A 227007-nucleotide genomic window follows, 5' to 3' on the forward strand; every position below is an offset into this window, starting at 1 on the left:
GACGCTGCGCATGAAGCCCGCCGCGGTGCCGCCGTCGCAGATCCGGTGGTCGAAGACGAAGGACATCTGGGTGATCTTGCGGATGCGGATCTCGCCGTCCACCACCCACGGCCGGTCGAGGATCCGGCCGAAGCCGAGGATCGCCGCCTGCGGGTGGTGGATGATCGCGGCGCTGCCGTCGACGCCGAAGCCGCCGTAGTTGTTGAGGGTGAACGTGCCGGCCGCCAGTTCCTCGGCGGTGGACCTGCCCTGGCGGGCCCGGCGCACGACGTTGCCGATCTCCTCGCCGAGCCGCGCGGTGGACATCGACTCCGCGCCGAGCACGGCCGGCACGACGAGGCCGCGGTCGCCCTGGACGGCGATCCCGAGGTTGATCCGGTCGTACTCGACGATCTCCTGACGCTCGGCGTCGAGGCGCGAGTTGAGCACCGGGTATTCCCGGAGCGCCGCCACCACGAAGCGGGCGAGGAAGGCGAGCAGGCCGGGGCCGGGATCGTCCGGCGTACGCGCGCTCTCGCGCAGGGCGACCAGGTCCGTCGCGTCCACATCGACCCAGACCGTCGCCTCGGGGATCTCCGAGCGGCTGCGCGACAGGGCCGCCGCGGCGGCCCGGCGGAAGGCGCTGAGCGGCGTCCGCCGCTCACCCGGCGTCGAAGCAGGGGCGGGCGAGGCGGAGGCGGGCGAAGCAGGGGCGGGCGAGGCGGAGGCGGGCGAGGCGGAGGCACGCTCGACGTCCGCCCGGGTGATCAGGCCGCCGGCGCCGCTCCCCCGGACCAGCGTCAGGTCGAGGCCCCTGTCACGAGCGAGCCGGCGAACGAGCGGCGAAGCGACGAGCGGCGCGGCCGCAACCGGCGCGGCCGACGCGGCCGGCGCGGGCGCAACCGGCGCGGACGGCGCGGCCGCAACCGGTGGCGTCGCGGCGGGGCGTGGGGCGTGGGCGCGGGGGCGCCGGCGACGCTGCGACACGGCTTCGCCGCTGGTGCCGTACCCGATGAGGACGTTGCCGGAACCCGCCCGCTCCTCCCGCCGGTAGGTCTCGGCGGCCGGCTCGGCGGCCTCGACCGAGATGAGCGGCTGGCCCACGCCGAGGGTCTCCCCCTCGCGCCCGTGCAGGCCCGCGACCCGGCCGCCGAACGGGGTGGGCACCTCGACCACGGCCTTCGCGGTCTCGACCTCCACCACCGGCTGGTCGATCGCCACCTCGTCGCCCGGCGTGACCAGCCACCGGACGATCTCCGCCTCGGTCAGCCCCTCGCCGAGGTCGGGGAGCACGAACGTCTGCCGGGTCACGATTCCTCCCACTGCAAATCGTCGACGGCGTCGAGGATCCGGTCGGCGCCGGGGAGATGGAACGCCTCGAGCTTGGGCGGCGGGTACGGGATGTCCAGCCCGGTCACCCGGCGGATCGGCGCGGCCAGCGAGTGGAAGCAGCGCTCGGTGACGCGGGCGACGATCTCCGAGGACACGCTCGCGAAGCCGGACGCCTCGCTGATGACGACGGCGCGGCCGGTGGAGCGGACCGCCTCGCACACCGTGTCGTCGTCGAACGGCACGATGGTGCGCAGGTCGACGACCTGGAGGCTGCGGCCCTCCTGGGCGGCCAGCGCCGCCGCCTCGAGGGCCACCGGCACGCTGGGGCCGTACGCGATCAGGGTGGCGTCCGTGCCCTCGCGCCGGACCACCGCGGTGCCGAAGCCGGGCACGCCCGCGTCGAGGGCGACCTCCTCGCGGCTCCAGTAGAGCTTCTTCGGTTCGAGGAAGACCACCGGGTCCGAGGAGTCGATCGCCGCGCGGAGCAGGCCGTACGCGTCGGCGGCCGACGACGGGGCGACCACGTGCAGTCCCGGCGTGTGCGCGTAGTAGGACTCCGAGGAGTCGCAGTGGTGCTCGACGCCGCCGATGCCACCGCCGTACGGGATCCGGATGACCATGGGCAGCGTGACCCGCCCGCGGGTGCGGTTGCGCATCTTCGCGACGTGGCTGACCACCTGCTCGAAGGCGGGGTACGCGAACGCGTCGAACTGCATCTCCACGACCGGCCGCATCCCGTTCATGGCCATGCCGACCGCCATGCCGACGATCCCGGCCTCGGCGAGCGGCGTGTCGAAGCACCGCGCCTCGCCGAACTCGGCGGTCAGGCCGTCGGTGATCCGGAAGACGCCGCCCAGCGGGCCGACGTCCTCGCCGAACACGACCACCGATCCGTCCGCCGCCATCGCGTCGCGCAGCGCCCGGTTCAGCGCCTGCCCCATGGTGAGCTTCTCCACGTCAGTCACCCGTCTCCCGGCCGAGTTCGTCGGCGATCAGGGCCGCCTGCGCGACCAGCTGCGGCGTCGGCGTCGCGTACACGTGGGCGAAGAGCTGGTCCGGGTCGGGCTCGGCGTCGCGCGACAGCCCGGCCCGCATCGCCGCGGCCACCTCGTCGGCCCGGCGTGCGCCGGCGGCGGCGCGCTCCGGGGTCAGCAACCCCCGGCCCGTCAGGTACGCCTCGAGCCGCGTCACCGGGTCGCGTTCGAGCCAGGCGCCGACCTCGTCGTCGTCGCGGTAGCGGCTCGCGTCGTCGGCGTTGGTGTGCGCCTGGATCCGGTAGGTGTGCGCCTCGACGAGCTGCGGGCCGCCGCCGTCCCGGGCCCGCGCCACGGCCGCGCCGAGCACCGCGAGCAGGGCCGCCGCGTCGTTGCCGTCGACCCGGATCCCGGGTACGCCGTAGCCGACGCCCTTGTGCGCGAGCGACGGCGCGGCCGACTGGCGGGCCAGCGGCACCGAGATCGCGTACTGGTTGTTCTGGACGAAGAAGACCACGGGCGCGCGGAAGACGGCGGCGAAGTTGAGCGCCTCGTGGAAGTCGCCCTCGCTCGTCGCGCCGTCCCCGCACAGCGCCATGACCACGGTCGGCTCACCCTTGAGCCGGGCGGCGTGCGCGACGCCGACGGCGTGCGGCAGCTGGGTGGCCAGGGGCGTCGCCTGCGGGGCGACCTTGTGCGCGTACGGGTCGTAGCCGCAGTGCCAGTCGCCCTTGAGCAGCACCAGCACCTCCACCGGGTCGAGACCCCGGGTGACCAGCGCCGCCGTGTCCCGGTACGTGGGGAACAGCCAGTCGTCGGCGGTCAGCACCTGCGCCGCCGCCACCTGGCAGGCCTCCTGGCCGTGCGAGGACGGGTAGACCGCGAGGCGGCCCTGGCGCACCAGCGCCGAGGCCTGGTCGTTGACCCGCCGGGAGAGCGTCAGGGCACCGTACGCGGCCAGCAGCGCCTCGCCGGAGGGCAGCGCGTACGTGTCGTGCGGGACAGCCTCGCCCCGCGGGTCGATGAGCATCACCGGGGCGTCCGCCGGCACCAGGGAACCGAGGTCGGGTGGCATGGCAGAATCGTCCCCCAGCACCCATCCGTACTCCATCTTCGCGTCAAGGTTGAGAACATGTCACCGTCAGCGGCGAATTCGAGTGCCGAACGTCCAGATCCCGAGGGCGCCGGGGAGGCGCCGGCGAGACAGGTGGCCAGGACCCTCGACGCGACCGACCGGCAGATCGTGGCCGCGCTGCTGCGCGACGGCAGGATGTCGATCCGCGCGCTGGCCGGGTCGCTGCACATCTCGCGGGCCAACGCGTACGCCCGCGTCGAACGGCTGGTGTCGTCCGGGGCGATCCGCGGGTTCCGCGCCGACGTCGACCCCGCCGCCGTGGGCCTGTCCACCTCGGCGTACGTGACCCTCAACCTGCGGCAGGCCGACTGGCGCGAGGTACGCGGCCGGCTCCGGACCCTGCCGGGGGTGGTGCACATCGCGCTGACCGGCGGAGAGTTCGACGTCATCCTGCTCGTCCGCGCGCGCGACAACGCGGACCTGCGCCGGATCGTCCTCGACGAGATCCAGAGCATGCCCGGCGTGACCAGCACCCGGACCCTGCTCGTGTTCGAGGAGACCGAGCCGGAGCACGATCGGTTTCCGGCCTGAGCACGGCCGACCTATTCTCGCCGCATGTCGCTTGCTCCGCGCCGTCCGGACCCGGCCGTCGTCGCCGACGTGGCGGTGTCGTGCTTCATCGCCGCCGTGTCCACCTGGTGGTGGCATCAGTTCCCGCTGGGCGGGCTCGCCTACGGCGGACTCGTCGGCGCCGCGCTGTGGTGGCGCCGGCGTCACCCGCTGGTGGTCCTCGCCGTCGTCGCCGCGCTGTCCGCGCTGGCGGCACCGATCGAGGTCGACGGCACCAGGCTGCACGAGGGCATGCTCCTGCTCTCCCTCGCCACCGCCGAGTACGCCGTGGTCGTGCACAGCCGCACGGTCCGCGCGGCGGTGGGCGGCGGGTTCGCGGCCCTGCTCGCCGCCGCCGTGCTCGTCCTGGCCCGGCCGGCGATGGGGCCCGGCTGGGCGCCCATCAGCCTGTCCGCGCTGCTCAACGCCCTCAGCGGGCTCGCCGGATACGCGGCCGTGGTCGGCGCCGCCGCGCTGAGCGTCCGCATCTACCGCCAGCAGCGGGCCACCGCCGAGGACCGCCGCGCGGCCGCCGACCGGGAACGGGCGCAGCTGACCCGGGTCGCCGTGGCCGAGGAGCGCGCGGCCATCGCCCGGGAGCTGCACGACATCGTCGCGCACTCGCTGTCGGTGATGATCCTCCAGGCCAACGGCGGCGCGTACGCCCTGGACCACGACCCCGAACGGGCCCGCAGGGCGCTGCACACCATCAGCGCGACCGGCGGCGACGCGCTGGAGGAGATCCGGAACCTCGTGCAGATCCTGCGCGGCGACGGCGACAGCGGGACCGGCGCCGATCACGCCCCGCCCGGCCGGGTGACCACCGTGGTCGAGCGGGCCCGCGCCGCCGGCCTCGCCGTCGACCTCGTCCAGGACGGCACGCCGCCGCAGCTGACCGGAGGCGTGGCGCTGGCGGTCTACCGGATCGTCCAGGAATCGCTGACGAACACGTTGAAGCACGCCGGTCCGGCGCCCTCGGCCAGCGTCCGCGTCCGGTACTCGGCGCGCGCCGTCGACGTCGAAGTCACCGACGACGGGTACGGCGGGACACCCACCCCGGGCGGGCACGGCCTGGTCGGCATGCGGGAACGCGCGCTGCTCTTCGGCGGCACGTTCGAGGCCGGACCGGTGCTCGGCGGCGGCTGGCGGGTCCGCGCCCGCATCCCGTCGGCCGGCGAGGCGGTGCCGGCATGATCCGCGTCGTGCTCGTCGACGACCAGCAGCTCGTCCGGGCCGGCTTCCGGATGGTGCTGGACTACCAGCGCGACCTCACCGTGGTCGGCGAGGCCGGCGACGGCGCCGAGGCGCTGCGGCTGCTGCGCACCACCGAGGCCGACGTCGTCGTCATGGACCTGCGCATGCCCGTGCTCGACGGCGTGGAGGCCACCCGCCGGATCTGCGCGGCCGGCCCGGCCCCGCGGGTCCTGGTGCTGACCACGTTCGACACCGACGAGGAGGCCTTCGCCGCGCTACAGGCGGGAGCGAGCGGTTTCCTGCTCAAGAGCGTGCCCCCGGAGGAGCTGCTCGCCGCGATCCGGGTCGTGGCCGGCGGCGAGGCCGTGGTGGCGCCGCGGGTCACCCGCCGGCTGCTCGACCGCTTCGCCGGACGCCTCGGCCCGGACGCCGCCACCCGGGCGCCGTCGTCCGACCTCACCGACCGGGAGACCGAGGTGCTGCTGCTGGTGGCCCAGGGCCTGTCGAACCTCGAGATCGGCGGCCGGCTGCGGGTGGCGGAGGCGACGGTGAAGACCCACATCGGACGGATCCTGGCCAAGCTCGGCCTGCGGGACCGGGTGCAGGCGGTGGTGTACGCGTACGAGTCGGGGCTGGTGCGCCCGGGCGGCGATACCTGAGTCGCAGCCGGGGCCCCGGGTACGACTCAGGTCGTACGCGACGGACCAGCACTGCGGCGGACGTGCCGGCGCGCCAAGATCCCTAACGTCGAGGTCGTCATCGACCACCGACGTACGGGAGAACGTGATGCCGGCCCTGCAGGCGACCGACCTGAGCAAGCTCTACGGCAGCGGCGAGGCGGCCGTCCACGCCCTGCGCGGCGTGACCGTCGCGTTCGAGGCCGGGCGCTTCCACGCCATCATGGGCGCCTCCGGTTCGGGCAAGTCCACGCTGCTGCACTGCCTCGCGGGCCTCGACCGGCCGACGGGCGGCACGGTACGCATCAGCGACACCGCCCTGGACACGCTCAACGACGAGAAGCTCACCCTGCTGCGCCGCGACCACGTCGGCTTCGTGTTCCAGAAGTTCAACCTGCTGCCCGTGCTGACCGCGCGGGAGAACATCGTGCTGCCGCTGACGATCGCCGGGCGCCGCCCCGACCCCGAATGGTTCGACCGGGTGGTGGCGGCGGTCGGGCTCGCCGACCGGCTCGACCACCGCCCGGCCGAGCTCTCCGGCGGCCAGCAGCAGCGGGTCGCCGTCGCCCGCGCCCTGATGACCCGCCCGTGGGTGGTGTTCGCCGACGAGCCCACCGGCAACCTCGACTCGCGCTCCGGCGCCGAGGTTCTCGGCCTGCTGCGGGACGCGGTCGCCCAGCTCGGCCAGACCGTGGTGATGGTGACGCACGACCTGCACGCCGCCGCGCACTGCGACCGGGTGGTCTTCCTCCAGGACGGCCGCTACGCCGCCGAACTGGAGTCGCCGGCACCCGACGACATCGTCGCCATGCTGGCCCGGCTCGACGCCGCCGTCCCGGCCGGCCGGTGACCGCGATGATCCGCCTGACGCTGCGTACCGCCCGCGCCAACCTCACCCGGTCGCTGCTCTCCGCCCTCGCCGTCGTCCTCGGCGTGGCCTTCGTCTCCGGCAGCCTCATGTTCACCGAGGGCCTCGCCGTCGCCATGACCGCCCACGCCACCGCCGAGTACCGCAACATCGACGTCGAGGTCTCGCAGCCCGACGGCGTGTCCGGCGACTGGCCCGCGGACATGCTCGACCGCGTACGGAAGGTGGACGGTGTCCGGGCCGCGGAGAAGACGTGGTCGCTGTTCAACCTGGGCCTGTCCGCCGGGGACGGCAGGAAGGTCATCGGCGACCACCGGGCCGTCAACGTCGCCGCCGATCCGCGATTGCAGCCGATCGAGGCCACCAGCGGCCGGATGCCGGGCAAGCGCGGCGAGGTCGTGCTCGACGAACGCACGGCGGACCGGGAGCACCTCGGGGCCGGCGACAAGCTGTTGATCAGCAGCTTCGGCGCGAAGTCCCGGACGTACACGCTCGTCGGGCTGACCGCGACCACGAAGGGCGGCTTCGACAACACCGGCGCGCTGATCGTGATGACGACGCCCGACATGGAGGCCATCAGCGGCTACCCGTCGACCACCATCATCGTCTCGGCCGCCCCCGGCGTCAGCAACGACGACCTGGCCGCGCGGATCACCGCCGCGGTCGGCGCCCGGGCGCTCCCCCACGACCAGCTCGTGGAGGAGGCGAAGAACGCCGCGGTCGGCAACGCCGAGGAGTTCCGCGACGCCCTGCTGGGCTTCGGCGTGATCGCGGTGTGCATGGCCGCCTTCGTCATCGCCAACACGTTCACCATCGTGCTGGCCCAGCGCACCCGGGAGATCGCGCTGCTGCGGCTGGTCGGCACGACCCGGCGCCAGGTGTTCCGTTCCGTCGTCGCCGAGGCCGCCGTGGTCGGGGCCGCCGGGTCGGTCCTGGGGCTGGCCGCCGGCGTGCTGCTCGCGTACGGGCTGCCGGCCGCGCTCGCGGCGGCCGGCGCCCCCGCCGACGTCCGTCCGGTGATCTCGGGCACGACCGTCCTCGTCGCCCTCGCCGTCGGCATCGGCGTCACCGTGCTCTCCGCGCTGCTGCCCGCCCGGCGCGGCACCGCCGTCGCACCGGTGGCGGCGCTCTCCGACGCGTCCGTGCAGATCGCCCGCCCGGTGGGCCGGACCCGCCGGATCGCCGGCACGGTCACCTTCGCCGCCGGCCTGGTGAGCCTGGCCGCGGCGAACCGCGCGATGCTGGTCATCGCCGGCGCCCTGCTGACCGTCACCGGGTTCCTGCTGCTGAGCCCGGTGCTGGTCCCGGCCCTCATCCGGTTCCTGCGGCCGCCGCTCGCCGCGCTGGGCGGGGCCACCGCGGCCCTGGCGCTGCTCAACGCCGCCCGCAATCCCCGCCGCATCGCCACGACCACGAACGCCCTCGTCGTCGGGGTCACCCTCATCGCGACCTTCACGCTGATCGCCAAGAGCACCGAGGCCCCCGCCGAACGCCGCGCCGGCGACAAGATGTTCGCGCAGTTCCTCGTCATGGACGCCAACGGCCTGGGGATCCTGCCGGCCGGGGTGGTCGAGGCCCTGCGCGCCCAGCCCGAGATCGGCGCCGGCCTCCACCCGGCGTACCAGTCCTTCGACAAGGACAGCGGCAACGAGGTGCGGACCGGCGGCACCGGCGGACCGGCCGAGGGCTCCGCGGTGGTCTCCGCCGACCTCGGCCTCGCCGTGGGCGCCACGGTCACCGTGCAGGGACGGCGATTCCCCGTGTCCGCGGTGTCGCCGGGCACCCGCACGGTCTGGCTCTCGGCCGGCGACATGGTGGCCGTCTTCGGCGAACCGTTCCTCACCGAGATCCAGGTCGACCCGGCCCCCGGCGTCTCGTCCACCGACGCCCGCGCCGCCCTGGACCGCGCCCTCCAGGCCTACCCGGCGGTGGTCGCCTACGACCACGACGGCTACGTCGACCACCTCAACGCCCGGCTCAACCAGGCGCTCGCGGTCATCACCGCCCTGCTGTCCCTGGCCGTCATCATCGCCCTGATCGGCGTCGCCAACACCCTGACCCTGTCGGTGGTCGAGCGCACCCGCGAGAACGCCCTGCTCCGCGCCGTCGGCCTGACCCGCCGCCAACTGCGCCGCACGCTGACGTTCGAGGCCCTGGTCATCGCCCTGACCGGAACCCTCATCGGTACGGCCATCAGCATGGCGATCACGCTGTCCGCCCTGCGCTCGGTCGAGGCCCACGGCTCGAGGCTCGCGCTGGTCATCCCCTGGGACCGCCTGACGGTGCTGCTCGCGGTCGCCGTCCTCGCGGCCCTGACGGCCTCGATCCTCCCGGCCCGCCGGGCGGTACGCCACCCGATCGCCGCCACCCTCGCCGCCGACTGAGGGCGACGCTCCCGGCCCGGCCCTCGGCAGCAACGCCCGAGGGCCGGGCCGCGCACAACCCCTAGAGCATCCTAGGATCCTACGTCGAGTCCCGGCGGAGGGGCCGAGCCGCCCGGCTACGCGCCACGCGATGATGGGCCGATGAGGGTTGCCCTTCGAACAATCGGTTGTCGGCGGCGCGGGTGCCCGGGCAGGATCCACGTAGGGTCCGGAGCGGGAGGGGCGCGATGCCTGAGGATTTCGAGTCACGGTTGACCCACCTGGAGCAGGTGGTGCGTGACCTGGATCAGGATGTGCAGGATCTGCAGACGTTGCGCCGGGCGGATGCGGGGTTGATCCGGGAGGTCGCGCGGGGCCTGTCGGAGCATCGGACGGAGTTCCGGGAGTTCCGGGAGGAGACGCGGGAGGGGTTGCGTCTCATCGCGGACATGCTGCGTGGGTCGCGCGGAGACGGCGACGCCTGAGGGGCCGCTGCCGGCTTGTTCAGGGGGCTGATCGGGCAGCCGCGCCGGGCGGGGCGTTCGGCGCCAGGTGGGCGCGTTCGCCCTCCGGGCCGAAGAGGGTGAAGAGTTCCGCGGGCTGGTCGCCCGCGCTGCCGATCCAGTGGGGTGTGCGGGTGTCGAACTCCGCCGCCTCCCCCGCGCCGAGTTCGAACTCCTCGTCGCCCAGGACGAACCGGACGCGGCCGTTGAGGACGTAGAACCATTCGTAGCCGTCGTGGGTCTGCGGGGTCGTCGTGTGGGCGCGGCCGGCCGGCGGGTAGACCACCTTGAAGGCCTGGACGCCGCCGACGCGGCGGGTCAGCGGGACGACCGTCAGGCCGAAGCGGCGTACGGGGCGCAGGTGGATGCGCGGGTCGCCGGTCGGCGGGGCCGCCACCAGGTCGTCGAGCGGCACACCGTGCGCCCGGGCGAGCGGCAGGAGCTGTTCCAGGGTCGGGCGGAGCCTGCCGTTCTCGAGGCGGGAGAGGGTGCTCGCCGTCAGCCCGGTCTCGCCGGCCAGGGCCGCCAGCGTGATGCCCCGCTTGCGGCGCAGCGCGTGCAGTCTCGGTCCCACCCCGGCGAGGACGTCCTGTTCGCTCCTGGTCATGCGGCCATGATGCAGATCCGCAATTTTTCTTGCAAGTCTGCCAAGATCGTCGGGATGCTGGCCGCGGAGGTGACACCGATGATCACAACAGTCCGGAACCGCATGGTGGCCGCTCTCGCGGCCGTGCTCCTGCTGACCACCGCCTGCGCCGCGACGGAAGCCGAGCCGGTGGAGCGGGCCGCCGCCCGCGCCACGGCCGGAGCCGAGCCGGCGGAGGGGGCCGCCACCCGCGCCGACGCCGAGTTCGACAGCCGGTTCCGCCACGGAACGGCCGACGTCGACGGCGTACGCATGCACTACGTCACCGGCGGCACCGGTGAACCGCTCGTCCTGCTGCACGGCTGGCCGCAGTCCTGGTACGAGTGGCGCGGCATCATGCCGGCCCTCGCCGAGCGGTACACGGTGTACGCGCTGGACCTGCCCGGGCTCGGTGACAGCGCCGGCGCCCCGCCCAGCTACGACAAGGCCACCCTCGCGCGCTACGTGCACAAGCTGCTCGCCGGACGGCTCGGCCTGCGCAGGATCAACCTGGTCGCGCACGATCTGGGCGCCGGCGTGGGATTCCAGTACGCCGCCCAGTTCCCGCGGGAGGTCGCCCGCTACGCGCACCTCGACTACCCGCTTCCCGGCCCCGCCCTGAGCGCCGCGAAGTACCGGTCGCTGAGCTGGCACCTCGCCTTCCACGGGCAGCCGGGGTTCCCCGAGACCCTCGTCGACGACGACGTCCGCGACTACCTCGCCCTGTTCTTCGGGTACGTCGCGTACGGCGGCACCAGCTACGGCGGGCCGGGCGCGAAGTCCCCGTTCACCGACCGGCAGCTGGACGAGTTCGCTCGCACGTACCGTCGTCCCCAGGTTCTCCGGGGTGGTTTCGAGCTGTACCGGACGCTCGACCGGGACGAGCGCGACAACGTCGCCGCCGCGCCCGTCGCCGTGCCGACGATGCTGATGACCGGCGAGGGCCAGCTGGCGTTCACCCGGTCCACGCTGGCGCCCCGGATGACCCGCATCGTCCGCGCCGTCGAGGTGCCGAAGGCGGGCCACTGGCTGCCCGAGGAGAACCCGGCGTTCGTCACCGGCCACCTGCTCGCGTTCTTCGCCGGCGGAGCGACCCGGTGACCGCCGGGCAGACGGCCGGCGCCTTCTGGGAGGGCCACTACCGCCGGCGGCGGGCCTGGGGAGGCCGTGCCAATCCCCTGCTCATCGAGACCGCCGGGGAGCTGCCACCCGGCACGGCCCTGGATCTCGGCTGCGGCGCCGGCGGCGACACCATCTGGCTGGCCCGGCGCGGCTGGCGGGTCACGGCCGTGGACATCTCGGCCACCGCGACGGCCGGGGTCGGCGCGTACGCCCGGGACCGGGGGCTCGGCGGCCTCGTGACCGCCGAGCCGCACGACCTGGCCCGGAGCTTCCCCGCGGGCACCTTCGACCTCGTCTCGGCGCAGTACCTGCACACACCGTTCCCGCTGGACCGCGCGCGGGTTCTGCGGAAAGCGGCGCACGCGCTGCGCCCCGGTGGTCTGCTTCTGGTCGTGGATCACGGCTCCACCGCACCCTGGTCGTGGGACCAGGACCCGGACACGCACTACCCCACCCCGCAGGAGGTTGCCGCGGGCCTCGACCTCGATCCGGGGCGGTGGTCCGTGCGGCGTGCCGACATGCCGGGCCGCCGGGCGACGGGTCCGGGCGGCAGGACCGCGATCGTGACCGACAACGTCCTGCTGATCCGGCGTGAGGACCGGCCATGACCGGGGCGCGGAGGAGGGACACCGGGCCGTCGTGGACCGGCGACGGCGAGAGAGCCACGCTGACGGGTTTCCTCGACCACCTGCGCGACGCCATCGCCGCCAAGGCCACCGGCGTGCCGGAACCGCAGGTGCGCACCGCGGGCGTGCCCAGCGGCACCAACCTGCTGGGCCTGGTCAAGCACCTCACCCACGTCGAGCGGTTCTACTTCCTCGGGGAGCCGATCACCGACCTGCGCCGCACCCTGCGGCCCAGGCGGGACGAGACGGCCGACGGGCTGCTCGCCGCGTACCGGGAGACGATCGCGGAGGCGAACGAGGTCATCGCGGGCTGGACGGACCTGAGCCTGCCCGCGCCCCGGCCCGGCGGCCGGGGTGCGGCCCCGCCGCGGCGCTGGGTGCTGGTGCACCTGATCGAGGAGACCGGGCGGCACGCCGGCCACGCCGACATCCTCCGGGAGCAGATCGACGGGGCCACCGGCCGCTGACCGGGTCAGCCGGCGGCCATCCGGATCAGGGCGTTGCCGCCCAGCAGCAGCACGTCCGCCCCGGCGACGAACGCCATCGACAGGTGGAACCGGCGCGCGCCGGCCTCCGGGTCGGCCTCGCGGAAGCCCTGCACCACGCTGACCAGAGCGGCCAGCAGCAGCGGCACGCCGCCGATCAGCAGCAGCCCGACCGCGCCGGGGGTCCTGTCCCGGGCCACCAGCAGGGCGATCATCACGGCCGGGAGGACGCCGAAGAAGAGCAGGGCGAGAACCGCGTACCACTTCAGGGGTCGCGTCGGATCCGTCGGCTGCACCCGGCGATCTTAGCGGCCGGGCCGGCTGCTCGCGCACGGTGGCGGGCACAGGGCAGGATCGGGTCCATGAAGCTGCATGAGCGGATCGACGGGCGGTTGCGGGCCTTCATCGAGGAGCAGCCGATGTTCTTCGTGGCCACCGCGCCGACCGGGCCCGGCGGGCACGTCAACGTCTCGCCCAAGGGCATGGGCGGGACGTTCGCCGTGCTGGGCGAGCACCGGGTGGCCTATCTGGACTATCACGGCAGCGGGGCGGAGACGATCGCGCACCTGGCGGAGAACGGGCGGATCACCCTGATGTTCTGCGCGTTCCAGGGCCCGCCGAACATCGTCCGGCTGCACGGCCGGGGCCGGGCGGTGCCGGTCAGCTCGCCGGAGCACGCCGACCTACTGGGGCTCTTCCCGGCGCCGCCGGACACGCACGGCGTGCGGGCGGTCATCGACGTCGCGGTCGAGCGGGTCAGCGACTCGTGCGGGTACGCCGTGCCGCTGATGGCGTACGAGGGCGATCGCGACCTGCTGATCCGCGCGCACGAGCGGCGCACCGCCGCCGACCTCGAGGAGTACCGCCGGGTGAAGAACGGCGTGAGCATCGACGGCCGGCCGATCTTCGCGGAGGCGGCGCCCGAGGGCTGAGCCGCCCGTACGCTCAGATCCGGAAGGTCGCCACCAGCTCGCCGAGCTCGTCGGCCATCGACGCCAGCCCGCGCGCCGCCTGCTGGGTGTCGTTGGCGCCCTCGTGGGTCGAGTGCGCGGTCGAGGCCACGCCCGAGATGTTCTCCGCGATCCGGCGGGAGCCGCCCGCCACCTCGGTGACCGTGCGGCCGATCTCGGCGGTCGTCGCCGCCTGCTCCTCGACCGACGTGGCGATCGAGGCCTGGAACGTGGAGATCTGCCCGACCACGTCGGCGATCTCGCTGATCGCGGCGTTGGCGTCCTGCGTCGTCTGCTGGATGGCGAGGATCTTCGCGGTGATGTCCTCGGTCGCCTGGGCGGTCTCGGCGGCCAGGTTCTTGACCTCGCCGGCGACCACGGCGAACCCGCGGCCGGACTCCCCCGCCCGCGCGGCCTCGATGGTGGCGTTCAGCGCGAGCAGGTTGGTCTGCTTGGCGATGGACGTGATGGTGCTGACGATCTCGCCGATCTCCTCGCTGGCCTCGGCCAGCCGGCCCACCGCGTCCGACGTGCTGCTCGCGGTGCGCACGCCCCGGTCCGCGATGCCGACCGCCGCCTCGCTGCTGCGGGCGATCTCGCCGATGGACGCGTCCACCTGCTCGGCCGCGGCCGCGATGCCCGCCACGTTGGCCGACACCTCGTCCGCCGCGGAGGACACCAGGCGGGCCTGCTGGCTGGTGCCTTCGGCGTTCCCGCCCATCCGCACGGAGAGCTCGGACAGCGAGCGCGCGGCCGCGGTCAGCCCTTCCGTACGGCCGGACACGTGCGACAGCGCGTCACGCACGCCGCCCACCGCGCCGTTGAAGGCGCGGGACATCTCGGTGAGCTCGTCGCGGCCGTCGACGTCCAGCACCGCCGTCAGGTCCCGGTCGGCCAGCCGGCGCAGCGCCGCCACCACCCGCCGGGCGGGCACCGTCACGCTGCGGGTGAGCAGCAGCGCCAGCGCCACCGCCAGCAGCAGCGCCAGGCCGCATCCGGCCATCATGAGCCGCTGACCGCGGGTGCCCGCCTCGTTGGCGTCTTTCACGGCGACGGTGCTGCGCTCGGTCGTGGAGTCGGTCAGCTTCGTGGTCAGCTCGGTGACCTTCTGCACGCCCTCGATGTACGTGGTGTTGAGCAGGTTCATCGCGCTCTTCACACCCGCGTCGTTGTCCTGCTTCAGGAACGTGCCGATCTGCTCCTCCGCCTGCGAGACCGCGGCGAACTGCTGCTTGAGCTGGTCGAACGTCTGCCGCTCGGCGGTCGACAGGTATTGCGTCCGGACCTGCGAGAGCACCTGCGCCGCCGCCGTCTTGGCCTTGACCGCGTCGTCCCGGTTGCTGCCCGGACCCACCGCCTTGGCAGGGGACGTGTACTGCACGTTGGTGAAGTACGCGATCACCCAGCTGTTCATGTCCGAGTTCAGGAACTTGAGCTGCATCGACTGCCGGCTGAGCACCTGGATCGCCGCGGCGTCGGCCGCGGCCTGCTGCTGCCGGCGCTGCCCGGCCACGCCGATCGCGGTCACGGCCACGAGCAGGGCGCCGAGCAGCCCGAACGAGGCGAGCAGCCGTACGCTCAGCCGGGTACCGCGCAACAAGCGAGTCATCGAGCCATCCATCCCGTCCGGGTCATCCTCAGCCAAGATCGGTCGCTGCGGGGCCCTCCTTAGGATCAGCGCGCCGGGGCTCGGGACCACGCGGCCCACAGCGCGGCGTAGTGGCCCCCGAGGGCGACCAGCTCCTCGTGCGTGCCGGCCTCGGTGATCCGCCCGCGGTCGAGGACGGCGATGCGGTCGCAGGCGCGGGCCTGGGTGAGCCGGTGCGCCACCACGATCGCGGTGCGGCCCTCCACCAGGGCGGACGCCGCCGTCTCGAGGTCGCGGGCGCCCGCGCTGCCGGCCTCGGCGGTCGCCTCGTCCAGCACGACCACGGGCGGGTCGCGCAGCAGCAGCCGGGCCAGCGCGAGCTGCTGGATCCGGGCGGCGCTCAGCGGGTGGTGCCCCGGCCCGACCGGCGTGTCCAGGCCCCGCGGCAGGGCCCGCACCCAGGTGGCCGCGCCGACGGCGGCGAGGGCGGCGAGGATCCGGTCGTCGTCGCTGCCCGGCGCCGCGTAGGTGAGGTCGTCGCGCAGCGCTCCGGTGAAGACGTACGTCTCCTGGGAGACGACGCCGACCCAGTCGCGCAGCACCGCCGCGTCCAGCTCCGCGATGTCCACGGCACCGTGCGGGCCGGTCAGCGTCACCCGGCCGGCGGTGGCGCCGAACGTGCCGGCGAGCAGGTTCGCCAGCGTCGTCTTGCCGGCCCCGCTGCTGCCCACCAGGGCCAGGGAGGTGCCGGCCGGCACGTCGAGGTCGAGGCCGCGCAGCACGTCGGGGCCGCCGGCGTACGCGTGCCGCACCCCGCTCGCGCCGACCGAGACCGATCCCGGGGCCGGCGGCGGCGTCCGCAGTCCCGGGGCCGGCGGCGGCACGAGCAGGACGCCGGCCGTCCGGGCCAGGGAGGCCTGGGCGCGCTGCACCTCGTCGAACGACAGCAGCAGCGTGCCCAGCGGGGTGAACAGGCGGTGGAACAGCAACGCCGCGGCGGTGACCGCGCCCACGGTGACGAGCCCCCCGCGGACCAGCCCGTATCCGGTCAGCAGGACGGCGGACAGCCCGGCGGCCTCGGCGGCGTTCATGCTCTTGCTGAACCACAGGTAGCTACGGGCCGCCCGCAGCGCCGCGTGCACCGTCTCGCGCGACGCGGCGGCGAGCCGGCGGGTCTGGAGCGCCGCCATCGCGTACGCGCGCACCGTCGCCCGCCCGTGCAGCGACTCCAGCAGGATCCGGCCCCGCTCGGCGGCGAGCCGGCGTTCCGTGGCGTAGAGGCGCGCGGCCCGCGGCAGGTACGCGCGCAGGCTCAGGGCGTACACGGGAAAGACGGTGAGGAACGCGAGCGCGAGCCGCCGGTCGAGGGCGAGGAAACCCGCGGTCGAGACGACCACGGTGACCAGCGCGCGCAGCACCTCGGCCAGCAGCGGGACGGCGGCGACGACGTTCTCGAGGTCCTCGGTGACCCGCGACGCCACCTCGCCGCCGCCCGCGTTCTCCAGCACCGCCGGCCGCAGGGTGAGGGTCCGCTCGACGACGCGTTCGCGCAGGCCGGCGGCCACCCTCGCGCCGAGGCGCTCGATGCCGCGCAGGGCCAGGGCCGCACCGCCCGCGCCGGCCAGGATCGTGGTCCCGGTCGCGAGGACCAGGCCGCCCGGGTACGCGTGCCCGCCCGCCACCGCGTCCACGAGCCGCCCGAGCAGCAGCGGTACGGCCACCGCCGCGCCCGCCCCCAGCACGGTCCAGGCGAGGGCGAGCAGCGCCGCGGCGCGATGCGGGCGTACGGCGGCGGCCAGCACCGTGAGGCTCTGCCGGCCGGTGGCGATGGGCAGGGCGGTCATCGCAGCACCGCCGCGGCGTAGCCGGGATCGGCGCACAGCTCGTCATGGGTGGCCACGACCGCCGGCCGCGCCCCGGCGAGGAACGCCACCCGGTCGCAGCGGGCGAGCAGTGCCGGCGAGGTGCTGATCACGACGGTCGCTCCCCCGTCGCGGCGTCGCAGCGCGGCGAGCCCGGCCGCGGCCGCGTCCTCGGTGACGGCGTCGACCGCGGTCAGCGGATCCTGGAGGACCAGGACGGCGGGCCGCGCGGCCAGCGCCCGGGCGAGGGCGACCCGCTGCCGCTGCCCGCCGGAGAGGTTGGCGCCGCCGTCCAGCAGCGCGTCGCCGACGTCCCGAGCCCGCGCCGCGGCCAGCGCCCGCGCGGTGTCCTCCGGTGCGGTGTCCCGGCCGGTGTCGAGAACCTCGGGCAGCGTACGGCCGAGCAGGTGCACGGCGTGCGGCTCGACCAGCACGTCGCGGCCCGCGCCGAACGACGCGGCGAGCGCGTCCGCGCGGGCCGGGTCGGTGGCTACCACGCCGAGCAGCTCGTCCGGACCGGGCGCGCCGACGTCGCCGGGCGGCGGGACGGCCGGTGCCGCCGCGTCGTGACCCGGGTCGAGCAGGACGGCCAGCCGGGCGGCGCTCGCCCGGGAGATCGCCGCCTGCTTGACGCCCGTCATGATCCGTTCGACCGGCTCCCCCGCGAACGACGCCATCGCGACCACCGTGACCAGGTCGCCGACGCCGATCCGCCCGGACGCCGTCAACGCGGCGGCCACGGCCACGGTGCCGGCGAGCACCAGGCCGGTGGCGAGGCCGCCGGCGCCGTCGGCCGCGGCCGCCGCGCTCGCCCCGCGCAGCGCCGCGTCCCGCGAGGTGCGGCTCGTACGGCGGAAGCGGCGGACGGCCTCGGGCACCCCGCCGAAGCCGCGCAGCGGCCGCAGGCCGTGGACGAGTTCGGCGGCGAACGCGGCGGCGAGGCCGGAGGCGTGCTGGCGCGCCGCGATCCGGCGTTCGAGCCAGGGGCTGAGCCGGTTGACGGCCAGGGTGATCGCCGGGACGCCGCACACCATGCCGAGCCCCAGCCGGGCGTCGACGGACAGCAGCACGGCCACGGTGACGAGCAGGCCGGCGGCCCCGGAGATCAGGTGCACCACCGCCCGGAGGATCTCGGCGGCGGCCCTGGCGTCCGAGACCAGGGTCGCGGCCAGGTCGCCGGCGCGCCGCCCGGTGCCGGTGCCGTCCAGGACGTGACCGCCGGCCCGGACCCGCAGCTCGTGCGCCTCGCGGGTGGTGGCCGAGGTCAGCTGCCAGAAGTTGGTGCCGCCACCGGCGGCGAGCAGCGTGAACAGGACCAGGATGCCGCCGACGGCCAGCAGGATCGCGGCCGGTGGGCCGCCGTCCACCGCGTGGTCGACGGCGAGGCCGATGGCGAGCGGGACGAGGGCCTCGCAGACCTGGTGACCGGCCGACGCCGCGGCGGCGATCGCGAGCGGGCGGGCCCGGCGGCGCAGGACGCCGGTGAGTACGGGGTGCATGGCCCAGGGACGTTAGGAAGCGGCGGCCGCGGAGTCCCGTCCTTCGGTGGAAGCCGAATCCTCGGCGAACAGCGCGACCAGCGAGTCGCCGGCGGGCGTGCGGGCGTACAGGACCCGGCGGCCGGTGCGGGCGCGGGACACCGAGCCGGTCTCCACCAGCGCACCGAGGTGCTCGGAGATCGTGCTGGCGGCGAGGCCGAGGGCGGCGGCGAGGCCGGTCGTGGTCGACGGTTCGGTCAGCGATCGCAGCACGGCGGCGCGGCCGGGCCCGATCAGCCGGTCGAGGCGGTCCCGGCCGGCCGGGGCGGGCGCCGGGCTCCCGGCGAGAACGGCCGACCCGCGCGCCTGGTACGCCACCATGAGGATCTCGGGATGGTCGGTCGACACGGTCATCGTGTCCTGCATCAGCAGCACGGGTACCAGCAGCAGCCGCTGGTCGCGGGCGTTGAGCACCGAGTCGCGCGGCTTCGGCAGCGACAGCACGGGCCGGTCCCAGCTGGCGGGCGTACGCAGGCTGTCGAGCAGCGACTCGGGGCCGGCCGTCGCGAGGGTCCGGGCGCGCAGCAGCTGCTCCTCGTCCAGCGCGGCGCGCATCGCCGGCCAGTACGGGGCGAGGGCCAGCTCCCAGAACGCCTCGAGGGCGTCCGCGAGCAGCCCGAACGCCCGCTCCCCGCGGTCGGCGTACGGCTCGAGGAACGCGGGCAGCCCTTCCGGGTAGTGCTTGGCGAACTGTTCCGCCGCGAGCGCCGGGGGTGTGCGGCGTACGGCCTCCAGCTGCTCGCTCAGGGCCGGGCGGGCCCCGAGGGGCACGGGGGTGAACACGTCGGGGGTCGGGCGGCCGTGGTCGGTGCCGTAGAGCTGGGCGTACACGCGCAGCGGCGCCGTCTCCGGGACCGTGCGCAGCACCTCGCGCGCCCGCTCCACCCAGTCCGTGTACGGCCACGGCGCCCGGTCCCGGTCCCGCTGCCGGTGCACCAGGTCGAGCCCGGCGACGGCCTCGCTCAGGGGGCTGACCGCGATCCGCGTACGGTCGATCGTCGCGTCGCTGAACCGGATGCGGATCACGGGCCGATGCTAATACTTCGACTTTCGGTGACAGATTGACCACTCTGCGTGGAGATCCCGCCGCACCGGGCGATTTTGTTCGGCGTCCGCCGCGCGTCCGCGTCAAGCGGGGTGGGCAGCGCAAACGCCGGAATTGCGGCCGATTATCGGCGGGGCGGGCCGAGGTATCGACGGCCGGAGATGTTGCGATTGCCCTCCGTAGCTCCATACGATGGCGACAACGGGGCTTACACGGGGGTTCCTGATCAAGTACGGCCGACGGCTGTCGTCCGCCTTCGCGGCGACGGCGGGCGCATTGCGGCGTGCTTTGTCAGACGATTCTCGTGCGATGTCCTGCATCCTGAAACCTATCGTCAAGGGATGTGGCATCCGTGAATGAAATCGCGATCGCCGGCGGCGTGACAACGGAATCCGTTTCCGAGGCCGAGGCCGCCGGCATGCGCCGGTCGGCGCGGGAACAGATCATCGGCCGGTTTCCCCGGCCGCTCGACCGGCAGGACACGCGCGACCATTTCCGGCTGGCCGCCCGCCACGAGACGATCTTGCCGGAGCGGGTCCGCGACGCCCTGGCCCGGCTGCGCGACGGCGCCACCGACGCGGTCGTCCTGCACGGCCTGCCGGCCGACGACCGCACCGGCCCGGACGCGCCGCCGCTGCTCGGCTGGACCTGGCTGGCCATGGTGACCAGGCAACTCGGCCACGAGTTCGGCTATCGCGCGGAGAAGAACGGCGACCTCGTGCACGACGTACGGCCACGGCCGGACGGCGCGGCGACGCAGTCGAACGCCTCCTCGGCGGTCGACCTCTCGCTGCACACCGAGGTCGCGTTCCACGACGTCCGGCCCGACTTCGTCGTCCTCTACGGCGTGCGCAGCCCGCAGCCGCGGCCGGCCACCCGCCTGGTGCACATCGCCGACGCGGTGCGGGAATGCCGCCCGGAAACGGTACGCAGACTCCGCGAACCGCGTTTCCGGATCGCCGCACCGGAAAGCTTCTCACCGGCCGGGCGGGCGGCCACCGAAGGGGTCGGCCCCATCGGCGGATCACCCGGCTGGCCCACCGTCCGCTGGCACAGTTCCATTACCGGTTCAACGGCGCAGGATCGGGCCGCCATCGCCGATTTCCTCGATTGCGCGGAACGGGTCGCCCATCGCGTACGGCTGGGTCCCGGCAGTTTGGTGGTCTTTTCCAATAATCGTTGTCTGCACGGCCGGGATTCGTTCACCGCGCAATACGACGCCAGTGACCGGTGGCTGCTGCGCACCTATGTCCTGCGCGACGTCACCCGGCTGATGACGCGGTACGGGCCGGCCCCGGACGGCGACGGCATCCGCACCCTCGCCGAGGCCGCCTGATGACGACCGGCCGGCTGCTCTCCCTCGACGACTTCCAGCGGGCCTGCCGCACGGTGCTCGACGGCGCGCGGTGGGCGTACCTGGCGGGCGGCGCCGGGCGCGACGACGGGGTGCGGCACAACGAGGCGGCGCTGCGCCGGTGGAAGCTGCGCCCGCGCCCGTTGCAGGGCACCGCCGACCCGGACCTCGGCGCCGGCGTGCTCGGCTTCGACTCGGCCCTGCCGGTGCTGCTCGCGCCGACCAGCCCGCTGCGGCTGTTCCACGAGGAGGCCGAGCTGCCGGTCTCGCGGGCCGCGCAGCGCGCCGGCGTCCTGCCGATCGTCAGCAACGACAGCCATCACAGCCTGACCGACATCGCGAAACAGGGGCCGTTCTGGTTCCAGCTGTACTGCTACGGCAGCCGCGACGACGTCACCCGCACCATCCGGCTGGCCGAGTCGCTCGACGCGCGGGCCCTGGTGGTCACCATCGACAACAGCCATCCGTCGCGCCGGCTCGCCATGCTGCGCGCCGGTTTCGCCACCCCGCCGGACGTGCGTTTCGGCATCCACCGGGAGAGCGGCTACTCCGACGGGTACGTGCCGCCGGACACCCGGCTGCCGCGCTGGCCGCTCACCTGGGAGCTGCTCGACTTCATCCGGTCGCGGACGAGCCTGCCGGTGGTCGTCAAGGGGGTGCTGCATCCGGCGGACGCGGCCGAGCTTGCCGCGCGCGGCGTGGCCGGGCTGATCGTCTCCAACCACGGCGGCCGGCAGCTCGACGACTCGATCGCGGCGATCGACGCCCTGCCCGCCGTCGTCGCCGCGGCCGGCCGGACGCCGGTGCTGATGGACGGCGGCATCCGCACCGGGGCGGACGTGATCAAGGCGCTGGCGGGCGGCGCCGCGGCGGTGTGCATCGGCCGCCCGTACGTCTGGGGCCTGGCCCTGGACGGCGAGGACGGCGTCGCGAACGTCCTCGGCGTGCTCCGGCAGGAGCTCCTGGACGTGGCACGGCAGCTCGGGCTGGGCAGCCTGCGCGACGTGCCGGCAGACCTGGTGGTGCGGGACCCGGGCCCCGGATCACCGTGAGGAACGGCGGACCCGAGGAGGGGAGGAGGTGTTTCCCATGATCAAGCGGATCAAGGCGCGTTTCGCGCGCAAGGCCCTCGCGGGCGCGTACCCGTGGCACTGAGACAGGCATGGCCGTCGATGACCGGAGGGAGGTGTATTCGATGATCAAGCGGATCAAGGCGCGTTTCGCACGCAAGGCCCTTGCCGGCGCGTACCCCTGGCACTGACGCCGATGACGGTGGCCGGGGCCTCGCGCGGGTCCCGGCCACCGCCGCCGTTCCCCTCGTCCGCCGCACCCTAAGGAGTCCCGGTGACCGTCGCCCCACCGGTGCAGGCGAAGCTGTCCCGCGCCGACCTGCTCGAGGAGTACGACCAGGACCGTCCCGGCTTCGTGCTGCGCGCCGCGCGGCGGTACGGGCCGGTCGTCGAGCTCAGCCCCGGCACGGTGCTCGTCACCGGCGGCGAGGTGGCCCACGACGTGCTGCGCCGCACCAACCGCGACTTCCTCATGGACCGCGACCGGGCCTGGCGCCCGACCGACAGCCGCCGCGGCGAGGACGCGCTGGAGAGCTGGATGTCGGCGCGCCGCGCGATGCTGTCCGCCCTCTCCGGCGACCTGGTCGGCGAGCATCTGCGGTGGTACGCGGGCGAGCTGGCCACGCTGATGGACGACTGGGCCCGGATCGGCCGCACCGGCGATCCCCTGCCCGCGCTCGTACGCCTGAGCACCGACGCCTTCCTGCGGCTGTGCCTGGGCCCCGCCGCCGCCCGCCGGGAACGCGACGACCTCGCCGCGCTGGTCGCCGGCCTGCTCGACGCCCTGAACCCGATCGTCCGGTCGTCCGTCGAGCTGCCCTGGTTCCTCGACCGGCTCACCGCCCGCCGGCGCCGCGCCACCCGGGCCCAGCAGCGCCTGGACTCGGCCCTGCACGCCGTCGTGGACCGGCCGCCGCCGGGCGGGCTGATCGCCATGCTGAGCGGCGCCGGCGTCCCCGCCGGACCGCTGGTGCGGATCCTGGTGTCGGCCACGATCGCCTCCCGGCTGGTGCCGGCCGCGGCCGCCGCGTGGACGCTGCACGCCGTGGCCACGCACCGGCCGCAGGAGGAGCCGGGGCAGGTCGTCGACGAGGTGCTGCGGCTGCGGCCGCCGACCTGGCTGCTGCACCGGGCCACCCACGGGGAGGAGACCAGCGGCGAATGGCGGTTCCCGGCCCGGACGGCGGTGATGATCAGCCCGTACGCGATCCACCGCGACGAGCGCCACTTCCCCGAGCCGGAGCTGTTCCGGCCCGGACGCTGGACGGGCGCACGGCTGCCGGCGGGGGCGTACCTGCCGTTCGGCGGCGGCCCGCGCTGGTGCGTCGGCACCCACCTGGCGAAGGCCCAGCTCACCACGGCCGTCGAGGTGTTCCGGCGCTATCGGCTGGATGATGTGTCCCGGTCGGTGACCGCCGACACGAGCTCCACAATGTACCCGCGCGGCCTGACGGTGAGCGTCGGCCGCGCCCGATGAGAGGACCACGCATGCGAGTCCGAGCGGGAGACGTCCGCCTGCACGTCACGACGCTGGGTGACGAGTGGCGCGACGGGAGCCGGCGGCCCGACATCATCGCCGTGCACGGCGGGCCGGGCATCGACGGCGGCATGCTGCGGCTGACCATGCGGCCCGCGGCGGAGTACGCCCACGTCGTCGTCCCGGACCTGCGGGGGCACGGGCGCAGCGACCGGGGCGGACCGGCCGACTGGAACCTCGACGTGTGGGCCGACGACCTGGCCGCGCTCGTGGACACCCTCGGCCTGGAGCGGCCGTACCTGCTCGGCACGTCGTTCGGCGGCTTCGTCGTGCAGCGCTTCCTGTCGCGCCACCCGCGGGTGCCGGGCGGCGCGATCCTGGTCGGTACGGGCGCCCGGCAGGCGAGCCACGACGAGATCGTCGAGCGGCACCGGGTGCTGGGCGGGGACCGGGCCGCCGCGGTGATGCGCCGGTCGCTGACCGACCATTCGGCGCAGGCCGAGCGGGAGTGGGCCGAGGTGTGCGGGCCGCTGGCCATGCGGCGCACGCCGGACGAGGCGTACCAGCGGGCGGTCCGGGGCCGGATCGCCACGCCGGAGGTCAACGCCGCGTTCATCCCGCAGCTGTCCACTCTCGACCTGCGCGCCGATCTGGCCGCCGCCCGGTGCCGGGTGATGGTGCTGGTCGGCGAGGACGATCCGCTGATCCCGTACGAGGTCGCCGCGGAGATCGTGGCGAGCCTGCCCGGGCGGGCGGGGGAACTGCACGTGGTGCCCGGCGCGAGCCACCAGGTGATCTGGGACGCGCCGGAGGCCGCGCACTCGCTGATCCGCAAGTTCACGGAGGGGTCATGACCGACGGCGAGCACTTCGTCCAGCCCACGCCCGAGCGGTTCCGGGAGGCCACCGCGGAGCTGCGCGAGCTGTCCGCGCCGTACGCGAAGGAGCGCCTGGTCTTCCGCCCGCCGGTGGAGCCCGCCGGTTCCCTGACCCGGCTGGAGTCGGCCTGCCGGACCGTCTTCGAGGGGCTCGACGCCGTCCTGCGCGACCGGTGCGGCGGCGACGTCCTGCGGCTGGCGCAGCTGTGCCGGGCCACCGCACCGGAGCTGACGTTCCTGACCCGCCAGCCGCACCAGAACTGGTCCACGGTGGCCCGCCCGGACGTCATCACCTCGGGCGGCCGCACCGTGGTGGTGGAGATCAACGGCGACTCCCCCGCCGGCCTGTTCGGCCTGCACGACATCATCACCCGCGCCCAGAGCGCGTTCCTGCGGCCGTCGGCGACCGCGCCCGGGCGGCCCGCCGTGGCGATGCACGGCCTGCTGGCGAGCCTGGAGAAGAGCTTCGGCGCGCTCGACGGCATGGTCGCCATCTGCTACTGGCGGCACGAGGAGCGCGCCGGGCGGCTCGACTGGCAGTACGAGCTGTTCGCGCGCGAGCTGCGCCGGCACGGGGTCGAGGCGGCCCACTGCGCGCTGGAGGATCTCGACCTGGCCGGCGACGGCGTACGCCACCGGGGCCGCAGGGTCAGCGTCGTGTACCGCTACTTCGAGTCGCCCGAACCCGGCGAGGACGACGAGTTCGCCGTGCTGGAGCGGCTCTTCGCGATCGCGGAGAGCGGCCGCGTCGGCCTGTTCACCGGTTACCGGGCGGAGGTGCTGGCCTCGAAGGCGGCGCTGGCCGTGCTCTCCGACGAGGCCGTGCTGGACGGGCTCGCGCCCTCGCTGCGCGCCCGCCTGGCCGAGCACGTGCCGTGGACCCGGGTTCTCGAACCGCGCCGGACCCGGTTCGGGAACACCGAGGTCGACCTGCTGCCGTGGGTGGAGCGCCACAAGGACCGGCTGATCGTCAAGCCGGTACGCGGGCACGCCGGCATCGGCATCACCGTCGGGCGGGAGGTCACGGCCGACGCGTGGGCGCAGGTGATCGCCGAGGCGGTCCGGGGCGGGGCCGGCGACCACCCGTACATCGTCCAGGAGGTCTTCGATCCGGACCCGCTGCCGGTCGCCTTCGTCGACGAGCAGGGGCAGGTGACCAGCACCGTCACCCCGTCGGTCAGCGGCGTGTTCATCGTGGACAACGCGGCGGTGGCGGTCCTGCGCCGCTACGCGGTCAACGCGACCGGGACCATCAACATCAACCCCTTCAGCGGGTACGCGCCCTCGCCGGTGTGGACCGCCGCATGAGGTGGGGCCCGGCCTCGTACCTGTTCGCCTCCGGCGCTGCCGCCAGCCTCGGCGACGGCATCCGGTACGCGGCCATGCCCCTGCTCGCGGTGCACGTCACGAGAGACCCGGTGAGCGTCGCCGCGGTCGCCGCCGCGCTCTCCGCCGCCCACCTGCTGTTCGGCTTCCACGTCGGCGCCGCGGTGGACCGGTTCGACCGGGTCCGCCTCCTGCGCCGCACCCAGCTGTTCCGGGCGGTGCTGATCGTGGCGCTGCTCGCCGCGGTGGCGCTGGACCGGGCGACCCTGCCGCTGCTGCTGGCGGCCGCGTTCCTGCTGGGCGCGGCGGAACTGGCGGCGGAGACCGCGGTGCAGTCGCTGACGCCGGTGGTGGTGCAGGACGCCGGGCTCGAGCGGCTGAACGCCGGGCTGACCGCGTCCCAGTCGATCGGCGAGGACTTCGCCGGGCCGGCCGCCGGCGGCGTGCTGTTCGCGTGGCATCCGGTGGCGCCGTTCGCCGCGATAGCCGCGGCGATCGGGGGCAGCTGGGCGCTGCTGACCCGGCTCCGGGTCCCCGGCCGCGTGCCGGCCGGCCCGGCCCCCGCGGCACCGGTGCGCACGTCGCTGACCGCCGAGGCGCGCGAGGGCCTCCGCTACCTGATGCGCGAGCCGACGCTGCGCCTGCAGGCGGTCTGGGCGGCGGCGATGAACCTCGGCGTGGCCGCGGCCAACGCCACCCTCGTGCTCTACGTGGTCGACGAGCTGCACCTCGGCGGCAGCACGTACGGCCTGCTGCTGACCGGCGCGGGGGTCGGCGGGCTGGCCGGCGCCGCCGCCGTGTCCTGGACGGTGCGAGCGCTCGGCCGGGTGCCCACGATGATCGCCGCGAGCCTGGTGGCCGGCGTGGTCACCGCGGGCATCGCGGCCACCGGCTCGGTGTGGCTGATCGTCGCCTTCCAGTTCCTCGCCGGCTTCTCCGGGGTGTCCTTCTCGATCGTCGGCCGCTCGCTGCGCCAGAGCATCACCCCGGACGCCCTCATGGGCCGGGTGACCAGCATCTACCGCCTGATCGGCTTCGGCTCCCTGCCGCTCGGCGCGATCGGCGGCGGTGCGGTCGCGCACGGGCTGGGTCTGGGCACCCCGTTCCTCCTGGCCGGCGCGGTGATGGTGGGCAGCACCCTGACGCTGGGGCTGATGACCCGGCGGGCGCACGTGGCCCTGGCCGCCCGCGAGCCGGCCGCCCGGTGAGCGGTCAGTGCAGCCGGCGGGCGTAGCACAGGGCCATGGGGTGACCCGCGAACGGCCCGTAGCCGTCGGTCCGGTGGTAGCCCTCCCGCTCGTAGAACCGGACGGCGTCGGGCTGCCGGTCGCCGGTCGTGAGCTGCACGGTGTCCGCTCCGAGGCGCAGCGCGTGCCCCTCCAGCGCCCGGAGGATGCCCGTGGCTACGCCGGTGCCGCGGGCGTCCGGCGCGACGTACATGCGTTTGACCTCGGCCGTGCCGTCGGGCAGGAGCCGCAGCGCGCCGCAGCCGACCGCCTCGCCGTCGCCACCGCGGGCGATCAGGTAGACGTCGACGGTCTCCGCGGTGGGCCTGCTGTCGCCCTCCTGGTCCGGGATCTCGGGATAACGGGCGGCCAGCTCCGCCCCCATGGCGTCGCGCAGGCGGACGCCGTCGGCGCTCTCCCACGGCTCCTCGGCAATGATCACTTCTCGGCACTCCTCGGCGTCTCGGCGGTCCGTGCCTCGATCGAAACAGGAAAACGATCTTGGTGGGTAATGCCGATGCGGTTGCCCGGTGATGCCGGGAGGGCATGAGGATCAGCGTCCGGCGGGCGCCCAGCCGGCGCGTGCGTGCGCCACGAACCGCTCGGCGAGCGGGTTCCTCGCGCCGGCCGGGACGCCGATCTCCAGGGTGCTCGGGGTGAGGCCCTCGACCGGCCGTACGCGCAGGCCCGGCAGTTCGTCCGCGGGCAGCGTCGTGCCGTGGGCGAAGACGATGGCGCGGCCCAGGACGACCGCGGCGATCACCTCCGTCGTGTCCCGCACCCGGGGGCCGTGCCGCCTCGGATGCGGGTCGGCGTCGGCGCCGCTCCAGTGGTCCGCCTCCGCCGCCGACATGCCGTCCCAGTAGGTGACCGGCTCGTCCCGGAGGTCGGCGACCGTCAGCGACTCGCGGGCCGCGAGCGGGTGGCCGGCCGGCAGCAGCACCGAGCGGGGCTCCCGCGCGAGGGGGTCGACGATCAGGTTCCCCCGGTCGAAGCAGTCCCGCAGGATCGCCACGTCCGCCGCGGTCGCGCCCAACTCCTCCGGCCGCTCCGGCCAGCCGCGAGGGACGACGTGGACGCGGACGCCGGGGTGGCCGGCCTCGAAGTCCCGGCCGGCCGCGGACACCGCCAAGACGTCGCACACCGGCGCGGAGACCGTCAGCGTCTCGGCGCCGGAGTACGCGCCCCGCGCCCGTTCGATCGCCGCCCGGGACCGTTCCACCAGCTCGTACGCGTCGGCCAGCAGCACCGAGCCGGCCTCGGTGAGCCCGGTGGCCTGGGAGCGGCGCACCAGCAGGGGCACGCCGACCGTGCGCTCCAGGGCCTGCAACGCCCGCGACAGGGCCGGCTGGGTCATCATGAGCCGCCGCGCCGCGCGCGTGATGCTGCCGGTCTCCGCCACGGCGATGAGGTATCTGAGGTGTCGCGGATCGAGGTCGGGCACGAGCCGACGATAGACGAGGCCCGCGCCTACCGGCCGTGGCTCACGTCGTTCGGCGGGTATTTACGGACATAGCGGTCGAGGCGGCCCTCCCGCAGGGCCGTGAACAGCTCGCGGCACCGACCGGTGTCGGGGACCATCACCGAGCCCACCCCGGGGACGTCACGGTTCTCCGCGATCGGCAGCGTCATGAAGGTCAGGTCCTTCGGGCGCAGGCCGCGCAGGGTCAGGGCGAGACGCTGCACGGGCATGCTGCGGTCCACGGTGAGCATGCCGGCCCCCGCCCGCACCAGCCGGTCCAGGGCGATCGGGTCGGTCAGCACGTTCTTCTCGGCGATCTTCCCGGCGAGCGCGTGCAGGTACTGCTGGTGCCGCTTGGACCGGTCGAAGTCGTCGTTGGGCAGGCCCCGGCGCTGACGGACGTAGTACTCCGCGAGCTTGCCATCCAGGTGGACCTTGCCGGCGTCGAAGACCACGCAGCGGCGCGAGCGGCCCTGCGGGTCGGTGCACGGCGCCGACGGGTACGGGCTGTCCTCGGGCAGGAAGCGATACCGGTCGACGGCCCGCTTGTCCACCACGACGTCGACGCCGCCGACCAGGTCGGTGAGCTTGCGGACGCCGGCGAAGTCGATGACGATCGGCCAGTCGACCGTGAGGTCGCCGAACTGGTTCACCGTCTGCACCAGCCGGGGAGCGCCGCCCCAGGCGTACGCCGCGTTGACCTTGTTGCGGCTCCCCCGTTCCCCGTCGGCCGTGGCGATCGGCAGGTACGTGTCGCGCGGGATGGAGATCACGTAGGCGTGCCCGGTCGACTTCGGGATGTGCACGAGGATGATGACGTCGCTACGCCCGTCGCCGGGCTCGCCGCGCTTGCGGCTGTCCGAGCCGATGAGCAGCAGGTTCATCGGCCCGCGCACCTTCGGCGGTTCCGGTTTGCCGGACGCGGAGCGGACCGGCGCGGGCAGCAGGTCGGCGCGGTGGACCGCCCCCTCGTAGCGGCCCGCGAGCATCCGGGCGCCGGCCACGGTCGCCACCGAACCCGTCACGAGCAGGGCGACGACCACGGCGAGCAGCAGCTTCCAGCGGCGCTTGAACCATCGGAGCACGGGCATCTCACACCCCCACGAACCGGTAGCCGGAACTCTTGAGCTCGGGTACGACGTGCCGCAGCGCCTGCACCGTCTGCGACCGGTCACCGCCGCCGTCGTGGGTGAGCACGATCGACCTGTTGCCGACCTGGTTCAGGACCGCGGAACGGATGTGGTTCGAGCCCGGGGTCTCCCAGTCGCGCGGGTCGACGTCCCAGGCGATCGAGTTCTGCCCCAGGGCGGCGCACTCCTTGAACACGGTACGGGACCAGTTCCCGTACGGCGCCCGGAAGAGGTGCGGCACCGTGCCGGTGATCGAGGCGACGGTGTCGACGGCGCGCTGGATCTCGGTGCGCACCTTCGCGGCGTTCAGCTTGCGGAGGTTCGCGTGCGACCACGTGTGGGTGCCCACCGTGTGCCCGCCGTCCACGATGGACCGGAGCAGGTCGGGATGGGCCGCGGCAGTCTGCCCGATCACGAAGAACGTCGCCGTGACGTGGTGCTTGTGCAGGATCTTCAGAACCTGCGGGGTGTACGCCGGGTCCGGCCCGTCGTCGAGGGTCAGCGCCACCACCTTCGTGCCCTTCCGGGCAGCCGAGGCGGGCAATGCGTACAGGGGTTTCCGCTGCACCGCGATGCGGGTGGGCGCCGGCGGCGTGGGCGGAGCCGACGGTGGCGCCGACGGCGGTACCGAGGGCGCGGGCGGGCCCGGGCTGGGACCGGCCGCCGGGCGTCCCTCCGAGGCGCAGGCACTGAGCAGCGTCAGACCTCCGATCGCGAGGAACGCCCTCCGGCTCCCGCGCGGTCCTGGTTGCATCGTCATCGTCGCCACCTCCGGCTTTCGCTGTCGCCGCGAATTCTGGTGACGGGTTATCAGGAACCCGTGAGGATCCGGCCCACTACGGAACGGGTACGGGCACTCACCCTCCAGCCCGGCGTCAGCCGTGGTTCGCACACTCTCCGGCAAGCGGCGCCGTCCCGGCCGCGCACACCACGGGGAGGATCTCGATGCTTCGTACCGTCCGTCACGCCCTGGGCCTGACCGTTCCGCTCACCCTCGCCGCCGCCCTGATCGGGCCGGCACCCGCCCTCGCCGCCGAGCCGGATCCGCGCCTGCTGCTCGCCGCGGACGTCGCGCCCCTGCGTGGACGGTGGCCCGACCGCGGGCGACCAGGCGATCGCCGACTTCGTCAACCCCCGGCTCTCCGCCAAGATGCGCAACGCGGTCAGCGCGTACACCGCGTCCTGCCTGCGGGCCGTGGTCACCGCCGCGCAGAACCGCGGGCTGGCCAAGCGGGCCGCGGTCATCGCGATCACGACCGCGATCGTGGAGAGCTCGATCCGCAACATCAGCGAGGAGGTGGACCACGACAGCCTCGGCATCTTCCAGCAGCGGGCGTCCTGGGCTCGCGGGCGCAGCGGCTGGACCCGGAGTGGGCCACCAACGCGTTCCTCAACAAGATGATCAGCCTCTATCCGAACGGGTCCTGGCAGACGGCACCGATCGGCGAGGTGTGCCAGCGGGTGCAGGTGTCCGCATACCCGGACCGGTATCAGCCGCAGGCCGCCGACGCGCAGATCCTGGTCGACGCGGTCTGGCACCGGCCCGGCGCCCCGGCCGTGGCGTACGACCAGGGTGACGGTTCCATGCGCATCTACCGCTGGTCCTCGACCGGTGACGAGTTCGACCGGGCCAGTGACTACGACTCCGGAGCTTTCACCCTCAGCAGCGTCGACGACCGCACAGCCTCCGGCGACGTCGACGGAGACGGCGACAGCGACATCGTCATGGCCTACCAGAACACCGACGGCACCTGGGCCCTGCACGTCTTCCGCAACGGCAACTCCTGGGCCGGCACCTGGTGCACCGGCGGAAACATGAACCTCGACCGCGTCGCCGGCCGCCTCGTCCTCGGCACCTGGTAGGCGATCACCGGGTAAGCCGTCCACATCGGATGGCTTGCCCGGCTGTGGCAGAGTCTCCTGCATCGGTGCCATGGGCATCGGCGGTCGGCGTCCGGGAGGCTGTGCCATGCGTCTGACAAACCCCGCCCTGCGCCTGAGAAGACTGTCCGCGGCTCTGCTCACCCTGGGGACGACCGTCGCGCTCGGCGCGGTCGCCCCGGCGGCCGTCCGGGCAGCGCCGGCACCGCTCGCCGGGGCCCCGGCCGGGCGGGCGACCACGGTCACGCTGATCACCGGCGACCGGGTCACGTTCACCGCGGGCAGCACGAGCGTGCAACGCGGTCCCGGCCGGGCCGGCGTCCGGTTCGTCGGGCGCACCGCCGGGACGCACCGGTACGTCATCCCGCTCGACGCCCTGCCGCTGGTGCAGGCCGGGCGGGTCGACGCGCGGCTGTTCGACCTGACCGCGCTCGAGAGGTTCGGCTACACCCGGGACGCCGACCTTCCGCTGCTGGTGGCGTACCCCAGGACCGGCAGGAGCAAGGGACCGGCGAGCTTCCGGTCGGCGATCGGCGCGAGGGCCCGCGTCATCCGCGATCTCCCGGGGGCGGGCGCGCTGGCGGTGCGCGCGGCACGGCCGGACCGGGCCCGGCTCTGGACCTCGATGATCACGGGTACGCCCGCGGCACCCGCGCTGCGCCCCGGCATCGAACGGATCTCGCTCGACGGCAAGCGCGAACTGACCCTCGACGTCAGCGTGCCGCAGATCGGCGCCCCGGCGGCGTGGGCCCGGGGCCTGGACGGGACCGGCGTGACGGTGGCCGTGCTGGACAGCGGCATCGACGCCACCCACGCGGACTTCGCCGGCCGGATCGTCGCGCAGGAGAACTTCACCGCGGCACCGTCCACCGACGACGTCTACGGCCACGGCACCCACGTGGCGTCCATCGTCGCCGGCAGCGGCGCGAAGTCGGGCGGCCGGTACAGGGGCGTGGCGCCCGGCGCGAAGCTGGCCATCGGCAAGATCTGCGAGGCGCGCTGGTGCGAGGAGTCGGCGATCCTGGCCGGCATGGAATGGGCCGCGCGGACCGCCCCGGTGGTCAACATGAGTTTCGGCAGCGACGACCTCCCGGGCGTCGACCCGGTCGAGCAGGCGGTCGAGGACCTCACCGCGGAGCACGGCACGCTGTTCGTCGTCGCGGCCGGCAACTCCGGCGCCCTCGGCGGCCACACGGTCGGCTCGCCGGGCACCGCCGACTCCGCGCTGACCGTCGGCGCGGTGGACGACCAGGACGCCATCGCGAACTTCTCGAGCCGCGGCCCCCGGGCCGGCGACGAGGCGATCAAGCCGGACATCACCGCGCCGGGCGTGGACATCGTCGCCGCCGCGGCGGCGAATGGCACCCTGGGCACGCCCGCCGACGAGGGCTACGTGACGATCAACGGGACGTCGATGGCCGCCCCGCACGTCGCCGGCGCCGCGGCCATCGCGCTGCAGCAGCATCCGGACTGGTCACCGCGGCTGCTCAAGGGCCTGCTGATGGGTGCCGCCCGGCCGACCGAGGGCGCGAGCGTGTTCGAGCAGGGCGCCGGCCGGGTCGACGTGGCGCGCCTGATGCACCAGGCGGTGTCGGCCGACGAGGGCAGCCTCAGCTTCGGCCTGCGCCCCTGGCCGCACGACGACGACGCCCCGATCGCCAGAGGCCTCACCTACCGCAACGGCGGCACCGCGGACGTCACCCTGCGGCTCGCGCTGGACGCCGACGCGGACACCTTCTCCGTCTCGCCGCAGACCCTGACCGTTCCCGCCGGGGGCACCGCCCGGGCCACCGTCACCGTGGACACCCGGGCCGCCGGCCCGTACGGGAACGTCACCGGGCGGGTCGTCGCCACCGGAGGTGACGTCAAGGTCGAGACGCCGATCGCGGTGAACCGGGAGGCGGAGAACTACGACGTCGTGTTCCGGCACACCGGCCGCGACGGCGCGGCGGCGGCCGGCTACTGGACGACGCTCACGTCGCTGAGCACCGGCCGGACGTACGAGCTCTTCAACGGCGACACCGTCACGGTACGGCTGCCCCGCGGCGAGTACGGCCTCTACAGCCTGATCTACGGCGACACCGACCAGAGCCTGCTGATCCAGCCGAGGCTCGTGGTGGACCGCGCGACCACGATCGACCTCGACGCCCGGCGCGCCCGGCCGGTGGTCGTCACGCCGCCCCGCAGCGACGCGGCCCAGGCCCTGGTCGCCGTGCACGGCAACTGGATCGGCGAGACCGTGGGCGCCGGGGTGACCGTGACGTCGGCGGTGCCCGGCGACACGTACACCGCGCAGGTCGGCGACGGCGCGGAGCTGCCGGAGTTCCGGGGGCTCGTCAACTCGGTCTTCGCCGCGCCCGACGGCCACGGCGGCTTCACCGACAGCCCGTACTCGTACGAGGCCACGTATCAGCGCCTCGGCTCGTTCTACACCGGCTTCGTCAAGCGGATCCGGCCGGGTTCGCTGGCCCGCGTCGACGTGCGCTTCCCGCGCGAGGCGGCCGGCGACGACGTGACCGTGGTGAAGACGAACCGGCCGCACCTGGATACGCCGGGCAGCTGGACGGAATCGCTGCACTCGCACGTGCCGTTCCGGCGTACCGAATGGCTCAACACCGACGGCCCGGTCCGGTGGTCGGCCGAGTTCGAGCAGCGCCACCAGCCCGATCCCGAATCGTTCCCCGAATACCTGAGCAGCTCCTCCTCCCCCGCCGTGCGGCTCGAGGCGGGCCGGGCCTACCGGCAGGACTGGAACCGGGCGACGTTCGGGCCTTCGGTCGCCGGCGACACGGACACCGCCGTCCGCCGCGACACCGTGATCGTCGCCGGGGTGCCGCTGTTCGGCGAGGGCTCCGGGCACCCGGGCAACTCCGACTTCGACCACGCGCGGACCGCGTTGTTCTCCGGCTCCACGCTGATCGGCGAGGAGGCGGCCGGCTACGCCGAGTTCGAGGTGCCGGGCGGCGTGGCGCCGTACCGGCTCGAGATGGCCGCCACCCGCGGGGCGCCGTACCGGCTGTCGACGTCGGTCAGCGGCGTGTGGACGTTCACCTCCGGCCCCGGCGACCACCGGCTGCCGCTGTCCACGGTCCGCTTCAGCCCCGCGCTGGACGACCAGAACACGGCCCCGGCCGGCGCCTTCGCCGTGCCGCTCACCGTCGAGCGGCCCACGGGCTCGGCAGCCGCCCCCGTCCGCCGGCTCACGGCCGAGGTCTCCACCGACGACGGCCACACGTGGCGGCCGGCCCGGGTGACCGGCACCGGCGATCACCGCACCGTCCGGGTCACCAACCCGGCGGACCCGGGAGCGGTCTCGCTCCGCGTCCACACCGTCGACCGCGCGGGAAACACCGCGACGATCACCGTCGTGCGGGCGTACCTGGTCCGTTAGCCCACATGGTGGTGGAGACCACGCGGTCGCGGCCGGCGTGCTTGGCGGCGTACAGGTTGCGGTCCGCCGCCGCCAGCATCGCCGACTGGGTGGACGACTCCGTGCGCTGGGACACGCCGATGCTGACCGTCACCGGCACCGCGCCGGTGAGCCGGCGCCAGGGGAACGCGCCGATCGCCGCGCGGACGCCGTCGAGCAGCCGCACGGCGGACGCCTCGTCGGTGCCGGGCAGCACCAGGAGGAACTCCTCGCCGCCCAGGCGGGCGGCGAAACCGCCCGCGGGCGCCGCGGCCAGACCCTCCTCCAGCAGCTGGGCGACCTGCACCAGCACCCGGTCCCCGACCTCGTGCGAGAGCAGGTCGTTGACCTGCTTGAAGTGGTCCAGGTCGACGAGGGCCACGCTCAGCGGCAGGTCCTGGTCGAGCAGGCCGGTCAGCTGCTCGTCCATGAACCGGCGGTTCGGCAGCCCGGTGAGGGGATCGCGCCGCGCCTGCTCCCGGAACCGGGCCGCCTCCTCGCGGGCCTCCCGGGTCTCGAACATCGCCTGCCGGGTCCGCGCCTTCGCCTCCCGGTCCGCCGTCGAGAGGCTGGTGTGCACCGCGAAGAAGACCTTGTGCTCGGCGAACGCGGCGGCGAAGTCACCGCAGGCCGCGTGCAGCTCGGCCTGCTCCTGGTGCAGGCGCACGAGCACGTGGCCGATGTTGCGCTCCACGCAGATCGCCCGGGACTCGTCGAGGCTGGCCTGCGCCCGGGCGTGGTCGCCCAGCCCACGCTGCGCGCGCGCCAGGGTGAGCAGGTATTCCGCCCGGGAGTCGGCGCCTTCGAGGCGGCCGTCGCGGTACCGCTCGAGGCAGGTGAGCATCGACCGGGTGGCCTCGGCGTAGTGCCCGAGCTCGATCTCGATGGACCCGATGGTGTCCAGGATCGCCGAGTGCAGCTCGACGCCCAGCTTCTCCGCCGTCGCCCGCAGCCGCGTCGCCACCTGTTGCGCGCGGGCGGTCTCGTCCGCCAGCAGCTCCGTGTACGCCCAGTTGTTCAGCGCCCAGATCAGCACGTCGGGGCGGCCGTACCGGTGGCACAGGTCCTCGACCTGGGCGTACCGGGTGCGCGCCTCCTCCATCGACCCCATCGCCCCGAGCGCGTCGGCGAGCCGCGCCGGATACCAGATCCGCATGTAGCGCGTCGACGTGTCGTCGAGCAGCTCGACCGCGCGCAGCGAGTGGTCGAGGTTCAGCGCCGAGTCACCCAGGAGCTGGTGGACCTGCGACCAGACCATGTGTACGCGCGCCAGCAGCCGCCGCTCGTGGTGCTCCTCGGCCCAGTGCTGGATCGGCCACAGCCGGCGCGCGGCCTCGGCCAGCTCGCCCGTACGCACGAGCACGGTGACCCGGCACAGCCGCGCGCGGTGCAGCAGCAGGTCGTCGCCCAGCACCCGGGCGTCCTCCTCGAGCCGGGCGGACGCCTCGCCGGCCTCGACGACGTCGGACAGCAGCGCGTCCTCGATCTCCAGCAGGGCGGCCGACACCCGTTCCGGCTCGGTCACCGCCACCACCGGAACCTGCGCAGTCCCCGCCATCCCCGCTCCTCATCCGGCCGATCCGGCCACTCCTATCGGCGGCGGCGCGGCGCGGTGAAGCAATCCGGGCATCGGCTCCTCCGCCCGACCCGGCCGGTGCGGCCGGACGGGCAGACCTCGCGGCCGGTCGCGCACTTCGTCCGGGAGGCCCCACCGGCCACCTCGGCGAGCCGGACCGGCGCCGCGGCCGGACGCTCCGGGCGGTGGGCAGTACGCCGCTTCTGTCCGCCGGTGCCGTGCTGGCCAAGATCACCTAAGGTGCAGGGCATGAATGTCCTTGCATCGAACGGCATCGACCTCTGCTACGAGACGTTCGGCAACGCCGATGATCCGGCGTTATTGCTCGTCATGGGGCTGGGTGAGCAGCTGATCGCGTGGCCCGACGGCTTCTGCGCGGCGCTGGCCGCCCGGGGCTTCCACGTGATCCGCTTCGACAACCGCGACGTGGGGCGCTCGACCTGGCTCGACGACCTGGGCGTGCCGGACCTGGCGGCGCTGTTCGGCGGCGACCTGTCGAGCGTGCGCTACCAGCTCGCCGACATGGTCGCCGACACCGCGGGCCTCATCGAGGGGCTGCGCCTCGGCCGCGCCCACGTGGTGGGGGTGTCGATGGGCGGCATGATCGCCCAGCAGCTCGCCGTCGACCGGCCGGAGCTGGTGGCCAGCCTCGCGTCGATCATGTCGACCACGGGCGACCGCACGGTCGGGCAGGCCTCGCTGGAGAACCCGGGTGCCCTGGTCCCGCCGCCGGGCGCCGACCGCGACACCGCGATCGCCGCGGACGTCGCCCTCTACCGCCTCATCGGCTCCCCCGGATTCGAGGCGAGCGACGAGGAACTGGCCCGCAACGCCGCCGCCAAGGTCGACCGCGGCTACCACCCGGCCGGCACGGTGCGGCAGCTCGCGGCCATCGCCGCCGCCCCCGACCGCACCGCGGGCCTGCGCGCCCTGACCGTGCCCACGGTGGTGATCCACGGCGAGGCGGACCGGCTGATCGATCCGAGCGGCGGCCGGGCCACGGCCGACGCCGTGCCCGGCGCCGAGCTGGTGCTCATCCCCGGCATGGGACACGACCTGCCGGAGGGCGTCTGGGCCCCGATCATCGACGCGATCTCGGCGAACGCCGCGCGCGCCTGACCCGGCCCCGCGGGCCCGGCCGGCCCTCCGTGGCGGCGCCGGCCGGGCAGCGCGGACGGCGGGTCACGCGGTGGCGGCGCCGGCCGGGCAGCGCGGACGGCGGGTCACGCGGTGGCGGCGCCGGCCGGGTGCTCCTTGACCACCGGCAGGCTCCTCGCCAGGTCCAGGACCGCCTCCTCGGCGGGACGCGGGGTCCAGCCGAGGACCTTACGGGCCTTCTCCCCGGACGCCTCCCGCACGACCCCCAGCTCCGACACGGCCAGCGCGGCGCGATCGTCGAAGCGGCCGGCCAGGCGTACGACCCAGTCGGGCATCGTGCGGGCCGGCACGCGCTCGGCCACCTCGCCCAGGCGCTCGCGCAGCAGGGCGGCGATCTGCGGCAGGGTGAGGACGCCCGCGGCGGCCAGGAAGCGCTCACCGGCGGCGGCCGGGTCGGTCATCGCGCGGACGTGCAGGTCCGCCACGTCGCGGACGTCCACGACGGACAGGGTCATCTTCGGCACCGCGCGCATGGCGCCGCGCAGCAGGCCGTCGACGAGGGCGGCGTAGAGCGAGAGGTCCGGACCCAGCGCCGGCCCGAACACCGCCGCCGGGTTGACGACGGCGAGCTCCATGTCGCCGCCCCGCACGAGGTCCCAGGCGGCGCGCTCCGCGGCCAGCTTCGATTTCGGGTACGCCGCCATGGCCCCGCCGGCGGGATCGCTCCAGTCGTCCTCGGTGAACACCCGCCGGTTGCCGTGGCCGTACTTGACCGCGGCGAAGGACGAGGTCAGCACCGTACGCCGGACCCCGGCGCCCCGGGCGGCCCGCAGCACCCGCAGCGCACCCTGCCGGGCCGGCTCGATGACCTCGTCCTCGTGCCGGGGCTTGGCCTGCGGCACCGGCGAGGCGACGTGCAGCACGTAGTCGCAGCCGGCCGCCGCCGCGTCCCAGCCGTCGTCGCTCATGAGATCCGCGACGGCGAAGGTGAGCGCCTCACCGTCCTCGCCGGTCATCGCGCGCACGTCCGCCTCGCGCCGGGGCGAGCGCACGGTCGTGCGTACCCGGAAGCCCTGCTGCAGCAGCCGCGCGACGCAGTGCGCGGCGATGAAGCCGGACCCGCCGGTCACCAGAACCAGTTCGCCACCCATGCCCGTCTCCGTTCCCTGCCGGCGGGCCGGCAGGTCCGGCCGTCGGCAGCCCGAGGGTACGGCGGCGGGCACGGGCGTTGAAGCCCCGGCGGCGGAACGGGTCCGGCTGACGGGCCGTCGCTGCCCGATCCCCCCGGAGCCGGCTACTCGGAGAACCTCGTCACCGACAGCACCCGGTCCCACCGGGCGGCGGCCAGGTCGTCGTGGCGGATCGCGAAGCTTCCGACGTAGAACTCGTCGTCCAGCAGGAAACGGGCCAGCGAGACCCATTCGCCCGCCAGGCGGTGCGCCTCATCGTCCACATGGGAGTACCACTTCGCGACCGGGATTGTGATCTCGCCGGCCTTCTCGCGTCCCGCGAGGACCTGCTCCGCGATGCTCCTGACCACCTCGTCGGCGGCGTACCCGCCGAGGACGGCGCTGGCGAGCCCCTCGGCCGGCCAGAGGGCGCGGGCCAGCGCGCGCAGTTCGTCGCGGTGCGGCAACGCGTCCAGCACCTGCCGGCGGTGCGGCGACAGGTCGTCCTCGTCCTCGTAGTCGTCGTCCTCGTCGTCGTCCTCGTCGTCCTCGTCGAGCCACTCGGGCAGGGCCACCCCGACGACCGCGTGGAGGTCGTACTGTTCGCCGGCGAACTCGTAGTGGTACGGCGTGGACGCGACCTCGGTCCCGGCGCCGGCCGGCACGTGCACGACCCGCGCGTACGCCTGCTCCCCGCGGCTCTCCTCGTGGTCCTTCTCGTGGTTCAGGAAGAACAGCAGGGAGCCGTCCGCCGGCAGTCCGAGCCCGTCGGCCCGCGGCAGCGCCGCGCAGTCCACGGAGAAGACGAACGGGAGCGGCCTGGCCCCGTCGGACGGCCACTGCGCCCCCACCGGCAACCGGGGCAGGCCGCCGTATCGCCCGGCCGGGCTGTCGCCGGCGCCCCCGAGCAGCCGGATCGAGAACCGCAGGTGCGCGGCGAAGGTGCTGATCTCATCGTCCGCGATGCCCGCTTCGAGCGCCGCCCGGCGGAACTGTTCCTGAAGATCCATGGCCCGGAATGGTGCCAGATCACGACAACGGCGTTCGCTCAGCCCGCGGCGGACGAGTTCGCGGCCTGGACGACCCGGTGCAGGGCGGGCCCGGCCGGGCCGCTGACCTCGGTCAGCTGCGCGATGCGCCGCTCGCTCGCCCGCCTGGCCCTGCGGTCGAGCACCAGGGTGAGCTCGCCGGCGGCGACGATGGCCACCAGGGCGGCGTCCTGGGGGTCGACCCGGCCGGTGGGCTCCTTGAGGGCGGTTCGCACCCGGGCGAGAAGCTCCTTCCGTACGCGGGGATCGCGGATCGTCACCCGGGTGACCGGGAACAGTCCGAGGACCCGGCGGGGTTCGAGGCGCACCCAGCCGTCGTCGGCGAGCTGGCGGCGGACGGCCGCGATGGTCGCGCGGTGCCCGCGGCCGACCCAGGACTGCCATGTGCGCGGCCGGGCACCGGCGATCTCCGCGAGCAGCCCGTCGAGCACGGGATCGCCGCCGGAATACCGGCCCTCGACGGCGGCGCGACCGCGGACGTCGGTGAGGTTCCCCGCGAGATAGAGGTCGGCGAGGGCGGCGGCGCGCAGCATGGAGCCGAGATGGGTGCCCGTCCGCACCCGGCCCTTGGCGGGGTCGTGGGCCAGCAGGAAGACCCGCTGGGCGAGGCTGGTGGGAACGGCCATGTCACTCACCTTCCGGTTCGGGTGTGGCGGGCGGCCTGCCGGGCCCCCGCATCCGGCCGACCCCGCCGGGGAGGCGGCCGGCGTCGGCGAGGGCCTTGCGCAGGAGGAACTCGATCTGGCCGTTGGTGCTGCGCAGGTCGTCCCCGGCCCAGCGCGCGAGGGCGTCGTGCACGGCCGGATCCAGCCGGAGCAGGAGTTTCTTGCGCTCGGTAGCCATGGTCCTAGTTGTAGAGGGTGCCCGCGTTGACGACGGGCTGGGCGTCCCGGTCGCCGCACAGGACCACCAGGAGGTTGCTGACCATCGCGGCCTTCCGCTCCTCGTCGAGGTCGACGACGTGGTTCTCGGCGAGGCGGAGCAGGGCCATCTCCACCATGCCCACCGCGCCCTCGACGATCCGGGCCCGGGCGGCGACGATGGCGTTCGCCTGCTGCCGGCGGAGCATGGCGTGGGCGATCTCGGGCGAGTACGCGAGCCGGGTCAGCCGGGACTCGACGATCTTCACCCCGGCGGCGGCCACCCGTACCCCGATCTCCTCCGACAGCCGCGCGGTGATCTCGTCGGCGTTGTCGCGCAGGGACATCCGGGCCGTGTCGTGGGAGTCGTACGAATAACTGTTGGCGATGTGCCGGACGGCGGTCTCGGTCTGGATGGCGACGAACTCGATGAAGTCGTCGACCTCGAAGACGGCGCGGGCGGTGTCCTCCACCTGCCAGACCACGACGGCGGCGATCTCGATCGGGTTGCCGTCGGCGTCGTTCACCTTGAGCACGTCGGTCTCGTGGTTGCGGATCCGGGTGGACACCTTGCGCCGGGCGGTGAGCGGGTTGACCCAGCGCAGCCCGTCGGTGCGGACCGTGCCGGTGTAGCGGCCGAGAAGCTGAAGGACGCGGGCCTCGCCGGGCGCGACCGGGGTGAGCCCCGCCGCGACGATCAGCGCGCCGAGCACCAGCACGGCACCGAGCGCCACCAGGGCGGCGACGACCGCGGCGCTGTCCTGCCGCGCGCCGGCGATGACCAGGACGACGCCGGCGATGAGGACCAGGACGGACAGGAAGAGGACCGGCCAGCCCGAGGCGCCCCGGGCGATGCGCTCACGGACCTGCGGGGCGGGCAGGTCGAGGTGTTCCGTCATGACGGCTCCCTTCACGATGATGATGTCTAGAGACTATCAAAGTGATATCACATTTCCAAGACGCCGGAATCGTCGTCGGCCGCTTGCCCCGCGCTCAGGCCCCTCAGGTCCGAGACGAGCCGGGCGCCGGGCGGGTCGCCGGCGGCTCCGGAGGTCACCAGGCAGTGGACCGCGCTCGACGCCGCGACCGGGCTGAGGATCGCCCCACCGACGAGCTCGCCGACGATGCGTAACACCGTTTCCGGGGGCATCCGGTGGGCATCGGCGCGCATGGCGCCCAGCAGGAGCTCGGTGGCCCCCCTGCACTCGGCCGGCAGGCCGCCCCGCCTCAGGTCCGTCGCCGCCTCCGCCACCTCGGCGTACGCCGCGAGCGCCTCGTCGAGCGAGGACGCCACCCACATCCGGACGAGGCTGTGTGCCACCGATCGGTGGTCGCCCGCGTGGGCGGAGAACCGGGTCAGCGCGCCGGGCACGAGATGGAGCAACGGCTCCACGGCGTGCAGCAGCGCGTCGTCGCTCAGGTGGTTGGTCAGCACCATGGACCGCACGGCCGTGGCCATCTCGACGGCGGCCTCGAAGCCTTCCTCGCCGCGCCCGCCGGGCTCCCGCCGGTTGAGCCAGTAGACGTCCACCGGTTCCGGGAAATCGGGGGCCCACTCGCGGGTGTAGCACAGGACGATGTCGCGGCGCCCCTCGTGCCGGACGCGGGTGACCCGGAGAACCTCGATGGCGTCCATCCACATGTCGCCGGGGACGGCGGCCTGCCACTGCAGCGCCGAGTTGCGCAGCAGGGCAGCGGGGTCGTCCTCGCCGGGGAACAGCTCGGACGCCCGCACGTCGGCACCGCAGGCGGCGGTGAGCAGGAGCAGGTTGAACGAGTACGTGGCCATCCAGTGGTCGATGCGCTTGGCGACGGGACGGTAGCGGCTCTCGGCGTACCGGGGGCGGGTCAGGGCCTCGGCGGTGCGATCGACGAGCCACGCGCGGACCTCGTCGCGGCCGGGCCCGTCGAGCAGGCCCTTGACGAACCGTACGACCGTGGCGCGGGCGGTCAGCGGCGTGAAGCCGAGCAGGGAGCGGAGCAGGTCGTCCCCGCCGCCCGGCGTGCCCGAGGACGACGCCAGGGCGCCCGGCACCGTCCGCGCCTGCGCGTCGCGGACCGCCCGGACGACGAGCCGGGCCACGAGATACTCGCCGAACGTCGCATGCAGGAACTCGTACGTCCGCCGTACGTGATCGTCAAGGACGGCCTGGGCCCGCTGGATGAAGAAGAACCGTCCGACCATCTCCTGACCGGCGGTGAGCGAGCCGCGCAACGCCCCGCCCCGCCCGGCGGGCGACGCGGCGATACCGAGGCCGTCGAGGTCGGCGTCGAGCTCGCCCTCGGTGATCCACAGCCGCAGGCGGTGGAACATCGCGAAGGCGACCACCGACAGGCGCAGAAGCTCCTGCTCGACCAGCTCCGGCACGGCCGCCTCGGGCTGCGCCCCGTGCACCCGCCGCACCTCGCGCTCGGCGAAGGACGCCAGCAGCCGCTCGTAGAGCTGGCCGCTCTCGATCGCCGCGCCGTCCGGCAGCGCGTTGCCGGTGGCGTGGTAGAGCGCGAGCATGAGCAGCAGCAACGGCTGCTCGGCGAGGATCCGGTAGCGCAGGGCCAGCTCGGGCGCCAGCGGCCGGGCGAGCCCGCCGGTCGCGTTCCAGACGCTCAGCCAGCGCTCGATCTGGGCGCCGTCGAACGGCTCGAGGCGTACGGCGAGCGCCCCGGCGGGCAGGCGCGCACGGTCGGCGACGGCGATCCGGGTGGTGACCAGGACCGCGACCGGGCGGCCCAGCGCCGCCTCCCGCTGCTGGAACCGGGCGACCCGCTGGAGGTAGCCGGAGTGGTGCCGGCCGGCGGCCTGGAGCAGCTCGTCGAAACCGTCGAGCAGAATCACCGGCAGGGCGCCGCCGGCGTCGCGGGAGAGCTCCGCCCACGACACCGTCTCGCCGATCGCGTGCCGCAGCGCCCCCTCCACCTGGTCCTGGATCTCCGCCTCGGCCGGCACCTCGCGCAGCGCGACCCGGCAGGCGAAGAAGTCGCCCGCGGGCAGGCGGGCCGCGAAGATCCGCGTCAGCGACGACTTGCCGGCGCCCGGCTGGCCGAGCAGGAGCATCGGTGCCTCGGTGGCCCGGGTCGTGGTCAGGTGGACGGCCAGGAACGCGGCGAAGTCCGTACGCACCGGGGCGTCGCGCCACCACTGCTCGTCCGCGGGATGGGCGCCCCGACCCGCGGCCTTGACCCGGAAGCGTGGATCCAGGTACGCGGCCCCGAGCGTCGGCAGCGGCTGGTCGCCGGTGTCGCCGCCGAGCACCGGGCGGTCGAGTTCGGCACGGTACACGCGGGCCAGCGCGGCCCGCTGACGGCCCGGGGCGCGGCCCGAGGCGGCGCTGAGCAGCAGCTCCTCCAGCCGGTGCAGGCCGCGGGCGGTGGCGCGCGCCTCGAGGCGGTCGGCCCAGAGCGCGAACTCGGGGATCTCCCCGGCGAGACGGCGGTGCACCTCGTCGTAGCGGTCCACGGCCGCGCCGGGGAGCCGGCGCTCCAGCAGGCCGGTCACGGTGCGGCGGGCGCGCTCGTCGGCCTCGTCCCAGACGGCGAGGCCGGGCAGGTGGGCCGCCAGGCGCGCGGCCTCCCCGGCGAACCAGGCCCGCAGGTGGCCGAGGAGCGTCTCGTACGGCACGTCCGGCGACGGCAGGGGTACGGCGGGGAGCCGGTCGACCAGCGTGCCCTGCCCCGCGCCGGCGACGAGGCCGAGCTGCTCGTCGCGGGTGAAGGCGGGCACGCGGAGGCCGGAGCCGGCCAGGCACGCGTCGGCCTCCTCGAAGAAGGCGGCGACCACCAGCACCGCGTGGGCGGCCTGCAGCCGTTCGCTGCGTTCGTGGCGGCCCAGTCCCCGTACGGAATCTCCGATCTTCGCGGCGACCAGGCCGCCGAGCCGGATCACCTCGGTCTTGGCGTCGAAGAGGCTGATCGCGAGGTCGCTGCCGCCCGCGGTCGCCACGCTGAGCACGCCGCCGAGAAGGTTGTCGACGGCCCTGCCCACCGGGCCGGAGCCGCTCAGGAGCTTGACGGCATCGGAGTAGGACAGGCTGTTCGGCATCCGTCCATCATGGCGTGACGCCCGGCCCGGGCGGGGCCCGCCGGCTACCTCAGAGGTCGACGATCTCGCGGCCCAGGGGCCAGAAGGCGGCGGGGACGAGCTTGAAGTTGGCGATGCCGAACGGGATGCCGATGATCGTGACGCACTGGGCGACCCCGGCGACGATGTGCGTCAGTGCGAGCCACCAGCCCGCCACGATCACCCAGACCACGTTGGCGGCGCCCGAGGCGACGCCCGCGTCGGGGCGGCTCACGACGGTGCGCCCGAACGGCCACAGGGAGTAGGCCGCCAGGCGCAGCGACGCGACGCCGAACGGGATGGTCACGATCAGCGCGAAGCAGATCAGGGCCGCCAGCCCGTAGCCGAGGGCGAGGACGAAGCCGCTGCCGAAGATGAACCACAGGACGTTCAGGATAAAGCGCATGGGTTCAGCATGACCCGGCCCCGCCAACCCGGCGGCCGGCTACTCCTCGCCCTCGTCCTCGAAGACCTCGTCCATGACCTCGCCGGCCAGGTAGCCGGCCGCGAGCCCGCCGACGACCCCGGCCGCCACGCCGGCGCCGTGGCCGTGGCCGTGACCGTGGCGGTAGTGGCCGTGGTAGCCCCCGGGCGCGTACCCGGGCGCTCCGCCCGGCGCGTACCCGGGCAGACTCTGGCGGTGCTCGACGGCCTGGCGCACCCAGCCGTCGACGACCTGGGTGAAGTCGACGGTGTCGGCGTCCGCGTGGGGCACGGTGTAGCGGCCGTAGCTGTCGTGCCCGCCGCTGAACATGCCGCCGCGCTTGTCGAACTCCAGCACGACGTCGACGGCGTGCGGGTTGGTGACGAACGTCAGCTCCACCTCGTTGATGCCGTGGGCGTAGTGCGGCGCCGGGTAGTACTCGATCTCCTGGTAGAACGGCAGCGTCTGGTGCACGCCGGCGATCCGCCCGTACTCCAGATCGGCGCCCTTGAAGACGAAACCGAGCTGGGCGAACGCGTCCAGGATGCGCTGCTGCACCGGCAGCGGGTGGACCTGCACCGGGTCGAGGTCGCCCTTGTCCACGGCGCGGGCGATGGCGACCTCCGTGCGCACCCCCATCACCATCCCCCGCAGCGGCTGACCGTAGACGGCGGTGACCGGCGTCTCCCACGGCAGCACCAGCTCGAACGGCAGGGACAGCTGCTGCCCGGCGGCCAGGCGCATCGGACCGCTCACCGGGTGCCGGTGGAACTCGCCGGTCGCGCCGTAGTCGCCACCGCCGCTCTCGACCTCGATGCGGGTGACCAGCCCGAGGGTGATGTGCTCGAGCTCCGCGTCGGCGCTGCCTCCGGTAAGGTTGACCTGACCGGTGAGCGGTGCCCCGGGCTGCGCACCCGGCTGGGACAGTACGGTGTCGACACTCGGGCCGCCCACGCCGAGGGCACCCAGCATCTTCTTAAAAACCACGTCTATCTCCTGCGATGAGAGCCGTCATCAACCGGGACGAACGTAGCGAACCTCGCTGAGTGATTGCTGATAACCGGCGCCGCCCTCACGCCGCGCGCAGCGTGCCCCCGTCCACCGTCCAGTTCGAGCCGACAGCGCTCGGCATCGTCGGCGATGCCAGCAGCAGCACCGCACGGGCGATCTCGTCCGGCTCCACCAGGACGCCGGTGAGCATGCCGTTGTGCTCCGGCAGGCCGGCCAGCAGCGCCGCGTGATCGACGCCCATGCTCGCGGCCAGCCGTGCCCCGTAGCCGTCCGCGCCCTCCATCAGCGACGTGCGGGTGGTGCCGGGCGTGACGACGTTGACCCGCACCCCCTCGCCGGTCACCTTCTCGGCGAGCCCGCGGGAGAACGTGTTCACCGCCGCCTTGGCGGCCGCATAGGGCAGCGGGGCGCCCCGCGGGTCGCGGGCGCTGGCCGAGCCGATGGTGACGACGGCGCCGCGCGAGCGGATCAGGGCCGGCAGCGCGGCCCGGGTGGTCCGGACGGCCGAACGCAGGTTGAGGTCGAGGATGTAGTCCCAGGTGTCGTCGTCGCCGTCGAGCGGATCCTCGAGCGAACCCTCCGGCGGGACGCCACCGCCCGCGTTGTTGACGAGCACGTCGAGGCGGGGGTCGGCGGCCAGCGCCGCACCGACCGCACGCCGCGGCCCGCCGGGCTCGGACAGGTCCGCGGACAGGAAGGTGGCGCCGGTCGCTTCGAGCTCGGGAGTGCAGCTCCGAGACACGGCGACGACGTCGGCACCCTCGGCGACGAACGCCCGCACGATCGCGAGACCGATGCCCCTGCTCGCCCCGGTGACCAGGACACGCTTACCCGCAAGTTCAAGATTCATACCGACAACTGCATCACATCCGTACGTCCGAAGTCAGAAACTGAGTCATCCTTGTCTCAGTTGTGAGCCGAGTAGAGTGATCGTCAACGCAGGAGGGCAGATGAGGGCTGACGCGGAACGCAGCACGGCAAGGATCCTCAAGGCCGCGGAGGTCGTGCTCGCCGACGAACCCGGCGCCCCGCTGGAACGGATCGCCGACGCGGCGGGGCTGGCCCGGGCGACCGTGCATCGCCGCTTCTCGTCCCGCAAGGCGCTGATCGACGCGCTGACGGCGCAGCTCAACGAGCGCTACCTGCTCGGCCTGAAGCAGGCCCGAGTGGATTCGGCGCCGCCCCTGGTGGCGCTGCACCGGCTGACCGAGATCATCTTCGAACTCAAGATCAATAACCGCTTCGCCATGAACGCCGCCGCCAACCCGGCGACCGGCGCCCCCCGCCTCGACCCCGAGGTGCTGAACGGCCTCGACCTGCTGTTCACCCGGCTGCATGCCGCGGGCGTGATCACTGCCGCCGGCCCCGCCTGGTGCCGCGGCGTCTTCCTGGCCCTGCTGCACGAGGTCGACCAACTGCCCGCCGACGCCCCGGTCCTGGCCGGCACCGACGGCGGCACCGGAGCCCGCATCGACCTCCTGGCCCGCACCGTGATCGGCGCCCTCGGCGGAAGCGCGAGCCCGGCGTAAGCCAGGTCCCACCGACCGGGGCATGCACCGCACCCGGCTCGGCAACGTCGCGCTCGCCTGCGCCGCCATCGACGACGTCCTGGCCCGGACCCTGCGGGCGGTCGCCGTCTCCATCGTGGGCGCCGGCACCGGGGCGAGCCGGCTCCTGCTGCTCGCCGTGCCGTACCTGATCGTGCCGACCGCCGTCGTCCGTGAGGCGGTCGCTCGCACCGCGAGGTAACGGGCTGTGTACGTGACCGCTCCGCTGCGCCGGAGCGGTCAGGTGCCGTCCGGGCGGGAACGGCCACCGGCCCCTGCCCCATCGGGCAGGCAAGTCTCGTCGCATTGACGCCGTTCTGTGCCGTAAATACGATCTTGGTCGATTGGACTTGTTCGAGCGACGTCGTCACCACCGCGCCGGTACGGGTGCCACGTCCGGCCGGAAGGACTTCGAGGCATGGGAACGCCCGGTTACCGCGACCATCCGGCGCCCGAGTGGGATCCGGCGGCGCCGGTGGACGTCGCCGAGGCCGAGGAGTTCGTGCGGCAGTACCACGCCGAGAACCCCCGCGCCGGGTACGCCGACGAGCGCCTGGCCGCGGTGCGCGCGGAGATCGACGCCACCGGCACGTACGCGCACACCCCGGAGGAGCTGACGTACGGCGCCAAGCTCGCCTGGCGCAACGCGAGCCGGTGCATCGGCCGCCTCTACTGGCGCAACCTGCTGGTGCTGGACCGGCGCTCGGACCGCACCCCGCAGGAGATCTACTTCGGACTGGTGCAGCACCTCGAGGTGGCCGGCGGCGCCGGATCCCGCTCCGGGCGGCACGCGCGCGGCGGCAACATCCGCCCGGTGGTCAGCGTCTTCGCCCCCGCGGTGCCGGGCCGTCCGTACGCCCGGGTGTGGAACGAGCAGCTGATCCGGTACGCCGGCTACCGCGAGCCGGACGGCTCGATCGTCGGCGACCCGGGCCAGGAGCAGTTCACCGCCTCGATGGAGCTGTACGGCTGGAAGGGCGAGGGCACACCCTTCGACGTCCTGCCGCTGGCCATCGAGACCCCCGAGCACGGCGTCGCCCTGTACGAGCTGCCCGAGGAGGCCGTGCTGGAGGTGCCGATCAGCCACCCGGAATACCCCTGGTTCGCCGAGCTGGGCCTGCGCTGGCACGCCATCCCGGCGATCGCCAACCAGCGCCTGACCATCGGCGGCATCCACTACCCGCTGGCACCGTTCAACGGCTGGTACATGGGCACCGAGATCGGCGCGCGCAACTTCGCGGACCCGGACCGGTACAACCTGCTGCCGACCGTCGCCCAGCTGCTGCACCTGGACACGAGCACGGAGACCAGCCTGTGGCGCGACCGCGCGCTGGTGGAGCTGAACAGGGCGGTGCTGCACTCGTTCGAGCGGGCCGGCGTACGGATCAGCGACCACCACACCGAGGCGGCCCGCTTCCTGGAGCACGTCCGGCGCGAGGAGAACGCGGGCCGCAAGGTGCCGGCCGACTGGACCTGGATCGTGCCACCGATGTCGGGCGCGGCCACGCCGGTCTTCCACCGCTACTACCACGAGGCGGACCAGCGCCCGAACTTCTATCTGGACCCCGAGGCCCAGCAGCTGGCCCGGACGGGCCAGCCCGGCGGCTGGTGACCGGCGCTCAGTCGGCCTCGCCCAGCATGTGCGCGCTCATCCAGTCGTAGACCCAGATCCACGCGGAGCTGGTGGCCACCGTCCAGTCACCGGTCACGTCCCGCACGGCCCGGACCAGGGCGTGCCCCACGTACGGATAGTGCTCCGGCTCGACCCCGAACCGCTTGGCGTGGTCGCTGCCGAGGACCCGCAGCCGGCGTTCCATGCCGGCCGCGTACTGGTCCGGGCTCGCGAGTGACTGGATCGACCACAGCAGCGCGCGGCACAGCCTCTCGTTCTGCGCCGTCATGTCCTCGGGGAACATGTCCCGCACGCCCGGCGCCAGCACGAAGAGGTGGCGGTAGAAGGCCTCCGCGAGGGCGACCGGCCGATCCGCGACCACCGACGCCGTCTGCCCCACGATGGCCATGGCCTCGGCGGAGGGCCGCCGGTGCGGTCCCAGTCGTGGTGGCACGCCGGGCACAGCCCCGACGGCGTAGCGTGAGTCCCGCAGCCCGCCTCCCGTGTCGATCATCGACATAACTTAACGAATGGGATGTCCTCGGCGTAGTCGGGACAGATGCCTTGCCCGGTTGTGCCCTCAGGTAGGCCCGGAAGGGAAAGATCGACGCGCGTTCATGGCTCGCGGTCCGCGGCGGCGGCCAGGAAGGCGTTGTAGCGGGCCAGGTCGTCCGGGATCCCGGTCGCCGCGGCGCGGTCGGCGGCGCGGTCCAGCCGGGCCTGCTCACGCTCGTCGGCGCGGATCCACCGGCGCACCAGCAGCAGCATGACGACCGCGGCCGGGACCTCCCCGAACGCCCACGCCAGCCCGGCGCCCAGGCGCTGATCGGCGAGCAGGGACGGCGCCCACGCCGGATGCACGGCGGTGTACCAGTCGGCGGCGATGACCGAAGTGGACTGGAGCAGGACGAAGCCGAAGAACGCGTGCGCCGCCATCGCCAGGAAGTGCACGACGGTCAGCAGGGCCGGATGGATTCGCCGCCGTCCGGGGTCGATGCCGATGAGGACCCAGAAGAGCAGGTAACCGGCGAGCACGAAGTGGGTGAGCATCGCCAGGTGCCCGAGGTGGTAACGCATCAGCGTGCCCAGCAGGCCGCCGAGGTAGAGCCCGTACAGGCTGACGACGTAGCCGGCGAGGGCGACGACCGGGTGGCTGAGGAATCGGAACATCCGGCTGTGCAGGACGAGCAGCAGCCACTCCCGGGCGCCGCGGACCTGCGGGTCGTCCGGCCTGCGCAACGCGCGCAGAGCCAGCGTCACCGGCGCCCCGCCGACGAGCAGGACGGGTACGACCATCGACAGCACCATGTGCTGCACCATGTGCACGCTGAAGAGGACGTACGCGTACTTGCCCACGCCGAGGCAGGTCACCGCGCCGAGCAGCAGCAGACCGCCCGTCCACGACGCGGTGCGCGCGGCGGGCCAGGGGTGCCCGGCCGCGCGCAACCGGCGCACCCCCGCCCCGTACGCGAGGATCCCGATCGCGACCAAGGTCAGGAAGAACATGTCCGGCAGCGGGTCGCCGAACAGACCCGCCGCCGAGATCGGGCCCGGCTGGTCGAAGCCGAGCAGTTCGACCAGCGGGTCCGGCCCGGTGAGGGATTCCGGTACGGGCGTGGGACTGCGCGACAGCGCCACGGCGAGCCCGGCCGCGCCCGCCATCACCACGAGCTCCCCCACGGCCAGGCGCAGGAACGCCCGCGGGGCGCCGGAGCGCAGGGCGGCGAGCGTACGGGTGCGGTGCTCGGCACCGATCGCGCCGGCGGCGAGCAGCGCGAGAACCTTCAGCAGCACCAGGGCGCCGTAGCGCGACGACCACAGGGCCTCCGCACTGCCCAGGCGTACGGCGGCACTGATGGCCCCGCTGATCGCGGTCGCCACGAGACAGCCCAGGGCCAGGCGGCTGTAGCGCCGCGCCGTGGCGGCGAAACGGCGGTGGCGGCGTACGGACAGCAGCCCGGCGAGACCACCCACCCACAGCGACACCGCCACCACGTGGATGGCCAGGCCGGTGACCGCGAGCTGGTGATCGCCGGCGCCGGCGGCGTGCCCGGTGAACGCGGGCGGCAGCAGCGCCGCCATCGCCACGACGGCGGTGACGGCGGCCGGTCCCCGCGACACCCCGCACCGCGACAGCACCGCGACCGTCAGGGCCAGACCGGTCTGCCACAGCAGCGCCTGCCCCTGCGCGACGGAGAGGGCGAAACCGGCTATCGCCTGGCGGTTGAGCCCGCCGGGCGGCACGCCCAGCAGATCCGACACGGTGAAGAGGACGAGAGCGGCGGAGGCCGCCGCCCACAGCAGCGCCGCCCAGGTGCAGCGCCGCAGGAGGACCCACCCGTGGGCGGCCACGCTGCGCCCGTCGCCGGGCAGCAGGAACGCCGCCGTCACGGTCCCGCCGACGGTCAGCACCCCGGCGACGGTGGCGAGCAGGGTCAGGCCCGGCATCGCCCACCGCGTCACCGGGCCGGGGCCCGGAATGCCCGGCAGCACGGAGCCGTCCACCGCCCCGCCGAACCACAGCCCCGCCACCAGCGCCATGGCGGCGGTCCCCACCGTCCCCGCGGCCACCGCGAGGGTCCTTGCCGTTGCACGCATTCCCGGAGGGTCGGTCCGGCACCGGCCCGGGTTCCGCGGCGTGACCGCCACCACTCGCGGCTGAGCGTCCGCGGAAAGCGCCTCCGCCCAGGTGACGCCGCGTTATGGTCGGCGGCATCCGTACCTCGCGTGCAGTCCTCGGGCTGCTTCTCAGTGTCGTGGCGGCGATCCCGGCAGGGGCCGTCGCGCGGCCGGCTGCCGCGCGAGCGGCGACCGTCGTCTACGACGGCAGGATCGGGCGTACGCAGGTGATGCTGCGGGCCCTCGACTGGCTGCGCCGGGACGTGCCGTATTCGCAGGACAACCGGCTGGCGGCGTGGGATGCCGGGCACGGGCGCCGGTATCGCCCGGACTGTTCCGGGTTCGTGGCGATGGCGTGGGCGCTCGATCCCCGGCGGCCCGGGCTGGGCCGGGCGCCCGTCACGTGGGAGCTGCCCCGGTACGCCGGCCGGGTGAGCTGGCCGCGGCTGCGGCGGGGTGACATCCTGCTGCATCTGGTGCCGGGCAACCGCGCCGCCGAGCATGTGCGGCTGTTCGCCGGCTGGGTCGATGCCGGCCGGAGCCGGGCCTGGATCATCGAGCAGAGCGGTTCCGCGTACGGCATGCGCCGCCGGACCGTCGCCACGGCGGCGGCGCGGCAGGGGTACGTCCCCTACCGCTACCGCCGCATCGTCTGATCAGGTGGCGCAGTGCAGCACCGCGGACCCCCAGTCGGCGTGGTCGTTGGCGTTGCCGTCCGCGGCGTCCGTGACCCGCAGCTCGACCCGGCGTACGCCGGTGAGGGGCACGTTCACGTCCGTGGCCGCGTCGTTGCCGGTCTTGCGCGGGCTCGCCCAGCGGCGGACGCCGTCGGCCCAGACCTCGAACACGACGCTGCCGCCGGCGCCGGTCTCGTCGTCGACGCCGACCGCCGCCGTGAGGGACGCGCACCGGCCGCCGAGGTGGACGGCGACCGACGAGTCGGCGTGGACGCCGAGGCCGCGGGCGTGCGGGACGCCGTTGATCACCATCGGGCGGCCGTCACCGGCGTTGTCCTCGCCGTTGCTGCGGTCCCGCTCGACCGGCCCCCAGCCGTTCTGCACGCGCAGGAACGTCGCGTCCGCCAGGGCGGTGTCGCCGGCCGGCGGCGCCGGGTTCGCCTGCAGCTCGACCGGCGCGCTGGCGGCGTAGACCCGGGCCTTGCGCGCGGCGACGCCGGTGACGTCGGCGATCGCCGGGTACTCACCGACGGCGGTGTCCGCTCCGCGGGTGACGGTCACGGTCGCCGTGCGGGTCGCCCCGGCGGGCACCGTGCCCAGGGCGACCGGCGCCGCCGTCCAGCCCGCGGGCAGCCGGGTCACCGCGGTCACGTCGCGGACCTCGGCCGGGCAGGAGTTGGTCACGGTCAGCGTCAGCGTCGTCGACCCGCCGGCCTCCACCTCCGGGTCCGCGGCGGTGAGCCCGGCGGCGGGGGCGCAGGTCTCCGGGCCGGCCGGGCGGCCCGACGCCGCCTCGGCTCCGGACAAGGGCCGCAGCAGCATCGTGTACGCGTACTCGCGGTCGGCGGCGACCCGGTACCCCGGCAGGACGCTGTGGAACGTCTCGGCCACGCCGCTCACCGCGTGGTCGGCGCGCAGGGTCACCTCGCCCGGGGTGCGCTGCAACGCGAAGCCGTACTGCGCGCGGTCGATGTCGCGGAACGGCGTCACCCCGACGTGCAGGTCGCCGGCCACCAGCAGGCCCCGGGTCCCGTCGGACAGCGACGCCCACCGTACGCCCGTGTGGTTGCCGTACTCCTGCGGGTTCTCGTACGGGACGTACTGCTCGTCCACGGTGCTGGAGTAGACGCCGACCGGCGATCCGTCCACCCGGTCGGGGTAGGTCTCCCCCGGCCCGCGGCCGTACCAGGTGAACCGGTCCATCGCCGACGGCAGGCCGAGGCGCAGGCCGACCCGGGGCAGCATCGGCAGTTCCCGCATCCGGCCCTGCGGGGTCAGCCGGTGCGCGATCCGTACGTCGCCGTTGGCCGCGACCGTGTACGTGACCTCCTGGCGGAAGGACGCGTCGGTGACGCCGGGAGCGGCGACGGTGCTCCGCACGGTGACCGCGGAGCCCGCGACGTCGACGCCGGAGACGGTGGTGACCAGCCGGTCCAGGCCCACGGCACGCCAGGAGCGGGCCTCCTCCTCGTCGTTGCTCAGCGGTGGCCGCCACACGTCGAGCTCGGGCCCGGAGCGCAGCAGTTCGGCGCCGCCGACCCGCATCGAGGACAGCGTGCCCGACCTGCGGTTCACCGTGTAGACGAAGCGGGAACCGCTCAGCTGTACGGCGTCCGCCGTGCTGGTGGTCCGCACGCTGCCACCGGGGTCGGCCGCCGCCACGCCGGCGATCTGCGGGCCACCGGCCGGGAACTGCTCGACCGCGACCGCGTGGCCCGCCGGCGCCCAGTCCGTGGCGGTCACGAGCTCCGCGCGTACGGTCAGATGCCGTTCCCGGTTGCCGGGGTTGGCCGGCGCGGCGGGCACGGCGACGGTCGCGGTGCCACCGGCGGGCACGTCCAGCGGGAGGCTGCCGCTCGTGAGCACGCCGCCGGCCTCCTCGTACTGCCAGCGCAGCCGCAGGTCCCCGGTGCCGGTGAAGGTGCGTTCGCTGGTGACCTGGAGCGCGCCGCCCGCCGTACGCGCGATCCTGATGGGTGAATGCACGGCCGCGAGCGCCGCGGTCTCGGGCTGGGGCACCCGGTCGGGGCTCACCATGCCGTCGTTGCCCGCGGTGCCGGCGCCGTAGGACAGGTAGGTGCCGCGCTCGTCGACGGTGTCGAAGTCGAGGGCCAGCGCCGCCTCGGTCTTCGGGTCGGCGGCGAGCTGCGCCGGGGTGAGCGCGCGATGGTAGACCCGGACGTCGTCGACGGCGCCGTGCGCCATCCGGCCGGGCCGGTAGTCCTGGCGCATCGTCTCGGCGTTGCGGCCGATGTTGACCGGCATCGGCGAGGCGTCGATGGTGCCCGTGAACGCCTTCTGCCCCACCTGGACGCCGTCGATGAACAGCCGCAGGGTCGTGCCGTCGTAGCTGCCGGAGACCCGGTGCCAGCGGTCGTACCAGTCGGCGGGCACGGTGGCCTGCACGGCCTGCCAGGTGCCGGAGTGGATGAAGAACTCGAGGGTGTTCTGGGTCTTCATCTTGAGCGCGTACTGGTGGTCGCCCTTGGCGACGATGGTGAGGTCACCGGTCCACGGGGTGGCCGGCTTCACCCAGGCGTCGAGCGTCAGCCCCGTCGACACGGCGTCCAGCGACGGATCGCGGTAGACCTCGACGAAGTCGTCCAGGCCGGACAGGGACAGGGCCCGGCCGGTGCCGTCGTGGCCCGCGACGGCGGCCGGCATGCCGTTGATCCACGCGGTGATCCCGTGGCCGGAGGTGTCGGGGACGACGCGCAACGGCCGGCGCAGTTGCTGGTCCACCCAGTCCCAGATGAAGCCGCCCTGCACGCTCGGGTTCTCGCGGACGACGTCCCAGAACTCACGCAGGTTGCCGAGGCTGTTGCCCTGGGCGTGCACGTACTCGCCCATGATGATCGGCTTGGTGGTGGTCCGGGCCTTGTCCGCCAGCGAATCCGGCGACGGGTACCGCGGTCCCCAGACGTCGGCGAAGGGCGCGTCGCCGTCCGGGTTGTTCGGCTGGTGGTACAGCGGCCGGGTCGGGTCGTGCTGGTCGGCCCACGCGGCCATCGCGGTGTGCGCGGCGCCGAGGCCGGCCTCGTTGCCGGTGTCCCAGAGGAGCACGCTCGGATGGTTCTTGTCGCGCTGTACGAGGCCGATGAAGCGGTCCAGGAAGGCGTCCTGGTACTCGGGCCGGTCGGCGAGGCAGTTGCTCGGGCAGTTGTCGTGGTGGTGCGTCTCGACCTCGACCTCGTCGTCGATCCACAACCCCTGCTCGTCGGCCAGCGCGTAGAGGTACGGGTCCGACGGGTAGTGCGCCGTACGGATCGCGTTGAGGTTGAAACGCTTGAGCAGTTCCACGTCCTGCCGCATCCTGGCCCGCGGGACGTGCCGCCCGTGGTCGGGGTCGACGTCGGAGTGGTTCGTGCCGCGGATGACCACCCGTTTGCCGTTCACCTTCAGCTGCCGGTCCGCGACGGTGATCACCCGGAAACCGACCGGCTGGCCGGTCACGTGGGTGACGGCGCCGGAGCCGTCGAGCAGCTCCACGACGAGGCGGTACAGCTCGGGGGTCTCGTCGGTCCAGGGCTTCGCGCCGGCCACCGTACCGGAGAGGGTCGCGACACCGTTCCGCACCGGCGCGTCGAACGTCGCCACCTGCGCGCCCCGGGCGTCGAAGAGCCGGCCGCGCACCCCGGCCGCCCCGGCGCCGTCGACGGCCACGACAGCGCGCAGCTCGTCGGTGCGCGGTGTGGTGATGGTGACGTCCCGCAGCGCGGTGCCCGGGGTGGAGTACAGCCAGCTGCTGCGGAAGATGCCGGAGAACCGCCACTGGTCGTAGACCTCGAGGTGGCTGCCCGCGCTCCACCGGTGCACCTGGACGGCCACGGTGTTGCGGCCCGGGCGCAGCAGGCTGGTCAGCTCGAACTCCGCCGGGACGTAGCCGCCCTGGTCGTAGCCGACGTACTGCCCGTTGACCCACACGAAGTAGCCGCTGGTGACGCCCTCGAACCGGAGGAAGGACCGGCGGCCGGCCCAGTTCTGCGGCACGTCGACGGTCCGCACGTACGCGCCGGTCGGGTTGACGTCCCGGGGCACCCGCGGCGGGTCGTCGGGAGACATCTCGGTGACCGTGTTGCGGAAGACGGGGTGGTCGAGGCCGTCGGACTGCCACGTGTGCGGCACCGTGACGGCGCGCCAGCCGGACGTGTCGAAGTCCTCGGCCCAGAACCGGGCCGGCACGTCCTGCGGCCGGTCCGCCATCGAGAGCCGCCAGGTGCCGTCGAGGCTGCGCACCCAGGGCGAGTCGTCCGCCCCGGCGCGCGCCGACGCCACATCCGCGTACGGGCGCAGCTCCGCGTGCGGGGCCACCTGGTTCTCCGCGATCCGCCGCGGGTCGTCGAGGTACGCGTACACGTCGGCGGGAGCGTCCGCGGCCGACGCGGCACCTCCCGTGACCGCGGCACCGAGGCCGGCGACGACGACCGCGACGAGACCTGCCAACCCGAGTCGGCGCATGCGCGCTACCTCCACAGCCGGGAACGAGCGGATGATTCCCCGAATTCAAACACCATCGAACGACATCCATCAATATCTGCCACCCACCCGATCTTCGGATCGGAGCCACCGATCGCGATCTGGATCTCGCGTCGGCGGCCCGGCGCCCCGCACCCTTCGGGGATGGTCACGGACGAATCGCTGCTCGGGGTCGCCGCGGTCGCGCTGGGCATGGTGCTGACGCCCGGCCCCAACATGATGTATCTGGTGGCGCGCAGCATCACCCAGGGGCGGCGCGCCGGCCTGATCTCCCTGACCGGGGTCGCCACCGGCTTCCTGATCTATCTCACGGCGGCCGCCGCGGGGCTGTCGGCGGTCTTCGCCGCCGTGCCGGAGGCGTACCTCGCCGTCAAGATCGCCGGGGCCGGCTACCTCGCCTGGCTCGCCTTCACGACGCTGCGTCCGGGCGGCACCTCGGTCTTCGCCCCGGTGCAGCCGACCGCGGACTCGCCCCGCCGGCTGTTCACCATGGGCCTGATGACCAACCTGCTCAACCCCAAGGCCGCGATCATGTACGCCTCCCTGATCCCCCAGTTCGTCGACGTGCGCGCCGGGCACCTGTTCGCCCAGAGCCTCCTGCTCGGCAGCGTGCAGATCACCGTGAGCATGGCCGTCAACACCGTCCTGGTGCTCAGCGCCGGCGCGATCGCCGTCTTCCTGGCCCGGCGCCCGGCCTGGCTGAGGGTCCAGCGGTACGTGACGGGAACGGCCCTGGGGGTCATCGCGGTCAAGCTGGCCACCGACCGGGCGCGCCCCGTACCGGCGTGAGCCCGGACCGGCTTGCGACCTGACTGCGACACGACCCGGACCTCGGGCGGACACCGCCGGCCGACAGTTCCGCCCATGAACTCTCGACATTGGGTGAAGACCGGGCTGGCGGCGCTCGCGATGGCCGGGGTCGCCGGCGGGGCGGCGCTGGTGACCGTGCCGTCGATGGCCGCCGAGGCCCCGCCGTCCTTCCACGACCCGGCCGTCTCGTGGGCGCCCTGCGGCAGCCAGGGCCCCCAGGGAGCCGAGTGCGGCACGATCTCGGTCCCCCTCGACCACTCCCGCCCGGACGGGACCAGGATCCAGCTGGCCCTGTCCCGCATCAGGCACCGGCCCGGCGTGCCGTACCAGGGGATCATGGTCACGAACCCCGGCGGACCGGGTGCGGCGGGCCGGCACACGGTGCGCCTCGCAGAACGTGTTCCCCGGGGCGGCGGGGACGGCTACGACTGGATCGGGTTCGACCCGCGCGGGGTCGGCGCGAGCGTGCCCGCGCTGCGCTGCAGCGCGGACTACCTCAAGGCGCCCCGCCAGGACTACACCCCCCGCACCCGGGCCGACGAGGAGGCCTGGCGGGAACGGTCCCGCGGGTACGCCCGGGACTGCGGTGCCGCCGGCGGCGAGCTGCTGCACCACATGCGTACCGAGGACGTGGCCCGGGACATCGAGCTGATCCGGGCGGCGCTGGGCGAGCCGGCGATCAACTACTACGGCTTCTCGTACGGGACGTACCTGGGACAGGTCTACGCGACGCTCTTCCCGCGGCGGGTCCGCCGCATGGTGCTGGACAGCAACGTCGACCCGGCACGGGTCTGGCACCGGTTCGCCACCGGCCAGCTCGCCGGCTTCGAGCGGAACATGAGGGCATGGTGGGCGTGGATCGCCGAGCGTGACGACGTCTACCACCTCGGAACGACCCGGAAGGCGGTCGAGTCGGCCTGGTACGCCCGCAAGGACCGGCTCCGTGAGACCCCGCTCGGCGACCTCGGCCCGACCGAGTGGACCGACCTCTTCCTGTACGCCGCCTACTCCCGGTCCGACTGGGGTTTCCTGGCCGGGCTCTGGGTCGACCTCGCCGGCGGCGGGGAGCCACTGCCCGGCTCGGCCGACGACAACACGTTCGCCGTGAACAACGCGGTCACCTGCACCGACGCGCCCTGGCCGGCCGACTGGAACGCCTGGATGCGCGAGAACCGCCGCCTCCAGCGCGAGGCGCCGTTCTACACGTGGGGAAGTGCCTGGTCCACCGCGCCGTGCCTGTTCTGGCCCGCGAAGGCCGGGCCCGCGGTCGAGGTCGACGGCCGGACGGTGGCCCCGATCCTGCTCGTCGGCGAGACGCTGGACGCTCCCACGCCCTTCGCGGGCAGCCTCGAGGTGCGCCGGCGGTTCCCCTCGTCGCGGCTGATCGCGGTGCCGGGCGGCCGCAGCCACGCCAACTCCCTGACCGGCGGGGCGTGCGTGGACGACCGGGTCGCCGCGTACCTGTCCCGCGGCGACCTGCCGGAGCGCAGGGCGGGCGGCGGGCCGGACGCCACGTGCGAGCCCGGTCCCGCCGCCGCTGTCTCTCACCGTGCCGGCCGCAGCCTTCCGGGCCACAGGTACGCGTCCGCGGGGACCGTCGCACCGCGGAACCACGCCGCGAAGAAGTCCGTGAGCTCCCGCCCGGTCACCTGCTCCGCGAACGCCTCGAACTCGGGCCAGCCGGCGTAGCCGCCGCGGTGCGCCCCGGGCCACCGCTCGAGCAGCCGGGAGAACGCCGGGTCGCCGACCTGCCGGCGGAGGGCGTGCAGGGCCAGCGGGCCCTTCTCGTAGACGGTGAAGCCCGGCGTTCCACCGGAGCGGTACAGCTCCTTCCAGAACCCGGGGTCCGGTTTCTTCTCCCGGACCAGCGCCCGGTACCGGTCGTCGAGGTCGGTGCCGTCCTTCGCCTCGGCCCACAGCCAGGTCGCGTACGTCGCGAAGCACTCGGACAGGCAGACGTCCGCGTCCTGGCGCGGGGCGGCGGAGATGCCGTACCACTGGTGGGCCTGCTCGTGGACGACCGCTGCGAGGTTCATGTACGTCGCGTTGCCGGCGCCCAGGTACACCGGCCGGCTCTGCGGCGCCGTGCCCGGCCCGTCGTCGTTGACGTGGACGAAGACGTTGCCGGCCGAGTCGAACGGATAGCGGCCGAACCGGGCGGACAGGAACCGCAGGACCTCGGGCAGCCGTGCCGCGAGCGGACCGGTCGTCGCCTTCAGGCCCGGGGCGTACGCGTTGACCACCGGCGTGCCGTCGGCCAGCGCCGACCGCTCCACGGTGAACCGGTCGATCGACACGGCGAGGTGGGCGGGGTCGACGTCGCGTTCCGCCCAACGGAACGTGGTCGCGCCGGAGGTGCGGCCCGGCCGCCCGCTCGCGATCACGCTCCACCCCCGCGGCACCGTCGCCGTCAAGCGGAACGCCGCCCGGTCCCGGACGTCCTCGTGGGCCGGGAACCAGGCGCTGGAGGCGCCCTCGAAGGCGGTGGCCCCGCCCGACTCGGTGGTCAGCCACCCGTCGCCCGGCGCGCCGTCGTACTCGACCCGCACCGTGAACCGCTCGCCGCCGCGGACCGGCCGGGCCGGCACGACGACGAGATCCTTCGCCCCTTCCTGAGCGAACGATCCGGCCGGCCTCCCGTCGACCGAGACGGCCCGGACCTCCGGCCCGGCGAGGTGCAGCGTGAAACGGTCCAGCGCCCCTGCCGCCGTGGCGCTGACCACCGCGACCCCCCGGATCACCCGCTCCACCGGCCGGTAATCCATGGTCACGTCGTACGCGGTGACGTCGAACCCACCACCGGCCGCCGGACCGGGCCCGGTCTCACCGCCGAAGCCGACGCCGGTGCCGGCCACCCCCGCGGCGAGAAGCGCCACGCCGGCGAGCGCCCCGAGCGGCCCCCGCCGGCGCCACCCTCTCCTGCGATGCTGCTGATCTCCCTCAACAAAATCCATGCCGGCAACTGTGGGCGGCACCCGTCCGGCCACGGTCCCCGCCGCGTCGCATTCCTGTCGCAAGGGTTTGGATCCGGGCGGGCGGGGTATCCGCAAGGGCCCTGCGCCGGATCTGCGAGGACGTGATCATGCATCGCGATGACCTGCTGTCCCATGTTCGTACGCGTGCCCGGCTGCACGGCCGGGGCCATGCTCAGCGGGTCGTCGAGGCCGTCGTGCACGGGTTGCGGGGTGTCGTTCCGGAGGCGTCCTGGCGCGGCCTGACCGCCCAGCTGCCCTTCGCCGTCGGGGCCGCGGTGGCGCGGGCGGAGCCGGTCGGCGGGGGTGCCTGCCGGGCGTTGATCCGGGACGTCGCGCGCCGGTTGAATGTCGCCGAGCCGGATGCCGCGTTCTACGCCCGCGTCACGTTCGAACAGCTCAACGCGTTCTGCCAGGGGATCACCCCGGCTCGGCTGGCGGCGTCGGCGCCCGCGGATCTGCGGCCGTTGCTGTCGGCGCGGGCGGAGGAGTCCGCGCACCGGTCGCGGCGGCGGCTGGCGACGCTCGGCACCCCGGTGTCCGCGCTGACCCTGCGGACCCACCTCGCCACGCCGCGCACGGTCACCGTCCGCGCCGACAGCAAGCGCCCTGCGCGGTCCACGCCCGCCGAGCGCCGCTGAGGCGCCGGCGTCGCCCGCCGTAGCCGGCGGTCCTGTGAGCTTGCAGGTGCCGGTTTCCGCGCGGTGGCGGGGCGTCTCGGCTGGGCTTCGACCGCGCCGCCCGGTTCGACGCATGATCGCCGCTCGAACCCACGCCATTCTCGATCCCTTGACCCACGCGGACGTGATGACCTCTGCGGACCAGGGCTGCCAGGGCGCCCGCGGCAGCGTGCGGACACCGTTCAGACGGCGACAGTTCCGGCCGAAGTTGTCACGCCGGCAGAAGGCGGTCAACGAGATTACGCGAAATCCGCGCTTGCGGTGAGCGCCATCGCCACGCTCAAGGCCTGGAAGATCCCGGTCGAACTGCGCTGATGCCCACGCCGCGCGACCGCGATCCTGCGGGCCATTCTCGTACCGCACCACGTCGAAGCCAACCGTTACGCAGGATGAAAAGGCACACTGATCATCGACGGTCCACGGCCCGCTCTCACTACCGAACTACACCGCTCTTCACCTCGTCACGTTGATAAACATCGATTCAGCAGACCGTGTCAGGAGCCTGAAGAAGGAAGGGCCGAGATGTGTACAAACGGGCAATGCCGCCGAGGAATCGTTGACCGACGAGGGAACGATGAGCAGAGTGAATAACTAATTCATCAAAGCTCGCGGCCGCGTCATGGCGCGTCGGACTCACATGCACTCGCGTACCCCTGTCGAGGAGTTCAAAGATGCCATCCCTGCTGGAAGATCGGATGACCTGGCGTCCCGCCAAGAGTCGGGGCCGACGGATAGGGCTGATCGCTGCTGGCATGGCGGACGGACAGGACTGATCACTACTGCCGCGCTCACGGTCGTCGGATCGGTAGCAGTTGGCCACCGTGTCGGAATCCGCCGCAGACGGCGTGCTGGATCATCAGGCCCCTCCCCGCAGACGGTGTACCGCCCAGCGCAGCAGCCAGGACAGGTGCGGCCCACCGTCACGCACGCCGCTGAAACCCTGCGCGCCGACTGCCGGGAGGCTTGCTTCTGGTCAGAAGCTACCTGGGCAGGCGCGGTTGATGGTGGCGCGCACAGCACGTTAATAAATACAAACATGCGCTCCAGTACACAAAGTACAGACTTAATCCAGCCTTTGGAGTGCTTCAAGTAACCTGTGATCTGCAGACCGAACAATTCGCGTTCGGCGCTATTAGTGAGGAGAGAACATTGAGGACCTTCCACCACCGCGGGTTGGCAGCGCTTACCGCAACTGCGATTGCCGCGGTCACCCTCGGCATGTCGTCTCCAGCAAATGCGGCGACGGTTGACAACGTGAAAACCGCTGAGGCCCGTGCGGCCGCCGGCGTCTACACAATCAACGTCGAGAACAGAATGACCGCCGACGTCGAGTTCTGCCTCAAGTCGTCGTCGACCGGCAATCACCGGCAGTGTTCCGGCCGCATGCACGCCGGCCAGGGAAGGACGCTGGCCACCGCCTTCAATCCTGGCGACCGGCTCCTGCTCGATTTCGAAATCTTTGGTGAGGGCACTCACAACGACAACGTGATCACAGGCGCCACCTCCTGCTGGGTTTCCGGCATTATGTCGGCCTGGTCCGCGGCCTGCGTCATGGGATAAGGCGCGAGAGTGCGTGGAAGCTACGCGCCCCGGTGGCAGCAGCGACCGACCAGGGGTGCCGGACCGTTGAACCCGCCGATCGGCCGGGGGCATCTCGCTTAGGGACACCCACGAGCCGATTTTGTTCCGGCTTGAGATGTTCTGCCGGTCTTGAGAACCAGACAAGGTTCGAGGCGTAGGACGAGCACGACTTCTGATGATCTTTCGGGTGTCTACACCAGAAGACCGTTTCAGAAGTCGTGCTCGTGTCCTCATCTTCCCCCGATCAACGCTGCTGATGTCCACCTCGCCGATGCGTCTCCTGGTGCCGGGACGGTCTTTCTGGTGGGCGAGCAGGCTGATGTCGGACATGCTGGTAGCGCCGAACACGATCCGAGTCCCCGAACAGGCCAGAACCGTGGCCCGACCCCACCGACCCGGACCCTTACCCCCGGGCAGAACCTTGTTCAACGCCGAGGTCGACCCGGCGCCGTCCGCGCACCGCCGCAACAGGATCCGGCCGGCGTGACCGACCGGGCCCTTACCACCGGAGGCGACCTGCAGCCGGTCGGGACGTCCTTCGGCGCCGCGTCGAACCGGGTCACGACGGTGACGCGCGGGCTCGCCGTGCCGGGGGCGACGCCGGTCGGCGGCTCGTGGTTCGGCACCTGGGGAAGCGCCGTCCGGGTCCGCGCCACGCCGTCGACCTCCGCCGCCGTGGTCGGCACGCTGCCGGCCGGCATCGACGTGGCCGTCCGGTGCCAGCGGCTCGGTGAGCTGGTCCGGGCCGAGGGCTACGAGAACGCGTGGTGGGCGTACCTGCCGGAACGTGGCGGATATATGACAAACATCTATGTCAGCTCCCCGGACAACAAACTGCCTGGTGTACCCGACTGTTCGTGATCCTGGGCGCCGGCGGTCGGCCTGACGGCGGCGGCATCGATGGTTGAGAATGTGCCCGGACGCTGACGAAGGGGTGGTCCGATGATGAGCGCGCAGACGGTCGTACGGGTGCCGGCGGGCTACCGGGTCGGTCCGTGGCGCGTCACCGGTGCGCTGGCCAGCGGCAGCTGGAGCAGCGTCTATGCGGCCGCCCGGGAGCCGGGCGGCCCGTCCGGTGAGGGTCCGGCGGAGGCCGCGCTGAAGTTCGTGCCGACCGGCACGCTGACGAACCGCCAGCTCGCCTTCCTCGCCGAGATGACCGAGCGGGAGCTCTCCGTCGGGCGGCGGCTCGGCCATCCCCGGCTGGTCCGGCTGTACGAGACGCACGTCGTCGACGACCCGGACGACCCGCGCCTCGACGGGTCGACCGTCCTGGTCATGGAGCGCGCCGACCGCTCCGCCGCGGCCCTGCTGGACGCCGTGGACGGCGGCCTCCCGGAAGCGCCCCGCATCATCGCCGAGATCTGCGCCGGCCTCGCGCACCTGCACGGGGCCGGCTGGGTGCACGGCGACCTCAAGCCGGGCAACGTGCTGCTGATGGCCGACGGCTCGGTACGCCTGGCCGACTTCGGGCTGGCCGCCGAGATCGACGGCACCCACGGCTATCTGCCGCCGGGCGGCACGGCCGACTACGTCCCGCCGGAGCGGGCCGACGAGGAACTCGGCCGCAAGGGTGTCGCCGTGCGCCAGACCGCGGACATCTGGGCGCTCGGCGTGACCGCGTGCCAGTTGCTGACCGGGCGCCTGCCGTTCCCCGGCGTCACGTCCCGCGCCCGGTCGGCGGCGGCAGCGGCGTACGCGGCCGGCGGCGGCGAGCTGTCGTTGCCGGCGGAGGTGCCGGCCGAGTGGCGGGGATTCATCGCCGACTGCCTCGCCGCCGACCACCGTACGCGGATGCGGCACAGCGCGAAGGACCTGCTGCACCGGGCGGAGGCCATCGCCGGCCTGGCGGCGCCGCGCCCGCCGAGGTGGCGGTCCCGGCGGACGCTGACGGTCGCGGCGGCGCTCGCCGCGATCCTGGGCGCCGGCGGGGCCGCCCTGGTGATGGACGACCCGGACGGCCCGGACCGGTACTTCAACCCGGCGACGGTCCCGGCGAAGTACCACGACATGATCGTGCGGGCCGGCACGAGCTGCCCGGGCGTGGCGGCGGTGACGCCGCGGCTCGTGGCGGCGATGCTGAAGACCGAGAGCAACTTCGACGAGAACCTCTCGGATCCGGCGAAGGACGAGTACGGCATCGCCCGCTGGACGCCGTCGGTGCTCAAGTTCCTGTTGCCGGTCGGGCAGCGGTCCACCGTGCCCACGCCGCCGTTCTCGGCCGAGGTGTCGATCCGCGCGATGGGCGACTACCTGTGCTTCCTGTCGACGCAGCTGGAGACCCTGCCCGGGGACCGGACGACCCTGATGGCGGCGGCGTACCGGACCTCCGTCACCAAGGTCCGGGCCGCGCACGGCGTGCCCCCGCAGGTCTCGCCCGACTATCTCGCCCGGCTGCGGGCCAACCTGGAGGAGATGAAGCCGGTCAGCCGGTGAGCGGCGGGAGGAGGGCCAGGTGCTCATGGCGTACGAGATCGAACTGAAGCGCGACCGTCACCAGCGCCGCACGCTGCCAGTCGGCCTTGCCGTCCTGGTTCTCGGCCGCGGGCCGCTTGACCCGTAGCTTCGCGCGGGCGAGATAGTCGATGTGGAAGTTGACGGCGGCCCGGCTCAGGCCGTCCGCCGCCGGCAGGCCGGCCAGCCGTTCCAGGATCTCGGGTACGGTGCGGATCACGTGCGCGGTGCTGTCGCGCAGCCGGGGCTCGCAGAGCGCCACCAGGACGAGGAAATACTTCGCCGTCTCGACGAGCGGGAACGCCACGCGGGTCGCGTCCGCGCCGCGGGCCGGCACCTCGCGGGGGTCGGCGTACTGGTGCTGGGCCGCGAAGACGAAGAAGGCGGCGGGCCGTTCCTCGGCCGGGACGACGACGCGCGCGAACTCGAACGGCACCGGCATGTCGATGCGGCGCGGCGCGAGCTTGATGAACTCGCCGCCGCCCTCCGGGTTCTCGACGACGTACGTGCTGCGGGCGCTCAGATTGCTGACCACCCAGTGGTCCTCGACGGCGGTGACGACCCCCGCGGACCGGGAGACGGCCGCGTCCGGCAGCAGGATGTCGGCGCCGGAGCGCCCGAACGTGGCCGACTGCCCCGGGCGGAGCTCGACGACGGTGGGCCGCGCGTCGGTGCTCTGCAGGACGATTCCCCGCCATCGGCTGTGCTCTGTGCCTTGGAGAGTAGTCATTGTGCTTGCCCACGCTACTGGAGGCTTACAGATACACAGTGGACTTTTCTCCCGCGACGATCGACGGGTCAGCACGACCAACGGGAGGAAACAGTGTCCATGCTCAAGAGACTCGCCGCGGCGGCGGCTGCGACCGGCGCGGCGATCATGATGGCCGTCGCCGCCGGCGGCGCGCCGGCTCAGGCCGCCACCTCCGCCGACACGTACGCCTGGTGCGAGGAGGGCTACGTCTGCATCTACGGCGACACGTCGTGGAACCGGCCGCCGATCCTGAAGTTCTACACGTACGGCGCCCACAACCTGAACAACGTCCTCGGCGCCAAGCGCATCTTCAACAACCAGACGGGCGGCGCGCTGGCCCAGGTCTGCGACGGCTACAACGGCACGAACTGCGGCGTCGTCGTGCATCCCTGGACGTACTGGGATCTGGACTTCACGCCGATCAACTCGGTCCGCCTGTACGAGTGATCCCGGCGGGGGCCGGCCGTGCGGCCGGCCCCCGCGATCTTTTCCGAGTAGGTGCCACTTCCTGGCAGCTACTGCTGCGAGTCTGGATCTCGAACACGACGAACCGCACTCGCTGAGGAGGCCCCACCCATGAGCGTCACGACCACCACCCACCTGAACTTCCGCGGCGAGGCCCGGCAGGCCCTGGAGTTCTACCAGTCGGTCTTCGGCGGCCGGCTCACCCTCGTCACGTACGGCGACTTCGGCATGCCGAAGGAGCTGCCCGACGCCGGCAAGGTCGTCTTCGGCCAGCTCACGGCCGACAACGGCTTCGGCATCATGGCCTACGACGCGCCCAGCCAGTCCCCGGCCGCCGCGGCTCCGGCCGCCACCACCCGCGAGCACGGCATGACGCTCACCGGCGAGCGCTTCTTCGTCTCGGTCCGGGGCGACGACGCCGAGGAGGTCGGCGCGCTGTGGGAGAAGCTCGCCGCCGGCGCCACCCTCATCGAGAAGTACGGCCCGTCGCAGTGGGCCCCCGGCTTCGGCATGCTGACCGACCAGTTCGGCGTCACCTGGATCCTGGACGTCGCGGTCGCGTACGACGCGGGCTGACCTCGCTGCCCCTCCGCGCACGCGGGGTATCGATGATGATCGAAAGTGATTAGCATCGATCGATCCGCGTGCGACAGTGGGAGATGCGTTGAAGAAGACACCGCTCGTGCTCGTAACCGTGCTCGTCACCGGGCTCACGACGGCGGCGGCCGCACCGGCCGCCGCCGCACCGGGTGCCCTGCCCGGCGACCTCCGGCAGGTGCAGACCCGCCAGTCGCTGCTCGGTACGCACGCCTGGTACCAGCAGACCTTCCGGGGAATCCCGGTCTTCGGCGGCTACTACGCCGTCCACACGTCCGCGGACGGCACGGTGGCGACCGCCGACGGCCGCAAGGCGGTCACCGGGCTGGCCGGCACCACCGCCGGCGTCACCGAGCAGCGCGCCAGGTCCGCGGTGTCCGGCCGGCTCGGCCGGCAGCCGGCCCGCTCCGAGCTCGTCATCGTGCCGGGCACGACCGCGCGGCTCGCCTGGCAGACGCTGACGCCGACCGCGCGCGGCACCGTCCGGTCGCTGGTGGCCGCGGACAACGGGGCCGTGCTGCGGGAGGAGAACACGGTCCGCGAGGCGAACGGCGTCGGCCAGGTCTTCGACCCGAACCCGGTCGTCGCCCTGCAGGACGAGTCGCTGACCGACCAGCGCGACGCCGACTACCCCGCCCTGAAGGACGCCTACCGGCGGGTCACGCTGCGCCACCTCGACCCGGACAAGAACACGCTGCAGGGCTCGTACGCGAACAACCTGAGCGAGCCCGCCGTCACCTCCGACGCGCGCACGTACGTCTACCCGCGCTCGGATCCCGGCTTCGAGCAGGTGATGACCTACCACAGCATGACCACGACCGAGGAGTACATCCACCGGCTCGGCTTCACCGACGTGAACAACGAGCCGCAGGACTACGCCACGACCGGGCTCACCGCGGACAACTCGTACTACGACCCGTCGGTGGACAAGATCACCCTCGGCACCGGCGGCGTCGACGACGCCGAGGACAACGAGGTGATCTGGCACGAGTACGGCCACGCCATCCAGGACGACCAGGTGCCCGGCTTCGGCAGCACCGAGGAGGCCGGCGCGATCGGCGAGGGCTTCGGCGACTACTGGGCGGTGACGATGTCCCAGGCGACCAGCCCGGACACCGCGGTCACCCCGCTGGCGTGCGTCATGGACTGGGACGCCACCTCGTACACCGACGACGAGCCGCACTGCCTGCGGCGTACCGACACCGCCAAGGTCTACCCCGGCGACCTGGAGGGCGAGGTGCACGCCGACGGCGAGATCTGGTCGCACGCCCTCTGGGACGTCAACCTGGAGCTCGGGCGCACCAGGGCGAACCGGATCATCCTCGAGGCCCAGTTCCGGTTCACCCCGGACGTCACCATGCCGCAGGCGGCCGAGGCGACCGTCGCCACCGCCGGCGTCCTCTACGGGCCCCGGGCCGCGGATCGGACCCGGAAGGCGTTCGTGGACCGGGGAATCCTCTCCTGACGCGGCAGGCCGCACGGCCGGGAACGGATCATCACCGGTCCCGGCCGCCGGCCATCAGCTCCAGCGTGTCGATGACCCGGTGGGCGAAGCCCCACTCGTTGTCGTACCAGGCGACCACCTTGATGTGCCGGCCGTCGACCCGGGTGAGCGCGGCGTCGAAGACCGCCGACGCCGGGTTGCCGGTGATATCGCCGGAGACGAGCGGATCGTCGGTGTACTCGAGGATGCCGTGCAGGGCGCCGCCGGCCGCCGCGCGGTACGCCGCCAGCACCTCCTCGCGCCCCACCGCCCGCTCGACCGTGGTGTTCAGCTCCACCAAGGAGCCCACCGGCACCGGCACCCGGATGGAGTCGCCGGTCAGCCTGCCGTCCAGGCGGGGCAGGACCTTGCCGATCGCCCTGGCCGCGCCGGTCGTCGTCGGCGCGATGTTCACCGCCGCCGCGCGGGCCCGGCGCAGGTCGCGGTGCGGCCCGTCCTGAAGGTTCTGCTCCTGCGTGTACGCGTGCACCGTCGTCATGAAGCCGTGCTCGATGACGGCCAGGTCGTCCAGTACCGACGCCAGCGGCGCGAGCGCGTTCGTGGTGCACGACGCGTTGGAGACGATCAGGTGCCGCTCGGGGTCGTAGGCGTCGTTGTTGACGCCGAAGGCGAGCGTCACGTCGGCGCCGTCGGACGGTGCGCTCACGAGCACCCGCCGCGCGCCGGCGCTCAGGTGCGCCCGGGCGGCCCGGGCGGCGGTGAAGCGCCCGGTGGCCTCCACCACGATGTCGACGTCGAGCTCGCCCCAGGGCAGGCCGGTGGGGTCGCGTTCGGCGTACACGCGGATGCGGTCACCGCCGATCGTGATGCCGGTGCCGTCGGCGGTGACCGGCACGCCGAGGCGCCCCCGCGTGCTGTCGTACCAGAGCAGGTGGGCGAGGGTCTCCGGGGCGGTGAGGTCGTTGATCGCCACCACCTCGAGCTTGCTGTCGCGCTGCAGCAGGGCTCGCAGGGTGTTGCGTCCGATGCGTCCGAAGCCGTTGACGGCGATGCGAGTCATGGGCCCATCGTCGGCGCCGCGGACGGCCGGGCGACAGTGGCTTGAGAGCCACCGTACGCAAGGATCTCGCCACCAAGATCAAGACGAGAACGTCGTGCGGTACTCCGTCGGGGACGTGCCGAGGATGCGGTGGAAGTGCAGGCGCAGGTTGGCGGCGGTGCCGAGGCCGGCCCGCGCGGCGATCTGCTCCACGCCGAGGTCCGAGACCTCCAGCAGTTCCCGGGCCAGATCGACGCGGGCGCGCAGCACCCACTGCATCGGCGTGTAGCCGGTGTCCTCCACGAACCGCCGCGAGAACGTCCGCGCCGACACCTGGGCGTGGCGGGCCAGCGCGTCCAGCGTGAGGGGCTCCCCGAGCCGGCCCAGCGCCCACTCCCGGGTGCCGGCGAAGACGTCGCCGAGCGGCTCGGGCACGCTGCGGGGCACGTACTGGGCCTGGCCGCCGCTGCGGTAGGGCGCGGCGACCAGGCGCCGCGCCACGATGTTGGAGAGCCCGACGCCGTGGTCGCGGCGCACGAGGTGCAGGCAGAGGTCGATCCCGGACGCCGCGCCGGCCGAGGTCAGGACGCTCCCCTCGTCGACGAACAGCACGTTCTCGTCCACCCGGATCAGCGGATACCTCTGCGCGAGGGCCCGCGTGTAGTGCCAGTGGGTGGTCGCCCGCCTGCCGTCCAGGAGCCCGGTCGCCGCCAGCGCGAACGCGCCCGTGGAGATGGCGGCGAGCCGTACGCCCCGCCGGTGTGCGGCCCGCAGCGCCGCGACGACCTCGGCCGGCGGCTCGCCGGTGGCGGGGTTGCGGTAGCCCGGGATGAAGATCGTGTCGGCGTGCCCGAACGCCTCGAGCCCCTCCGCCACGTGATACGACAGTCCGTCGCCGCCGGCCACCGGCCCGGCCGCGGCGCCGCACACGGACACCTGGTAGGGCATGGTCGGCCGGTTGGCGAACACCTGGGCGGGGATGCCGACGTCAAGCGGCTTCGCACCGTCCAGCACGAGCACGGCGACCCGATGATTCATACCGCCACGATGGCACGGTGCACGGCACCGCCGCGGTTCAGCCGCCCGGGGCCGCGCCGCCGTCCATCCGCGAGTCGTGGGAGAGGTCGCCGGTGGGCGGCGGTGGCGGCACGGCCCGGGTGCGCCAGGCGAGATACCCGGCACCCAGGAAAGCGGTCACGATCAACGCGACGAAGATCACCTGGCCCATGCGACCAGTCTGGCAGGGCCGGTCAACCGGTCAGGACGGCCGGCGGGCGCCGTGGGTGCCGACGAGCCCGTCCACGCCGCGGAGGAAGGTCCCGCAGATCAGCGCCGGGTCGAAGAGGCAGCCGGCCGCCATGGCGCCGTCGCGGAGCATGACGAAGTGCTGCGCGGCGGGCTCGGCGGAGGCCTCCTCGATGCGCGCCATCAGGGCGTTGATCGTCTCCAGGAACCACTGCCGGTGGTCGAGGACGGCGCGGTGCACGGGATGGCCCGGATCGGGATATTCGGCCACCGCGTTCAGGAACGCGCACCCCCGGAACCCCGGCGACCGGATGCCGTCGGCGATCGACGCCGCGACGGCCCGGACGGCGTCGGCCGCCGGCAGTCCGGCCGCGGCGGTCTCCACCTGGCCGCGGATGGCCTGGTCGGCCGCCCGCAGATAGGCGAGGACCAGGTCCTCCTTGCCGGGAAAGTGCCGGTAGAAGGTCGCCCGGGTCACCTTCGCCTCGGCCACGATCCGGTCGACGCCGACCGAGTGGATCCCCTCCGCGTAGAAGATCCGGGAGGCCGTGGCGAGGAGCCGGAGGCGCGCCTCGGACGGCCGGACCGCGGTTTCCATGCTCGCCATGCGCCCATAGTAGCGACAGAACGTTCGTTCTTGACACGACGCCGCGCCGCCCCCATCCTCAGACGTGACAGAACGTTCGTTCTCTCTACGGGAGACCACCATGACCACCGTCGCCGCACCCGGCACCCCGACGACGACCGCAGCCACCCTCCGGAGGCTGTACTTCGCCCGCTTCGCGTTCGCCATCACCTGGGCGCTGGTGATGTTCACGACCGCCGGCCACCTCGGCCCGCTCGCGGTCACGCTGCTGGTGCTCTACCCGCTCGCCGACGTCGCGGCCGCCGTCGTCGACGCCCGCGCCTCGCGCGCCACCCGGTCGGCCCCCCTTCTGTACGCGAACATCGCGGTCAGCCTGCTCACCGCGGTCGGCCTCGCCGTCGCCGCGGCCTCCGGCATCCCGGCGGTCCTGCGGGTGTGGGGCGCCTGGGCGGTCGTGGCCGGCCTGGTGCAGCTGATGGTGGGAGTCACCCGCCGCCGGCTGGGCGGGCAGTGGCCGATGATCGTCAGCGGCGGCATCTCCGCCCTGGCCGGCGGCTCCTTCATCGCGGGCGCCGCCGCGGACGACCCGACGCTGACCAACGCCATCGGCTACGCGATTCCCGGCGCCGTCTTCTTCCTCATCTCCGCCCTCCGGCTCGGCCGCACGGCGAGGAGCAACTGACATGGACACCTTTTCGTACGACGTCATCGTCATCGGCGCGGGGCCGGTCGGGGAGAACGTCGCCGACCGGGTCGTGCGGGGCGGGCTGACCGCCGCGGTCGTGGAGCGGGAGCTGGTCGGCGGCGAGTGCTCCTACTGGGCCTGCATGCCCACGAAAGCGTTGCTGCGCAGCGGATCCTCGCTCCGGGCGGCCCGCAGCCTGCCCGGCGCCCGGGAAGCGGTGACGGGCGGCCTGGACGTGGCCGCCGTCCTGCGCCGCCGGGACTCCTTCGCCTCGCACTGGGCGGACGACGGGCAGGTGTCGTGGCTGGACTCGGCCGGGATCGCGCTGCACCGGGGTCAGGGCCGGATCGCCGCGGAGCGGACCGTGGAGGTCACCGGCGAGGACGGTGCCACGGTCCGGCTCACCGCCCGGCACGCGGTGGTGGTCGCGACGGGGAGCAGCGCCCTGCTGCCGGACATCGCCGGGCTGCGCGAGGCGGCGCCGTGGACCAGCCGGGAGGCCGCCGCGGCGCGGACGGTTCCGGGCCGGCTCGCGATCATCGGCGGCGGCGTGGTGGCCACGGAGATGGCGACCGCGTACGCGAGCCTGGGATCCGCCGTCACGCTACTGGCCCGCGAGGCCCTGCTGCCGTCGGCGGAGTCGTTCGCCGGCGCGCACGTGACGGAGGCCCTGCGGGCGGCCGGCGCGTCCGTGCACGTGGGCGCCGAGGTCGCGGCGGTGACCCGGGACGCCGATGGCACTGTGCGCCTCACCCTCACCGGCGGCGACCGGGTCGAGGCGGACGAGCTCCTGGTCGCGGTCGGCCGTACGCCCAACACCCACGACCTCGGCCTCGACCGGGCGGGCCTGAAGCCCGGCGCATGGCTCACCGTCGACGACACGCTGCGGGTGATCGGCGAGGACGGCACGCCGGCCGGCGGCTGGCTGTACGCGGCGGGCGACGTCAACCACCGCGCGCTGCTCACCCATCAGGGCAAGTACCAGGCACGCGCGGCCGGTGACGCGATCGTGGCGCGCGCCCAGGGCGAGCCGGTGGAGGCCCGGATGGTGGTCGACGAGGACCGCCGGGTGATCGTGGGCTTCACGGTCGTCGGCCCGGACGTCGCGGAGCTCCTGCACGCCGCGACGGTCGCCATCACCGGCGAGGTCCCGCTGGACCGGCTGTGGCACGCCGTTCCCGCCTATCCCACGGTCAGCGAGGTGTGGCTGCGGCTGCTGGAGGCGTACGGCCGCTGATTCTCCAACCGCTCGGTACAAAAGTGGGCCGGGTCACCAACCGAGCGGTACAAAATGCGGTACGGTGGCACGCAACCGAGCAGTACAAAATGCGGGTCACACCGGAGGAAGACGCATGACCGTCACACTGATCACCGGCGCCAACAAGGGCCTCGGCTTCGAGACCGCCCGGCAGCTCGTCGAGCTGGGCCACACGGTCTACCTCGGCGCCCGCGACACCGAGCGGGGCGGGAGGGCCGCGGCGGCGCTGGGGGCCAGGTTCGTGCGGCTCGACGTCACCGACGACGCCTCGGTGAAGGACGCGCTGGCCCTCGTCGACGCGGAGGAGGGCCGGCTGGACGTCCTGGTGAACAACGCCGGCATCCTCGGCGGCGAGACGGTGGACGGGCCGGAGGCGCTGCGGGTGTTCGACACCAACGTCGTGGGCATCGTCCGCGTCACGGAGGCCGCCCTCCCCCTGCTGCGGAAGTCCCCCAACCCCACCGTGGTCACCGTCTCGAGCAGCATGGGCTCCTTCTGGGCGGTGACCAACCCGGACCGGCCCGAGTCGGGCATCCTGGCCCCGCTGTACGCGGCGTCCAAGTCGGCCGCCACCATGCTCACCGTCCAGTACGCCAAGGCCCACCCGGGCATCAGGTTCAACGCGCTCGAGCCCGGCTACACGGCCACCGACATGACGGCCGCCATGGGCGGTGGACGGCCGCCGCGGGAGAGCGCCCGGGTCGTGGTGCGGCTGGCCACGGTCGGCGCGGACGGTCCGACCGGGACGCTGCAGGACGAGCTCGGGACGCTGAACTGGTGACGGCCCGGGAGCCGCTGCGCGACTGGTACCTGCGCTACGTCGCCGAGCTCAACGCGCACGAGTTCGGCGGCATGAACGCGTACATCGGCGAGCGGGTGCTGCTCAACGGGGAGCCGGGCACCCGCGACGACGTCCTCGCGGTCCAGCGGCGCGACGTCGAGGCCGTACCGGATCTGCACTGGGAGGTCCGGGAGCTGCTCCTGGACCGCGACCGGATCGCCGTACGCGCGATCAACACCGGCACCCCGGTGAAGGAATGGCTCGGCGTCCCGCCGTCCGGCAGGTCGTTCGAGATCGTCGAGTACGCCATCTACCGGGTCGGCGGCGGCCGGTTCGTCGAGATGACGGCGCTGCACGACTCGGCCGCGCTGCGCCGCCGGCTCACCGGAGAGTAGGGGTTCACCGGCGTGCGGCGCCGGCCACCAGCAGGGCGCCCGCCCCGGCGAGCATCGCGCCCACGAGCGCCACGACGGCGGCCGGCGGACCGGTGATCGGCAGGCCGCCGCCGGCGCCCTGGCCCGCTCCCCCGGCCGCGTACGGCCGCACCTCGATCCTCGCCGTGTCGTTCCACGGCTGCGGATCGGCCGCGCCGCCGGCCACCGTGACGACGCCGACGGAGGGCGTGGCCGCGCGCAGGCGGACCCGCAGGGTGATCGCGACGCTCGCGCCGGGATCCACCCCGTCCTCGGGGAAGCAGCGGTAGCGCGTCAGCCCCGGCTCGCGGGCACCGACCACGTCGCCGGCGTACCCGAAGCAGGACGTCGACACGACGTCCACGCCGGCGGGGACGTCCACGGTCAGCGTGGCCCACGTCGCCACGTCCCAGCGTTCGTCCTGGCCGCCGGTGCCGTACACCTGCGCCGGTCCGGCGTTGCTCAGCCGTACGGTCATCGCCACGGTCTCGCCCGGCCGGCCCCGCACGGGGCCGGCGCCGGCACGCAGGTCCGCGGGATTCGCGGTGATGTGCAGGTAGAAGGTCCCCTCGCTGTCCAGGAAGTCGGCGTCCGGGGCGTCGGCGAGCGCGGTGGCGAGCCGGTCGAGCCGCAGCGGCGGACCGGTGCCGGGCCGCGCGTCGCCCGGGTCGAACGGCTCGCCGGCGGGCATCGGATCGACGGCGTACCGCACGTGCTGGGAGGTGAGCCCGGCGACCCACGAGGGCACGGGCACCGTCACCGGCGTCGACGAGCTGACCTCGGCCCGCTCCCCGGGGGCGAGCCGGAAGTCCGGGAACGGGCACTGGACCTGCGTGCCGCTGTAGTAGCAGTTGCTCCGCCGGTCACGGGCGGGCTGCGCCCACGGCAGAGTCGCCCGCACCAGCACCCCGGAGGCCGCGGCGTCGCCCACGTTGGCGAACCGCGGGCGCACCGGGACGCGGCTGCCGGCCCGGACGCCGTCGACGTGCGCCGACGTCGCGGACAGGTCCGGCAGCGGCCCGGTCAGCGTGAAACCCTGCCGGTAGCCGGCCGGCGTGGCACCGTCGGCGGTGAGCTCGTAGTCGAACGTCACCTCGGTGCCGGGCTCGGCGTCCGGCGACGGGGTGTACCGCAACGGCAGGACGTTGCGCGTCCAGTCGGCACTGGCGATCTCCAGGACACAGGTCAGTACGGCGTCCGACTGCACGCAGCCCGGCGTCGGCTCGGCCGGGGTGATGCGCAGCCAGGGCGCCGCCGCGGTGGCGTCCAGGGTGAACGTGGCCCGGGGCGGCGGGGTGCCGGCGGTGACGCCGTACCGTGCCGCGACGACCTTGCCGTCGACCGCGCCGGCGGGCATCCCGCGGGAGCGCAGGTCCACGATCAGCTCCGGGGCCGGGCCCGCCGCGCGGGCGACGGCCGCTCCGGGCAGGACACAGAGCAGGCCGGCCAGGACGGCCATCAGCATCCGGAGCCGCATCACGTACCTCCTCGGTGTCTCCTCACCCCACCATGACGTCCTTGAGCGGGCGGCGGGGTGTGCCGGGCACCGGCCGGCCGTAGCCGAGGCGCAGCACCATCTGCGCCCAGGTGTCCGTACGGGGGTCGCTGAGCCGGGAACGGGCGGCCGGCAGCTCCACGGGCTGACTGACCGGGGTGGCGGCGAGTCCCAGCGTGGTGGCCGCGAGCAGCACCCGTTGCAGGGCCTGCCCGGCCTGCACCCACTCCGCCGGGCCGTCGCCGCGCGTGGTCAGGACGACCAGCGTCGGGTGCGGTTCGAAGCGGGCGCCGCCCGCGCTGCGCGGCAGGTGGAAGTCGCGGACGGGCAGAACCTCGCGGGCGTCCCACGGGCCGAGCGCCGTGACCGGCACACCGTCGCGGCGGCCCCGGCCCGGCGCCGTCCACCGGGCGAGTTCGTCGGCGTACCCGTCCCGGGCCCGCAGGTGCCGGTCGGCGGCGTGGGACATGCCGAGCACGGCGTCCCGGCCCGCCGGGGTGGCCACGGCGAGCGCCGCGCCCTCGAGTCGCGCCGCGGCGATCAGCCGTTCGACCGCATCGGCCGGCAGCGCCGTGTCGGCGAACGGGTAGCGGTTGGTGTGCCGCCGCTCGACGGCCGCCGCCAGCGACGTGACCCCCGGCGTCGGCTCGGCCCGCCGGCCGGCCGCGACCCGGGCCACCAGATCGCCGTCGTGCCGGGACGGGAACAGGTCGAGCAGCGGCAGGCAGCCCGCGGCCCGGAACGCCAGGCGCAGGGTGAAGAGGGCGGCGCCCACACTGATCATCAGCTCGCGGCCGTCCGGGTCCAGGACGGGCAGCTGGCGGGTGCGGTCGGCGTACACGTCCACATGGTTCTCGCCGACCCGGAAGAGCCAGGGCTGGCTGTTGTGCAGCGACGGGGCGGCGGTCGCGGTGCGCACACACTCGGCCAGGACCGTACGCGACAGTGCTCCGGCCCGGTGGCGTGCCGTGACGGTGCTGGTCATGCCCGCACCTCCGCTTCGTCCGAGGATCGCCGATCGGCCCGTACCCGTCCATTGCAGCCCCCGCGCCGTCCCGGTCCCAGGGCCGAAGGTCCCGGTACCACCCACCCGGGCGGGCCGTTGGACTCTGGGCCGGGGCGGCGGGCGGGATGAGGGTGGGAGGAAGAGAGAGGGGCCGGCATGAAAGCGCTGATCATCTTCGAGTCCATGTTCGGCAACACCCAGTCCATCGCCCACGCCGTCGCCGAGGGGCTCGGGGACGCGTACGACGTCCGGGTCGCGGACGTCGCCACGATGCCGCGGGCGTACGGCGTCGACCTGGTCGTCGTCGGCGGCCCGACCCACGCGTTCGGCATGTCCCGGCCGTCCACCCGCGAGGACGCCCGCCGGCAGGGCACCGTGCGCGAGGGCGCCGTCGCGGCCGGCCTGCGGGAGTACTTCGACTGCTCGCCGGTGCTGCACGGCCTCGCCGCGGCGGCCTTCGACACCAAGATCAACAAGCCGCTGGTCCCCGGCTCGGCCGCCCGCAAGGCCCAGAAGGAACTGCGCCGGCTCGGCTGCCGGATCGTGCTGCCGGCCGAACACTTCCTCGTCACCGGCACCGGCGGCCCGCTGCTCGAGGGCGAACGGGAACGCGCCCGGCAGTGGGGGGCGGCCCTCGCGCAGGCCGCGGCCCGGGAGCACCACAGCGTGTGAGCCGCGACCGGCGGCGGCACGGAGGTCAGGCCGTACGGAAGGAAGACGACGATGATGTACGACGGAGGCGGAATGGGCGCCGGAGGCTGGATCCTCATGATCCTGACCGTGGCCCTGCTGGCGACGCTCGTCGTCGCCCTGGTGCGGCCGCTCGCCGGGCCCGGCCCCGCCGACCCGGTGGGGCACGCGGAGGAGATCCTCGCCGACCGGCTCGCGCGCGGTGAGATCAGCAGCGAGGAGTACGAGCAGCGGCTGCACGTCCTCCGCGCCGCCCACCGGTAGGCACGGCCGGGCGACCGGCGAGGACGGGACCTGCGGCTCTGGCCGCGACGGCGATCACGGCGGTCTGCTGAGGCGACCTGGGAGGGTGCCATGAACCGCTATCCGTTGCGGGTCGAGGCACGCCGGGACGAGCCGCTGAGCCGATGGCTCTGGCTCGTCAAATGGCTGCTGCTGATCCCGCACTCCGTCGTCCTGGCCGTGCTGTGGGTGGGCTTCGCCGTGCTCACCGCCGTCGCCTACCTCGCGGTCCTGATCACCGGCAGCTATCCGCGGGCCATCCAGGCGTACGACGTCGGGGTGCTGCGGTGGACCTGGCGCGTCGCCTACTACGGCTACCAGGCGCTCGGCACCGACCGGTACCCGCCGTTCACCATGGCGGACGTGCCCGGCTACCCGGCCCGGCTGCATCTGGACGAGCCCGCCCGGCCGCCGCGATGGCTGCCGCTGGTCGCATGGTTGTTCGCCGTGCCGCACCTCGTGCTCGTGGGAGCGCTGACCGGCGGCGTGACCCTCGCGCTCACCGCCGGCGACAACGGGAACGGCGCCCCGGTGGGCGTGGTGACGGCGGGCGTCCTGATCGCCGGCCTCGCCCTGCTCTTCACCGGGCGGTATCCCCGCGGGCTGTACGACCTGCTCGTCGGCATCGCCCGCTGGAACCTGCGGGTCATCGGCTACCTGGCGTTGCTCACGCCGTACCCGCCCTTCCGGCTGGACCAGGGCGAGCGCGAGCCGGACGGCGACCCGCGGGATCCACCGCCGGTGCATCGCGGCCCCCGGGAGGGATCGGCCGTGGGCCCGGCCCTCGCCCTCGTGGCGGGCGTGCTCCTGGTGCTGCCCGCGGTCGGCTCGGCAGCGGCCGGCGGAACCCTGCTGGCCGTCGAGAGCGCCCGGGACGCCTCGGGGTACGTGACGAGCCCGGTCCTGCCGCTCAGTTCCGCCACCGCGGCCGTGACCACCGAGGACATCGCCCTGCGCGACACGGGCACGTGGACCGGGCTGTTCGCCGACGTGGGCGGCGTGCGGATCACCGCGGACAGCACCACGGGCAAGCCGGTGTTCGCCGGGATCGGCCGTCGCGCCGACGTCGACCGGTGGCTGGCCGGGACGGCCCGGGACCGGATCACCGACGTCACCGGCGGGACCGCCCGCTACGACCGTACGGGCGGCGCGGTCACGCCGGTGACGGCACCGGCCGGCCAGAACTTCTGGCTCGCCTCGGTCACCGGCAGCTCGGCCGCCGAGCTGACGTGGCGGGTCACCGACGGGGATTTCACCGTCGTGCTCGCGAACGCCGACGGCTCCCCCGGCGTCGCCGCCGACGTGCGGGCCGCCGCGCAGGTGCCCGGCCTCACGGGGGCGGGCGCGGGGCTCCTGCTCGCCGGGGTCGTGCTCGGTGTCCTCGGCATCCTGCTGATCGTCCTCGGCGGCACCGGGCTGGGCCGCCGGCACAGCGGCCGGCCCACTCCCCCGACGCCACCCACTCCCCCGGCGACGCCCATTCCCGCGGCGACGCCCACTCCCCCGGCGACGCCCATTCCCGCGGCGCCACCCACTCCCTCGGCGACGCCCATTCCCGCGGCGCCGGAAAATCCCTCGGCGTCACCCCGCCCTTCACCGCAGGACGGCGGCGCTGCGCCGCAGGAGGTCGGCTCTCAGTCGCAGGACGGCGGCTCTCAGTCGCGGGACGGTGGTGCTCCGCCGCGGGACGGTGGTGCTCCGCCGCGGGACGGCGGTCTGACCGGCGCGGTCGCGCCGAGGTAGGAGGACGATATGCAGTCGTGGCCGCAACGACGGGACCAGATCCTGTTCGCCGCGACGACCCTGTTGTCGGCGGGCGGGCTGGTCCTCGCCGCGGGCGGGGCCGGGTCCGCGGCCGACGGCGCGTGGGTGGCCGCGACGCTGATCGGCCTCGGGTACTCGACGGCGACGCTGGTCGCCGCGGTCCGCCGGCGGGAGGCGAGCGTCGATGTGATCGCGTGGCTGGCGCTGGCCGGCGCGCTCGCGGTCGGCGAGGCGCTCGCGGGTGCAGTGGTCGCTGTCATGCTGGCGACCGGGGTGCTGCTGGAGGCCCGCGCCGCCGCGCGCGCCCGGCGTGAGCTGAGCGCGCTGGCGGCGCGGGCACCGCGGACCGCCCGGCGGGACACCGCGGCGGGACCGGTCGAGGTGCCGGTGGCCGAGGTCGTGCTCGGGGACCGGCTCCTGGTGGGGTCCGGGGAGATCGTGCCGGTGGACGGACGGCTCCTCGGCCCGGCGGTGCTGGACGAATCGGCGCTGACCGGCGAGCCGCTGCCGGTCGAGCGGCGCGCGGGCGAGGACGTGCGCAGCGGCGTGGTCAATGCGGGCGGCCCGGTGCGGCTCACCGCGACCGCGACCGCGGAGGCGTCCACGTACGCCGGGGTGGTGCGCCTGGTCGGGCAGGCGCAGGCACAGAGCGCGCCCTTCGTACGGATCGCCGACCGGTTCGCGGTGGCGTTCGTGCCCCTGACGCTGCTGCTGGCGGCCGGGGCGTGGGCGGTCGCCGGCGATCCCGTCCGGGCCGTCGCCGTGCTGGTGGTGGCCACCCCGTGCCCGCTGCTGCTGGCGGCGCCGATCGCCATCATCTCGGGCATCTCCCGGGCGGCGCGCCGCGGCGTGATCGTCAAGGGCGGCGGCGCCCTGGAACGGCTGGCGGCCGGGCGCGTCCTGCTGTTCGACAAGACCGGCACGCTGACCGCCGGCCGGCCGGCCCTCACCGACGTCGTCACCCCCACCGGCGGGGACCTGTCCGCCGACGACGTCCTGCGCCTCGCGGCGAGCCTGGACCAGAGCTCCGCGCACGTGCTCGCCGGCGCCATCGTCACGGCGGCACGCGACCGGCGCCTGCCGCTGACCTCGCCCGGCGACGTCCACGAACGCCACGGCCACGGCGTCGAGGGGGTCGTCGACGGGCGCCACGTCCGGCTCGGCAAGGCGTCGAGCATCGTCACGGGCCCGATGCCGGCGTGGATGCGGCACGCCCGCCGGCGGGCCGCGCTCGACGGGTCGCTGACCGTCTTCGCCGCCGTCGACGGCGTCCCGGCCGGGGTGCTGCTGCTCGAGGATCAGGTACGCCCCCAGGCGCCCCGCATGGTGCGGGCCCTGCGCCGGGCCGGCATCACCCGGGTGGTGCTGATCACCGGCGACCACACCGACACGGCGGAGGCCGTCGGGCGCGTCGTCGGTGTCGACGCGGTGCACGCCGACTGCGACCCCGCCGACAAGCTGACCCTGGTCGGCGCCGAGCAGGACCGGGCACCGACGATCATGGTCGGCGACGGCATCAACGACGCGCCGGCCCTCGCCGCGGCCGGCGTCGGGGTGGCCCTGGCGGCCCGCGGCGCCTCCGCCTCCTCGGAGGCCGCCGACGTGGTGCTGACCGTCGATCGCCTCGACGCCCTGGCCGACGCGATCCTCATCGCCCGGCGCTGCCGCCGCATCGCCCTGTGGTCCGTCGCGATCGGCATGGGCCTGTCTGGCGCGGCCATGGCCGTCGCCGCGGCGGGCTACCTCACGCCGGTCGCCGGCGCCGTCCTCCAGGAGATCATCGACCTGGCCGCCATCGCGATCGCCATGACCGCCCTGCTGCCGGGCCGCTCGCACACCGTGACGATGCCGGCCGCCGACCTCGCCACCGCGCGGCGGCTGTACGCGGAACACCAGGAGGTGCGCCCGCTGGTCGAGCAGGTGCGGACGGTCGCGGACGCGCTGAACCGGCCGCCGTACGACCTCGGCCCGGTCCGGGAACTGCTGGACCGGCTCCAGGTGCGGCTGCTCGCGCACGAGCGCGCGGAGGAGGCCGAGCTGCTGCCGATCATGGCCCGCGCGCTCGGCGGCACGGAGGCGACGAGCGGGCTGAGCCGTACGCACGCCGAGATCGAGCACCAGATCGGGCGGCTGCGCCGGGCGGTGGAGGAACCCGTCGCGCAGGCGGAGGCGGAGGACGTCACGGACGTGCGGCGGCTGCTCTACGGCCTGTACGCCATCCTGCGCCTGCACAACGCGCAGGAGGAGGAAGGCGCCTTCAGCCTCGTCGCCGACGTGGCCACCCCCTGACGGCGAGCGCGGGGCGGCCACGGACACACCGGTGCGGGGCGGCCACGGACACACCACCCCGGGCGGCCACGGACACGCCCGCGCCGTGGTGAGGCGCGCCGGCGGCGTGGGGCGGAGGCACGCGCGGGCGGTGTCAATCGTCGGTGACGAGGGCTCCGTCGCGGAGGGTGAGGATGCGGTCGGCGCGGTCCATGAGGCCGGCGTCGTGGGTGGCGACCAGTGCCGTCATGCCGTGCGCGTCGACCACGGCGCGGAGCAGGTCCATGATGGACCGACCGGTGTCGGAGTCGAGCTGGCCCGTGGGCTCGTCGGCGATGAGCAGCTGCGGGTCGTTGGCGAGCGCCCGGGCCACGGCGACCCGCTGCTGCTGGCCGCCGGAGAGCTCGTACGGCCGCTGCGCCGCGTGCGCGCCCAGGCCCACCAGCTCCAGCAGGACGGCGACCCGCCGGTCACGCTCGGCGGCCGGGCGCCGGGCCAGCCGCAGCGGCACCCCGATGTTCTCGGCCGCGGACAGGATCGGGATGAGGCCGAACGACTGGAACACGAAGCCGATCGTGGAGCGGCGCAGCTCGAGCAGTTCCCGCCCGGAGGCCGCACCGACGTCACGCCCGGCGACCTCGACCCGGCCGGTGGTCGGCCGGTCGAGCCCGCCGACCAGGTTCAGCAGGGTGGACTTGCCGGCGCCGGACCGGCCGCGGACGGCGACGAGTTCCCCGCGGGCCGCCGTGAACGACACCCCGCGGACGGCGTGCACCACGCCGTCGCCGGCCGGGAAGTCACGCCCCAGGCCGGCGACCCGGACCACCGCCTCGGACATCAGCGCTCCTCGCCGGGCCGTACGGCCACATGATCGGGTTCCAGGGTCAGGCGCACCCGGTCGCGCAGGGTCAGCGCCTCGACGAACGCGGCCGGCAGTTGCAGGCGCCCGTTGCGGTCGAGCACCGCGTACTCCTCGCTGACCAGCTCCTCCGTGCCGTCGGTGCCGCGGCGCGCCGACCGGCGTACCTCGGCGGCCGTCCTGCCGTCGCGGATGGCGACCGCCCGGCGCACCTCGCCGGCCACGTTGCGGTCGTGGGTCACCACCACGACGGTCACGCCCAGCTCGGCGTTGACGGTGCGCAGCGCGCCGAAGACCTCCGCCGCGGTCGCCTCGTCCAGTTCGCCGGTCGGCTCGTCGGCGAACAGCACCTCCGGGTCGTTCGACAGCGCCACGGCGACCGCGCAGCGCTGCTGTTCGCCGCCGCTGAGCCGGCCCGGGCGCCGGTCGGCGCGGTCGGCGAGCCCGACGAGCTCGAGCAGTTCCCCGGCGCGGGCCCGGGCGGCCCGGCGTCCGCCGCCGGCGAGCCGCACCGGAAGTTCGACGTTCTCCCGTACGTCCAGGTAGGGCAGCAGGTTGCGGGCGGTCTGCTGCCACACGAAGCCGACCGTCCGCCGCCGGTACGCGAGCCGGCTCTTCGCCGACAGGTTCAGCAGGTCGTAGCCGGCGACCCGGGCCACCCCGGCGGTGGGTACGTCCAGCCCGGACAGGATGTTGAGCACCGTCGACTTGCCGGAGCCCGACGCGCCGACGATGGCCAGCAGCTCCCCGCGGTCGACGACGAGGTCGAGCCCCTGCAGGGCGACGACCTCGACGCCGTCGGTCTTGTAGATGCGCACGAGGCCGTCGCACACGATGTGCCCGGCCAGCCGGTCGGCGCCGCCCGCCCGCGCGGCCGCCCGCTCCCCCGCCCGGCGCTCCAGGGCGGCAAGGTCCTCGGTCACCCGTACTCCCCTCCTGGCCGTGGCACCCCGAGGCGCGCACGGCGGTCAGCGACGCTCTCCACCAGCAGCGCCGCGGCGACGGCGAGCAGCACCGCCGCCAGCACGACGGCGATGAGCGCCGGGCCGGCCCGGCCCCCGGCCGTCACCCCGGCGGTGAACCCCGACAGCCCCAGCGCGGGCCCGAGGAGGCGCGGCAGCGCGGCGCCGACCAGGCCGCCCGCGACGAGGGCGACCGTCAGCAACGGTACGAGCTCGTACAGCAGCAGCCGGCTTCCCTGGCCGGGCGACAGGCCGAGCGGTCGCAGGCGGGCCAGGGTGGCCCGGCGCGCCGGCGCCCCGGCGAGCACCGCGAAGCCGAAGGCGAGCAGGGCCAGGACGACCGAGCCGGCCGAACCCGCGGCGAAGGTGAAGCTGAGCACCCGGTTGACGCCGCTCTCCTCGAGCGACGCGCGCTGGTCCCGCCAGGTCGTGACGGTCGTCGGCGGCAGCTCCCACTCGTCCGGCGCCTGCCCCAGCCCGCTCGTCAGGTAGGCCAGTTGCCCGGCGTCGCCCGCCCGGCGCAGCGCCTCCGGATCGGCGCCGGCGCCCGCGACGGCGAAGCGGTTGATCCGCAGGGGCCGCCCCTCGGGAACGGGCAGCGCCTGGGCGGGGAGTACGACGAACCGCTGCGCGCCCACGCCCGTCCCCGGGGCCTCCGCGGCGACCGCGGCGACCCGGAACCGGTACACCGTCCCCTGCACGTCGACCGTGCCGTCGCCGCCGAGCTTCGCGGCGACGTCGGGTGACACCAGCGCCGGCACCGCCCCGCCGCCGGGCGCGGCCCGGGTGAGCGCGGACGGCAGCCGCAGGCCGCTGCCCGCGAGGCGCAGCACGCGCTCGGCGGCCGGACCGTCGATCAGGAGGACCCGGACCTGGCCCTGCGGGGTGCGGCCGGCACGCAACGGCACCCCGTTGTCGTCGCGGATCGCCGCCACCGCCGTGACGCCGGGGACGGCGGCCAGGCCCCGTACGGTGTCCGGCCCGAAGCCGGCGCCGGTGATCAGCGCGTCCCCGGCCACGTCGAGGTCCGTGGCGCGATCGCGGGCGTCGCCGATCGCGCCGCTCACGGTGCCGGTGAAGACGCCGGTGGCGACCGTCACGACCAGCACGGCCAGCGGGGCGACCCGCACCGGTGAGCCGCGCCCCGCCCCGGCGAGGCCGAGGAACGGCACGGCGCCCCGGGCGCGCGCGGTCAGGCGGCCGGCCAGCCGCAGTGGCCACGGCACCAGCCGCAGCACGGCCAGCGCCACCGCCACGGCCAGCAGGACCGGCACCACCACCAGGTACGGGTCCACGCCGTCGGCCGCGGCCAGTCCCCTGCGGCGTACCAGCAGCACGCCGAGGACCGCGAGCAGCAGCACGAACGCCTCGCCGACGAGGCGCCGCGGCGACGGCCGCGCACCGAGGTCCCGCCGGCCGGTGCCGGCCGGGCGCCGCTGGGCGGCCGTGGCGAGCACCGGCGCGGTCACCGTCGCCACGACCAGGACCGCGGCGAGCGCCGGCCATCCGTGCGCGGGTGCGCGGCCCGGTAGCAGCGACCCGGCGAGCCACCCGGCCAGCACCGCGGCGGGCACGACCAGCAGCGTCTCGGCCAGGAGCCGGCCCCCGATCGCGGTGGCGGCGCCGCCCCGGGCCCGGATCAGGGCGAACTCGCCGCGGCGCCGCTCGACCACGAGCCCCGCGGCGAGCGCGATCAGGCCGAGCACGGTCGCGACGATGCCCGCCTGCACGACCGCGAGCAGCGCCGCCACGGCCCGCTGTTCACCGGAATAGCGCTCCAGCGACGCCTCGAGCCCGCTGGTCAGGGCGGTTCCCTGCGGGGCGGAACGCCGGGCGGCGGTCACGGCGGCGGCCAGCGCGGGCACGTCCGGGGCGGTCACCCGCTCCGCGGCGAGGCGGTAGCGCCACTCGTGCACCGCGTCGCCGGTGCGGTCGCCGGCGAGGCGGATGCCCGCGGCGTCGGTGAGCAGGCCGGCCCGGACGGTGGCGCCGTCCGTGGGGTTGGGGCAGGAGGTCCGGGTCAGCGGCATGTCGGCCCAGAGCGTGGCCGCCGGGTCCAGCTGCTCGAAGATGCCGACGACCCGCACCGGAACGGGCCCGTACGTGCCGATCAGCGTGAAGGTGGACCCGACCCGCAGGCCGACGGCGGCGGCGACGGGACGGGCGACGGTCGCCTCGACGGTCCCCGCCGACGCGGGCGGGCGGCCCTCCACCATCCGGACGGCCCGGTCCGCGCCGGTCAGCGTGCGCACCGACAGGCTGGGCGTGCAGCTGCCGGCGAAGGGCGCGACGTCGCCACCGGTACGCACCCCCGCCGGCCCGACCCGCGCGGTATACCACTGGTCGCTGATCAGCCCGCGCAGCGGCTCGGCCAGCCGCTGCCGGTACGTGTCCAGCCGCTGCGCGCCGTCGAGGACGGCCTGCTGGGTGGGATCCAGCGGGTACCGCACCGGCAGGCTCCCGAACGTCAGGTCGCGGGCGGAGTCCGGCAGCCGGGCGAGGTCGGCGCGCAGGCCCGCATCGGTGTGGCCGTTGGCGAGCTTCGGCACCCCGCTCACGAGCAGCGCGGCGATCAGGGCGAGCGCGGCGAGCAGGGCCAGCTCCCCGGCGAACGCGCGGGCGCGGTGCAGCAGCGAGATCACGGCTCCCGCCCCTCGGCCGGCGGGCCGGCGGCGACGCGGCGGTGCAGGCCCAGCGCGGCGAGAGCGGTCAGGGCGAGGGCCAGCGCGACGAGCAGGACACCGGTGCCGGCGGCCCGGAGCCATTCGACGTCCGGCAGCGGCGCCGGCACCGGCCGGGCGGCGGCGGGCGTCAGCACCAGCAGCGGGACGACGGCGATCGCGACGAGCACCCCGGCGACCAGACCGGCGAGCGCGCCGATCCCGGCCAGCAGGGACTGCTCCACGAGCAGCGAGCGGGTCAGCAGCCCGGGACCGGCGCCGAGGGCGTGCAGGACGGCGAGTTCCCCGGCCCGCCGCCGGATAGTGGCCTGCACGTCCACCGCGACGCCGACGGCGGCCAGCAGGACGGCCGCCAGGGCCGCCCCGAACAGCGCGCCGCGGGCGCCGGCGCCGAACGGGTCGCTGCCGGCGGCGGACAGCGCCTGCCGGTCGACGATCTGGACGCCGTCCAGCCGGGCGGCGGCGACCGCGGCCGCGGTGTGCTGCCCCGGCCGCGTGGCCAGCCACCATTCCTGGGGCGCCGCGACGACGCCGCGCCGGCCCAGGAGCTGGGCGTCGAGGGTCGGCAGGTCGGCCAGCAGCGCCGGACCGCCGTCGGTGCCGGGCACGGCGGCGATCGTCGCGGCGACGGTGACGTCCACCGAGACGCCGCCGACGGTCAGGGTGGTCGACTGCCCGGTGCCGAGGCGCAGGGCGGTGAGCGCGGCCGGGGTGACCGCCACGGGCAGCGGCGCGGGCCCGGCGGCCGGGACGACGGCGAAGTCGACCCGGTGCGTCCGGGGCACCCGGTAGGTCGCCGCCAGGGCGTCCGGGCGGGGGCGGGCGGCGTCCTGCGCGGACTCGCGGTCCACCGTCCGCCAGCCGCCGGCGGCGAGCGGGACGTCCAGGCCGTCGAGCCGCCAGCTCACCGTGGACCCGGACGCGGCGGCAGGCGCCTCGACGAGGAACCCGGCCAGCCGCCACCCACCGGGCGGGGCCGTCAGCGTGAACCGGCCGGCGGCGTCCGGCTCCAGCGGCAGCCGCGCCTGCCGGCCCGCGGGCCCGGCGAGCACGGCGGTCGTGCGCACGCCCGGATCCGCGGTCACGGTGCCCCGGCCCGGCACCGGCGCGTCCCCCGGCGCGGGCCGGGCGGCGGCCAGCCTGCGCCACAGGCCGTCCGGGTCGCCTCCGGCGACGTCGCCGCGCAGGTGCAGGACGCGCGATCCGGCGACCGCGTCCACCGCGACGAGGTCGCCCCGGCCGCCGTCGGTGCCGAGGGCCACGCCGGTCCGGGCGCCCGGCAGCACCGCCGTCACCCCCGGCAGCGCGGCGAGGCCGTCCGGCCGGTCCGCGGGGGCGGCACCGGCGTTCTCGACGAGGCGGAGGTCGGCGCCGGCGCGCAGGTCCGCCTGGTCCACGGCGGAGCGCTCGGACGTGCCGGCCAGGCACCACGAGACCGTGCCGGCGGCGACCGCCAGCGCCACCAGGACCATCGGGCCCGCGTGCGACCGGCGGCCGGCCTGCCAGGTGCCGAACACGGCGGCGCTGTCGGACGTCCGCTCGGCGAGGCCGGTGGCGACGCGCGCCGCCGGGAGCAGCAGGCGCAGCGTGAGCACGGCGCCCGCGATCACCCCGAGCGTCGGCGCCGCGGCGAGCAGCGGGTCGATGCCGAGCGCGCCACCCGTACCGGCGGCGGACAGCGGGGAGGCGTACTGCCGCAGTTGCAGCCAGCTCAGCACGGCCAGCGCCAGCACCACCACGTCGAGGCCCGCCCGCAGCACCACGGACCGGGTACGCGGCCGGGAACGGGCGGCCATCTCGGCGGCGTACGCGCGGCCCCGGCGCAGCGCCGGAGCCGCCACGGCCAGCGCGCATCCCATCGCGGCCACCGCCGCGACCAGCCAGGTCGAGACGGCGAGCCGGGGACGCAGCTCCAGCCCGGCGGCCACCGCCGGCACCCGGCTCGCGAGCGCCACCAGCCCGGCCGCCAGCACCGGGCCGAGGACGGCCGCGGGCAGCACCACCAGCAACGACTCCCGCAGCGCGAGCCCCGCCAGCCGGCCCCGGGACGCGCCCCGGGCGCGCAGCAGCGCCGTCTCGCCCCGCCGGTCCTCGGCGAGCAGCACCGCCATCAGCAGCAGCACGTAGCCGGCCAGCACGATGATCAGCAACGCGGGCGTGACCAGCGTGGACCGACCCACCACGTCGGCGCGGCCCAGCCGGGCGGCGAGCTCGGACAGGCCGCTCTCGGCCGAGGCGGACTGGTCCAGCCCGCGCGGCGCCGGCAGCCCCGTCCCCGTCGCCGCCGCGGCGGCGGCCGCGCCGGTCACCTCGGCGAGGGTGGCCGCTTCCAGCCGCGGGGTCACCAGCCAGGCGGCGGACCGGGACGCGGCGAAATGCGCCGTGAAGTCGGCCCGCTCCACGACCAGCGGCCCGTACGTCGCGGAGCCCGGCCGCACCCCCGTCGCGACGTCCGGAACCAGCCGCCAATACGGATCGGTGGCGTCGACGGGCTGCCACACTCCGGTCAGCACCACCTCGGTGGTCCGCCCGGTGCGGCGGTCGGTCAACGGGATCCGGTCGCCGACGGCGCGGCCCAGCAGCCCGGCGACCGGCTCGGCGAGCGTCATCTGTACGGGCGAAGCCCCCGCGACGGCCCACCGGCCGCCGGTCAGGCGCGCGTGCCCGGCCAGATCGTCGACGTGCAGCACCGACGCGTACGCGACACCGGAGGAATCCGGCCGCACCGCACCGCCCGGCTCGGCGAACGCCCAGCCGGCGCCGTATCCGGCCGCGCTGACGACGGCGGGCACGCCGCCCAGCCCGCCACCGAACGCCCGGCGCAGCGCGGCGTCCCACTGCGCCTGCGCGGCCGGGTCGGAGCCCGCGGAGCCACGCACCAGGATGGAGCGCTCGGCCGGGTCGGCGGACGCCACGGCGGTGCGGACGCCGGCCTCGGTCACCGCCGTGCTGTAGACGGTGAGCGCGGCCAGCAACGTCACCGCGGTCAGCGTCACACCGGCCGCGGCCAGCAGTAACGCCGCCGCCCCCCGTGCGCGCCGCAGCATCATGGCCGCGATCCTGCCAGATCATCCGGCCGCTCGCGGGAGCCCCCGCGCGGCCTGTGGAAAACCCTCCCGCCCGGCACCGCGCCCGCCCGGCACCGCGCCCCGCCCGCCCGGCTCATAGCCGCGCTACCCCGCAGAGCCGCGCACGCGCCCGAGCCCGGCAGAGCCCCGCCGGCCGCGTCAGCGTGGCGGGACGACGTGCTGCCGGGCCCGGCCCAGCCGGTCGATCCCGAGGTCGATGACGTCCCCCGGCCGGAGCCAGACCGGCGGATCCTGGCCCATGCCGACGCCGGGCGGCGTCCCGGTGTTGATCAGGTCGCCGGGCTCGAGGACGAGGAACTGGCTGAGGTGGTGGACGATGACGTACGGGTCGAAGACCATCGTCCTGGTGTTGCCGGTCTGCCTGCGCACGCCGTTGACGTCGAGCCACATGTCCAGGTCGCCGACGTCCGGGATCTCGTCGGGGGTGGCCAGCCAGGGCCCGGCCGGGTTGAACGTCTCGGCGGACTTGCCCTTGCTCCACTGCCCGCCGCGTTCCATCTGGAAGCTGCGTTCGCTGACGTCGTTGACCAGCACGTAGCCGGCGATGGCACCGGCGGCGTCGGCCGGAGAGCCCAGGTAGGAGGTGCGCCGGCCGATGACGATCCCGAGCTCCACCTCCCAGTCCGTCTTGGTGGAGCCGCGCGGGATCCGCACGTCGTCGTTCGGGCCCACCAGCGTGTTGGGGCTCTTGGTGAACAGGATGGGCTCGGCGGGCACGGCCTGGCCGGTCTCGGCGGCGTGGTCGCTGAAGTTCAGGCCGATGCACAGGATCTGGTGCGGCCGGGCGATCGGCGCGCCGATCCGGCGGTCGCCGAACTCGTGGACGTCGCCGGCGGCGATCCGCTCCGCGACCGGTCCGGCCAGCGTGGCGGCGCCGCCCGCGGCGAAGAACGCCTCGCCGAAGTCGGTGACCACATCGGACACGTCGACGTAGTGGGTGTCGTCGACGCGTACGGCGGGCTTCTCGGCCCCGAAGGCACCGATGCGCATGAGAAACACGGGGTCTCCGTCGGTCAGAGGGCCGGATTCCAGTACGTGCCGGGCAGCCCGGCGGCGTCCACCCGCGCGGTGAACAGGCGCCCCGAGTGGGGGTGGGCGGCCAGCTCGCCGGGCGCGAACCCGGTGGTGGCGGTGGTGATGACGAGCAGGTCGAGGTCCGGCCCGGCGAACGCCATGCTGGTGGTGTGCGGCGCGTCGACGGCGACGGTGGCCAGCAGCCGGCCCTCCGGGGTGCGGCGTTCGACCCGGCCGCCGCCCCAGACGGCGATCCACAGGTTGCCGTCGGCGTCCGCGCACATGCCGTCGGGGAAGCCGTCGGTGAGCCGGAACGCCTCCCGTCGTTCGCCGGTCGCCCCGGTGGCCGGGTCGTAGTCGCGGACCCACACCGTGCGGGGGATGGTGTCGATGCTGTACAGCCGGTCGCCGGCGGGGCTCCAGGCGAGGCCGTTGGAGAGGGTGAGGTCGGCGTCCAGCACGGTCAGGTCGCCGGCGTCGAGGCGGACCAGGACCTCCGTCCCGGACCGCTCCCCCGGGTCGAGGCTGCCGATCAGGAACCGGCCGGCCGGGTCGACCGCGCCGTCGTTGAGCCGGCCGGGTGCGCCGGCCGGAAGGACCCGGGCGATTTCGGTACGCGTGCCGTCGAGCGCGACGCGGGTCAGCGTCTCGCGCTCGGCGACCAGCAGTTCGCCGTCGGCGGCCACGGCGACCGCGCACGCCTCCGTGCCGAACTCCCAGGCGCCGGTCGCGGTGATCGCGCCGGTCGCCACGTCGAGGTCGCCGCGGTGCACGGCCCGGCCCTCGATGTCGACCCAGAGCAGCCGCTCGCGGCCGGGGTCCCAGAGCGGCCCCTCGCCGAGCTGGAAGACGCCGGCGTCGGCGGGCCGGGCGGTGTACGTGGCGGTCACTGGGCCTCCGCGGGGTTGGCGACGACGGCCCGGATGGCGGGCAGGTCGTCGATGAGGGTCGACAGCGGGGTGCGGTAGGCCAGGCTGCTGATGCTGATCGCGCCGCTGGGCTCGGCCGGTGAGGTGAGGAAGACGGGCACGGCGAGGCAGTGGATGCCGGGCTCGTTCTCCTGGTCGTCGACACCGTAGCCGCGCTCGCGGGTGCGTACGAGCTCGGCGTGCAGTTCCTCGGCGGTGCCGATCGAGTGCGGGGTGGGCCGGGTCAGGCCACGGTCGCCGATCCAGTCACGCACGTGGCGTTCGGTGCGCAGCCGGTACGAGAGCAGCACCTTGCCGACCGCGGTGCAGTGCGCGGGGTTGCGGCCGCCGACGACCGAGTTCAGGCGTACGGCGCCGGAGGCGGGGTCGAGCTTCGAGCGGTAGACGACGTCGCGCCCGTCGAGGCAGGCGTAGTGGACGGTTTCGCCGTAGCGCTCGCAGAGCGTCCGCAGGACCGGCTGGACGCGTACGTGATCGGGCCGGGCCTCGTGGTGCGCGAAGGCGAGCCGCAGGAACTCGTCGCCCAGGATGTAGCGGCCGTAGCCGTCGCGGGCGGCGAAGCCGGCGCGGCGCAGCGAGGCGAGCGCGCGGTGCACGGTGGGCTTGGCGCTGGCCACGGCCCGGGCCATGTCGTCGAGCCCGATGCCCTGCGGGTGTCTGGCCAGCTCGGCGAGGACCGCGAGGACGCGGTCGGAGCCGACGAGCCTGTCGGCCTCCGGCTCCGTCATGGTTCCGGATGCTAGACCGGCGTTCCGTTAAGTGAAAGAGGGGTTCCGGCGGGGCACCGGGTGTTCTAGCATTCGAGCACGATTCCAGTGCGCTGATCGAAATTCCACTTACTGGAATCCGGAAGACCGGATCTGGAAGAGGGGTCATGCAGCCACGCCGCAGTGCGCAGTGGTACGCCGGCGACGTCCGCAACAGCTACATCCACCGGGCCTGGATGCGCCGCGGCCTGCCCGCCGGGGCCTTCGACGGCCGCCCGCACATCGCCATCGCCAACACCGCCTCCGACCTGACGCCGTGCAACGCGCACCTGAACGAGGTCGCCCGGAGCGTGTCCGACGGCATCTTCTCGGCCGGCGGCATCCCGCTGAACCTGCCGGTGGTGTCGATCGGCGAGACGCAGGTGCGCCCCACCGCGATGCTGTGGCGCAACATGGCGGCGATGGCCATCGAGGAGATGCTGCGCGCCAACCCGATCGACGGCGTGGTCCTGCTCGGCGGCTGCGACAAGACCATCCCGGCCCTGCTGATGGGCGCCGCCTCGGTGGGCCTGCCCGCGGTCGTGGTGCCCGGCGGCCCGATGCTCACCGGCACCTTCCGGGGCGTCCCGCTGGGCTGCGGCACCGGCGTCTGGCAGCTGAGCGAGGAGGTCCGCGCCGGCACCCTGAGCGCCGCCGAGTTCACCCGCTCCGAGTCCTCGATGATCCGCAGCAAGGGCCACTGCAACACGATGGGCACCGCGTCCACGATGGGCCTGCTCGCCGAGGTCCTCGGAATGACGCTGCCCGGCGTGGCCGGCACCCCGGCGCCCGACAGCCGCCTGCTCGAGGCCGCGCACGCGACCGGCGAGCTGATCGTCGACATGATCGAGCGGGACCTGCGGCCCGGCGCGGTGATGACCCGGGGATCGTTCCTCAACGCCATCGTCGCCCTGGCGGCGCTGGGCGGCTCCACCAACGCCGTCGTGCACCTGCTGGCCATCGCCGGCCGGCTCGGCGTCGAGCTGAGCCAGGACGACTTCGACCGGGTCGGCTCGCACGTGCCGCTGCTGGTCGACCTGCTGCCGGCCGGCCGCTTCCTGATGGACGACCTCTACCGGGCCGGCGGGCTGCACGCGGTTCTCGCCGAGATCCGCGACCTGCTCGACCCGGCCGCGCTGACCGTCACCGGCCGGCCCCTGGTCGACTACCTCGAGGACGTCCCGGTCTACGACCGCGAGGTCATCCGGGCCCGCGAGCGGCCGTTGCAGCCCGAGGCGGGGATCGCGGTGCTCTACGGCAATCTCGCGCCGGGCGGCGCCGTCATCAAGCCCGCCGCCGCCACCCCGGAGTTGCTCCAGCACCGCGGTCCCGCGGTCGTCTTCGACTCCATCGAGGACGTGAACGCCCGCCTCGACGACCCCGACCTGAACGTGACCGCGGACTCGGTGCTGATCCTGCGCGGCTGCGGGCCGAAGGGCTACCCCGGCATGCCCGAGGTGTCCAACATGCCGCTGCCGGCGAAGCTGCTCGCGGAGGGCGTCCGCGACATGGTCCGCATCTCCGACGGGCGGATGAGCGGGACGGCGTACGGAACGGTGGTTCTGCATGTGGCGCCCGAGGCCGCCGCCTGCGGGCCGCTCGCCAAGGTCCGGACCGGCGACATGATCGTCCTGGACGTCGCCAACCGGCGCATCGACGTGGACGTCCCCGACGACGAGTTCGCCGCCCGCGAGCCCGCGCCGGAGGTCGTGAACGCGTTCGCCCGGCCGCAGCGGGGCTGGGAACGCCTCTACATCGACACCGTCGGCCAGGCGAACACCGGCGCCGATCTCGACTTCCTGCTGGGCTCCAGCGGCGATCAGGTCTCCCGGGAATCGCACTGAACGGCGGGCCCGCGACGGAGTTCGGCGGGCTGCGCGCGATCGTCACCGGCGGCGCGTCCGGCATCGGCCTGGCGACCGCCCGGCTGCTCGCCGGGCGCGGCTGCGCCGTCGCCTGCCTCGACCTCGTCGCCGGCGTGCCGGAGCCGCTGCTCGGCATCGCCTGCGACGTCACCGACGACGGGTCCGTGCGCGCCGCGGTCGCCGCCGCCGTGCGCGCGCTGGGCGGCCTGGACATCGTCGTCAACAACGCGGGCATCGGTGCCCAGGGCACGGTCGAGGAGAACGACGACGCGGAGTGGGCCCGCGTCTTCGACGTCAACGTGCAGGGCATGGTCCGCGTCACCCGTGCCGCGCTGCCGCACCTGCGGGCGTCGCGGCACGCCGCGGTCGTCAACACCTGCTCCGTCGCCGCGACCGCCGGGCTGCCCCGGCGCGCCCTCTACTCGGCGACCAAGGGCGCCGTGCAGTCGCTGACCCTCGCGATGGCCGCGGACCACCTCGCCGAGGGCATCCGGGTCAACTGCGTGAACCCGGGAACGGCCGACACCCCCTGGGTCGCTCGCCTGCTCTCCGGCGCGGCCGACCCGGTCGCCGAACGCGCCGCGCTCGAGGCCCGCCAGCCCAGCGGCCGGCTGGTCACCGCCGAGGAGGTCGCGGCGGCCATCGCCTATCTCGCGAGCCCGCTGGCGTCGGCGACCACGGGCACCGCCCTGGCCGTCGACGGCGGCGTGCAGGGCCTGCGCCCGCGCCGCGGGTAGCCCCTCAGCCGCGGCCGCGCACCAGGGGCAGGAACACCTCGTCCACGATCTCGACCAGCACCTCGTCGGGCACCGACGGGATGCCGCGCATCGCGTACTCGGCGCGCAGCAGCATGATCGGCGTCGTCGCCACCCGGTGGTGGGCGGCCGCCGCCGGCGCCTCGCCCCGGGCCGCGGCCCGTTCGAGCATCCCGAGCCAGGCGCGGTCCATGGTGTCCGCGCCGGAGCGCTCGCGCATGAGGGTGAGCAGTTCCGGGTCGTCGGCCGCGGCGGCGAGCAGGCCGCGCAGCACCGCCCCGTGCGGCGACGACCACGTCTCGTTGGCCTTCCGGAGCATCTCCAGGGCGTCGCCGCGCAGGGATCCGGTGTCGGGGTCGGGCAGAGCGGCGTCGGACAGGTGCCGGTACGCCGCGATGCCGAGGGCAGCCCGATGCGGCCACCTGCGGTAGATGGCGTTCTTGTTCGTCCCGGCGCGGGCGGCGACCCGGTCCATCGTCAGCCCGGCGTACCCGGACTCGCGGAGCTCGTCCGCCGCGGCGTGCAGGATCGCCCGTTCCAGCTCCTCGCCCCTGCGTCGCGTGCCCATGGCTTGCAGGGTACTGGACGTACCTTATAGGGTACGTGGCGTACCTTAAGCGGGAGGAATCGGGGATGCGCGTCTTCGGCATGAACTACGACACGGGCTTCGTCAGCGGCGGCTCCACGACCCACGAGCCGTTCGATCCGGACGCCGTACGCAAGGACCTGCTCGTCATCCGCGACGAGCTGCACTGCGACGCGGTCCGCATCACCGGCGGGATCCAGGACCGGCTGGAGCTGACCGCCCGGCTCGCGGCCGGGATCGGCCTCGAGGTGTGGTACTGCCCGTTCACCAACGGACTGGACCGCGACGGACTGATGGCCTTCGTCCTCGACGGCGCCGAGCGGGCCGAGCGGCTGCGCCGCGACGGCGCGGCGGTCGTGTACCTCACCGGCTCCGAGATCTCGATGTTCACCGACGGCTTCCTGCCCGGCCGCGACCTGACCGAGCGGATGGCGCTGTTCACCGACCCGATGCGGATGAGGGAGGCGGTCCCGGCCGCCCGGGCCGCGGTGCGCGGCTTCCTCGCCGAGGCGCTGCCCGCGGTGCGCGAGCGGTTCGGCGGCCCCGTCGGGTACGCCTCGATCCCGTTCGAGGACGTCGACTGGGCGCCGTTCGACATCATCGCCAGCGACGCCGGTTACCGCGACGCCACCAACGCCGCGTCGTTCCCCCGGACCCTGGCGGCGGCGGTGGGACAGGGCAAGCCGTACGCGGCGACCGAGTTCGGCTGCTGCACGTTCCGCGGCGCGGCCGACGTCGCCGGCGGTCCGGAACCCGTGGCGTACGACGAGCGCGGGCGCGCCGTGACGCTGACCGCGGAGCTGGAGCGCGACGAGGAGGGTCAGGCGCGCTACCTCGTCGACCTGCTGCGCGACTACGAGGCCGGCGGGGCCGAGGCGGCGTTCGTGTACACGTTCGCCAACCGGCACCTGCCGACGACCGGCGATCCCGGGCACGACTACGACCTGGCCGCCCGCGGGATCGTACGGGTGCTGCCGGACGGCTCCTGGACCCGCAAGGCCGCATTCCACGCCCTCGCCGAATACGGCCGCTCCCGCACCTAGAGCGACGGCGGCCAGCGGTGTTCGCGCCACGCGTCCCAGGTCGCGAAGCCGGCCGGCGGGTCGCCGACGGGTTCGCTGCCGTCCAGTTCGCCGGGTGTGGGGACCTCGATGCGCGCGGCCCACTCGGCGAGCTCCTCGTCGGACATCGGCCACGTGGTGTGCGGCGCCTCGGCCTGCCGCCGGTCGCGCCGCCTCCGCTGCTCGTCCAGGGAGACCTCGAAGTAGTGCAGTTCCACCGCCGCGCCCCGGTCCGCAGCCGCCTGGCGCAGGGCGGACCGCTCGTCGCGGCTCCAGAGGCCGTAGTCGATCACGACGTTGGTGCCCAGCTCGAGGACCCGCAGCCCGATCCCGATGAGCCGCCCCTCGATCACGTCACCGGCCGACGGCGGATTCCCGGGCCCGTAGAGCGCCTTCACCCACTCGTCCTTGGTGAGACGCAGAGCCGCGTGCTCGACCTCGAGGCGCCGCGCGGCCGTGGTCTTCCCGGCGCACGGCAGCCCCACCGTCAAGAACAACGTCCGCTGCCCCATCGGCACCCCCTCGTCACGAACGGGCAATCGTAACCGCCCGGCGTGCCGGGCGGCCCACCTGGGCGAACAGCGAGAAATATTCGTACGCATTACTGCCGTGAAATATGTGAAAACAAGCATGTCTTTCGCCGGTATTGAATGGCGTGAATGGAAAGCCCTAGGCTCCGGTTATCCGTCGCCCGAGCGGCGGGAATCCGGGGAGGAAATGTGGAACGCAAGCGTTGTGCCGCCGCGCTGGCCGTCGCCGCGACCGCGGTCGTGACGTTGTCGCAGCCGGCCACCGCGGCACCGTCCGATGCCGCCGCACCGGGGGCCGCCGAGGTCACCAACCAGTACATCGTGAAGTTCAAGGACGGCGCGGACCGCGCCGACGTGCTGCGCCGCCTCGGCACCCGGTTCGGTGCCCGGCTCAGCGACGCCCGGCAGCTGGGCACGGGGGCGCGGCTGATCCGCGCCGACCGCAACGCCGCCGGCCTGCTGCAGGCGCTGGCCGCCAGCGACCGGGTCGAGTACGCCGAGCCCGACGTGATGCTGCACGCCCTGTCGGTGCCGAACGACCCCGAGTACCCGGCGCAGTGGCACTACAGCGAGCCGGCCGGCGGCATCAACGGGCCCGGCGCCTGGGACGTGACGAAGGGCAGCGGCGTCGTGGTGGCGGTCATCGACACCGGCCGTACGGCGCACCCGGACCTGGACGCCAACACGGTCGCCGGCTACGACTTCATCAGCAGCGCCTCGAACGCGCGCGACGGCAACGGCCGCGACAGCAACCCCCAGGACGAGGGCGACTGGAACGCCACGGCGGGCGAGTGCGGTCCGGGCTCGGAGGCCGGCGACTCCAGCTGGCACGGCACCCACGTGGCCGGCACCATCGCCGCGGTCAGCGACAACGGCGTCGGCGTCGCGGGCGTGGCACCGCAGGCCAAGGTGCAGCACGCCCGCGTGCTGGGCAAGTGCGGCGGCGCGCTGTCGGACATCACCGACGCGATCGTCTGGGCGTCGGGTGGCTCGGTGTCCGGCGTACCCGCCAACGCCACGCCGGCCCGGGTCATCAACATGAGCCTCGGCGGCAGCGGGCGGTGCACGCGGGCGTACCAGAGCGCGATCACCGCGGCGGTCCGGCGCGGCACGACCGTGGTGGTCGCGTCCGGCAACAGCAACGCCGACGGGTCCGGATACAACCCCGGCAACTGCAACAACGTGGTGTCCGTCAGCTCCCTGAACCGCGCCGGGAACCGGGCCTTCTACTCCAACTTCGGCAGCACCGTCGACATCGCGGCCCCCGGCGGCGAGGTGCGGCGCGCCACCGACGCCCCCGGCACCCGGACCACCCCGCAGGACGGCGTCCTGTCCACCCTCAACGCCGGCACGACCACCCCCGCGGGCCCGGCCTACAAGACCTACATGGGTACGAGCATGGCGGCGCCCCACGTCGCAGGGGTCGCGGCGCTGCTGCTGAGCCACACCCCCGGCCTCACCCCGGCACAGGCCGAGGCCGCGCTCAAGGACACCGCCCGGCCGATCCCGGGCTCCTGCCCCGAAGGCTGCGGCGCGGGCCTCGTCGACGCGGCGGCGGCCGTCCGGTAGCGACCGCCCGCCTCCGGCCGCCCACCGACCATCGGCGGGCGGCCGGACCGGGCGCGGCTCACGGCCCCCGCACGTCCGTGCCCTCCGGCACCCCGCCGCGACCGACCCTCGCGCGGCGGACGAACTCCATCACGCCGGTTGCGTCCCGTGCGATCGTTCACTCAGGCGCCGACCCCGGTGAGCTCGGCGGTCGCCCGCCACAGCCGCCCGGCGGCGACCGGGTCCCGCCCGGCCCGGCCCGGCTTGCGGACCATCGGGAAGCCCGTGAAGCCGAACAGCCCGTCCGGGCCCACGTACGCGTTGCCGGGCACGTCCTGGGAGGCCGCGTACAGCACCGGCAGCGCCCCGCGCTCGGCGTCCTGGACCAGGAACGGCAGCCGGTTGACGAGGTCCAGCCGCGAGTGCGAGACCAGCCCGGTCCGGGCCACCCCCGGATGCGCGACGATCGAGCGGACCCGGCTGCCCGCGGCGCTCAGCCGGCGCTGCAACTCCAGCGAGAACAGCACGACGGCGAGCTTCGACGACTCGTAGACGGCCAGCCCCTGGTACCTGCGGGCCCGCCAGTCCAGGTCGTCGAGATCCAGCTTGGCGAACCGGTGCAGCTGGCTGGAGACCGTGACCACGCGGCCGGTCAGCCGAGGCAGCAACAGGTTGGTGAGCACGAACGGCCCGAAGTAGTTCGTCGCGGTCTGCAGGTCGAAGCCCTGAGCCGTCCGCGCCGCCGGGATGTCCATCACCCCGGCATTGTTGACGAGCACGTCGAGCTCCCCGTCGTACGCCCGCGCGAACGCCCGCACCGACTCCAGATCGGCGACGTCGAGCCGCCGGAACTCGAAGTCACCCGGCATCCCGGCGACCGCCCGGCGCGCCTTCCCGGCATCGCGCACGGCAAGCACCACCCGGGCGCCGGCCCGCCCCAGCTCCCGGGCCGTCACCAGCCCGATCCCCCCGCCCCCACCGGTGATCACCACCGTCTGCCCGGTCATGCTCGGCAGCTGGTCCGCGGTCCATCCGGCCATGACAGCCTCCTGAATGCCGGGGGCCGTGGCGGCCCCGCCGGCCTCCAGTACACGGGGACCGGACCGGCGGATGAAGGACCCGCTCAACCACGGACCGCAGGTCCCTCCCAGGCCGTTCAGCCTCCGGCTCCGACCGACGCCGTAGCCGCTTCTGCCGGTGGCCGCCGACGTCCTCGCTCAGGCGATGAAGGTGGCGAACAAGACCGGTGCACCCCCGGGTGCACCCGTCGCCCGCACGGTCAGCGCCAGGACCAGCGCTGGGTCGTGGTGCTCTCGTCGCAGGAGGTCCTCTCGTGTGGTTGATGGTTCGGCCGGTGCGAGCCGCGTCAGCGACGGCCGGCTCAGAAAAAGTCGAACCATTCCTGGTAGCTGCCCAGCCGGACGGTTCCGCTGCTGTTGACGCCGAGGTAGCCGCCGGTGTTGGCGCTCCGGAAACCTCGGTTGTCGAAGATCCAGCGATGGCCGGCGTTCGAGCCGTCGCAGGCGGCGCTGATCACGCGGGTGAAGTCGAACTGCATGACGCACAGGCCGGTCGCCTCGTTGCGAATGATGACCTGGCCGGGGTAGGCGTCGAGGAAGCCGTAACGCCAGCGCTGCGGCCCGGTGCAGGCGTCGTAGGTGTAGACGCGGGTGCTCCAGTCGGTGGCCATGCATTGGTTGTTGGTTCCACTCAGCAGATAGCGGAAGCTCGAATAGGAATCGGCGTGCGCCGGGACCGCGGCGGCCAGCACGAGCCCGATGGCGGCCACCAGTGCCACCGCCGTCCGGCGTACGAAAGATCGGATTCTCACGACAGCTCCTCCATGACTCTCCAATGGGTACGGCCGAGCGAACCAGCGATCGAGAGCGGCTCATGCCCCCTGTCCGGATTGTGAGCATCGATTGCGGGATACCGAAATCGACGGCCGCAATTCAGACAGTCGAGACCGGCGGCGCGCCCGGCGTGTTTCCATGAGCGGGCACAGCGCTTCGGGGGAGGCAGTGATGAGTGCCGGCGCACACAGGTCAGACACGATGCCGACCGGCGCCGTGGTGCCGTCGCTCACCCGATGGGGCCTGTCGCACGACGCGGATCTGGTCTACCGGACGGTGGTGACGTTCGGGGAACGGTCCGCGCCGGCCCTGGTCGCCGAGCTCGGCCTACCGCCCCGCCGGGTGCACGCCGCACTGGCCGAGCTGCGAGAGGCCGGCGCCGCCGTCTGCCGCACCGGCCGAGGCGGCGATTGGCGGCGTCAGACCTGGACGGCGCGGCCCTGTGCCGAGGTCGTGGATCAGCTGCGGGCCCGGCGGATGCGCGTCGCCGCCGGAGACCGCCAACAGCAGCGGAGCCGGCCGGCCGCCGCCGCGACAGGCATCGGCCCGTTCACACCGGGCCCGGGTGAGTATCTCGGCGAGGGCGTCCGCTACCTGAGCACCCGGGCCGCCACCCGGCATCGGCTGGCCGCCCTGGTCGCGATCGAGCGGAACGAGCAGCTCAGCATCAACACCGAGCAGGCGTTCGACGCGGCGTCGGCGCGGGCGGCGGCCCCGCTGGACCGCGATCTGGTGCGCCGGGGCATCACCCTGCGCGTGCTCGGGCTCCCTCCGGCCGACCAGGATCTGCACGTGGAGGCCGAGCTGTTCCGGTCACCGCACTACGGGTACCGCGAGGCGGCCGAGCTGCCGATGAAGCTGATCGTGGTCGACCGGCGGGTGGCGTTCTTCCCTGCCGCCCCGGGCGACCTGGAGCGCGGCTACCTGGAGGTCAGCCACCCGGCGATGGTTCACTCGCTGGTCACCCTCTTCGAGCGTCATTGGGCCTCGGCCACCGACCCCCGGGAGCATGGCATGCCGGGCATCACCCTTTCTGGGCGGGAGCGGGAGCTCGTCGCGCTGCTCGCCCTCGGGCACACCGACGTCACCGCGGCCGCCGAGCTGCGAATCAGCGCCCGGACGGTCACCAGCACCATGCGCACGCTGATGGATCGGGTCGGCGTCGACAACCGCTTCCAGCTGGGTCTCGCCCTCGGCGCCGCCCGGGTCACTCATCCACCGTCCACCGCGGAGTCCTGATGTCTGTCGTCCGCCGGCTTTCCGCCGTTCTCGCCGTCCTGCTCGCGGTGATCCTGCCCGGCCCGGCTCCGGCCCGAGCGGCATACGATTGGCCGCCACCCATCTGCACCGAGGTCGAGTTCGAGGGCCTGTCCGTGACCCAGAGTTCGACGAGCCTGCACCATTGGATGATCTCCGGGTACGTCCGTCCCTGTCCGGGCGCGGCCGATCCTCAGGCCCGCTGGACAGTCGTGCGGTACCAGACGCGCGGGCTCGGCGAGGTCGGGCCGGCGAAGCCGTATCAGGGAGATGACGAACGGGGTTTCCACTTCCTCTTCAACCGCGACCTCGCACCGAACTTCTGGGCCATGTGCGTCGTCAACGACGTGCAGCCGGCCGCGACCGATCCCGCCCTGCGCACCGCCGACCGCGTCGCCTGCGTCGCCGCCGACCCGACCGGGGCGAGCCCCACTGCCTCGCCCGTGCCCGTCGACGATGTCCGGTTCTTCGGCGCGCTGCTGACCGACGAGACCGGCGGCCCGCGACCCGGCTGTGCCAGCTGCGTCTAGTTACCGCGGTCCGCACACCGCCGATGGATCTTGTGCGTGCCTGTCGACCATCGACCGGCCGGTGTGCATCGACAGTTGGAAATATTTAGGTAACAATGTTTACGGGATGCGCGTCTCACGTTGGCTTCCGCAGTAGATCGAACGACTCCGTACGAGAGGACGTTCTCCATGCCGATGATCGCAGATTTCGCGGACCGGCCGCTGTCAGGCAGCCGCCGGCGTCTCCTGGTCCTTCTCGTCGCGGTCGTCACCGCCCTCGCCGGCAGCCTGATCGTCCAGCAGCAGCCCGCGCAAGCCGCGTGGAACCTCGTGTGGTGGGACGAATTCAACGGGTCCGGCGCGCCCGACAGCGCCAACTGGAACTACAACGTCGGCAACGGCCTCAACCCCGGCCTCAACACCTTCGACGGCTGGGGCAACGGTGAATGGGAGTGGTACCGCCCCGAGAACTGCACGCAGTCCGGCGGCAATCTCGTGCTGCGGGCCAACTGGAACACGACGCCCCTCGTGGTCAACGGGCGCAACTTCTACCAGACGTCGTGTCGCATCACGACCGACACGAAGAGATCCTTCCAGTACGGCCGCATCGAGGCGCGCATGGCGCTCCCCACCGCGACCGGCTCGTGGCCGGCTTTCTGGATGCTCGGTGACGCGTGCGACGAGACGTCCACGGGCGCCTACAACCCGGCGCAGACCTACTACGACCGCCTGCCCACCAACTGGGCCAGTTGCGGCGAGGTCGACATCATGGAACACGCGAACGCGAACGCGACCGTGACGAACAACATCTTCTGGGATCTCCGGACCGGCGTCTTCCCGTGGACGGCGGGACAGAACGCCAACTATGTCGCGAACCCCGGTGTCAGCAACGTCGCGGCCTTCCACGTCTACGCGATCGAGTGGACGGCCGCGCAGATCCGCTGGTACGTCGACGGTGTGCAGACGCACGTGATCGACACGACGCCGGGCACCCTGGAGGAGTTCCGCAAGCCGTTCCACCTCATCTTCAACCTGGCGCTGGGCGGCTCGTACCCGGGACAGAATCCCGTGCAGAGCCAGTTCCCGCTCACCGCGTTGGTCGACTACGTGCGCTATTACCAGGACGGGCCGTCCACCCCGGGCGGATCCGCGACGCAGATCAACGGGCCGGGCGGCACGTGCGTGGACGTGGCCGGAGACGACACGGGCGGCAACCTCGCGGCCGTGCAGCTCTGGACGTGCCAGGGATCGGCCGTCTCGAAGGACCAGCAATGGGCCTGGAACGGCCAGACCCTGCGGACCTTGGGCCGGTGCCTCGACGTCGACGGCGCGGGTACGGCCGACGGCACGAAGGTGCAGCTCTACGACTGCAACGGCACCGGCGCACAGAACTGGGTCCAGGAAGGCAACCGGTTGCGCAACCCGAACTCCAACAAGTGCCTGGATTCTCCGCAGGGCTCCACAGCGAACGGCACCCGCTTGCAGATCTGGGTGTGCAACGGATCGGCCGCACAATCCTTCGTGAAGGCCGCGTAACCGCCGGCCGAGGGGGCACGCCGACGGGCAGGGCGCGGGAGCGGACAGGCTGCCGCGCCCATTACGTACGGCCGGTGTCGATGGTCAGGTGGTGATGAGGTGTTGCCGTTCGCTGTGCAACGCGTTCCAGCGGGAGCGGGCCGCCTGGGCGCGGAGAGCGACATCCCGGTGTATCGCAGCGATCAACCGGAGCGACTCGTCCGCGTCGCGGCTCGCCCGGTTGATCTGCTCCCGGATGAGCAGGTTCGAGAAGAACACCGCCTGAAAGCCGGCCGGCCGCGTGATCGGGCGCGGGATGTTGCCCAGCGGCCGGGCCAGGCCCACGTCGGTCAGCTCGGCGTGCAGTACGGCCAGGCACCGGTCGGCGTTCGACGCCGCCCAGCCCACGGCGTCGAGCCAGTGCGGCTGACCCACGGACACCGCCCCGCCGAGCAGGTTGTCGGTCGTCTGGCGGCTGGACGCCAGATCGAGCTGACGCCGCAGTTCTCCCAGAGCGCCGAGCGCCGCTTCGGCCGCCCTGACCGCCTCGTGCAGTTCGCGCAGCTCCGCCTCGACCCGGCCGCGCTCGTCCGCCAGCACCAGCAGGCGGGCGGCCTGGGGATCGCCGCTGCCGAGCAGGTGGCGCTCCTTGTCGTCGATCGCCGCGGCGAACCGGGCCGGCACATCGGCCAGGGCGGTCAGCCGAGCCGCGACCGCCTCGCGTTCCGACTGGATCGCGGCCAGCCGGCTCTCCGCCTCGGCGACCCGGTAGCGGGCCGCGTCCGCCTCCGCCCGCTCACGGGACATCTCCTCGGAGTACGCGCCCCGCAATGCGAGCAGGACCCGGGACAGCGAAGCGCTCTCCAGCCGTTCCACGTCGCGGACCTCGCCGGCCCAGCTCCGCCGCAGCTCCGCCACGGCAGCCGCGTGCTCGGCGTGACGCCGGTCCAGCTCGGCGCGCCGGCCCCGGAGCAGCTCGGCCTCCCGGACCAGTCCGGCAACCTCGGCGAGCCGCGCTTCGATTTCCTCGATCATGGCCCTATTTGAGCAGGTCAGGGCAAATACCCGGGGAACGGGACGGCATCGGGCGGATGGCGACCCGGATCCCCGCCGTGAGCCGCGCGCCGGGTTCGGCCGGTCGACATCGGGCCGGCCGGATGCCTCACGGAGTCGCTCGAACCGTTCCCGGAGACCATTGACCCGTTCAGGCGGTACGGGATTGGCATCCCGGGGTGCCTCCAGGACTGCCGAGGCGAGGCGGATGACATCGGCATCGGCATAACTGACCCGATCCGGCTTCCTCAGCAGCTAGTCCAGGGTGAACGTGGCGTTCCGAAGCTCACGCGGCAAGGATATGCGTCGCGACCATCGATTTTCCGTGCCGGCGAACGGCGTCGGATCCCGCCGTGCCGTGCCGGTGAACGCCTGCTCGTCGAGGCACGGAGCGGCGCGCCCGGGCGACGGCTGCTGAGCTGCTGGGAGCCTCGCGGGACCCCCTCGTTCTAGGGCTTCACCTCCAGGTGGCGCATCGCGCGGGCCACCAGGTCGGCGCGGTCGGGCGCGGGAAGTTTCTCCAGGCCGAAGCCGAGGTAGAGGGTGTCCGCCGTGGCGACCGCGGCGCCGAAGTCGTAGACCGGGCCGGTGCGGGTCCAGCCGCCGCGGCCGGGTGGGGAGCCGGGTGGTGGGCCGGCGGTCTCCCAGCCGTCCAGGCCGTCCTCGAACGAGGTGCGGGCGGTCGTGGTGCCGTCCACGTCGATGCGGACGTCGTCGAGGAACACGCCGAAGCCCTCGGCGCCCCAGTCGGTGGTGGCGGTGAGGGAGATCTCGACGCGCTTCCCGGCGTACGCGGAAAGGTCCGCCTCGAATTCGCGCCAGCCGCCGCTGTTGCCGGAGGCCGCGTGCCAGTCGCCGGTGCTGCCGTGCGGGGTGCAGTCCTCCGACCAGTAGTGCGTCATGAACGGGTGCGGGGACAGCCGTTCCCATTCGCAGGCGAGTCCCGTTGCGGAGCCGGTCAGCCCGTTCTCGTCGGGCAGGGTGGTCCAGTCGTCCGTGCCGGGTTCGTGGGCCTCGACGAACAGGAAGTCGAATTCCGGGTCGGTGTCGAACGACGTCCGGAATCTGAGGTGCGCCGCGGACGCGGCGGTGAGGTCGATCGTCCGGGTCAGCCGGTGGTACGCCTGGGTCTCGCGGCCGTTGAACACGTACCTGCCGCCGTCGGCCGGCTCGTACGGTCCCGGGCCGTCCTGCCGCCACTTCATCGCGGCGGTGCCCGCGAACTGCGGGAACTCGGCGGGCGGCAGCTCGGACGACGTGGTGAGGAACGACGCGGTGTGCTGCGGCGGGAGGACCTGCGTGGTGAAGCCCGCCAGCGCGCCCTCGGTGCCGGCGAGCTCCGTGCCGCCGAGGCCCTCGACGTAGGCGGCGGCGCCGAGCCAGTACTGCCGGAAGTCGTCGCCGAGGCGTTCGCAGGGCGCGTCCCCGATGCCGCACTCCCCCGGGCCCTGCGGCTGGTACCAGTAGCCGCCCGAGTCGGCGTTGCCCGCGTACTGACCGGCGTGGAGGAGCTTGCCGCCCTCGTTGAGGTAGTCGCGGACGGCCGCCTCCGTCTCGTACGCGGCGCGGGTCGTGTGCCACTCGGACTGACCCGGCGCGCGCGGCACGACGTCGTCACCGGTCTCCCAGAGCACGGCCCGGTAGTGCGACAGCACGCCGAGCGGGTGCGGCGCCCGGCCGGCGTGGGTGTCGAGGTCGTAGACGTCCGCGGTGTAGCCGGCGGATCCGAGGGCCGCCACGTGCTCGCCGGCGTACCGGGCGGAGGTGGCGCCGTCGGTGCTCACCGGGTCGATGCCGGTGACGTCCTCGGCGGCCAGCACCAGTACGTCGCCGCCGACCTGCTCGGCGACGGTGTAGGTGAACGGCTCGCTCGAGCGGCCCCCGGCCGCCGTGAACCGGACGGTCACCCGGTCGCCGGGACGTTGCCGGGGCACGGTGCCGCGGAACTCCGCGTAGTACCGGTCGGCGACGCCGCCGTACCGTTCGCCGCCGCGCCATTCGGAGACTCCGGCCGTACGCTCACGACCGCCGTTGATCCTATAGTGCAGCCGCACGGCGCGCAGCGATCGCTTGGCGGTGACCGCGACCTGCTGGCTGCTGCCGAAGGAGTCGGTGAACGGGTCCGGCACCAGCTCGCGCGGGCTGCGGCCGACGACCGAGACCGGGTTCGCCGGGTCGGCGGCCGAGCGGGCCACCGACAGCGCGAACGGGACGTTCTTGGCGAACTCGGCCTGGATCAGCGCCTCGTCGTCGGGGAAGTCGAACTCGGTGAAGCAGTCCTGCGGCTCCCAGCCGTCGGCGGGATCCGACGCGGACGCCGTCTGGCACGTCGACATCTCGGGGCTGAAGCCGATGGTGCCGGTCCGCGCCTGGGCGTGCGCGTTGGTGTCGCCGTTGACGGTGTAGAGCTCGGCGGTGTTGTCCGGGTCGTAGCCGGCGATCGCCGGGTCCGCGTCGTCGCCGGTCATCGCCACGGAGATCTCGTCGTCCGGGTTGACCGTGCCGGTCTGCCAGCCCGTGCCCCACAGCAGCAGCTCGGCGGCGGAGTGGTAGTTGATCAGGAACTCGAAGCCGACCCGGCGGAACAGCGCGTCCATCGCCTCGGTCTCCGGTTCGGAGCCGGGCGCCGGGCCGCGGTAGACCTCGGAGGCCGGCTCCGGCGACGAGCCCTCGTTGTCGTAGCCCCACTTCTCGGCGAAGTTGCGGTTGAGGTCGACGCCGTCGGTGTAGTCGTACCTGCCGTCGCCGTTGTTGTCGCGCATGTTCTTGCGGACGTAGCGGTTCTCCTCGGCGGCGAACGAGAAGTCGTAGCCGTCGGGGTTGGCCACCGGGAGGAACCACAGCTCGGTGGTGTCGAGCGTACGGGTGATCACGGGGTCGGTGCCGTAGCCGTCCAGCACGTGGTGCATCAGCCGCCGGGTCATCTCCGGGGTGATCCATTCCCGCGCGTGCTGGCCCCCGAAGTAGAGCACGGCCGGCCGCCGCCCGTCCGGCACCGCACGCGCGTTCGCGGTGACCTTCACTGCCTGCAGGGGTACGCCCAGAGTCGTGCCGCCGATCGTCTCCAGCTTCGCCAGGCGCGGGAACCGGGCGGCCGTGGCGGCCAGCTCCTCGCGCAGGCCGCCGGGGCCACCGTAGGTGCGGAACACCCCCGCCGCCCGGGATCTCGCCCCGGCCGGCCGCACCTTCTGCCGCAGCGGGAGGCCGGCGGCGATCATCCGTTCCGCCAGCGGCCGGGCGAGAATGACCTGGACCGCGCCCGTGGTGCCGGGCCTCGGCGGCGGCCCGAGGTCCTCGGGGTCGGCGCCGGACGTACGCAGCCGCTCCCACTGACGGGCGTCCAGGGTGCCGACGTAGACGCCGGGCCCGCCGCCGGCCGGTGGTGCCGCCCCGGCCGCCGCCGGCACGAAGGCCAGGGAGGCCGCGGTGAGCAGGAGGGCCGCCGCGTGACGCGTCCATAGTGGTCCCATGGCAGCGATTATCGTCTATGGGACCTTCGGCACCCACCCCGGTGCCCTCCGGCCTCTTGCCCGTTGCCTCGCGTCCCCCGGAGGGTGGGTGGGTGATCACCTCCGGGGTACGCCCTCTGCGGCACTCCGCCGCGGACCGGCCGTTCATCGTCATCTGGGAGGCGACCCAGGCCTGCCCGCTGCAGTGCCACCACTGCCGCGCCTCCGCCCGCCCGCGGCGTGACCCGGCCGAGCTGGACACCGGCGAGGCCGTCGCTCTCATGGAGCAGGTGGCCCGGTTCGGCCGTCCGGCGCCGCTGTTCGTCATCACCGGCGGCGACCCGTTCCAGCGGCCCGACCTGACGACCCTGGTACGCCGCGGCACCGAGCTCGGCCTGGCGGTCTCGGTGTCGCCCTCCGGCACCCCCACGCTCACCCGGGACGCCCTCGCCGGCCTGCGGGACGCCGGAGCCAGGGCGATCTCGCTGAGCCTCGACGCCGACGGCCCGGCGGCCCACGACGGGTTCCGGGGCGTCGAGGGGGTGTACGCCCTGACCGTCCGCGCCTGGGACGACGCCCTCGACCTGGGCCTGAAGGTCCAGATCAACACGACCGTCACCCGGCGTACGGTCGACGGGCTGCCGGGGATCGCCGCCCTGGTGCGCGACCGCGGCGCCCTGCTGTGGAGCGTGTTCTTCCTGGTGCCCACCGGACGCGGGCGCGCGCTGGCGGCCCTCGACGCCGCCGGCACCGAGGACGTCCTCCACGTCCTCTACGACCTGGGCGAGACTGTGCCGGTCAAGACCACCGAGGCCCACCACTTCCGGCGGGTCTGCGTGCAGCGCGCGATCCTCGCCCGCCGGGGCGTGCCGGCCGGCGAGGCGCTCGGCCTCGGGCCGCTGTACCGGCGGCTGCGGGCTCGCCTCGACGAGCTGGGCCTGACCTCCGGGCCGCAGCGGCGCCGGCGGCCACCCCTGCGGGTCAGCGCCGGCAACGGCTTCGTCTTCGTGTCGCACCGCGGACAGGTGCATCCGAGCGGCTTCCTGCCGCTGCCGGCCGGTGACGTCCGTACGCGGAGCCTGGTCGACATCTACCGCGAGGCACCGCTGTTCACCGCCCTGCGCGACGCCGACCGGCTCCAGGGGCGGTGCGGCGCCTGCGAATTCCGGACGGTGTGCGGCGGATCGCGCGCCCGGGCGTACGCGGTGACCGGCGACGTGCACGGCGAGGAACCGGCGTGCGGCTACCGGCCCGGCTCCTTCCCGTACGCGGACGACCTCGCCGGGGCGCTGGCCGCGACCTGAGGCCCAGGACGGGACTTGGTGCCCTGCCGCAACACCGTCCGGGTACGCCACGCTGGCGTGCATGATCGCGATTCTTCTGGGCCTGACCGCGGTGGTCCTCCTCGTCGCCGGCCCCACCATGATCGTGCAGGGGCTGGTGGGCCGCAGGAGCGTCACCCGCGAGCTGACGCACCAGCGGATCACCTTCCCGGCCGGCGACGGCCTGCCCGCCGGCCTGAGCCGCTACGCGGGGACGGCGGTGCACACGGGCACGCAGGCGCGGGCGTACGCCGACCTCATCGGCGCGCACGTCACCGCGGCGACCGGCGGCCGCACCTATTCCGAGATCGCCGACGAGTGGCTGGCCGGCGGGCGGGCCGACGACCGGCTGGCCCGGCTGCGCGAGACCGCGTTCATGGGGCAGAGCCTGCGCGGGGCGCTGCTCGGGGCGTACCAGGCGTGGCAGGTCACCGTGCTCGTGCTCGCGGTCGGTGGCGTGTTCACCGCGATGGGGGCGGCGTTCCTGGCCCTGGCCGTCGGGTCAGCGGGCGGCGGTTGAGGCGTCGACGACCGCGCGCAGGGCGGGGCACCGGCGGCGGAGCTCGCGTTCGAGGCGCTGGTGCAGCGTGACGCGGGCGGCGGGACAGCCGTGGCAGGCTCCGGTGAGGCGGACGGTCACCACGCCGTCGTGCACTTCGAGCAGGTGGATGCGACCGCCGTGGGACCGCGCGAACTGCCCGGCCGCTCCGTCGAGGAGCTCCTGGACCAGGGTCCGCAGCACGGTGTCGGTCCCGCCGGCGTCCTCCGCCGCGACCCAGCCGCCGGGATCGCCGAGAGCCGCGTGCAGCGCGGTGCGGACTCGCGGCCCCTCGGCGGCCCAGCCGCGACCCGGGCCGAGGCGGGTGACGACCGCGGCGGGTTCCGCCTCCACCCCGGCGAGGGTGCCGTCGCCCAGCAGCGCCGCGAGCGGGGCGGGAACCTCGGCGAGGCGGCCCGTGACGGTCAGCAGGCCGGCCGGCACCATCCAGCGCAACCGGTCCGGGGCGCCCGGACACGGCTGAGGGTGCAGGGGAACGGTCACCGCCCTACCCCGTCAGCAGGCCGGTGAGGGTCCGGGCGAGGTACGCCATCACCCACGCCGTCGCGGTGAGATAGCCGAACGCGACCGCCGGCCACGCCCAGGTGCCGGTCTCCCGGCGCAGGACCCCGACGGTGGCCATGCACTGCAGGGCGTACGCGAAGTAGACGAGCAGCGCGGCGATCGTGGGCGCGGTGAACACCCGCTCGCCGGCGTGCGGGCCGTCCTGGTAGGTCATGTCCCGCAACGCCGCACCCGGGTCCTCGGCGTCCTCGGCGGCGGCGACCTGGCCGAGGGTGGCGACGAACGTCTCCCGCGCCGACTGCGCCGACAGGACCCCGACGTTGATGCGCCAGTCGAAGCCCAGCGGCCCGTACACGGGCACCACCAGCCGGCCGAGACCGGCCGCGTAGCTGTGGTCGGCGGTGTACGCCGACACCGCCGCCGGGTCGCGGGCATCGACGCCGGCCGCGGCCAGCTCGCCCGGGGAGTGCAGCGGCAGGTTCAGCAGGAGCCACAGCGCGACCGACGTGGCGACGATGATCGTGGAACACTTCCGCAGGAACGAGGAGGCGGAACCCCACACGGCGATCAGCACGGACCGGGCCGTGGGCAGCCGGTACGGCGGCATCTCCAGGTAGAACGGCACGGGCGTGCCGCGGCGGTCGCCGAGCTTCTTGAACGCGCCCGCGGCCAGCATCGCCGAGACCGCGCCGAGCACGTACAGGCCGAACATGACCAGTCCCTGCGCCCCGAACGGCCCGACCCGGGCCGACCTGTCGACCAGCAGCCCGATCAGCAGGACGTAGACCGGCAGCCGCGCCGAGCACGTGATCAGCGGCGCGGCCATCATGGTGGCGATCCGGTCCCGGGCCGACGGCAGGGTACGGGTGGCCATGATCCCGGGGATCGCGCAGGCGAACGACGACAGCAGCGCGACGAAGGCGCGGCCCTCCAGCCCGGCGCGGGCCATCACCCGATCCATCAGGAACGCCGCGCGGGACATGTAGCCCACGCCCTCGAGCAGGGAGACCAGCAGGAACAGCAGCATGATCTGCGGCACGAAGACCAGGACGCCGCCCACCCCGCCGATCAGCGCGTCGCCGAGCAGCGAGGACAGCCACCGGTTCCCGACGTGCCCGGACACCAGCGCCGCCAGCCGCCCGAAACCCGCCTCCACCACGTCCTGCAACGGCGCCGCCAGGGTGAACAGCGTCTGGAAGAACAGCACCATCACCGCGAAGAAGGCCAGCGTGCCCCAGACCGGGTGCAGCAGCACGGCGTCGACGCGCCGCGTCACCCGGTGGTCGCCGGGGGCGCGGTAACCGGCGTGGGCCAGGACCGACTCCACCCACGCGTCGCGCTCGGCGGGATCGGACGGGGGCGCCAGCACCGGCGCCGGCCACGCGTGCCGGTCGCTCAGGGCCTCGCGCAGCCGGGCGAGGCCGTAGCCGCCTCCCGGCGTACGCGGCCGGGTCCGGGCGGCGCGGTGGGCGACCACGGGGAGCACCGGCACGCCGAGCGCCCGGCCGAGGGCGTCGCCGTCGAGGGCGCCCTGGCGGCGGGCCAGTTCGTCGGTGAAGGTGACGATCACGCACGTCGGCAGGCCGCGGGCGAGGACCTGCGCGACCAGCCCGAGCGACCGGCGCAGGGTGGTGGCGTCGACCACCACCAGCAGCGCGTCGGGGCGGTCCACCCCGTCGAGGCGGCCGTCGAGGACGTCGACCAGGATCCGCTCGTCGGGGCTGACCGGCTCCAGCCCGTACGTGCCGGGCAGGTCCTCGACGACGAAGCGGTCCGCTCCCACCCGGCAGGTGCCCACGAACCGGGCCACCGTCACCCCGGGGTAGTTCCCGGTCCGGCCGCGCAGCCCGGTCAGCGCGTTGAAGACGCTGGTCTTGCCCGCGTTGGGGGCACCGATCAGGGCGACGCGGGTCGTCGCGGCGACGACGACGGCCCCGCCGCGGTCGTGACACCCGGTGGTCACCGGTCCGCCTCGACGTGCACGCAGGCCGCCTGGGCCCGGCGCAGGCACAGCTCGTAGTCCTTCACCCGGTAGATCACCGGATCGCGGAGCGGCGCCCGGCGTACCACCTCCACCACGCTGCCCGCGGTGAACCCCAGATCGGCCAGCCGGGTCGCGACCGACGGCACCGGCGCGACGACCCGGACGACCGTCGCCCGCGCCCCCGGCGGCAGCTCGGCAAGGGTACGCACGGCGTCGGCGCGCGAGACCCCGGCACGCAACCCCATGCCGCCGAGCGTAGGGCGGCACAACGGCCGCGATCAGGGCCCAAGGTCCCGTCCGTACCATCGACGGGACCTATGGCTCTGGCCCTGCCACCCGGCCTGTCCGCAGGCTCCGGACAGCCTCGGCGGAGCGCGGGAGAGACCCGCGCCGCCGGGCGGGGACGGGAGAACGAGGATGGCGACGATCATTCAGGGCGGGATGGGCGTCGGGGTGTCGAGCTGGCGGCTGGCCCGGACGGTGTCCCGCGCCGGGCAGCTGGGCGTGGTCTCCGGCGTCGCCCTCGACGCCCTGCTGGCGCGGCGCCTGCAGAAGGGTGACGTGGGCGGGCATGTGCGGCGGGCGCTGGCCCGCTTCCCGGTGCCGGCGGTGGCCGAGGCGGTGCTGGCGCGGTATTTCGTCCCGGCGGGGTCCACCGGCGACCGTCCGATGCGCCCGGTGCCCAAGCCCGGGCTGCGGCCGCGGCGCCACCGGCAGCAGCTGACGGTCGTCGCCAACTTCGTCGAGGTGTTCCTCGCCAAGGAGGGACACGACGGCGTGGTCGGCGTGAACTACCTGGAGAAGATCCAGACGGCCACCCCGGCGGCGGCGTACGGCGCCATGCTCGCCGGCGTCGACTACGTCCTCATGGGCGCGGGCCTGCCCACGGAGATCCCCCGGTTGCTCGACGCGCTCGCGGAGCATCGTCCGGTCCGGCTGCCGGTGACCGTCCACGGCGCCCTCCCCGGCGAGGAGCACCACGTCACCCTCGATCCCGCCGAGGTGCTGGGGCGGGCGGGGGCACCGCTGCGCCGTCCGCGCTTCCTGGCCATCGTGTCGTCCGCCACCCTGGCCCTCTACCTGGCCCGTGAGGCGGCGACCCGGCCGGACGGCTTCGTCCTCGAGGCGCCGGTCGCCGGCGGGCACAGTGCCCGGCCACGCGGGCGGCTCGCCCTCGACGACGACGGCGAGCCCGTGTACGGGCCGCGGGACGGCATCGACCTGCCGAAGGTCGCCGCGCTGGGCCTGCCGTTCTGGCTCGCCGGCGGGCAGAGCAGCCCGGAGCGGCTGGCGGCGGCGCGGGCCGCGGGCGCCACGGGCATCCAGGTGGGTACGGCCTTCGCGCTGTGCCGCGAGTCCGGCCTGGACCAGGGCCTGAAGCGGCTCCTGCTGCGCGAGGTCGCCGCCGGTGACCTGGTGGTACGCAACGACGTGCGCGCCTCCCCCACCGGCTTCCCCTTCAAGATGGTCTCCCTGCCCGGCACCGCCGCCGACGACCGGGTGTACGCCGAGCGGCCACGGCTGTGCGACCTCGGATACCTGCGCGGCCCGTATCGGCGTACCGATGGCTCCGTCGGTTTCCGCTGCCCGGCGGAACCGGTCGACGAGTACGTGCGCAAGGGCGGGGCGGCCGAGGACACCGTGGGCAGCCGCTGCCTGTGCAACGGCCTGGTCGCCACGGTGGGCCTCGGCCAGCGGCGCAGCGACGGCTACCGGGAGCCGCCGCTGGTGACCCTGGGGCAGGACCTCGCCGCGGTGAACCACCTGATCCGGCACGGCGACGAATACACCGCCGAGGACGTGATCGCCTACCTGCTGGGCCCGGTGCCGGCGCGCACCGGGCCGTAGGCGCTCAGGCCGGGACCGGCTGCCGGTGCAGGCGGATCTGCCAGACGTCCGGGCCGTCCTGCAGCCATTCCCGGCCGACCTGCCCGGCGTAGCGGCTCTCGATCTCGGCCAGCAGCGGCAACGGCGCGTGCGGGGCGACCAGCACGAGGGCGCCGTCGGCGGGCAGGGCGTCGAGGGCGGCGAGGACGCGGGCGTGCCGCTCGCCGTGGGGAACGTCGCGCACGTCGAGGCGCGGGTCGATGGCGAGCGCCGGCGCCTGCGCGTCCGCCGGTTCGCCGCCGCAGCCGCACCCCCCGCAGCCGCACCCTCCGCCGGACGGGGCGGATTCCGCGCCGATGATGTCGTGCATGCCGTCGAGGAGCCCGGCCAGCGACACCTCGCCGGCGCCGACCAGCAGGGGCACGACCAGCTCGTTCTCCTTGGCGAGGTGGCTGGCGAAGACGGCCTGCAGGGCGTACGCGGTGGCCGCCGCGACCACCGGGGACACGGCGGACTCGAGGTCGGCGACCAGCGCGGTGATGACCCGGTGCTCGCCGAGCATCCCGTCGACCAGCAGTTTCCCGGCCGGCAGGTCGGCGGCGGCCGGATACAGGGAGGCCTCTTCGGCGTACGCGTGCGGCAGCAGTTCGTCGTGCAGCCAGGTCGTCAGCTCGCCGCGGCGCTGCCACACCTGCCGCTGGATGCCGGCGTCCGCCGCCTCCACCAGCCGGGTGACGTGGCCGGTCAGCACGGCGGCGAGTTCGCCGTGGTGGCGGACGACGGCCTGCGCGGCCTGCTGGTCGGCGGCGGGATCGGACTGTGACATGGGACCCTCCCGGGGTTTTGATGTAGTTCTACGTTATAACGTTAACCACCATGGAAACATCGGGGACAGCCCTCAGCGGGGAGACAATGGCCACGCCGGCCGGGTTGCCGGTCCGCGTGGTCCTCGGCGACGCGACGGCCCTGGAGCTGGTGTGGCGCTGGGCCGGGATCGCGAACGTGGCCGCGGTGCTCGCCTTCGCCGCCTGCGCGGTCCGGGCGGCCCGCTCATGAGCGACACCCCGACCGGCGACACCCCGACCCGCGGCACCCCACCCCGCGGCACCCCACCCCGCGGCATCCCGGCAGGCGGCACGGCGCCCGGCGGCACCGGGCGGGCCGGGTGGCATCGGCGTGCCGGGCTGCTGCCGGTGGGGTATCTGGTCGCGCTGGCCGGCGTCGCGCTGGTCCACCCGTTCCTGCCGCCCTGGCGGTGGCTGGCCATCCACCTGCTGCTGCTCGGCGCCGTCACCAACGCGATCCTGATCTGGAGCGCCCACTTCACCACCGCGGTGCTGCGGGCCCCCGCACCGGAGCACCGGCGCGGCGAGGCGGCGAGGCTCGTCCTGCTCAACGCCGGCGTCGCCGGGGTGCTCGCCGGCGGCGGCACCGACCGGCCCGCGGTGGGCGTCGCCGGCGCCGCCCTGGTGTTCGCCGCCGTGGTCGCGCACCTGCTCTGGCTGGCCGCCCGGCTCCGGGCCGCCCTGCCCGCCCGCTTCGCGATCACCGTGCACTACTACGTCGCCGCGGCGGGTGCCCTGCTGGCCGGCGTGCCGGTCGGCGCGTGGATGCTCGTCGCCGACGACGACAGCCGGCCGCGGTTGCTGCTGTTCCACGCGCACGTCAACCTGCTGGGCTGGGTGACGCTGACCGTGCTGGGCACGCTGCTGACCCTGTGGCCCACGATCCTGCGTACCCGGATGGCCGACGGCGCCCCCGCCGCCGCCCGCCGCGCGCTACCGGTCGCGGTGTCCGGGCTGGCGCTGCTCGGTGCCGGGGTGCTCGCCTGGTGGCCGGTGGCGGGCGCGGCCGGGGTGGCCCTGGTCGCCGTCGCCGCGGGCCTCATCGCCCGCCCCGCCGTACGGGCCGCGCGGCACAAGGCACCGGCGTCCTTCGCGGGCTGGTCCATCGCCGCCGCGGGCGGCTGGCTGCTCGTCGCCCTCGGCCTCGACGCGTGGACGCTGCTCGCCGCCCCCGATGCGGACACGGCGGCCGGCCGGTTCGGCGTCGTGCTGGTGCCGCTGCTGGCCGGCTTCGTCGCACAGACCCTGCTCGGGGCGATGGCGTACCTGCTGCCGGTGGCCCTGGGCGGCGGGCCGGCGGCGGTACGGGACCGCGCCGGGCGGCTGGACCGGAGCTGGGCTCAGCGGGTGGCCATGGCCAACGGCGCGCTGGCCGTCCTCGTGCTGCCCGCGCCGCCGTACGTACGGATCACGACGTCGCTGTTGATCCTCGCCGCGCTGGTGCAGTTCCTCATCCCGGCCGTCCGCATCCTGATCGCCGCCCGGAGGCAACCATGAACGCCCCTGCCGCCGCCCCGGCCCGACCGCTGGGCGGCCTCGCCACCGGCCTCGCCCTGGTCCTGGTCGCCGTGCTGATCGGCCTGGCCGCCCAGCGGGTCACCGGGCCGGCGGCCGGGCCCGGCGGCGCGACCGCGGTGGCGTGGAACGGGCACACCACGACGGTGACCGTCGCCGCCGAGGGGATGCGCTTCCACCCGGACACCGTCACCGTCCCGGCCGGCGACCGGCTGGTCATCGAGCTGGTGAACCGGGACGCGCGCCGGCACGACCTGGTGCTGGCCACCGGCCCCCGGTCCGCCGTCGTGGCGGGCGCGGCGACCACCCGCCTGGAGGCGGGCGTCATCGGCGGCGCCGTCGAGGGCTGGTGCTCGCTGCCCGGCCACCGTCAGGCGGGCATGCGCCTGACCATCACCACCGCGGAAGGAGCCACCGCGGAACGAGCCGCCGCGGAACGAGCCGCCGCGGACGGAACCGCCGCAGGGCAGCCCGCGGCGGGACACACCGCGGACGGGCACGATCACCCGGCCGTTCCGCCCGCCGCCGGAGCGGCGTTCGACGCGATGGCCGCGCCGGCCGCCGGTTTCGTCGCCCGCGACGCCGCCGCGCCGGCGCCGCCCGCCGGCCGGCTGCACCGGGTGGACCTGCGGGTGCGGGAGGTGCAACGCGAGGTCGCTCCGGGCGTACGCCAGAAGCTGTGGACCTTCAACGGCACCGCCCCCGGCCCGGTGCTGCGGGGACGGGTCGGCGACACGTTCGAGATCACCCTGAGCAACGACGGCAGCGTCGACCACGGCGTCGACTTCCACGCCGGCGCCCTCGCGCCCGACGTGCCCATGCGGCCGATCGATCCGGGGCAGCGGCTCACGTACCGGTTCACCGCCACCAGGGCCGGGATCTGGATGTACCACTGCTCGACCATGCCGATGCTGCTGCACATCGGCAACGGCATGTACGGCGCCGTCATCATCGATCCACCCGCACTGCCCGCAGTGGACCGCGAGTACGTGCTGGTGCAGTCCGAGCTCTACCTGGGGGCGGACGGCGCGATCGGCGACCTGGCCAAGATGCGGGCCGAGACCCCCGACGCCGTGGTGTTCAACGGCTACGCCGCCCAGTACGCCCACCGCCCGCTGACCGCCACCGCCGGCGACCGGGTCCGCGTCTGGGTCCTCAACGCCGGGCCCAGCCGGACCAGCGCGTTCCACGTCGTCGGCGCCCAGTTCGACACGGTCTACCGGGAGGGCCGCTGGGAGCTGCGCCCGTCCGGCCCCGGCGCCGCGCAGGTGCTCGACCTCGCCCCGGCCGCCGGCGGCTTCGTCGAGACCGTCCTGCCCGCGCCGGGCACCTACCCGTTCGTCAGCCACGTCATGGTCGACGCTGAACGCGGCGCACGCGGCGCGATCCGGGCCGGCTGAGCCGCGGGCCCGGCCACCGGGCCCGGCCGAGCCACGGACCGTGCCACCCCGGGCCGGCTGAGCGACGGGCCGCGCTACCCCGGGCCGGCTGAGCCACGGGCCCGCTACCCGGCGGATCGGGCCGGCGTGGCCAGCGGGGCCGGGCCGAGGTCCAGGTCCGGCGTCATGGCCATCTTCAGCGCGAGCTGGGCGGTGAACTCCGCCAGCTGCTCCGGCGAGTCGGAGCCGTCGCGGCGGTACCACCGGACCAGGTCGATGCCGAGCGACAGGATGGCCCGGGACACCCGCTTGACGTCGACGTCGGCGAAGACCCCGGTCGTGACGCCGCGCTCGACGGCGGCCCGGAAGACGTCGTTGGTGCGGTGCCTCGTCTCGAGGATCTGCGCGTAGTGCTCCGCGGAGAGCCCGGCCAGCTCGTACTGGCTGACCCGGGCGGCGACGTGGTTGCGGGCGTGCCATTCGGTGTACCGGGCCACGAGCGCGTGCAGGTGGCGTACCGGATCCTCGATGGCCTGCACCGCGGGCTCGGTGAGGTAGGCCAGGACGCGGTCGTGCGCGACGCGGATGATCTCGAAGAGCACGAGCTCCTTCGAGGGGAAGTGCACGTAGAGCGCGCCGGGGCTGAGCCCGACCCCGCCGCAGATGTCGCGGGTGGTGGTCGCGTGGAAGCCGTTGGACGCGAAGCAGCGCACCGCCGAGGTGAGCAGCCCGCGCGGCACGTCGCCCAGCGACTCGTCCCAGAGCGCCGGTGAGTCGTCCTCCAGCTCCGGAAGCCCCTCGAGGTCCTGGGTGGTGAATCGCGCCTGTCTCCTGGCCATCGGGTGACCGCCGCCTTCCTCGCCGATTCCGGCGACCGTACACGGGCCGTTGGTGCCGCCTGATCCGGACCAGCCGGTGCGGACTTTCCCATTTCTCCTGCGTAACCGCGCTGTGACGGTTGACACACTCACGCTACCAAGTAACTATGCGCTTAGTCAGTAGTGATCGCCGAAGGAGACCCCATGTTCCGGACCCATAGATCCCGTGCCGCCGTTCTGACCAGCGCCTTCGGCTTGATCCTCGCTTCCTCCGCCTGCGGGGGCTCGCCCGCCGCCACCGGCTCCGGTCCCGCCGGTGGCGGCGGGACCGAGGGGAAGACCATCGCCTTCGTCGGGTACGGCGACGCCAGCCCGTGGGGCGCCGCGTACAACAAGACGTTCAAGGCGGAGCTCGCCGCGACCGGCGTCAAGATCAATGACCTGGCGAGCATGGACGCGGGCGTCCAGGTGCAGAACTTCAACCAGGCCGTCTCGCAGAAGCCGGACCTGATCGTCTCCGCCCTGTGGGACACCACGGCCATGGCCGTCCCGATCCAGAAGGCCAAGCAGGCCGGGGTCCCGGTGCTCATCGTCGACGGCCGGCCCGACCCGTCGGTCGCGAACGACGTCATGGCGGTGCTGTCGGACAACGAGAAGCTCGGCGAGTTCGCCGCGCAGAACCTCATCGAGGGGCTCAAGGCCCAGAAGCGCGAGTCCGGCAAGGTCATCGTGCTGTCCGGGACCAAGTCGATGCTGGTCACCCAGGACCGGATGAAGGGCTTCGACCGGATCATGGCGACCGCCCCGCAGTACTCGGTGATCGAGGACCAGGACACCAACTGGGACCCGACGGCGTCCGGCAAGGTCGCCCAGCAGCTCTTCGCGAAGCACGGCTGCGCGGGCATCCAGGCCGCGTACGGTATGGCCGACTACATGGCGCTGCCGATCGTGCAGGCCGCGAAGCAGGCCGGGTGCAAGGTCGGCGGCGCCGACGGCCTGGTCGTGACGGGTGGCAACTGCTTCAAGGCGGGCATCGCGGCGATCAAGGCGGGCGAGATGTACGGCACCGCCACCGAGGACCCGATCACGATCGCGAAGCAGACCGCCGACTACGTCAAGCGCTACTTCACCGGGCAGAAGCCGCCGCAGACCGAGATGGTGAAGGAAGACCGGGTCACGGCCGCCACCGTCCAGCAGTTCGAGGAGCAGTGCAGCCAGGCATGAGCGCCCCCACCGCTGAGCCGGCACCCGGCTCGGAGCCACTGGTCACCGTCGAGGCGCTGGCGCGCGGGTTCGCCGGCGTCCCGGCGGTGCGCCGGGTCTCCTTCACCGTCGGGGCCGGCGAGATCCACGCGCTGTGCGGTCACAACGGGGCCGGCAAGAGCACCGTCGTGAAGATGCTGTCGGGTCAGCTGGCCCCCGACGCCGGTCGCATCCTGCTCGACGGGAAGCCGGTCGCCCTGCGCAACCGCCAGGCCGCGCAGCGCCTCGGCGTCGCCCTGGTCGACCAGGAGCTCAGCGTGGTGCCCGCGCTCACCGTGCTCGAGAACATGCAGCTCGGCGACATCGACGCCGGATTCTTCAAGCGGCGGCGGGCCGCGCTGCGCCGCTGCCGCGAGGTCCTCGACGACATGGGTCTCGACCGGGTCCGCCCCGACCAGCCGGTCGCGGCGCTGAGCATGGGAGAGCGCCAGCTCGTCGAGATCGCGAAGGCGCTGAGCCAGCGGGCCCGGGTGGTCATCCTGGACGAGCCGACCGCCACCCTCAGCGAGGCGGAGAGCCGGCGGGTCTTCGCCGCGGTACGCCGGGTGGCGGCCCGCGGCTGCGCCGTCGTCTTCGTCTCCCACCGGCTGTCCGAGGTGCTCGAACTCTGCGACACGGTGACCGTGCTGCGCGACGGCCGCGACGTCGCCACCCGCCCGGCGGCCGGCCTGACCGTCGACGGGCTGATCGTGACCATGCTGGGCGAGGCCCCGCACCGGCTGGAGGCCACCCGGCGTCCCGACCCGGACCTGACCCACGCGCTGCGGATCGGGGGCCTGCACGTGCCCGGACGGCTCGACGGCTTCACGCTGACCGCGCGGGCCGGCCGGATCTACGCGCTCGCCGGCCAGCTCGGCAGCGGCGCGTCCGACGTGCTGCGGGCGCTCGCCGGCCTGCACCCGCAGGCGACCGGCAGCGTCGAGCTGCGCGACCGCTCCGTGCCGTTCCGCGACCCGGTCGGCGCGGCGCGGGCCGGGATCGCGTTCGTCTCCAACGACCGCAAGGGCGAGGGCCTGTTCCTCGGCAAGTCCGTCGCCGGGAACCTCGTGGCCACCCGGCTGGACCGGCTCGGTGCGGGCGGGCTGGTGGGCGCCGGGCGCGAGCGGCGTACCGCCCGGTCGCTCGCCGGCCTCGCCGGGCTGCCCGCCGACCGGCTCGCCGATCCGGTGCTCGCGCTCAGCGGCGGCAACCAGCAGAAGGTGTTCGTCGGCCGCTCGCTGGGCCGCGACGACGTCCACGTCCTGCTGCTCGACGAGCCGACCCGGGGCGTCGACATCGGCGGCCGGGCGGCGATCCACCGGCTGCTGCGCGACGCCGCCGACGCGGGCCTCGTGGTGGTCTTCGCGTCCACCGAGCTCGAGGAGCTGCTGGAGCTCGGCGACGTGATCCTGACGATGCGCGACGGCCGGGTGGTCAGCACGTACGACGGCGGGGCGAACGGCGCGGCGCTGATGCGGGACATGACCGAGGGGAAGGACGCGGCATGACGACCACCGACGGCCTCACCTCCCCGCGACCGGCCACGGCCGGGGCGTCCCGGCGGCGCGGCCGGCCCGGCGCGCCCGCGGTGGCGTTCGTGGCCCTGATGGTGGTGCTCGTGCCGATCGCGGTCACCACGGACCGCTTCCTGACCCTCGACAACGCGCGCGCCATCCTCGCCTCGACCGCCCTGGTCGGCATCGCGGCGATCGGCGCGACGCTCGTGATGATCGCCGGGTCCGCGGTCTCGCTCGCGGCCTCGCAGACCGCCACGGTCGTCGCCATGGTCTTCCTCGCCACGCTGGACCGGGGCCTCGTCGTGGCCACGCTGCTCGCCGTGCTCTGCGGCGTGGTCGTCACCGCCGTCCAGGGCTTCGCGGTCGGTTACTGGGAGGCGAACCCGATCGTGCTGACCATCGCCGCGGGGTTCGCGATCGGCGGCGGCTCGGTCTGGTTCAGCGGCGGTACGCCCGTGAACGCGGCGTCCGGCGACTACGACGTCCTCAACGCGACGCCGCTGGGACTCCCCCTCGCCGTCTACGTCCTGCTGCTGCTCGCCGTGCTGGCCGAGGCGGTGCTGCGGCGTACGACCGCGGGACGCCGGATGTACCTGGTCGGCGAGAACCGGGCCGCCGCCCGGGCCGCGGGCCTGCCGGTGGGCCGGGTCACGGTCGTCGCCTGGACGTTCTCCGGCCTGTGCCTGGCGATCAGCGGCGTCTTCCTGGCCGCGTTCAACACCAGCGCCACCACCAACCTCGGCGGCACGCTCACCCTCGACGCGATCGCCGCCGTCCTGGTCGGCGGCACCGCCATCGCCGGTGGCAAGGGCTCGGCGCTGCGCACCCTCGGCGGCGCCCTGCTCATCTCGGTCATCGCCGACGTCCTGCTGCTCCGCGGCTACTCGACCGGGGCCCAGATCCTGGTGAAGGGAGTCCTCGTGCTCGCCGTCGTCGTGCTCGTCCATCTCCGCGGTCCGCGAGGGTCGCGATGATCCGCCGGCCCGGCCCGCGCCCGGAGCATCTGGTGCCGGCCGCCGCGCTGCTGCTGGTCGTCATCGCCTTCGCGGGCACCCCGCTGGTCACCGGCACCGCCCTGGCCACGTTCGACGTCTACAACGCGCTGCAGGGCCTCGCCCAGATCGGGCTGCTCGCGCTCGCCATCGGCCTCACGATGATCGCCGGCGAGTTCGACCTGTCCGTCGTGGGCACGTACGCGGTCGGCGGCATGATCGCCGTGCAGGCGGGGCAGTCGTCGGCGGTGCTCGGCCTGCTGGCCGCGGTCGCCGCCGGAGCCGCGATCGGGGCCGTCCAGGGCGGCCTCATCGCCTGGCTGCGAATCCCGTCGGTGCCGGTCACGCTCGCCGCCTACATCGCGCTGCTGGGCCTCGCGTACGCGCTGTCGGACGGTCGCAGCATCACGTTCACCAACCGGGAAGCGATCCTCTGGGTCGACCAGACCGTGGCCGGCGTCTTCTCGCCGCGCAGCCTGATCACGCTCGGCGGGTTCGCGCTCGCGGCCGTGGTTCTGGGCACCACCCGGCTCGGGGCGGAGCTGCGGGCGATCGGCGGCGACCGCCGGGCCGCGCGGGTCGCCGGCGTCCGGGTGGAGCGGAACCTGGTGCTGCTCTTCACCGCCTCCGGGACGCTCGCGGCGCTGGGCGGCGGGCTGCTCAGCTTCAGCTTCGCCTCGGCCAATCCGGATCCCGGGCTCCGGCCGCTCCTCATCGCCGCGGTCGCCGCCCTCCTCGGCGGAGTGTCCCTGGCCGGCGGCCGCGGCACCCCGGCCGGGCTGCTGGCCGGGGCGCTGTCGGTCGCCCTGCTCGCCCAGATCGTGGCCGTCGCCTACCTGCCGGACTACTCGACGCAGCTGTTCTACGCGGCCCTGCTGGCCGTCGTCGTGGCCGTCGACTCCCCCGGCCTGCGGCGTACCGTCGCCCGGGTGCGGGCCCGAACCCGGGCGGTGGAGGCGTGATGGCCAATCTGACCTTCGACTTCACCGGACGGACCGTGCTGGTCACCGGCGCCGCCCGCGGGGTCGGCCGGGCGATCGGACGGCATTTCCACGCGGCCGGCGCGGCCGTCTACCTCGTCGACGTGGAGGCCGACGCCGTGGCGGACACCGCGCGGGAGCTCGGGGTGGTGGGGGTCGCCGCCGACGTCACCGACACCGCGCAGGTCGACGCCGTCGTGGCACGCGTGGTCGCGGAGACGGGCCGGATCGACGTCCTGGTCAACAACGCCGGGATCCTGCGCGACGGGGTCGTGTGGAAGCTCAGCGACGGCGACTACGAGGCGGTCATGGCGGTGCACGCGGGCGGGACGTTCCGGTTCACCCGCGCGGCCGTCCCGCACTTCCGGCGGCAGGGCTCGGGCCGGGTGATCAACGTGACCTCGTACACCGGGCTGCGCGGCAACCCGGGCCAGTCGAACTACGCGATGGCGAAGGCCGGGATCATCGGCTTCACCAAGACGACCGCCAAGGAACTGGCACGCTTCGGTACGACGGTCAACGCCATCTCGCCGAACGCGCGGACCCGGATGATCGCCTCGGTGCCGCCCGGCAGGCTCGCCGAACTGACCGGGGCGATCCCGATGGGCCGCTTCGCCGACACCTCCGAGATGGCGGCGGCGGTCGCCTTCCTCGCCTCCGACGAGGCGTCCTACATCACCGGCGTCGTGCTACCCGTCGACGGAGGACTATCCCTGTGACCGGCACCAGCTCGCGAAGGAGAGACAGCATGATCGGAACGCCCACCACCGTCGTGGCCGGCGCGCACTTCCTGGAGGCGCCCCGCTGGCACGAGGGACGCATCTGGTTCTCCGACTTCTACGGATACCGCGTCTCGTCGGCCCGCGAGGACGGTTCGGACCTGCGGGTGGAGGCCGAGGTGCCGGGGCAGCCGTCCGGGCTGGGCTGGCTGCCGGACGGCCGGCTGCTGATCGTCTCGATGACCGACCGCCGGGTGCTGCGCCGCGAGCCCGACGGCACCCTCGTCACGCACGCCGACCTGTCGTCGCACGCCACCGGGCACGCCAACGACATGTCGGTGGACGCGCACGGGCGGGCGTACGTGGGGAACTTCGGTTTCGATCTGATGGCCGGCGACCCGATCGAGCCGGCGGCGCTGCACCGGGCCGACCCCGACGGCACGGTGACCGAGGTGGCCGGCGACCTCTGGTTCCCCAACGGCACCGCGATCACCCCCGGGGGCGTGCTGCTGGTCGTGGAGACCTTCGGCGACCGGGTCAGCGCGTTCGATCTCACCGCCGACGGACGGCTCGTCAACCGCCGGGTGTGGGCCGAGTTCGGGCCGCTGCCCACCGACCGCGCGCTGGAACGGGTGCTGCCGGGACTCACCGTCGCGGGCGACGGCGCCTGCCTGGACGCCGAGGGCGGGCTGTGGATCGCGGACGCCACCGGCGACCGCCTGGTCCGCGTGACCGAGGGCGGCACGATCACCGACGAGATCCGGCCGGGCACGCCGGTCTACGCCTGTGCCCTGGGCGGTGAGGACGGGCGCACCCTCTTCGTCTGCGCCGCGCCGGACTTCCACGATCAGGCACGCAAGGCCGCGACGGAGGGCCGGCTGCTCGCCGTCCGCGTCGACATCCCGGGGGTGTGACCGTGCTCGGAATGATGCAGGAACGGTCCCTCGACGTCGCGATGCTGATGCGGCGGGCCGAAGGCGTGTTCGGCCACAAGCGGATCGTCACCGCCACGGCCGCCGGCGAGGTCGTCGCGACCTGGGGCGAGGTCGTCGCCCGGGCCCGGCGGCTGGCCGGCGTCCTCGATCTGCTCGGCGTGCCGCCGGAGGCCCGGGTCGGCACGTTCGGCTGGAATTCCCAGCGGCATCTGGAGCTCTACCTCGCCGTGCCGGGCTCCGGACGGATCCTGCACACCCTCAACCACCGGCTCTTCGCCGCCGAGCTGACCTACATCATCGGCGACGCCGGCGACGACGTGCTCTTCGTCGACCGGTCCCTGCTGCCCACCGTGTGGCCGCTGATGGCGGAGCTGAGCACCGTACGCCACGTCGTGGTGATGGACGACGGCGGCGGCGAACCGGTCCCCGACGACCCGCGCGTGCACGACTACGACGAACTCCTGGCCCGGGTGACCGAGCCGGCCGCACCCGCCGTCATCGCCGAGAACGACGCCGCCGGCCTCTGCTACACCTCCGGCACCACCGGGCGGCCCAAGGGCGTGCTCTACAGCCACCGGTCGATCGTGCTGCACGCGCTGATCCTGCTCGGGGCCGACGCCTTCGCGATCAGCGAGCGGGACGTGGTCATGCCGATCGTCCCGATGTTCCACGTCAACGCCTGGGGCCTGCCGTACGCCGCGGCGATGGCCGGCGCCGGTCTCGTGCTGCCCGGCCCGCGGATGGCCCCGGACGCCCTCGCGTCGCTGCTCTCCCGGCATCGCGTCACGTTCACCGCGGCGGTCCCGGCGATCTGGCGGGCCGTCGAGCCGCTGCTGCCCGGCCTCGACCTGTCCGCGCTGCGGATGGCGGTCAGCGGCGGCAGCGCCCTCCCGCTGTCCCTGTCCCAGTCGTACGCGGACACCGCCGGCGTCACCCTCAGCAGTTCCTGGGGAATGACCGAGACGAGCCCGCTGGTCACCTGCGCGCGGCTCGCGTCCACCCACGACGACCTGGACGCGGCCGCGCAACGGGGCATCCTGTGCTCGCCGGGACGGCCGGTGCCGCTCACCGAGCTGCGGCTCGTCGACGAGGACGGCCGCATCGTCCCGCACGACGGCGCCACCCCCGGGGAGGTGCAGGTCAGTGGCCCGACGATCGCGTCCGGCTACTTCGGCAGCGACGCCGGGCGGGCGAGCGTCACCGAGGACGGCTGGCTGCGTACGGGCGACATCGGCACCATCGACGCCGACGGCTACCTGCGCATCGTCGACCGGACCAAGGACCTGGTGAAGTCCGGCGGCGAATGGATCTCCTCGGTGACGCTGGAGAACGAGCTCATGGCGCACCCCGACGTCGTGGAGGCGGCGGTGGTCGCCGTCGCCGACCGCCGCTGGGGCGAACGCCCCCTCGCCTGCGTGGTGCTGGCGCCGGGCCGGGACCTCACCGCCGAGGACCTGCGCGCCCATCTCACCGGCCGGGTCGCCTCGTGGTGGGTGCCCGACCATTTCCGCTTCGTGCCGGAGATCCCGAAGACCGCGACCGGCAAGTTCGCCAAGGTGGCGCTGCGCCGCCAGGTCGCGGACCCGGACGTGCCGTGACCGCCGGTCAGAGGAACTCGCTGCGGTAGGTCTCGGCCAGCTCGGCGGCGCGCCGCCGCTGGTCGGCCCGTTCGTCGTCGGACAGCTGGGGCGGCGGCGCGTCCCAGCCGTCGACGACGTGGCCGATCCGCAGGAAATACTCGTCCTGGCCGGCCGGGGTGCACATGCACAGCATGCGGGCCGGCGCGCCGGAGGTGTTGCGGAAGAAGTGCGGCGCGTTGGCCGGGATGTTGACCGTGGATCCGGCGCCGACCCGGTGCCGCTCGCCGCGGAAGGTGAACTCGATCTCTCCCTCGAGGACGGTGAACATCTCCTCGAAGTCGTGCCGGTGCGGCGGCGGCCCGCCGCCGTCCGGCACGCGCATGTCGATGAGGCAGTAGCGACCGCCGGTCTGCTCGCCGGTGATCAGCATGGCGTACGTGTTGCCCACCAGGGACACGAACGTCGTGGCCGGGTCGGCGGGGTTCGCCACGGTCAGCGAACGCGCCGGATCGTCGTCGGGAATCATGCTCTCTCGCTCCTCAAGCCGTCACGGTCACGGTGACTTTGCCGCTGGGCAGGGCGCCGGCGGCGGCCCGGGCGTGCACGTCCGGCAGCTCGGCCAGCGGGACCCGCTCGGCGATGTCGATGGTCAGCCGGCCGGCGTCGACCCGGGCGACCAGCTCCGCCAGCTCGCGCGCGTCGCTGCGGACGAACAGGTTGATGCCGGTGACCCCGCGCGCCTCGTCGGCGGGCGCCGGCATCCACACGGTCGTGTTCACGAGCGTGCCGCCGTCGCGGATGAGGCCGACGAGCGCGCCGAGCCGTGTGGGCTCGACGGGTGCCAGGTTGAGCACGACGTCGACCGGCTCGGTGACCGCGGTGGTGACGTCGGCGCTGGTGTGGTCGATCACCCGGTCGGCACCGGCGGCGGCGACCCGCTCGCTGCCGCGCGGCCCGGCGGTGGCGATGACGTACGCACCGGCGTCCTTGGCCAGCTGTACGGCGTAGCCGCCGACCCCGCCACCGGCCCCGTTGATCAGGACGCGCTGCCCGGCGGTCAGGTGGGCGTGCTCGAACAGCGCCTGCCAGGCGGTGAGGCCGACCGACGGCAGCGCGGCGGCGTCGGCGAGCGGCACGGTGGTGGGCGCCGCGGTCAGGACCTCGGCGGGAACGATCACGTACTCGGCGGCGGCGCCCGTCTCCGCCATGGGCAGGAAGCCGACGACCCGGTCGCCGGCCGCGAGGCCCCCGACGCCGTCGCCGAGGGCGTCGACCGTGCCGGCCACGTCGATGCCCGGGGTGTGCGGCAGCGTCACCGGGAACGGGCCCCGCATGTTGCCGCCGCGGATGTTCGCGTCGATGCCGTTGAACGTGGTCGCGGCCACCCGCACCCGGACCTGCCCGGCGCCGGGAACCGGCTGGTCGGTGTCCTCGTAGCGCAGGACGTCCGGGCCGCCGTACTCGTGGAAACGTACTGCCTTCATCGCCAGCCTCGCCTTCTCATTTGCTTCGAGTTCGAAGCACATCTCGACCATAGCGATGCTTCGAGTTCGAAGCAACACCGCGCGGTGTGACCGCGCCGACAGCGTCCGCACCCGCGCCGGGCCCGGCCGGTGCGGGTGGGGACCGTGGCGACCGCCGACCGTCCGCCGGCCCCGGTCCTCTCCTCCCGCCTCAGCCGGCCCGGTGGCACCAGGACGCGGGGAACCGCCGGAAAACGGCCGCCCGGCGGCGTAGCGTCCCCGACGACATGGCTCTTTCCGGACCACGCATGGGGGAACGACATGGCTTTCGGAGCGGACCAGAACATCAACATCGCGAACGCGTCCGCACAGGACATCTACGTCCTGGCCGCGGGAAACACCGGCTGGACCATCGCCGACGTGCTCGGCAACGCCGCGCTCATGTTCACCGGGCTGGGCGAGCTGAAGGGCATCGTGTCGGCCGGTGAACTGCCCGCCGCGATCAACACCATCGGCGACCTGTACAAGGCCCTGCGCGTCGGCGCCGCCCTCGTCCGCGCGGGCGGGCGGGGTTACGAGGCCGGCGAGGCGGTCGTCAGCGCCTTCAAGAAGAACTCGGCCGACATCCAGAACGGCCAGGTCAAGAACGTCCGCGAACAGGGCACCCTCAGCACGTTCCTCAACCCGAGCGGGATCGCCGGCCTGCTCGGCGCCGGCACCGTCTCCCTGACCGTGATGAGCGGCGACGGCCTGCAGGTCGCCCAGTTCGACAGCGGCCCGGACGACTCCTGGATCGCCACCGGCAACCAGACGATCGTGCGCTCCGTCTACGGCACCCTGTGGGACCAGGACCCGGCGGCCGGCTCCCAGAGCTGGCCGATGGCCCAGGCCGCGGCCACCGTCTGAGCGAGCCGCCGTCCGGCCCGGGCGGGGCCGTCGCGGTCAAGGGCCGTGACCGCGACGGCCGGCGGACGACACCACCGAACATCCGATTCGGCCCTTATGGTCATCAACCCTCGCCGCCGGTCGACAGCGGGAGGGGGCGGGACGCACCTTCGAGAGACGGACAGTCCACTCTCGAACGGAGGCCACCCGCGTGCCCGAACAGGTCGAAGCGCCGGCCCGGTGGCTGCTCCGGTACTCGCCGCCGGACCGGCCGGTGTCGCGGCTGGTCTGCCTGGCCAGCGCGGGCGGTTCGGTCGCCGTGTACCACCCGTGGGCGGCGGCGCTGGCGCCGGACGTCGAGGTCTGCGCGGTGCTGCCGCCGGGGCGCGGCACCCGGTGGCGCGAGCAGCCGATGACCCGGATGGCACCGCTCGTGGACGCGCTGTCCGCGGCGCTGTGCGACGGCGGCCGGGTGCCCCTGGTCCTGTTCGGGCACAGCCTCGGCGGGCTCATCGCGTACGAGGTGGCGCTGCGGCTGCAGGACCGTACCGACGTGGACCTGCGGGCGGTCGTCGTGGCCGCGCACCGGGCGCCCGGCATCGGCAGCGGCAGCGGCAGCGGCACCGTGGATCCGGGCCTGGTCACCGACGAGCAACTGCTCCGGTTCCTGGAGGTGGCCGGCGGCACGCCGCCCGACCTGCTCGGCGACGACGAACTGCGGCGCATGGTCCTCACCGCGCTGCGGGCCGACTTCGCACTGGACGCCGGCTACCGGCCCGCCACGGACGCCCCGGTCACGGTGCCGCTGCACGTCCACGGCGGCTCCGACGACTCGCTGGTGCCGTACGCGGACCTCGCCGCCTGGAAGGCCTACGCCGCCGGCGAGTTCGAGCTCCGCACCCATCCGGGTGGCCACTTCTTCTTCACCGGCGCCGGCCGGGACGCGATCATCGCGGCGCTGCGGCCGCTGCTCGCCGGCGCCGGCTCCCGCGGGCCGAGGCCGTGATCGCGTCGGTGACACGGAGATGGCTGCTCTGCCGGGAACCCCGCCCGGACGCCGGCATCCGGCTCTACATCTTCCCGCACAGCGGCTCGTCGCCGGGCGAGTACATCCGCTGGTCGGACGGCCTGCCGGGGGTCGAGGTGCACGGCGTCCAGCTGCCCGGCCGGGGCACCCGGTTCCGCGAGCCGCCGTTCACCCGGATGACCGACCTCGTCGACGCCATCACCGGCGAGGTCCGGTTCCAGGCGCCGTACGCCTTCTTCGGGCACAGCCTCGGCGGGCTCATCGCGTACGAGGTGGCCCGCCGGCTGCGCGACCGCGGCGACACACCGCCCGGGGTGCTGATGGTGTCCGGCCTCGATCCCCCGCACCTCCAGCCGCCGCGGCGGCTCCCGCCGGCGCGCGTCACCGAGCGGATGATCCAGCGGCTGCCCGGGCAGCAGCTCGGGCCCGACTGCCTGAAGGCGGACCTGAACGTCCTCCGCTCCTACGTCCACACCCCGTCCCCGCCGCTGCCAGGCCCGATCGTCGTGCTCGGCGGGACCGACGACGACCAGCCCGAGGACCTCGGGGCCTGGTCCGGCTACGGCCGCGGTCCGGCCGAGATCCGGCTCTTCCCCGGCGGTCACCATTACCACAGGGAGCACCATGACGACCTCCACCCGTACCTCCTCGACGCGCTCCGGCGACACCGGCCGGACGCCGCCGAGCCTGATCAATGAGCTCTGGCGGGGCACCGTACGCTGGGATCTCCTGACCCCCTTCCCCGAGCAGGACGGGGCCGAGCGCCGCCGCGGCGACGAGGCCTGCGCCGAGCTGGCGGCCTTCCTGCGCGACCGGGTCGACCCCACCCGCATCGACGAGGACCGCGACCTTCCCGCCGAGCTGGTCGCCGAGCTGCGCGCCCGCGGCTACCACCGGATGTTCCGGCCGGCCGGTGAGGGCGGGCTGGGGCTCTCGTACGCGAACATGTTCCGGGTCACCGAGACCGCGGCGAGCTGGTCCGTCCCGCTCGCCCTCATGTTCGGCAAGGCCAACGCGCTGAGCCCGGCGGCCTACCTGCCCCTGATCCCGCCCGGCGCGCTCAACGACCGGCTGCACCGGCACCTGCGGGAGGGGACCTTCGGCGGCAGCGCCGACACCGAGCCGACCGGCGCCGGCGGCGACACCCGCACGACCACGGCGACCCTCGACCCCACCGGCACCACCTACCGGCTCGACGGCGAGAAGACCTACATCACCAACGGTACGATCGCGGACCTCTACCTGATCACGGCGACGCTGCGGGAGAACGGCACCGACCGGGTCAGCGCGTTCTTCGTCGACGCGGACTCGCCCGGCTTCGAGGTGGTGGCCCGGCACGACCTGATCGGGCTGCACGGCTCCCCCAACGCGCACCTGCGGCTGTCCGGCGTGGAGGTGCCCACCGAATACCGGATGTCCGATGTGCACGCCGCCCGCGACGACGTGCGCCGGGTCACCTACCACGGCCGGACGCTGGCGGTGGTGCCGGCGGCGGTGGCCCTGACCCGCATGTGCGCGTACTGGTCGCGGGAGTTCGTGAACCGCCGCCGCATCGACGGGCGCCCGCTGGGCGGCTACGACGAGGTCCAGCACATGGTGGCGGAGACCGTGGCCGAGGCGTACGCGATGGACGCCCTGTCGCGGTGGACCCTGCTCGGCGGCACCGCCGACACGCTGCACGAGCACGCCGTCCTGAAGAACGTCGCCACGATGACCTGCTGGCGGGCCGCGGACCGCACCGTCACGCTGCTCGGCGCCGAGGGCCTGGAGACCGCCGCGAGCAAGGCGCGGCGCGGCGTGCCGGCGCTGCCGGTGGAACGCGCGCTGCGCGACGCCCGGGTGCTGCGCGTGGCGGGCGGCGTCGACTTCCTGATCGACTTCTGGTGCGCGCGGATCCGGCTCGCGGACTGCCACTACCGCCCCGCGGACGAGCCCGGCGAACCGTCCGGCACCGGTGGCCTCCTGACCGCGGATGAGCGCCTCGCCGGGCACGCGGCGTTCGTCGACCGGGAGGCCGCCTGGTTCGGGGCGTACTGCGCCGGCCTGGCGGCGCGCCACGGCGACCGGGCCGCGCTGTTCGCCCGGCAGCACCTCCTGGTCGCGCTGAACCGGATCGCGAACGAGTTGCTGACGATGGCGGTGGTGCTGGCCCGCGGCGACGCCGGAGCGGACCTGGCCGACGTCTACTGCCGGGCGGCCGGGCGGCGGGTCACGGCCCTGCGCGCGGAGCTCGACGAGGCGTCCGACCGCTCGGCCGTCGCGGAGGACTGGCTGCGCGGCGACCGGTACGCGGCACTGCTCGACGACGTCATCACCGGCCCGGCGGAGACCGGCCGTGCCTGACACCGAGGTGGCGGCCGTGCTGTCCCCGGCGCAGATGGCCGTCTGGGTCGCCGACCAGCTGGCCGGCGAGAACTCGCCGTTCACCATCAACCGCCTGTACGACGTGCGCGGCACCCTGGACCTCGGCGCGCTGGACGCCGCGCTGGCCGGGGTCGTCGCGCGGCACGAGGCGCTGCGCAGCGTCGTCGTCTCCGACGGCGGGCAACCCGTCCAGCGGGTGCTGCCCGCCGTGCCCACGGCCGTGCGCGTGCTCGACGACGACGCCGCCCTGGTGCGTTTCTTCACGGGCGCCTGGGATCCGGCGACGCCGCCGGTGCTGCGGCTGGCCGTCGCGCCGGGCCGGCACCCGTCGGAGCACCGGCTCGCGCTGCGGGCCCACCACCTGCTCTGCGACGGCACCAGCCTCGGCGTCATCCTGCGCGATCTGGCGGCCGGCTACCGGCCCGGCGCTCCGGTGGCGGCGCCGGACCCCGCGCCGGGCTTCCGCTCCTGGCTCCGGGCGCGGGACGCCGAGCTGGACTCCGACCGCGGCCGGGCGGCGATCGAGCGGTGGCGCACCCTGCTCTCCCCGGCGCCGGTGCCCGTGTCGCCGCCGGCCGACCGGCCCCGGCCCGCCGAGCCCAGCCACCTCGGGGTGACCTCGGGCTTCGCCCTGCCGGCCGAGGTGATGGGGCGGCTCGACGCGGTGGCGGCGTCGTACCGGACGACCACCTTCACCCTCCTGCTCGCCGCCGTCCACCTGCTGATCGGCCGGAGCGCGGGCGCGGACGACGTCACGATCGGCGTGGTGGACTCCGGCCGTGCGGCCCCGGGGTCCGCCGGGATCGTGGGCATGCTCGCCTCCACGGCGCCGGTCCGCGTCGATCTGGCCGGGGCCGGCACGGTCGCCGAGCTCGTCCGCCAGGTGCGCCGCGGGCTCGCCGAACTGCTCGAGATCGGCCGGCTTCCCTTCGACGCCGTGCTGGAGCACCTCGACGTCGCCCGCTCGGCCGACGGGCACCCGCTGTTCCGCGTCATCGTCACGCACCTCGACGAACGGGACCGGCCGCCGCTGCGGTTCGGGGACGCCGTCGCCGCCGAGGGGGAACTGCCCGCCGGGGTGCCCGCACGGGCGCGTACCGACCTGACGGTGGAGCTGATCCGCGGCTCCGGGGGTCTGCGGGGCCGGCTGGAGCTGAGCGCCGACCGCTACGAGCCGGCGACCGCGGCGCGGCTCGCGGAGGGGCTGGGCGACCTGCTGACCCGGATCTCCGACGATCCCGGCCGGCCGCTGGCCGACTACGGCGCACCCGGCGCACCCGCGGCCGGGGAGCCGGCCCGGGTCGGTCCCGGGCAGCCCGCGGAGGCGCCGGACGGCCCGCCGGCCGAGCTGGTGGACCTGGTCGCCGGCGTGTGGCAGGAGGTGCTGGGCCGCCCGGCCGACGGCGACCGGTCGTTCTTCGAGCTCGGCGGCACCTCGCACGGGCTGGTACGGATGCGCGGCCTGCTGCACCGCCGGGGCTACGACGTCCCGCTGATCCGCCTGTTCCACAACCCGACCGTCCCGTCCGTCGCGGCGTACCTGCACGCCACGGCCGGGCCCCGAACACGAGTGAGGTGAGGGCATGCACGACCTGATCACCGAGATGGTGGCCGAGAACGCCCGGCGGCACCCGGAACGTCCGGCCGTCCTGCAGGACGGGGACGGCCTCAGCTACGGCGAGCTGGCCGAGCGCGCGGCCCGCACGGCCCACCTGCTGAACGCCGAGGGGATCGGCGCGGGGGACGTGGTCGCCCTGCTCTGCGATCCGGGCGTCGACCTGGTCGCCGGGGCGCTGGCCGTGCTGTGGAGCGGCGCGGCCTACCTTCCGCTCGATCCCGCCGACCCGGCGGAGCGCACGGCGGGCATCCTGGCCGAGGCCGGGGCGGCCGCCGTGCTGTGCGGCGGTCACCACCGCAGCGGTGCGCCCGGCGTACGGGCGATCGTGCTCGACCGGCTCGACCTCTCCGCGCAGCCGGCGCACCGGCCGGAGCACCGCCCCCGCCCCGGCGATCTGGCCTATGTCGTCTACACGTCGGGAACCACGGGACGCCCGAAGGGGGTCATGGTCGAACACCGGGCGCTGGCGAATTTCGTACGGTGGAACCGCGAGGCCTTCGCCCTGACCGCCGGCGACCGCACCACCCTGCTCGCCTCCCCGGGCTTCGACGCCGCGGTGTGGGAGCTGTGGCCGACGCTGGCGGCCGGCGGTTCCCTGCACACGCCGCCGCGGGAGCTGAGGCGCAACCCGGGCGAGCTGGTGGCGTGGCTCGCCGACCACGCGATCACGGTGTGCCTGCTCACCACGCCGCTGGCCGAGCTGGTCGTCGACGCGGTGTGGCCGCCGGACGCGCCGCTGCGGGTGCTGCAGACCGGCGGCGACCGGCTGCGGGTACGCCCGCCGGCCGGCCTCCCGTTCGCGCTGGTCAACAACTACGGCCCGACGGAGAACACGGTGGTGGCCACGTCCGGCGCGGTGCCGCCCGGCGACCCGGCGGTGCTGCCGGCGATCGGTGTGCCGGTGGCGGGCGTACGGATCGAGATCCTCGACGACGAGCTGCGTCCCGTGGCCCCCGGCGAGGTCGGCGAGCTGTACCTGGGCGGCGCCGCCCTGGCCCGCGGCTACCTCGGACGCCCGGACCTGACCGCCGACCGGTTCGTGCCGGATCCCCGGCCCGCGCTTCCCGGCGACCGGCTCTACCGCACCGGCGACCTGGGCCGGTGGCTGCCCGACGGCTCCATCGACTTCGCCGGGCGCAACGACGACCAGGTGAAGGTGCGCGGCCACCGGATCGAACCGGCCGAGGTGGCCGCCGCGCTGCGCGAGCACCCGGACGTCGCCACCGCCCACGTGCAGGCCTTCCACCACGACGGGACCGGCGACGGGCACCTCGTCGGCTACGTGGTGCCGCGGGAGGCACGCAAGCTGCCCGCCACCCGTGACCTGCGCGAGCACCTGTCGGCCCGGCTGCCCGCGGCCCTGGTGCCGGCCGCGTTCATCATCCTCGACGCCCTGCCCTGGGACCGCAACGGCAAGGTCGACCGGGCGGCGCTGCCGGCGCCGGACCTGCGCCGCCTGGCCACCGGGCCGGCCGTGACGCCGCCGCGGTCGCCGCTGGAGCGCACGATCGCGACCGCCTGGGCGGAGGTCCTCAACGTCTCCGGCGTCGGCCTGGAGGACGACTTCTTCCAGCTCGGCGGGCACTCCCTGGTGGCGACGCAGATCGTCACCCGGCTCCGGGAGGCGCTGGGCACGGAGATCCCGATCGGTACGCTGCTCGCCACGCCCACGCTGGGCGCCTTCGCCGCCGCCGTCCAGGAGCTGCGCGAGTCCGGTGGGGCGGCGCGCGGGTTGCCGGCCATCGTCGCGGGCTCCGGCCCCGCCGACTCCCCCCTTTCCCTGCCGCAGCAACAGGTCTGGTTCCACAGCAAGCTGGCGCCGGACAGCCGGGCGTACCACGCCCAGGTGAGCCTGCGCGTCGTCGGGCCGCTCGACCTCGACGTCCTGGAGCGGGCCCTGACCGAGATCATCCGGCGCCACGAGAGCCTGCGGACCACGTACGTCGAACGGGACGGGCAGCCGCTGCAGTCGGTACGCCCGCCGGTGCCGGCCCGGCTCGATCGGGTCGACCTGTCCGCGACGCCGGAGGCGGACCGCGCCGCGCGCCTCGACGAGGTCATCCAGGCGGCCCTGGCCGACCCGTTCGACCTGCGCGAACCGCCCCTGGCCCGGTGGACCGCCGTACGGCTCGGCGCTGAGGAGCACGAGCTGATCCTGGTGGAACACCACCTGGTGCACGACGGCTGGTCGTTCTCGGTGCTGATGGCCGAGCTCGAGGCACTGTACAACGCCTTCTCGGCCGGCGACGCGTCCCCGCTCCCGCCGCTGCCGGTGCAGTACCGCGACTACGTGGCCTGGCAACGGGACCTGCTCGACTCGCCCGAGATCACCCGGCAGCTGGAGTACTGGAAGGAGCGGCTGCGGGACGCGCCCACGGAACTGCATCTGCCCACCGACCGCCCCCGGCCGCCGGTGCAGACCTTCCGCGGCGACGTCGTACGCCTCCAGCTGTCGGCCGGCCTCCCCGCCCGGATCAGGGCGCTCGGCCGGCGCTACAACGTGACGTCGTACATGGTGATGTACGCGGCGTTCACGGCCCTGCTGCACCGCTACAGCGGGGACACCGACATCTGCGTCGCGTCCGGGTTCGCCAACCGGCGGCTGGGCGAGAGCGAGCCGCTGATCGGCATGCTGGTGAACCCGGTCGTGCTGCGTACCCGGGTCGACGGCGCCATGCCGTTCCGGGAGCTGCTGGCCGCCGCCAAGGACGCGGTTCTCGGCGCGGCGGCGCACCAGGAGTGCCCGTTCCCGGTGGTCGTGGAGACGATGGCCGTGCGCCGCGACCCCTCGCGCAACCCGCTCGCGCAGGTCATGTTCAGCGCGCACGACTCCGCCGTCCGCAACCCGGAGCTCTGCACCGCCACCAGCACCGTGTACGAGCGCAGCAACGGCTCGGCCAAGATGGACATCAACGTCATCGTGATGCCCCGGGCCAAGAACACCCTCGGCGACCGGCAGCACACCGACGACCGCGTCACCCTGCTGTGGGAGTACAACAGCGACCTGTTCGACGCCGAGACCATGCGGCGGGTGTCCGGCGCGTACCTGCGGCTGCTGGCGGCGGCGGCCGAGGAGCCGACGCGGCGGGTCGGGCAGCTGCCGGTCCTGGACGCCGCCGAGCAGCGGCAACTGCTGGTGGAGCGCAACCGCCAGGAGGCCGCGGCGGTCCCGCTCGGCACCGGACCGGTGCACGAGGCGGTCGCCCGGTGGGCGGCGGAGCGGCCGGACCTGCTCGCCGTGTCCGACGGCAAGGAGGCGCTCACGTACGCCGAACTCGACGAGCGGGCCGCCCGGCTGGCCGTACGCCTCACCGCCGCGGGCGTGGGCCCGGAGACCATCGTCGGCGTCTGCCTGCCCCGCAGCGCGGACCTGGTGGTGTCCGAGCTGGCCGTGCTGAAGGCCGGCGGCGCCTTCCTGTCGATGGACGAGGACAACCCGCGGGACCGGATCGCGTACATCCTGGACGAGTCGCGCGCGGGGCTGCTGATCACCACGGCGGAGCTGCGCGACCGGCTGGGGGTGAGCACGCCCGTCCTGGTGCCCGGCGACGGGCCGGACCCGGTGGCGGCCGCGGATCCGGTGCCGGTCACGCCCGGCACGCTCGCCTACGTCATCTACACCTCGGGATCCACCGGCCGGCCCAAGGGCGTGATGATCCAGCACCACGCGCTGGCGAACCTGGCCGCCTGGCACCTGCGGGAGACCGGTCTGCGGCCGGGCGACCGCGGCACGGTGGTGGCGTCGCCGGGGTTCGACTTCTCGGTGTGGGAGATCTGGCCCGCCCTGGTGGCCGGTGCCACGCTGTGCGTACCGGACCGGGCCGTGCTGGTGTCCCCGCCGGACCTGCGGCGCTGGCTGGACGACGAGCGGATCACGGTCTGCCTGCTGCCCACGCCGCTGGCCGAGGCGTTGCTGAACCAGTGGGAGCCGGGCTCGCTGGGCGCCCTGCGGGTCCTGCACGCCGCGGGCGACCGGCTCAACGTCCGCCCGCCCGCCGGCGCCGGGTTCACCCTGCACAACTCGTACGGGCCGACGGAGAACACCGCCATCTCCACCAGCGGGCCGGTCGTCGCCCGGGTGGAGCCGCCCGCGCTGCCCGACATCGGCCGGCCGATCTCCGGCACGTCCGCGTACCTGCTGGACGCCGAGCTCAATCCGGTGCCCGCCGGCGCGACCGGTGAGGTCTATCTCGGCGGCGCCGGGCTGGCCCGCGGCTACGCCCGCCGTCCCGACCTGACCGCCGACCGGTTCGTCCCGGACCCGTTCAGCGGTCGCGCGGGGGCCCGCCTGTACCGCACCGGCGACCTTGCCCGCTACCGGGCGGACGGCACGCTGGACTTCCTCGGCCGGGCCGACCGGCAGGTGAAGATCCTCGGGTACCGCATCGAACCGGCCGAGGCGGCCGCGGCCCTGCGGACCCATCCCGCGGTCCTCGACAGCTACGTGCTGGGCCGGTCCGCGAACGCCGACGGGTCGCCGGAGCTCGTCGCGTACCTCGTGGTCCGCGACGGCCATCCGGCGCCGGCGGAGCAGGAGATCCGCGATCATCTCCGGACGGTCCTCCCGGAGTACCTGATCCCGACGCACTTCGTCGTCCTGGACGCGCTGCCGCTGACCCGCAACGGCAAGGTCGACGTCGCGGCGCTGCCGGCGGCGGACGCCGGAGCGGCCGGGCCGCTGGGGCCGGAGGGCGAGCTCGAGCGCACGCTCGCCGGGATCTGGGCGGAGGTGCTGGGCCGCGACGGGATCGGCCGCAACGACAACTTCTACGTGCTCGGCGGCAACTCGCTGCAGCTGGTGCAGGCCCACCACCGGATGACCAGCCGGCTGCGGGTCGAGTTCCCGCTGGTCGAGCTGTTCGAACGACCCACCATTCACGAGCTTGCCGGATACCTCGAAGGGCTGGCCCCCGCCGGATCGGCGTGAGCGGACGGCCGGCAGCGATCGCAACGACAGGAGGAGCCCCATGTTCGAGGACGACGACGACCGGGAGTACCGGGTGGTCCGCAACGACGAGGAGCAGTACTCGATCTGGCCCGTCACGCACGACCTGCCGCCCGGCTGGCAGGAGGCCGGCCCGCGCGGCGACAAGGCCGCCTGCCTGCGGCACATCGGCGAGGTGTGGACCGACCTGCGTCCGCTCAGTGCGCGTAGCGGTGCCTGAGCGCCGATGACGACCACCGGAGTTCCGACGTTCCTGGTGCTGGGCGCCGGGGTGATGGGCACCGGCATCGCCGGCCTGGCGCTGCTGCACGGCGCCGGCGTGGTGCTGGCCGACATCGACGAGGCGGCGCTGGCCCGGGCGCGGGCCGGCACGGCCGACGCCGCCCGGATGGCCCGCCTGGTCGGCGCCGCCCCCGCCGACCTGTCCCCCGGCACGCTGAGCACCACCACAGAGGCGGCAGCGGCCGTCCGGACGCGACCGCCGACGGTGGTGATCGAGGCGGTCACCGAGGATCCGGCCCGCAAGGCCGCCGTCCTCAAGGACATCGCCGCCGCGGTGCCGCCCGGCACCCCGCTGATCTCGAACACCTCGTCGATCCCGGTCGACGAGCTGGCCGGCGGCGTGCCGCGCCCCGGCGACCTGCTGGGCGTGCACTTCATGAACCCGGCGTACCTGATCCCGACGGTGGAGCTGATCAAGGGCCCGCGCACCTCCCCGGAGGCGGTCGCGGGGGCGATGGCCGCGCTGACGGCCCTGCGGCGCACGGCGATCGTGGTCCGCGACGCGCCGGGCTTCGTCACCAGCCGCCTGCTGCACCCGATGATCAACGACGCGGCGCGGGTGGTGCAGGAGGGCACCGCGTCGGTGCAGGACGTCGACACCCTGATGCAGAGCTGCCTCGGGCACCGGACGGGCCCGCTGCGCACCGCCGACCTGATCGGCATCGACAACCTGGTCGACTCGCTGCTGGTGCTGCACGCCCGCACCGGCGACGAGCGGTGCCGCCCGTGCGACCTGCTGCAGGAGATGGCCCGCGACGGCCGCCACGGACGCAAGAGCGGCCGGGGCTTCTACGAGTACACGAAGGTGGGCTGATGACTACCAGCACCGAGAACGGCCGGGTGGAGAAGGACCTGGCGGTGTTCCTGCGCGAGCGCACCGGCTCGGACTGGGCCGCCGACAGCGACCTGTTCGCCGAGGGCGGCCTGTCCTCACTGTTCGCCATGGAACTGGTCGTGCACCTGGAGAACACCTTCGGCATCACGATCTCTGGGGCGGACCTGCAACTGGCGAACTTCCGGACGATCGCGGCGATGGCCGGCCTCGTGGCGCGGCTGCGGGAACCGGCCGGTGACTGACCACGCCGCGCTGGTCACCGAGGTGACCGGCGATCGGGCGGAGGACTGGGACCGGTCCGGGAGCATCCCGGTCGAGCTGCTCCGCGAGCTGGGCAAGAGCGGCACGCTGTGCGCGCAGGTGTCCGGCGAGTACGGCGGCGCGGGCCTGGACAGCCGGGCGAACGGCGAGCTGACCGCCCACGCCGGCAGCCTGTGCAGCTCGCTGCGCAGCGTGATGACCTCGCAGGGGATGGCCGCCTGGACCGTGCAGCGGCTGGGCGGCGCCGGGCAGCGGGCGGCCGTGCTGCCGGCGCTGACCACCGGCTCGCTCGCCGCGGTGGGCTTCAGCGAACCGCAGGCCGGCAGCGACCTCTCCGCGATGACCACGGAGATCCGCGAGGACGGCGACGCGGTGGTGGTGACCGGGCGCAAGAAGTGGGTCACCGCCGCCGCGTACGCGGACCTGCTCGTGGTGTTCGGCCGCTACGGCACCGGCGGCGGCGCCGTGGTGGTGCCCCGCGACGCCCCGGGCGTCACCGTCTCGCCGATCACCGACGCGCTCGGCTGCCGCGCGGCGGGCCACGCCGACGTCATGCTCGACGCGGTCCGGCTGCCCCGCGAGAGCCTGCTGGAGTCCGCCGGGGCGCCGCTGTCGCTGCTGGCCACCGTGGCCCTGACCTACGGCCGGATGTCGGTGGCGTGGGGGTGCGTCGGCATCCTCGACGCCTGCGTCGCCGAGGCGGTGCGGCACGCGGCCGGCCGGTCCCAGTTCGGCCGGCCGCTGGCCGAGCACCAGCTGGTCGCCGGCCACCTCGCCGACCTGTACGTCGCCGCGCAGATCGCCCGCCGCGGCTGCGAGCACGCGAGCGGGTGCTGGGACGAGGGTGCCAGCGACCTGGCGACCGCGGCCGTGCTCGCCAAGCACGTCAGCGCGACGCAGGCGGCGGCCGGGGCGCGGACGGCGGTGCAGGTCCTGGGATCGGCCGGGGCCCGCGACGGCGGCCCGGTCGCTCGCGCGTACCGGGACGTGAAGCTGATGGAGATCATCGAGGGCAGCAACGAGCTGAGCCGGCTGGTGCTCGCGGAGAACCTCGTGCGCCGCGCCCCGAGGGAAGGCCGCGCCCCGAGAGAAGGAGGAACCCGATGAGCGAGGCCAAGACCGTCAAGTGCGTGGTCTGGGATCTCGACCACACGCTGTGGCAGGGCACCCTGCTGGAGGGCGACGACCTGAGCATCACCGACGAGATGCGCGCCGTCATCCGGGGGCTCGACGAGCGCGGCATCCTGCAGTCGGTGGCCAGCAAGAACGACCACGATCTCGCCTGGGAACGGCTGGAGAGCCTGGGCCTCGCCGAATACTTCCTGCTCCCCCGCATCGGCTGGGGCGCGAAGTCTGCGGCGGTCGAGGAGATCGCCGCGGAGCTGAAGTTCGCGCTCGACACCATCGCCTTCGTCGACGACCAGCCGGTCGAACGCGCGGAGGTCGCTTTCACGCTGCCGCAGGTGCGCTGCTACCCGGCCGAGCAGGCACTGTCCCTTCTGGACCTGCCCGAGTTCACCCCGGCGCGGGTGACGGTGGACGCCCGGCGCCGGCGGCAGATGTACCAGGCCGGGTTCAGCCGGGACGCGGCGCGCGCGGCGCACCGGGGGCCGGACGCGGAGTTCCTGCGCTCGCTGGGGCTGCGCATGACGATCGCGCGGGCCGACGAGGAGAGCCTCGGCCGGCTCGAGGAACTCACCCTGCGCACCAGCCAGATGAACGCGACCGGGGTGCACTACTCCGAGGACGCGCTGCTCGGCCTGCTCGGCGACCCGGCGCACGAGGTGCTGGCGGTGACCATGGCCGACCGGTTCGGCGACCACGGCGCGGTCGGCATCGTCCTGGTGGCCCGGGCGGCCGGGGTCTGGCACCTCAAGCTGCTGGCGACCTCGTGCCGGGTGGTGACGTGGGGCGCCGGCTCGACGGTGCTGAGCTGGCTCAGCGACCAGGCGGCGCGCGCCGGCGTCCACCTCGTGGCGGACTTCCGGCGTACGGACCGGAACCGAATGATGGAGGTCGCCTACCGCTTCGCCGGGTTCACCGCCGATCCGTGCGCCTGCCTGGCGGCGCTCCCGGCGACCGGCGAGTTCGAGCGGCTGCACCTGGTGCCGGCCCCGCAGCCGCCGTCGCCGACGGTGACCGTGGAGGCGGTCGAGCTCGACCGGCCGGCCGTGCTCGACCGCTGATCAGGCCGTCCGCTTGCGGACCAGGGTGATGCCGTCGGCCATCGGCAGCATCGCCAGGTCGACCCGCTCGTCGGTGTGCAGGGCCTTGTTCAGCTCGCGGATCGCCACGGTGTCCGGGTCGTCGGCGGCGGGGTCGACGACCCGGCCGAAGAGCAGGGTGTTGTCGATGACCAGCAGCCCGCCCGGCCGCACGAGCGGCAGCGACCGCTCGTAGTAGTCGCGGTAGCCGGCCTTGTCGGCGTCCACGAAGACCAGGTCGAAGCCGCCGGGCCCGAACGCCGGGTCGTCGAGCAACCCGGCCAGCACGCCGGTGGCCGGGCCCACCCGCACCTCGATCCGGTCGCCGACGCCGGCCCGCTCCCAGTACGGCCGCCCGATCGCCGGCCACCGCCCGGTGATGTCGCAGGTGACGACCTGGCCGCCCGGCGGCAGTCCACGGGCGAGGCAGAGCGTGCTGTAACCGGTGTAGGTGCCGATCTCCAGCACCGACGACGCACCGGTCGCGGCGACCAGCAGGGAAAGGAGCTGTCCCTCCTCCGGGGAAACGGGGAACGTCTGCCCGCCCGGCAATTTGGCGCTCTCCTCCCGCAGCTCGCGGAGCACGTCGTCCTCGCGCCGGGAAACCGATCCGACGTAGTCCAGCAATTCCTCGGAAAATCGCAGCTGGGATGCCATGCGGCCACCCTATTCCGGCACCTGTGCGGCGTAGGGGGTGGAAGACCCGCAAGTGCACGGAATCCGTCCCTCGCGGCCATTCGAGCGGTTTGCCGGCCCGGCCGGGTCACCGTTCTGGGTAATTTCGGCTCACGCACTTCCGCGGTGCGTTCACATCCTTGAGGGGTTATCCGTCATGGCTGGTCAGCTCGATTCCGCTCTCTCCTCGGCCGAGCAACGGCTGTGGTTCCAGTGGCAGCTGCGGCCCGGCGGCAGCGAGTACAACACGCCGATGGCGTACCGGCTGACCGGCCGCCTGGACGTGCCGGCGCTGCGGCGCGCGGTGGACCGGCTGGCCGCCCGCCACGACGTCCTGCGCACCCGTTTCCCCGCGATCGACGGCGTCACGCGGCACGTCGAGGAGCCGGGCCCGGTGCCGTGGACCGTCACCGATCTGCGGACGGAGGCCGCCGGCGAGCGCGAGCGCCGGCTGGCCGACGCCCTGCGCCGGTCGGTGAACCGCCCGTTCGATCTGGTCCACGGGCCGGTGTTCCGGGCGGAACTGTTCCAGGTGGACAGTGAACAGCACGTGCTGCTGCTGGTCTTCCACCACATCGCCGTCGACGGCTGGTCCCTGGACATCATCGCCCGGGATCTGCGCGCCGGGTACCTGTCGGCCGGAGATCCGTCGGCCGAGGACCATGCGGCCGAGGACCAGCCGGCCGGCCGGTACACCGACCACGTCGCGGCGGAGCGGGAGATGCTGGCCGGTCCGCGTCCGGGCGCCGCGGTCGGTTTCTGGCGTACGGAGCTGGCCGGCGCACCGGCGGGGCTGTCCCTGCCCGCGGACCGCCCGCCGCCACGCAACCCGGGCCCCGGCGCGGACGCCTACCCGTTCACGCTGCCCGCGAGCGTCCGCGACTCGGTGCGGGCGGTGATCGGCGCCCATCGGGTGACGCCGTTCCTGACCATGCTCACCGCGTGGGCGGTCGCGCTGGCGACGACGACGGGGACGGACGACGTGGTGATCGGCATCCCGGCCACCGGACGGACCAGCATGGACGCCGAGCGCACGGTCGGGCTGTTCGTCAACATGCTGCCGCTGCGGGTCCGCGTGGACCGCCGCGAGACCTTCGCCGGGCTGCTGCGGCAGGTGCGGGAGTCGTTCCTGGCCGCGTACGAGTACGAGGACTTCCCGTTCCAGCGCCTCGTGGAGGAGCTCGCCCCGCCGCGCACCGGTAACCGGCATCCGTTGTTCCAGGCGGTCTTCAGCTACCAGGACCGCCGTCCCGACGAGTTCGCCCTGCCCGGGCTGACCACCGAGCGGCTGTCCTTCCCCACCGAGACCGCCAAGTACGAGATCACGCTGGACGCCGAGTGGGGCCCGGACCACGCCGCCGGGTCGATCGGCTACCAGTCGGAGGTCGTCGACGCCGGCGTCGCGACGCTGCTGGCCGGCCGCTTCACGCAGGTCCTGGCGGCGGGGACCGCCGAACCGGACCGGCCGCTCGACGAGCTGCCGCTGGTGCCGGCCGGCGAGACGGAGACGCTGCTCGGCCTGGACGGCGGGCCGGTGGTCGCGACCGAGCCGGTGCACCTTTCGGTACGCCGGCACGCGAAGCAACGCCCGGACACGGCGGCGGTCCGCGACGGCGACCGTACGCTCACCTACGCGCAGCTGGACGCGGCCGCGACGCGGCTGGCCGGCGACCTGGCCGAGGCCGGCGTGCCCGACGACGCCGTGGTGGCCGTGTGCCTGCCGCGCAGCCCCGACCTGGTCACCGCGGCTCTCGGCGTGCTGTACGCCGGCGCGGCCTACCTGCCGCTCGATCCCGCGCACCCGGTCCGCCGCCGCGCCGCGGTCCTCGAGGGAGCCGGCCCGGTGGCCGCCGTCATCACCGACGCGGAGCACGCCGGCGACTTCCCCGGCCGTACGGTCGTCATGGTGCCGCCGGACGGCGACGCCCGGAGCCCCGGCGGACCGGCCCCGCGCGTCGGGGACCGCGCCTACCTCATCTTCACCTCGGGCTCGACCGGCCGCCCGAAGGGTGTGGTGGCCGGCCACGCGTCCCTGGCGAACCTGGCCGCCTGGTACCGCTCCCTCGCGGGCCTGGGTCCCGGGGAAACCGCCTCGCTGGTGGCCGCGCCGGGCTTCGACGCGTCCGCGCTGGAGCTGTGGGGCGCCCTGGCCGCCGGTGCCACGCTCGACATCCCCGACCGGGAGACCGTGCTGTCCCCCGCCGGCCTGCGGGACTGGCTGGTGCACCGGCGCATCGCCCTGGCCTGCCTGCCCACCCCGCTGGCCGAGCGGGTCCTGGATCTGCCGTGGCCCGGGGAGGTCACGCTGCGCGCGTTGCTGGCCGGCGGCGACCGGCTGCGCCACCCGGCCCCGCCCGGCCTGCCGTTCCGGTTCATCAACGGCTACGGCCCGACCGAGAGCACCGTCGCGGCCACCTGCGCGACCGTCGAACCCGGCGACGACCGGGCGCCGGCGATCGGCCGGCCCATCCCGGGGGTACGCGCCGTCGTGCTCGACCGCGACCTGCGGCTCACCCCGGCCGGTCTGGTCGGCGAGCTGTACCTGGGCGGCCCGGCGCTCGCGCTCGGCTACGCGGGCGGCACGGGCGCCACCGCCGACCGGTTCGTGCCCGATCCGTACGGCCCGCCCGGCGCGCGCCTGTACCGGACCGGCGACCTGGTCCGCCTGCGTACCGACCGGATGCTGCACTTCGTCGGCCGCTCCGACACGCAGCTGAAGGTGCGCGGCTTCCGCATCGAGCCGGCCGAGATCGAGACCGCGCTGCGCGGGCGTCCGGGCGTGGCGGACGCGGTCGTGAGCGTCGAGCCGGGCGCCACCGGCGAGGGCGTGCTCACCGCGTACCTGGTGCCGGACGGCGGCGCGGTGCCCGAGCCCGCGAACCTGCGGCGGCATCTGGCCGAGGTGGTGCCGCAGTACATGGTCCCGGCGCGCTACCTCACCGTGCCGCGGTGGCCGCTGACCCCGAACGGCAAGCTCGACCGTACGGCGCTGAGCCGCGAAGCCCGCGAACTGAGCGACCACCGGCCGGGGCGGACCGGCCCGCAGAGCCCGCTGGAACGGATGGTGGCGCGGGTCTGGGCGCAGGTGCTGGGGCACGACGCCATCACCGCGGACGACAACTTCTTCGACCTCGGCGGCCACTCCCTGCAGCTGATGACGGTCCGCGACCGGCTGTCCGAGCAGCTGAGCCGGCCGCTGCCGATCGTCGCCCTGTACGAACACCCGACCGTGCGCGCCCTGGCCCGTCACCTCGACGCGGCCGCGCCCCGCACCGAACCGGACCGCGCCGTGGTGCGGGAGTCGCAGGCCGGCCTGCTCCGGCTGGCCTCCCTGCGCACGGCCCGCGGCGGAAGGAGCTCACGATGAACGACCCGACGGTGCACCCGGCGAGCCTCGCGATCGTCGGCATGGCCTGCCGGTTCCCCGGCGCCGACACCCCGGAGAAGTTCTGGGCGAACATCGAGGCGGGCGTCGATTCCGTACGCCCGTTCACCGACGAGGAACTCGACCGGTGGTCCGGCGGCGCCGAGCGGCCGGCCGACCCGCGGTACGTCAACCGGCACGGCGTGGTCGACGGGGTGGGCGACTTCGACGCCGGCTTCTTCGGATACACGAGCCGCGACGCCACGATGCTGAACCCCGAGCAGCGCCTCTTCCTCGAATGCTCCTGGGAGGCGCTGGAGCGGGCCGGCTACGACCCGGCGAACGTGCCGGGAGTCGTCGGGGTCTACGGCGGCGCGGCCCGCAACGGCTACGGGAACATCGTCCGCGAGCACCGGTTCGCCGGCGCCGACGAGTTCGCGGTCAACCTCGCCAACGATCCCGAGCACCTCTGCTCGCGGGTGGCGTACAAGCTCGGGCTGACCGGGCCCGCGGTGGCGGTCATGTCGGTCTGCTCGACCTCGCTGGTCGCTGTGCACGAGGCGGGCCTGGCGCTGCTGGCGGGCGACTGCGACACGGCGCTGGCCGGCGGGGTCAGCATCCAGCTGCCGCGGCGCGGGTACTGGTTCCAGGAGAACGGGGTGATGTCGCCGGAGGGGCGGTGCCGGGCGTTCGACGCCGGCGCCGCGGGCATCGTCGCCGGCGACGGCGCGGGCGTGGTGGTGCTGCGCCGGCTGGCGGACGCGCTCGACGACGGCGACCCGGTGCTCGCGGTCGTGCGCGGCAGCGCGGTGAACAACGACGGCCGGCGGCGGCCCGGGTTCACCGCGCCGAGTGTGCAGGGCCAGAGCGAGGTCGTCCGCGCGGCGCACGCGGTCGCGGGGGTCAGCCCGGCGTCCATCGGCTACGTCGAGGCGCACGGCACGGGCACCCCGGTCGGCGACCCGATCGAGATCTCCGCGCTGACCGACGCGTTCGGCGCCGCGGACCTGCCGCCGGGCAGCATCCCGATCGGCTCGGTGAAGACCAACATCGGCCACACCGACACCGCGGCGGGAGCCGCCAGCCTGATCAAGACGGTGATGATGCTGCGGCACCGCCGGATCGCGCCGAGCCTGGGCTTCGACGCGCCGAATCCGGAGATCGACTTCGCCGCCACGCCGTTCGCGGTGGCGACGCAGAGCCGCCCCTGGGAGTCGCCCGGCCGGCCGCGGCGGGCCGGGGTGAGCTCGTTCGGCATCGGCGGCGTGAACGCGCACGCGGTGCTCGAGGAGGCGCCGGAGCGGCCCGGACGCGGGCCGGTATCGACGCGGCCCGAGCTGTTCGTGCTCTCCGCCCGCACACCCGAGGCCCTGACCACGATGGCCGGAAACCTGCTCGACCACCTGAGCCGCCACCCCGGCGAGCGACCGGACGAGGTGGCCCGGACCCTGCAGACCGGCCGGCACGCGTTCGGCTACCGGGGGCATCTGGTGTGGCCGCCGGCCCCCGGGACGCAGCCGCGGTTCCACCGCTCGCCGGCGCCCGCCGGCGACCCGACCGTCGCGTTCCTGCTGCCCGGGCAGGGTTCGCTGCGGCCCGGCATGACGCGCCAGCTGTACGACGAGGTGCCCGGCTTCCGCGCGGTGCTGGACGAGTGCTGCGAGCTGTTCCGCCCGGTCCTCGGCGCCGACCTGCGCGAGCTGCTCTATTCCGCCGATCCCGGCGCCGCCGGGGAGGCTCTGGAACGCATCGAGTACGCCCAGCCGGCCCTCTTCGCCATCGACTACGCCATCGCCCGCACCTGGACGGACCAGGGCGTCGTACCCGGGGCGATGATCGGTCACAGCCTCGGCGAGCTGGTGGCGGCGTGCCTGGCCGGCGTCCTGACGCTGCCCGACGCGGTCGCGACGATCGGCCTGCGCGCCGCCGTGCTCGCCGGGATGCCGCCCGGGGCGATGCTGGCGGTGTCGCTGCCCGACGAGCGGGTGCGCGAGCTGGTCGACGGCGAGACCCTCGGCCTCGCCGCGATCAACGGCCCCCAGCAGTGCGTGGTGGCCGGCACTCCGGAGCGCGTGGCCGAGCTGGCCGCGCGGTTGCGGGAGCAGGGGGTGCACAGCCGTCCGGTGGCGGCCGGCGGCGCGTACCACACCCCGCTGATGGACCCGGCGGTGGACAAGTTCCGCGGCCACCTGGCAGCCGTCACGCTGCGGCCGCCGTCCATCCCGTACGTGTCCACCATCTCCGGTGACTGGATCACCGACGCGCAGGCCACCGACCCGGACTTCTGGGCGCGGCAGCTGAGCAGCCCGGTGCTGTTCGAGCCGGCGCTGCGCACGTTGCTCGCCACGACCGCGGACGGCGTCCTGCTGGAGACCGGCCCGGGTCAGGCGCTCAGCTCGATGGCCACCCTGCGGCCGAAGGAGTCCCGGCGCCGCGCCCTGCCCTCGCTGGGCGATGTCACCAAGGCCGGCGACGAGGTCGGGGCGCTGCTGAACACGGCCGGGCAGCTGTGGCAGGCCGGCGTGCCGGTCGACTGGCGGCGCCGGCACCCGGAGCAGCCGGTTCCCCGGGTGACGCTGCCGACGTACCCGTTCCAACGGCAGACCCACCTGGTGTTCCCGCCGCACGAACCGGCCGCGGCACCGCGTCGCGACGCGGCACCGGAGCCGCCGGCGGCGGCACCGGGACCGGTACGGCAGCGGATCCTCCTGATGTTCCAGCAGATCCTCGGTTGCGACGAGCAGCTCGACGACCCGCACTTCTTCGAGCAGGGTGGCGACTCGCTGACCGCGATGCAGCTGACCACCCTGCTCGACGAGGCGTTCGGGGTGGCACCGCCGCTGGAGACGGTGTTCGACGCGCCGACGGTGAGCGAGCTGTCCGCGATCGTCGAGCGGCTCACCGCACGCCCGGAGCCGGCATGACGGCCGGCGGCGCCCGGCTGCGGCCGGCCTCCCAGGCGCAGCGCCGGCTGTGGTTCCTCGACGAGCTCGCTCCGGGGAACACGGCGTACACGGTGTCGCTGCCGTTGCGGCTGCGCGGCCGGCTGGACGAGGACGCGCTGCGGCGGGCCCTGAGCGGTACGGTCGCCCGGCACGAGACGCTGCGTACCACCTTCCACCTCGTCGAGGGCGAGCTGTGCCAGCGGGTGGAGCCGGCGCAGCCGTTCGACCTGACGGTGCGCGACCTCACCGCGGTGCCGCGGGCCGGGCGGGACGCGGCGGCGGTCGCGCTCGCCGACGAGCAGACGGGCCGGCCCTTCCGGCTGGACCGGGGGCCGCTGCTGCGGGTGGTGCTCGGCCGCTTCGACGACGAGGACCACGTCCTGTGCCTGCTGTGCCACCACATCGTCTGCGACGGGCAGTCGATGGGCATCCTGTTCGCCGAGCTGTCGGCGCGCTACCGGGGCGACGCCGCGTCCCTTCCCCCGCTGCCGATCCAGTTCGGCGATCACGCCGAGGCGGAACGCGAGCGGCTGGACGGCACGAGCCTGCGCAAGTCGCTGAAGCGCTGGCGTGACGTGCTCGACGGCGCGCCGGAGCTGCTGGAGCTGCCGTCGAGCCGCAGCCGCCCGGCGGTGCAGGGCTACGCGGCGGACTCGGTGGCGTCGCCGATCGACGCGCGGGTGTGGGCCGGCGTGCAGCGGGTCGCGCGGGAGCATCGCGTCAGCGGCTACATGGCGCTGCTGGCGGCGTACGCGGCCCTGCTGTCCCGGCTGACCGGGAGCGACGACCTGGTGATCGGCTCGCCCAGCGCGGGCCGCGGGCGGCGCGAGCTCGAGCCGCTGATCGGCATGTTCGTCAACACCCTGCCCCTGCGCATCGACCTGCGCGGGACCCCGAGCTATGCGGACCTGCTGCGCCGGGTACGGCGGACGACGCTGGACGCCCTCGCCGATCAGCACGTCCCGCTCGAGATGATCATCAACGAGCTGCAGCCGAGCCGGGCCACCAGCTACGACCCCCTGTTCCAGACGACGTTCGCGCTGGAACCCCCGCTGCCGCGGCCGGCGTTCGCCGGTGTGGAGGTCGAGGTGGTGGCCGCCGGACAGCCGGACACGTACACCGACCTACGGCTGGACGTACGCGCCGAGGGCGACGCGGCGGTCGCCTCGTTCCGCTACCGCACCGAGCTCTTCGACCGCGAGGACGTACGCCGCCTGGCCGGGCAGTACCAGCGCGTCCTCGCGGCGGTCGTCGCCGACCCGGGCCTCACCGTGGACGACCTGGAACTGCTCGACCCGGAGGAACGCAGGATCACGCTGCACGAGTGGAGCCGCTCGGCGCCGGCGTCCGCCTGGGAGCAGCCCGTCCACGAAGGGATCCGGGGGCAGGCGGCCCGCGACCCGGCGGCCCCGGCCCTGGTGGACGGGGACGCGACGCTGACCTACGGCGACCTGGTCCGCCGGGCGGACCGGCTGTCGCGGGTCCTGGTGGCACACGGCGCCGGACGCGACGAACCGGTCGCGCTGTGCCTGCCCCGCGGGGCCGAGCTCGTGGTGGCCGTCCTCGGCGTCCTCGGCGCCGGCGCGGCCTTCATGCCGCTGGCGACCGACGACCCGCCGAACCGGCTGAGCGACATGGTCCGGCACGCGGGCGCGACGCTGGTGCTGACCGGCGACGAGCACGCCGCGACCTTCCGCGAGTGCGGTGCCACCGTCGTCCGGACGGACGCGGAGGATCCCGGCCCGTCGGTGCCGGCGCTGCCCGGCGTCGCCGCCGGCGATCTCGCGTACGTCCTGCACACCTCCGGCTCGACCGGCACCCCGAAGCCCGTGGCCGTGCCGCACGGGGGCCTGGCCAACCGGATCGCCCACCTGCGGCGCAGCCAGGAGCTGGTGCCCGGCGACCGGGCGCTGTACAAGACGCCGTACACGTTCGACGTGTCGGTGGAGGAGCTCCTGCTGCCGCTGAGCGACGGCGCGACGGTGGTGGTGGCCCGGCCCGGCGGCCACCGCGACCCCGCCTACCTCGCGGACCTGATCGAGCGCACCGGCGTGACCACGGTCAACTTCGTCCCGCCGCTGCTGGAGGCGTTCCTGGCCGAGCCGGGCGCGCGGCGGTGCCGGAGCCTGCGCCGGATCCTCTGCAACGGTCAGGCGCTGACCGCCGACCTCCGCGACACCTGCCTGCGGGTGCTCCCGGGGGCGCGGCTGTTCAACTTCTACGGCCCCACCGAGGCGTCCATCGCGGTCACCGAATGGGAGTGCCGTCCCGGCGACCGGGCCATCCCGGTGCCGATCGGGCGGCCGATGCCCGGCGCCGAGACGTACGTCCTGGACGCGCGCCTGCGGCCGGTGCCGGCGGGCTCCCCCGGTGAGCTGTTCCTGGGTGGCGAGCCGCTGGCCCGCGGTTACCTGGGCCGGCCGGAGCTGACCGCCGACCGGTTCGTGCCGCACCCCTTCGCCGCCGGCCGGCGCCTGTACCGCACCGGCGACGTGGTCCGGTGGCGCCGCGACGGGATCCTCGAGTATCTCGGCCGCAACGACCGCCAGCTCAAGGTGCGTGGCATCCGGGTCGAGCCGGACGAGGTCGCGAGCGTCCTGCGCCGTCACCCGGGCGTCCGCGAGGCGGTGGTCACGGTGGGAACGGCGGGGCTGGTCGCGTACGTGGTGTCGGACGAGCCGGCGGCCTCCGTCCTGGAGCACGCCCGCGCGTGGCTGCCCCGCCACCTGGTCCCGGCGGGGATCGCCGCGGTGCCGGCCATCCCGCTGACCGCGAGCGGCAAGACGGACTTCGGCGCCCTCCCGGAGGTGCTGCCGGAGGGACGGGGTGAGGCGCGCGCCCCGCGGAACCCGGCCGAGCGCACGCTGATCGAGATCTGGCGGTCGCTGCTCAGCACCGGCGAACTCGGCATCGAGGAAGACGTCTTCACCCTCGGCGCCGACTCGCTCACGAGCATCCGGGTCGTGCAGCGCGCCCGGGCGGCCGGCCTCGACCTGTCCGTCGAGGACGTCTTCCGCGGTCCCAGCGTCGCCGAGCAGGCCGCCGCCGCGTTGCGCCGGGCGGCGGGTCCGGAAGGGAGAGAGGCGTGAGCAGAGCGTTCCGGTTCGGTGCGGTCCTGACCGGTGGCGACGACCGGGCCCGGTGGCAGGAACAGTGCCGCCGGGTGGAGGGGCTGGGCTACGACACGATCGCGGTGTCCGATCACTTCCGGGGCAACGCGCCCCTTCCGGCGCTGATGGCGGCGGCGGAGGTGACCGAGCGGGTGCGGCTGGGCACGTACGTGCTGAACACGGCGCTGCATCCGCCCGCCCTGCTGGCCCGCGAGGTCCTGACCGTGCATCGGATGACCGGCGGCCGGGTGGAGGCGGGGCTCGGCGCCGGATACGACGACGCGGACTTCCAGCGGGCGGGCGTGCCCCGGCCGACGTTCGCCGCCCGGGTCGCCGGGCTCGCCGAGACCGCCGCCGGGCTCGGACGCCTTCCCGGGCGGCCCGCCGTCCTCGTGGGCGGCGGCGGCAGCCGGGTGCTGAGCGTCGCCGCCGAGCACGGCGACATCGTGGCGTTCAGCGGCGCGGCACCCCATCCTCCGGGCGCGCCGGCGCGGCAGCCGCTGCTGGCACCGGCGCAGCTGGCCGAGCGGGTACGGCTGGTCGCCGGGGCCGGGGAGCGCGCCGCCGGCCTCGAACGCAACCTGATGGTGCACAAGGTGCTGATCACCTCCGACCGCCGGACCGCGGCGGAGGCCCTGCACCGGCGGTTCCCCTTCCTGTCGATCGACGACCTGCTCGACCTGCCGACGGTGCTGGTCGGCACCGCCGGGCAGATCGCCGACTCGCTGATCGGGTACCGGGAGCGCTACGGATTCTCGTACTTCAGCGTGCCGGAACCGTTCGTCTCGGTGTTCGCCCCGGTGGTGGAGCTTCTGGAGGGACGATGACCGTGCCTAGATCGCTCCCGCCCGCAGCGCGTACGAGACGGCGTGCGCGCGGTTGCGCAGGTTCAGCCGGGAGGTCAGATCCTGGATGATCTTCTTGATCGTCCGTTCCGAGTAGTGCAGCCGCTCCGCGACCTCGCCGGTGTCCTGGCCGTCCGCCAGCAGCCTCAGCACCTCCGCCTCGCGCACCGTGAGGCCGCCGGGCAGCAGGCCGAACTCGGAGCGCATCAGGGCATGGTTGGCCCGCGCCCCGTCGATCAGCCAGCGCGTGACGTGGTCGGAGAGGATCGACCGGCCGCGCGAGCTGGCGAGCACGGCCTGCGCGATCGTCCGCGGGGTGATGGCGTGGCGGGGCAGGATGCTCACCACCCCGCAGGCGATCGCCCGGGCCAGCTGGTGCTCCCGGATCGGCCCGGTGACCAGCACCATGCACTGGGCCGGGTTGTCGGAACCGTCCGCCACCGCGGACATCTCGGCCAGCACCTCCTCGGTGAGGGTGCGGGCCAGCACCAGGATCACGTCGCTGTCCCGCGGATCGGCCAGGGACGTACCGGTCTCCGGTGTCGATCCGACATGGTCCCGGACCGCGGCGGCGAGCCGGGCGTCGGCATCGTTGTCCGAGGTGAGCACCGACAGGGTGACCACCCGCCGGGTCTCGGCGCCGGCCACCTCGGGCCGGACGGTGTCGTAGCGGGTCATGGACATGCCGGCTCCTCGGTTTCGGCCGGGGAACGCGGGACGTCCCGCCGGCATCGGGCCGCCCGGTCCGGGGACGGGCGGACGAATTTCGCATGGATCACGCGCTTCACCTCAACGTCGCTCCCTCGCAAAAGCGAATGGTCCATACATCGATATCGGCAGTGTCGGTGATCTATGGCTCACCTCCACTTCGGACGACGGCGGCACCAAGGTGCCGCAACATTGCCCGAAGGTGCCTGAGCCGGGGATGCCGCCCGCCCGGGATGGAGACAATGGACCCGCCGGCCGGTGACCCTGGTCAGCCGGTCGGCGGAATTGCTTTCCTGCCGTCACAGGAGTGTTTCGCATTGACGCATCCGGGCCCTCGGCGCCGGGCAGGGAGGTTGCGGGATGTCCATCTCCAGTGTCCGCGACGCGCGTCGGTACGACAGCGGCGTCACCGTCGCGGGCGAGAACGAGTCCGCGGAACTGCCGCACGTGATGCTCCTCGATCGCGCCTTCCGGGTGGTCTCGGTCACCGGCGACGCCGATCTCCGCGCCCACGGCTGCGAGCCGGGCCGGCCGTCGCTCACCGAGTGGCTGCCGGCGGCGCAGCGGGCGCCGTTCACCCGCCGGCTCACCCGGCTGCGGCAGGGGCGGCTCCGCTCGCTGCACTACCGTGGCCCGCTGACCGTCCCGGGCCGGGCCGAGGCCGTCGTGAGCCTGGACGCGCACCTGATCCGGCCCGTCGTCGCGGACGCCTGGATCGTGGTCGTGGTCAGCCGCCGGGAGAACGGACCGGACGAGACGTTCACCATGCCCGTCCTCACCGCCCGCGTGCTGGAGGGCATCGCCGCGGGTCTGTCCACCGCGGACATCGGCGCCGAGCTGCACCTGACGGTCCGGGGCGTCGAGTATCACGTGAGCAGCCTGCTGCGCAGGACGTCCAGCACCAACCGGGCCGGATTGGTCGGACGCGCCCACGCCCTGGGGATCCTCCTGCCCGGAAGCTGGCCACCGCGGGTGGATCCGGCCCTGGTGCGGTGACGGGAACGGGTCCGTGGTCATCGGGGCTCAGTCACGGCTCGACTCCGGGACACGCTCGGCCGGAAGGTCGCGCATCCGCCGCAGCGGCGACAGCGACAGCGGCACCAGCGCGGTGAGCAGGCCGGCCGCGCCGACCGCCACCGCGGTGCGGGTGCCGAGGCCGCCGGCGACCACCGCGCCGGCGATGGCGCCGAGCGGCATGCAGCCCCAGACCACGAAGCGCAGCGTCGCGTTCATCCGGCCGAGCAGGTGGTCGGGGCAGATCCGCTGCCGCAGGCTGACCTGCGCGACGTTGTAGAGGACCCCGCGGAAGGAGAGCAGGGTCAGCCCCGCGGTGAAGCAGAGCGCGCCGGCGGTGCCCCGCCCCATCGGCAGCAGGACGGCCGCGGGCACGGTGCCGAGCATCGCCAGCCAGATGACGCGCACGTCGCCGGCGGCGCGGGCGAGGCGGCCGGCCAGCAGCGCGGCCACCAGACCACCGACGGCCATCGCGGACAGCACGACGCCGACCAGCCCCGGCGTGAGGCCGAGCTCGCGTACCAGGTAGACGGTCTGCACCGCGGCGAGCATCGCGCCGAAGAAGTTGGCGACGGCGGTGCAGAGCATGATCGGCCGCAGCAGCGGCTGGCGGACCACGAAGGAGAGCCCCTCGGCGATCTCCGCGCGCAGCGACCCCCGGCCGGCCGCCGGCGACGGCGTCTCGCTGAGCCGGATCCGCCGCAGCACCAGCGCGGAGAGCAGGTAGCCCACGGCGTTGAGGGCCAGCGCGGCGGACGCACCGAGCGCCTGGACGAGGCCGCCGCCGACGGCCGGGGTCGCGACCGCGGTGGTGCCCCGGACCGACTCCAGCGCGCCGTTGCCCGAGACGAGGTGCTCCCGCGCCAGCAGCCGGGGAAGCACGCTCTGGTGCGAGACGTCGAAGAAGACGGTGGCCACGCCGACCACGAACGAGACCAGGTAGAGCTGCGGCATGGTGAGCATGCCGGCCGCCGCGGCCAGGGGCACCGAGCCGATGGCCGCGGCGCGCACGAGGTCGCTGCGGACGAGCACCGGCATCCGCCGGACCCGGTCGAGCCAGGCCCCGGCGGGCAGGCCGATGAGCAGGAACGCCGCGGTCTCCGTGGCGGTCAGCAGCCCGGCCTCGAACGCCGAGGCCCGCAGCTCGACGACGGCGGCGAGCGGCAGGGCGACCAGCGACAGCTGGGCCGCGGCCTGCCCGGCGACGGCGCCCACGAGCAGCCGGCGGAAGCCGGGGTGGTGACGCAGAGGGCCAGCGGCCATGGTGGAGGGCCCCCTTCGGTCGGTGCGGCCTCCCTGAAGACTTCCCGGGGGACCGCCGGGCGAAAAGGACGCAAACCCGTAAGTTGACAAACGCCCCCGCGACCGGGTGGCAAGGTTACTGAAAATATTATTTACCGTACGCCCGGAAGCCGGTTCGGTGGGTATCCACAGTGTTGTCCCGTTGGTTCGCTGCGCCCGGAACCATGACGTACTGTCGCTTTAGCAGTACATGCAATATCGTGCATTAATTCGGAGGATCCCGGTCAATGCGTGAAAAACCCCAGGCTACGATGCCGCCTCCCGTTCGTTCGCTCCAGGAGGGACAGCTGCCCGAGGTAGGACTGACCGCCCGTGAGAGGGAGGTCCTGCGGCATCTCGCCGAGGGCTGCACCTACGCCTCCGCCGCCCGGCGCATGCAGATCAGCAGGCACACCGTCGACGCGCATGCCCGCCGCATCAAGCGCAAGTACGGCGTACGGAGCTGGATGGAGATCCTCAACACCCTGGTCGACTCCCCCACGGTCCAGAGACCGGCCCGGAGTCATTCGACAATCAATTAACAATCACGTTACCGAAAGCCGCGGCCCGCCGACACGATGCCGGCGGGCCCGACGATTCTCCGCAAACGTAGGACTTATTTCTGCCGCGGCGCGGTAATGGTGACGGGCGCGTTGAAGTCGTAGAACTCCACGCTGGTCAGCGGCCCCTGGTTCGCCACCGTGCCGGCGATGCGGCGCACCAGATCGCCCGCCACCCAGATGTCCAGCGTCACCGGGTCGCTGTAGGCGTCGATGCCCTCGAGGTCGAACCAGGCGAGCTCGTCCGGCGGCAGCTTCGTCACCGCCGAGGCGGGATCGGCGGCGCTGGTCCGCGCCGGGAGGGTGAGCCGGTAGTGGGTGGTCCGGGTGCCGCGGACGTCCTCGGTGCCGACCTCCACGACGTTGCGGTCCTGCGACACCGCACGGGTCAGGTCGCCGGCCGCCCGGGCGAACGGGGCGAGCCTCTCCCCCTGCGGGATCTTCTCCTTCGTGGTGGAGCCGCCCGTGGTGACGTAGCGGACGTCGCCGATGACCGTGGTCGTCGTGCCGCCGGGGGTCTCGCCCTTGCTCACCACCCGCCAGTCGGCGCCGCTGACCTCGCCCTCGGCGCTGAAGCCGGCCGCGCCGGACGGGGGCTGGCTGAAGCGCAGCGTCGTCACCTTCCCGGTCTGTTCGGCGGCGGCCAGCAGGACAGCTCCGGCATCGGCCCGCTTCGTGCCGTCCGACGGCGACGGCCCGCCCTGGCCGAGCGCCAGGACGACCGCCGCGACGGCCGCTGCCGCGACCCCCGTGGTCAGCAGCGCCCATCGGCGCCGCGGGGCCGGGACGGCCGTACGGATCGGCATGCTCGTCTGCGTCATGGATCTCTCCAGAATGGCGTTGAATCGGGACGATCCCGGCGCCGGCGGCGCGCTACGGGCAACGGGATTCAGTCGACGCAGGCGCTCGATCTCTTCTTCGCCGTTCATCGGTGAACGTTCCCCTTTCCGTGGGATCTGCCCTGTACATCTCCGCCGCCGGGCCGATCTCGCCGGGCGATCTCCCGGTGCAGCCGCTCGCGGGCCTTGTACAGCCGGGACGACACGGTCGCGGCGCTCACCCCCAGGACGGCGGCGATGCCGGCCACCTCCAGCCCGTCCCAGGCCCGCATCAGCAGCAGGTCGCGGTCCTTGCGCGGCAGCGCCGCCAGGGCGGCCCACAGCACCCCGTCCACCTCGGCGACGGACTCGTACGCCACCTCCGGCGGGTCGACCGCCGCGATCCTGAGGTGCAGCCGGCGCTCCCGCAGGCTGCTGCGGCGCAGGTTGGTGAGGACGTTGTGCGCCGTACGGAACAGCCACGGGCGCTCGAAGTCCTCGGGCACCTGCTCCCGGCGGCGCCACGCGATGGAGAACGTGTCGGCGGTGACGTCGTCCGCGTCGGCATCGGTGCCGACCCTGCGACGCACGAAACTCCACACGTCCTCGAAGTTCGCGGCGAACAACGCACGGAACTGCTCCTCGGTCATGCCACCTCCGGACCACGACAACCCTGCCCTGAGGACATGTCCGGGTCCAGAACGATCTCGCCGGATGACTCCGCCACCGCCTCACCGCCCGGCCACCGCCTCACCGCCCGGCCACCGCCTCCGAGCGGAAGAAGGCGGTCAGGTCGCCGGCCAGCAGGGCCGGCTCCTCGTGCGGGGCGAAGTGGCCGCCGCGCGGCATGACCGTGTATCGGGTGAGGTGGTAGGCCCGCTCGACCCAGCTGCGGGGCGGCTGCGCCCCGATGTCCGCGGGGAACAGCGCCAGCGCGGTCGGCACCTCGACGGGCCCGCCGTCCGGCAGCAGGCCCCGGTCGCCGTCGTAGTACGGGCGGAACGAGGTGGAGATCGAGTTGGTGAACCAGTACAGCGAGGCCTGGGTGAGCAGGAAGTCGTCGCTGAACCGGGTGGACACGTCGCCGCCGCAGTCACTCCAGGCACGGTACTTCTCCAGGATCCAGGCGAGCAGCCCGGACGGCGAGTCGGACAGGCCCTGGGCGAGGGTCATCGGGCGGGTGCGCTGCTCGTGCGAGTATCCACCCTCGGTGGCGTGCCACTGCGCCTTCGCCCTCAGGTACGCCTCCTCCTCGGCGGTCAGCCCGGCCGGGTCGTAGGCGGGCGGGTCGGCGATGGTCAGGACGTGGATGCCGGCCACCGCCTCGGGGTGCGTCTGCCCCAGCCGGGCGGTGATCGCCGCGCCGAGGTCCTCGCCGTGCGCGCCGTACCGGTCGAAGCCCAGCTCGTCGTGCATGAGCCGGTGCCAGATCTCGTGCGTGGGCGCGACGTCGTCGGGGAAGGTGGGGCGCTGCGGTGACAGGCCGAAGCCGGGCAGCGACGGGACGATGACGGTGAAGGCATCGGCGGGGTCGCCGCCGTGCCGCGACGGCGTGGACAGCCGCTCGGCGAGCGCGGTCATCTCCAGGAACGAGCTGGGCCAGCCGTTGGTCAGGATCAGCGGCAGGGCACCCTCGCGTTCGGCGTCGTAGCGCAGGTAGTGCACCGGGGTCCCGTCGATGTCGGCGAAGCGGGACGGCAGCGCGTCAACACCATTCAAAGCTATTTCCGGTGTTGCTCGGAAGTCAAACACCAGTTATGAGCTAAGGTGGTGTTGTGTTCACGCTGCAGCTGATCGAGGAGTTCCTCAACACGGTCGACGAGAGGACGTTCACCCGGCACGGGGAGAGCCACGTCGCCGGCGAGCACCTGACCTCCCCGCAGGCTCTCTCGGACTGGCTGGCCGCCCACGACCTGCCGGTGACGGGCAAGCCGCAGCCGCCCGACCTCGCCGCCGCGGTCGCCCTGCGTACGGCACTGCGGCAGATCCTCCTCGCCGAGCGCGACGCGACCGCGGCCCTGAGCGGCTATCCGCTGCGGCTCGCCGCGGAGCCGTCCGGTGACCTGCGGATCGCCGCCCGCACCGGACGACCGTGGCTGGACGTCATCGTCGAGACGGTGGCCCGGAGCGCCGCCCGGGGCGAGTGGCACCGGATCAAACTCTGCGCGGCGCCGGACTGCCGCTGGGCGTTCCACGACACCTCCCGCAGCGGCCGGGGACGCTGGTGCTCCATGGAGGTCTGCGGCAACCGCCACAAGACCCGCACCTACCGCGAGCGCCACCGCCCGGCCGGATGACCACGCGCCCGCGAGCAGGAGGGGCCCGTCAGATCACCGGGCCGCCGCGGAGGCTCGACACCTCCCTTTCCAGCTCGGGGGTGAACGGGTGCAGCGCGACCGCCGCGCGTACGTCCTCGTGGACGAGGTCGATGTTGATCATCGCGCCGGTCTGCCCGCCCTGCGCGGCGGCGTCGATCGCCTGCGCCCGGTGGCCCCGGACGTTGCCCGCCACCCAGACGCCCGGCACGCCGGTGGCGCCCATCGCGTCCGCGGCGAGGGTGGCGCCGACGACCTGGTCGTCCATCAGCGTCTCCCCGGGAAGCAGGCCCAGGTGCGCGAGCAGGCCGGACCTCGCCGTGGAGACCGGGAACACGACCGCCGCGTCGGTGGCGACCACGGTGTCGCCGACCCGGACACCGCTCAGCGCGTCGCCGGTGACCTCGATCCCCGTGACCCGGCCGGTCACCACGGCGATCCCCCGGGCGGCGAGCTCCGCGCGGGCCGTACCGGTCAGCTCGAGGGCATCGTTGGCCAGGAACGTCACCCGGTCGGTCCACTGCCGCCACAGCTGCGCCTGCTGCAGCGACGCGGCCCCGGCGCCGATCACCGCGACGGCCCGGTCCCGCATCTCCCACGCGTGGCAGTACGCGCAGTGCAGCACGTCCCGCCCCCAGCGCTCGGCCAGGCCGGGGATCGGGGGCAGCTCGTCGACGACCCCCGTGGCGAGGAGCACCCTCCGGGCGTCCACCACGGAGCCGTCGGCGAGCACGACACGCAACGTCGCCCCGTCCACCCGATCGACCGAGACGACGGTGCCGCGGTGGACGCTTCCGCCGTACTGTTCGACCTCGGCCCGGCCGATCCGCAGCAGCTCCTCCGGCGCGACGCCCTCCCGGCCCAGGTAGCTGTTCACCCGGGAGGCTGTCGCATTGCGCGGTGCTCCCGCATCGATCACCAGCACCTCGCGCCGGGAACGACCCAGCGTCACCGCCGCGCCGAGCCCGGCCGGTCCCCCACCAACGATCACCACGTCATACCTGTGCATGCGGCGATGCTTCCGCGAGCCCGGCGAAACACCACACAAAGATGCCGAAACAGCAAAATTCCACGGTACGGCCGCAGCAACGCCGGAGCCGCCACGCCTCCGTCGCCCCCGCGGCACGACCGGCATGGCCGAGTGGCCGGCCGTCGCACCCGGGCAAGCCGGCGGAAGCGCCCGGGCCGGCGGTCGGCCGTCACGCCGAGGTGAGCCGTCAGGCGCGGCCCGGGTGAGCCGACGGGCGCGGCCCGAGTGAGCCGGGCGGCGCGGCCCGAGTGAGTCAGGGGGCGCGGCTACGAGGTGCCCGACAGGTATGCGGTCCAGATGTGGGCGGCCCGGAGCAGCGATTCGTGGGGGACGTCGTCGAAGGCGCGGAGTTTCAGGAAGTGCTGGGTGAGGGTCAGGCCGAGGATGCCGCTCACCGTGAGCAGGGCGCGCAGGCGTGCGTCGTCGCCGTCCAGGGAGCGGGCCAGGTTGTCGACGCGTTCGTCGAGGTGGGTGCGCACCGCGGCGGCGGCTTCGGGGACCGTGAGCATGGACCGCAGCAGGGCGCTCGTCTCGGGGGGCAGGTCGCCGAGCCGGACGGTGAGGACGTCGAGGAGATGCTCGGCGGCGCCTTCGCGGTCGGTGCCGGGTAGTTGGGCGGCGGCGGTGAACAGGGCCGCCTTCGAGCCGTAGTGCTGCATCACCAGCGAGGCGTCCACGCCCGCCGCACCGGCGATGCCGCGGATCGTGGCGGCGTCGAAGCCGTGGGCGGCGAATTCCTGGCGGGCCGCCTCGAGGATCCGCTGGGCGGTACGGGCCCGCTTGGCGTCGCGCGATGTCGGGGTCACGACGCTCACTCTACGACCGTTGAGCGAGGGGGGTACGGTTCGCTCAACACGAGTTGAGTGAATGGGGTACCACGATGACGTCACGTACGGTCGTGCTCGGAGGCGGCGGCACCGTCGGTGTCGCGTGGCAGGCGGGGCTGATCGCCGGGCTCCGGGAGGCGGGGGCCGACCTGACGCGGGCCTCGGCGATCGTGGGAACCTCCGCGGGCTCCCTGGTCGGAGCCCTGCTGGCGGGCGACCGCGACGTCACCGCGGCGCTCCCGGTCCTGGCGGCGGTCCGGGACAGGATCGACGCCGGCACGCTGGCCGCGGGTTCGGCGAGCTTCGTGGCCGCTTCCCGCCGGGCCGGTCTCGCCGCCGACCCGCGGCAGGCCCTCCGGACGATCGGCGCCGCGGCCCGGGAGGCGACGGCCGCCCTCACCGAGGACGACTACCTGGGCCTGTTCGAGCCCTTCGACGGCGCCGCCTGGCCGGCCGGCTTCCGATGCACCGCGACCGACACCGGCACCGGCGAACTCGTCGTGTGGGACGAGGCATCCGGGGTGCCACTGCTGCGGGCGGTCGCGGCCAGTTGCGTCGTACCGATGCTGTTCCCGGCCGTCACCATCGACGGAGGCCACTATATGGACGGCGGTCTCCTCAACCATCTGAATGCCGCCGCGGCGCCGGCGGCGGACGTCCTGCTGGTCCTGTCCTGCCTGCCCCTCGAGGCGCCGGCCGGCGGCAACCGGCCGGCGTCGAGCATCCGGGCGGACGCCGAGCTGGCCGCGCTGCGCCGGACCACCCGGCTGCTCGCCGTGGAGCCCGACCTGGGCGGCGGCGGGGCGCCGGTGTCGATGATGGACCCGGAGCTCACCGGCCGGGCCCTGCACCTCGGCCGCCGGCAGGCAGCACGGGAAGCGGCAGCGATCCGCGCCGCCTGGCGGTCCTGAGCCCCGCCCGATCCGCCCACCGTGCGCGAACGCCGCCGCGGCCTGCCCCCGCGTCCCTTGCTCCGGCTCCCGGCCGCGCAGAATGATCATCACGTGACCGGTTCGGGGGGACGACGGTGGCGGGTGGCCGGGCGGGTCGCCGTGGGCGTGGCCGGCGTCGCCGTCGCGGCCGCGGCGGGGACCGCGGCGATGCTCGCCGCGCAGATCGTGTTCACGCCGCGGACCATCCCGGTGCCGCACGACCCGCCGCCGCGAGGGGATGTGGCCTACGGCCGCCGGAGCTCCCGCAGGCCGCTGACCATGGTGGTGCTCGGTGACTCGTTCGCGGCCGGGTACGGCGCCGAGCGTTCGCGGGAGACTCCGGCAGCGCTGCTGGCGGCCGGCGTGGCGCGGCGGCTGCGGCGCCGGGTGTCGGCGTACACGCTGGCCGTTCTGGGTGCGGAGACGCCCGAGCTGCGCCACCAGGTGGACCGGGCGCTGCACCTCCGGCCCGACATCGCGATCATCTACATCGGCGGGAACGACGTCACGCAGCTCGCGGCGCAGAGCGCCCGGGTCCGCCAGCTCGGCGCGGACGTGCGCCGGCTGCGGGCCGCCGGCGCGGAGGTGGTGGTCGGCACCTGCCCGGACCTGAGCGCGCTGCCGCCGTTCCGGCCGCCGCTGCGCCAGCTGGCGGGCTTCCTGAGCCGGCGGCTGGCCGCCGCGCAGACCGTGCACGTGGTACGGGCCGGCGGGTCGACGGTCTCCCTCGCCGACCACCTCAACCCCGTCTTCGCCGCCCAGCCGGACCGGATGTTCGGCCGCGACCGCTTCCACCCCTCGGCCGACGGGTACGCCCGCACGGCCGCCGCCACCCTCCCCGCCGTGCTCGCGGTGCTGATGAGACGCCACGGCGTCCCCACCTCCGGGGAGCTGCGCGAGCTGGGCGAGGCAGCGCACGACGCGGCCACCCAGCCGGGCACGACGGTCCACCCGGCGCGCCCCGGCGCACAGAGCCGCACCCCGCCACGGGAGACGGCCCAACCTCGACGCGGGCGCCAAGAAATCTAGGTCCCGCTTACTAGACTTTCTCGGCGACGCGGGATACGGTTTCCCTCGTTGACAGCAGAGATCGTCGAAGACGCAGACGAGGATGCCGAGCGTCAAGCAGGGCCCGGAACGTTCGTGGCTCGCTCGGCACCGCGGTGGGATCAATGACCATCGCCCACAGCACGACGAAAGGCACCCCAAGACCTTGACGTAATTCCAGGTCAGGGCACTCAGGCGGGCCTGATGCTGGTTCAGGGTTCGCCTGGCACGAAAGACCGCCGCACGTGGATGGGGCCATGAAGTCGCGTGGGGCTCCGGCACCGGCGGAGAGCACGATCGCACCACGGAACGATCGCACCACGGAAAAGGAAGCAGAGGAAAGGGAGGGCCGAGCACCGTTGGATCGCCCATCTCCAGATCGAATTCCGATGTGGGGTGGACACCGCAGTTTCCATCGAACGAAAGGTGGTCTCCGGTCACGCTTATGCGATCCTCGCGCCTCAAGCCGCTGATGGCGGCAGGTGCGGATACGACAACCCGGCGAACCTGCCGGTAGATGGTGTTTCTGACCCGTAACCCCGGGCCCCGGCGCTTGCGCGCCGGGGCCCTCTTGGCCGCACGGGCCCGCGGATGGTGGACCCGCGCACCGCCCTGGATCTCGAGGACCGGCCCGCGCAGGCCCCCGCCCGCAACGGTGCCGCTCGGCAGACGGACCCGGCCCGATCAGATGGAGATTCCGCCGTCCACGGGCAGGACGACTCCGGTGATGTAGCCGGCCTCCTCGGACGCGAGGAACGCCGCGGCGGCGGCCATCTCCCGGGGCGCCGCGAACCGGCCGAGCGGGATGGCGGCCTCCAGTTCCTGACGCTTCTCCCCGGGGATCGCGTCGATCATGCGGGTCTCGGCGTTCGGCGAGATGGCGTTGACGGTGACGCCGAAGGACGCGAGCTCCTTCGCCGCGGTCTTGGTGAAGCCGATGATCCCGGCCTTGGCGGCGCCGTAGTTGGCCTGCCCGACGTTGCCGCGCAGGCCGGTGTACGACGTCACGTTGATGACCCGGCCGTACCGCTGCTCCCGGAACACCGGGACCGCGGCGCGGGTCAGCCGGAACGTGCCGCCCAGGTGGACGTCCAGCACCTCGGCCCACTCCTCGTCCGAGAGCTTCCAGAGGCGGCGGTCCCGGAGGATGCCGGCGTTGTTGACGATGATGTCGAGCCGGCCGGCCGCCGTGGTCACCCGGTCCACCAGGGCCTCGACGGCTTCGGTGCTGGTGACGTCGCAGGCGGCTCCGTCGGCGCCCAGTTCGTCCGCCGCCCTGGCCACCTCGTCGGCGTCGACGTCGACCAGGAACACCTTCGCCCCGGACCGGTGGAAGAGGCGGGCGAATTCCAGCCCGAGGCCGCGGGCCGCTCCCGTCACGATGGCCGTGCGTCCCGCGAAGTCGTACGTCAGGTTCGGCAATTCTGTTCCTCCTCGGCCGCCCCGTCGGTCAGGGCAGCTCCTGCGCCGCGTCCTTGAGCGAGGTCAGGACGCGGCGGGTCTGTGGGGTGTCCGGTAGCAGCGCGAGCAGCAGCGGGGCGGCCGAGAAGGTCGACTGGTGCACCATGAGGCGGCGGATCCAGTCCATGCCCGCCGCCAGCTCGGCGAGGGCATCGGTCGTGCCGCCGCCGCGTACCCAGTTGCCGAGCGCCGACCGGTGGATCGCGTCGATGATGGCCGCGAGGGCCATCGGCTGGAAGGGCGGGGTGTCGGGCGGCAGGTGGTCGCGCAGGTACGAACGGGTCAGCGCCACGTACCGCTCGTGCTCGATGACCTCCCGCTTGCGCAGCTCGGGAACGACGCGGGTGAGCTTGTAACGCCGCAGGACGAGCTCGGGCCGGCTGAGGAAGTCGCGCAGCGCCGCCTCCGTGGCGGCGATGACGGCGTCCACCGGGTCCGTGCCGGGGGCGGCCTCCAGCAGGCACCGTTCGACCAGCCCGATGCGTTCGGTGTGGTCCGGGAAGACCAGCTCGTCCTTGCTCTCGAAGTGCCGGAAGACGGAGCGGCGGGACAGGCTGGACGCCTCCGCGACGGCTTCGACGGTGACGTTCGCGTACCCCTCCTTCAGGAACAGCGCCATCGCCGTCTCCGAGATCCGGTACTTGGTCTCGAGTGTTCTGCGTGAAGTCACCGGCAGCTGCCCTCTCCTGACGTGAGGCCGGTCGCTCACCGCTCCGCCGGGCCGGCCGCTGCCGTCCGGCGCTGCTGCCGGACCAGCCACCGGTGACGGACGGTACCCCAGAGCCCCCGGCGGAACAGCAGCACCACCAGGATGAAGACCGTGCCGGTGACCAGGTCGATGCCGTGGAAGCCGGACGAGGCGAGATAGTCGGCGAGCATGACCGCGAGGAACGCGCCGAGCACGCCTCCCCACAGGGTGCCGATGCCGCCCAGCACCGCCATCAGCACGACCTCGCCCGAGGTGCTCCAGTGCAGCTCGGTCAGCGCGACGAAGCCGTGGTTGATGGCGAACACCCCGCCGGCCAGGCCGGTCAGCCCGGCGGAGAGCACGAACGCGATGAGCTTGTACTTCTCCACCTCGTAGCCGAGGGCGCGGGCCCGCGGGGTGTTGTCGCGGATGGACATCAGGACCCGCCCGAACGGCGAGTGCACGATCCGCCAGGCCGCCCACATGCCGAGCAGCAGGATCGGCAGGGCCGCGTAGTAGAAGTAGAAGGAATCCGTCTCCACCAGGTCGATGCCGAAGAACGACCGGGGTACGCCCTGCAGCCCGTTCTCGCCGCCGGTCAGGTCGCTCCACTGGTAGCCGATGAAGTAGACCATCTGCGCGAACGCCAGGGTCACCATCGCGAAGTAGATGCCCGACCGGCGCACCGACAGGTAGCCGAGGGGCACGGCGAGGATCATGGCGAAGACCGCGCCACCGATGACGGCCACCGGGAACGGCACGCCGTAGTGCGTGGCGATCAGGCCGGTGACGTACGCCGAACTGCCCCAGAACGCCGCGTGCCCGAAGGACAGCAGGCCCGTGTAACCGAGCAGGATGTCCAGGGCGATCGCGAACAGCGCCATGGCCACGATGTCCATCGCCACCGGCGGGTAGATGAACCAGGGCAGCACCAGCGCCGCCGTCAGGCCGACGGCCAGCAGGATCCAGCGCCGCCGCAGGTCCCTCCCCACGGCGGGCGGGTCCACCCCGGTGACCGGGGCCTCGGTAACCGCGGACTGAGTCATGCCGTCGCCTCCTTGCGCCCGAACAACCCGGCGGGCCGTACCAGAATGATCAGGGCCATCAGGACGAAGATGAGGATCTGCGCGAACGTCGGGGCGTACGCCTGCCCGAACGCCTCCACCAGGCCCACCAGGAAGCCGGCGATGACGGCGCCGACGATCGAGCCGAGCCCGCCGATGACGACGACCGCGAACAGGATGATCGCGAAGTTGTTGCCCATGTCGGCGGTGATGGCCCGGAACGGCGCCGCGAGCACGCCGGCCAGGCCGGCCAGCGCGACGCCGAAGCCGAAGACCGGCGTGACCCAGCGCCCCACGTTGATGCCGAGGGCGCGGGCGAGTTCGGGCTTCTCGGTCGCCGCCCGGACGATCATGCCGACCCGGGACCGGGTCATCACCAGCCAGACGAGCACGCAGATCGCCACGGAGGCGAGCAGGACGAACAGCTGGTAGCGAGGCAGCACGACGCCGCCGAGATCGACGCGCCCCTGCAGCGCGCCGGGCAGCCGGTAGGGCAGCCCGGACACGCCGTACTTCTGCTTGACCAGCTCGACGAGGACCAGGGTCAGGCCGAAGGTGAGCAGGAAGTTGTAGAGCGGGTCGAGCCGGAGCAGCCACTGCACGAGCAGCCGCTCCACCACGACGCCGAAGCCGAACATCAGCACCGGCACCGCCAGCAGCGCCCACCACAGCGACAGTCCGAGGGTGTCGAGCAGGACGGCGGCGCCGACCGCGCCGAGCATGTAGAAGGCGCCGTGGGCGAAGTTGACCACGCCCAGGACCCCGAAGATGATCGCCAGTCCCAGGGCTGCCAGCGCGTAGAAACTGCCGGCCGCCAGCCCCTGGACGGCGTACTGGAGCACCGCGCTCATGACAACGTGCAGCCCGACGCCTCGGCGGGCGCGAAGGCCTTCGCCGCCGGGATCGTGGCCACGATCTCCTCGTAGTCCCAGTCCTCCTTGACCTCCGACGGCTTCTTCACCCGGACGAGGTACGCGTCGTGCACGACGGAGTGGTCCTTGGCGCGGACCTCGCCGTTGCGCAGGAACACGTCGTTGATCTTCTTGCCCTCGAGCTTGGCGACGACCGCGTCGGCGTCGTCGGTGCCCGCCTCCTGCACCGCCTCCAGGTACTGCAACGCCGCGGAGTAGTTGCCGGCGTGCTCGAAGGTCGGCCGGGTGCCGGTCTCGGCGAGGAACCGGTCCGCCCACGCCCGCGCCTCGGGGTCCATGTTCCAGTACCAGGCGTCGGTGAACATCGTGTCCGCGAACTGGTCCACGCCCAGCGAGTGGATGTCGGTGATGAGCATGAGGCCGACGGCCAGTTCGATGCCCTTCTCCTTCAGGCCCGACTCGTTGAACTGCTTCACCAGGTTGATCAGGTCACCGCCGGCCTGCATCGTGCCGATCACGTCGGGGTCGGTGCTGCCGGCCTTGGTGAGGAAGGTCGCGAAGTTCTCGTTCGGGAACGGCGTCGGGATGGTGCCCTGCACCGTGCCGCCCGCCTTGGTGACCGCGTCGCTGAAGGACTTGCTCATGTTCTGGCCGAACTCGTAGTCGGGGTAGATGATGTTCCACTTCTTGCCGCCCTTCTCGGTGACCGTGGTGCCGGTCCCGTTGGCGAGCATGTACGTGTTGTACGCCCACTGGAACGTGTACTTGTTGCACTGGGCGCCGGTCAGCGCGGTCGTCGCCGCGCTCACGTCGAGGAACAGCTTCTTGTTCTTCTTCGCCTGGTTGGCCACGGCCAGGGCGGCGGACGAGGTCGGCACGTCGAGGATGACGTCCGCTCCCCTGCGCTCGTACAGCTCCGAGGCCTTGGTGTTGGCGATGTCCGGCTTGTTCTGGTGGTCGGTCGACGTCACCTCGATCTTGTCGACGACCGCCTTGTCGCCGTACTTCTTCTGGAAGTCGGCGACGGCCATCTTGACCGCCTTGACGGAGTTCGGCCCGGACGCGTCCTTGTAGACGCCGGACTGGTCGTTGAGCACCGCCAGCACCAGTTTGCCGCCGGAGAAGTCGCCTCCCGACCCGCCGGGTCCCCCGCCCCCGCAGGCCCCGAGGAGCAGGACGGCCGACATGGCCGAGGCGCCGGCCCACATTCGCTTGCTCGTCATGGTGATTCCCCTTCGAAGGTCAGATGCCGAGGTGCTTGAGGAGTTCGCCCTCGCGGCGCCGGAATTCGGAGTTGTCCAGGGTCTCGACGATCCGTCCCTGGCTGAGCAGGTAGTGCCGGTCGGCCACGGTGGCCGCGAACTTGACGTTCTGTTCGATGAGCAGCACGCCGGCGCCGGCGGCCTTGACCTCGCGGATGATCTCGCCGATCCGGGCCACGACCACCGGGGCCAGCCCTTCGGAGGGCTCGTCCATCAGCAGCAGCCGGGCGCCGGTCCGCAGCGCCCGGGCGATGGCGAGCATCTGCTGCTCGCCGCCGGACAGCGTGGTGCCCGGTGCCCGGCGGCGGATGGCGAGCACGGGGAACGCCTCGTAGACGCGCTCCATCGTCCAGGCCCGGTCGGAGACCCTGGGCGGCAGGAGCAGGTTCTCCTCGACCGTGAGGCTGGCGTAGATGCCGCGGTCGTCCTGGACCCAGCCCATGCCGGCCCGGGCCCGCTGGTGCGCCGGCGTGCGGGTGACGTCGCGGTCCAGGAACCGTACGGTGCCGCGCACCTGCCGGTGCAGGCCGATCAGGCACCGCACCAGGGTGGTCTTGCCGGCGCCGTTGCGCCCGGCGAGCGAGACGACCTCGCCCTCCCCCACGCGTACGGACACCCCGTGCAGCGCCTGCGCCTGGCCGTACCAGGCCTCGAGCCCGGTGACCTCAAGCATGGTCGGCCTCGCCCAGGTAGGCGGTGATCACGCGTTCGTCGTTGCGCACCTCGTCGTACGGTCCCTCCGCCAGGATCCTGCCCTGTTGCAGCACCGTCACCCGGTCCGCCAGGCTGCCGACGACGCGCATGTTGTGGTCGACCAGCACCACCGTGCGGCCGGCCGCGATGCGCCGGATCAGCTCGATGGTGCGGTCGACGTCCTCGATCCCCATCCCGGCCGTCGGCTCGTCGAGCAGCATCAGCCGGGGTTCCAGCGCCAGCACGAGGGAGAGTTCGAGCGCGCGCTTCTGCCCGTACGCGAGCAGCCCGACCGGTTTGTCGGCCAGCCGCAGCAGTCCCACCTGCTCGAGCAGGTCCTCGACCCGGGCCCGGTCGCGGCCGAGCAGCTTCTCCGACCGCCAGAACCGGAATCCCTGGCTGGTGAGCCCTTGCAGGGCCAGTTCGACGTGCTCGCGGCTCGTCAGGGTCTCGAAGAGGCTGGTGATCTGGAACGACCTGGCCACCCCGCGGCGCGCGACCCGTTCGGGCGGCTGCCCGGTGACGTCCTCGTCGAACACCAGGATCGTGCCGGACGTCGGGGTCAGAAATCCGGTCAGCAGGTTGAACAGGGTGGTCTTGCCCGCGCCGTTGGGTCCCACCAGGGCGTGCACGCTGCCCTCGCGCACCTCCAGGTCCACCGCGTCGACCGCGCGGAAACCCCGGAAAACCTTGGTCAGGGCACGCGTACGGACAGCCACCCGAGCGTCCGCCGTCACCGCGAGCACACGAAGCTCTGAGCACTGCCGGGATCGCCCGAGCGGTACTCCGGCCAGCGCGGGTACTCGCAGAGCGGGCGCGTACGGCCGTCCCTGCTGTCCATGACCACCTGCTTGACCGGCGGCCGTCCCTCGTCGACCCAGCGTTCGAGGGCGGTGAGCGAGTCCCAGCCGGCGGCGAAGGCCGGCGCGCCGAAGTTGGCGTGGTTCGCGCCCGGCACCAGGTAGTACCGCAGGAACTCGCGGGTCTGCTCGACGCCGACCTTTTCCCGCACCCGCTGGTAGTAGTCGTTGGTGGAGCGGTGCGAGACGAGCTCGTCCGCGGCGCCGTGGAGCAGGATCAGCCGTCCGCCGGAGCGCGCGAACGGGCGCAGGTCCACGTTGTTGCGGTCCTGAATGGTGGACAGGTAGCTGATCCGGGACTGCCACTTCCCCGGGTGCCGGGGGTCGACGGTGAGGGAGTTGTAGCCGGGGTCGCGGGTCAGGAAGTACTTCACCCACTGGTCCCAGTACTGGAACCCGTACGCGCTGGTCGCCGGCATGGGGCTGGCCGGTGCGGCGGTGCCGAATCCGAGGTAGGGCGTCCGCATGTCGGCGCCGGACAGGACGGGGAAGCCCGGGTAGTACCGCTCCCCGCTGGCGATCGGGTACGGCCACCTGAACGGCTTCGCCGCGGCGGTCACCGCCGCGATCTGCGCGTCCGACAGGCAGGTGGGACCGGTGTCAGCGCCGCCGGGGCAGCGCAGTGCCCGGGGATCGAAGTGGCAGCCGCGGACGTTCGAGATGATCCTGTCCTCGACCCCGTCGCGCCCGTCGCAGGCCGCCATGACGCTGGTGTAGAGCAGGCCCTGCTTGTCGGTGCCGGGGAACGCGCCGGGACGCGCCATCACCCGCGCGAGGTTCCCGAGGAACAGGATCTCGGCCAGGTTGTTCCACGCGGGGTAGGCGGAGATGACGCCGTCGAACGCGTCCGGCCAGCGCTGCGCGACGATGAGGGCCTCACGACCGCCGGTCGAGCCGCCGGCGAAGTACGCCCGGCCGGGCCCCGTGCCGTAGCCGCGCCGGATCAGGAACAGGGCGGCGTCGTGGGTCTTCCTGAGCGCGTCCCCGGCGGCGAAGTTCTTCAGCGCCTCGTCGTTGACGCCGAAGGACCCGTCCAGCGATCCGGTGGGGCCGGCCTGGTGGCCGGAGTCGCTGCCGTACGTCGCATAGCCACGGGCCAGCGGCGCCGGCTGGTCGGGGCGGCCGAAGGGCACGTTCTGGGCGACGGCGGGAATGGTCCCGTCGTATCCGCCGCCGCCGAACATCATCGTGGCGTGGTTCCAGCCGGCAGGCATGGCGACCTGCATCCTGATGTCCGGAGCGGACGGGTCGACCGGGGACAGCGCCGCGACGACGCTGCAGTACTCGACGGTTCTGCCGCTCACCACCTGGGTCACGAGCGACGCCGAGCCGACGCGGCCGCCGCGGGTCGGCAGGCTGATCGCCGACGCCGGGATCTCCGTCCCGGTCAGCTCCGCGCAGGTCAGGGCGGCGCCCACCGTCGCGGTGGCGGGCGCCGGCCCGAGGACCGCCGTCGCGCTCACCACGGTGGCGGTGAGCGTCAGCCCGGCGAACAGTCGTCTGGATCTTCCACGAACGCGCAGCACCCGAACTCCTCAAGTAAGCACGCTGTGCCGCCGTAAGGACGAATAGACGGCACTGAGTGCCACCCACTGTGGCATGGGTCACAGAGGACCGCAAGGCCTCATCGGGGGAATGTCGCATGTCGAACATTCATCGACCCGCGTCGTGGTCACAGGGGATCGTGGCTAGATGAAGAGCAGCTGGGCACCGGCGGTCTTCTCGATGAAGTCGGCCGCGTTGATGATGTCCTCGACGCCCTCGTAGAGGTCGTCCTGGGTCAGGTGCATCATGTCGGCGGACATCCGGCAGGCCCACAGGTGGCCGCCGGAGGCGACGATCTGTTCCAGGAACTCGGGGACCTCGGGGACGCCGACCTCGGCGATCTGCTTCTTCATCCGCTGGGTGGCCATCGCGGTCATCCCCGGCAGGCCGCCGATCCCCTGTGGCAGGTGGGTGGCGGTGTTTCCCAGCATGGTGAACTTCAGGTCGTTCATCCGCGACTTCGTGATCATGTCGAAGCCCCAGAAGGTGAAGAACAGGTGGGTCTCGACACCCTCGCCGAGAGCGGCGTTGGCGAGGATGAGGCCGGGGTAGGCCATGTCGAGGGTGCCCTTGGAACAGATGATGGCGAGCTTGCGGCCGGTGGTGGCGTCGTCGTCGAAGTTCGGCACGATCGCCGGTGCGGCTCGGGTGGTCATGGCAGTACTCCCGTTCAGACGCAGCCGTGTGGCTTGGGCAGGCCGGCGATGTAGGCCATCTTCTTGGCCGGCTTCTTGGGGAACAGCGTGAACAGTTCCTTGGTCGGGATCCCACCCAGCGTGGACACACGCCGCAGCGTGGCGGTCTCGCCCTGAGTGGCGTAGTCGGCGCGCAGGAAATCAATGGCCTTGAAGTGCGCGTCGGTCAGCTCGATGCCGATCTGGGCGGCTAATTGCTTGGCCAGGTCGGGGTCCCATTCGTTGTAGGCGGCCAGGAAGCCCTCGTCGTCGACGTGGATGTCGCGGCCGGCGATGGTGGTCACGGGCATGGCTGTCTCACTCCTCGGGTTTCGGGATGTGCTTGCCGGCCATCGACATGTGCGCCGGCAACGGGATCGGCCGCCCGGGCAGCAAGACGTTCCAGTACATCCAGCGGAACGCGAGCTTTCCCCAGTGGTTGACGGCCGCGTCCTCGAGCAGCCGGAACGGGCCGAGCGCCGGCACCGGGTAGCTGCCCGGCAGCGGTTCGGTGTCGTAGTTGAAGTCGACGAGCAGGGCCCTGCCGTCGCCCGACTCGACGAAGCAGTTGGCGTGCCCGTCGAACGATCCGGTCATCGGCCGGCCGGCGACGTGCGCGAGGAAGTTGCCGGTGAACACCTCGACGGAGAAGTGGGCGACCGAGCCGGCCTTGGAGGTCGGGATGTCGTTGGCGTCGCCGAGGGCGAAGATGGTGTCGTGCCCCTTGGCGAGCAGCGTGTGCCGGTCGACCGGCACCAGGTTCAGCTCGTTGCCCAGCCCGGAGCGGGCCACGTAGTCCGCGCCCATGTTCAGCGGCACGGTGACCAGCAGGTCGAACGGGATCTCGCGCTCGTCGTACGAGACGAGGGTGGTGCCGTCGATCCGTTCGACCAGGAAGTCCGGTTCGACGGTGATCTTCCGGTCGTCGAGCATCGAGCCGAGCCGGGCCGACGCGATCGGCTTGGTGAAGGCCCCGGGCAGCGGGGTGGCGTAGACCAGCTCGACCCGGTCGCGCATGCCGCGCCGCCGGAAGTAGGCGTCGGCCAGGAAGGCGAACTCCAGGGGCGCGACCGGGCACTTGATCGGCAGGTCGGTGATGTGCACGACCAGCCGGCCGCCGTCGAACCGGTCCAGGGCGTCACGCAGGGCGAGGGCGCCGTCGTAGGTGTAGAAGTCGAAGATGCTCCGGCGCCACCGGCCGCCGTCGAGCATCCCCGGCGTCTGATCCGGCCGCGGCGTCACGCCGGTCGCGATCACCAGGTAGTCGTAGGGCAGCGACCGGCCGTCGGACAACAGCACCCGGTTCTCGGCCGTGGCCACCCGGTCGACCTCGCCGCGGACCAGTTCCACGCCGTCGGCGATCAACGGCGCGGTCGGCTTGACCACCTGCCGCGGGCCGTACGCGCCGAACGGCAGGAACAGGTAGCCCGGCTGGTAATAGTGCGTGTCGCTGGGCTCCACCACGGTGATCCGCCAGTCCGGCCGGTCCAGCCGGCGGCGCAGCTTGTTGACCACCATCGTGCCCGCCGTGCCGGCACCCAGCACGAGCAGCCGTCGCATCGCACCCACCCCCAGACCGCGTCCTGATACCCCCCACGGTATGTGCGGGGATCGGCGGCGGTAAGGGCCGAGGTCCCGCCCCGGGCGGGACCAACGGTCACGCGAGCGACAGGAACAGCTTCTCCATGCGCTCCAGGTTGGCGGCCTGGTCCTCGCCGTCCTCGGCGGTCATGCACTGCTGCAGGCCGCTGGCGATGACCTTGAAGCCGGCCCGGTCCAGCGCCCGGGAGACGGCGGCCAGCTGCGTGACCACGTCGGCGCAGTCCCGGCCGTCCTCCAGCATGCCGATCACGCCGCGGATCTGACCCTCGGCACGGCGCAGCCGCTTGATCACATCGCCGGTGGCGTTCTCGTCGACCTGCATCACGCACTCCCTCGTTCGGGTTCCGACCTCCGATGGTACCCCGGGGGGTATGAGACGGGGATCACCCGGCGGGCGGCGCGCGGGGGGTTATGGTGGATTCAGATACCCCCGGGGGTATGCAATCGTCAGTCGTGAAGGAGAATCCGCCTTGCCGCACATCCTGCCGATCGAGACCGCCACCCTCGGCGACCGCAGCTACCTGGTGCACGACGGCCGGGTCGCGTTCGTCGTCGACCCGCAGCGCGACATCGACCGGGTCCTCGACCTCGCCGCCGGGGCGGGAGTCCGGATCACCCACGTCTTCGAGACCCACCTGCACAACGACTACGTCACCGGCGGGTACGCCCTCGCCGCGGCGACCGGCGCCGCGTACCACGTCAACGCCGACGACCCGGTCACCTTCGACCGCGCCGCGGTCCGCGACGGCGACGTCATCGCGGTCGGCGACACCATGCGGGTCCGGGTCCTGGCCACCCCCGGGCACACCTTCACCCACCTGTCGTACGCCCTCGACGACGACGGACGCCAGGTCGCGGTGTTCTCCGGCGGATCGCTGCTGTACGGCTCCGTCGGCCGGCCCGACCTGCTCGGCCCCGATCACACCCACGCCCTCGTCCGGCACCAGTACGCCTCCGCCCACCGCCTGGCGGCCGAGCTGCCCGACAGCGCCGCGGTGTATCCGACGCACGGGTTCGGCAGCTTCTGCTCGGCGACGCAGAGCACGGCCGACGCCGCGACCATCGGCTCGGAGAAGCTGCACAACCCCGCCCTCACCCGCGACGAGCAGGCCTTCGTCGACGAGCTGCTGGCGGGCCTCGACGCCTGGCCCGCGTACTACGCCCACATGGCCGCGGCCAACGCCGCCGGCCCGGCCGCCCCCGACCTGTCCCCGCCGGACCGGGCCGACGCCGAGCAGCTGCGCAAACGCATCGCGGCCGGGGAGTGGGTGGTCGACCTGCGCAACCGGGTGGCGTTCAGCGCCGGGCACCTCGCCGGCACCCTGAACTTCGGCCTCGACGGCAGCTTCGCCACCTACCTCGGCTGGCTCATCCCCTGGGGCACCCCGCTCACCCTGCTCGCCGAGAATCCGGGCCAGATCGCCGAGGCCCAGCGCGAACTGGTCCGCATCGGCATCGACCGGCCCGCCGCCTACGCCACCGGCACCCCGCGGCAGTGGGCCGGCGGCGAGGAACCGGCCACGATCCCGCGGGCCGCCTTCGGCGACCTCGCCCTCGTCCGCCACCACCGGCACGTCACCGTCCTCGACGTGCGCCGCGACCTCGAACGGGCCGGCGCGCACATCGAGGGGTCCCTGCACATCCCGCTGCAGGAGCTGCGGCACCGCCTCGACGACGTACCCGGCGACGAGATCTGGGTGCACTGCGCCGGTGGCTACCGCGCCGGCATCGCCGCGTCGCTGCTCGCCGCGCACGGCCACCGGGTGGTCGCCGTCGACGACGACTTCGGCCGGGCCGGCGCCCACGGCCTGCTCGCCCCGAAGGAGGCGGCGTGAACACCCCCGGCGTCACCGGCGTGGACGCCGCGACCCTGCGCGACCTGATCGGCACCGCCGGCGGGCCCCGCATCCTGGACGTCCGCACCCCCGGCGAATTCGCCACGGTGCACATCCCCGGCGCCTACAACGTGCCGCTCGACCTGCTCAAGGAGCACCGCGCCGAGCTGCGCGCCCACCTCGGCGACCAGGTCGTCCTCGTCTGCCGCTCCGGTGCCCGGGCCACCCAGGCCGGGCAGACCCTCGCCGCGGCGGGACTGCCCCAGCTCAGGATCCTCGACGGCGGCATGCTCGCCTGGGAGCGCGCCGGCGCCCCGGTCAACCGCGGCCGGGCCCGCTGGGACCTCGAACGCCAGGTCCGCCTCGTCGCCGGCGTCATCGTCCTGGCCGGCGTCCTCGGTTCCGTGCTGGTGCCCGGCCTGCAGTGGGTCGCGGCGCTGCTGGGCGCCGGCCTGACCGTCTCCGCGCTCACCAACACCTGTGCGATGGGCATGCTGCTGGCGAAGCTCCCGTACAACCGGGGCACCGACAGCTGCGACCTCGGCAGCATCGTCGGGCAACTGCGCGGCGCGGCGGACCGCCCATGAGCGCCACGCTCGTGCTCACGATCGTGTTGGCGGTGGGCATCGGGGTCAGCCTCGGCCTGCTCGGCGGCGGTGGCTCGATCCTCGCCGTGCCGCTGCTGGTCTACGTCGCCGGCCTGCCCGCCAAGGAGGCCATCGCCACCTCGCTGCTCGTCGTCGGCGCCACCAGCCTGGTCGGCGTCCTCCCGCACGCCCGGGCCCACCGGGTCCGCCGGCGCACCGGCCTGATCTTCGGCCTCGCGGGGATGACCGGCGCGTACGCCGGTGGCCGGCTGGCCGCCCACATCCCCGGCACGGTCCTGCTGGCCGGCTTCGCGCTGATGATGCTGGCCACCTCGATCGCGATGATCCGGGGCCGCCGGCCGAAGCCCGGCCGCACCGTCCCGCACGAGCTCCCGATCGTGCACGTCATCGCGGACGGCGTCGTCGTCGGCCTGGTCACCGGCCTGGTCGGCGCCGGCGGCGGCTTCCTCGTCGTACCCGCCCTGGCCCTGCTCGGCGGCCTGCCCATGCCGGTCGCGGTCGGCACCTCCCTGCTGGTCATCGCCATGAAGTCCTTCGCCGGCCTCGCCGGATACCTCTCCACCGTGCACATCAACTGGCCGCTCGCCGCCGCCGTCACCGCCGCCGCGATCCTCGGCAGCCTCGCCGGCGGAAGGCTGGCCGGGCGGATCCCCGAGCAGCTCCTGCGCAAGTCCTTCGGCTGGTTCGTGGCCGCGATGGGCGTCTTCGTCCTGGCCCAGCAGCTCCCCGCGGGGCCGGCCCTGTGGGCAGGCGCCGCCGCCCTCGCGACCGCCGGCACCGCCTGGGCCGTCACCCACCGGCACCGGCCCTCCCCGGCGCCGCTACGGCCCGCCCGGGAAGGTCCCGCACCTGGCCGGTGACCTGCGACGGGACCTTCGCCCCTGACCCGGGCGACGAGCGAGCGGCACGGTGGGAGGAGGACCGGCCGTACGGAGGTCTCCATGACATCGCTCGAGCGGGCCGCGACCGTCGCCGTGGGCGTCGGGGGTGCGGGTGGGCAGGCGGCGCTGGCCTGGGCCGTCGAGGAGGCGGAGCGGGCGGGTGCCCGGCTCCTGCTGGTGCGGGTCTGCCCGCCGGGCTCGCCGCTGGACCGGCTCGCGGGGGGACCGCACGGCGCCGGGGTGGAGCTGATCGACCCGGTGCTGGCTCGCGCGTACGCCGGCGCGCAGACCCGTCTCGGCGGTCATCGGGTGGCGCTGCGGGTGTGCGGCGGGGATCCGGCGGAGGTTCTCGTGGACGCGTCGGCCGGGGCCGGGCTGCTCGTGATCGGCGCCGGCGGCACCGGGCGTACGGTGCGGCGGGTGGTGCGGCATGCGTCCTGCCCCGTCGTGGTGGTGCGGGCGCAGCTGCCGCCGGACGGCGGGGCGCCGCTCGCCGGTCATCTCGTCGTCGGTGTGGACGGTTCGCCCGCGAGCCGGGCGGCGCTGGAGTTCGGGTTCGCGCAGGCCGACGAGCACCGGTTCCCGCTGGCCGCCGTCCACGTGTCCGAGGCGAGCCGGGACGACTACTTCTACGACGACGTGACGCTGTCGACCCACTTCGCGGTCGAGCCGGCCGCGCTGGAGCTGCTCGCCGCGGAGACGGAAGCGCCGGCCCTCGAGCATCCCGCCGTGCCGGTCCGGCGGGCGGTGCTGCACGGCACCGTGGCCGAGGCCCTGATCCGGGCCGGGGCCGGCGCGCGGCTGCTGGTCGTCGGCGACAAGCGCCGCGGGATCGTCGGGCGGGTGCGCACCGGGGACGTCCCGGCGGCGGTCGCGGCCGGGGCGCACTGCACGGTCGCGCTCGTTCCCGAGGTGCCGCGGTGAGCACGCCGGCGATCGTCGTCCGCGACCTGGTTCGCGCGTACGGCAGCGTGCGTGCCGTCGACGGCCTGAGCTTCACCGTCGACGAGGGGGAGATCTTCGCGCTGCTCGGTCCGAACGGGGCGGGCAAGACCACGACCGTGGAGATCCTCGAGGGGTACCGCGACCGGGACGGCGGGGAGGTGTCCGTGCTCGGCTTCGACCCGGCCACCGGCGGCACGGCGTACCGGGAACGGATCGGCATCGTGTTGCAGAGCGCCGGTTTCGAGGAGGAGTTCACCGTCCGCGAGCTGGTCCGCCTCCAGGTGTCGCTGTACCCGCGCCGGCACGACCCCGACGAGCTGATCGACCTGGTCGAGCTCGGCGACAAGCGCAACGTACGCGTCAAGGCCCTGTCCGGCGGTCAGCGCCGCCGTCTCGACCTCGCCCTGGGCCTGGCCGGCGCCCCCGGCCTGCTCTTCCTGGACGAGCCGACCACCGGGTTCGATCCCGCCGCGCGGCGCCGCGCCTGGGTGCTGATCGAGCGGCTGCGCGGGCTCGGCACGACGATCCTGCTCACCACCCACTACCTGGAGGAGGCGCAGCGGCTCGCCGACCGGGTGGCCGTGCTGGTCGCCGGCCGGCTGGTGGCGCTGAGCTCCCCGGAGGGGCTGCGGGCCGAGGGCCGGCTGCCCACCGTCATCTCGTTCGAGCTGCCGGCGGGGGCCACGCTCGGCGGGCTGCCGGCCCTGACCGGCCCGCCCGAGGCGGAGGCCGGCGGCCGGACCGTCCGGGTACGCACCCACTCGCCGCTGGCGGACACGGGGCGGCTGACCGCCTGGGCCCTGGACGCCGGCCTCGACCTGCCGGACCTCGCGGTGGAGCCGCCGACGCTGGAGGACGCGTACCTGGCGCTGACCGGCGAGGCGGACGATGGAGGTTGAGCGGGCCGGGCGCCCGCATCCCGCGCTGACGCTGTCCCGGCACGCCGTCCGGGCGTTCTTCCGCAACCCCATGGCGGCGTTCTTCACGCTGATCTTCCCGCTGGTGTTCCTGGTCATCGTGGGCGCCGTGGTGGGCGACGGGCGCACCGCCGAGGGCGTACGCGTGGTGCAGTTCCTGGTCGCGCCGTTCGCCGTCTTCGGGGTCGCCCAGGCGTCCTTCAGCGTGCTCGCCATCGACACCGCGATCCTGCGCGAGAGCGGGGTGCTGCTGCGCCTGCGGGCCGCGCCGGTGCCGCGGCGGGCGGTGCTGGTCTCGCGGGTGGTCGCCTCGCTGGTCGCGTCCTTCGTTTCCGTGCTGCTGGTCGCCGCCGTCGGCGTCCTCGGCTACGGCGTGGAGCCGCAGTGGCGCAAGCTGCCGGCGCTGGTGCTGACCCTGCTGGCCGGGATCGCGTGCCTGGCCGCGCTCGGGGTGGCGCTGACGTCGGTGACCCGCACCGTCCTCGCCGCCCAGACGGCCGCGCAGGGCGTGCTCATCCCGCTGGCCTTCATCTCGGACGTGTTCATCGTCGGTGCCGACCTGCCGCGGTGGCTGTCCGCCATCGGCTCGGCCCTGCCGCTCAAGCACTTCGCGGACGCCGCCGCCGAGACGTTCGATCCGACCCCCGGGTACGGGTTCTCCCCCGGCCATCTCGCCGTGCTCGTCCTGTGGGGGGCGGCGGGTGCGGCCGTGGCGGTGTGGCGGTTCGGCTGGACTCCCCGCGGCTCGTCCGGCGGGGGCGCCGGTCACCCCCCGGCCGTGGCGGACGCCGGGCCGCGGACCGCCCGGCGGCTGTCCCCGCCGGTCGCTCCCGGCCGCCCGGCGGCGCTGACGCTGCTGGCCGGGCAGGCCCGCTTCGCCCTGCTGGGCCTGCGCCGGGACGCGCTGGCGACGTTCTTCACCGTGGTCTTCCCGGCGATGATCCTCGTGCTCTTCCCGCTCGTGTTCGGCGGCACCCGGGTCCGCGGGCTGACCATGGCGCAGTACCTGCTGCCGGCGATGGTGGCGTACGCGGCGGCCGTCGCGGGTTACGTGAACCTGCCCGAGTCCGTGGCCGCGGCGCGGGCGGACGGCGTCCTCAAGCGGCTCGGCGGCACCCCGCTGCCGCTCCGCTGGTACCTCGGCGGCCGGGTGCTCTCCGCCCTGGCCATCGGGCTGGCCGGCGCGGTCGTGCTGGGGGTGGTGGCGGTCGTGGGGCAGGGGGCGCGGCCGGCTCCCGTACGCCTGCCCGCCGCCCTGCTCGCGGTGATCCTCGGCGTGGCCTGCTTCGGTGCGCTCGGGCTGGCCCTCGTGGCGGTGCTGCCCCGGCTGCGTTCCCTCACCGCGATCACGCTGGGCACCCTGCTCCCGCTCTGCTTCGTCTCCGAGATCTTCGTCGTCGGCGAGGCGCCCCTGCCCGGCTGGCTGCAGGGCATCGGCGAGGTGTTCCCGCTGCGGCATGTCCTGGAGTCGCTGCTGGCCGCGACCCGGCCGGACGTCGCCGGCGCGGGCTTCGCGTGGTCCCATCTGGCCGTGGTGGCCGCGTGGACCGTGGTGGCGGGTGCCGTGGCGGCGGCCCGGCGCGGCGCGTTCGCGGGCTCCTGACACCGCCACGGCACGCCTTCAGAGGATGGCCACCGGGTTGGGTCGCAGGCTCACGCGTACGGGGGTGCCGGGCGTCAGCGCCGGGAGCCGGTCGGTGGCGACCTGGGCCACCACGAGCAGGTCCCCGACCGTGACCGTGACCTTGCTGATCGGGCCGAGAAAGCTCGTGGTCAGCACCCGCCCCTCCCCCCGCTCGTCCGGCGTGACCTGCACGGACTCCGGCCTGACCAGGGCCGTCACCGACGGCGATGCCGACGGGGAGATCATCGGCAGGCGGGCGCCGAGCACCTCGACCTCGTCGCCGGTGACCGTGCCGGGCAGGCGGTTGCTCAGCCCCACGAAGTCGGCGACGAACGGGGTCGCGGGCGTCAGGTAGACGTCGGCGGGCGCGGCGAGCTGCTCGAGCCGGCCCGCCCGCATGACGCCCACCCGGTCGGCGACCGCGAGCGCCTCCTCCTGGTCGTGGGTGACGAACAGCGTCGTCGTGCCGACCTCGGTCTGGATGCGGCGGATCTCGTCGCGCAACTGCACCCGTACCTTGGCGTCGAGGGCGGACAGCGGCTCGTCGAGCAGCAGCACGCTGGGCTCGATGGCCAGCGCCCGGGCCAGCGCCACCCGCTGCTGCTGGCCGCCGGAGAGCTGGTGCGGGTAGCGGTCGGCGAACTGGCTGATCCCGACGAGCTCGAGCATCTCCGCGGCCCGGCCCGCCTGCTTGGCCCGGCCCCGCAGCGACAGCCCGAAGGTGACGTTGGCCAGGGCCGTCAGGTGCGGGAAGAGGCTGTACGCCTGGAAGACCATCCCCATGTCGCGGCGGTTCGCCGGCAGCGCGGTGACGTCCCGGCCACCGACGAGGACCCGCCCGGCGTCCGCGTCCTCCAGGCCGGCCAGCACCCGCAGCGCGGTCGTCTTGCCGCAGCCGGACGGGCCGAGCAGGGCGACGAACTCGCCGGGCTCGATGGACAGGTCGAGGTCGTCGAGGGCGTGCACGGTGCCGAACGTGCGGCGCAGCCCGGTGAGTTGTACGGCGACGCCGGTCATGCGGCGGGCTCCTTGTGCGCAGTGGGTACGGGTACGGCCGCCTCGATCGCCGTGGCGGATCGCCGCCGCCGCCCGCCGATCAGGGACAGCATGAGCAGCAGCACGAACGCCAGGAGCAGCGCGGTCAGCGAGACGGCGACCGACATGGTGGCGCTGCTCTTGCCGAGGAAGTTGATCGCGACCTGGAGGTTCGTGCGGTTGAGCAGCGACGCGATGGTGTACTCGCCGAGCACCAGGGCGACGGTGAGGAAGGCCGCGGACAGCACCGCCGAGCGGATGTTGGGCAGCACGACCCGGATCATCACCGTGCCCCAGCCCGCGCCCAGGCTGCGGGCGGCCTCGGCGAGCGTCTTCACGTCGATCGCGGACAGGCCGGCGTCGATGGCGCGGTACGCGTACGGCAGCACGAGGATCGTGTACGCGAAGACGAGCGTCAGCGACGACCCGCCGAGGAAGTACGTGACCCACGCGTACACCGGTGCCAGCCCCACGACCAGGACGATCGCCGGAATCGTCAGCGGCAGCAGGCACAGGAACTCGATCAGGCGCCGCAGCCGGGGCAGCCGCAGCCGTACCCACACGGCGGTCGGCACGAGCAGCACCAGCATGAGCAGGGCGGTGAGCGCCGCCTGCGACAGCGACGCGACGATGCCCTCGGCCAGCGCCGGGTAGCGCTCGCTGAGCCGCGGCCAGTCCACCAGCAGCGGCCAGGTCTGCGGGTCACGCGTGGAGAACTCGACCATCGCGACGAACGGCAGCAGGAAGAAGACGCCGAGCACGGACAGCACGGTCCAGCGGAACACGCGCTGCCGGCGGGCCCGGCGGGCGATCACCCCAGCCATCGCGACGTCCTGGTTTGCAGCAGCGTGTAGAGCGCCATCACCACGGACACCACGACGACCATGCCGAGCGCCATCGCCTTGCCGACATTCTGCTGGCCGAGCAGCACCTCGCTGGTGAGTGCGCCGCGGATCTGCAGCGGCACGAGCGGGCTGCCCTGGCTGACCAGGGCGGCCGCGGTCGCGTACGCCGAGAAGCTGTTGGCGAACAGCAGCAGCGTGGAGCCGAGGAACGCGGGGCCGAGCAGCGGACCGGCGACCCGGGTCCAGTAGTGCCAGGTGGTGCCGCCGAGGCTCTCGGTCGCCTCCCGCCATTGCGGGCGGATGCCGTCGAGCGCGGGCAGGAACACGATGACCATGAGCGGGATCTGGAAGTACGTGTAGACCAGGGTCAGGCCGGGCAGCTCGAACAGCCACACGCCGTTGGCGTACAGGTCGATGCCGGCCGTGTCCCGCAGCCAGACGGTGACGAATCCGGAGAGGCCGATCGTCGCCAGGAAGGCGAACGCCAGCGTGACGCCGCCGAACTGGGCGAGCACGCCGGCCGCCGCGGTGACCGTCCGGCGCAGCAGGCCGTCCGGCTTCGCGGTCACCAGGGCGTACGCCAGCAGGGCTCCGAGGACGGCGCCGATGACGGCGCTCATCGCCGAGAGTGCGGTGCTGCGGCCGAACGCGTCGAGGACGTACCCGTTGCCGAGCGCCTCGACGTTGCCGAGGGTGAAGCCGCCCTCGTCGCCGGCGAACGCGCCGATGACCACGACCAGGGTGGGGATCACCAGGAAGACGGTCACGTACGCGAAGAAGGGAACCGTCCCGAGCAGGGCGGTGGCGCCCCGCAGGCGTGGCCGCCGGGCCACGCGCCGCGGGACGTCCGAGGCGACCTCAGCCAACGGCCTTGGCCCAGTTCGCCGCGAGGTACTCCTTGGCCTTGGCGGTCTGGTCCTCGGTGGGGATGACCGGGGTGCCCTCGACCTTCGGCAGCGCCGCGAACGCTGTCTTGTCGATCGTGCCGGCCTTCTCCATGGCCTGGGCCCGCACCGGGCGGGCACCGCCCTTGAGCCACAGGTTCTGGCCCTCGTCGGAGTAGAGGAACTCCTGCCACAGGCGCGCCGCCGCCGGGTGCGGGGCGTCCTTGTTGATGGCCTGCACGTAGTAGGAACCGAGGACAGTGCCGCCGGGCACGAACGTCTTCCAGGTCTTCAGCTTGGTGGCCTCGGACGCGTTCAGGTAGTCCCAGTCGAAGACGACCGGCGTCTGTCCGGACTGGATGGTCGCCGAGTCGGGGTCGACGGGCAGCAGGTTGCCGGCCTTCTTGAGTTTGCCGAAGAACTCGACGCCGGGCGCGATGTTCTCGACCGTGCCGCCGTTGGCCAGCGCGGCCAGCTGCACGCCGCCGAACGCGGACCCGGCCTGGGTGGGGTCGCCGTTGAGCGCGACCTTGCCCTTGTACTCCGGCTTGAGCAGGTCGGCGAGGCTCGCCGGGGCCGGCACCTTGGCGCTGTCGTAGCCGATCGACATGTAGCCGCCGTAGTCGTTGACCCAGGTGCCGGCGGGATCCTTGAGGTTGTCGGGGATGTCGGCGAAGGTGCTCACCTTGTAGGGCGCGAACCTGGCGACGTTGGCGATCGCCACCGAGCTGCCGAGGTCGAAGACGTCCGGTGCCTTGTCCTGACCCTTGAGCTGTTCCGCGGCGTTGATCTCGTCCTGGCTCGACCCGTCCGGCTGGGCCGAGTTCACCGTGATGCCGTACTTGTCGCCGAAGGTCTTGATGATCTCGCCGTAGTTCGCCCAGTTGGGCGGCAGGGCGATGACGTTGAGCCGGCCCTCGGCCCTGGCCGCCGCGACGAGCTTGTCGAGGCCGCCGAGGTCGGCGACGCTGGTCGCGCTCGCGGCGCTCGAGCCCGACGACCCGCTGTCCTTCTCGGGCGGCGAGCAGGCCGTGGTCGCGGCTATGGTGGCGACCGCCATCGTGACGGCCATCGTGCGGGAAAATGTACGCACCGCGGTTCCTCCCTCTGCGAACACCAGCCGGTGTGCGCTGAGTGATCATGAGAGCAGTTTCTGGACAGCGAACGTCCGCGAAGTGACGGCACGGCGACATACCCGCGCCGGTTCGATGGACTCCGCGAGTGGTTCCCTGGTGTTGCGGTGATCGTATAGGCCGGCACCATCGATGGATACAGCCGCGCGGAGATCGGTGATCACGGCGGCACCCTCCACTGTGTCCGGGGGCGGGCGCGGGCACCTTGCATTGACTGCCGACGATCAGGCAACTAGATTTCCCTCAACTCACCCATCGATGCGACTCCATGAACCGGTTCACCGAAAGGTTGATACTTCAACCTCTCCGCGACCACGAAGGGCTCGAATGGAGCTTCCTTTACACTTCTCGGTCCTCGGCCCGGTACGCGCCCGGTGCCACCTGACCGAGTTGGAGATCGGGCCACGACAACAGCGGCAGACACTCGCCGCACTGCTGCTCGGCAGCGGCTCCTTCGTCTCCGTCGATGAATTGATCTACGCCGTCTGGGGGGACCGGCCGTCCCGGTCGGCCGTCAATTCCCTGCGCATCTATGTCCACCGGCTGCGGGCGGCATTCGCGCCGTTCGCGCCGTCCCTGATCCGGTCCCTCGGCGGCGGCTACGAACTGGCCGGCGCCCACCATCTCGACCTGCGCGACCTCGAGGCCGGGCTGGAGGCCGCGGCAGCCGCCCGAGCTGCGGAAGAGCACGCCGAGGCGGTGACGCACACCCGCTCGGCCCTGGACCTGTGGCGGGGCCGCCCGCTCGCCGGCCTGGCCGGGGTCTGGGCGCAGGGGCAGCGACAACGCATCGAGAATCTGCGCCTGACGGCCATCGGCGACCTCGCCGCCGGCCTGTTGCGGCTGGGCCGGCCGGAATCGGTTATCGCCCTGGTCGGTACGACCATTTCCGAGCACCCGTTCGACGAGCGGGTCCGCGAGCTTCTGATGCTCGCTTTCCACCAAGCGGGCCGGACCGCCGAGGCCCTGCGGGTCTACCGTGAAACGCGGATCCTGTTCATCAACGAGCTCGGCATCGAACTCGGTCCCGGATTGCAGCGATTGCACCGACAGATGCTCGACCCCGACGCGTTCTCGCCGTCGCTGATCCCGGCCTTCCGGACCACCTGATCCGCCCTGGCGATAATCGCCCGTAAACGGGAAATAAATGCGCCATGGGCACGCTGAGGTCACGGCCCGACGACGACCGACAGCGAAGGTTCGACCATGAAAGTCTCGAACATCCATCTCTCGGCCCTGGGCTGCTGCCTGCCGGAGACCGTGGCCATCGAGCGGGCCGTCGAGAAGGGACTGATCGACGCCGAGGCGGCGGGGCGGTACGGCATCACCAGCGTCACCGACGCCGGCACCACCCCCGCGCCGGAGCTGGCCCTGCGCGCCACCCGCCAGGCCCTCGAGCGCGCCGGCGTCGCGGGTGCCGACCTCAGCCTCGTCCTGTACGTGAGCGTCTGGCACCAGGGCCCGCACGGCTGGTGCCCGCAGTACTACGTGCAACGCGGGATCGCCGCCTCCGCCGCCACCGCCGCCGAGGTGCGCCAGGGGTGCATGGGCATGTTCAGCGCGCTGGAACTCGGGGCCGCCCACCTCATGGCCGACCCGGGCCACACCACCGCCCTGCTCACCTCGGGCGACAACTTCAACTCCCCGCTGCTCGACCGGTGGAGGTTCAGCCCGCACTTCGTGATGGGCGACGGCGGCTGCGCCGCGGTGCTCGACCGGCACGACGGCTTCGCCCGGCTGCTGTCGGTCAACTCGGCGACCCTGCCCGAGTACGAGGCCATGCACCGCGACGCGGAGGCCCTCTTCCCGCCGGGCTCCACCAGCGGACGGCGCCTCGATTTCGCGGACAGCAAGAGGCGCTGGGTCGACGGTATGCTGGCGGGCGACGACGGCCCGCTGCGCCTGGTGGCCGCCCAGGACGAGCTGGTCTCCCGCACGCTGGAGGAGGCCGGCGTCGAGCTGGCGGACATCACCCGCGTCGGCTACGTCAACGGCTCCCGCGAACGGGTCGAGGGCCGGGCGATGATCCCGCTTGGCCTGCCGATGTCCAGGTCCACCTGGGAGCAGGGGCGCACGGTCGGCCACATGGGAGCGAGCGACCAGCTCGTGGCGCTGGAACACCTCGTGGCCACGGGCGAGCTCGGCCCGGGCGACCACTACCTGATGCTGGGCGTGGGACCGGGGCTCAACATCGCCTGCGCGCTGTTCGAGATGCTCCGCACGCCGGACTGGGCCCGCCGGTGACCGACCTGCGCGAGGAGTTCGGCCGGGCGTTCCCGCCGTCGGTCACCTCGGACCGCGACGGCTACACCCGCGACGACTGGGCGGTGCTCGCCCGCCACGGCCTGCTCGGTGCCTGCGTACCCGGAAAGCAGGGCGGCAGCGGGCTCAGCGCCGTGCGGACCGCCGAGCTGTACGAGACGGCGGCCGGATCGTGCCACGACACCGGGATGCTCTTCGCCGCCGCGGCGCACCTGTTCGCCTGCGCCATGCCGCTGTCCGCCTTCGGGACGACGCCGGTGCTCGGGCAGCGCCTCGCCGCCATGTGCGCGGGCGACCTCATCGCCGGCAACGCCATGACCGAGGCGGGCGCGGGCTCGGACACCTCCCGGCTGAGCACCACCGCGCGCCGCGTCGACGGCGGATACCTGCTCGACGGCGTCAAGTCCTGGGTCAGCAACGCGCCGGTGGCCGACGTCTACCTCGTCTACGCCACCACCGATCCGGCGGCCGGCCACCTCGGCATCACCGCGTTCCTCGTCGAGCGCGGCGACGTCGGCGTGTCCCCCGGGCCCGCTCACGACAAGACCGGCCTGCGCTCGTGCCCCGCCGGACCGCTGCGGCTGACCGGCTGCTTCGTCCCCGACGACCGGGTCGTGGGCCCGGTGGGCGGGGGCGCGGCGGTGTTCGCGCACTCGATGGCCTGGGAACGCGGCTGCCTCTTCGCCCTCTATCTCGGCCTGCAGCGCCGCCTGCTGGAACGCTGCACCACCCACGCCCGGGAGCGGCGCCAGTTCGGGCGCCCGATCGGCGAGTTCCAGGCCGTCGCGGACCGGATCGTCGGGATGCGGCTGCGGCTGGAGAGCGGCCGGCTGCTGCTGCACCGCGCCTGCGCGGCGCTGGACGCCGGCGACGACGACGCCGCTGTCCGGGCCGCCATGTCCAAGCTGGCCGTCTCCGAGGGCACGGTGGCCTCCGCCACGGACGCGGTGAACCTGCTCGGCGGCGCCGGCTACGTCCGGGGCGAGCCGGTGGAGCTCATGCTGCGCGACGCGCTGCCGTCGACGATCTTCTCCGGTACGTCGGACATCCAGCGCCGGGTGATCGCCCGGGACATGGCCCTGTGAACCTCCGCGACCTGGTGCCGCGCGCGGCACGCGTACGCCCCGGCGCCGTCGCGGTGGCGGACCTGACCGGCGCGCTCACCTACGCCGAGCTCGACGACCGGGCCGCCGAGGTGGCCGCCGCCCTCGCCGCCCGGGGACTGGGCCGCAGCGACCGGGTGGTGCTGTGGGGACAGAAGAGCGCCGAGCTGGTCGCCGTCATGCAGGCGGTGCTGCGGCTCGGCGCGGTCTACGTCCCGGTGTCGCCGATGAACCCGCCCGACCGGGTACGCCGCATCGCCGCGGACTGCGCCGCCGCCCTGCTCGTCACCGACCGGCCGGACGACCTGCCCGCGGGACCCCCGGCCGTCACGCCCGCCGGGCTGAGGTCCACGGCGCGCGTACCGCTCGTGCCCGTCGGGCCGGACGACCCCGTCTACCTCCTCTACACCTCCGGCTCGACCGGGATGCCCAAGGGGGTGGTGCTCACCGACCGCAACGCGACGGCCTTCGTCGAATGGGCGTACGCGACGACCGGCCTGCGGCCCGGGGACCGGCTGGCCAACCACGCGTCGTTCAACTTCGACCTGTCGGTGTTCGATCTGTACGCCGCGTTCCGGGCTGGCGCCCGCGTCCAGCTGATCCCCGAGACGCTGGGACAAGTGGCCCCGCTGCTGAACGACCTGATCGAGGACACCGGCATCACGGTCTGGTACTCGGTGCCCTCCGTGCTGATCCGGATGATGGACGCCGGGCTGCTCGACCGGGACCCGGGCACCCTGCGCTGCTGCGTCTTCGCCGGCGAGCCGTTCCCACCGGCCGCGGTGAGAAGGCTCCGGGCGGCCTGGCCCGGCGTGCGGATGTTCAACTGGTACGGCCCCACCGAGACCAACGTCTGCACCTCGTACGAGGTGACCGCCACCGATCTGCACCGCACCGGCCCGCTACCGATCGGCTCGGCCTGTTGCGGTGACACCGTCGAGCTGGCCCCCGACGGGGAGATCCTGGTCTCCGGGCCCACCGTGATGCCGGGCTACTGGGGCGGTCCGCGGCGCACCGGGCCGTACCGCACCGGGGATCTGGGCCGCCGGGACGCGGACGGCCTGCTGCACTTCCTCGGGCGCCGCGACGACCTCGCGAAGGTCCGCGGGCACCGGGTCGAGCCCGGCGAGATCGAGGTCGTGCTGGGCGAGCACGACGACATCGACCGGGCGGCGGTGCTGGTCGCCGGCTCCGGCCCGGACGCCCGCATCCACGCCGTGGTGCGCCCCCGCGCCGGGCGCGGCCCCGGCCTCGCGGAGCTGCGCAGCTTCTGCGCCGAACGGCTGCCGCTCTACATGCTCATCGACGAGCTGCACCTGGTCGACGCCCTGCCGGTCAACGCCAACGGCAAGCTCGACCGCGCCCGGCTCGCCGCCCACGTCCACCCCGGAGGGCCCCGATGACCGAGACGGACAGCCGGAGCTGGGACGCCTTCTGGCGGGACCTGGCCGCGGACGGCGACACCGCGCTGTGGGACTCCTCCGCCACCCTCGCCGCGGCCGAGCACCTCCGGCGGGCGTCGCCGCACCTCGACGCCACGCTGCCGCTGGTCGACCTCGGCTGCGGCAGCGGGCGGCAGACCCGCGAGTTCGCCCGCCGGTTCGCCCGCGTCCTCGGCGTCGACGTCGCGGAGCCCGCCCTGGCCATCGCCCGGCGCGAGCACGCGGCCCCCAACCTCGAGTACCGCCGCCTCGACCTGCTCGACCCCGGGGCCGTCGCCGGGCTGGCCACGGAGCTGGGCGACGCGAACGTCTACCTGCGGGGAGTGCTGCACCAGCTGCCGCCCGCCGGCCAGGACCGGGCCGTACGGGCGGTCGCGACCCTGCTCGGCACCCGGGGGCGCCTGTTCGCGCAGGAGCTGACCGACGTCACCACGTGGGCCGTGCACGACCTGCTCGCCGAGGGCGCCCCGCTGGACAAATTCACCCGGCTGGCCCGGCACTTCGGCTTCGGCGCCGCCGCGCCGCCGGTGCAGGGCCGCCAGCTCGACCGGCTGATCACCCGCAACGGCCTCCTGCGCCTGGTGGCCTCGGGTGACGACCGGCTGCACACCACCCAGCCCGGCCGCGACGGCACGCCCGTGACGCTGCCGACCGCCTGGGTGATCGCCGCCCCGGCCGCACCCACCGCACCCTGAGGAGGAAGGTCCCCATGCCGAGCACGACCGAGCAGACCGAGATGCGCGAGCGGGTCCTGGAGTTCATCCGTACGGAACTGGCCGTGGATCTCGGCACGATCGACGTCACCGAGACGACGCCGCTGCTGCAGGCCGGCATCCTCGACTCGCTGCGTACCGCGAAGCTGATCGCCTGGCTGCGCACGGAGATCGGCGTCCGCGTACCCCCGACCGCGATGACCGGCCCGAACTTCCGCGACGCCGGGACCATCGCCGACCTCGTCCTGAGCCTGCGCGCCACGGCCTGAACCGAACGATTGGGCGACTCCATGACTGTCACGACCGACCAGCAGTCCGGCTCCGACTTCGACATCGCCGTCATCGGCGGCGGCCCCGCCGGCTCGACCACGGCGTCCTACCTGGCGCGGGCCGGCCTGTCGGTCGCCGTCTTCGAGAGCGAGACGTTCCCCCGCGAGCACGTCGGGGAGTCGCTGGTGCCGGCCACCACGCCGGTGCTGATCGACATCGGCGCCATCGACAAGATCGAGGCCGCCGGCTTCCCGAAGAAGTACGGCGCGGCCTGGACCTCCGCCGGCGACGGCGGCGCCGACCCGCTCGGGTTCCAGGTGCACGAGCACGGCCTGGGCACCGCCGACGTGCTCTTCAACGAGCGCGAGCAGCTCGGCGTCGACCGCGACTACACGTGGCACGTCGACCGGGGGCAGTTCGACCTCATCCTGCTCAAGCACGCCGAGAGCCTGGGCGCTCAGGTGTTCTCCGGCGTACGCGTGCACTCGGTCGACTTCGCCGACCGCGACCGCCCGGTGGTGCGGATCGGGATGGGCCCGCACAAGAGTGACGTGCGCGTCCGGATGGTCGTCGACGCGAGCGGCCGCGGCACCCTGCTCGGCCGCCAGCTCAAGGTCAAGGTCCCCGACCCGGTCTTCAACCAGTACGCCGTGCACAGCTGGTTCGAGGGCCTGGACCGCACCGCGCTGGCGGACACCACCCAGCAGGCCGACTACATCTTCATCCACTTCCTGCCGCTCGAGGACACCTGGGTCTGGCAGATCCCCATCACCGAGACGATCACGTCGGTCGGCGTGGTGACCCAGAAGGCCCGGTTCCGCGAGAACAAGGACGACCTCGAGGGCTTCTTCTGGGACTCGGTGGCGAGCCGGCCCGAGCTGTTCAAGGCGCTCAAGGACACCGAGCGGGTGCGCCCGTTCAAGGCCGAGGGCGACTACAGCTACGGGATGCGCAAGGTGGCCGGCGACTCGATGCTGCTGGTCGGCGACGCGGCCCGGTTCGTCGACCCGATCTTCTCCAGCGGCGTGTCGGTGGCGATGAACAGCGCCCGGCTGGCGTGTGCCGACATCATCGCCGCCGCCGAGGCCGGCGACTTCCGGGAGCATCGCTTCGAAACGTACGTCGGCAAGCTGCGCCGCGGCGTCTCCAACTGGTACGAGTTCATCTCCATCTACTATCGCCTCAACATCCTGTTCACCGCATTCGTGCAGGATCCCCGCTACCGCATCGGTGTGCTCAAGCTGTTGCAGGGCGACGTCTACGACAACGAGGAGCCCACCGCGCTCGTCGCCATGCGGGAATTCCTGGCGGCCGTCGAGAACGACCCCACGCACCTGTGGCACGACCGGCTGGGCAACCTGCGCGTCTCCCAGGAATCCAAGTGCCTCTTCTGACTCCGGCACTGCGGTGCGAGGCCGTGCTGTTCGACCTGGACGGGGTGCTGGTCGACTCCGAGGGGCAGATCGCCGGCAACGTACGACTCTGGGCCGCCCGGCACGGTCTGGACCCCGCGCGGGTGCGGGACGCGGCGCACGGCCGTACCGTCGCCGACGTCGTCGCGGCCCTCACCCCGCACCTGGACCTGGCCGCCGAGCTGGCCGCGATCCGCGACCTGGAGCTGAGCAACGCCGGCAGTGCCGCGCCGATGCCGGGCGCCGCGGACCTGCTGGCCGCGCTCGCCGGCCGGCCGTGGGCCGTGGTGACCTCGACCGGCGCGGAGGTCGCCCGGCGGCGCTTCGCGGCGCTCGGCGTGCCCGCACCCGCCGTCCTCGTCGCCGCCGAGGACGTGACGGCCGGCAAGCCGCACCCGGAGGGCTACCTGGCCGCGGCCCGGGCCCTCGGCGCCGCCCCGGAGAACTGCGTCGTGTTCGAGGACTCCCCGGCGGGCGTCGCCGCCGGGCGGTCCGCCGGCGCCACGGTCGTCGGCCTGGGTGCGGCCGTACGCGGGGCGCCGCACTGGATCCCGGATCTCACCCACGTGACCGTCGGCGCCGGCCGCCGGATCATGATCTCGCTAGGTGGTGCATCGGCATGAAGCCGGAGAACGTCTTCCTGACCGGCCTCGGCTGCTGGATGCCGGCCGGGTACCCCGCGTCGGAGGCGGTCGCCGCCGGCCTCTACGACGCCACGGTCCACGCCGAGAGCGGCCTGCGCGAGGTGCGGGTCGCCGGCCCGGAGTCCCCGCCGGAGATGGCCGTACGGGCCGCCCGGGTGGCGCTCGGCCGCAGCGCGGGAGGCGCCCCGGCCATCGGGACCGTGCTGCACGGCGCGACGTTCTTCCAGGGGCCCGAGATGTGGTCGCCGGCCGCGTACGTCATGCGGGAGCTGGGCATCGAGGGGGCGGGCGGCACCGAGCTGCGCAACGGGTGCAACAGCATGCTCACCGGCCTCCAGCTGGCCGCCGCCCTGCTGCCGCACCAGCCCGCGGAGCGGCCGGACATCCTGCTGACCACGGCGGACAACTTCAACTCGCCGCTGTTCAACCGGTGGGACAGCGGGCCGATGGGCGTCATCGCCGCGGACGCCGCCAGCGCCGTCGTGGTCGGCGCGGCCGGCGGCTTCGCCCGCGTCGACGCGGTGGTGTCCCGGGTCTACCCCGAGTACGAGGGCATGGCCCGCGGCGACGAACCGCTGTTCCCGCCGACCGGCTCCGCGGGCCGGCGCATCGACACCGTCGGACGCGCCCAGCAGTTCACCGAGAACGCCAAGCGGGCCGGCGGAGTGAACCTCGCCGACGGCCTCGCGAAGGCCTGCTCCGACACGGCGCTCGCGGCGGTGGAGGAGGCCGGCATCAAACCCGGCGACCTGCGCTGGGTGCTCGTGCCCAACGGCGACGAGGCGACCACCCGCAACACCATGATGGACCCGCTCGGCCTGGACGTCTCCCGCTCGATGTGGGAGTTCGGCCGCGGCGTCGGGCACGCCTCGTCCAGCGACCAGTTCATCGCCCTCGACCACCTGCTGCACACCGGGCAGCTCGACGCGGGCGACCACGTGCTGCTCTTCGGCGGCGCCCCGGGATGGTCCGCCGTGGCCGTCATCCTCACCGTCACCGATCCGCAGCCCTGGACGACGACCCCGGCGGGAGGCAGCTCGTGAAGATCGCCATCGTGGGCATGGCGTGCGAATTCCCCGGCGCCGGAGACCTCGGCGCGTACTGGCGGCTCCAGCTCGACGGGGTGGACGCCACCACGGACGTCCCGCCCGACCGCTTCCCGATCGACGCCTTCCACGACCCGCGGCCGCGGACGCCCGGGCGCATCATCAGCCGGCGCGGCGGTTTCCTGCCGGACATCCGGGGCTTCGACGCCCAGTACTTCGGCGTCTCGGGCCGCGAGGCCGCCCACATGGACCCGCAACAGCGGCTGCTGCTGCACACCGCCGCCGCGGCGGTCCAGGACGCCGGCCTGACGATGGAGCAACTCGCCGGGAGCCGGACCGCGGTGGTCGTCGGGCAGCGCACGGCCGAGTACTGGGACCTGCTGCGGGCCGCGGAGACGCTGGACATCTACGCCAACGTCGGCACGTCGCGCAGCGTCCTCTCCGGCCGCCTGTCGTTCTTCTTCGACCTGCGCGGCCCGAGCACCTCCGTCGACACCGCCTGTTCGTCCTCGCTCGTGGCCGTGCACCAGGCCTGCGCCACGCTGCGCGCCGGTGAGGCGACCCTCGCCCTGGCCGGGGGCGTCAACCTGGTGCTCACCCCCGAGGAGAGCATCTCGTTCTCGCAGGCCGACATGCTCTCCGCGGACGGCCGGTGCAAGTTCGGCGCCGAGGACGCCGACGGCTTCGTCCGCAGCGACGGCGTCGGCGTGGTGGTCCTCAAGCCCCTCGACCGGGCCGAGGCCGACGGCGACCGGATCTACGCGGTCATCCACGGCTCGGCGGTCGAGAACGAGGGCCGCAGCAGCGGTTACCTGATGGCGCCGTCGGAGAGCGCCCAGCTCGAGGTGATGCGGCACGCCTGCGAGCGGGCCGGCATCGGAGCGGGCGCCGTTGGCCTGGTGGAAGCGCACGGCACCGGCACCCCCACCGGCGACCCGATCGAGCTGCGGGCGCTGGACGCCATGTACGGCACCGGCGCCGGACGCACCGCCGCGGACCCGCTGCTGGTCGGCTCGGTGAAGACGAACATCGGGCACACCGAGGCGGCCGCCGGCATCGCGGCGATCATCAAGGCGGCGCTGAGCGTCGCGCACGGCGTGGTCCCGCCCAGCCTGCACAGCGAGAAGCCGACCGGCGCGGTGGACTGGGACCGGGTGGCGCTCGCGATCCCGCAGGCGGCCCGGGAGTGGGGCACGGACGAGCTCCCCCGGTACGCCGCGGTCAGCTCCTTCGGCATCTCGGGCACCAACGCCCACGTGGTGCTCGGCGAGCACCGGCCCGCCACCCCGCGACCGCCCGCCGCCGGACCGCAACGGCCCCCGCACCTGCTGGCCCTGTCCGCGCAGACACCCGCGGCGCTGCGCGAGCTCGCCGCCGCCTACGCCGACCACCTCTCCCCCGGCGGCCCGGGGCACGGGCACGACCTGCGCGACGTCAGCTTCAGCACGCTCACCCGCAGCACCCACCACCGGCACCGGATGACCGTCCTCGCGCAGGACCACGACCACGCCGTGCGGCAGCTGCGCCGGGGCCGGCCGATCGTCGCGGCCCGCAGCGCCGCCTGGAAGACCGTCTTCGTCTTCCCCGGTCAGGGCTCCCAGTGGGCCGGCATGGGACGCGAGCTCCTGCGGACCTCCGCCGTCTTCCGCGAGGCCGTCGAGGAGTGCGACCGGCACGTACGCGCCGAGAGCGGCTGGTCGGTGGTCGAACGCCTGACCGGCGACGACGAGGCGACCTGGCCGATCGACGTGGTGCAGCCGCTGCTCTGGGCGGTCCAGGTCGGGCTCGCCGCCGTCTGGCGCTCGTGGGGCGTCCGGCCCGACGTCGTGATCGGCCACAGCATGGGTGAGGTCGCCGCCGCCTGCGTCGCCGGCGCGCTCAGCCCGGCCGACGCCGCCGCGGTGATCTGCCGCCGCAGTGCCCTGCTCACCCGGATCGCCGGCGCCGGGTCGATGGCCGCGGTCGACCTGTCCGCCGACGAGCTGCGCCGCGAGCTCGCCGGCGTACCGGACGTGGACGTCGCGGTGAGCAACGGCCCGCAGCGCACCATCATCTCGGGGCGTACGTCCGCGGTGGAGAAGGTGCTGGCCGGCCTGGCCGAGCGCGGGGTCACCGCCCGGATCGTCAAGGTCGACGTCGCCTCGCACAGCGGCCAGGTGGACCCGCTGCTGGACACGCTGCGCGAGGTCCTCGAGCCGATCCGTCCGGTGGCCGGGACCGTGCCGCTGCGGTCGACGGTCACCGGGGAGCTGGTGACCGGCGCGGAGATGGACGCCGGCTACTGGGTGCGCAACCTGCGCGACGAGGTCCGCTTCCACGCCGCCGTCGACGCCGAGACCGCCGGCACCGGGGCGAGCGCCGTCATCGAGATCAGCCCCCACCCCATCCTCAGCGCCGCGGTGAAGGAGTGCCTGCCCGAGGGGCGCGGCGCCGATCAGGTCGTGGCGTCGCTGCAGCGCGACACCGATGACATGACCGCGTTGCTGACCTCGGTGGCGACCCTGCACCAGGCCGGGTTCCCGGTACGGTACGAGGCCCTGTTCGACCCGCCGGGCACGTACGTGGGGTTGCCCCGCTATCCGTGGCAGCGCACCGCCTTCTGGCTCACCCCGGCCGGGCATCCGCTGCTGGGGGCGTACCGGGTCGACGACGGCGTCCACCGCTGGCAGGGCCCGATCGACCTGCGGCGCAACGCGTACCTGCTGGACCACCAGGTGCAGGGGCTGGTCATCCTGCCCGGCACCGCCTATCTGGAGCTCGCCGCGGCCGCCGCCGGCACCCTCGCCGGCGACGTCGTGGTCAGGGACGTCCGCTACGACAAGGCGCTCTTCATCACCGCCACCCGGCCACCGGTGCTGCGGGTGACGCTGTCCCCCGCCGAGCGGGGATGGAGCTTCGAGGTCGCCACCGCCGACGGCGACGCCTGGACCCGGCACGCGCACGGCCGGATCGAACCGGTGGCCGCCGGCGCCCGCATCACCGGACTGCCCGCGGACACCCCCGACCGGATCGCCGCGCGGGCCCCCGAGAGCTTCGACGGCGCCGAGTTCTACCGCCGGTTCGCCGCGCGCGGCAACGAGTGGCACGGCGTCTTCCGCGGCGTCTCGCAGGTGTGGCGCGGCGACGACGAGGCACTGGCCCGGGTCACCGTGCCGGCCGGCCTCGCCGAGTACGACCGGCACCACGTCCACCCGGCGGTCCTCGACGCCTGCGGGCAGATCCTCGCGGCCACCCTGCCCGGCACGACGGCCCCCGGCGACCAGCACGCCTTCATCCTGGGCTCCATCGACGCGTTCCGCCGGCACGCCCCGCTGACCGGCACGCTGCACAGCCACGTGGTCCGGCGCGACCTGACCGCCGACTCGTTCAGCGGCGACGTGGCCGTACGCGACGAGCACGGCAACCTGCTCGCCGAGTTCCTCGGGCTGCGGATCCGCTTCCTGCTGCGCCAGGAGGAGGAGCCCGCCGTGGACGACTGGCTCTACCGGCCACAGTGGATCCCGGCGCCACCGCCCGTCCCCGCGCCCGGCCCGGTCACCGGCGCGTGGCTGGTCCTCGCCGACGACGAGATCGCCCCGGCGCTCGGTGCGGCGGTCACGGTCCTCCCCGGCGACCGGTACGAGCGCACCGGCGACGCCACCTACCGCATCGACCCGTCCCGCCTCGACGACTACGCCCGGCTGCTGCACGAGACCCGCCGGGACCGGCCCGAGGGCATCGCCGCGGTGGTGCACCTGTGGAGCCTGCGGGCGGCGCAGCCGGTGGAGGGCGTACCGCTCGGGCTCGGCAGCGCGCTGCTGTTGGACCGGGCGCTGGCCCTCGCCCCCGGGGAACGCCTCCGGCTCGTGCTCGTCACCCGCGGCGCCGAGACCGTGAGCGCCGCGGACGGGGCGCCGGACCCGGAACAGTCGGCGGTGTGGGGCTTCGGGCGTACGGCCGCCAGCGAGCTGTCCGCCGTCCGGCACACCCTCGTCGACCTGGACCCGGCCGGCGGCACGGCGCAGGTGGAGGCGCTGCGCCGGGAGATCGAGGCGGCCGGCGCGGACGAGGACCAGATCGCGCTGCGGCCCGGCGTCCGGCACGTCCACCGGCTGCACCGCGCCGCCGCGCCGGCTCCCGGCCCGTCGCTTCCCCGGGCCGGCGGCCCGCCGGGCGCCGGGCAGGTGCGGATCGCCGCCGAGTTCGCCGGGGTACGGCCGGGCCGTCCCGGAGCCGACGTGGCCGGCGTGGTCACGGCCCTCGGCGCCGGGGTGCGCGGGCTGTGCGTGGGCGACCGCATCGTGGCGGCCGCCCCGGAACCGGCCGTGGACCTGCTCGCCGACCGGCGGCTCACCGTCGGAGTGCCCGCCGGGCTCGACCTCGCCGCCGCGGCCACCGTGCCGACCCCGTACCTGACCGCCTGGTACGCCCTCATCGAACTGGCCGCCCTCCGCGCCGGCGAGCGGGTCCTCATCCACGACGCCGCCGGCGGGACCGGCCTCGCCGCGATCCAGGTCGCCCGGCGGCAGGGCGCGGAGATCTATGCCACCGCCGGCACCGAGCGGCAGCGCGCACTGCTGCGCGCCATGGGGATCGCCCACGTCACCGACTCTGCGGGGGACTTCGCCGGGCCGCTGCTGGCCGCCACCCGCGGGGCGGGGATGGACGTCGTCCTGAGCGCGCTCGACGGGGACGCCGCCGGACGGAACATCGAGGTGCTGGCCCCGTACGGTCGCTGTGTCGATCTGGCCGGGACCCGCCCGGCCGGACTGCACGCCCTGCCCGCCAACGCGTCCTACCGGGTCCTCGACGTCGACGACCTGCGCCGGTCGCGGCCGGGACTCGCCGGCGGCCTGCTCGACCGGGTGCTGCGGCTGATCGCGGCCGGCGAGCTCGCCCCGCTGCCCGCGGCGGACCGGCCGGACGGCGACCCGGTCGGCCCGGTCGTCCTCGACCTGCGCGCCGCCGCGCCGCAACGGCCCGCGCCCACACCGGCGCCGCCGTCGACCCGGATGCGGCCGGACGCCACCTACCTGGTGACCGGCGGCGCGGGCGGGATCGGCGCCGGACTGGCCCGCTGGCTCATCTCCCGCGGCGCCCGGCACCTGCTGCTCACCGGCCGCTCCCTGCCCACCCCCGGCGGCGACGTCGCCCGGCTCCTGGACGAGCTGCGCGTCCACGGCGCCGACGTGCGGTACGCCCCCGTGGACGCGGCCGACGAGCAGTCGATGCGCCGGCTGATCGACCACCGCCGGGCGGCGGGCCGGCCGCCGGTCCGCGGCGTCTTCCACACCGCCGGCGTCTTCCTCTACCAGCCGATCGCCGACACCACCCTGCGCGACCTGCAGACGGTACTGCGGCCGAAGGCGGCCGGCGCGCGGGTCCTCGACCGGCTCTTCGACGAGGCGCTCGACCACTTCGTGCTCTTCTCCTCCGGCAACGCGCTGCTGGCCTCGCCGCACGTCGCGGCGGGGGCGGCGGCCAACGCGGCCCTCGACGCCGTGGCCCGGGGCCGGCGCCGGCGCGGGCACCGGGCGCTCGCGGTGAACTGGGGATTCTGGACCGACGCGGGCATGGCCGCGCGGGCCGGCGCCGACCTCGGCCGGGACCTCGTCCCGCGGGGCATGAGCGGGTTCACCTCGGCGGCCGGCTTCGCGGTACTGGACCGCCTCCTGGCCACGGACGCCCCGGACACCGTGGTGATGCCGGTCGACTGGGCGGCGTGGCGGGCGGCCCACCCGGACGCGGCCGCCTCCCCGTTCCTGCGCGACGTCACCGGCACCGCACCCTTTTCCGCCGCGCCGCCGCCTCACGCCGCGCCGCCGCCTCACGCCGCGCCGCCGCCGGTCCCGGTCCCGGTCGTCGCCACGGTGCCGGCACCGCCCGCCCCGGCGGCCGCCGAGGGGCCGCGGACCTTCCTCGACGAGGTCGCCGCGATCCTGCGCGTCGACGCCGCCCACCTCGACCCCGACCGCGACCTGACCAGCCAGGGCCTCGACTCGCTGATGGCGGCCCAGCTCCGCCGGCAGGTGCAGCGCTCCCACGGGGTGCTGCTGCCGGTCGGCCGGATCCTCAGCCACACGACGCTCGGTGAGCTGGCCGGCCAGCTCGACGAGGCCCACTGACCACCGGAGCCCGCCGTGACCACCGGCCAGACCACGACACTGCTCGTCGCCCTCGCCGTCATCGTCCTGCTCTCCTACGCCGCCGGCGCGGTGGCCCGCCGCCTCGGTCAGCCGCCGGTCATCGGCGAGGTCGCCCTCGGCGTCCTGCTCGGACCTACCCTGCTGCACGGCGCGATCTCGGACGCCGTCTTCCCCACCGACATCCGCCCGTTCCTCGGTGCCCTTGCCAACATCGGCGTGGCCCTGTTCATGTTCACCGTCGGCGCCGAGCTGGACGCGATGCTGCTACGCGGCCGCAAGCTCGTGACCGGCACCGTCGCGTCCGGCTCGATCGCCCTGCCGTTCGCGCTGGGCAGCGTGCTGGCCCTGCACCTGTTCGACGACCATCCGACCGGGAACCGGACGGCGTTCATGCTCTTCATGGGCGCCGCCATGTCGGTGACCGCCTTCCCCGTGCTGGCCCGCATCCTCACCGACCGGGGCATGAGCCGCACGTGGCTCGGCAACGTCGCCCTGGCCTGCGCCTCGATCGACGACGTCCTGGCCTGGACCCTGCTCGCCGTCGTGGTCGCGATCGGCGGCGAGGGCGCCGGGTCGCAGTGGCTGCTGCTTCTCTTCGTCCCGTACGTGACGATCATGGTGACCGCCGTCCGGGCCGGCCTGCACCGGCTCCTGTCGTGCCCCCGCGTCCTGCGCTCGCGGCAGCCGGTGCCGCTGGTGATCACGCTGGTGGGCCTGCTCCTCTCGGCGGCCTTCACCGAGTGGATCGGACTGCACTTCATCTTCGGCGCGTTCCTCTTCGGCGCGATCATGCCCCGCGCCGCCGGTGACCCGGTCTCCGCCAGGATCTCGCACCTCAACGGCATCCTGCTGCTGCCGATCTTCTTCATCGTGGCCGGTCTCAAGGTGAACCTGTCCGGCATGACCGGCGCGGACGTCGTCGACCTCGGCCTCATCCTGACGGTCGCCATCGGCGGCAAGTTCCTCGGCGCCTTCGCCGGCGCCCGCCTCAACGGCATGCGCGCCCGCCCGGCCGCCGCGCTGGCCGTGCTGATGAACACCCGCGGCCTGACCGAGCTGATCATCCTGACCGTCGGCCTCCAGCTCGGCGTCCTGGACGGCCGGCTCTACTCGTCGATGGTCATCATGGCCCTGGTCACCACGGCCCTGACCGGACCGCTGCTGCAGCTGCTCTACCCGACGCCCACCCCGGGTTCCGCGGACGAGACCCCCGCCACCGCCTCGAAAACGGGTCGGTGAGGCGTCGCCCCGCACGGTACAGTCCCCTGGCTCAACCGGCGATCGCCGGCACCATCCACAGGACAGGAACGTTCGTGCGAGGCATTCTCCCCAAGGTCGCGTCCATCACGCTGGTCGCCGCGGCGATGACACTCGCCGGCTGCCAGAACGACAAGGCCGGGACGACGCCGCCCGCCGGGCCCGCGGCACCCACCGGCAACGGGGTCGCGGCCCTGACGGCGGACGAGATCCTGCAGCGGGCGACCGGCGCGCTCAAGGCCGCGAAGGCCTACCACGCCGAGGGCGACATCGACCTGGACGGGCAGCCCACCGGCATCGACCTCACCGTCGACGGCGAGAACTTCACCGCGTCCCTGACCTCGGGCAAGGCGAAGGTCGACCTGCTCGACGTGGACGGGAAGCGCTACATGCGGCCGAACGAGCAGTTCTGGGCGACCGCGATGGACGCTCCGAAGGCCAAGCTGCTGGCGAAGGTGATCGGCGACCGGTGGGTCACCGCGGCCGAGGGGGACCAGTCGTTCGCCGAGCTGTTCAGCATCGGCTCGGCCGAGGAGTTCCTCAAGCCCACCGGCACCCTGACCAAGGGTACGGAGAAGCAGATCGGCGGCGTGCCCGCGATCGCGCTCGAGGACCAGCAGGCCACGCTCTACATCGCCACCACCGGGGAGCCGTACCCGCTGCGGATCGGCGGCAAGGACGGCGCCTCGCAGGTGCTGTTCAGCGACTTCAACGCGCCGGCGAAGCCCATCGAGCCCCCGGCCCCGGCGCAGGTCATCGACCTGGGCGCGCTGTCCGGCAAGTAGGCTCCGGCCGGGGCGCCACAGATCGTTCAACATCGATTAGCATCGGGCCATGCGACGTCGCGTGGTGACCGTACTACTGTCCGTTCTGGCCCTGCTCGGCCCGGCCGTCGCCGGGTTCGCCGCGCCCGCGGGGGCCGGTGCCGGGGACGACCTGGCCGACCGGCTCCGGGCCCTTCCCGGGATGACGATCGTGTCGGAGAGCGCCCCGACCGGCTACCGGTTCTTCGTGCTCTCCTACCGGCAGCCGGCCGACCACCGCGACCCCGCGGCCGGCACCTACGAGCAGCGCCTCACCCTGCTGCACCGCGCCACCGACGCGCCGGTCGTGCTCGCCACCGGCGGGTACGGGCTGGCGGCGCGGCCCTCGCCGTCGCGCACCGAGCCCACGAACCTGCTCGACGGCAACCAGGTGTCGGTGGAGCACCGGTTCTTCACCCCGTCCAGACCCGCGTCCGCCGACTGGTCGGACCTGGACATCTGGCAGGAGGCCACCGACGAGCACCGCATCGTGCAGGCGCTCCGGACCATCTACACCGGACGGTGGATCCAGACCGGTGCCAGCAAGGGTGGGATGACCTCGGTGTACCACCGCCGGTTCTATCCGGAGGACGTCGACGGCGTGGTCGCGTACGTGGCCCCGGACGACACCCTCAACGACGTGGACGGCGCCTACGACGAGTTCTTCCGGACCGTGGGTGACGCCGATTGCCGGAGCGCACTCAACGGCGTACAGAAGGAGGCGCTGAAGCGTCGCGACCGGCTGGTGCCCCTCCTGGTCGCGGACGCCGCCGCCAACGGGTGGACGTTCACCCGGACCCTCGGCACCGCCGACCGGTCGTTCGAGATGGCCGTGCTCGACACGGTGTGGGCCTTCTGGCAGTTCTCGTCGGCCGCCGACTGCCCGTCGGTGCCGGCCGCCACCGCCTCCGACGCGGAGCTCTACGCCTGGATCGACTCGGTCGCGGGCTGGTCGTTCTACACCGATCAGGGGCTGGAGTACTACTGGCCCTACTACTACCAGGCCGCCACCCAGCTCGGCTGGCCGAGCCTGCGCTTCGCGCACCTGCGCGGCCTGCGCCACTACCCCGGCCTCTACACGGCCAACTCCTCCCTCCCGCCGGAGCTGCGCTCGCCGCACGACCCGCGGCCGATGATCGACGTCCACGCCTGGGTGCGCACCCGGTCGACCCGGATGATGTTCGTGTACGGCGAGAACGACCCGTGGGGCGCCGAGCGCTTCGCCCCGAGCCGCCACGACTCCCGCCTGTACGTGGCGCCGGGCAGCAACCACGGCGCGAACATCTCCCGGCTGACCCCGGCCGACAACGCCGAGGCCGTCGCCACCCTGCGCCGCTGGGCGGGGCTGCCGGCCGCCGAGGGCACGCCGCAGGCCCGCCGGTCCGCCTCCCTGCCGTTCGACGACATGCTCCCGCCGCGGCGCGGAGCTATGCCAGCTGTGCGCGGATGAGCCGTTCGACGATGTCGCCGAGGTTCGCGGGGATGTCGCGGCCGGCGCTCAGGTAGCGACGCACCGCGGCGTAGGGCACGTCGATCACGACGAGGAGCAGCTCCGCCGTCTCGCGGCCGGTCTCCGCCCGGAGGCCGGCCAGCAGGCGGCGGACGTGCCGGTCCCAGCGGGCCTGCCCGGCCTCGCGCCGCTCCCGGCTCTCCGGCGACCAGGAGGTGGGCTCGAAGGCGCCGAGGCCGGCCAGCAGCACCCGGGCGTCGGCCGGATGGGCGCGGCACCAGGCGACGGTGTGGCGGCCGAGAGCGGCGGCCGCGGCAACCGGTTCGCCGGCGAAGTGCTCCTCCAGCTCGGCGTGGAAGCCTTCCACGGCGCGGTTCCAGACGGCGGCGAGCAGCGCCGCGCGGGTGGGAAAGCGGTGGTAGACGGAGCCGCTGGAGACGCCGGCCTCCCGGATCACGCCGGCGATGGTGATGGCGTCCGCGCTGCCGGCGACGAGCAGCCGCACCGCCGCGTCGAGGATCGCCGACGTGTCGTGGACGAGGCGGGGCATGGGTTGAAGATACCGAACCCGGCTTCTAGAGTTCTCTCTCTAGAGAGATTCCTCTCCTCGAGTCGGGAGCGCGCCATGCAGAGCCTCGTCCTCACCGGTCCCCGCAGCCTGCAGTGGCAGGACCGGCCGGCGCCCGTCCTGTCCGCGGACACCGACGCCCTGGTGCGGCCGATCGCCTCGGCGGCCTGCGACCTCGACCGCTGGATCGTGCGGTCGCCGGCGCCGTTCGCGCCGCCCTTCGCCCTCGGCCACGAGGCCGTCGGCGAGATCGTCGAGCTCGGCGCCGGCGGCTCCGGGCTCCGAACCGGCCAGCGGGTGGTCGTTCCCTGGCACATCAGCTGCGGCACGTGCGACAACTGCCGGCGCGACCTTCCGGGTACGTGCGCCACGGTGCCACCCCTCGCGTCGTACGGCACGAGCGCCGGCGGCCACTGGGGCGGACTCTTCGACGACCTGGTACGGGTGCCGTGGGCGGCGTACAACCTCACGCCGCTGCCACCGGGCGTGGACCCGTTCCTGGCCGCCTCGGCCGCCGACAACCTCACCGACGCGTTCCAGGCCGTACGGCCGGTCCTCACCGAGCGGCCCGGGGCCGAGGTGCTCGTCGTCGGTGGCACCCCCAGCCTCGGGCTGCTGGTGGTGCTGAGCGCCGCCGCGCTGGGGGCCGGGAGCGTCACCTACCTCGACGTCGACCCGCGGCGGTGCGCCGTGGCCGCCGCCGCGGGCGCGACCGTCGTGGCCGCCGACGCGTACCCCGAACGGCTCGACGGCACGTTCGACCTGGTCGTGGACGCGTCCGCGACGACGAAGGGCTTCGGCTGCGCCGTACGGTCCACCCGCCCCGGCGGCACCTGCGTCATCCGGTCCATCTACTTCACCGAGGTGCGCCTGCCGTACTTCGACCTCTACTCCAGGGGCATCACCCTCGTCACGGGGCCGCCGCACGCCGGCCCGCACGTACCCGATGTCCTGAAGCTGATGGGCGACGGCGCGCTCGACCCCGCACCGATGCTGTCCGGCCCGTACGACTACGCCGACGCGGCGGAGATCCTGCTGGACCCGCCCCCGGCCAAGCCGGTCTTCACCCGCTGACCGCCGCAGCCGGGATCCGGCAGAACCACGATCCCGGGGCGGCCGTCCGGCATGATCCGCCGATGGGCAGCGACCAGACGGCGGCCCGGGAACTCGGCCTGTTCCTGCGCTCCCGGCGTGAGCGGACCACGCCGCAGGATCTCGGCCTGGAACCCGGCCCGCGGCGCCGGGTCGGCGGGCTGCGGCGCGAGGAGGTCGCCGCGCTGGCCGAGCTGAGCACCGACTACTACAAGCGGCTCGAGCACGGCCGCAACGTACGGCCGTCGGAGTCCGTGATCGACGCCATCGCCGACGCGCTCGACCTCGACCCGGTGGAGCGCCGGCACGTGCAACGCCTGGCGGGGCTGACCCGCAGGCCGCTGCGCCGGCTCAGCCGCACCCCGGAACTGGTGCCGAGGAACGCCGGCGTGCTGCTGGAGTCGATCGACCTGCCCGCGTTCGTGGTGACCCGGCACCTCGACGTGCTCGCCTTCAACGATCTCGCCGCCGCCCTGCTGGGCGACACCCGCGGGCTCCCCCGCGACCAGCGCAACGTGCTGGCGGCGCTGTTCCGCGACGAGGGGTTCCGGCAGCGCTGCCCGGACTGGGAGGCCATGGCCCTGGACTTCATCGGCATCCTGCGGGCCGCGGTGGCCACCGACCCCACCCATCCGCGGGCCGTCGCCGTCGTGGGCGAGCTGAGCATCCGCAGCGCGGAGTTCCGGCGGCTGTGGGCCCGGCACGACGTCCGGGAGAGCATCCACGGCACCAAGGTCATCCGCCATCCCGTCGCCGGTGACATCGCGCTGGAGTGGGACGCCTACCCGCTGCCCGGCGAGGCCGGCCCGCTGATGATCGTGATGACTCCACGGCCCGGCCAGGAGGAACAGCTCGCTCTGCTGAGGGCCGCCGCCACCGCCTGACGGAAGGGTCCCGCCGGGGTTCCCGCCTTCCAGGGTCTGTCAGATCCCCCCTGGATCACCGGACCGGCCGCACAGTGCCGTGTGCTTCCTTCCCCGCCCGCCACGACGACGGCCGCCCCCGCCCGATTGCCCTCGCTGACCGGCCTCCGATGGACGGCCGCCTTCGTCGTCTTCGCGTTCCACCTGCACGTCGCCGGGATCCTGCACGGCCGCACCGGCGACGCGGCCCGCGTGCTGTTGGGCGGCGGGAGCGCGGGCGTGTCCTTCTTCTTCGTCCTGTCGGGCTTCGTGCTGGCCTGGTCCTACCGCCGGCGTCCCGGCTTCCACCGGGCCCGCTTCGCCCGGGTCTACCCGCTGCACCTGGTCACCGCGGTGGTCACCCTGCTGGTGCTGATCCCGTACGAGCACAGCGCCGCACCGCCGCGGCCGGCCCTGCTCGCGAACCTGACCCTGACCCACGCCTGGGTGCCGCGGCCCGAATACGTCCAGAGCCTCAACACGGTGAGCTGGACCCTGTCCTGCGAGGCCCTCTTCTACGCGCTGCTGCCGTGCCTCATGGCGGCCACGCGCCGGCTGAACCCGACCGGCCTGTGGCTCTCCGGCGCCGCCGCCACGCTGGTGGTCGCCGCCGGTCCGGCGGTGCTGACCGCGTTCGCCGGGCGCGGCGCGGCGACCTGGTTCTTCCACTGGACGCCGCCGGGCCGCCTGCCGGAGTTCGTGGCCGGCGTCGTCCTGGCCCGGCTGGTGGCCACCGGTGCCTGGCGCTTCCACCCGCCGCTGCCGGCCGCCGCTGCCCTGGCGGCGGGCGCGTGCGTGCTCGCCGGATTCACGCCGGCCCCGTACCGCTACGCGGCGGCCACCCTGCCCGCCTTCGTCGTGCTGATCGCCGCGGCGGCCCGCACCGACCGTTCGGGGCGCGGTTCGGCCGCGGCCCGCCCCTGGCCGTACGGCTGGGCGAAGGCATCGGACGATCTCCTTCTTGGACAGGCCTTCTTTGGTGCGTCGTTCCATGTAGGCGCGGGTGCGCGGGTCCCAGAGACCTGATGAGTGCGAAGAGCACCTCCCGACCAGGGCCGACAAATCCCGTTAAGGACCCGACGTCAGTCAGTCGTCGGGTCAGACCCCGCCGGGAGGTGCTCATCAACATCATCTCTGTCAGTCGTCCTCGACCTCGTGGTCGAAGAGCCGGCCGGTGCGCGGGTCGACGTGAACCTCGTTCTCGACGCCGCCCCACAGGAACGTGAGCTCCCAGCCGTCCTCCTCCCGCTCGGTCTCGATGATCTTCGCGCCCGCGAACCGGCCCCCGACGATCGCCGCGGCGCCGGCGGCATCGACCCCGTGGGCACTGCGCGACGGCGCCGGGGACTTCGCAGCCGAGGGCTTCGCGGCCGGGGGTCTCGCGGTTGAGGGTTTCGCCGTGGGAGCCGTCGTGGCCGGACTCGTCGTGGCGGGATGCGACGGGATCGGCCCCACCGGAGCCACGAGGCCGGGCGGCACCGAGAGCCCGGCCGGATCCGCCGCGCCGCGCGCGCTGAACGGGTCGATCAGAAGCAGCGCACCGGCGACGGCCAGGATGCCGGAGCCGCCCGTCGCCACCCCGCCCAATATCAGTCTGTTCATGCGGATCGGTACGGCGCCGCCCGCCCCGGCGGACGGGTCCCACGCCCAACCCTGGCGCGGCCCTGGCCGCATTCTGGCCGGCGCGGACGGGTTCCAGGAGCGGTACCGGCTTGTTCCAGGGTTCTGCCAGCAACCCGTCCGCGCCGATCCGCCGCCCCGTACCGGCTGGCACACAACCCACGATTCGGGAGGTCGGTATGCGCAAGGCAGTTCTGGCGACGGTGACGGCGGGCGTGCTTCTCGCCGGTACCGGGGTGGCGATGGCGGCGGACACGGGCAACGGTGACCCCACCTGCGCGCCCGGGACCATCGTGACGTCGGCCCAGGCCGTCGACGCCGCGCTGCGGGCCGGTGGCGGCGGCCGGGCGTCCGGGATGCAGGTGGTGCAGTCGGGCGGCCGCATGGTGTACGTCATCAGCTTCGTCCGCGGGAACCGGACCCGGACGGCGACGGTGGACGCCCTGACCGGCGAGGTCGTGTCGATCGCCAACGGAGGCAACAGCGGCAACAGCGGCCGGACCGGCGGCGCCACCGGCAACGGCCAGTCCGGCGACGACCGCGATGACGACGACGATGACGACGATGACCGCGATGACGACGATGACGATGACGACGATGACGGCCCGGACCGTGAGGGCGTCGAGGGCAGCAAGTGATCGTCACCGACCGGCTCATCCGGATCCTGCACGTGCCGGGCCACGGCCTGCTCGCCTCCGACGTCTACGGGCGGATCCACGCGCTCGACGAGCACGACCTGACGCTGCGCCGGTCCTCGCCGTACATCCGGCAGGGCCGTCCCGTCTACGGCCTGACGGCCGCCGACGGGTGGGTGATCGGCAAGGACCGGATGGGCGCGATCCTGCGCTGGCGGCTGGACACGCTGGAACCGGCCGGCCGGCTGGACCCGGTGACCGTCTGTGACCCGGACGGCCTGCGGTCCGGCGAGTCGCCGTCGCCGGTCAGCTCCCGGGGCATCGCCGTGTGGGACGGCAAGGTGCACGTGTCCAGCGGATACCACCGCCAGATGCTGGTCGTGGACCTGCACTCGTTCGAGGTCCTGGAGGTACGCCCGAACATCTGCGGCGGCAGCCCGATGGAGTGGGCGTGCACCGAGCATCCGCGGCTGCACGCCGTCTCCGACAAGAAGGGCAACCTGCGCTTCGGCTCGTTCGCCACCGGCGAGTTCGCGCACACCGTGAAGCTGGACGACGGCAACATCCATAGGATCCGGTACGACGCCCGCCACGACCGGTTCTGGGCCACCCAGGACTTCGGCGAGGGCGCCACCGCCGACGTCGCCAACGGCGTGGTCGTCGTTTCGCCGGACGGCGGGAAGCGCGGCGAGATGCTGTTCGCCCGCGACGACGTGGAGTTCGTGACGTTCTCCCCCGACCAGCTGCGGGCGTACGCCGGCGGCTTCGACGGCGAGCTGCACATCTTCGACAACACGACGCCGGAGCTGCGGATCGTGCGGACCGTCACCGGGTTCTCCCACCAGCTGTCCGACTGCACCGTGGCGCCGGACGGCACGGTGTACGTGCTGTGCCAGGACGGCGAGGTCACCCGGCTCGACGCGGACGGCGTACCGCTGCGGTCGATGGGTTTCCGCCGCCAGGCGATCTGGGACATCCAGGCGGCGGCCGGCGACCCGGAGACCGTCTTCCTCGCCACCGACTCGGGTGTCGCGGTGGCGCGGGTCGGCGAGGACGCCGCCGGGCCGCGCCTGACCGTGCTGGCCGAGCACGCCACCGGGTTCGGCTTCACCCGCCGGATCGCGGCTCTGCCCGGCGGGGTCGCCGGGATCACCCGCGACCGCCGCCTCTTCCGCCTCGACGCCGACGGCCGGCTCCGCTGGCACGCCGGGCTACCGGCCCTGCCGCACACCGTCGCGGTCAGCCCGGACGCGGAACGGATCCTGGTCGCGACCAACGCCGGCGCGGTCGAGGTCCGCGCCGCCGACGGGCACGAGACCGGCCGGTACGGCGTCGACGGCCTGCCCGTTTGGGCCGGCGTCTACCTGCCGACCGGCGAGATCACCCTGATCACCCGCAATGGGGTGCTGGTGGTGCTGGACCGCGACGGCACCGAGCGGTGGCGGCTGGCACAGGGCGAGTACCCGAAGCGGGCCTGGGTGCAGGACGGCCGGCTGTACGTGGTCGGCGACGGCGGGCTCAAGGAGATCGTGATCGGCGAGGGCGTCGTCTGCCGCTGGTCGAAGCTGCTGTCCAACACCGTGGAGAACGCGGTCGTCTGCGACGGCATGGTCTATGCCAGCTCGTACGGGATGCAGGTGGCCGCATACGAGTACGAGAGCAGCACCTTCGCCGGGCTGATGGAGGACCTGCCGGACTACCCCAAGGCGCTCGCCGTGCTGCGCGACGCGACCGGCACGCCGTTCCTGCTGATCGGCTGCCGGGGCGGGCTGCTGTCCACCTACCAGATCGGCAAACCCCGGGGCGGCGGCGCGTTCGCGAAAGTGCGCGACCAGTGGCTGCCGCGCCGTCCCGCCCCTACCGAACCGAAGGAGGTCCCATGCGGGTGATCGACCTCGACGACGAGCCGGGCGCGCACGCGGCGCCGATCACCGGCGTCGCGTGGCGCCCGGACGGTGAACGGCTGGCCACGTGCTCGTACGACGGCACCGTGCGGATCTGGGACACCACCGCGCCGGCCGGCCCGGTGCCGGTGGAGACGCTGCGGCACCGGCGACTGGTCAACGGCGTCGCGTGGCATCCCACCGACCCGGACGTGCTGGCCACGGCGTCGGCGGACAAGACCGTCGGGATCTGGCGGCTGGGCACCGGGCCGGTGACCGTGCTGGCCCGGCACACCGACGACGTGAACGCGGTGGCGTGGCTGCCCGACGGCGAGCGGCTGGCCTGCGTCTCCGAGGACGGCCGTGCCACCCTGTGGCACGCCGGCACCGGGGCCCTGCTGGCCGAGATCGGCGGGCACACCGCGCACTGCATGATGGTGTCGGCCGCCCCGGACGGGCGGATCGCCACGGTCGGCGAGGACGGCCTGGTGGCGGTCACCGACCCGGATTCGCCGCGGGCGCCGGTCACCCGCCGCTACGACGTCTCGGTGGAGGGCTGCGCCTGGTCGCACTCGGGCACGACGCTGGCGGTGGCCCGCGACGACGGCCTGGTCGACCTGCTCGGCCCGGACCTGGACGTGCTGCTCAGCGTGCGCGCGTGCGGCGCGGCGGCGCGCACGGTGGCCTGGTCGGACGACGACACCCGGTTCATCGCCGGTGGCTACGACGGCGCGCTGCACGTCTTCGACACCGCCGGGATCCGGCTGCGGACGATCCGCGATCAGCGTGTCTGGCCCCGGTCGGTGAGCGCGGCGCGCGGCCGCTTAGCGGTGGGCGGTTTCGGGGGTACGCCGTACGTCTACGACCTCGCCTCCGGGGCGACGCTGTCCACACCGGACGTCCGCACCCACGGCCCGAACGCGATGGCGGCGGCCGGCTCGCGCCTGACGATCGGGTGCGACTCCGGCGTGCTGCTGACCGTCGACCTCGACGAGCCGGCCGAGGCCCGGGCCGTGCGGCTGGGTGACAGCCCGATCCTGTCGCTCGCGGCCGGCGACGACGTCGTGTACGCGGGAACCTACTGCGGCGAGGTGCTGTCCTGGCCGCCGGTGGGGAGTGCCCGCCTCGGATCGCCGGTGCCGTCGCTCGCGCTCACCGGCGAGGGCCTGATCGCGGGCACGTACGGCGGGGACCTGATCGCGCTCGACCTGGGCCTGACCGTGACCGGCCGCGGCACCCCGCACGACGGCTCGGTGAAGTCGCTGGCGGCGACGCCCGGCGGGTTCGTCTCCGCCTCGACGGACCGCCGGGTCGCGATCGGCGGTCTCGGCGACCGGCGCACCCTGTGGGAGCACGGGAACCTGGTCAACGCCGTCGCCTGCCTGGGCGGCACGGTGATCGCCAGCGCCTCGCGGGACCACACGGTCAAGGTCGGCCGGGCCGGCGGCGGTGCCCGGCTGACGCTGCTCGGCCCGGACGAGTCGGTGAAGTGCGTCGCCCTGCTCGGCGACCCGGCGGCGCCGACCGTCCTGGCCGGCTCGTACGACTTCGGTCTGTACGCCTGGACCGTCGACTGGGACGACCCGGGCGCCACCCTGCGCTCCGGCCGGCTGCTCGCCGAGTTCCGGCAGGGCGTGTCGTGCGCGGCGGCGATCGACGGCAACCGGGTCGCGGTCGCCGGGTGGGACGGGCGCATCCTCGTCGTCGCGTCCACACCGGATGGTCCGGTGGTCACCCACGATCTGGCCGTACGGGACCTGCTGGCCGGCGCCCGCACGGCGGTGCCGGCATGACGGCCCGGCGGCGGATCGCGGTGTTCGGGGTCGTCGGCCTGCTCGGCGACCCTCGCATCGGCAAGACCCCGGCGGTGGTACGGGTGCCCGGCGGCACCGCCACCATCGGGCTGCCAGCGGACCGGGTCGACGACGTCACCGCCCGCTGGGCGCACGTCGGCGTCGAACGCGACTGGATCGCCAAGGAGGCGCCCGCCCACCCGGTGGCGATCGCCGCCTTCTGGCTCGGCCGGTACCCCGTCACCAACGCCGAGTACCAGCGGTTCCTTGAGGAGTCCGGGCACGACGGCCGGCCCAGCACCTGGTATCTGGGCGCGTACCCGTGGGACCGGGCGAACCATCCGGTCGCGGGCGTGGGACCCGGCGACGCGGACGCGTACGTCGCCTGGCTCACCGGGAACACCGGCCATCCGTGGCGGCTGCCGTCCGAGGCCGAGTGGGAGTGGGCCGCCGCCGGGCCCGACGGCCGGGAGTTCCCGTGGGGCGACGAGTTCGACCCGGACCGGGCCAACACCCGCGAGACCGGGCTGCACACCACCAGCCCCGTCGGCGCGTTCCCGGACGGGCAGTCCTGGTGCGGCGCCATGGACCTGGCCGGCAACGTCGAGGAGTTCACCGCCGACGACTACCGGCCGTACCCGGGAGGTGAGCTCGTGCACGACGACCTCGTGCAGCTCATCGGCGACTACCGGATCGCCCGCGGCGGCAGCTTCGCCCGGCACGGCGACCTGGCCCGCACCCGGCGGCGGCACGGCGCGTACCCGGGACCGGAGTACCCGATCGGGTTCCGGGTGGCGACGTCGGAGGAGCCGCGGTGACCCCGGCGTGGAAGCTGTTCACCTGCACCGTGGGCCTGGTCGCCGTGCCCGGTCCGCGCGGCGTCAACGTGATGGCGTGCGAGTGGTCGTACGTCGTCAACAAGGACCCGCTCCTCGTGGCCGTGGTGCTCGGGCCGCGGACCGCCAGCCGGCCGCTGATCGAGGACGCCGGCGCGTTCGCGATCACCTTCTGCGCCGAGGACCAGGCCGAGCTGGCCGACTTCGCCGGCAGCTGCTCGGTGACCGAGGTCGACAAGGCGACCAGCGACGCGCTCACGTTGCGGCCGGGCCGGCACACGCCCTGGGTGGCCGGCGGGGTGCTGGCCGTCGAGTGCCGCCTGCGCCAGATCGTGCCGCTGCCGGTGCACACCATGTACGTGGCCGAGGTGCTGGCCGAGCACCGGTCCACGCCGGCGCCCCGCCCGCTGGTCAAGCACGGCGGCATGCACCGCCTCGGCGAGCCGGTCGGCCGGACAGCGGTGGTCGCCGCGACCCGCCGCCTGGACTCCGGCCGGGTCCGGGTGGTCGCCACCGGGCCGGGCGAGGGGCCGTGGCGGGTGGACGGCGCCGACGCCGGGCCGGGCGACGCCCGTGGCCGGCTGGTCGCCGACGTCCCCGTCGCCGAGGGCGCCCGGCAGGTCCGGGTCGAGCGCGACGGCGCCCGGCCCGGCACCGCGGCGGTGACCGGGTGAGCGCCCCGCCGCCCGCGCCGCTGCGGCTGGCCGTCGCGCAGTCGCGCGCCGAACCGGGCGACGTGCCCACGAACTCCCGCCGGGCGGCGGCCGGAGCCCTCCGCGCCGCCCGGCGGGGCGCCCGCCTGGTCCTGCTCCCCGAGCTGCACCTGTCGGGGTACGACCTGGACGCGGTCGCGGCGGCCGCGGTGACCCCGGACGATCCGCGGCTCGACCCGATCCGCGAGGCCGGCCGGGAGGTGACCGTGGTCGTCGGCGCCCCGGTCGCCCGCCCGGACGGGAGCCTGGCCAACGCGCTGCTGGTCGCCGACGCCGCCGGGATACGGGTGGCGTACGAGAAGCGGCACCTGTGGCACGACGAGCGGCGGCACTTCACCCCGGGCACCGCCCCGGGCGCGGTGACGGTCGACGGCTGGCGGCTCGGCCTCGGGATCTGCTACGACCTGTCGTTCCCCGAGCACGCGCGGGCCTCGGCGGTCGGCGGTGCCCACGCGTACCTGGTGGCCGGGGCATTCGCGGCCGGCACCGAGCACCGGGCCGCCGTCTACCTGGCCGCCCGGGCGCTGGAGAACACCGTGTTCACCGCGTTCGCCAACCCGGTCGGCGGCCCCGCGCACCGGCCGTGCGCCGGGGCGGGGTCGGTGTGGGCACCGGATGGGGCCCGGATCGCGTCCGCCGGGCGTACCCGGGAACGGCTGCTCGTCGCCGACCTCGACCCGGCGTCACTGGCTCGCGTACGCGGGTTTCTCCGCATGCTCGCCGAGGTCGGCGGCCCCGGCGGGGAAGGTGACGACCGCGTCGACGCCGCCACCCTCGGCGGCGCGCAGCTCGACGTCCCCGCCGCCCGCCCCGGCCAGCTTGTGCACCAGTGACAGGCCCAGCCCGGTGCCGCCCTTCGCGGCGCCGGGCGCCCGCCAGAACGGGTCGAGGGCCCGGAGCCGGTGCTCCGGGCTCAGCCCGGGGCCCTCGTCCACGACGTGCAGCTCGGCCGTGGCGTCCCGCACCGACCAGGCGATCCGTACGGCGCTGCCGGCCGGCGCCACCCGCAGCGCGTTCGACAGCAGGTTGTCCAGGATCTGGTCGACGGCGCCGGGCATCGCGCGCACCCGCACGCCGTCCGGTCCGTCCGCGGCCAGGCGCACCTCGTGTTCGGTGGCCAGCGACGACCACAGGAACACCCGGTCGGCCACCGCCGCCGGCAGGTCCGCCTCCTCGAGCGGCAGATCGCTCTGCTCGTACCGGGCCATCGCCAGCAGCGTCTCCACCATCTGAGCGAGCCGGTCCGCCTCGGTCAGCGCCGCCCGCAGGTTGCGCTCCCCGGCCGGACCGATGTCGTCCTCCAGGTTCTCCAGGCGCAGCCGCAGCGCCGCCAGCGGGGTCTTGAGCTGGTGCGAGGCGTGCCCGATGAACGCCCGCTGGGTCCGGATCAGGGTCTGGATCCGGTTCGCCGTCGCCGAGAACGTCTCCGCGAGCCGGCGCAGCTCCGGCGGCCCGGCCGCGACCGCCGCCGACGGGAGCGGCCCGTCCGGCAGGCTCCGGGTGGCCTCCTCCAGCGCCCGGACCGGCTTGCTGATCCACCGGGCCAGCCAGAACGCCACCAGGGCCGCGGCGAGCAGGACGGCGATGCCCACCGCCGCCAGGATCGCCCAGAACCGGTGGATCCGCGTCTCCACCGGGTGCAACGGCACGCTCACCCGGACCGCGCCCAGCGAGGCGACGCCGGGATGGATCGGCACCGCCACCGACATGATGTCCACGCCGCCGGACTCGGCCGTCCGGGTGCTGATCCGGCCCTGGCCGCTGAGCACCGTACGGATGTCCGGCGCCGTTGCCAGGTCGCCGTGGGCGTGCTTTCCCGGATGAGTGCTGGACAGCAGCACGCCCCGGTGGTCGACGACGTCCACGTCACCGCCGAGGCGCTCGGCGGACTCGTGCGCGAGCAGGTCCACCTGGGCGGACTCGCGGCGGCTCAGCGCCGTGTCCACGAACGCCGCCAGCACCTCGGCGTCGTGCTCCAGCTGCGCGAACGCGTGCTGTTCCTCGTTGCGGTGGTACACGTAGCCGAGCGGCACCTCCAGCGACACCAGGATCAGCAGCGCGAAGGTCGCGTACGTGAGCAGCAGCCGCCGGGTCATGCCGGCTGCACGACGAGCCGGAAGCCGACGCCGCGCCGGGTCTCGATCCACGCCGGGTCGCCGAGCTTGCGGCGCAGGCCGGCCACGTGGAAGTCGAGCGTCTTGCCCCGGCCGAAGAAGTTCGGCTCCCAGACCGCCTCCAGGATGGCTCGGCGTCCCACCACCGCACCCGGGTCGGCGGCCAGGTGCACGAGCAGGTCGTACTCCTTCGGCGCCAGCGCGACCGGCACGTCCCGCATCCGGACCTCCCGGGTCCGGTGGTCGATCACCAGCGGCCCGAGCACCTGCTGATCCGCCGGCGCGGCCGTGGCGGCCGGCCCGGAACGCGTCCGCCGGGTGACCGCGTGCATGCGCGCGACGAGCTCCCGCACGCTGAACGGCTTGGCCATGTAGTCGTCGGCGCCCAGTTCCAGCCCGAGGACCCGGTCGGCCTCGTCCCCGCGCGCGGTCAGCATGATCATCGGCACGTCGTCGGTCCGCCGGATCCGCCGGCACACCTCGATGCCGTCGATGTCCGGCAGGCCCAGGTCCAGCAGAATCATGTCGGCCCGCGGCGCGGCCAGCGCGGCGGCCCCGGTGGCCACCCGCTTCACCCCGATCCCGTACCGAGCCAGCCCGTCGGCCAGCGGCTCGGCGATCGAGTCGTCGTCCTCGACCAGCAACACCTGCATGTCACGCACCTCCGTCGCAGGACAGTACGAGCCCCGCACGCGAACGGATGACCCGCGGCCCGGTCCGGCGCCCGCCGGATGGACAGGATTCGGCCAGGAACCGGCAAGGGTACGCCGAGACGCTGATCGCCGGAGGCTCCCCGCCCGTGGCTCCGGACATGCCCGAGACCTCGACACCATCCGGCACCACCCGCCCCCACTCCCCCGGGACGACCGCCCCGGACATCGCCCGCGCGATCGACAGCGCCCTCCGCGAGGCCGGCGGCGGCCGGGTCGCCGGCGTCCGCACCACGTACGCGTACGGCACCCGCGGCTACCTCGTACAGTTCATCCGCGGTGACTGGCTGTGCACGGCATCGGTGGACGCCGCCACCGGCAAGGTCACCTCGATCATCGACGACAGCGGCCTGCTCCCTGCCGGCCAGCAGCTCCGGCATCGCGCCCGGCGATCCCCCACGCCGACGGTACGCCTGCCGTTGCGTACTCTCCGTGATGCCGCCGCCGCACCCGACGACCCGGCCATCGCCTACCTGGCCACCGACGCCGGAGTGGCCGTGGTCCGCCTGACCGGCACCGCCCGCCCGGTCGTCGAGGACGACTACGTCACCGGCCTCGGGCCGACCCGTCGCATCGTCGCCCTGCCCGGCGGCGTCGCCGGCACCACCACCGACGGCCGCGCCTTCCGCCTCGACCGCGATGGCAGGCTCCTCTGGCAGGTGGTGCTGCCCGCCACCGCGCACACCGTCGCCGCCGACCCCACCGCCACCCGCCTGCTCGTCGCGACCGGCACCGGCGCCCGCGAACTCGCCGCGGACACCGGCAGCCTTCTGGACCTGTGCGGTACCACCCCGGCCCACGCGGTGGCCTACCTGCCCGACGGCGACCGGCTGGTGGCAGGCCCCCGCGGCGACCTGTCCGTCACCCGCCCCGACGGCTCACCCCACTGGACGACCGACCTGGGTGACCGCCCGTGGACCGCGTGGGCCCAGGGCACCCGCGTCTACGTGGCCGGCGAGGGAGGCCTCAAGGAGATCGCCGTCGGCCACGGCGTGGTGGCCCGCTGGTCGGCACCCGCCCGCCGGGCGGCCCGCACCGCCGTGGTCACCGGCGGCACGGTCTACACCTGCGAACCGGGCGCGAGCGTCACCCGCCACGACTACGCGACGGCGGGCCATCACGGCTCGCTGCCGGACCTGCCCGCCCACCCGCAGGCGATCTGTCTGCTCCACACGCCCGCCGGCCACCCCCGGCTCCTGACCGCCCACCGCGACGGCCTGATCAGCACCCACCCCGTCCACCCGTAGAACCCGTCCAGCCGCCGTGCCTGCGGTGGTCCATGGCCGAGCGCCTCGTCACCATCGACCTCCGGAGGCACGGCGACAAGGCCTGGTCCAAGGCCGTGGTTCGCGACGTGATCGGGGCGGACGGTGAGCCGGTGCGGTGAAAGGCGGCGGCACCGGAGTGCCGCCGCCTATGTCCCCGGAGCTGTCAGTGGCGGCAGCGGGCCGCGGCCAGCGTGTCGCGGAGCGCGTAGTAGGCGGGCTTGCGTTCGAAGTTGTCGCCCATCACGGTCGCGGCGCCCTCCGACGGGAAGAACACCGGCACCCACGAGTACTTGTCGGTGAAGCCCCAGATCGTGAACGAGTTGCAGCCGTCCACGGCGAGGCAGGCGTTCAGGACCGTCTTGTAGTAGTCGGCCTGGGTGCGCAGTTGCTCGGCGGTCGGGACGCCGCTCGCGGGCAGGTCCATGCGCACGTCGAGTTCGGTGATCGCGGTGGACAGACCCAGGTCGTCGAAGCGCTGGAGTACGGCGCCGAGCTGGTCGGGCGCGCCGTAGCGCATGCTCAGGTGGGCCTGGGAGGCGAAGCCGTGCAGCGGTACGCGGTCGGCCAGCAGTTGCCGGGCCAGGGTCTCGTACGCGTCCACCTTGGTGCCGGGCCAGTCCACCCCGTAGTCGTTGAGGAACAGCCGGGCCCCGGGGTCGGCGCGGTGCGCCCAGCGGAAGGCGTCGGCGACGATGCCCGGGCCGAGTTCGCGGATGAAGATGTTCTCCTGGCGGTATTCGCCGTTCTCGTTGAGGATCTCGTTGGCGACGTCCCATTGCTGGATCTTGCCGCGGTAGTGGCCGACCACCGTGGTGATGTGGTCCTTGAGGATGGCGCGCAGCTCGGCCTTGCTGAAGGTGCCCTCGGACAGCCAGGCCGGGTTCTGGCTGTGCCACAGCAGCGTGTGGCCGCGGACGACCTGGCCGTGCTGCCGGGCGAACTTCACGATCGCGTCGGCCGGGCCGAAGTTGTAGGTGCCGCGCTCGGGGTGGATGAACTCCCACTTCATCTGGTTCTCCGGGGAGACCGAGTTGAATTCGCGCGCCAGCACCTGCCGGTACGGCTGGTCGTAGGTGAACGGGTCCGGGTAGTCCTGCTCGAGGTGGTGACCGCCGCCCGCCGCCGCGGTGCCGATGCGCAGGTCGCGCGGGGCCGCCCAGCGCAGCGGCAGGTTCCGGTTGCCGGGGTGGTGCTCCACGATGGCCGCGCCGCCCGCCTTCGGGCCGGCCTGCGCCGGCTGGATGCCTGGGCCGATCAGCGTCGACGTGGCGAGGACGGCCACGGCGACACGGTATGTCCTTCTCAAGGGTCACTCCTTCGAGAGCGTCGGACGCCTCACGCCGCTGCCGAAACTTTCGGCGGGAGCCCGGCTGAAGACATGCGTACGCTAGGCCGCGGCAACAGCCTCCGTCAATGTTTCAGCCGGGTAAACCTGCACCGCCGCCGATCCCCATCAGGGAAATCTCGCGGATCCGACGAGTCAGACAGCCTCCACAACAACCGGTGAATCATCGGAACTTTCAGGCCGCGACATCGAGGTAGACGCGGCCCGGCAGTTCGCCCACGCGGTAGCCGACGACGTCGTCGAGTCCGATCGCGACGGACACGTAGCCCTCGAAGTCACCGGCGACGGCGTAGCCCTTCATCATCGGCAGCCCGGTGGCGTGGGTGCCGGAGACGGTGGCGGTGCCGTCGTCACGGTGTGCCTGCGCCGGGTTGAGGACCACGAGCAGGAAGCGCCGCCCGGGTACGCGTACCGGACGGTCGGACGGGTCCGCGCGCACCTCGGACACGTAGCGCACCGAGTAGCCCGGCAGCCCTCCCCTGATGTCGAGGACGATCCGGTCGAAGCCCGGGTGCGCCGCGTACCGGACACCGGCGAGCAGCGGCACCGGGGGTACGGCCGGGTGGTGCTCGACGGTGACCGGTCCGGACGTCCAGGAGGCCGCCGGGGCGGGACTGGACACTCCGGCGGTCGGCCGGGTGGTCGCCGGCGCGGACGGCCGGCTGTCCGGCGCCGCGGTGCCGGTCGGTGCCGCCGTGGGCGTGGACGGCGGCGCCGAGCCGCCGCCGCACCCGCTCAGCAGGATGGCCGCCGCGGCGAGAACGGCCACCGCCCTTCCACTGATCCTTCTCATGGCAGTGCCCTTCGCTGCGGGAGGAGACCTCCCCCAGCTCAGCGTGCGCGTCCCCGACCGGGCCACGCCAGAGGCGCCCGGACCGTGTGCGCGGGCCCGGCAGCCCGCTCAGCCGCGGCTGAGACGGTCCATCTCGCGCCGGATGCGATCCTCCGGCGGATCCTCGGGGGCGTAGACGTCCCAGACGTGGAACGCGGCCCCGATCCCCCAGCCGAGCAACGGGAAGATCGGCCAGAAGAAGCCGCCCGGCATCGTGACCAGCCAGATGATGATGAGGAACAGATTCACCAGCACGTAGGCCAGCAGATGCGCCTGCAGATCACGCTTCTTGCGCAAGCGGGTCACCGCGAGCTGACGCAGCTCGGCGGCGTCGTCCTCCGGGGTGATCCCGGCAGGACGGAAGGCGGTGGTCATCGTGTCCTCCTTCCGGAAGGTGGCGAGCTCGCGCCCCCGCGCCGGCCGTGCGAGCGGAGGCGGTCGCATCCCCTATGCCGATGCTCGCCGATGCCTCTGCCTCGCGGACAGAGCCGGGAGTCCGGGGACCCCGGGACCTCGGACCGTCGCCGGTCCACAATGCAGGCATGAGACCTCGCGGACCCGCCACACCCGGGATCGTCCGCGGCTACCTGGTCCAGAGGACGGCACGAGTGTCCGTGCCGGTCGGTGTGGTGGTGCTGTACCCGGCCACCTGGCCCCGGTTGTTGATCGCCCTCGCCTCGGCGGCGCCGCCGAACTTGGGCAGCACGGTCGTCCGCCCCGCCTGCCAGACGACGGCGTTGGTGTCGGTGTAGCCGGTGAAGGCCGTGCCGGCCACCTGGTCACGGTTGTTGAGGTCGGCCACGATCAGGGTCGTCGCGCCGCCGGACGGCTCGATCCGGGTCACCGTGCCGTTGCGCCAGAGGAAGCCGTACTCGTAGCTCCAGTCCTCGGCGAACGACCCCACGATGTGTCCACGGTCGTTGATCGCCGTCGCGGTCGCGGACTCGGTGGTCAGCACCTGCCGTTCGTCACCCCGCCAGCGCGCCGCCAACGAGCCGTAGTTGCCATCGCCCCAGTCCCCGGCGATCACTCCCGCGTGGTTGATGTCGTTGGCCGCCCCGTAGTCTCCGATGTCGTCGCCGCCGAGGTCCGTCATCACGCCGTCGTGCCACACCACGGCGTGCCGACCGTCGGCGGTCTCGCTGGCCCCGACCACATCACCACGATCATTGATTCCGTACGCGTAACTGTGCGTCCCGCCGGGCAGCACACCGAGGTCGGTCATGGTGCCCCGCCGCCACAGGAACGCGTGCATGGAGAAGTCGTCGCGGAAGCTCCAGCCGACCACCTCGTCGCGGTTGTTCACGTCCTGCACCTGAGTGTGGTTGGCGCCCAGGTTGCCGAGCTCGGTGATCCGGCCGTCACGCCACAGGAAGCCTACGCCGCTGCTCCCGACGGCCACGTGACCGAGGTCGTTCACGGCGTACGCGACGCTGCCCTCCCCCGCGCCGAGGTCGATCACCCGCCAGGCGGGCACGGCCTGCGCCGCGACGGGCGTGACGACAGGGGTGAGCAGCGCGGCGAGTGCCGCAGGCAGCAGGCGTACGAAAGTCTTGGTCCGCATCGCAATCCCCCTTGCGAGTCGTTACCTGATGCGGCCAGCCTGGCACCGGGCTGCCGGGGATCGGAAGGGCCGTTCGGCGGCCGATGCCGCTTATTCTTGACTTGATCAAGTCTGGAGCTTGACGCTAAAACCGCGCTTCCCCGCGCCGATGATGGTTGCGGACCCCGCCACGACAACGACGTAGCGACGACGCGGGTTGGGAGGATGCGTGCCGGTGATCAAGGCATTGCTGTGTTCCGTGACGGCCGTCCTGGTGCTGGGCACGGCCGGCGCCTGCAGCGGGGTGCCCGAGGCGGAGGTCGTCGAGGCGGACCGCGGCACGATCGGCATCGCGTTGCCGACCACCACGTCGCCGCGCTGGGTCGCCGACGGGGAGAGCATGGTGCGGCAGTTCGAACTGCTCGGCTACCGCACCGAACTGGTGTACGGCGAGGACGACGTCAAGGGGCAGATCAGCCAGCTCAGGGCCATGATCGCCAAGCGCGACCGGGCGCTGGTGATCGGCAGCATCGACGGCGGCGCGCTCAAGGACGTGCTCGCCGAGGCCGCCGCTGCGAAGATCCCGGTCATCGCGTACGACCGGCTCATCCGCGACACGGGCGACCTCGGCTACTACGCGACCTTCGACAACTTCCGGGTCGGCGTCATGCAGGCCGCCCACATCGTCGAGGCGTTGGACCTGGCCGAGGGCGGCGGCACCGACACCGTCGAGCTGTTCGCCGGGTCCGCCGACGACAACAACGCCACCTTCTTCTTCAACGGCGCGATGAGCGTGCTCCGGCCGTACCTGGACTCCGGCCGGCTCCGGGTGGTCAGCGGCGAGACCAGCTTCGCGAAGGTGGCCACCCAGCGCTGGGACGGGGCGGTGGCGAAGAAGCGCATGGAGCGCCTGCTCGCCGGGCCGCTCGCGGGCGAACGGCTGGACGCGGTGCTGTCGCCGTACGATGGCATTTCCCGGGGTGTTCTGGAGGCTCTGAAGGCTGCCGGCTACGGCAGCGCGCGGAAGTTGCCGGTCATCACCGGTCAGGACGCCGAGATCGATTCGGTGAAGCTGATCGCCGCGGGTGAGCAGAGCCAGACGGTCTACAAGGACACCCGGGAACTGGCCAAGGTGGCCGTGCAGATGACGAATTCCCTGCTGACCGGCGGCAAGCCCGAGGTCAACGACACCACCCAGTACGACAACGGCGTCAAGGTCGTTCCGGCGTTCCTGCTGCAGCCGGTGAACGTGGACAAGTCCAACTACCGGCGGGTGCTGGTCGACGGCGGGTATTACACCGCCGATCAGCTGTCGTCCAAATAGCGCAGAGTCGGGTGAGACGATGAGCAAGCGCACAGCGGCCCCTCTGCAACGCTTCCTGGATCTACCGGTCCGGGTCAAACTGACCACGCTCGTCGCGGCGAGCCTGATCGCGCTGGCGACCAGCCTGGCCGTGACCGTGTGGAACAACGCGACGGCGGCGGACGCCGCGCGGCAGCTACGCACCATCACCACGGCGAGCACCCTGGTCCTGCAGCTCGACCGGGAGGCGAGCGACCTCAAGGCCAACGGCCTCCAGGCGGTCGTCCGGGACGACCCGAAGCAGCAGGCGGCCGTGCTGCAGGGCCGCATCGACGTCACGAACGGCCTGATGGGCCAGCTGGAGAAGATCGAGCTGCCTTCCGGGCTCAAGGCGGCGGTGGAACGGATCAAGAGCGTGACGACCGACTACACCGCGACGCTCAAGCGGTTCGTCGACGGGGCCGCCGCCGACCCCGAGGGCGCCCGCCTGTCCTGGGAGCAGATCGGGGTCGACAACTATCTGATCAGCGCCGTCCTCAGCAACGAGCGGAAGCTGTTCTCCGACACCGTGGCCCGCACCGAGGCAGCGGCCGACGCCAGCCGGGACCGGGCCGAGCTGGTGCTCTGGCTCGCCGTCATCGTGGCCGCCGTCGTCGTGTGCCTCCTGGCGCGCCTCGTCGTCGTCTCCATCACCCGCCCCCTGCTCAGGGTCCGCGGCGCGCTCCAGGCGATGGCCGGCGGAGACCTGACGGTCGAGGCGGCGGTCAGCGGCCGCGACGAGGTCGGCCAGATGGCCCGTGCCCTCGACGACGCGCAGGCCAACATGCGCCGCGTCCTCTCCTCGGTCGCGGTCTCGGCGGAATCGGTCGCCGCGGCGGCGGAGGAGATGGCCTCGACGTCGCGCACGATGTCCACCTCCGCCGAGCAGGCCGCCGACCAGGCGCACGGCGCCTCCCTCGCCGCGGGCAGCGTCTCGGACAACGTGAACTCCGTCGCCAAGGGCACCCACGAGATGGGAGCGTCGATCCGCGACATCGCCCACAACGCCACCGAGGCGGCCCGGGTGGCAGCGCAGGCGGTCGGCGTGGCCGAGGCCACCACGACGCAGGTCGGCAAGCTGGGCGAGTCGTCGAGCGAGATCGCCACGATCATCAAGGTCATCACCAGCATCGCCGAGCAGACCAACCTGCTGGCCCTGAACGCCACCATCGAGGCCGCCCGGGCCGGCGAGATGGGCAAGGGCTTCGCCGTGGTCGCCGGCGAGGTGAAGGACCTCGCCCAGGAGACGGCGAAGGCCACCGACGACATCTCCCGCCGGGTGCAGGCCATCCAGGGCGACACGGCGGGTGCGGTGAGCGCGATCGGCGAGATCACGGCGGTGATCGCCCGGATCAACGACTACCAGACCATGATCGCCAGCGCGGTCGAGCAGCAGACGGCCACCACCGAGGAGATCAGCCGCAGCGTGGCCATGGCCGCCGGCGGCGCGGGCGACATCGCGAAGAACATCACCGGGGTCGCGACCGCCACCCAGGTCAGCACGGAGGGCATCGCGCAGTCCCGGCAGGCGGTCACCGAGCTCAGCACCATGGCCCACAACCTGCAGTCGCTGGTCAGCCACTTCCGGTTCTGAGCACCGGGTCAATCCTTACCGTCTTCTGACGGATGCCGCGGGACCCGTCCACGGTCGGGAGGGCCGACGTACCGCTGCCCGACGGCCGATCGAGGCCGTCGACGCCTCGATCCGCAGGAGGACCAGCGTGCGACTCCCCCGCCCTCGACAAGCACCGTGGCGATCGCGTCCGGCCCGGGCCGGCATCGCCGCCGCCGTACTGGCCGCGACCGGAGCCCTCACCGTCACCTTCGTGACCGGTGGCGGCAACGGCACCGCCGACGCGGCCACCGAACTGCGGCAGTTCGTGCCCATCGAAGCCGTACAGCCCAACGTCACCGTGCCGAGGAACCGCGCCGGCGCCTCCCGCGGGCGCTTCACCGTGGACTGCGGCACCAACGCCAACGGCAAGTTCAGCCCGGACAATCCGGTCGCGCAGCCGGGCATCAGGAACGGCGCCGAACACGTGCACGACTTCGTGGGCAACCTCGCCATCACCGCGAACTCGTCCGACGCCGACCTCGACGCCTCCGGCACCACCTGCCGCAACGGCGACAAGTCCTCGTACTTCTGGCCCGTGGTCCGCATCGACAGGTCGGTGCGGTCCGGCACGGACGTGCGCCGGGCCCTGGCCGCCACCACGCCCGTCGTGATGTGCCCGAGCGTGCGCGACCGGCTTCCCGCCGTGCCGGCCGGGGCCCGGGACGCGGTGCAGGCGCGGCTGCGCGAGCTCGACGCCGCGACCGCCCGGGCCAACGAGCGCGTGGCGGCCGGCCGGGGCCGCATCGACGCCGCCTCCAACGAGGAGGTGCTGTCGTCGCTGCGCACCGAACGGGCCCGCCTCATCAAGGACATCCGCGGCAGGATCGCCGGGCCCGGTTCGCTGGTCTCGCTGGTCGAGTGCGACGTGAGCTACGACGGGATGCACGCCGCCATGCGGCACACCGCCGCCGGCCTTCGGATCGTCGCGTCGCCCCAGGTGCGCTGCCCTGCCGTACGCGACAAGCTCCCGGGCGTCCCCACGCCGGCGCTCGCCGAGGTGAACCGCAACCTGACCGAGCTCGACCGGGAGATCGCCAGGGCCAACGAGCGGCTGGTGACGAGCGGCGGACAGGGGGGCGAGGGTTTCGTCGCGAACGCCGTCCTGGCACCGCTCAACGCCCGCCGCGCCGCCGTCCTGGACCGCATCGCGACGGCCATCGGCCGCCACGCCGACCGGCCGCGGAACCTCGGCGCCCTGGCCACCTGCACCGTCAGCGGCCGGAGCACCGCGCCCGCCCCCGCGCAGCCTTCGCCGCCGTCGCCCAGCGCCGCCGCGCCGCTGCCCGACCCGCAAGGGCCGGACCTCGAACTGCCCAACAACACCGGCGGCATCGTACGGCCGTCCTCCGTGCTCATCGAGTACCGCGGGAACGCCACCGGCAAGGTCGTACCGATGCCGAGGTTCCTGCGTGCCCTCACCGGCGACGCCAAGCCCACCAGCCGGGGCCCGGCCAACGCCCGCGCCGCCTGGACCTGCTCCGGCTTCGCCGACCGGCTCTCCGACCGGTACCCGATCTGCCCGGCCGGCCGGCAGGTGCAACGCGTCCACGACTTCCCGGGCTGCTGGGACGGCCGGAACACCGACAGCGCCGACCACCGCGGTCACGTCGCCTTCGCCGACCGGAACGGGGCCTGCCCCGCCGCCTTCGTGGCCATTCCCCAGCTGCGCATCACCATCTCGTACGCCATCCCCCGCGACGTCCAGCTCAAGGGCCAGTACGCCCTGGACTCCTTCCCCGAGGAGGACCACAACCCGTTCTCGGACCACGACGACTTCGTCAACGTCAACTCCGCCCGGGCCATGCAGCGGATCGCGGCCTGCATCAACAAGGGCCGCGTCTG

Annotated in this window: 197 protein-coding genes and 2 pseudogenes (2 of these 199 cut by a window edge); 114 read left to right on the forward strand and 85 right to left on the reverse strand. The window is 73.8% G+C overall.

Features of this window, described 5'->3' with window-relative positions; translation table 11 throughout:
- The 3 genes in view from CLV70_RS10210 to pdhA are tightly spaced (at most 16 nt apart) and all read right to left on the reverse strand, a layout consistent with a single transcriptional unit that may run on beyond the window.
- Nucleotides 1-1290, reverse strand: the 5' portion of a protein-coding gene (locus CLV70_RS10210; protein ID WP_106126178.1) for a dihydrolipoamide acetyltransferase family protein. Its footprint begins 45 nt before the window's first position; only the first 1290 of its 1335 coding nucleotides appear in the window; the start codon lies at nt 1288-1290; the stop codon falls past the left edge of the window.
- Nucleotides 1287-2252, reverse strand: a complete 966-nt coding sequence (locus CLV70_RS10215) for an alpha-ketoacid dehydrogenase subunit beta (RefSeq protein ID WP_106126504.1) — start codon at nt 2250-2252, stop codon at nt 1287-1289. Before CLV70_RS10215 ends, CLV70_RS10210 begins: the two co-directional genes overlap by 4 nt.
- A 16-nt stretch (nt 2253-2268) precedes the next feature.
- Nucleotides 2269-3360, reverse strand: a complete 1092-nt coding sequence (pdhA, locus tag CLV70_RS10220) for a pyruvate dehydrogenase (acetyl-transferring) E1 component subunit alpha (protein WP_106126505.1) — start codon at nt 3358-3360, stop codon at nt 2269-2271.
- 57 nt (nt 3361-3417) lie between these two features.
- Here pdhA and CLV70_RS10225 point away from each other — a divergent pair, with 57 nt between their 5' ends.
- From CLV70_RS10225 to CLV70_RS10250, 6 genes are all read left to right on the forward strand, one after another.
- Nucleotides 3418-3951 carry an Lrp/AsnC family transcriptional regulator gene (locus tag CLV70_RS10225; RefSeq protein WP_106126179.1) on the forward strand — a complete coding sequence of 178 codons (534 nt, stop codon included), beginning with the start codon at nt 3418-3420 and terminating at the stop codon, nt 3949-3951.
- A 24-nt stretch (nt 3952-3975) separates the two neighbouring features.
- Entirely contained in the window at nt 3976-5163 is a 1188-nt protein-coding gene (locus CLV70_RS10230) for a sensor histidine kinase (protein ID WP_106126180.1), read from the forward strand.
- Nucleotides 5160-5822 (forward strand): response regulator, encoded by a 663-nt coding sequence (locus CLV70_RS10235; RefSeq protein WP_106126181.1) that lies wholly within the window; start codon nt 5160-5162, stop codon nt 5820-5822. Before CLV70_RS10230 ends, CLV70_RS10235 begins: the two co-directional genes overlap by 4 nt.
- Before the next feature lie 127 nt (nt 5823-5949).
- Nucleotides 5950-6690: an ABC transporter ATP-binding protein gene (locus CLV70_RS10240; RefSeq protein ID WP_106126182.1), complete on the forward strand. Its 741-nt coding sequence runs from the start codon at nt 5950-5952 to the stop codon at nt 6688-6690.
- Between the two features lie 5 nt (nt 6691-6695).
- The gene (locus tag CLV70_RS10245) at nt 6696-9092 is read left to right on the forward strand and encodes an ABC transporter permease (RefSeq protein ID WP_146164017.1); all 2397 of its coding nucleotides are present in this window, start codon (nt 6696-6698) and stop codon (nt 9090-9092) included.
- A gap of 227 nt (nt 9093-9319) precedes the next feature.
- Nucleotides 9320-9556 (forward strand): hypothetical protein, encoded by a 237-nt coding sequence (locus tag CLV70_RS10250; protein ID WP_106126184.1) that lies wholly within the window; start codon nt 9320-9322, stop codon nt 9554-9556.
- 19 nt (nt 9557-9575) lie between these two features.
- Here CLV70_RS10250 and CLV70_RS10255 read toward each other — a convergent pair whose 3' ends face one another.
- A complete protein-coding gene (locus tag CLV70_RS10255) occupies nt 9576-10181 on the reverse strand; it encodes a helix-turn-helix domain-containing protein (protein WP_106126185.1) in 606 nt (201 codons plus the stop codon).
- A gap of 78 nt (nt 10182-10259) precedes the next feature.
- Between CLV70_RS10255 and CLV70_RS10260 the strand changes: the two genes are divergently transcribed.
- From CLV70_RS10260 to CLV70_RS10270, 3 genes are read left to right on the forward strand one after another with little or no spacing between them, the layout of a single operon-like run.
- Nucleotides 10260-11300 carry an alpha/beta fold hydrolase gene (locus CLV70_RS10260; RefSeq protein WP_211303717.1) on the forward strand — a complete coding sequence of 347 codons (1041 nt, stop codon included), beginning with the start codon at nt 10260-10262 and terminating at the stop codon, nt 11298-11300.
- Nucleotides 11297-11929 carry a class I SAM-dependent methyltransferase gene (locus CLV70_RS10265; protein ID WP_106126187.1) on the forward strand — a complete coding sequence of 211 codons (633 nt, stop codon included), beginning with the start codon at nt 11297-11299 and terminating at the stop codon, nt 11927-11929. The genes CLV70_RS10260 and CLV70_RS10265 overlap by 4 nt, the downstream gene beginning before the upstream one ends.
- Nucleotides 11926-12414, forward strand: coding sequence for a DinB family protein (locus tag CLV70_RS10270; protein WP_106126188.1), 489 nt, complete (start codon nt 11926-11928; stop codon nt 12412-12414). The genes CLV70_RS10265 and CLV70_RS10270 overlap by 4 nt, the downstream gene beginning before the upstream one ends.
- 5 nt (nt 12415-12419) lie before the next feature.
- On the opposite strand, the gene CLV70_RS10275 is transcribed toward CLV70_RS10270, so the two are convergent.
- Nucleotides 12420-12728, reverse strand: a complete 309-nt coding sequence (locus tag CLV70_RS10275) for a hypothetical protein (protein WP_106126189.1) — start codon at nt 12726-12728, stop codon at nt 12420-12422.
- A 66-nt stretch (nt 12729-12794) separates the two neighbouring features.
- Between CLV70_RS10275 and CLV70_RS10280 the strand changes: the two genes are divergently transcribed.
- Nucleotides 12795-13364: a pyridoxamine 5'-phosphate oxidase family protein gene (locus CLV70_RS10280; RefSeq protein WP_106126190.1), complete on the forward strand. Its 570-nt coding sequence runs from the start codon at nt 12795-12797 to the stop codon at nt 13362-13364.
- Nucleotides 13365-13377: 13 nt separating this feature from the next.
- On the opposite strand, the gene CLV70_RS10285 is transcribed toward CLV70_RS10280, so the two are convergent.
- The 4 genes from CLV70_RS10285 to CLV70_RS10300 all read right to left on the reverse strand — a co-directional run bounded on the left by CLV70_RS10285 (nt 13378) and on the right by CLV70_RS10300 (nt 19396).
- Nucleotides 13378-14991 (reverse strand): methyl-accepting chemotaxis protein, encoded by a 1614-nt coding sequence (locus CLV70_RS10285; RefSeq protein WP_158277740.1) that lies wholly within the window; start codon nt 14989-14991, stop codon nt 13378-13380.
- Between the two features lie 65 nt (nt 14992-15056).
- Nucleotides 15057-16814, reverse strand: a complete 1758-nt coding sequence (locus CLV70_RS10290) for an ABC transporter ATP-binding protein (protein WP_106126192.1) — start codon at nt 16812-16814, stop codon at nt 15057-15059.
- Entirely contained in the window at nt 16811-18331 is a 1521-nt protein-coding gene (locus CLV70_RS39080; protein ID WP_146164019.1) for an ABC transporter transmembrane domain-containing protein, read from the reverse strand. Before CLV70_RS39080 ends, CLV70_RS10290 begins: the two co-directional genes overlap by 4 nt.
- 12 nt (nt 18332-18343) lie before the next feature.
- Entirely contained in the window at nt 18344-19396 is a 1053-nt protein-coding gene (locus tag CLV70_RS10300; protein WP_106126193.1) for an ArsR family transcriptional regulator, read from the reverse strand.
- Nucleotides 19397-19767: 371 nt separating this feature from the next.
- Between CLV70_RS10300 and CLV70_RS10305 the strand changes: the two genes are divergently transcribed.
- The 6 genes from CLV70_RS10305 (at nt 19768) to CLV70_RS10330 (ending at nt 26727) form a co-directional block, all read left to right on the forward strand.
- Nucleotides 19768-20751, forward strand: coding sequence for a TauD/TfdA family dioxygenase (locus CLV70_RS10305; protein WP_106126194.1), 984 nt, complete (start codon nt 19768-19770; stop codon nt 20749-20751).
- Nucleotides 20751-21821: an alpha-hydroxy acid oxidase gene (locus CLV70_RS10310; protein WP_106126195.1), complete on the forward strand. Its 1071-nt coding sequence runs from the start codon at nt 20751-20753 to the stop codon at nt 21819-21821. Before CLV70_RS10305 ends, CLV70_RS10310 begins: the two co-directional genes overlap by 1 nt.
- A gap of 292 nt (nt 21822-22113) precedes the next feature.
- Nucleotides 22114-23316: a cytochrome P450 gene (locus CLV70_RS10315; RefSeq protein WP_106126196.1), complete on the forward strand. Its 1203-nt coding sequence runs from the start codon at nt 22114-22116 to the stop codon at nt 23314-23316.
- Between the two features lie 11 nt (nt 23317-23327).
- Nucleotides 23328-24170 (forward strand): alpha/beta fold hydrolase, encoded by an 843-nt coding sequence (locus CLV70_RS10320; protein WP_158277741.1) that lies wholly within the window; start codon nt 23328-23330, stop codon nt 24168-24170.
- A complete protein-coding gene (locus CLV70_RS10325; RefSeq protein ID WP_106126198.1) occupies nt 24167-25501 on the forward strand; it encodes an ATP-grasp domain-containing protein in 1335 nt (444 codons plus the stop codon). Before CLV70_RS10320 ends, CLV70_RS10325 begins: the two co-directional genes overlap by 4 nt.
- A complete protein-coding gene (locus CLV70_RS10330; RefSeq protein ID WP_106126199.1) occupies nt 25498-26727 on the forward strand; it encodes an MFS transporter in 1230 nt (409 codons plus the stop codon). Before CLV70_RS10325 ends, CLV70_RS10330 begins: the two co-directional genes overlap by 4 nt.
- 4 nt (nt 26728-26731) lie before the next feature.
- Here the strand turns inward: CLV70_RS10330 and CLV70_RS10335 are convergent, their stop codons facing one another.
- The 4 genes from CLV70_RS10335 to CLV70_RS10350 form a co-directional block, all read right to left on the reverse strand.
- Nucleotides 26732-27130, reverse strand: a complete 399-nt coding sequence (locus tag CLV70_RS10335; RefSeq protein ID WP_106126507.1) for a GNAT family N-acetyltransferase — start codon at nt 27128-27130, stop codon at nt 26732-26734.
- A 168-nt stretch (nt 27131-27298) separates the two neighbouring features.
- On the reverse strand, nt 27299-28189 hold the full coding sequence (locus CLV70_RS10340) for a LysR family transcriptional regulator (protein ID WP_106126200.1): 891 nt from the start codon (nt 28187-28189) through the stop codon (nt 27299-27301).
- A gap of 26 nt (nt 28190-28215) precedes the next feature.
- Nucleotides 28216-29298: an LCP family protein gene (locus CLV70_RS10345; protein ID WP_106126201.1), complete on the reverse strand. Its 1083-nt coding sequence runs from the start codon at nt 29296-29298 to the stop codon at nt 28216-28218.
- Nucleotide 29299: 1 nt separating this feature from the next.
- Nucleotides 29300-29905, reverse strand: a complete 606-nt coding sequence (locus CLV70_RS10350) for a polysaccharide deacetylase family protein (protein ID WP_211303718.1) — start codon at nt 29903-29905, stop codon at nt 29300-29302.
- Nucleotides 29906-30418: 513 nt separating this feature from the next.
- Here CLV70_RS10350 and CLV70_RS10355 point away from each other — a divergent pair.
- The 3 genes from CLV70_RS10355 to CLV70_RS10365 all read left to right on the forward strand — a co-directional run bounded on the left by CLV70_RS10355 (nt 30419) and on the right by CLV70_RS10365 (nt 34609).
- On the forward strand, nt 30419-30739 hold the full coding sequence (locus CLV70_RS10355) for a hypothetical protein (RefSeq protein WP_106126203.1): 321 nt from the start codon (nt 30419-30421) through the stop codon (nt 30737-30739).
- On the forward strand, nt 30736-31200 hold the full coding sequence (locus CLV70_RS10360; RefSeq protein WP_106126204.1) for a hypothetical protein: 465 nt from the start codon (nt 30736-30738) through the stop codon (nt 31198-31200). Before CLV70_RS10355 ends, CLV70_RS10360 begins: the two co-directional genes overlap by 4 nt.
- 106 nt (nt 31201-31306) lie before the next feature.
- Nucleotides 31307-34609, forward strand: a complete 3303-nt coding sequence (locus tag CLV70_RS10365; RefSeq protein WP_106126205.1) for a S8 family serine peptidase — start codon at nt 31307-31309, stop codon at nt 34607-34609.
- Here CLV70_RS10365 and CLV70_RS10370 read toward each other — a convergent pair.
- The gene (locus CLV70_RS10370; RefSeq protein WP_106126206.1) at nt 34578-36185 is read right to left on the reverse strand and encodes a GGDEF domain-containing protein; all 1608 of its coding nucleotides are present in this window, start codon (nt 36183-36185) and stop codon (nt 34578-34580) included. The two genes, CLV70_RS10365 and CLV70_RS10370, sit on opposite strands and share 32 nt — an antisense overlap.
- 267 nt (nt 36186-36452) lie before the next feature.
- Here CLV70_RS10370 and CLV70_RS10375 point away from each other — a divergent pair, with 267 nt between their 5' ends.
- Nucleotides 36453-37322 carry an alpha/beta fold hydrolase gene (locus CLV70_RS10375; RefSeq protein WP_106126207.1) on the forward strand — a complete coding sequence of 290 codons (870 nt, stop codon included), beginning with the start codon at nt 36453-36455 and terminating at the stop codon, nt 37320-37322.
- 104 nt (nt 37323-37426) lie between these two features.
- Here the strand turns inward: CLV70_RS10375 and CLV70_RS10380 are convergent, their stop codons facing one another.
- The 9 genes from CLV70_RS10380 to CLV70_RS10420 form a co-directional block, all read right to left on the reverse strand.
- Nucleotides 37427-38452 carry an SDR family oxidoreductase gene (locus CLV70_RS10380; RefSeq protein WP_106126208.1) on the reverse strand — a complete coding sequence of 342 codons (1026 nt, stop codon included), beginning with the start codon at nt 38450-38452 and terminating at the stop codon, nt 37427-37429.
- Nucleotides 38453-38595: 143 nt separating this feature from the next.
- Nucleotides 38596-39480, reverse strand: coding sequence for a DUF1963 domain-containing protein (locus CLV70_RS10385; RefSeq protein ID WP_106126209.1), 885 nt, complete (start codon nt 39478-39480; stop codon nt 38596-38598).
- A gap of 38 nt (nt 39481-39518) precedes the next feature.
- Nucleotides 39519-40145 (reverse strand): GOLPH3/VPS74 family protein, encoded by a 627-nt coding sequence (locus CLV70_RS10390; RefSeq protein ID WP_106126210.1) that lies wholly within the window; start codon nt 40143-40145, stop codon nt 39519-39521.
- Between the two features lies 1 nt (nt 40146).
- Nucleotides 40147-40362 carry a type II toxin-antitoxin system antitoxin gene (locus CLV70_RS10395; RefSeq protein ID WP_106126211.1) on the reverse strand — a complete coding sequence of 72 codons (216 nt, stop codon included), beginning with the start codon at nt 40360-40362 and terminating at the stop codon, nt 40147-40149.
- A 4-nt stretch (nt 40363-40366) separates the two neighbouring features.
- On the reverse strand, nt 40367-41278 hold the full coding sequence (locus tag CLV70_RS10400; protein WP_106126212.1) for an SPFH domain-containing protein: 912 nt from the start codon (nt 41276-41278) through the stop codon (nt 40367-40369).
- 47 nt (nt 41279-41325) lie between these two features.
- Nucleotides 41326-44415 (reverse strand): NACHT domain-containing protein, encoded by a 3090-nt coding sequence (locus tag CLV70_RS10405; protein ID WP_106126213.1) that lies wholly within the window; start codon nt 44413-44415, stop codon nt 41326-41328.
- Between the two features lie 49 nt (nt 44416-44464).
- A complete protein-coding gene (locus CLV70_RS10410; RefSeq protein WP_106126214.1) occupies nt 44465-44839 on the reverse strand; it encodes a YccF domain-containing protein in 375 nt (124 codons plus the stop codon).
- A gap of 39 nt (nt 44840-44878) precedes the next feature.
- The gene (locus tag CLV70_RS10415) at nt 44879-45844 is read right to left on the reverse strand and encodes a sporulation protein (protein WP_106126215.1); all 966 of its coding nucleotides are present in this window, start codon (nt 45842-45844) and stop codon (nt 44879-44881) included.
- Nucleotides 45845-45929: 85 nt separating this feature from the next.
- Nucleotides 45930-46718 (reverse strand): SDR family NAD(P)-dependent oxidoreductase, encoded by a 789-nt coding sequence (locus CLV70_RS10420; protein ID WP_106126216.1) that lies wholly within the window; start codon nt 46716-46718, stop codon nt 45930-45932.
- Between the two features lie 100 nt (nt 46719-46818).
- On the opposite strand from CLV70_RS10420, the gene CLV70_RS10425 reads away from it, so the two are divergent.
- The 3 genes from CLV70_RS10425 (at nt 46819) to CLV70_RS10435 (ending at nt 49027) form a co-directional block, all read left to right on the forward strand.
- Nucleotides 46819-47397 carry a TetR/AcrR family transcriptional regulator gene (locus tag CLV70_RS10425; RefSeq protein WP_106126217.1) on the forward strand — a complete coding sequence of 193 codons (579 nt, stop codon included), beginning with the start codon at nt 46819-46821 and terminating at the stop codon, nt 47395-47397.
- Nucleotides 47398-47419: 22 nt separating this feature from the next.
- Entirely contained in the window at nt 47420-47617 is a 198-nt protein-coding gene (locus CLV70_RS10430; RefSeq protein WP_106126218.1) for a hypothetical protein, read from the forward strand.
- A gap of 216 nt (nt 47618-47833) precedes the next feature.
- Nucleotides 47834-49027, forward strand: coding sequence for a nitric oxide synthase oxygenase (locus tag CLV70_RS10435; RefSeq protein WP_106126219.1), 1194 nt, complete (start codon nt 47834-47836; stop codon nt 49025-49027).
- Nucleotides 49028-49034: 7 nt separating this feature from the next.
- Here CLV70_RS10435 and CLV70_RS10440 read toward each other — a convergent pair whose 3' ends face one another.
- Both CLV70_RS10440 and CLV70_RS10445 read right to left on the reverse strand, forming a co-directional pair.
- Nucleotides 49035-49541: a globin domain-containing protein gene (locus CLV70_RS10440; protein ID WP_158277742.1), complete on the reverse strand. Its 507-nt coding sequence runs from the start codon at nt 49539-49541 to the stop codon at nt 49035-49037.
- 101 nt (nt 49542-49642) lie between these two features.
- Nucleotides 49643-51625 (reverse strand): bifunctional copper resistance protein CopD/cytochrome c oxidase assembly protein, encoded by a 1983-nt coding sequence (locus tag CLV70_RS10445; RefSeq protein WP_106126221.1) that lies wholly within the window; start codon nt 51623-51625, stop codon nt 49643-49645.
- 104 nt (nt 51626-51729) lie between these two features.
- On the opposite strand from CLV70_RS10445, the gene CLV70_RS10450 reads away from it, so the two are divergent.
- A complete protein-coding gene (locus tag CLV70_RS10450; RefSeq protein ID WP_106126222.1) occupies nt 51730-52302 on the forward strand; it encodes a hypothetical protein in 573 nt (190 codons plus the stop codon).
- On the opposite strand, the gene CLV70_RS10455 is transcribed toward CLV70_RS10450, so the two are convergent.
- Complete coding sequence (locus CLV70_RS10455) at nt 52303-56781, reverse strand: glycoside hydrolase family 2 TIM barrel-domain containing protein (RefSeq protein WP_106126223.1); 4479 nt, start codon at nt 56779-56781, stop codon at nt 52303-52305.
- A 162-nt stretch (nt 56782-56943) separates the two neighbouring features.
- Between CLV70_RS10455 and CLV70_RS10460 the strand changes: the two genes are divergently transcribed.
- The 7 genes and pseudogenes from CLV70_RS10460 to CLV70_RS10500 all read left to right on the forward strand — a co-directional run bounded on the left by CLV70_RS10460 (nt 56944) and on the right by CLV70_RS10500 (nt 65278).
- Nucleotides 56944-57588, forward strand: a complete 645-nt coding sequence (locus CLV70_RS10460) for a LysE family translocator (RefSeq protein WP_106126224.1) — start codon at nt 56944-56946, stop codon at nt 57586-57588.
- Between the two features lie 75 nt (nt 57589-57663).
- Complete coding sequence (locus CLV70_RS10465) at nt 57664-59298, forward strand: alpha/beta fold hydrolase (protein ID WP_146164020.1); 1635 nt, start codon at nt 57664-57666, stop codon at nt 59296-59298.
- Nucleotides 59299-60691: 1393 nt separating this feature from the next.
- Nucleotides 60692-61222, forward strand: coding sequence for a DUF2267 domain-containing protein (locus CLV70_RS10480; protein ID WP_146164022.1), 531 nt, complete (start codon nt 60692-60694; stop codon nt 61220-61222).
- Nucleotides 61223-61288: 66 nt separating this feature from the next.
- A pseudogene (locus CLV70_RS10485) lies at nt 61289-61654 on the forward strand (transposase family protein); the annotation flags it as partial.
- A gap of 756 nt (nt 61655-62410) precedes the next feature.
- On the forward strand, nt 62411-62821 hold the full coding sequence (locus CLV70_RS10490) for a hypothetical protein (protein ID WP_146164023.1): 411 nt from the start codon (nt 62411-62413) through the stop codon (nt 62819-62821).
- Nucleotides 62822-63325: 504 nt separating this feature from the next.
- Entirely contained in the window at nt 63326-63703 is a 378-nt protein-coding gene (locus CLV70_RS10495; RefSeq protein WP_106126230.1) for an SH3 domain-containing protein, read from the forward strand.
- A gap of 81 nt (nt 63704-63784) precedes the next feature.
- The gene (locus CLV70_RS10500; RefSeq protein WP_211303720.1) at nt 63785-65278 is read left to right on the forward strand and encodes a protein kinase domain-containing protein; all 1494 of its coding nucleotides are present in this window, start codon (nt 63785-63787) and stop codon (nt 65276-65278) included.
- Here the strand turns inward: CLV70_RS10500 and CLV70_RS10505 are convergent.
- Nucleotides 65268-66026 carry an FHA domain-containing protein gene (locus CLV70_RS10505; protein ID WP_245908153.1) on the reverse strand — a complete coding sequence of 253 codons (759 nt, stop codon included), beginning with the start codon at nt 66024-66026 and terminating at the stop codon, nt 65268-65270. The genes CLV70_RS10500 and CLV70_RS10505 overlap by 11 nt on opposite strands.
- Nucleotides 66027-66125: 99 nt before the next feature.
- Between CLV70_RS10505 and CLV70_RS10510 the strand changes: the two genes are divergently transcribed.
- The 3 genes from CLV70_RS10510 (at nt 66126) to CLV70_RS10520 (ending at nt 68574) form a co-directional block, all read left to right on the forward strand.
- Nucleotides 66126-66494, forward strand: a complete 369-nt coding sequence (locus CLV70_RS10510; protein ID WP_106126231.1) for a hypothetical protein — start codon at nt 66126-66128, stop codon at nt 66492-66494.
- 129 nt (nt 66495-66623) lie between these two features.
- On the forward strand, nt 66624-67088 hold the full coding sequence (locus CLV70_RS10515) for a VOC family protein (protein WP_106126232.1): 465 nt from the start codon (nt 66624-66626) through the stop codon (nt 67086-67088).
- 88 nt (nt 67089-67176) lie between these two features.
- Nucleotides 67177-68574: a M36 family metallopeptidase gene (locus CLV70_RS10520; RefSeq protein ID WP_106126233.1), complete on the forward strand. Its 1398-nt coding sequence runs from the start codon at nt 67177-67179 to the stop codon at nt 68572-68574.
- Between the two features lie 31 nt (nt 68575-68605).
- Here the strand turns inward: CLV70_RS10520 and gap are convergent, their stop codons facing one another.
- The 4 genes from gap to CLV70_RS10535 form a co-directional block, all read right to left on the reverse strand.
- Entirely contained in the window at nt 68606-69613 is a 1008-nt protein-coding gene (gap, locus tag CLV70_RS10525; RefSeq protein ID WP_106126234.1) for a type I glyceraldehyde-3-phosphate dehydrogenase, read from the reverse strand.
- Between the two features lie 78 nt (nt 69614-69691).
- Entirely contained in the window at nt 69692-70630 is a 939-nt protein-coding gene (locus tag CLV70_RS10530) for a GlxA family transcriptional regulator (protein ID WP_106126235.1), read from the reverse strand.
- A gap of 37 nt (nt 70631-70667) precedes the next feature.
- Nucleotides 70668-70820 carry a hypothetical protein gene (locus CLV70_RS39650; protein WP_158277743.1) on the reverse strand — a complete coding sequence of 51 codons (153 nt, stop codon included), beginning with the start codon at nt 70818-70820 and terminating at the stop codon, nt 70668-70670.
- 30 nt (nt 70821-70850) lie between these two features.
- Complete coding sequence (locus tag CLV70_RS10535) at nt 70851-71444, reverse strand: TetR/AcrR family transcriptional regulator (RefSeq protein WP_106126236.1); 594 nt, start codon at nt 71442-71444, stop codon at nt 70851-70853.
- Between the two features lie 100 nt (nt 71445-71544).
- Here CLV70_RS10535 and CLV70_RS10540 point away from each other — a divergent pair, with 100 nt between their 5' ends.
- From CLV70_RS10540 to CLV70_RS10555, 4 genes are all read left to right on the forward strand, one after another.
- Nucleotides 71545-72105, forward strand: a complete 561-nt coding sequence (locus CLV70_RS10540; protein WP_106126237.1) for a hypothetical protein — start codon at nt 71545-71547, stop codon at nt 72103-72105.
- A gap of 1 nt (nt 72106) precedes the next feature.
- Nucleotides 72107-73345, forward strand: a complete 1239-nt coding sequence (locus tag CLV70_RS10545; protein ID WP_106126238.1) for a dihydrolipoyl dehydrogenase family protein — start codon at nt 72107-72109, stop codon at nt 73343-73345.
- A 115-nt stretch (nt 73346-73460) separates the two neighbouring features.
- The gene (locus tag CLV70_RS10550; protein ID WP_106126239.1) at nt 73461-74147 is read left to right on the forward strand and encodes an SDR family NAD(P)-dependent oxidoreductase; all 687 of its coding nucleotides are present in this window, start codon (nt 73461-73463) and stop codon (nt 74145-74147) included.
- Nucleotides 74144-74542 carry an ester cyclase gene (locus tag CLV70_RS10555; RefSeq protein ID WP_211303721.1) on the forward strand — a complete coding sequence of 133 codons (399 nt, stop codon included), beginning with the start codon at nt 74144-74146 and terminating at the stop codon, nt 74540-74542. Before CLV70_RS10550 ends, CLV70_RS10555 begins: the two co-directional genes overlap by 4 nt.
- Nucleotides 74543-74546: 4 nt before the next feature.
- Here the strand turns inward: CLV70_RS10555 and CLV70_RS10560 are convergent, their stop codons facing one another.
- Entirely contained in the window at nt 74547-76037 is a 1491-nt protein-coding gene (locus CLV70_RS10560; protein ID WP_106126240.1) for a hypothetical protein, read from the reverse strand.
- Between the two features lie 22 nt (nt 76038-76059).
- Nucleotides 76060-77040 carry an Acg family FMN-binding oxidoreductase gene (locus CLV70_RS10565; RefSeq protein ID WP_106126241.1) on the reverse strand — a complete coding sequence of 327 codons (981 nt, stop codon included), beginning with the start codon at nt 77038-77040 and terminating at the stop codon, nt 76060-76062.
- A gap of 177 nt (nt 77041-77217) precedes the next feature.
- Between CLV70_RS10565 and CLV70_RS10570 the strand changes: the two genes are divergently transcribed.
- The 4 genes from CLV70_RS10570 (at nt 77218) to CLV70_RS10585 (ending at nt 82086) form a co-directional block, all read left to right on the forward strand.
- Entirely contained in the window at nt 77218-77733 is a 516-nt protein-coding gene (locus tag CLV70_RS10570; RefSeq protein WP_106126242.1) for a flavodoxin family protein, read from the forward strand.
- A 51-nt stretch (nt 77734-77784) separates the two neighbouring features.
- Nucleotides 77785-78015, forward strand: coding sequence for an SHOCT domain-containing protein (locus CLV70_RS10575; RefSeq protein WP_211303722.1), 231 nt, complete (start codon nt 77785-77787; stop codon nt 78013-78015).
- A 90-nt stretch (nt 78016-78105) separates the two neighbouring features.
- Nucleotides 78106-79776: a DUF4389 domain-containing protein gene (locus tag CLV70_RS10580; RefSeq protein WP_106126243.1), complete on the forward strand. Its 1671-nt coding sequence runs from the start codon at nt 78106-78108 to the stop codon at nt 79774-79776.
- A gap of 9 nt (nt 79777-79785) precedes the next feature.
- Nucleotides 79786-82086, forward strand: a complete 2301-nt coding sequence (locus tag CLV70_RS10585) for a heavy metal translocating P-type ATPase (RefSeq protein WP_106126244.1) — start codon at nt 79786-79788, stop codon at nt 82084-82086.
- 133 nt (nt 82087-82219) lie between these two features.
- On the opposite strand, the gene CLV70_RS10590 is transcribed toward CLV70_RS10585, so the two are convergent.
- The 7 genes from CLV70_RS10590 to CLV70_RS10620 form a co-directional block, all read right to left on the reverse strand.
- Entirely contained in the window at nt 82220-82903 is a 684-nt protein-coding gene (locus tag CLV70_RS10590; RefSeq protein WP_106126245.1) for an ABC transporter ATP-binding protein, read from the reverse strand.
- Nucleotides 82903-83847 carry an ABC transporter ATP-binding protein gene (locus CLV70_RS10595; protein WP_106126246.1) on the reverse strand — a complete coding sequence of 315 codons (945 nt, stop codon included), beginning with the start codon at nt 83845-83847 and terminating at the stop codon, nt 82903-82905. The genes CLV70_RS10590 and CLV70_RS10595 overlap by 1 nt, the downstream gene beginning before the upstream one ends.
- A complete protein-coding gene (locus CLV70_RS10600; RefSeq protein ID WP_245908154.1) occupies nt 83844-86528 on the reverse strand; it encodes an ABC transporter permease in 2685 nt (894 codons plus the stop codon). Before CLV70_RS10600 ends, CLV70_RS10595 begins: the two co-directional genes overlap by 4 nt.
- Nucleotides 86525-89617, reverse strand: coding sequence for an FtsX-like permease family protein (locus tag CLV70_RS10605; RefSeq protein WP_106126247.1), 3093 nt, complete (start codon nt 89615-89617; stop codon nt 86525-86527). Before CLV70_RS10605 ends, CLV70_RS10600 begins: the two co-directional genes overlap by 4 nt.
- Before the next feature lie 177 nt (nt 89618-89794).
- Nucleotides 89795-90646, reverse strand: coding sequence for a fumarylacetoacetate hydrolase family protein (locus CLV70_RS10610; protein WP_425440138.1), 852 nt, complete (start codon nt 90644-90646; stop codon nt 89795-89797).
- 23 nt (nt 90647-90669) lie between these two features.
- Nucleotides 90670-91560 carry an SMP-30/gluconolactonase/LRE family protein gene (locus CLV70_RS10615; RefSeq protein ID WP_106126249.1) on the reverse strand — a complete coding sequence of 297 codons (891 nt, stop codon included), beginning with the start codon at nt 91558-91560 and terminating at the stop codon, nt 90670-90672.
- A complete protein-coding gene (locus CLV70_RS10620) occupies nt 91557-92327 on the reverse strand; it encodes an IclR family transcriptional regulator (RefSeq protein ID WP_106126250.1) in 771 nt (256 codons plus the stop codon). Before CLV70_RS10620 ends, CLV70_RS10615 begins: the two co-directional genes overlap by 4 nt.
- 146 nt (nt 92328-92473) lie before the next feature.
- Between CLV70_RS10620 and CLV70_RS10625 the strand changes: the two genes are divergently transcribed.
- Both CLV70_RS10625 and CLV70_RS10630 read left to right on the forward strand, forming a co-directional pair.
- Nucleotides 92474-94189: an IlvD/Edd family dehydratase gene (locus tag CLV70_RS10625; RefSeq protein WP_106126251.1), complete on the forward strand. Its 1716-nt coding sequence runs from the start codon at nt 92474-92476 to the stop codon at nt 94187-94189.
- 38 nt (nt 94190-94227) lie between these two features.
- The gene (locus CLV70_RS10630) at nt 94228-94947 is read left to right on the forward strand and encodes an SDR family NAD(P)-dependent oxidoreductase (protein WP_425440139.1); all 720 of its coding nucleotides are present in this window, start codon (nt 94228-94230) and stop codon (nt 94945-94947) included.
- 4 nt (nt 94948-94951) lie between these two features.
- On the opposite strand, the gene CLV70_RS10635 is transcribed toward CLV70_RS10630, so the two are convergent.
- The gene (locus tag CLV70_RS10635) at nt 94952-95533 is read right to left on the reverse strand and encodes a TetR/AcrR family transcriptional regulator (RefSeq protein WP_106126252.1); all 582 of its coding nucleotides are present in this window, start codon (nt 95531-95533) and stop codon (nt 94952-94954) included.
- Nucleotides 95534-95598: 65 nt separating this feature from the next.
- Here CLV70_RS10635 and CLV70_RS10640 point away from each other — a divergent pair, with 65 nt between their 5' ends.
- Nucleotides 95599-96594 (forward strand): glycoside hydrolase family 113 protein, encoded by a 996-nt coding sequence (locus tag CLV70_RS10640; protein ID WP_106126253.1) that lies wholly within the window; start codon nt 95599-95601, stop codon nt 96592-96594.
- Here the strand turns inward: CLV70_RS10640 and CLV70_RS10645 are convergent.
- Nucleotides 96591-97124, reverse strand: coding sequence for a P-loop nucleotide/nucleoside kinase family protein (locus CLV70_RS10645; protein ID WP_106126254.1), 534 nt, complete (start codon nt 97122-97124; stop codon nt 96591-96593). The two genes, CLV70_RS10640 and CLV70_RS10645, sit on opposite strands and share 4 nt — an antisense overlap.
- Nucleotides 97125-97331: 207 nt before the next feature.
- Here CLV70_RS10645 and CLV70_RS10650 point away from each other — a divergent pair, with 207 nt between their 5' ends.
- Nucleotides 97332-98711 (forward strand): S8 family peptidase, encoded by a 1380-nt coding sequence (locus CLV70_RS10650; protein WP_245908155.1) that lies wholly within the window; start codon nt 97332-97334, stop codon nt 98709-98711.
- Nucleotides 98712-98872: 161 nt separating this feature from the next.
- Here CLV70_RS10650 and CLV70_RS10655 read toward each other — a convergent pair whose 3' ends face one another.
- Both CLV70_RS10655 and CLV70_RS10660 read right to left on the reverse strand, forming a co-directional pair.
- On the reverse strand, nt 98873-99730 hold the full coding sequence (locus CLV70_RS10655) for an SDR family NAD(P)-dependent oxidoreductase (RefSeq protein WP_106126256.1): 858 nt from the start codon (nt 99728-99730) through the stop codon (nt 98873-98875).
- Between the two features lie 341 nt (nt 99731-100071).
- Nucleotides 100072-100488 carry an RICIN domain-containing protein gene (locus CLV70_RS10660; protein WP_106126257.1) on the reverse strand — a complete coding sequence of 139 codons (417 nt, stop codon included), beginning with the start codon at nt 100486-100488 and terminating at the stop codon, nt 100072-100074.
- Between the two features lie 256 nt (nt 100489-100744).
- On the opposite strand from CLV70_RS10660, the gene CLV70_RS40980 reads away from it, so the two are divergent.
- The 3 genes from CLV70_RS40980 (at nt 100745) to CLV70_RS40985 (ending at nt 103845) form a co-directional block, all read left to right on the forward strand.
- Nucleotides 100745-101782 carry a helix-turn-helix domain-containing protein gene (locus CLV70_RS40980; RefSeq protein ID WP_245908156.1) on the forward strand — a complete coding sequence of 346 codons (1038 nt, stop codon included), beginning with the start codon at nt 100745-100747 and terminating at the stop codon, nt 101780-101782.
- Nucleotides 101782-102330 (forward strand): hypothetical protein, encoded by a 549-nt coding sequence (locus tag CLV70_RS10670; protein ID WP_106126258.1) that lies wholly within the window; start codon nt 101782-101784, stop codon nt 102328-102330. The genes CLV70_RS40980 and CLV70_RS10670 overlap by 1 nt, the downstream gene beginning before the upstream one ends.
- Nucleotides 102331-102498: 168 nt before the next feature.
- Nucleotides 102499-103845 (forward strand): ricin-type beta-trefoil lectin domain protein, encoded by a 1347-nt coding sequence (locus CLV70_RS40985; protein ID WP_106126259.1) that lies wholly within the window; start codon nt 102499-102501, stop codon nt 103843-103845.
- An 84-nt stretch (nt 103846-103929) separates the two neighbouring features.
- Here the strand turns inward: CLV70_RS40985 and CLV70_RS10680 are convergent, their stop codons facing one another.
- Together CLV70_RS10680 and CLV70_RS10685 are read right to left on the reverse strand one after the other, a co-directional pair.
- Complete coding sequence (locus CLV70_RS10680; RefSeq protein ID WP_106126260.1) at nt 103930-104859, reverse strand: hypothetical protein; 930 nt, start codon at nt 104857-104859, stop codon at nt 103930-103932.
- 467 nt (nt 104860-105326) lie between these two features.
- Nucleotides 105327-108347 carry a M14 family metallopeptidase gene (locus CLV70_RS10685; protein WP_106126261.1) on the reverse strand — a complete coding sequence of 1007 codons (3021 nt, stop codon included), beginning with the start codon at nt 108345-108347 and terminating at the stop codon, nt 105327-105329.
- 95 nt (nt 108348-108442) lie between these two features.
- Here CLV70_RS10685 and CLV70_RS10690 point away from each other — a divergent pair, with 95 nt between their 5' ends.
- On the forward strand, nt 108443-109630 hold the full coding sequence (locus CLV70_RS10690) for a TIGR04053 family radical SAM/SPASM domain-containing protein (protein ID WP_245908178.1): 1188 nt from the start codon (nt 108443-108445) through the stop codon (nt 109628-109630).
- Between the two features lie 61 nt (nt 109631-109691).
- The gene (locus CLV70_RS10695; RefSeq protein ID WP_106126263.1) at nt 109692-110168 is read left to right on the forward strand and encodes a hypothetical protein; all 477 of its coding nucleotides are present in this window, start codon (nt 109692-109694) and stop codon (nt 110166-110168) included.
- Here CLV70_RS10695 and CLV70_RS10700 read toward each other — a convergent pair.
- The 3 genes from CLV70_RS10700 to CLV70_RS10710 all read right to left on the reverse strand — a co-directional run bounded on the left by CLV70_RS10700 (nt 110151) and on the right by CLV70_RS10710 (nt 112940).
- Nucleotides 110151-110633 (reverse strand): NifU family protein, encoded by a 483-nt coding sequence (locus CLV70_RS10700; protein ID WP_106126264.1) that lies wholly within the window; start codon nt 110631-110633, stop codon nt 110151-110153. The two genes, CLV70_RS10695 and CLV70_RS10700, sit on opposite strands and share 18 nt — an antisense overlap.
- 61 nt (nt 110634-110694) lie before the next feature.
- The gene (gene feoB, locus CLV70_RS10705) at nt 110695-112674 is read right to left on the reverse strand and encodes a ferrous iron transporter B (RefSeq protein WP_106126265.1); all 1980 of its coding nucleotides are present in this window, start codon (nt 112672-112674) and stop codon (nt 110695-110697) included.
- The gene (locus tag CLV70_RS10710) at nt 112671-112940 is read right to left on the reverse strand and encodes a FeoA family protein (RefSeq protein ID WP_106126266.1); all 270 of its coding nucleotides are present in this window, start codon (nt 112938-112940) and stop codon (nt 112671-112673) included. The genes feoB and CLV70_RS10710 overlap by 4 nt, the downstream gene beginning before the upstream one ends.
- Nucleotides 112941-113112: 172 nt before the next feature.
- Here CLV70_RS10710 and CLV70_RS10715 point away from each other — a divergent pair, with 172 nt between their 5' ends.
- Nucleotides 113113-114543: a nitronate monooxygenase gene (locus CLV70_RS10715; protein ID WP_106126267.1), complete on the forward strand. Its 1431-nt coding sequence runs from the start codon at nt 113113-113115 to the stop codon at nt 114541-114543.
- A 4-nt stretch (nt 114544-114547) separates the two neighbouring features.
- Here the strand turns inward: CLV70_RS10715 and CLV70_RS10720 are convergent, their stop codons facing one another.
- A complete protein-coding gene (locus tag CLV70_RS10720) occupies nt 114548-115348 on the reverse strand; it encodes a DUF2249 domain-containing protein (protein WP_106126268.1) in 801 nt (266 codons plus the stop codon).
- Nucleotides 115349-115398: 50 nt separating this feature from the next.
- Between CLV70_RS10720 and CLV70_RS39090 the strand changes: the two genes are divergently transcribed.
- The 3 genes from CLV70_RS39090 to CLV70_RS40390 are packed head-to-tail and all read left to right on the forward strand — an operon-like array spanning nt 115399 to nt 118282.
- Complete coding sequence (locus CLV70_RS39090) at nt 115399-115578, forward strand: hypothetical protein (protein WP_146164024.1); 180 nt, start codon at nt 115399-115401, stop codon at nt 115576-115578.
- Nucleotides 115575-116864 carry a hypothetical protein gene (locus CLV70_RS40385; RefSeq protein ID WP_245908157.1) on the forward strand — a complete coding sequence of 430 codons (1290 nt, stop codon included), beginning with the start codon at nt 115575-115577 and terminating at the stop codon, nt 116862-116864. Before CLV70_RS39090 ends, CLV70_RS40385 begins: the two co-directional genes overlap by 4 nt.
- Complete coding sequence (locus CLV70_RS40390) at nt 116861-118282, forward strand: multicopper oxidase domain-containing protein (protein WP_106126269.1); 1422 nt, start codon at nt 116861-116863, stop codon at nt 118280-118282. Before CLV70_RS40385 ends, CLV70_RS40390 begins: the two co-directional genes overlap by 4 nt.
- Before the next feature lie 104 nt (nt 118283-118386).
- Here the strand turns inward: CLV70_RS40390 and CLV70_RS10735 are convergent, their stop codons facing one another.
- Nucleotides 118387-119100, reverse strand: a complete 714-nt coding sequence (locus CLV70_RS10735; RefSeq protein ID WP_106126270.1) for a TetR/AcrR family transcriptional regulator — start codon at nt 119098-119100, stop codon at nt 118387-118389.
- Between the two features lie 183 nt (nt 119101-119283).
- Between CLV70_RS10735 and CLV70_RS10740 the strand changes: the two genes are divergently transcribed.
- Genes CLV70_RS10740 through CLV70_RS10770 form a run of 7 tightly spaced genes read left to right on the forward strand, consistent with a single transcriptional unit; the run spans nt 119284 to nt 127062 of the window.
- Nucleotides 119284-120303: a sugar ABC transporter substrate-binding protein gene (locus CLV70_RS10740; RefSeq protein WP_106126271.1), complete on the forward strand. Its 1020-nt coding sequence runs from the start codon at nt 119284-119286 to the stop codon at nt 120301-120303.
- Entirely contained in the window at nt 120300-121829 is a 1530-nt protein-coding gene (locus tag CLV70_RS10745; protein WP_106126272.1) for a sugar ABC transporter ATP-binding protein, read from the forward strand. The genes CLV70_RS10740 and CLV70_RS10745 overlap by 4 nt, the downstream gene beginning before the upstream one ends.
- Nucleotides 121826-122812, forward strand: coding sequence for an ABC transporter permease (locus CLV70_RS10750; protein WP_106126273.1), 987 nt, complete (start codon nt 121826-121828; stop codon nt 122810-122812). Before CLV70_RS10745 ends, CLV70_RS10750 begins: the two co-directional genes overlap by 4 nt.
- Nucleotides 122809-123792: an ABC transporter permease gene (locus CLV70_RS10755; protein WP_106126274.1), complete on the forward strand. Its 984-nt coding sequence runs from the start codon at nt 122809-122811 to the stop codon at nt 123790-123792. Before CLV70_RS10750 ends, CLV70_RS10755 begins: the two co-directional genes overlap by 4 nt.
- On the forward strand, nt 123792-124529 hold the full coding sequence (locus CLV70_RS10760) for an SDR family NAD(P)-dependent oxidoreductase (protein ID WP_106126275.1): 738 nt from the start codon (nt 123792-123794) through the stop codon (nt 124527-124529). Before CLV70_RS10755 ends, CLV70_RS10760 begins: the two co-directional genes overlap by 1 nt.
- Nucleotides 124530-124558: 29 nt before the next feature.
- Nucleotides 124559-125443 carry an SMP-30/gluconolactonase/LRE family protein gene (locus tag CLV70_RS10765; protein ID WP_106126276.1) on the forward strand — a complete coding sequence of 295 codons (885 nt, stop codon included), beginning with the start codon at nt 124559-124561 and terminating at the stop codon, nt 125441-125443.
- Entirely contained in the window at nt 125440-127062 is a 1623-nt protein-coding gene (locus CLV70_RS10770) for a long-chain fatty acid--CoA ligase (RefSeq protein ID WP_245908158.1), read from the forward strand. Before CLV70_RS10765 ends, CLV70_RS10770 begins: the two co-directional genes overlap by 4 nt.
- A 7-nt stretch (nt 127063-127069) precedes the next feature.
- Here the strand turns inward: CLV70_RS10770 and CLV70_RS10775 are convergent, their stop codons facing one another.
- The gene (locus CLV70_RS10775) at nt 127070-127570 is read right to left on the reverse strand and encodes a cupin domain-containing protein (RefSeq protein ID WP_106126277.1); all 501 of its coding nucleotides are present in this window, start codon (nt 127568-127570) and stop codon (nt 127070-127072) included.
- A gap of 13 nt (nt 127571-127583) precedes the next feature.
- A complete protein-coding gene (locus tag CLV70_RS10780; protein ID WP_106126517.1) occupies nt 127584-128528 on the reverse strand; it encodes an NADP-dependent oxidoreductase in 945 nt (314 codons plus the stop codon).
- 300 nt (nt 128529-128828) lie between these two features.
- Between CLV70_RS10780 and CLV70_RS10785 the strand changes: the two genes are divergently transcribed.
- From CLV70_RS10785 to CLV70_RS10835, 11 genes are all read left to right on the forward strand, one after another.
- Nucleotides 128829-129413, forward strand: a complete 585-nt coding sequence (locus CLV70_RS10785) for a hypothetical protein (protein ID WP_106126278.1) — start codon at nt 128829-128831, stop codon at nt 129411-129413.
- A gap of 190 nt (nt 129414-129603) precedes the next feature.
- Nucleotides 129604-130398, forward strand: a complete 795-nt coding sequence (locus CLV70_RS10790) for a thioesterase II family protein (protein ID WP_158277744.1) — start codon at nt 129604-129606, stop codon at nt 130396-130398.
- Between the two features lie 8 nt (nt 130399-130406).
- Nucleotides 130407-131117, forward strand: a complete 711-nt coding sequence (locus CLV70_RS39095) for a thioesterase II family protein (RefSeq protein WP_158277745.1) — start codon at nt 130407-130409, stop codon at nt 131115-131117.
- Nucleotides 131044-132762: an acyl-CoA dehydrogenase family protein gene (locus tag CLV70_RS10800; RefSeq protein ID WP_106126280.1), complete on the forward strand. Its 1719-nt coding sequence runs from the start codon at nt 131044-131046 to the stop codon at nt 132760-132762. Before CLV70_RS39095 ends, CLV70_RS10800 begins: the two co-directional genes overlap by 74 nt.
- Nucleotides 132755-134362 carry a condensation domain-containing protein gene (locus tag CLV70_RS10805; protein WP_106126281.1) on the forward strand — a complete coding sequence of 536 codons (1608 nt, stop codon included), beginning with the start codon at nt 132755-132757 and terminating at the stop codon, nt 134360-134362. The genes CLV70_RS10800 and CLV70_RS10805 overlap by 8 nt, the downstream gene beginning before the upstream one ends.
- A gap of 4 nt (nt 134363-134366) precedes the next feature.
- Complete coding sequence (locus CLV70_RS10810; RefSeq protein ID WP_106126282.1) at nt 134367-139328, forward strand: non-ribosomal peptide synthetase; 4962 nt, start codon at nt 134367-134369, stop codon at nt 139326-139328.
- A gap of 40 nt (nt 139329-139368) precedes the next feature.
- Nucleotides 139369-139566: an MbtH family protein gene (locus tag CLV70_RS10815; protein WP_106126283.1), complete on the forward strand. Its 198-nt coding sequence runs from the start codon at nt 139369-139371 to the stop codon at nt 139564-139566.
- A 6-nt stretch (nt 139567-139572) separates the two neighbouring features.
- Nucleotides 139573-140442 (forward strand): 3-hydroxyacyl-CoA dehydrogenase family protein, encoded by an 870-nt coding sequence (locus CLV70_RS10820; protein ID WP_106126284.1) that lies wholly within the window; start codon nt 139573-139575, stop codon nt 140440-140442.
- The gene (locus tag CLV70_RS10825) at nt 140442-140705 is read left to right on the forward strand and encodes an acyl carrier protein (protein ID WP_106126285.1); all 264 of its coding nucleotides are present in this window, start codon (nt 140442-140444) and stop codon (nt 140703-140705) included. Before CLV70_RS10820 ends, CLV70_RS10825 begins: the two co-directional genes overlap by 1 nt.
- Nucleotides 140698-141831, forward strand: a complete 1134-nt coding sequence (locus CLV70_RS10830) for an acyl-CoA dehydrogenase family protein (protein WP_106126286.1) — start codon at nt 140698-140700, stop codon at nt 141829-141831. The genes CLV70_RS10825 and CLV70_RS10830 overlap by 8 nt, the downstream gene beginning before the upstream one ends.
- Entirely contained in the window at nt 141828-142910 is a 1083-nt protein-coding gene (locus CLV70_RS10835) for an HAD-IIIC family phosphatase (protein ID WP_106126287.1), read from the forward strand. Before CLV70_RS10830 ends, CLV70_RS10835 begins: the two co-directional genes overlap by 4 nt.
- Here CLV70_RS10835 and CLV70_RS10840 read toward each other — a convergent pair whose 3' ends face one another.
- Nucleotides 142911-143585, reverse strand: a complete 675-nt coding sequence (locus tag CLV70_RS10840) for a class I SAM-dependent methyltransferase (protein WP_106126288.1) — start codon at nt 143583-143585, stop codon at nt 142911-142913.
- Nucleotides 143586-143760: 175 nt separating this feature from the next.
- Between CLV70_RS10840 and CLV70_RS10845 the strand changes: the two genes are divergently transcribed.
- From CLV70_RS10845 to CLV70_RS10860, 4 genes are read left to right on the forward strand one after another with little or no spacing between them, the layout of a single operon-like run.
- The gene (locus CLV70_RS10845) at nt 143761-146970 is read left to right on the forward strand and encodes a non-ribosomal peptide synthetase (RefSeq protein WP_106126289.1); all 3210 of its coding nucleotides are present in this window, start codon (nt 143761-143763) and stop codon (nt 146968-146970) included.
- The gene (locus CLV70_RS10850) at nt 146967-149891 is read left to right on the forward strand and encodes a type I polyketide synthase (protein WP_106126290.1); all 2925 of its coding nucleotides are present in this window, start codon (nt 146967-146969) and stop codon (nt 149889-149891) included. The genes CLV70_RS10845 and CLV70_RS10850 overlap by 4 nt, the downstream gene beginning before the upstream one ends.
- Nucleotides 149888-153001, forward strand: coding sequence for a non-ribosomal peptide synthetase (locus CLV70_RS10855; RefSeq protein WP_106126291.1), 3114 nt, complete (start codon nt 149888-149890; stop codon nt 152999-153001). The genes CLV70_RS10850 and CLV70_RS10855 overlap by 4 nt, the downstream gene beginning before the upstream one ends.
- The gene (locus tag CLV70_RS10860; protein WP_106126292.1) at nt 152998-153849 is read left to right on the forward strand and encodes a TIGR03621 family F420-dependent LLM class oxidoreductase; all 852 of its coding nucleotides are present in this window, start codon (nt 152998-153000) and stop codon (nt 153847-153849) included. Before CLV70_RS10855 ends, CLV70_RS10860 begins: the two co-directional genes overlap by 4 nt.
- 6 nt (nt 153850-153855) lie before the next feature.
- Here the strand turns inward: CLV70_RS10860 and CLV70_RS10865 are convergent, their stop codons facing one another.
- Complete coding sequence (locus tag CLV70_RS10865; protein WP_158277746.1) at nt 153856-154551, reverse strand: response regulator transcription factor; 696 nt, start codon at nt 154549-154551, stop codon at nt 153856-153858.
- Between the two features lie 384 nt (nt 154552-154935).
- On the opposite strand from CLV70_RS10865, the gene CLV70_RS10870 reads away from it, so the two are divergent.
- Nucleotides 154936-155571, forward strand: coding sequence for a helix-turn-helix transcriptional regulator (locus CLV70_RS10870; protein WP_106126294.1), 636 nt, complete (start codon nt 154936-154938; stop codon nt 155569-155571).
- 27 nt (nt 155572-155598) lie between these two features.
- Here the strand turns inward: CLV70_RS10870 and CLV70_RS10875 are convergent, their stop codons facing one another.
- Nucleotides 155599-156852 (reverse strand): MFS transporter, encoded by a 1254-nt coding sequence (locus CLV70_RS10875; RefSeq protein ID WP_106126295.1) that lies wholly within the window; start codon nt 156850-156852, stop codon nt 155599-155601.
- A gap of 266 nt (nt 156853-157118) precedes the next feature.
- Here CLV70_RS10875 and CLV70_RS10880 point away from each other — a divergent pair, with 266 nt between their 5' ends.
- Nucleotides 157119-157412 carry a response regulator transcription factor gene (locus CLV70_RS10880; RefSeq protein WP_211303723.1) on the forward strand — a complete coding sequence of 98 codons (294 nt, stop codon included), beginning with the start codon at nt 157119-157121 and terminating at the stop codon, nt 157410-157412.
- Between the two features lie 74 nt (nt 157413-157486).
- Here CLV70_RS10880 and CLV70_RS10885 read toward each other — a convergent pair whose 3' ends face one another.
- From CLV70_RS10885 to CLV70_RS10895, 3 genes are all read right to left on the reverse strand, one after another.
- Entirely contained in the window at nt 157487-158251 is a 765-nt protein-coding gene (locus CLV70_RS10885; RefSeq protein ID WP_106126297.1) for a hypothetical protein, read from the reverse strand.
- Between the two features lie 104 nt (nt 158252-158355).
- Entirely contained in the window at nt 158356-158898 is a 543-nt protein-coding gene (locus CLV70_RS10890; RefSeq protein ID WP_106126298.1) for an RNA polymerase sigma factor, read from the reverse strand.
- Between the two features lie 100 nt (nt 158899-158998).
- Nucleotides 158999-159967 carry an alpha/beta fold hydrolase gene (locus CLV70_RS10895; RefSeq protein ID WP_245908159.1) on the reverse strand — a complete coding sequence of 323 codons (969 nt, stop codon included), beginning with the start codon at nt 159965-159967 and terminating at the stop codon, nt 158999-159001.
- A gap of 56 nt (nt 159968-160023) precedes the next feature.
- On the opposite strand from CLV70_RS10895, the gene CLV70_RS10900 reads away from it, so the two are divergent.
- Nucleotides 160024-160545, forward strand: a complete 522-nt coding sequence (locus tag CLV70_RS10900) for a CGNR zinc finger domain-containing protein (protein ID WP_106126300.1) — start codon at nt 160024-160026, stop codon at nt 160543-160545.
- 28 nt (nt 160546-160573) lie between these two features.
- Here CLV70_RS10900 and CLV70_RS10905 read toward each other — a convergent pair whose 3' ends face one another.
- Both CLV70_RS10905 and CLV70_RS10910 read right to left on the reverse strand, forming a co-directional pair.
- Nucleotides 160574-161572 (reverse strand): NAD(P)/FAD-dependent oxidoreductase, encoded by a 999-nt coding sequence (locus tag CLV70_RS10905; protein WP_106126301.1) that lies wholly within the window; start codon nt 161570-161572, stop codon nt 160574-160576.
- A 287-nt stretch (nt 161573-161859) separates the two neighbouring features.
- Nucleotides 161860-162399, reverse strand: a complete 540-nt coding sequence (locus CLV70_RS10910; protein ID WP_106126518.1) for a TetR/AcrR family transcriptional regulator — start codon at nt 162397-162399, stop codon at nt 161860-161862.
- Between the two features lie 74 nt (nt 162400-162473).
- Between CLV70_RS10910 and CLV70_RS10915 the strand changes: the two genes are divergently transcribed.
- Nucleotides 162474-163331 (forward strand): patatin-like phospholipase family protein, encoded by an 858-nt coding sequence (locus tag CLV70_RS10915; RefSeq protein ID WP_106126302.1) that lies wholly within the window; start codon nt 162474-162476, stop codon nt 163329-163331.
- A 93-nt stretch (nt 163332-163424) separates the two neighbouring features.
- The gene (locus CLV70_RS10920) at nt 163425-164381 is read left to right on the forward strand and encodes an SGNH/GDSL hydrolase family protein (RefSeq protein ID WP_245908160.1); all 957 of its coding nucleotides are present in this window, start codon (nt 163425-163427) and stop codon (nt 164379-164381) included.
- A gap of 702 nt (nt 164382-165083) precedes the next feature.
- Here CLV70_RS10920 and CLV70_RS10925 read toward each other — a convergent pair.
- From CLV70_RS10925 to CLV70_RS10980, 12 genes are all read right to left on the reverse strand, one after another.
- Nucleotides 165084-165821 (reverse strand): SDR family oxidoreductase, encoded by a 738-nt coding sequence (locus tag CLV70_RS10925; RefSeq protein ID WP_106126303.1) that lies wholly within the window; start codon nt 165819-165821, stop codon nt 165084-165086.
- Nucleotides 165822-165849: 28 nt separating this feature from the next.
- Nucleotides 165850-166530, reverse strand: coding sequence for a TetR/AcrR family transcriptional regulator (locus tag CLV70_RS10930; protein ID WP_146164025.1), 681 nt, complete (start codon nt 166528-166530; stop codon nt 165850-165852).
- A 35-nt stretch (nt 166531-166565) separates the two neighbouring features.
- The gene (locus tag CLV70_RS10935) at nt 166566-167594 is read right to left on the reverse strand and encodes a branched-chain amino acid ABC transporter permease (protein WP_106126305.1); all 1029 of its coding nucleotides are present in this window, start codon (nt 167592-167594) and stop codon (nt 166566-166568) included.
- Nucleotides 167591-168463, reverse strand: coding sequence for a branched-chain amino acid ABC transporter permease (locus tag CLV70_RS10940; protein WP_106126306.1), 873 nt, complete (start codon nt 168461-168463; stop codon nt 167591-167593). Before CLV70_RS10940 ends, CLV70_RS10935 begins: the two co-directional genes overlap by 4 nt.
- Nucleotides 168460-169707, reverse strand: a complete 1248-nt coding sequence (locus tag CLV70_RS10945; RefSeq protein ID WP_211303724.1) for an ABC transporter substrate-binding protein — start codon at nt 169705-169707, stop codon at nt 168460-168462. Before CLV70_RS10945 ends, CLV70_RS10940 begins: the two co-directional genes overlap by 4 nt.
- 19 nt (nt 169708-169726) lie before the next feature.
- Nucleotides 169727-170419, reverse strand: a complete 693-nt coding sequence (locus CLV70_RS10950; protein WP_106126308.1) for an ABC transporter ATP-binding protein — start codon at nt 170417-170419, stop codon at nt 169727-169729.
- Complete coding sequence (locus CLV70_RS10955) at nt 170412-171158, reverse strand: ABC transporter ATP-binding protein (protein ID WP_106126520.1); 747 nt, start codon at nt 171156-171158, stop codon at nt 170412-170414. The genes CLV70_RS10950 and CLV70_RS10955 overlap by 8 nt, the downstream gene beginning before the upstream one ends.
- A 14-nt stretch (nt 171159-171172) precedes the next feature.
- The gene (locus tag CLV70_RS10960) at nt 171173-172825 is read right to left on the reverse strand and encodes a tannase/feruloyl esterase family alpha/beta hydrolase (RefSeq protein ID WP_211303725.1); all 1653 of its coding nucleotides are present in this window, start codon (nt 172823-172825) and stop codon (nt 171173-171175) included.
- Between the two features lie 162 nt (nt 172826-172987).
- Nucleotides 172988-173500 (reverse strand): DsrE/DsrF/DrsH-like family protein, encoded by a 513-nt coding sequence (locus CLV70_RS10965; RefSeq protein ID WP_106126309.1) that lies wholly within the window; start codon nt 173498-173500, stop codon nt 172988-172990.
- A 14-nt stretch (nt 173501-173514) separates the two neighbouring features.
- Nucleotides 173515-173829, reverse strand: coding sequence for a TusE/DsrC/DsvC family sulfur relay protein (locus CLV70_RS10970; protein WP_106126310.1), 315 nt, complete (start codon nt 173827-173829; stop codon nt 173515-173517).
- A 7-nt stretch (nt 173830-173836) separates the two neighbouring features.
- Nucleotides 173837-175078 (reverse strand): type III sulfide quinone reductase, selenoprotein subtype, encoded by a 1242-nt coding sequence (gene sqr / locus CLV70_RS10975; RefSeq protein ID WP_106126311.1) that lies wholly within the window; start codon nt 175076-175078, stop codon nt 173837-173839.
- A gap of 97 nt (nt 175079-175175) precedes the next feature.
- Entirely contained in the window at nt 175176-175442 is a 267-nt protein-coding gene (locus CLV70_RS10980) for a metal-sensitive transcriptional regulator (RefSeq protein ID WP_106126312.1), read from the reverse strand.
- A gap of 148 nt (nt 175443-175590) precedes the next feature.
- Here CLV70_RS10980 and CLV70_RS10985 point away from each other — a divergent pair, with 148 nt between their 5' ends.
- The 6 genes from CLV70_RS10985 to CLV70_RS11010 all read left to right on the forward strand — a co-directional run bounded on the left by CLV70_RS10985 (nt 175591) and on the right by CLV70_RS11010 (nt 181909).
- Complete coding sequence (locus tag CLV70_RS10985; RefSeq protein ID WP_170148599.1) at nt 175591-176955, forward strand: MBL fold metallo-hydrolase; 1365 nt, start codon at nt 175591-175593, stop codon at nt 176953-176955.
- Nucleotides 176952-177542: a rhodanese-like domain-containing protein gene (locus CLV70_RS10990; protein ID WP_106126314.1), complete on the forward strand. Its 591-nt coding sequence runs from the start codon at nt 176952-176954 to the stop codon at nt 177540-177542. Before CLV70_RS10985 ends, CLV70_RS10990 begins: the two co-directional genes overlap by 4 nt.
- The gene (locus CLV70_RS10995) at nt 177539-178423 is read left to right on the forward strand and encodes a sulfite exporter TauE/SafE family protein (protein ID WP_106126315.1); all 885 of its coding nucleotides are present in this window, start codon (nt 177539-177541) and stop codon (nt 178421-178423) included. The genes CLV70_RS10990 and CLV70_RS10995 overlap by 4 nt, the downstream gene beginning before the upstream one ends.
- An 81-nt stretch (nt 178424-178504) precedes the next feature.
- Nucleotides 178505-179368, forward strand: coding sequence for a universal stress protein (locus CLV70_RS11000; RefSeq protein ID WP_106126316.1), 864 nt, complete (start codon nt 178505-178507; stop codon nt 179366-179368).
- On the forward strand, nt 179365-180288 hold the full coding sequence (locus CLV70_RS11005) for an ABC transporter ATP-binding protein (protein WP_211303726.1): 924 nt from the start codon (nt 179365-179367) through the stop codon (nt 180286-180288). Before CLV70_RS11000 ends, CLV70_RS11005 begins: the two co-directional genes overlap by 4 nt.
- Nucleotides 180278-181909, forward strand: a complete 1632-nt coding sequence (locus CLV70_RS11010; protein WP_106126317.1) for an ABC transporter permease — start codon at nt 180278-180280, stop codon at nt 181907-181909. The genes CLV70_RS11005 and CLV70_RS11010 overlap by 11 nt, the downstream gene beginning before the upstream one ends.
- 18 nt (nt 181910-181927) lie before the next feature.
- On the opposite strand, the gene CLV70_RS11015 is transcribed toward CLV70_RS11010, so the two are convergent.
- The 4 genes from CLV70_RS11015 to CLV70_RS11030 are packed head-to-tail and all read right to left on the reverse strand — an operon-like array spanning nt 181928 to nt 185766.
- On the reverse strand, nt 181928-182947 hold the full coding sequence (locus CLV70_RS11015; protein WP_106126318.1) for an ABC transporter ATP-binding protein: 1020 nt from the start codon (nt 182945-182947) through the stop codon (nt 181928-181930).
- A complete protein-coding gene (locus CLV70_RS11020; protein WP_106126319.1) occupies nt 182944-183789 on the reverse strand; it encodes an ABC transporter permease in 846 nt (281 codons plus the stop codon). The genes CLV70_RS11015 and CLV70_RS11020 overlap by 4 nt, the downstream gene beginning before the upstream one ends.
- Complete coding sequence (locus tag CLV70_RS11025) at nt 183777-184676, reverse strand: ABC transporter permease (RefSeq protein WP_211303727.1); 900 nt, start codon at nt 184674-184676, stop codon at nt 183777-183779. Before CLV70_RS11025 ends, CLV70_RS11020 begins: the two co-directional genes overlap by 13 nt.
- Entirely contained in the window at nt 184669-185766 is a 1098-nt protein-coding gene (locus CLV70_RS11030) for an ABC transporter substrate-binding protein (protein ID WP_106126321.1), read from the reverse strand. Before CLV70_RS11030 ends, CLV70_RS11025 begins: the two co-directional genes overlap by 8 nt.
- Before the next feature lie 451 nt (nt 185767-186217).
- On the opposite strand from CLV70_RS11030, the gene CLV70_RS11035 reads away from it, so the two are divergent.
- The 13 genes from CLV70_RS11035 (at nt 186218) to CLV70_RS11095 (ending at nt 204354) form a co-directional block, all read left to right on the forward strand.
- Nucleotides 186218-186937 (forward strand): AfsR/SARP family transcriptional regulator, encoded by a 720-nt coding sequence (locus tag CLV70_RS11035; protein WP_158277747.1) that lies wholly within the window; start codon nt 186218-186220, stop codon nt 186935-186937.
- A gap of 96 nt (nt 186938-187033) precedes the next feature.
- Nucleotides 187034-188071, forward strand: a complete 1038-nt coding sequence (locus CLV70_RS11040) for a ketoacyl-ACP synthase III family protein (protein WP_106126323.1) — start codon at nt 187034-187036, stop codon at nt 188069-188071.
- A complete protein-coding gene (locus CLV70_RS11045) occupies nt 188068-189174 on the forward strand; it encodes an acyl-CoA dehydrogenase family protein (RefSeq protein WP_211303728.1) in 1107 nt (368 codons plus the stop codon). Before CLV70_RS11040 ends, CLV70_RS11045 begins: the two co-directional genes overlap by 4 nt.
- Entirely contained in the window at nt 189171-190595 is a 1425-nt protein-coding gene (locus tag CLV70_RS11050; RefSeq protein ID WP_106126324.1) for an AMP-binding protein, read from the forward strand. The genes CLV70_RS11045 and CLV70_RS11050 overlap by 4 nt, the downstream gene beginning before the upstream one ends.
- Nucleotides 190592-191329 (forward strand): class I SAM-dependent methyltransferase, encoded by a 738-nt coding sequence (locus tag CLV70_RS11055; RefSeq protein WP_106126325.1) that lies wholly within the window; start codon nt 190592-190594, stop codon nt 191327-191329. Before CLV70_RS11050 ends, CLV70_RS11055 begins: the two co-directional genes overlap by 4 nt.
- 14 nt (nt 191330-191343) lie before the next feature.
- Nucleotides 191344-191616 (forward strand): acyl carrier protein, encoded by a 273-nt coding sequence (locus CLV70_RS11060; RefSeq protein ID WP_106126326.1) that lies wholly within the window; start codon nt 191344-191346, stop codon nt 191614-191616.
- 21 nt (nt 191617-191637) lie between these two features.
- Nucleotides 191638-193011 carry an NAD(P)/FAD-dependent oxidoreductase gene (locus CLV70_RS11065; protein ID WP_106126327.1) on the forward strand — a complete coding sequence of 458 codons (1374 nt, stop codon included), beginning with the start codon at nt 191638-191640 and terminating at the stop codon, nt 193009-193011.
- Complete coding sequence (locus CLV70_RS11070) at nt 192999-193652, forward strand: HAD-IA family hydrolase (RefSeq protein WP_245908161.1); 654 nt, start codon at nt 192999-193001, stop codon at nt 193650-193652. The genes CLV70_RS11065 and CLV70_RS11070 overlap by 13 nt, the downstream gene beginning before the upstream one ends.
- A complete protein-coding gene (locus CLV70_RS11075) occupies nt 193649-194716 on the forward strand; it encodes a ketoacyl-ACP synthase III family protein (protein WP_106126328.1) in 1068 nt (355 codons plus the stop codon). The genes CLV70_RS11070 and CLV70_RS11075 overlap by 4 nt, the downstream gene beginning before the upstream one ends.
- On the forward strand, nt 194713-200823 hold the full coding sequence (locus tag CLV70_RS11080) for a type I polyketide synthase (RefSeq protein ID WP_158277748.1): 6111 nt from the start codon (nt 194713-194715) through the stop codon (nt 200821-200823). The genes CLV70_RS11075 and CLV70_RS11080 overlap by 4 nt, the downstream gene beginning before the upstream one ends.
- A gap of 15 nt (nt 200824-200838) precedes the next feature.
- A complete protein-coding gene (locus tag CLV70_RS11085; RefSeq protein WP_106126330.1) occupies nt 200839-202083 on the forward strand; it encodes a cation:proton antiporter in 1245 nt (414 codons plus the stop codon).
- 74 nt (nt 202084-202157) lie between these two features.
- Complete coding sequence (locus CLV70_RS11090) at nt 202158-202886, forward strand: hypothetical protein (protein WP_106126331.1); 729 nt, start codon at nt 202158-202160, stop codon at nt 202884-202886.
- Nucleotides 202887-202935: 49 nt separating this feature from the next.
- The gene (locus tag CLV70_RS11095) at nt 202936-204354 is read left to right on the forward strand and encodes a S28 family serine protease (protein ID WP_106126332.1); all 1419 of its coding nucleotides are present in this window, start codon (nt 202936-202938) and stop codon (nt 204352-204354) included.
- Here CLV70_RS11095 and CLV70_RS11100 read toward each other — a convergent pair.
- Nucleotides 204332-204904 (reverse strand): TetR/AcrR family transcriptional regulator, encoded by a 573-nt coding sequence (locus tag CLV70_RS11100; protein WP_106126333.1) that lies wholly within the window; start codon nt 204902-204904, stop codon nt 204332-204334. The two genes, CLV70_RS11095 and CLV70_RS11100, sit on opposite strands and share 23 nt — an antisense overlap.
- Before the next feature lie 75 nt (nt 204905-204979).
- On the opposite strand from CLV70_RS11100, the gene CLV70_RS11105 reads away from it, so the two are divergent.
- The 3 genes from CLV70_RS11105 (at nt 204980) to CLV70_RS11115 (ending at nt 207942) form a co-directional block, all read left to right on the forward strand.
- A complete protein-coding gene (locus CLV70_RS11105) occupies nt 204980-205996 on the forward strand; it encodes a zinc-dependent alcohol dehydrogenase (protein ID WP_106126334.1) in 1017 nt (338 codons plus the stop codon).
- Nucleotides 205997-206058: 62 nt separating this feature from the next.
- Nucleotides 206059-206898, forward strand: coding sequence for a helix-turn-helix transcriptional regulator (locus tag CLV70_RS11110; RefSeq protein ID WP_106126335.1), 840 nt, complete (start codon nt 206059-206061; stop codon nt 206896-206898).
- Between the two features lie 81 nt (nt 206899-206979).
- On the forward strand, nt 206980-207942 hold the full coding sequence (locus CLV70_RS11115) for an acyltransferase family protein (protein WP_158277749.1): 963 nt from the start codon (nt 206980-206982) through the stop codon (nt 207940-207942).
- A 111-nt stretch (nt 207943-208053) separates the two neighbouring features.
- Here the strand turns inward: CLV70_RS11115 and CLV70_RS39655 are convergent, their stop codons facing one another.
- Nucleotides 208054-208518, reverse strand: coding sequence for a hypothetical protein (locus CLV70_RS39655; RefSeq protein WP_158277750.1), 465 nt, complete (start codon nt 208516-208518; stop codon nt 208054-208056).
- A 197-nt stretch (nt 208519-208715) separates the two neighbouring features.
- On the opposite strand from CLV70_RS39655, the gene CLV70_RS11125 reads away from it, so the two are divergent.
- From CLV70_RS11125 to CLV70_RS40990, 6 genes and pseudogenes are all read left to right on the forward strand, one after another.
- Nucleotides 208716-209174 carry a PepSY domain-containing protein gene (locus tag CLV70_RS11125; protein WP_106126337.1) on the forward strand — a complete coding sequence of 153 codons (459 nt, stop codon included), beginning with the start codon at nt 208716-208718 and terminating at the stop codon, nt 209172-209174.
- Nucleotides 209171-211060 (forward strand): WD40 repeat domain-containing protein, encoded by a 1890-nt coding sequence (locus CLV70_RS11130; RefSeq protein ID WP_106126338.1) that lies wholly within the window; start codon nt 209171-209173, stop codon nt 211058-211060. The genes CLV70_RS11125 and CLV70_RS11130 overlap by 4 nt, the downstream gene beginning before the upstream one ends.
- Nucleotides 211051-212847, forward strand: coding sequence for a WD40 repeat domain-containing protein (locus tag CLV70_RS11135; protein ID WP_106126339.1), 1797 nt, complete (start codon nt 211051-211053; stop codon nt 212845-212847). The genes CLV70_RS11130 and CLV70_RS11135 overlap by 10 nt, the downstream gene beginning before the upstream one ends.
- Nucleotides 212844-213665: a formylglycine-generating enzyme family protein gene (locus tag CLV70_RS11140; RefSeq protein ID WP_106126340.1), complete on the forward strand. Its 822-nt coding sequence runs from the start codon at nt 212844-212846 to the stop codon at nt 213663-213665. Before CLV70_RS11135 ends, CLV70_RS11140 begins: the two co-directional genes overlap by 4 nt.
- The gene (locus CLV70_RS11145; RefSeq protein WP_211303729.1) at nt 213662-214357 is read left to right on the forward strand and encodes a flavin reductase family protein; all 696 of its coding nucleotides are present in this window, start codon (nt 213662-213664) and stop codon (nt 214355-214357) included. Before CLV70_RS11140 ends, CLV70_RS11145 begins: the two co-directional genes overlap by 4 nt.
- Nucleotides 214358-214419: 62 nt before the next feature.
- Nucleotides 214420-215037, forward strand: a pseudogene (locus CLV70_RS40990) (carbon-nitrogen hydrolase family protein); the annotation flags it as partial.
- A gap of 42 nt (nt 215038-215079) precedes the next feature.
- Here CLV70_RS40990 and CLV70_RS11155 read toward each other — a convergent pair.
- Both CLV70_RS11155 and CLV70_RS11160 read right to left on the reverse strand, forming a co-directional pair.
- Entirely contained in the window at nt 215080-216492 is a 1413-nt protein-coding gene (locus tag CLV70_RS11155) for a sensor histidine kinase (protein ID WP_106126342.1), read from the reverse strand.
- Entirely contained in the window at nt 216489-217163 is a 675-nt protein-coding gene (locus CLV70_RS11160; protein ID WP_106126343.1) for a response regulator transcription factor, read from the reverse strand. The genes CLV70_RS11155 and CLV70_RS11160 overlap by 4 nt, the downstream gene beginning before the upstream one ends.
- Nucleotides 217164-217321: 158 nt before the next feature.
- Here CLV70_RS11160 and CLV70_RS11165 point away from each other — a divergent pair, with 158 nt between their 5' ends.
- Nucleotides 217322-218467 (forward strand): hypothetical protein, encoded by a 1146-nt coding sequence (locus tag CLV70_RS11165; RefSeq protein ID WP_106126344.1) that lies wholly within the window; start codon nt 217322-217324, stop codon nt 218465-218467.
- 184 nt (nt 218468-218651) lie between these two features.
- Here the strand turns inward: CLV70_RS11165 and CLV70_RS11170 are convergent, their stop codons facing one another.
- The 4 genes from CLV70_RS11170 to CLV70_RS11185 form a co-directional block, all read right to left on the reverse strand.
- Complete coding sequence (locus CLV70_RS11170) at nt 218652-219794, reverse strand: endo-1,4-beta-xylanase (protein WP_211303730.1); 1143 nt, start codon at nt 219792-219794, stop codon at nt 218652-218654.
- A 214-nt stretch (nt 219795-220008) separates the two neighbouring features.
- Nucleotides 220009-220626: an AMIN-like domain-containing (lipo)protein gene (locus CLV70_RS11175; protein ID WP_146164026.1), complete on the reverse strand. Its 618-nt coding sequence runs from the start codon at nt 220624-220626 to the stop codon at nt 220009-220011.
- Nucleotides 220627-220734: 108 nt separating this feature from the next.
- A complete protein-coding gene (locus tag CLV70_RS11180; RefSeq protein WP_106126526.1) occupies nt 220735-221040 on the reverse strand; it encodes a 2TM domain-containing protein in 306 nt (101 codons plus the stop codon).
- 208 nt (nt 221041-221248) lie between these two features.
- On the reverse strand, nt 221249-222229 hold the full coding sequence (locus CLV70_RS11185) for a hypothetical protein (RefSeq protein WP_106126347.1): 981 nt from the start codon (nt 222227-222229) through the stop codon (nt 221249-221251).
- Nucleotides 222230-222443: 214 nt separating this feature from the next.
- Here CLV70_RS11185 and chvE point away from each other — a divergent pair, with 214 nt between their 5' ends.
- The 3 genes from chvE to CLV70_RS11200 all read left to right on the forward strand — a co-directional run.
- Nucleotides 222444-223532: a multiple monosaccharide ABC transporter substrate-binding protein gene (gene chvE, locus CLV70_RS11190; RefSeq protein ID WP_245908162.1), complete on the forward strand. Its 1089-nt coding sequence runs from the start codon at nt 222444-222446 to the stop codon at nt 223530-223532.
- Between the two features lie 19 nt (nt 223533-223551).
- Complete coding sequence (locus CLV70_RS11195) at nt 223552-225144, forward strand: methyl-accepting chemotaxis protein (protein ID WP_106126348.1); 1593 nt, start codon at nt 223552-223554, stop codon at nt 225142-225144.
- A 127-nt stretch (nt 225145-225271) separates the two neighbouring features.
- Nucleotides 225272-227007, forward strand: the 5' portion of a protein-coding gene (locus tag CLV70_RS11200) for a DUF1996 domain-containing protein (RefSeq protein WP_106126349.1). Its footprint extends 7 nt past the window's final position; the window shows 1736 of its 1743 coding nt (coding positions 1-1736); the start codon lies at nt 225272-225274; its stop codon lies off the right edge, out of view.

Origin of the sequence: Pseudosporangium ferrugineum (assembly GCF_003002065.1) — a bacterium.
GTDB classification, from domain to species: Bacteria; Actinomycetota; Actinomycetes; order Mycobacteriales; family Micromonosporaceae; genus Actinoplanes; species Actinoplanes ferrugineus_A.

Excerpts from the sequence above, each read along its gene's own strand:
- CLV70_RS10215 (WP_106126504.1), bottom strand. The coding sequence starts at position 2,252 with ATGGGGCAGGCGCTGAACCGGGCGCTGCGCGACGCGATGGCGGCGGAC.
- pdhA (WP_106126505.1), bottom strand. The coding sequence starts at position 3,360 with ATGCCACCCGACCTCGGTTCCCTGGTGCCGGCGGACGCCCCGGTGATG.
- CLV70_RS10225 (WP_106126179.1), top strand. The coding sequence starts at position 3,418 with ATGTCACCGTCAGCGGCGAATTCGAGTGCCGAACGTCCAGATCCCGAG.
- CLV70_RS10230 (WP_106126180.1), top strand. The coding sequence starts at position 3,976 with ATGTCGCTTGCTCCGCGCCGTCCGGACCCGGCCGTCGTCGCCGACGTG.
- CLV70_RS10235 (WP_106126181.1), top strand. The coding sequence starts at position 5,160 with ATGATCCGCGTCGTGCTCGTCGACGACCAGCAGCTCGTCCGGGCCGGC.
- CLV70_RS10240 (WP_106126182.1), top strand. The coding sequence starts at position 5,950 with ATGCCGGCCCTGCAGGCGACCGACCTGAGCAAGCTCTACGGCAGCGGC.
- CLV70_RS10245 (WP_146164017.1), top strand. The coding sequence starts at position 6,696 with ATGATCCGCCTGACGCTGCGTACCGCCCGCGCCAACCTCACCCGGTCG.
- CLV70_RS10250 (WP_106126184.1), top strand. The coding sequence starts at position 9,320 with ATGCCTGAGGATTTCGAGTCACGGTTGACCCACCTGGAGCAGGTGGTG.
- CLV70_RS10255 (WP_106126185.1), bottom strand. The coding sequence starts at position 10,181 with ATGACCAGGAGCGAACAGGACGTCCTCGCCGGGGTGGGACCGAGACTG.
- CLV70_RS10260 (WP_211303717.1), top strand. The coding sequence starts at position 10,260 with ATGATCACAACAGTCCGGAACCGCATGGTGGCCGCTCTCGCGGCCGTG.
- CLV70_RS10270 (WP_106126188.1), top strand. The coding sequence starts at position 11,926 with ATGACCGGGGCGCGGAGGAGGGACACCGGGCCGTCGTGGACCGGCGAC.
- CLV70_RS10280 (WP_106126190.1), top strand. The coding sequence starts at position 12,795 with ATGAAGCTGCATGAGCGGATCGACGGGCGGTTGCGGGCCTTCATCGAG.
- CLV70_RS10285 (WP_158277740.1), bottom strand. The coding sequence starts at position 14,991 with ATGACTCGCTTGTTGCGCGGTACCCGGCTGAGCGTACGGCTGCTCGCC.
- CLV70_RS10290 (WP_106126192.1), bottom strand. The coding sequence starts at position 16,814 with ATGACCGCCCTGCCCATCGCCACCGGCCGGCAGAGCCTCACGGTGCTG.
- CLV70_RS39080 (WP_146164019.1), bottom strand. The coding sequence starts at position 18,331 with ATGCACCCCGTACTCACCGGCGTCCTGCGCCGCCGGGCCCGCCCGCTC.
- CLV70_RS10310 (WP_106126195.1), top strand. The coding sequence starts at position 20,751 with ATGACGACCGGCCGGCTGCTCTCCCTCGACGACTTCCAGCGGGCCTGC.
- CLV70_RS10320 (WP_158277741.1), top strand. The coding sequence starts at position 23,328 with ATGCGAGTCCGAGCGGGAGACGTCCGCCTGCACGTCACGACGCTGGGT.
- CLV70_RS10325 (WP_106126198.1), top strand. The coding sequence starts at position 24,167 with ATGACCGACGGCGAGCACTTCGTCCAGCCCACGCCCGAGCGGTTCCGG.
- CLV70_RS10330 (WP_106126199.1), top strand. The coding sequence starts at position 25,498 with ATGAGGTGGGGCCCGGCCTCGTACCTGTTCGCCTCCGGCGCTGCCGCC.
- CLV70_RS10335 (WP_106126507.1), bottom strand. The coding sequence starts at position 27,130 with ATGGGGGCGGAGCTGGCCGCCCGTTATCCCGAGATCCCGGACCAGGAG.
- CLV70_RS10345 (WP_106126201.1), bottom strand. The coding sequence starts at position 29,298 with ATGCCCGTGCTCCGATGGTTCAAGCGCCGCTGGAAGCTGCTGCTCGCC.
- CLV70_RS10360 (WP_106126204.1), top strand. The coding sequence starts at position 30,736 with ATGATCAGCCTCTATCCGAACGGGTCCTGGCAGACGGCACCGATCGGC.
- CLV70_RS10365 (WP_106126205.1), top strand. The coding sequence starts at position 31,307 with ATGCGTCTGACAAACCCCGCCCTGCGCCTGAGAAGACTGTCCGCGGCT.
- CLV70_RS10370 (WP_106126206.1), bottom strand. The coding sequence starts at position 36,185 with ATGGCGGGGACTGCGCAGGTTCCGGTGGTGGCGGTGACCGAGCCGGAA.
- CLV70_RS10375 (WP_106126207.1), top strand. The coding sequence starts at position 36,453 with ATGAATGTCCTTGCATCGAACGGCATCGACCTCTGCTACGAGACGTTC.
- CLV70_RS10380 (WP_106126208.1), bottom strand. The coding sequence starts at position 38,452 with ATGGGTGGCGAACTGGTTCTGGTGACCGGCGGGTCCGGCTTCATCGCC.
- CLV70_RS10385 (WP_106126209.1), bottom strand. The coding sequence starts at position 39,480 with ATGGATCTTCAGGAACAGTTCCGCCGGGCGGCGCTCGAAGCGGGCATC.
- CLV70_RS10390 (WP_106126210.1), bottom strand. The coding sequence starts at position 40,145 with ATGGCCGTTCCCACCAGCCTCGCCCAGCGGGTCTTCCTGCTGGCCCAC.
- CLV70_RS10395 (WP_106126211.1), bottom strand. The coding sequence starts at position 40,362 with ATGGCTACCGAGCGCAAGAAACTCCTGCTCCGGCTGGATCCGGCCGTG.
- CLV70_RS10400 (WP_106126212.1), bottom strand. The coding sequence starts at position 41,278 with ATGACGGAACACCTCGACCTGCCCGCCCCGCAGGTCCGTGAGCGCATC.
- CLV70_RS10405 (WP_106126213.1), bottom strand. The coding sequence starts at position 44,415 with ATGCCGAACAGCCTGTCCTACTCCGATGCCGTCAAGCTCCTGAGCGGC.
- CLV70_RS10410 (WP_106126214.1), bottom strand. The coding sequence starts at position 44,839 with ATGCGCTTTATCCTGAACGTCCTGTGGTTCATCTTCGGCAGCGGCTTC.
- CLV70_RS10420 (WP_106126216.1), bottom strand. The coding sequence starts at position 46,718 with ATGAATCTTGAACTTGCGGGTAAGCGTGTCCTGGTCACCGGGGCGAGC.
- CLV70_RS10425 (WP_106126217.1), top strand. The coding sequence starts at position 46,819 with ATGAGGGCTGACGCGGAACGCAGCACGGCAAGGATCCTCAAGGCCGCG.
- CLV70_RS10430 (WP_106126218.1), top strand. The coding sequence starts at position 47,420 with ATGCACCGCACCCGGCTCGGCAACGTCGCGCTCGCCTGCGCCGCCATC.
- CLV70_RS10435 (WP_106126219.1), top strand. The coding sequence starts at position 47,834 with ATGGGAACGCCCGGTTACCGCGACCATCCGGCGCCCGAGTGGGATCCG.
- CLV70_RS10440 (WP_158277742.1), bottom strand. The coding sequence starts at position 49,541 with ATGATCGACACGGGAGGCGGGCTGCGGGACTCACGCTACGCCGTCGGG.
- CLV70_RS10445 (WP_106126221.1), bottom strand. The coding sequence starts at position 51,625 with ATGCGTGCAACGGCAAGGACCCTCGCGGTGGCCGCGGGGACGGTGGGG.
- CLV70_RS10450 (WP_106126222.1), top strand. The coding sequence starts at position 51,730 with ATGGTCGGCGGCATCCGTACCTCGCGTGCAGTCCTCGGGCTGCTTCTC.
- CLV70_RS10455 (WP_106126223.1), bottom strand. The coding sequence starts at position 56,781 with ATGCGCCGACTCGGGTTGGCAGGTCTCGTCGCGGTCGTCGTCGCCGGC.
- CLV70_RS10460 (WP_106126224.1), top strand. The coding sequence starts at position 56,944 with ATGGTCACGGACGAATCGCTGCTCGGGGTCGCCGCGGTCGCGCTGGGC.
- CLV70_RS10465 (WP_146164020.1), top strand. The coding sequence starts at position 57,664 with ATGAACTCTCGACATTGGGTGAAGACCGGGCTGGCGGCGCTCGCGATG.
- CLV70_RS10480 (WP_146164022.1), top strand. The coding sequence starts at position 60,692 with ATGCATCGCGATGACCTGCTGTCCCATGTTCGTACGCGTGCCCGGCTG.
- CLV70_RS10500 (WP_211303720.1), top strand. The coding sequence starts at position 63,785 with ATGATGAGCGCGCAGACGGTCGTACGGGTGCCGGCGGGCTACCGGGTC.
- CLV70_RS10505 (WP_245908153.1), bottom strand. The coding sequence starts at position 66,026 with ATGACTACTCTCCAAGGCACAGAGCACAGCCGATGGCGGGGAATCGTC.
- CLV70_RS10510 (WP_106126231.1), top strand. The coding sequence starts at position 66,126 with ATGCTCAAGAGACTCGCCGCGGCGGCGGCTGCGACCGGCGCGGCGATC.
- CLV70_RS10515 (WP_106126232.1), top strand. The coding sequence starts at position 66,624 with ATGAGCGTCACGACCACCACCCACCTGAACTTCCGCGGCGAGGCCCGG.
- gap (WP_106126234.1), bottom strand. The coding sequence starts at position 69,613 with ATGACTCGCATCGCCGTCAACGGCTTCGGACGCATCGGACGCAACACC.
- CLV70_RS10530 (WP_106126235.1), bottom strand. The coding sequence starts at position 70,630 with ATGAATCATCGGGTCGCCGTGCTCGTGCTGGACGGTGCGAAGCCGCTT.
- CLV70_RS39650 (WP_158277743.1), bottom strand. The coding sequence starts at position 70,820 with ATGGGCCAGGTGATCTTCGTCGCGTTGATCGTGACCGCTTTCCTGGGT.
- CLV70_RS10535 (WP_106126236.1), bottom strand. The coding sequence starts at position 71,444 with ATGGCGAGCATGGAAACCGCGGTCCGGCCGTCCGAGGCGCGCCTCCGG.
- CLV70_RS10540 (WP_106126237.1), top strand. The coding sequence starts at position 71,545 with ATGACCACCGTCGCCGCACCCGGCACCCCGACGACGACCGCAGCCACC.
- CLV70_RS10545 (WP_106126238.1), top strand. The coding sequence starts at position 72,107 with ATGGACACCTTTTCGTACGACGTCATCGTCATCGGCGCGGGGCCGGTC.
- CLV70_RS10550 (WP_106126239.1), top strand. The coding sequence starts at position 73,461 with ATGACCGTCACACTGATCACCGGCGCCAACAAGGGCCTCGGCTTCGAG.
- CLV70_RS10560 (WP_106126240.1), bottom strand. The coding sequence starts at position 76,037 with ATGCGGCTCCGGATGCTGATGGCCGTCCTGGCCGGCCTGCTCTGTGTC.
- CLV70_RS10565 (WP_106126241.1), bottom strand. The coding sequence starts at position 77,040 with ATGACCAGCACCGTCACGGCACGCCACCGGGCCGGAGCACTGTCGCGT.
- CLV70_RS10570 (WP_106126242.1), top strand. The coding sequence starts at position 77,218 with ATGAAAGCGCTGATCATCTTCGAGTCCATGTTCGGCAACACCCAGTCC.
- CLV70_RS10575 (WP_211303722.1), top strand. The coding sequence starts at position 77,785 with ATGATGTACGACGGAGGCGGAATGGGCGCCGGAGGCTGGATCCTCATG.
- CLV70_RS10580 (WP_106126243.1), top strand. The coding sequence starts at position 78,106 with ATGAACCGCTATCCGTTGCGGGTCGAGGCACGCCGGGACGAGCCGCTG.
- CLV70_RS10585 (WP_106126244.1), top strand. The coding sequence starts at position 79,786 with ATGCAGTCGTGGCCGCAACGACGGGACCAGATCCTGTTCGCCGCGACG.
- CLV70_RS10590 (WP_106126245.1), bottom strand. The coding sequence starts at position 82,903 with ATGTCCGAGGCGGTGGTCCGGGTCGCCGGCCTGGGGCGTGACTTCCCG.
- CLV70_RS10605 (WP_106126247.1), bottom strand. The coding sequence starts at position 89,617 with ATGATGCTGCGGCGCGCACGGGGGGCGGCGGCGTTACTGCTGGCCGCG.
- CLV70_RS10610 (WP_425440138.1), bottom strand. The coding sequence starts at position 90,646 with ATGCGCATCGGTGCCTTCGGGGCCGAGAAGCCCGCCGTACGCGTCGAC.
- CLV70_RS10620 (WP_106126250.1), bottom strand. The coding sequence starts at position 92,327 with ATGACGGAGCCGGAGGCCGACAGGCTCGTCGGCTCCGACCGCGTCCTC.
- CLV70_RS10625 (WP_106126251.1), top strand. The coding sequence starts at position 92,474 with ATGCAGCCACGCCGCAGTGCGCAGTGGTACGCCGGCGACGTCCGCAAC.
- CLV70_RS10635 (WP_106126252.1), bottom strand. The coding sequence starts at position 95,533 with ATGGGCACGCGACGCAGGGGCGAGGAGCTGGAACGGGCGATCCTGCAC.
- CLV70_RS10640 (WP_106126253.1), top strand. The coding sequence starts at position 95,599 with ATGCGCGTCTTCGGCATGAACTACGACACGGGCTTCGTCAGCGGCGGC.
- CLV70_RS10645 (WP_106126254.1), bottom strand. The coding sequence starts at position 97,124 with ATGGGGCAGCGGACGTTGTTCTTGACGGTGGGGCTGCCGTGCGCCGGG.
- CLV70_RS10655 (WP_106126256.1), bottom strand. The coding sequence starts at position 99,730 with ATGGCCGGATGGACCGCGGACCAGCTGCCGAGCATGACCGGGCAGACG.
- CLV70_RS40980 (WP_245908156.1), top strand. The coding sequence starts at position 100,745 with ATGCCGACCGGCGCCGTGGTGCCGTCGCTCACCCGATGGGGCCTGTCG.
- CLV70_RS10670 (WP_106126258.1), top strand. The coding sequence starts at position 101,782 with ATGTCTGTCGTCCGCCGGCTTTCCGCCGTTCTCGCCGTCCTGCTCGCG.
- CLV70_RS40985 (WP_106126259.1), top strand. The coding sequence starts at position 102,499 with ATGCCGATGATCGCAGATTTCGCGGACCGGCCGCTGTCAGGCAGCCGC.
- CLV70_RS10680 (WP_106126260.1), bottom strand. The coding sequence starts at position 104,859 with ATGATCGAGGAAATCGAAGCGCGGCTCGCCGAGGTTGCCGGACTGGTC.
- CLV70_RS10685 (WP_106126261.1), bottom strand. The coding sequence starts at position 108,347 with ATGGGACCACTATGGACGCGTCACGCGGCGGCCCTCCTGCTCACCGCG.
- CLV70_RS10695 (WP_106126263.1), top strand. The coding sequence starts at position 109,692 with ATGATCGCGATTCTTCTGGGCCTGACCGCGGTGGTCCTCCTCGTCGCC.
- CLV70_RS10700 (WP_106126264.1), bottom strand. The coding sequence starts at position 110,633 with ATGGTGCCGGCCGGCCTGCTGACCGTCACGGGCCGCCTCGCCGAGGTT.
- CLV70_RS10710 (WP_106126266.1), bottom strand. The coding sequence starts at position 112,940 with ATGGGGTTGCGTGCCGGGGTCTCGCGCGCCGACGCCGTGCGTACCCTT.
- CLV70_RS10715 (WP_106126267.1), top strand. The coding sequence starts at position 113,113 with ATGGCGACGATCATTCAGGGCGGGATGGGCGTCGGGGTGTCGAGCTGG.
- CLV70_RS10720 (WP_106126268.1), bottom strand. The coding sequence starts at position 115,348 with ATGTCACAGTCCGATCCCGCCGCCGACCAGCAGGCCGCGCAGGCCGTC.
- CLV70_RS39090 (WP_146164024.1), top strand. The coding sequence starts at position 115,399 with ATGGAAACATCGGGGACAGCCCTCAGCGGGGAGACAATGGCCACGCCG.
- CLV70_RS40385 (WP_245908157.1), top strand. The coding sequence starts at position 115,575 with ATGAGCGACACCCCGACCGGCGACACCCCGACCCGCGGCACCCCACCC.
- CLV70_RS40390 (WP_106126269.1), top strand. The coding sequence starts at position 116,861 with ATGAACGCCCCTGCCGCCGCCCCGGCCCGACCGCTGGGCGGCCTCGCC.
- CLV70_RS10735 (WP_106126270.1), bottom strand. The coding sequence starts at position 119,100 with ATGGCCAGGAGACAGGCGCGATTCACCACCCAGGACCTCGAGGGGCTT.
- CLV70_RS10740 (WP_106126271.1), top strand. The coding sequence starts at position 119,284 with ATGTTCCGGACCCATAGATCCCGTGCCGCCGTTCTGACCAGCGCCTTC.
- CLV70_RS10745 (WP_106126272.1), top strand. The coding sequence starts at position 120,300 with ATGAGCGCCCCCACCGCTGAGCCGGCACCCGGCTCGGAGCCACTGGTC.
- CLV70_RS10750 (WP_106126273.1), top strand. The coding sequence starts at position 121,826 with ATGACGACCACCGACGGCCTCACCTCCCCGCGACCGGCCACGGCCGGG.
- CLV70_RS10755 (WP_106126274.1), top strand. The coding sequence starts at position 122,809 with ATGATCCGCCGGCCCGGCCCGCGCCCGGAGCATCTGGTGCCGGCCGCC.
- CLV70_RS10760 (WP_106126275.1), top strand. The coding sequence starts at position 123,792 with ATGGCCAATCTGACCTTCGACTTCACCGGACGGACCGTGCTGGTCACC.
- CLV70_RS10765 (WP_106126276.1), top strand. The coding sequence starts at position 124,559 with ATGATCGGAACGCCCACCACCGTCGTGGCCGGCGCGCACTTCCTGGAG.
- CLV70_RS10775 (WP_106126277.1), bottom strand. The coding sequence starts at position 127,570 with ATGATTCCCGACGACGATCCGGCGCGTTCGCTGACCGTGGCGAACCCC.
- CLV70_RS10780 (WP_106126517.1), bottom strand. The coding sequence starts at position 128,528 with ATGAAGGCAGTACGTTTCCACGAGTACGGCGGCCCGGACGTCCTGCGC.
- CLV70_RS10785 (WP_106126278.1), top strand. The coding sequence starts at position 128,829 with ATGGCTTTCGGAGCGGACCAGAACATCAACATCGCGAACGCGTCCGCA.
- CLV70_RS10800 (WP_106126280.1), top strand. The coding sequence starts at position 131,044 with ATGACGACCTCCACCCGTACCTCCTCGACGCGCTCCGGCGACACCGGC.
- CLV70_RS10810 (WP_106126282.1), top strand. The coding sequence starts at position 134,367 with ATGCACGACCTGATCACCGAGATGGTGGCCGAGAACGCCCGGCGGCAC.
- CLV70_RS10815 (WP_106126283.1), top strand. The coding sequence starts at position 139,369 with ATGTTCGAGGACGACGACGACCGGGAGTACCGGGTGGTCCGCAACGAC.
- CLV70_RS10820 (WP_106126284.1), top strand. The coding sequence starts at position 139,573 with ATGACGACCACCGGAGTTCCGACGTTCCTGGTGCTGGGCGCCGGGGTG.
- CLV70_RS10825 (WP_106126285.1), top strand. The coding sequence starts at position 140,442 with ATGACTACCAGCACCGAGAACGGCCGGGTGGAGAAGGACCTGGCGGTG.
- CLV70_RS10835 (WP_106126287.1), top strand. The coding sequence starts at position 141,828 with ATGAGCGAGGCCAAGACCGTCAAGTGCGTGGTCTGGGATCTCGACCAC.
- CLV70_RS10840 (WP_106126288.1), bottom strand. The coding sequence starts at position 143,585 with ATGGCATCCCAGCTGCGATTTTCCGAGGAATTGCTGGACTACGTCGGA.
- CLV70_RS10845 (WP_106126289.1), top strand. The coding sequence starts at position 143,761 with ATGGCTGGTCAGCTCGATTCCGCTCTCTCCTCGGCCGAGCAACGGCTG.
- CLV70_RS10850 (WP_106126290.1), top strand. The coding sequence starts at position 146,967 with ATGAACGACCCGACGGTGCACCCGGCGAGCCTCGCGATCGTCGGCATG.
- CLV70_RS10855 (WP_106126291.1), top strand. The coding sequence starts at position 149,888 with ATGACGGCCGGCGGCGCCCGGCTGCGGCCGGCCTCCCAGGCGCAGCGC.
- CLV70_RS10865 (WP_158277746.1), bottom strand. The coding sequence starts at position 154,551 with ATGTCCATGACCCGCTACGACACCGTCCGGCCCGAGGTGGCCGGCGCC.
- CLV70_RS10870 (WP_106126294.1), top strand. The coding sequence starts at position 154,936 with ATGTCCATCTCCAGTGTCCGCGACGCGCGTCGGTACGACAGCGGCGTC.
- CLV70_RS10875 (WP_106126295.1), bottom strand. The coding sequence starts at position 156,852 with ATGGCCGCTGGCCCTCTGCGTCACCACCCCGGCTTCCGCCGGCTGCTC.
- CLV70_RS10880 (WP_211303723.1), top strand. The coding sequence starts at position 157,119 with ATGCGTGAAAAACCCCAGGCTACGATGCCGCCTCCCGTTCGTTCGCTC.
- CLV70_RS10885 (WP_106126297.1), bottom strand. The coding sequence starts at position 158,251 with ATGACGCAGACGAGCATGCCGATCCGTACGGCCGTCCCGGCCCCGCGG.
- CLV70_RS10890 (WP_106126298.1), bottom strand. The coding sequence starts at position 158,898 with ATGACCGAGGAGCAGTTCCGTGCGTTGTTCGCCGCGAACTTCGAGGAC.
- CLV70_RS10905 (WP_106126301.1), bottom strand. The coding sequence starts at position 161,572 with ATGCACAGGTATGACGTGGTGATCGTTGGTGGGGGACCGGCCGGGCTC.
- CLV70_RS10915 (WP_106126302.1), top strand. The coding sequence starts at position 162,474 with ATGACGTCACGTACGGTCGTGCTCGGAGGCGGCGGCACCGTCGGTGTC.
- CLV70_RS10935 (WP_106126305.1), bottom strand. The coding sequence starts at position 167,594 with ATGACTCAGTCCGCGGTTACCGAGGCCCCGGTCACCGGGGTGGACCCG.
- CLV70_RS10940 (WP_106126306.1), bottom strand. The coding sequence starts at position 168,463 with ATGAGCGCGGTGCTCCAGTACGCCGTCCAGGGGCTGGCGGCCGGCAGT.
- CLV70_RS10945 (WP_211303724.1), bottom strand. The coding sequence starts at position 169,707 with ATGACGAGCAAGCGAATGTGGGCCGGCGCCTCGGCCATGTCGGCCGTC.
- CLV70_RS10950 (WP_106126308.1), bottom strand. The coding sequence starts at position 170,419 with ATGCTTGAGGTCACCGGGCTCGAGGCCTGGTACGGCCAGGCGCAGGCG.
- CLV70_RS10965 (WP_106126309.1), bottom strand. The coding sequence starts at position 173,500 with ATGACCACCCGAGCCGCACCGGCGATCGTGCCGAACTTCGACGACGAC.
- CLV70_RS10970 (WP_106126310.1), bottom strand. The coding sequence starts at position 173,829 with ATGCCCGTGACCACCATCGCCGGCCGCGACATCCACGTCGACGACGAG.
- sqr (WP_106126311.1), bottom strand. The coding sequence starts at position 175,078 with ATGCGACGGCTGCTCGTGCTGGGTGCCGGCACGGCGGGCACGATGGTG.
- CLV70_RS10980 (WP_106126312.1), bottom strand. The coding sequence starts at position 175,442 with ATGCAGGTCGACGAGAACGCCACCGGCGATGTGATCAAGCGGCTGCGC.
- CLV70_RS10995 (WP_106126315.1), top strand. The coding sequence starts at position 177,539 with ATGAGCGCCACGCTCGTGCTCACGATCGTGTTGGCGGTGGGCATCGGG.
- CLV70_RS11000 (WP_106126316.1), top strand. The coding sequence starts at position 178,505 with ATGACATCGCTCGAGCGGGCCGCGACCGTCGCCGTGGGCGTCGGGGGT.
- CLV70_RS11010 (WP_106126317.1), top strand. The coding sequence starts at position 180,278 with ATGGAGGTTGAGCGGGCCGGGCGCCCGCATCCCGCGCTGACGCTGTCC.
- CLV70_RS11015 (WP_106126318.1), bottom strand. The coding sequence starts at position 182,947 with ATGACCGGCGTCGCCGTACAACTCACCGGGCTGCGCCGCACGTTCGGC.
- CLV70_RS11020 (WP_106126319.1), bottom strand. The coding sequence starts at position 183,789 with ATGGCTGGGGTGATCGCCCGCCGGGCCCGCCGGCAGCGCGTGTTCCGC.
- CLV70_RS11030 (WP_106126321.1), bottom strand. The coding sequence starts at position 185,766 with ATGGCCGTCACGATGGCGGTCGCCACCATAGCCGCGACCACGGCCTGC.
- CLV70_RS11040 (WP_106126323.1), top strand. The coding sequence starts at position 187,034 with ATGAAAGTCTCGAACATCCATCTCTCGGCCCTGGGCTGCTGCCTGCCG.
- CLV70_RS11055 (WP_106126325.1), top strand. The coding sequence starts at position 190,592 with ATGACCGAGACGGACAGCCGGAGCTGGGACGCCTTCTGGCGGGACCTG.
- CLV70_RS11060 (WP_106126326.1), top strand. The coding sequence starts at position 191,344 with ATGCCGAGCACGACCGAGCAGACCGAGATGCGCGAGCGGGTCCTGGAG.
- CLV70_RS11065 (WP_106126327.1), top strand. The coding sequence starts at position 191,638 with ATGACTGTCACGACCGACCAGCAGTCCGGCTCCGACTTCGACATCGCC.
- CLV70_RS11075 (WP_106126328.1), top strand. The coding sequence starts at position 193,649 with ATGAAGCCGGAGAACGTCTTCCTGACCGGCCTCGGCTGCTGGATGCCG.
- CLV70_RS11095 (WP_106126332.1), top strand. The coding sequence starts at position 202,936 with ATGCGACGTCGCGTGGTGACCGTACTACTGTCCGTTCTGGCCCTGCTC.
- CLV70_RS11100 (WP_106126333.1), bottom strand. The coding sequence starts at position 204,904 with ATGCCCCGCCTCGTCCACGACACGTCGGCGATCCTCGACGCGGCGGTG.
- CLV70_RS11105 (WP_106126334.1), top strand. The coding sequence starts at position 204,980 with ATGCAGAGCCTCGTCCTCACCGGTCCCCGCAGCCTGCAGTGGCAGGAC.
- CLV70_RS11110 (WP_106126335.1), top strand. The coding sequence starts at position 206,059 with ATGGGCAGCGACCAGACGGCGGCCCGGGAACTCGGCCTGTTCCTGCGC.
- CLV70_RS39655 (WP_158277750.1), bottom strand. The coding sequence starts at position 208,518 with ATGAACAGACTGATATTGGGCGGGGTGGCGACGGGCGGCTCCGGCATC.
- CLV70_RS11125 (WP_106126337.1), top strand. The coding sequence starts at position 208,716 with ATGCGCAAGGCAGTTCTGGCGACGGTGACGGCGGGCGTGCTTCTCGCC.
- CLV70_RS11135 (WP_106126339.1), top strand. The coding sequence starts at position 211,051 with ATGCGGGTGATCGACCTCGACGACGAGCCGGGCGCGCACGCGGCGCCG.
- CLV70_RS11140 (WP_106126340.1), top strand. The coding sequence starts at position 212,844 with ATGACGGCCCGGCGGCGGATCGCGGTGTTCGGGGTCGTCGGCCTGCTC.
- CLV70_RS11155 (WP_106126342.1), bottom strand. The coding sequence starts at position 216,492 with ATGACCCGGCGGCTGCTGCTCACGTACGCGACCTTCGCGCTGCTGATC.
- CLV70_RS11160 (WP_106126343.1), bottom strand. The coding sequence starts at position 217,163 with ATGCAGGTGTTGCTGGTCGAGGACGACGACTCGATCGCCGAGCCGCTG.
- CLV70_RS11165 (WP_106126344.1), top strand. The coding sequence starts at position 217,322 with ATGCCCGAGACCTCGACACCATCCGGCACCACCCGCCCCCACTCCCCC.
- CLV70_RS11175 (WP_146164026.1), bottom strand. The coding sequence starts at position 220,626 with ATGAGAAGGATCAGTGGAAGGGCGGTGGCCGTTCTCGCCGCGGCGGCC.
- CLV70_RS11180 (WP_106126526.1), bottom strand. The coding sequence starts at position 221,040 with ATGACCACCGCCTTCCGTCCTGCCGGGATCACCCCGGAGGACGACGCC.
- CLV70_RS11185 (WP_106126347.1), bottom strand. The coding sequence starts at position 222,229 with ATGCGGACCAAGACTTTCGTACGCCTGCTGCCTGCGGCACTCGCCGCG.
- CLV70_RS11195 (WP_106126348.1), top strand. The coding sequence starts at position 223,552 with ATGAGCAAGCGCACAGCGGCCCCTCTGCAACGCTTCCTGGATCTACCG.